Source organism: Aeromonas sp. FDAARGOS 1408, assembly GCF_019048665.1.
GTDB lineage: Bacteria > Pseudomonadota > Gammaproteobacteria > Enterobacterales > Aeromonadaceae > Aeromonas > Aeromonas dhakensis.
The window spans coordinates 505,516-734,427 of sequence record NZ_CP077394.1 but is presented as its reverse complement, the minus strand read 5'-3'; the positions used below and the strand labels follow the sequence as shown (position 1 = coordinate 734,427).

The following is a 228,912-nucleotide window of genomic DNA, read 5'->3' as shown; positions in this document are numbered from 1 at the left end:
TTTTTTTTGGCGTATCTTTTACTCTTTGCCGAAGGCGTTGGTCTGCTCACTTATGCTATATAGTGTCACTAGGCGTAGCCTAGGGATTCTACACGTAAGCCTCTCAACCTCGTTAGGGACGATTCTAGACGCCTTCCTGTATGTTTATCTAATCAGCGTTACTTTCTTCAATTACACACAACCGTCCTTTAGTTTGGATCAAAATGTGTCTGGGTTTACCACTATCCAATATTCCCCAGACACCGACCAATTCGATTCTATCACCATAAACCTTGATGTCCCTCCCTTCAAAGCTAACGTGCCCTCCTTGTGATTCACACATAACTTTTCCCTTTTCAAAGTTTGGATAGAACTTGAATAGGAATGGCCCTGCCACTAAGGTCAGTAACACTACAATGATCGCTATGAAGGAAGCCTTTCTATAGAAATCCATACAATCCCTACACTAATGTAAAACTAGCTTTGGCGGTTCCCTTGTGCCATCACTGTCAAGATACTCTTCATATTCGGCCATAAAGACAGAGAGGTTTTGGTTGAATCTGCGCAGGTCGTACCCCCGTAATTCAATACCACCTAGTAGTGACTGTGCGATACTTAACGCATGCGTATCTGTACTGATCTGATCAATCAAGAATCCCTGTTTTGCTAGATGTTGGTGCATCCAATTGATATCACCAGCGCTCTTATACAAACACCAATGGAAGAAAAATATTAGTGCGCCACATTCATAGATGAAGCGGAAAGGATCAGTTGCACTCCCCTCCGTTTTTGCAATCATCAGCCCTAGTTCGTTACCACACTCAGGCCCAAGATCCCCCATCATACGTGATACCAATGATGGGTTAACCCCTAGAGTACGTGACAATATGTCCACTGCCTTTCTTACTGTTTTTGCTTCGGTGAATAGTTGAGAAATGAGCTTGAACATTTTCTTAAGTACTCCATGTGCATTGCTGACGGTTTTGTGAGCTACGCTAGCACGCTATTATTGCAAAGAGCTATTGTCACCCTTCTATCGAGTAACACCATTAGGGCTCACATTACTATTCATCGTCACTAAAGCAATGCCTTTGGATTCAGGAAAATAACCCACGTCCCTCAACGTTGAGAGATACAACGTTGTCAGGCTTGGTTTGCTCTGTTTGCGTAACAGTTTGAATAAAACCTCCCCAGCGTAGAAACAGGGCACGTAACTTCTCGGCCATGCCGCCGACTTGATAGGTGCGTATCAACCTGTCTTTGGGAACATGGTTGAGCATCAGCTCGATCAAGCGCTCGGGAGCATCCAGATACTCAGCGGCTCCTGTAGCTACGCTTCGGCGCAAGTCGTGAGGACTAAACGGCACAAGCTCGGCAAGGTATTTCATTCGGACACGTTCTAGCGCACGGGTAACAGCATCTCCTGTAATCGGGTGTCCTGGCTTGCTGGTTGATTCAAATACATAGGGGCCATTGGATAGGGGCTTTTGCGCCTCTATGATTTCCAGTGCCAAGGGGCAGAGAGTGACAACGTGGGCGCGTCCGTTCTTAGTCTCGGGGATTGTCCAGCGGTCGCCGTTAATCTGCTCCCAGCGCATCCCTACAGCCTCAGAACGGCGCACAGCGGTTAGGCAAATCATACGTAAGCAGTTAGCCACCCCAAGCGACAAGACCACGTTAGACGCTATTCCACGTCCACCAGCAGACACAGAACCGCCCCCACTGGTTGCCTGTTCAAGTGCTGCCCATAGCTGGCGTAATTCATCCTTGGTTAACCAGCGTTCACGGGGTGGGGGCATAGACGCCCCAAACATCGCGGGCTTGAGTAGGCGAGCAGGGTTGATTTCGATGTGACCTTGTAACACAGCATGATCAAGGCACTGATTCAGGATGATAAGCCCCTTGCGTGCCCCTTCGGTTGTTTCTACTTGGCGGAAGTGTTCATAGAGCACAGCACGGGAGAGATCACACACTCTGATATTGCCTATGGCTGATTCAATATGTCGCGTATACGTCCCCTCGTAATCCCGTTGGGTGCGGGAACCTATCGGCTTTGACTTGGCTCGCATTGCCATCCAGTCACGGTAAACTTCACCGAGGGTAGGCATCTGAATATTTTTAGCCTTGGCTTGCTTGGCTACCTTGCGCGGATCAATTCCTTGTTTAACCAAGGCGACGGCTTCGGCGTGTACTGTTCTAGCCTTAGCGAGTGTCATCGCTGGATAAAGCCCGATCTGATAGTCAAACTGCTTACCGTTTAGTCTTGCCCGATAGTTGAATCGTTTGAGGCCATCAGGGCGCACTTCAATGTGAAGTCCCCCTCCGTGCTTTGAATAGACGGTGAAGCGACTAACCGCCTTTCCTTCCTCGGTTGTTAACGCCGAAATCTCCCGATCTTGTGTTATCGGTTTCCGTTGCTGCCTGTCTGCCATGATGCCCCCTGTAATGCCCAACTCTATGCCCAACATATTACATGATATAGGGCGAGTGTTGGTGATACAATAAAGCACGCCAAGACATAGCTAACACACTGATTTTAATTGATTTAATTGTGTTTCCCGGAGTGACATCAGACAGAGTAAAAATGCCACAATCTGGATTCGTAATGCGAAGGTCGCGTGTTCGACTCCTGTTACCGGCACCAGAGCTGAAAAACAACAACGCCGCATAGCTTATGCGGCGTTGTTGTTTATAGGATGTCCAGGCTCTGCTGCATGGGGCTGGCCGGCTTGAACCGGCTAGCCTGCAAACCTCTCGGCTCATAGCAGCAACAGATTGTCCTGCCGATTGGAGGTTGTCACCAGCACCGGGATGGACTTGGAGGTCGGGGTAAACGAGCCCGCCCCTATGCTGTCGATGGGCACCAGCGGGTTGGTTTCCGGATAGTAGGCCGCGATGTTGCCACGCGGGATCTCGTAGATCACCACCACAAAACCGGTCACGCAGCGCTCGCGCCCGTCGTTGCAGATGGCCGCCATGTCGACCCTGTCCCCTTCGGCAAAGCCAAGCTGGCGGGCATCCGCCTCATTCATGAACACCACGTTGCGCTGGCCCTTGATGCCGCGATAGCGATCATCCATGCCATAGATAGTGGTGTTGTACTGATCGTGAGAGCGCAGGCTCTGCAGCAGCAACACCGGCTGATCGCTCATCTGCTCGGCATGACGGGTACACTCCGGCAACACAGAGTGCGGCAGGGTGCTGGCACGAAACTCGGCCTGGCCGCTGGCGGTGTTCCACACCAGCTTGGCGGCGGAGTTATCCAGATGAAAACCGCACGGCTGCTGGATGCGGGCATTAAAATCGGCAAAACCGGCGATGGTCTGCTCTATGAGATCGCGGATGCGTGCATAGTCATCACGCAGGGTCAGCCAGTCGACCCGCTCGTTGCCCACGGTGGCATGAGCCATCCGCGCTACTATGTCGGTCTCGGAGAGGCAGAGCGGCGACACCGGCTCGGCCGCACCGGTCGAGGCGTGCACCATGCTGAAGGTGTCCTCCACCGTGATCTTCTGGTTGCCAGTGCGCTGGATGTCGAGCTCGGTGCGACCGAGGCAGGGCAGGATCAGCGCCGCCTTGCCCACCTGCAGATGGCTGCGGTTGAGCTTGGTGCTGATCTGCACGTTGAGCTCGGCCTTTTTCATCGCCCCGTAGGTGAAGCCGGTATCGGGCGCCGCTGCCGCCAGGTTGCCACCCAGGCAGATGAGTACCTTGCTCTTGCCCTCGTCCAGCGCCTTGAGCGCCTCGTAAACGTTGTGACCTGCGGCCCGCGGCAGACTCACCTGCAGGTGACGCTCGAGCCGGTCGATGAAGGCGGCGGTGGGCTTTTCGTTGATCCCCATGGTGCGATTGCCCTGCACGTTGCTGTGGCCTCGAACCGGACAGAGCCCCGCGCCCGGCTTGCCAATCTGGCCGCGCATCAGGTGCAGGTTGACGATTTCGCGGACGGTGTCGACCGAGTGCAGATGCTGGGTCACCCCCATGGCCCAGCAACTGATGATGCGCTGGCTGGCGGCAAAGACCCGGGCTGCCTGTACGATCTCGGCGCGACTCAGGCCGGACTGCTGCTCGATCGCCGCCCAGTCGGTGGCACGCACCTGCACCTCGTACTCGGCAAAGTGGCGGGTGTGGCGAGCGATGAAGTCGCGATCCACCGCCTCTGGCGCCTCTTCCAGGATGTACTTGGCCATGCCGCGGATGGCGGCCATGTCGCCACCCAGTTTCGGCGTCAGGTATTGGTGGCTGATGGTGGTGGCCGCCGGGGTCAGCAGCTCCAGCGGGCTCTGCGGGCTGGCGAAGCGCTCCAGCGCCACCTCTTTCAAGTTGTTGAAGCTGACGATCTTGCAGCCGCCACGTGCCGCCTGGCGCAGGGCATTCATCATGCGCGGGTGGTTGGTACCCGGATTCTGGCCATAGACGAACACCGCATCGGCCTGGTCGAAGTCATCCAGCACCACAGTCCCCTTGCCGATGCCGACCGACTGGATCAGCGCTACCCCGCTCGCCTCATGGCACATGTTGGAGCAGTCGGGGAAGTTGTTGGTACCAAACAGGCGGCCAAACAGCTGATAAAGATAAGAAGCTTCGTTGCTGGCACGCCCCGAGGTGTAAAACTCCACCTCGTCCGGGCTATTCAGCCCCTTGAGGGTGTCGGCAATCAGGGCGAAGGCGTCGTCCCAGCTTACCGGCTCGTAGTGATCGGTCGCTGGGTTGTAGCGCATCGGCTCGGTCAACCGCCCCTGATACTCGAGCCAGTAGTCGCTCTGGGTCGCCAGCTGGCGCACCGAGTGGGCGGCGAAAAACTCGGCCCCCACCGTCTTGCCGGTGGATTCCCAGGCCACCGCCTTGGCGCCGTTCTCGCAGAACTGGAAAGTGCCGTGGTCGTTGTCACCCCAGGCGCAGCCCGGGCAGTCGAAGCCGTCGGTCTGGTTGACCCGCAACAGGTTCTTGATGTTCTGACGGGTCTTCTGGCTGCGCAGCACCTGTTTCATGGTGGATTGCAGGGACGAAAAACCGCCGGCTTTGGCGGGCTTTTCAATATGACTCATGGCACTCTCCGATGGGATCCGCCGGGCGATAGCTCGAATAGCTGACCGGGGCATCAAACTTGGGAATATGAACGACGTTGAGGTTGTATTTGAGGGCCAGCCTGACCGCCAGCTGGCTGGGTGATGCCAGACAGATGAGGTGACGTGCACCGAAACGGGCGGCTTTTTGCACCAGCTCGCTGCCGCAGCGGCTGGTCACCACCAAAGTGTCGCACGCACTGTGCCGGCGCAGCAGCAGGCCAATCAGCTTGTCGAGGGCATTGTGGCGCCCGATATCTTCCCGGCAGTGCAGGATCCGCCCCTCGGCATCCAGCGCCAGCGCCGCATGCAGGGCGCCGTGCTGCTGACCCTTGAGCTGCCACTGGGCGATCTGCGCACGCAGCCCCGCCAGCAAGGCCCCATCCAGCGGCGGCGTCAGCGGCAATACCGGCAGTGCGGGCAGCGCCTGCTCCACCGCCGCCACGCCGCAGATGCCGCAACCGGTCGCCCCGGTCAGCCGGCGCTTGTGCTGGGTCAGGGCGGCCAGGGAGCGGTTGGCGATGGTGATGTCCAGCACCACCCCCTGCTCGGCCGGCGCGATCTGGATGTCGTGGACCTCGTGGTTGTGCCGGATGATCCCCTCGCCAAACAGAAAGCCGACGGCAAAGTCGTCGAGATCGTCCGGGGTCGCCATCATCACCGCATGGTTGATGCCATTGATGTTGATGGCGACGGCTACCTCCTCCACCAGATGATCCAGTGCGGGCGAGGCAGGCAAATTGACGGGGATGTCGACGGGCGTGTAGGCAGGCATGCAGGTTGGCCTAAAAATGCAAACTGCATTCAAGTTTAGAGAGGCGGCAGACGCAAAACCAATGAAATAAATCTATATGGCAATAGAGTTGTTCTATTGACGGCGTTTTTTCAATTGATTAATTTTTAGGTTCATCCTCACCTCCCGAATGATCATGAACATCAAGCAGCTGCACTATTTCCACGAACTGGCCAAACACCAGCATTTTGCCAGAGCGGCCAAGGCCTGCCACATCACCCAGCCGACCCTCTCAGCCAGCATCACGGCACTGGAGAAGAACCTCGGCACCGATCTGGTGGTGCGTACCAGCCAGTTCGTCGCCCTCACCGAAGCGGGCGAGCTGGTGCGCCAGTATGCCGAGCGGATGCTGCTGGAGCAGGAGGCGCTCAAGCAGGAGCTGGCGCTGTTTCATGGCGAGCTCTCCGGCACCCTGCGCATCGGCATAGTGCCCCAGTCCAATGTCGACATCATGCCGCTCATCGCCCGCTGCAAGCAGCGCTACCCCGACATCGTCATTCGTCTCTCGGTGCTCAGCAACGAAGCCCTGCTGTCACAGCTGGAGCTGCACCAGTGCGACATCGGACTGGGATTTGACGAACCGCTCACCGGCGCCGCCAGACAGAGCTTCCATCTCTATCCCCAGGGGCACAACCAGATGGCGGTGCTGATGAACCGCGACGAGGCGGGTCAGCGCCTCCCCGGTGACGAGCTGACCCTGACGGCACTGCAGCAGCGGCCGCTGGTACTGCCCAGCCGCACCATGCAGTTTCGCAAGTATCTGGACCGCGCCGCCGAGCGGGCCGGCATCCTGCTTGACGTGGTGCTGGAAACCGACTCCCTGTTTCACCTGGTGAGCGCCGTGCGCCACCGACTGGGCTGGGCCATCGTCAGTGCCGGCCTCGCCCGATCCGCCAGCAAGCTCTCGGATCTGGTCTGCCTGCCGCTGGCGCCGCAACGCGACATCGGCCACACCGCCTTCATCACCCGCCAGCACAGCATCACCCCCGCCATGCGCGCCTTCCTCGAGCTGGTGAGGGAGAGTGAGCAAACCAGCACACAGGGCTGAGCAGTGGCGAACGCAAACTCCGCTGGATTGATCCACCTTTGTCTATTTCAGCCAGCTGACATGACTCGAGTACAAAGCCAGAATCTTGGCAACGATGAGAAGATGAGAAGCAAGCCGCGCTAAGCTGTACCAGTCGAGCGAATGGAGAGGGAGCCCTGAGCAGGCACCTCGTTTGGTCAAGGTAATACAGCAGTTTCAGCAAGCGTTGGCGCAAGACGTGCTGACCCGACTGCCACTGTGGGACCAAGTTCCTTGGGGAGAGATGCGATGAATCTCGCCATCACCCTAACGCTGACAAGCTCACTATCGAGCTCAACCGCCCAGATAGCCCAACGTATCTCTGAAGACATGGCACACCTGCATCACCGTCTGGGTGATGGGGTAAGTGATGAACTGGGCATCAGCATCAGTCACCTGGTCGAACAGTTTGCGCTGCTGGCAGCGGCCTACCGTTCAAACACCAATGATTGAGTTCAACGATAGCTTTAGCCAGGCCGCCGTAGCGGAAGCCATGTGTACCCATCCAGCTCTCTCCAAGCTCATCTGTCAACAGTTGATAATGCCGGGATTTGCCTATGCCCACGATGTGGAGAGGCGACGAATTGGCGGGCCACTGATAGCCCCCAACCCGGTGCTGCACAAGACCACGCTCTTTGTCAGTCCACGGGATATGCGTGAACATCTGCCGCGAGAGATTAACTTCGCCCGCTTTCGCTGTGTCTGTAATGCAGCGGGTTAGCCGGTTGGCGAGTGGCAACGGGTAATGGTCGGGGCCTACGTCAACCATGGTACCAATGACAAGCCGCATTGGAGCTGCCATACATGACCATGACAACGCCCAATGCATCACCAATGGCGCCAGAGGCTGCTATTACCGTGCTCCGAGCCCATATCGAGGAGTTCATTGCGCTGAAGCTGACCCAAGAGTTTGATACGCAGTTGGCCAGTCTGGTGCGTTCCGGCGTGCTGGACCTGGATAAATGGGATGGCGCAAATCTGGTTCTTCCCCGCACCATGACCACTGCGCTACTGGAGGCTGCTACCGAGCGGGTGATTTGGCATAGCCACCGCCGTAGCTATCAACGAGACATCATCCGTCTCAAGCAATCGCTGTAGACAATCATCCCCACAACGTCATGTAGTTCCTCACATCTAGGGTGTTGGGAAGCCCAACCATGCATGACTTGCGTGATTACAAGACTTTGATCCCTCGGCAGATAACCGCTGCCATCGGCCAGCAACCACAACACCACATCGAGCAATAACCCACCAGACACCACAAACCATATTGGTCGACTTGCTTAGCGATAACTAGGCCAGAGCCCAAACGCTCAAGTTGCTATGTGGAGCCAAAATGTAGGGCCATCCTGCCCCAGCCCGTGGACAATTATGCTTTAACCCATTAGTACACTCATTAAGCTATGGGATATGACGAAAACCTAGTCCAATGGGACAAAATTGACTATTTAAACAACAAGGTATATTTCAGGACAACTGAGAATTGAACGATATAGGCCATGAGAGAAGGAACATTGTTCCTCCACTTTTAGCGGATTGGCAAACCACACTGCCACCGTGGGCCTCGACAATGGCCTTGACCACGGCCAGTCCGAGCCCGCTGCCGCCGCTCTTGCGCGAACGTGACGGATCCCCCCGGCGAAATGCCTCGAAGATATGGGCGGCGACCTCCTTGCTGATGCCGGGCCCCTCGTCTTCCACGCTCAGGATGCACTGGGCGCCCGAGCGATGCAGGCGCACGGTCAGCAGGCCCGGCACCCCATGCTTCTGGGCATTCTCCAGCAGCGCCATCAGAGCCTGACGGATGCGAAGTGCATCGCAACAAACAAGGAGTTCGGCATCGAGCTCCCGCTTCAGCGTGAAACCGCTCGCGGCCAGGGGGGTGGCAAAGGCGTCAAGCACCACACTTAGCTCATCGGCCAGCCTGACCTCTGTCCGTTGCAGCTCCAGGTGGCCGCTGTCGTTGAGACTGAGCACCCGCAAGTCTTCGATCAGGTGGGTCAATCCCTCCACCTGACGCAGCAGCCCTTCAAAGAGCGCACGCTCTGGCGGAAATACCCCTTCGGCCAGCCCCTGCAAGCGGCCGCGCAAGATGGTCACCGGGGTGCGCAATTCGTGGGCGATGGCGGCATTCCAGAACTCCCGCTCGCGGGTCATGCTCTGCAGCCGTTCGGCCATGGTGTTGAAGTCCCGCACCAGTTGCGCCGTCTCCCCAATTGCCTGTTCATCCAGCGGCACGCGCGCATCGAGTTTGCCCTCTGCCACCTCGCGCAGGCTGTTCGCCACCGAATTGAGCGGGGTCAGGATGCGCCGAGAGAGGCGAACCGCCACGTACAGCGCCATCCCCAATGCAATCAGAATGGTCGAGCCTATCCAGAGCATCTCGACCCTGGAGGGTATCCAGCTCTCGGAGATGCTGCCAGGCACATAGGTCACGGCAATGGCGTAGAACACATAGGTGCCGATCACCGCGAGGGAGATGATGCCAAGCGCCATCAGCCCCAGGGAGCGGATGATCTGCCTGCGCAGGCCGGGGGCCGATGTCATGCATCGCCCCCGAAGCGATAGCCTACGCCCCAGACACTGGCGGGCACCCCCTGGATGCCGTGTGCCTCCAGCTTCTTGCGCAGCTTGCTGATGTGGCTGTCCACCGTGCGCTCCTGGGTATCCCCCTCGGGCAAGCAGTTGGTCAGCAGTTCGGCGCGGCTGAACACCCGTTTCGGCGCCCGCATCAGGGAGGCGAGCAACTTGAACTCGGTCAGGGTCAGATCCAGCACCAGTTGCCCCTCATCGCGGCAAAGGCTGGCCTCGTGGCTCTCCAGATCGATCTGGAAGGGGCCGACCCGCAACACCCGGGCCGTGGCCTGTTTTGCTGCCTGGCTGCGTCTGAGCACCGCCTGTACCCGGGCCACCACTTCAGCCGGATTGAAGGGTTTGACCACATAGTCATCCGCCCCCATGCGCAGCCCCATCAGCTTGTCGAGGTCCTGATCCAGGGCGGTCAGCATGATCACCGGCGTGTCGCCACGGGCCCGGATCTCGCTGAGCACCTGCCAGCCGTCGAGCTGCGGCATCTGCACATCCAGCAGCAGGAGATCGGGTTTGCATGTCTGGTGCATGGCCAGGGCTACGCGGCCATCGGCGGCATGCAAAGTGCGCAATCCGTGGCGTTGCAGGTAAGCGGCGAGGATCTCGGCGATCTCGGCTTCATCCTCTGCAATCAGTACCAGTGACTGGGCCGCCGGGCTGGCGGAGGCTGGAAGATACGACATGGTCGGCCTCGAAAATGGTGGGTTTGAACTTTATCACCGCCTCCATGGATTCTCCACAAAGCCTCGAATCATTCGCAATAGCCCCTCTCCATAATGCCCGCTCGATGTGCTCTCGCGGCAACACCATGCCGGGGAGACGGTTTAACGAGGTGAGTATGATGTTTGTCAGACAGCGGTATGCGGGCGCTCTGCTTGCCGTCATTGCCGTATTCGGGTTGGCAGGTTGCGATGGGGCGCCGCAAGCGCAAGACGCGCCAGCCCTTCCTCAGGTGTCGGTGATGACGCTGGCAGGGCAGGAGCTGGTCATCAGCGAGGATCTGCCCGCCCGGGTGGCCGCGGTGCGCAGCGCCGAAATTCGCGCCCAGATAAGCGGCATTGTGCAGCGCCGCCTGTTCGAGCAGGGCGCCGAAATCGGCGCAGGCACCGTGTTGTTCCAGATAAACCCGGCCCCCTTCAAGGCGGATGTCGACAGCGCCGCCGCCGCATTGCAGCGGGCCGAGGCCGTGCTGGCCCGTGCCCGCATCCAGATTGACCGCCTGGTGCCGCTGCTGCGCACCGAGGCCATCAGCCGCCAGACCTATGACGACGCCGTCTCCCAGCGGGATCAGGCTGCCGCCGACGTGGCTCAGGCCAGGGCGACCCTGGCCCGGCACCAGCTGAACCTGCAATTTGCCAGCGTGGAGGCTCCCATCGCCGGGCGCATCGATCAGGCGCTGGTGAGCGAAGGAGCCCTGGTGTCACCCACCGATACCACCCCCATGGCCAGGATCCAGCAGATCGATCAGGTCTACGTCGATGTGCGCCAACCTGCCTCGGTACTGGAAGCCCTGCGCCAGCAGGCAGGGTCGACGGCGCCTGAACTGACGGTGGAGATCCTCGGCAGCAATGGCAAGCCGCTCGGCATGCAGGGGCACATCCTCTTCTCCGGCATCGAGGTGGATGCCGGTACCGGTGACGTACTGCTGCGGGTGCTGGTGGACAACCCGGAGCGGCGCCTGTTGCCCGGCCTCTACGTGCAGGCGCGCATTCCCCGGGCTCACTATGCCAACGCCCTGAGCGTGCCTCAGCAGGCGGTGGTGCGTACATCGGGCCAGACCAGCGTGTGGGTGGTGGATGACCAGGGGCAGGCACAGCAAATAGCTGTCACAACCGGTGAGCTGGTGGCGCGCCAGTACCGCATCGTATCCGGGCTCAGCGCCGGACAACGGGTGGTGATCGAGGGGATCGACCGCCTGACCCCGGGGGCGCAAGTCATTGCCCATCCCTGGCAGCCCCTTGTTGCCGGCCAGTAAGCCGGCACCCACACCCGCTGAATCGGAGACGTTTTCATGCCGCAGTTTTTCATTCATCGCCCGGTGTTTGCCTGGGTGATAGCCCTCTTCATCGTGCTGGCGGGGGTCATCGCCATTCCCAAGTTGCCCATCTCCCGCTATCCCTCGGTGGCGCCGGTGTCGGTGACCCTCTATGCCACCTATCCGGGCGCCACGCCACAGACCCTGAACGATGCGGTGGTGAGCCTTATCGAGCGCGAGCTGTCGGGAGTCAAGAACCTGCTCTACTTCGAGTCGTCGGTGGACACCTCGGGCAGCGCGCAGATCACCGCCACCTTCAAGCCGGGCACCGACCCCGAGCTGGCCCAGATGGACGTGCAAAATCGCATCAAGGCGGTCGAGCCTCGCTTGCCACAGGCGGTGCGGCAAAACGGCCTGCAGGTGGAGTCCGCCTCGTCCGGCTTTCTGATGATGGTCGGCATGACTTCACCGGATGGCCGCTTCGATGAAATAGCGCTGAACGACTACATGGCGCGCAATATCGTCCAGGAGCTGCGCCGCATCGAGGGCGTGGGACGGGTGCAGCTGTTCGGCGCAGAGCAGGCCATGCGAATCTGGGTGGATCCGGGTAAGCTCGCCGCCTACGGGCTGACCATCAGCGAGGTAGCGCAGGCCATCGAGCAGCAGAACGTGCAGATAGCGCCTGGGCGCCTCGGCGACGAACCCGCCCTGCCGGGGCAGCGCCTGACGGTCCCCCTCACGGTAGAGGGGCAACTGACGACCCCAGAGGCGTTCGCCGCCATCGTGCTGCGGGCCGGTGGCGATGGCGCCAAGCTGGTGCTGGGCGATGTCGCCCGGGTCGAGCTGGGGGCGCAATCCTACGCCTTTGCCAACCGCGAGAACGGCGTGGCCGCCACCAGCGCCGCCATCCAGCTCTCCCCGGGTGCCAACGCCGTGCGCACCGCCGATGCGGTGCGCACCCGTCTCGCCCAGCTCGCCCCCACCCTGCCGGTGGGCATGGCCTACTCGATCCCGTTCGACTCGGCCCCCTTCGTCAAGGTCTCCATCGACAAGGTGATCCACACCCTGCTGGAAGCCATGGTGCTGGTGTTCCTGGTGATGTTCCTCTTCCTGCAGAACCTGCGCTACACCCTGATCCCGGCCATCGTCGCACCCATAGCCCTGCTCGGCACTTTCGCGGTGATGCTGCTCGCCGGCTTTTCCATCAACTCCCTGACCATGTTCGGCATGGTGCTGGCCATCGGCATCATAGTCGACGACGCCATCGTGGTGGTGGAGAACGTCGAGCGCCTGATGGCCACCCAGGGGCTCTCGCCCCGTGAGGCGACATCGCGAGCCATGAAGGAGATCACCGGGGCGGTGATCGGCATCACCCTGGTGCTCACGGCGGTGTTCATCCCCATGGCGTTCGGCAGCGGCTCAGTGGGGGTCATCTACCAGCAGTTCACCCTGTCGATGGCGGTCTCGATCCTGATTTCCGCCTTCCTCGCCCTGACCCTGACGCCGGCGCTCTGCGCCACCTTGCTGCGCCCGGTCAGCCAGAGCCATCATGAGAAGCGCGGCTTCTTCGGTGCCTTCAACCGGGGCGTCGAGCGACTCACGACGAGCTACGGCGTTCGGGTCACCCGCCTGGTCGGGCGCAGCGGACGCATGATGGCGGCCTTCCTTGCCCTCTGTGCCGTGCTGGCCATCGCCGCCGCCCAGCTACCCTCCTCTTTCCTGCCGGACGAGGATCAGGGCTACTTCATGACCTCCATCCAGCTGCCGACCGGCGCCACCAGCGAGCGCACCCTGGCCGTCATCAAGGAGTTCGAGGCCCATGTGGCTTCTCGCAAGGCGCTCGACACCAACCTGGTGGTGCAGGGCTTCAGCTTCTCCGGCGCCGGCCCCAATGCGGCCATGGCCTTCACCATGCTCAAAGACTGGGACCAGCGTCATGGTGCCACGGCAGCCGAAGAGGCAGAACTGGCACAGGCCGCCATGGCCAACAGCAATGAAGGCACAGTGATGAGCCTGCTGCCGCCCGCCATCGACGAACTGGGCACCTCTTCGGGTTTCACGCTCTTCCTGCAGGACAGGGCCAACCAGGGGGAAGCCGCGCTGCTGGCCGCCCAGGCGCAGCTGCTGGCACTGGCCGCCCAAAGCGAGGTGGTGAGCGATGTCTATCCGGACAGCCTGCCCCCCGGCGAGAGCATTCACCTCGAGATCAACCGGCAGAAGGCCGAGGCCATGGGACTCTCGTTCACCAGCGTGAGCAGCACCCTGTCGGCGGCGATGGGGTCGCTCTACATCAACGACTTCCCCAACGGCGGGCACATGCAGCAGGTCATTCTGCAGGCCGATGCCAAGGCGCGCATGCAGCTCGATGACGTGCTCAGCCTGCGGGTGCGCAATGCCAGCGGCGGCATGGTGCCCCTGCGGGAGGTGGTGACGCCAATCTGGCGCCAGTCGCCGCAACAGATGATGCGCTTCGAGGGCTTCCCTGCCGTGCGCCTCTCCGGGAGCGCCGCCCCCGGGGTTTCCAGCGGCGCTGCAATGGCGGAAATGGAGCGTCTGGTGGCACAACTGCCGCCAGGATTTGCCCTGGCCTGGACGGGGCAGTCGCTGCAGGAGCGCCAGTCGGCGGCCCAGGCCCCCATGCTGATGCTGCTCTCGGCGCTGGTGGTCTTCCTGGTGCTGGCCGCGCTCTACGAGAGTTGGTCCATCCCGCTCTCCGTGATGCTGGTGATCCCTCTGGGCCTGCTCGGTGCCGTGGCGGCAGTGATGCTGCGCGGCATGCCCAACGACGTCTTCTTCAAGGTGGGCATGATCACCATCATCGGGCTGTCGGCCAAGAACGCCATCCTCATCGTGGAGTTTGCGCGCCAGTTGCACACCGAGGGTCGCACGCTGCTTGATGCCGCGGTGACCGCCGCACGCCTGCGTCTGCGCCCCATCTTGATGACGTCGCTCGCCTTCACCCTCGGCGTGGTGCCGCTGATGCTCGCCAGCGGTGCCAGTGCGGAGACCCAGCATGCCATCGGCACCGGCGTGTTCGGCGGCATGATCAGCGGCACCCTGCTGGCCATCTTCTTCGTGCCAGTCTTCTTTGTCTTCATCATCGGGGCGCAGGAGCGCCTGCAGGTCTGGCTGGCCCGGCGTGCTCAGCAATGGGGAGAGCAATAATGGCCAGGCTTTGCCCCCTGAGCCTGTTGTGCGGCCTGAACGAGGGCCGCCAGACAGCTCTGGTTGAGGTCTGCGTTGCCAGCCCTCATTCACCCACCATTACGGAGGAGCCACGCCATGTTTTCTGACACTCAACGCCGCTGGCTGATCCTCCTGGCCTTCTTGCCGGTAGTCATCGACATGACCATATTGCACATTGCCGTACCTTCGCTGACCCAGGCCCTCGGTGCATCCGCTACCGAGGTACTGTGGATCATCGACATCTATCCGCTGCTGATGCCGGGACTGCTGGTGGCCATGGGCACTCTGGCGGATCGTATCGGCAACCGGCGTGTGCTGCTCACCGACCGGGCTTGCCATCTTCGGGATGGCTTCCCTGTTGGCCACCTTTGCGCCGACGCCAGACATGCTCACCAATGCACAGGGGCTGCTGGCCCTGGTGGGCGCGATGATCATGCCCTGCGTGCTGGGCACCATACGTCGCACCTTCCAAGAGGAAAATGAGCGTGCCATTGCGCTGGGCCAGTGGGAAACAGTTAGGGTTGCGGGACGGTCCTCGGGCCGTTGATCGGCGGAGTGCGGCTGGCCCACTACTGACGGGGATCGACCTTTTTTATCTATGTCCCGGTCATGCTGTTGGTCGCGCCGCTGGTATTCATCCTATTGCCGCCAATCGAACGGACGACGTCGGGTAGATGGGGATTGGGCCAGGCGCTGCTGCTTATCCTCGGCGCCCTGACGGGGGTCGAGCTGACCCTGGCGCAGGCGCTGCAATACGTGCTGGGCAACACGCCACTACAAGCCGGCATGTTCATCATCCCCATCATGGCCGCAGCCGCCGTGGGCGGCCCGAACGCAGGTTACCTCTTCAACCTCTGTAGCCTGCGCACCGTCGCCAGCTCATCGCTGGCAATCTCTGCGGCCGCACTCTGCTATCTGACCTAGGTGGACTTTCACCATCCCAATGTCAGGATGCCAGCAACGCTGGCCCTGCTGGGACTCTGTCTCAGCATCGGTCTGACGGCTTCCTCCATTGCCAACATGGACGCAATGGAGGCGGACAGAGGTGCAGGGAGGCAACAGTCTATGAACCAGGGGCGGGGTTCGGGAGCACCTTCTAATGGCGTACTATAAAAATCACAAAATGAAAAAGCCCAACCTGTCAGACAGGTTGGGCCTTGAAGATGGCGGAGAGACAGGGATTCGAACCCTGGGTGGCATTGCTGCCACAATTGATTTCGAGTCAATCCCGTTCGGCCACTCCGGCATCTCTCCACGGTGCTTCATTGTTACCGGAGCCGCCTCTGGAAATCAACTTGAATCTCTTTAAAGATCAAACAACTGCACACAAAACCAGCAGATAAGTACACACCAGGCAAACGGGCGTCCGAGCCTGTCGCTCCCGGTACTGGTACCCAATCCAGGGCGATCAGCCCCCTGCATTGCGTCCCGTGCATTCGATGGCGCTGAACCGCCATCCCCCTCCAGTCAGCGTTCCTCTGCTCATTGCAGATGACTTGGCTTTGCATTAAAAACAGGCAAGACAGGGTCAACATGACGGATTGCCGTGCAGGGACCCGGCTGCAGCCCTTGTCGGCCAGGCTGGCAATCGGCGCGCATTTGACTGACAATTTCCCCCTTTTTCCCAGGAGGTCGCGGCGCGGCCTCTCATCCAATCAGACAGGAAGTACATGTTCATCGCACGAACCCTCTCATTGCTGGCACTGACCGCCAGCCTGCTGACGGCTCCGGCCTTGGCTACCACCTATCCACTGCCCCCGGCAGGCAGCCGCCTGATCGGCGAGCTGGAGGACTACATAGTCCAGCCAGATGAACATCTCGAGCTCATCGGCAAGCACACCCAGATTGGTTTTTTGGCGCTGCTGGAAGCCAATCCGGGAGTCGACCCCTATTTGCCCAAGCCGGGCACCCGGCTGACCCTGCCGACCCAGATGCTGCTGCCGGACGTGCCCCGCGAAGGCATAGTGATCAATCTGCCGGAGCTGCGCCTCTACTATTTCCCCAAGGGCAAGAACGAGGTGATGGTGCTGCCCATCGGCATCGGTGACATAGGGCGGGAGACTCCCGAAATGACCACCACCATCATTGCCAAGAACCCCAATCCAACCTGGGTGCCCGGCCCCATGGTGCGCAAATCCTGGCTGGAACAAAAAGGGATCACCCTGCCGGCGGTCGTGCCACCAGGCCCCGACAACCCCCTCGGCAAGTTCGCCATGCGCCTTGGCTATGGCAAGCGGGACTATCTCATTCACGGCACCAACAAGGATTTCGGCGTTGGCCTGCGGGTCAGTGCCGGCTGCATTCGACTGCGTCCTGACGACATCGAGGCCCTGTTCAAGATTGTCCCCGTCGGCACTCAGGTGCGGGTGATCAACCAGCCGGTCAAGACCGCCATCGAGCCCGATGGCCGCCACTGGCTGGAGGTTCACTCTCCCCTCTCTCGCACCGAGCTGGAGCTGAAACAGGGCGCCCCGCTGATCCTCTCCGCCGAGGCGCAGGCCTTCATCGCCAAACCAGAAGTCGACGGGGACAAGGCTGCCAGCGCGCTCAACAGCAAGAACGGCATTCCCCGTCCCGTCAGCGGCTGATAGCCAACCATGTTCACGAGGATCTTCATGAGCTACCGCGTTTTTTGCCTGCTTGCCCTGCTGCTGAGCCCGGCGGCTCTGGCCGACATCCTCTGGATGGACAACGGTGACCGGCTGACCGGCACCATAGAGGAGATAGGTGACGAGGAGGTGCGCATCGCGCTCCCTTATAGCGAGCCCGTCACGGTCAAACGCGAGGCGGTCAAGCGCTGGCGCATCGAGAAGCAGGACAAGCCGAAACCGACCGTCAAGAGCGGCATTACCCTGCTCGCCCTGACGCCGGATGATCAGAAGGCCTGGCTGTGGAGTGGCAGCGGCGATCTGAACGTCAAGCTCAAGCACAACGACAAGAAGACCAACAACGTCAACCTGAAGGCATCCACCGAGGTGGCCAACCTCGACTGGCGTTATACGCTGGACGGGGAGTACATCTACGAGACCGCCAACAACGTCACCAACAGCCATGAGTACCGGCTCCAACCCATGTTGGACTTTTTCTTCGACCAAAACTGGTTTCTGCGCTCAGCCGTCGACTTCGAATATCGCATGCTGGAAGCCGACTACATGAGCCTTGCCTACTCCTCTGGCCCTGGCTACCGGTTCTGGAACGACAAGCGGCGGCGACTGGAGCTGATCGGCCAGGCCGGGCTGGAGCGCTCATACACCAGACCGGATGACCTCAACACCCTCTTCATCATCAGCCTGTTCAACGACAGGATCATCAACTATCCCCTGCTGGGCCTTGGCTGGGACTATCGTCAACCCGTCGACCTCTGGTCGGAGAAGCTGGAGTTGTTCAGCAAGGGCGGCTACAAGCGCTATCTGGACCAGCCCTCGCCCTACATCACCCGGGAGCAGACAGTGCAAGGCAACCTGGGAGTACGCTACTACTTCAACGATCACCTGCGCCTCTCCTGGTCGAGCGAGCTCGACTGGCAAGACTATCGCATCCACTTGCCGGGCTTCGAGCTCAAAAGCAGCAAGGAGTGGCGCCACCTGCTCACTCTGGGAGCCAGTTTCTGAGCCAGACCGATCACAGATGACCCAGCAGCCACAAAAAAAATCAGGCCCACCTAGGTGGGCCTGATTTTTGGCAAGACTGGGGGTGAGCCGCGGCCTAGAAGTAGAGTCGGGTGACAGACTCGATGACGCAGCCGGGGCGGCGTACCCCCTCGATCTCCACCTTGATCTCCTTGAGCAGCTCCAACCCGCCCTTGATCGGGGTAACCCGAGCCAGCTTGGTGCGCGCGCGGATGTTGCTGTCCACCTTGATGGGGTACGGGAAACGAACCTGATCCAGACCGAAGTTCACCACCATACGGGCGGTCGGAAACTCCGGATTGGCCTCGTCCACCGAGCCGGTCAGCTGCGGCAGCAGGGCCAGAGTCAGGAAGCCGTGAGCGATGGTGGTCTTGAACGGCGATTCGGCGGCGGCACGCTCGGGGTTGGTGTGGATCCACTGATGATCCCCAGTCACGGCGGCAAACTGATCGATCATCTGCTGGCTGACATGCAGCCATTCGCCCACGTGGGTCTCTTCACCGATGCGCGCCTGCAAGGTGGCAAACAGGGTCGCCGCCTCACCGTCGAGTTCGATGATCGACTCTTGCGGTGGCACGGGCTGGCCGTTGACGGCCTGGGCCGCACCCTGCTGCTGCAGCATGGACTGGTTGTCGCCCTGCAAATCCAGCACTCGCCCCAGCAGAGGGTGGAGGTGTGCCTTTTGCTGAAACTCACGCCAGTAGTCGCGGATAGCCGGGGAGAGCCAATCCTTGAGCTCAAAGGGGTGCTGCGCCAGAATTTCGCGCTTGCGCTTCAGAAAATCGACAACTTTCATGTACCGATCCCTATTCGATTCAAAGCCTGTAAAGAGGTCTAACCAGTCCTATTTTATTAAAGTTACAGCTGAAAGTGCAAAAAAATCTCGGCGTACAGCTGTACCAAGGCAAAAATCACTACAGGATAGCTACATAACAGCATGATGAACCAACGAAGAAAACGATTGCCTGTTTTTTATCCGATCATGTTGGCATTGAGATGAAAAAGGCCCGTCACGGGCCTGTGTGGAGATCAGCGCGCTGCTGACCACCACTCGCGGCACCCTGCCTCATCGAAGAAGGTCCAGGCCAGCACCCGGCTCACCTTGTTGCCCTGCGCCATCTCGAGCACCCGCACCTGACGAGCACCGACCCGGGTCAGCGCCTTCTTCGCCGCCGGCAGATTATCCTTTTTCGATACCAGCGAGCTGAACCAGAGGCACTGTTCGGCAAAGGCCCGGCTCTGGTTGATCATCGCGGCCAGAAAGGCGGCCTCTCCCCCTTCGCACCAGAGCTCGGCCTTCTGGCCGCCGAAGTTGAGCACCGGCTTGTCCTTGACCTCCTTGCCCAGATTGCGCAGCTTGCGCTCAGTCCCCTTGCTCGCCTCCGCCAGCGACGCGTGAAAGGGAGGGTTGCAGAGGGTCAGCGCGAAACGCTCGCGCGGCGCCACTATGCCCTGAAAGATGTCGCCGGCCCTGCACTGCAGGCGACACTCGATCTGGCTGCCCAACCCGTTGCTGTTGGCCAGCAGAGAGGCGGCCTTGACCGACACCGGGTCGATGTCGGAGCCGACGAAGCGCCAGCCATATTCGCGGGCGCCCAGCAGGGGGTAGATACAGTTCGCCCCCACCCCAACATCCAGCACCCGCACGCCCTTGCCGGTCGGCACCTTGCCCGCGCTCTCGGCCAGCAAGTCAGCCACTCTGTGCAGATAGTCCACACGCCCAGGAATGGGCGGACAAAGGTAGCCAGCCGGCAGATCCCAGTGCTGGATACCGTAATGCAGTGCCAGCAGGGCCTTGTTCAGCGCCTTGACGGCGGCGGGGTCGGCAAAGTCGATGGTGCTGGCGCCGTAGGGATTGACGAAGACGAAGGGCTGCAGCTCGGGAGTACGCAGGCAGAGCGCGGCAAAGTCGTAGGGAGCCTGGTGGCGATTGCGCGGGTGCAATCCGGATTTATGGTCTGAACGGGTCTTCATGCTGGGCCTGCCGGGGAAAAAACGGGCCCACACTATAGTGATTCGGCCCCCGAAAGTCTAAATCGCAGCCATAAAAAACCGGGCTGCGGGAGCCCGGTTCAAGTGAGGTTGGAAAAACAGTCCGTACTGCGAGCCGTTTGTCCAGCCTGACTCAGATGTCGATCCGGCGTGCCTGCCAGAACTTGCTGCGCCAATAAGAGCTGTCGAGCTTGGAGCGGGTTACCCCGGCCCGAGTGGAGGCGTGGATGAACTCGCCATTGCCCACATAAATGCCGACGTGGTTGAGGCGGCGATTGATTTTGAAGAAGACCAGATCCCCTTCGACCAGATCCTGCTTGGAGACTCGGGTGCCTTCATGGACCTGGGAGCGGGTATCGCGGGGAAGTTCGATGCCGACGGCGTTGCGGAACACTTCACGGGCAAAAGCGGAACAATCGATGCCACGCTGGCTGCTGCCTCCCATGCGGTAAGGTACGCCGCGCCACTCTTTGTATACAGTCAGGATTTCGTTTACATCTGGGGTTTGTGAAGCTTCCGGTTCAATTACGGGTTCCATCATGGAAACTTCGATCTTGCTCGCAACCTCGGGCTGGGGTGCCGAGGCACAACCCACCATTCCGAGCGCGACCAGCAGTAGCATCAGGTGGCGCAATCCTTTATCCCCGCAAAATAGTAAAACTTGTTAAAATACGGCCCGAACGGGCAATTTATAAGGCAACAGCACCCGACTATATCCAAGAATTCTATCGAGGCAAGCGAAAATCCCTATCGACCTCACATTTCGGCAAGGAAATGCATTATTTTTCCTGATTAATGTGATCGTGGCCAAACAATATACAATCTCGAAAGAAGCCGTCCTGACCGGATTAAACTGACTTTTATCGCTGTTTCGCCGCTCTTTTAAAGTGAAAAATTATGATCTCTGTGGATCTCTATTTGTTAAAACCGGCAAAGGTCGACGCCGAGCAGCTGACTCTGCTGCAAACCCTGCTCTCCCCCGCCGAACGGCAGGCATGGCAGGCGATTGGCCAGCCGTTGCGCCGCCAGGAGTACCTGCTCAGCCGCGGGCTGCTGCGACGGCTGCTGGCCGAGCGGCTGCAGTGCAACCCCGATGCACTGCAATTTGCCAGCAACCCGCACGGTAAACCTGTGCTGAGCGACGAACGCTGGCAGTTCAACCTCAGTCACAGCGGGGATTGGCTGGTGATCGCCCTCTGCGCCGCCGGCCCGCTCGGGGTCGACATCGAGATGGGTCAGCGCCGCCGCCAGACTCTGCCACTGGCGCGCCGCTTTTATGCACGCAGTGAATATGAGTGGCTGCTCGCCCTGCCCGAAGCGGAGCAAGAGTCGGCCTTCTATCGGCTCTGGTCGCGCAAGGAGGCGGTGCTGAAAGCCCACGGCGCCGGCATCGCCGCCGGCCTCGACAAGGTGCGCTTCGTGCCTGAGGAAGAGTGGCGGCTCGACAACCAGCTCGATGAACAGGATTACCGGGTGCAGGATTGGGCCATCGGCCAGGGCTGGCTCAGCCTGGCCGCGCCGACCCTGGCCGTCAACGGCTGGCTGCTCGATGGCAGCTTGAATTCTGTGCCCATCAACCCCATGTTAACTCACACCATTTTCCAAGAGTCAGCCTCATGATCGTCGACATCAATCCCCAGAATTTCCAAGCCGCCCTGATCGATGCTTCCATGAAAAAGCCGATCGTCATCTATTTCCACGCCCCCCAGATGCCGGAGTGTCAGGCCATGACCCCGCAGGTGGAGGCGCTGGTCGGCCCGGCCAATCCCCAGGTGACCCTGGCCAAGGTCGACATGAACGATCCGCAGCTGCAACCGCTGGCCGGTCAGCTCGGTCTGCGCGCCCTGCCGGCGCTGGTGCTGTTCCATCAGGGCCGCCCTGACGAGCAGGCCATTCTGGAAGGCCCGCAGGACGAGGCCACCCTGCGCGGCTATTTCGCCGCCTTCGCCCCCAAGGAGGAGGAGCTGCTGCTCGAACAGGGGCAACAGGCACTGGCGGACGGCCAGACGAGCGTGGCCTATGGCCACTTCGGCAAGGCCCATCAGCTGGCACCGGATCGCCACGACATCAGTCTGTGGTTGACCCAGGCGGCACTCGATCTCAATCTGCTTGATGAGGCTCAGGAGCTGCTCGGCAAGATCCCGATGATCGCCCAGGATGACCACTACCAGACGCTTGTCTCCCGTCTGGCGCTGGCCCAACAGGCCGCGGACAGCCCGGAGCTGCGGGCGCTGGAAGCCCGCCACCAGCAGGAGCCTGACAACTTTGCCCTGGCCCAGGAGCTGGCGGTGCAATACAGCCAGGCCGGCCGCCAGGAAGAAGCGCTGGCGCTGTTGTTCACCATCCTCAAGCGGGATCTCGCCTTCGGCGATGCCAAGAAGACCTATCTCGACATCCTGACCACCATGGGATCCAACCCGGCGGCACAGGGTTACCGTCGCAAGCTCTACAGCCTGCTCTACTGACTTGAAAGGAAGATGAGCAACGGGGTGATGCCGAGCGATCGGCATTGCCTTGTCAGGCGGGGATCAGCGAGGAAAATGCGGGAATTTGATGAATTTCAGGCAAAAAAAAATGGCGCATAACTGCGCCATTTTTTTCGCATGGATTACTTCTTGTAGGAAGTAGCCATGTTGTCGATGCGCTGGTTAGCACGCATAGCTTCTTGCTTGGCTTCTGCAACATCAGCAGCGATCTTGGACTGATCAGCACGAACAGCGCTAACATCTTGAGCCAGTTGGTCAACTTTGTTAGACAGATTCTGAACGGAAGTTTCCAGTTCGCTGGTGTTTGCACAACCGCCCAGCAGAGCGGACAGACCAACAACACCTACCAACAACATTTTTTTCATTTTAAAAGCTCCCTTTAACTCGCCAGACGTTTAGCAAGCGGCGTGATTATGGCACAAAAAAATCATAGTTTGGATAGGCCCCATCACAGATAAATGCATTAAAACCCTCATTTTTTTTTAAACGTACACTTTTTGTGCAAAGTTCAGTCAAAAATAAGGGTCACTGGATGAGGTTCGCACAAAGCGTAACCAAATTTTGTGCTTATTACAATTTCGTATGAGGCTCAGGCTGAACGTTCTGACAGCAACTGACGATACTGCACCAGATCCTCGATGGTCAGCACCGGCATGTCATGGCGGCGGCCAAATGCCACCAGATCCGGCAAGCGGGCCATGGAGCCATCTTCCTTGGTCAATTCGCACAACACACCGAAGGGTTTGAGCCCGGCAAGCTGCATCAGATCGACCGTGGCTTCGGTATGGCCGCGGCGGGTCAACACCCCGCCAGTGCGGGCCCGCAGCGGGAAGACGTGGCCCGGGCGATGCAGGTCGGAGGGTCTGGCACCGTCGGCGATGGCGGCCCGGATGGTAGTGATGCGATCGGCCGCCGAGACGCCGGTGGTCACCCCCTGCGCCGCCTCGATGGTCACGGTGAAGGCGGTCTGATAGTGGCTGGAGTTGGCCTCCACCATCATCGGCAGTTCGAGCTGGCGTACCCGCTCATCGGTCAGGCAGAGGCAGACGATGCCGGAGCACTCGCGGATCATCATGGCCATCTGTTCATTGGTCATGGATTCGGCTGCGAAGATGAGATCCCCTTCGTTCTCCCGATCTTCATCGTCGGCCACCAGCACGCCGCGGCCGGCACGCAGAGCTGCCAGCGCCGCTTCGACACGGGCAATGGGATCACCAAATTCACTGAGAAGAGACTGATTCATGGTAAGACTCCTAAACAAGACAAGGACCAGAATCAGGGCATGGAAAGGCAGACAGAGATAGGCATGCGGCGGCCGGCCCGCGGGGGGCTTGCCTGCAATAGTCTGTCTTATCCTCTTTCATCCGGACTGTGACCGTCGGCTCCGGCATCTCACCGGATCTGCTGACCCCGTCCCGGCTGAAAACCGGGTCGGGCGCTCGCGGGCTCCCCGAGTCAGATCGGGATACCGCCGGTGGGGAATTTCACCCCGCCCTGAGAATAAGCGCAGACAGCCTAAAGAAAAACGGTGCCGGATACCAGCACAAAACCCATCAAGGATGAATAGCATGCCTGCTCCGGGGCACGGATCGCCCGGATGCACGGCGCGCTGTCCTTTCTGATTTTGTTTGTGGCATAGTGCCAGAAAAAACGCGCGGCCTGCGCAGACTCAGGCGCCAACAACACCAACGGAATCATGACAGAGATGGAAAAGAAAATACTGCTGACGGACTGCCCGGACGCCAAGGGCCTCATCGCCAAGATCACCAACATCTGCTACAAGCACCAGCTCAACATCAACAAGAACGACGAGTTCGTGGATCACGAAAACGGCCGCTTCTTCATGCGCACCGAGCTGGAAGGGCGCTTCAACGACGAGACCCTGCTGGCCGACCTCGATGATGCCCTGCCCGCCGGTGCCCAGCGCCGGCTGGTCAAGGCCGGCAAGAAGCGCATCGTCATCCTGGTGACCAAGGAGACCCACTGCCTCGGCGACATCCTGATGAAAAACTACGCCGGTGCGCTGGACATGGACATAGTGGCGGTGATCGGCAACTACGACACCCTTGCCGAGCTGACCGGCAAGTTCGACATTCCGTTCCACACCGTCAGCCACGAGGATCTGAGCCGCACCGAGCACGAAGAGCAGGTGCGCGCCATCATCGACGGCTACCAGCCCGACTACGTGGTGCTGGCCAAGTACATGCGGGTGCTGACCCCGAGTTTCGTCGAGGCCTATCCACGCAAGATTATCAACATCCACCACTCCTTCCTGCCTGCCTTCATCGGTGCCCGCCCCTATCGTCAGGCCTTCGATCGCGGGGTCAAGCTGATCGGCGCCACCGCCCACTTCGTCACCGACGACCTGGATGAGGGCCCCATCGTCGAGCAGGACGTGATCCACGTCGATCACACCTTCAGTGCCGACGACATGGCCAAGGCCGGCCGCGACGTGGAGAAGTCCGTGCTGAGCCGGGCGCTCGAGCTGGTGCTGAACGAGCGGGTGTTCGTCTACGGCAACAAGACGGTGGTGTTCAAGTAACTCCAGCCACCGAAAACGACAAAGGCTCCCGCGGGAGCCTTTGTTCCATATGCACTGACGCGACGTCAATCAGAGCGACAGATCGTTGATGGTCATGGCGCCCTTGTCGAGCTTGATCTCGGCCGTCAGCTGCTCCTTGTCCGCCTTGAGATACCCCATGGCCGCGAACTGGTCCAGCATGGGTGCCAGTTGCGGCACCGCCTTGCCCAGCTTGCCGCTCAGGTTGGCGTGCAGCAGGCCGGAGAGGGCGTGCATCCCCTCTTCGCTGTTGAACAGCTGCTCGAGCGAGGTGCTTGCCAGCTTGATATCTCCCTTCATGGCCACCGGCTCGCCGTTGAGATGGGAGCTCAAGTCCACCAGCTCCAGCGTGGCACCACGCTTGAGCATCTTGTCCAGCGCCTGCTGAATAGCCTCCTCTTCCACGCCCTGGCCGCTGGAGGCCTGCAGCGCCTGATAGCCTTCCAGATCCAGCCCCTTCAGATTGAGGGCCAGCTTGCTCTGGGTCAGCGCCAGGTTGTCCGCCTCGTTCTCCAGATTGAGGGTATCCACCTTCATCTGGTAGCTGCTGGAGAGGGTCTGGGCATCATCCCCAGCCAGCTGGGTCTCGGAGGTCAGCCCCTGCAGGGAGAACTTGACGTTGTCCGGCAGCTGTACCGACAGCGCGGAGAGGGTCATGTCGCTGCGGGGAGAGAGCCAGATGCCGCGGATCTCGGCCATGTCGGCGCTGCCCTTGAGCTCGGCCAGCACCATGTCCATCTTGTTCTGCTCTTCGTGCAGGGTCATCCCCTGCCAGTGGAAGGTGAGGTGGCCATTGCCTTCCAGATCACCGTGATAGTCACCCTTCATCGGCAGGAAGCTGAACTCGTCGAGCCCCTGCTTGACCTTGAACTCGTTGGCCCAGAAGCGGCTGCTGTTGCTGGAAGTCCACAGGCTGCTAACCGACTCGATGCCAAACTGCCACTGTTCCATCTTGAAGGCGTTGAACACGGGCGCCAGCGAACCTTGCCTGGTGTCGAGCAGCATGTTGCTCTTGATGTAGAGCGGCAGGATGCGGCTGTCGACGATGAACTGCACCTCGACCGGCTCGCTCCCCTCCAGCTGACCATCCAGGCTGGCCAGGGTCTGCGGGGTGATCACCATCTTCAGTACGCCGTCACGGGTGAACAGGTTGCTCGAACCCGGCTGCCAGCTCAACTCGATGCCGCTCTCCTGCTTCACCTTGGCGATCTGCTCGGCCATGATACGGTCGAACGCATTGCCCGTGTACCAGCAGGCACCCAGCCCACCCACCACCAAGGCCGCCGTGACGGCCAGCGCTACTCGCTTCTTCATCTTTATTCCGTTCTCCAGGGAGTGATTGCCGCACTCTACGGGGCAAGTTCGGGGGGAGGCAAGCGCAATTCGGCGCCGGCCACAATTAAGTGATGTCATAACAAGGGGCTGAACAGATAGAACATGTTCTCCATGGCCTTCTTGTACCAGGGGCGTGCCCGCCACTTGGCCAGCGACATGGGCGTCGCCTCCACCATGTAGCCCTGCACCAGCTGGGTCATCTCGGCGACGAACACCGGATTGTCGATGAGCAGGGTCACCTCGAAGTTGAGCCAGAGGCTGCGCCGATCCAGGTTGACCGTCCCCACCAGGGCAAAATCGTCATCCACCAGCACGCTCTTGGTGTGCAGCAGGCCGGCGTCGTAGCGGTAGATCTCCACCCCCGCCTCCAGCAGCTCTTCCATGAAGGCATTGCAGGCGTAATTAGCCATGATGGAGTCGTTGCGCGCCGGCAACACCAGCTGCACCTGCACGCCGCGGGCCGCCGCCGAGGAGAGCGCCGCCGCCAGCGGATCGTCCGGCACGAAGTAGGGGGTGGTCAGCACCAGATGGTGGCGGGCCTGGTAGATGGCCAGCAGCAGGCTCTGCTGGATGCAGTCGCCGCCGACGAAGGGGCCGGACGGGATGAGCTGGGCCCGGTAGTTGCTCTGGGGCCAGGCCTCCGGCTCGTGCTGCAGGCTGTCGAGCAGCCGCTCGCCGGTCTCCATCTCCCAGTCCCAGACGAAGATGGACCACATCAGCGGCACCATGGGGCCCTGTACCCGGATCATGATGTCGACCCATTGGCCGACCCCGGCGTTCTGCTTGAAGAAGCGGGGATCCACCATGTTCATGGAGCCGGTGTAACCGACCCTGTCGTCGATCACCACCAGCTTGCGGTGCATCCGCAAATCCTGACGCTGGAACGGGATGCGCCAGGCCCCGACCGGCAGCACCTCCACCAGCTTGACCCCCGCCTTGCGCAGCTTCTTCGGCCAGGGCGAGCGCAAGAAGGTCTTGCTGCCCATGGAATCGAGCAGCAAGCGACAATCCACGCCGCGCGCCGCCACTTCCATCAAGGCTTCACACACCTCGTCGGTGTCGCCGCCCGGGTGCCAGATATAGAACTCCAGGTAGCAGGACTGGGAGGATTGGCGGATGTCGCGCACTATCTCGCGTAGGATGGCTTCCGGCTTGCTGAGCAGCGTCATCCGGTTGCCGGAGAGCATGGGCATGGCCAGCCGTCCCTGGATCAGATCGTGCAGCGGCTGGGCCTTCTCCCCCACCTCGCAGCAGTGCTGAGGGAAGAGCCGGGCCAGCTGGCGGATCCAGATGGCATAAGGGCGGTACATGGCCTGGGCCCGCTCGGCGCGCCGCCGGCCGAGGCGAATTTCGCCAAACAGCACGTAGAAGCCGACCCCGGCAAACGGGATGGCATAGATGAGGGCGAGCCAGGCCAGCGAGACCCCGATGGGGCGCCGCTTCATCACCACCCGCAATGAGACCCCCGCCACGATCACGGTGTGAAACAGCAGCAGCAACCAGCCCAGGAACTGGGAAAACAGCAGTTGGATGTCGTGCTCCAGACCGTTGATCACGAGAACTCCTTTTACACAGGGGTGAAAGCGGTGGGCAGATCCCACGAAAGCAGGATGGTATGCTGTAAGACACACCCATTCAATCAGGTCGTTAGCATGATCCTGTCATCTATGCTGCTCAGTCTGGCCATGCTAGGTCAAGGCTCATATGACATCAATGAGCAACAGATAAACCAGTACCTGCAATCCCAGGTGCAAGTGAACAAACAGCTGGAGCTGCCCGGCATCATCAAGGCCCATGTGCAGCTCGAGCAGAGCGACGTGCAGATCGGGCGTCAGAGCCCGGACACCGCCCGGGTCTACGGCAAGGGCAAGCTCAAGATCGCCCTGCCGGACAACACCGAATACGACGCCCGGCTGAACATGGCCTACGAGGCGAGGCCGCGTTACGACAAGGCGCAGAGCGCCCTGTTCCTCGACAACATGAAGTTGATTGAATACAAGCTGGAGCCTGAGGCGGCGCAGCAGAAGTTCGGCTTCATGCTCGGCATGCTGCTGCAGAGCATGGAGAAGCGGCTGGAGACCCAACCGGTCTACCGGCTCGATGCCAAGGATCCGAATCAGGCCTGGCTGAAGGAGAATCTGCTGGGGCTGGAGCTGTCACCGGGCAAGATCCACCTGCTGACCAAGCCCCAGTAAGGGATCAGTTGTAGACGGGGGCCTTGGCCTGGCGCACCAGCAGCTCGATCTGGTAACCCTGTTCGCGCTGCTGGTCATAAAGGGAGAAGAGCGGCCCCTCCAGCTCGTGCAGGGACAGGTCGGCGAAGCCGGCCTTGAGGTAGAAGGGCTTTTCGAACGGCAAGGCCTGGCAGATCACCGGCTTGTCCAGCAGATCGCTGCAAGCGTGTTGCAACAGGCGAGAACCCAGCCCCAGCGACTGGTAGTGGGGCAGCAGGCGAAAGCCGCAGAGGTGATAGTAATCCTGTTCGTCGCGCAGGCGCACGGCCCCCACCAGCCAGTGGGCGTCGCGTACCACGAAGATCCGCTCGGCCAGATCCGGCACATAGTGGGAGAAAGTGGTTTCGTAGTAGTCCCTGATCAGGGAGAGATCCGCATCGCAGTACTCTTCGAACGTGAGTTCCATCGCCCGTTTGCCTATCACACTCGTTTCATCCTTGGCCATCCGGCCAGATCCTCGCACAGAAGTTGTTGGTCGAAGAGATCCGACCAGCATGAAGATATCACGGCTTTTAGTAACAAAAAAGCCAATAACCACACCAAGTTGCATACTTTTTAACATGCTGCCGGCGCGGCGGCAAACCGCAATCCTAGCACGGCAAACCCGAGGCAGACACTGTTTGTCCCTTCTCTTGGCCCTTTACGGCAGCCCGCCATTTGATGACCCGCAACCTACTGATTTGGCTCTACAAACAGATCGCGTAAACATTTATTAACAAATCATTCTCGTCATCTCCCCGCACAAAAAGCCCCATTCGAATAGCAACTTTACCGTTTCGCCCTATGGTGAAACCTTGGCATAGCATCGCGCTGTTGTTGCCTGCGTGGGGTCACCCCCACACCGACACCTCACCACTTTGCCAAGGAGCTATCATGTCCAGACCGATCCCCTCCCTGTTGCTGCTAGCCTTGCTGCCCGCCGCCGGCTGGGCCGGCGACATCCATGTCCCGCTTGCCCCCTATCACTTCACGGCGCAGCAGCTTGCCACCGGCCAAGCCCCGGCACTCCCCCTGGATGAGGCCCACTTCGTGTTCGGCGAGGCGGCCATGGCGTTCGATCTGCACGATTTCCTGCTGCAACAGGCGCCTCACCTGCTGCCCAAGGAGGAGGTGATCCTGCACTGGAGCGGCATCACCAGCCTCAACCCCCAGCTGCTGCTGGCCCTGATGGAGACGAGCAGCCAGCTCATCTCGGCCCCCTCCGAACAGGCCATGGCGGCGCCATTCGCCAAGCTGGTGAAGGCCAGGGGCTTTGACAATCAGCTGGAGCTGATGGCGCGCCAGCTCTCCGAGCGCTTCTATCAGGCCCGCGCCCAACAGCAGCTCACCCCGCGCCGCACCCCTGCCCTGGCGCCGCAAGCCGCGCACCAGGCCGCCCTCGCCAGCCTGCTGAGCGCGCCAGTGCAGCAGCAGCTTGGTGAGCAGTGGCAGACCCTGTTCGGCCAGGACGCCATGACTTCCCCCGGGGGCGGCGCGGCCGCGCCCGCGGCACCGCTGGCTGGCGGCCAGTTCCAGCTGCCCTGGCGCCAGGGCTACAGCTGGAAGGCCAACGGCGCCCACTCCCATACCGGCTCCGGCTACCCCTACTCCTCCATCGACGTCTCCTACGACTGGCCGGGCTGGGGCGGTGCCACCTACACGGTCACCGCCGCCAACAGCGGCACCGTCACCGTCTTCTCCCGCTGCCAGGTGCGAGTCACCGCCCCCAACGGCTGGGCCACCAACTACTACCACATGAGCGGGATCTCGGTGCGCAGCGGCGACTACGTGGCCGCCGACACCCCCATCGGCACCTATGCCAGCAACCGCAACGAGGCCCTGTGCGAGGGCGGCTCCTCCACCGGCCCACACCTGCACTTCTCCCTGCTCTACAACGGAGTGTTCCAGTCCCTGCAGGGACAGAAGCTGAGCAGCTATGCCGTCAACGTCGGCGCCAGCAACTACGACGACAACTGCAACCGCTTCTGGCTCTACAACCAGCGCAATGGCCAGCGCTACTGTGCCTGGCAGCCGCTCTACAACAACGGGGTCGACTGAGTTGCAATACCACCCGCTAAGTGATTGAAAAATCAGTAATGATGGGATCTGTGCGGTTTTTTGCAAGCCGTCACAGATCCGCACAGTCCGCTTTGAAAGTGCTCACAAAATCACCGTCAGGCGATTGCCGGCCAGCCAGGCTGGTGTGAGGCTCTGGGTGCCCATCAGGGCACCCAATAAAAGGACTGACAATAATGAAACACACAGCGGGAATCTGGGCGATCGCAGGCATGCTGATCGCTCCTTTGGCACACGCCGACGTCATACTGCACGCCTTCAACTGGAAATACAGTGAAGTCACCGCCAAGGCCGATCTCATCAAGGCTGCCGGCTACAAACAGGTGCTCATCTCGCCGCCCCTCAAGTCATCGGGCAACGAGTGGTGGGCACGCTACCAACCCCAGGATCTGCGCCTCATCGATACCCCCCTTGGCAACAAGCAGGATCTCGAGCAGCTGATCGCCGCCATGCAGGCTCGGGGCATCGCCGTCTACGCGGACGTGGTGCTCAACCACATGGCCAACGAGAGCTGGAAGCGCAGCGATCTCAACTACCCCGGCAGCGAACTGCTGCAAAGCTATGCCGCCAACCCCGGCTACTTCGAGCGGCAGAAGCTGTTTGGCGATCTGGGCCAGAACTTCCTGGCCGGCCAGGACTTCCATCCGGAAGGGTGCATCAGCGACTGGAACGATCCGGGCAACGTGCAGTTCTGGCGGCTGTGCGGCGGTGCCGGCGACAAGGGTCTGCCGGATCTCGACCCTAACAACTGGGTGGTGAGCCAGCAGCAGGCCTACCTCAAGGCGCTCAAGGGGATGGGCATCAAGGGCTTTCGGGTCGATGCAGTCAAGCACATGAGCGATTACCAGATCAATGCCGTGTTCACCCCGGAGATAAAGCAGGGGATGCACGTGTTCGGCGAGGTGATCACCACCGGCGGTGCCGGCAGCAACGACTACGAGCGCTTCCTCAAGCCCTATCTCGACAGCAGCGGTCAGGGTGCCTATGACTTCCCGCTGTTCGCCTCCCTGCGCGGGGCGCTCGGCTATGGTGGCAGCATGAACCTGCTGGCGGATCCCGGTGCCTATGGCCAGGCCCTGCCGGGCAGCCGGGCGGTCACCTTCGCCATCACCCACGACATTCCCACCAACGACGGCTTTCGCTACCAGATCCTGAACCCGACCGACGAGAAGCTGGCCTACGCCTACCTGCTTGGTCGCGATGGCGGCTCGCCGCTGGTCTATTCGGATCACGGCGAGACCCAGGCCAAGGACGGGCTGCGCTGGCAGGACTACTACCTGCGCAGCGACATCAAGGGGATGATCCGCTTCCACAACGCGGTGCAGGGCCAGCCCATGCAGCTGGTCGGCAGCGGCGACTGTTTCGTGCTGTTCAAGCGCGGCAAGCAGGGGCTGGTCGGCATCAACAAGTGCGACTACGAGCAGGAGTACTGGCTCGATACCGCCAAGTTCGAGATGACCTGGTATCGCAACTATCGGGACGTGCTCGACCAGAGCGCTGTGGTCAACGTGCAGAGCCAGTGGGTCCGGGTCGCCATTCCCGCCCGCAGTGCCCGCCTCTGGCTGCAGGAGTAAACCGGCAACTGCCGTGCGAGGCTGCCACCAGGCGGCCTCGCTTTTTTATTGCGCACACAAAATGGTGAACCGCGGCCACACCTCGGCCTGCGCGGGCTTGTTCTGCCCGCGCCGTGATGCTTTACTCAACAAGGCTAACGAGGCTGAAGGAGCAAGCCGTTGAAAGCATGGATGTTGATGGGATTGATCCCGCTGTTCTCCCCGCCCGGCTGGAGCCAGACACCCGCCCCGGCCGAGGTGGTGATCCTCACTGCCGAGCCGCCGGCCCCGCCCCCCGCGACGGCCCCCGTCACCCTGCACACCCCGGGGGTGCTGCCGCCACCCGAGCCGGCCAGCCCTCCGCTGCCGCCCGGCACCCGCCAGATCCAGGTCTACAAATCGGTGCAGAAAAATGGCGTGGTGCGCTACTCCGACATGATGCCGGAACAGGGTCACTACGAGCTGCTGCTGTTCAACGACTGCTACGCCTGCGACCCCGACTCCAAGGTCAACTGGCACACCACCGGCCTGTTTCTCTATGACTACGCCAGCACCATCCAGGCGGCAGCCAAGGCCTATCAGGTGGAGCCGGCCCTCATCCGGGCGCTGATCCACGCCGAATCCGCCTTCAACCCCCTCGCCGTGTCCCGCAAGGGGGCCATGGGGCTGACCCAGCTGATGCCCGCCACGGCGCGGGAGCTGGGGGTGGGCAACGCCATGCTGGCGGAGCAGAACATCTTCGGCGGGGTGAAGTACCTGGCGGGGCTGCTCAAGCAGTATGGCGGCAACGTGGCGCTGGCCACCGCGGCCTACAACGCCGGTGCCGGCGCGGTGCAAAAGCATGGGGGCATACCCCCTTACGCAGAAACCCGCGCCTATGTGGAGCGGGTGCAGCTGCTGCGCCAGCGCTACAAGGACATGTTGAGCGCCAAGGGGTTGTAAGCCCTTGGTAAGCCACAAACAAGGTGGCACACCCTCCCATATGGCCGAAACCCGCACCTATGCCTATGTGTGGAGCGGGTGCAGCTGCTGCGCCAGCGCTACAAAGACATGCTGAGCGCCAAGGGGTTGTAGCCCCTCCCCTCTTGCCGACGACCAAGCAACTTTGCGGGCCCTTGCGGCCCGTTTTCGTACCCGCCAGAAACGAAAAAACACGCCCGGGGGCGTGTCGATACCACACTTTGCTGCCCTGACGGATCAGGCTTTGGTCGCGATCGCGCGATAGGCCAATGCACCCAGAATGGCACCGACGATGGGCGCAACCCAAAACAGCCACAGCTGGCTCAGTGCCCAGCCCCCCACGAAGAAGGCCACACCCGTGCTGCGCGCCGGGTTGACCGAGGTATTGGTCACCGGAATGCTGATGAGGTGAATGAGGGTCAGGCACAGGCCGATGGCGATGGGGGCAAACCCGGCCGGGGCCCGGCTGTCGGTGGCGCCCATGATGACGAACAGGAAGAAAGCTGTCATCACCACTTCGCACACCAGCGCCGCCAGCATGCTGTAGCCGCCCGGAGAGTGCTCGCCATAGCCGTTGGAGGCAAAGCCCGCCGCCAGGTCAAAACCGGCCTGACCGCTGGCAATCACATAGAGCACCGCCGCTGCAGCAATCCCGCCCAGCACCTGAGCGACCATGTAGGGCAGCACGCCGGAGGCCGGAAAACGACCGCCGGCCCACAGGCCAATGGTCACGGCTGGGTTCAGGTGACAGCCCGAGATATGGCCGATGGCGTAAGCCATGGTCAGCACGGTCAGACCGAAGGCCAGCGCCACGCCGAGCAGGCCGATGCCGACGTTCGGAAAGGCGGCGGCCAGCACGGCGCTGCCGCAGCCCCCCAGCACCAGCCAGAAGGTGCCCATGAATTCAGCTGCAAAAGGTTTCACTTCTCGACTCTCCCAATGATGGATGAAGCGGGAGCCCAGGGCTCACCGGGCCGCACCACGCGGCCGGCGCATATTATGGGAGTCAGGATCGGGCATGCGAAGGGAGGGGGGCACGGCCATAAGACGTGATATGCATCACAAGCCGTTGATTAACTGAGAGGATTGTCGTTAGCGACCGATCAGGCAGCCCTTCTCGGTGGAGAGGAGGTGCGACAGAAAGTGACCCTTTTGAGGCTTCTGCCGACAGCCACCGCTGCCAGAGGAAGCAACCCGCCGATATATGGCCGGTTGCCCGATAGTGCCGCTATCACAGTGGCATGCGCGGCTCAGCGGTAGCGACCGCGCACCGATCCCGTGCTGCGTCCGGCCATCTTGATCAGGATCTGGCGGGTATGGAAGTGGCAGAGCGCCACCCCGAGGGCATCCGCCGCATCCGCCTGGGGGGTGGCCGAGAGCTTGAGCAGGTGGGTCACCATATGCTGCACCTGCTCCTTGGCGGCGCCGCCGGTGCCCACCACCGCCTGCTTGATCTGGGTGGCCGAGTATTCGCTCACCGGCAGCAGGGCATTGACCGCCGCCACGATGGCGCTGCCGCGAGCCTGACCCAGCTTCAAAGCCGAATCGGCATTGCGCGCCATAAAGACCCGCTCGATGGCGAACTCGTCCGGCTTGAACTGGGTGATGATCTCGCTCACCCCGTCATAGACCTGCTTGAGGCGCGACGGCAGTTCTCCCAGGTCGGTGCGGATGCAGCCCGAGCCCAGGTACTCCGCCTTGCCCGCCACGATGCGAATGACCCCGTAACCGGTGATCCGGGAGCCCGGATCTATCCCCAAAATAATGCTCATAGACTCGCTGCTGATCTGAAGGCTGTTTCTGCTCGCCAAGATAGCAAACAAGCCAGCGCTTGGCTCGCCCGGCAGGTGCCCTCCCCTGCCGACTGCGCAGGGATGCGCCATCTCATACAGTGGTCCGGCGATTTTTTCGCCCGCCCCTCCTGTCCATGGCCCGAGCAAACCGGCGCGGCGCTCACCCTCACTCCCCCGCCAGGGCCACCAGTTGCTCTGCCAGCCGGTGGCTGTGCAGGTAGCTCTCTATCAGCGCCCCGTCGGCCCGCCCCGCCTCAATCTGCTGATACCAGTGGGCCAGCATGGCGGCAAAGCCCCGGCTCGCCAGCACCGACTGCCAGTCGTCGGGGGCCAGGGTCTGCACGGTTTTATCGCGGGCCAGGGTGCCCCGGGTGCAGTTCTCGATATGCAGGGAGAGGTTGTCGCCATAGGCGTCGATACGCTCCTCGGTAATGCCAGCGCTGCGATTCATGCTGCCGCTCACCGCCACCTGCCCGCTCTGCCAGGCCACGCTCACCCCGGCCAGCAACTCGGGTTGGCGGGTACAGCGCCGCAGCACCGCATGCAGATCCCCATCAGGTGCGCCGCCGTAGTAACAGAGGCTGTCGAGCACATGAATAAAGTCGTCGAACAGAAATGCGCGCGGGGCCCCCGCCAGGGCGTGGCGGTGCTTTTGCCAGTTGAGCTCGGTGAGTGGCTGGCCGCGGGCTTCACTCATGGCGGGCAGATAGCGGCGGTTGAAGCCCACAAACAGCGGGCAGTTCTTGGCGATGGCGATATTGGCGAGGCTCTCTACCCCGGCAAGAGTGTCGCAGAGCGGCTTGTCGACAAAGGTGGGGATGCCGGCGCGCAGGCACTGGGCGGCCAGTTCCAGGTGCACCGCGGTGGCGGCGTGGATCATCACCGCATCCGGGCGGCTTGCCAGCAAGTCGCCCAGCTCGGTGAAGCACTCTGCAATTCGGTACTGGCGGGCCAGCTTATCCAATACCGCCGAATTGCGGGTACAGAGCAGCGGGGTGACTCGCTCGTCGCTGGCCAGCAGCGGCAGATAGGCTTTCTGGGCGATATCACCAAGACCTACGAGGGCAATGCGCATGACAACTCCTTGTTTTATCAGGCACGCGTGGGCAGGGTCAGCGCTGACGAACGCCTGCGCCAACCGGTCAATGCAAACTGGCGGACAGAGTAGCACTCCCCTCCTCTCCCCTCCATCGGCGGCGCCAAAAGCAGCAGGGGCGACCCGCCGGTTGCCCCTGTTTCTGCATCTGTTGCTTGCATTACACGCCGGATCGGCCTGCGAGGATCAGCCCCGTGACAGCCCTTTGAGGGACTGGCAGTCGTAGTAGGTGACCCGCGGCTTGTCGTTGTAGTTAAGGTCGATCACTCCGAACAGCATTTTACGGGCGGGAATATAGACGTGGACATAGTTGGCCTGCTTCTCGTCGGCCACCTTGACGCTCTCCTGGTTGTTGTTCAGATAGGAGTTGAGCAGTCCTGCGCTGCTATAGCGCTCCAGCAGGTTCATCGGGAGCTCTTCGTTGTGCTTGAGGGTGCACAAGTTCTCCGGCTTGGGCGGGAACTGGCCCACCACCACTTTGCGCCCTTGCGGGCTTGTCTTGTCAACAGAGGTCATGCTGCCGGCACAGGCCGTCAGCGCCAGCGCGGGCAACAACAGAAACAGTTTTTTCATGGGGTCTGAACTCACAGATGGCGGGCCATCCCGGCCCGGTTTTGCCGCGGTGTTGACCGCGACGCTCGCCGCCGCCATCACCGCTGTCGCTTTTTTGATATCTCTCGCCGAGCAGGCTCGTGTCGCGAGTGGCGCGCATCTTCACACCCAGCCCCTCGTTATTCAATCACTATTCAATCAACAGGGCGGGAAGTGTGTAACCAGATATTTCAGGGCATCTGGTCGCCCTTTTGCCACCTCTCCTGCCCCGCGAAACTGGCGGCAGTGCTGGCTTCGGACGAGTGTCTTTGGCTCCCCCAGCCTTCAGCGACCCCCGAAGATGATGGCCTTATGGTCAGCCCTATGTAACTGATTGATCACCTTATGTTTCACCAGCTGGAGCGAGAGCGGATCATAGGCTGGCAGGCCCATGGAGCACGGCTGACCGCGTACTGGCAGCAACCGGCCTGCTGTCGATACCGCCGCAGAACAGGTTTCATATCGGTCTCTTCTTGGCTACCATGCCCACCTTTCAAGGAGCAGATGAGGGCAAGGAACCGATGAACAACGAGACGCTGCAATCCCTTTTTCATTACAAGCGCTGGGCCGATGACGAACTGCTGGCGGCCCTCGCCACCCTGGATGCCACGCAATATGGCGAGGCTCACCACACGGCCCTGCGCATCTTCAACCATATCCATGTGGTCGATACCATCTTCAAGGCCAACCTGCTGGGGGAACGGCACGGTTTTACCGCCACCAATACCCCCGAGACGCCGACCCTGGCGGCGCTGCACGGCGCGGTCACGGCACTGGATAACTGGCTGGTGGAGTATGTGACGACCCTGAGCCCGCAGGCGTGCAACACCCAGATCCGGTTTCAGTTCACGGATGGCGACCAGGGGCAGATGAGCCGCGCCGAGATGCTGCTGCACCTGGTGACCCACGGCGGCTATCACAGGGGGGCGATCGGGCGCATTCTGGTGCAGTGCGGCATCACGCCGCCGCGCGATACCCTGACCACCTTTTTGCATCGCAGCGAACTCGGGCGACGGGGCGATGCAGCCCTGGCAGATGACAAGGCCCGCCCATGAAACGCGCCTGTCTGCGGCTCACGCCGCTGCTGCTGATCTGGCTGCTAAGCGGCTGCGCCGCCGCCCTCGATCACTACTCGGGGCGCTTTCGCAATACTCTGGTATCGGGGGAGACCCGCACGACCATTCGCGCCGAACTGGGCGAGCCCCAGCTCTGCCAGCAGGCCACCTTTCTGACCGAGGATAAGGTGCAGGGCTGCGATCGCTTTACCGTGCTCGGCAAGATCCACAAGCGTGGTGACGGCAATGGCCAGGCCACGGCGAGCGCCGTGACAATGGGGCTGGGGGAGCTGATCCTAGTGCCCATGACGGTGGCCAGCGTGGCGGCGGACTACACCGAGCAGCACACCATTACCGTCTATTACGATCGGGATGATCACTATCTCTTTCACACCCTGCTCAATGCCAAGGGGCAGGAAGTGTGGCAGTAGGCACACCGGCCAGTGGACCTTCTCTGGCCGGCGCCTTTTCCTGACGAGGGAGGCCTTATTGACAGCGCAGCGCCGGTTTGTCTTCCAGCAGCCAGGCTATCCAGCGCCGCCGCGAGTTCAGCACAAACCCTTCGTCTGCCGCGATCCCGCTGACGATATAGCCGTCGGCCGCCGGGTCAGCGGCCTCGCGGGAGAAGATGAAGTCGCTGCTGTTCACCCGTTCACCCTTGCGGAGCGCCGCATCAAGCCGCGGCGTCATGACGATGATGGCCAGCCCCGCGGCGGAGTCGATGCCAAGGCCGCTGCTCGCCACCTTGCCGACCGCCACCGGCACCCGGATGGCGCAGTGGCGCCCCTCGGCATCCGTGGTGGTATAGGTTCCCTCCCCCACCCGCCCCTGCAGCCACAGCAGCTCGCCACGGGTCAGGCTGTCGACCTGCAGCAGGCCCAGCGCCCCCTTGGGAAAATCGTGGGGATTGTCGACGGCGGCCACTGCCAGCGAGCAGCACAACATAAACAGCCAGAGTGCGTGTCTCATGCCGATGCCTCCTTGCCAACATGGGTTGCCCCGCTTTGCTGCGCCAGCAAATAGATAAGCAGCAAGGGCCCCACGGCCGGCACCAGAAAGACCCAGCCCCACCAACCGGAGCGGCCGGTGTCGTGCAAACGACGCACGATAAGCGCAATCAGGGGCACGCTGCTTACCAGGCCGTAGCTCAGATCCAGCCAGCCCAGATTGGCAAGCAGCACGTCCAGCCAGATGCAGATCAGGGTGACCAGCAGATGGCCCAACATGAACCACCCACATTCGGCCCGGGTGGCACGACCCGAAAAATCCAGGGCGCGTTGCCACCCCAGCCAGTAGAAAGAGAACATGAATACCTGCCTTTTATGGTGATTGGGAGCCCTTATCATGGGGAGCAAAGCGCTCCCCGGCGTCCTCAAACCGGTTTCAGGTCGTCCTCGAACCGCGCCTGCGCCATCATGGGCTTCATTCGCCTGACCCAAGCCGTTATGCTGGCATGCCGCCGCCGGTCAACGGCCTCTCTTTGCACACGGGATTCATGATGCTGGCCATACCCATACCCTTTATCGTCTCCTTGCTGCTGGCACTGCTGGCCGCCGTGCTGCTGACGCGCCTTGGCCGTGCGGCCAGAACGACCGCCCTCTTTTTGCTGCTGTGCGCTATCACCACCGGCGTGGTGGGGCTGCGCTGGACCTTCGATCTGGCGCTGCTCACTCTCGCGCAGCCGATCCTCGCCTCACTTATTCCGGTGGCCGCCTGGCATATCTTCAGCCGGGCCAAGGCGCCAGGGACCCGCTTCTCCTGGCTGCACGGCGTCGGCCCCGCGCTGGTTGCCCTCGGCATGCTGACCCACAACTGGTTGCCACTGCCATTGGATGGCCTGCTGACCGCCATCTATCTCTGCTACGGCATCGCACTGGTGCGTTTTTCCGATAAGACACAGTTGCTGCTTTATGTCTCGTTCAATGAGTGGGAGGGGGTCAGACGGGCGGAACATATCGCGGGCTGGATGCTGTTGTTTTCGGCGGCCATCGATGCCGCCGTCTCCCTCGACTTCACCTTCAATCAAGGCCAGCTGGCGCCCTATATCCTGTCGCTGGGTCACCTGATGCTGGTGCCCATGCTGGCGGCGGCCGTGGTGATGGTGGGGGTCACTACCCCTGACGCAGAAGAGGAGGAGATGCCCGCCTCCGTTCCCGAGCCTGCTGAGAAAGCGCCGCTGCTGAGCGACGATCGTGCCCGGGAGATAGTGGCCCTGTTGGATAACCTGATGAAGGAGAAAGCTTGCTATCTGGATCCTGAGCTGACCCTGGCCCGTCTCTCACGCAAACTGGGCATTCCCGCCAAGCAGATCTCCAGTGCCGTCAATCTGGTGCGCCAGCAGAGCATCCCCAGGGTCATCAACGAATATCGGATTGCCCATGCCAGGCAAGCCCTGCTGAACACGGATGAGAGCATCACCCAGATCTTGATGAACGCCGGTTTTCAGACCAAATCCAATTTCAATCGCGAATTTCAGCGCATCACCGGCCTGACTCCCAGCCAGTTCAGAGCAAGGCGCGACCTGTCGGCCGCCTCCTGAATCAATCGCCTGCTCTCGTTTGCTCCCGGCGATCCAGCCACTTGCCTATCCTTGCCCCCAGCTCGGAGCAGACCAGCGCCGTCACGGCGGCCCAGAGCATCTGGTTGCCATCAAAACCCGCCTGCTTTTCAAACAGGAAGGGCATCAGCAGGTTGAAGCCGATAATCCCGAGCAGCAATCCAAGGCCGCTGCCTACCTTCTCCCTGCGGGATCGCGTTTTTATTGCCATCTATTGCTCCTGCTGGAATGAGATAAAGGGGCACCGCTCACCCCTGCCGATATCCCCGGCAAGATAACAAAGCCTCCCCTGATGAGGACAGACATCTTTTGGGGAAATGAAAATAGCCACATATGCCCTTTCAAATCCATTTGCTGATCCAGTTCAAAAAACGATGAGAATCTGATGGTTACATCATTTTAAAACTCGCCCAAGCAGTTTCGTTTGGCTTACCATAGCCATCCAGAACCTATTGAACTGCGATGGGTTGCTGCCAGCGCGGGTCAAGGAAGCATATTGGAAGCTGTAATCCACGGGCGGTAGCGTGAGATTTGATGCTGTTACGCTTCACATAGAAAGCGTGTGAGCCCCAGATTTCCTTGTTACGCCGCGCACAGAAAGGTGGGAGCCCAGATCCACCCTTGATTTTACGGATATTTAAAATGAATAGTGAAAAACATGACGTATATAAAGTTTTTACACCCACAACTCCTGCCAGGCTAACATTTGTTGAGCGAGAAAAGGTTAATTCAAAACTAGTTAATGCCCTGCGTACTCCTGGTAAACAAGTGGTCGTTTATGGGCACTCAGGGTCTGGAAAAACTACTTTATTAGTCAACAAACTACATCAGTTGTATGAAAACCATTTAACATCAAGGTGCATGAAGAGCGTAACGTTTGACATGCTTGTATTAGATGCTTTCGATCAACTAGCTCCTTTTTATATTTCAGAAAAATCAGATAAAGCAACTACCTCCATTAACGCTCAAATTTCTAGCGAATACTTAAGTATAAAAGGCCAATTGGCATATACAAATAGCAATGAAGCACAAAATAAACAAATCCGAGCAATACCCCCTCAATTAACTCCACAGGCATTGGGACGTTTTATGGGGGCATCTGGCTGTTGTTGGGTTCTTGAGGATTTCCATAAAATAGATGAAAAGGAAAGATCTCATTTATCACAAATAATGAAAGTTTTCATGGATATGGCAGATCAATATCCCACTTTAAAAATAATTGCTCTCGGTGCAGTGGATACAGCAAGACAGATTGTAGAATATGATGCAGAGATGGGAAATAGAGTTGCTGAGATTCATGTTCCATTAATGGATGAAGATGAAATAAATGACATTATTTCCAGAGGCACTGAACTATTGAGAATTGTTATGGCTGAAAGCCTAGCAAAAGGAATAAGTTCATATTCTAACGGTATGGCATCTGTGTGCCATCATTTATGTTTAAATATCTGCACGTCACAGGAGATATATGATACGAGAGATACTCTTGTGAACGTTGAGGAACAGTCATTACAGTCTGCACTCCAGATGTACTTAGAAGAAAGTTCTGACACTCTTAAAAAAGCATTTGATAATGTTTTCAAACAAAAAAGAACAAAAAAATATGACAATGCAAAACTAATTATAAAGGCTCTATCTGAATTACATCAAGATGGTGCTCTTCGAGGAGAAATATATGAGCAAATCAAGAAGAACGAAAATGATTATCCACAAGGAAATCTTAGTAGATTTTTAAAAAGACTCTGTGATGAAAATGAACCACCTATTATTCGCTATGACGCTGATAGTAATAAATATGCATTCAGAGATCCAGTTTATAGAGTTTTTGCCTTAGTTTATTTTAAAAGCAACAGCCCCAAAAAGTTCAATAGAAGTACAAGTGTAGAGTCTATTACCAATAGTCTAACTGATATTCAGCAGATAATTTCAGAAATGACTCGCTCATTAAAATTAACGTTGAGTGTTAAGAATCCAAAATAATAAGTTCGCTTGTATACATGTGGTTATTTATCTGGTGCTAGCCCAAGTAATTATCTACCTAGCATAGTTATTTTTATGATACCCTGTATGTCAAAATAAAAAAGGCGACCATCTGGTCACCTTTTTTATTTCTATCGAGCTCCAACCAGCAAACTCACCGTGCTGGCCGCTTGGTGCCATTCCTTTTAGCATCAGGTCTTGCGTCCCCGACTTGGCAGGGCCTGTGCAGGTCTGTGCCTAGGGGTTTATGCTAAGTATACTTTTCCCCAGCTTTAAAAAGACGTGAACTATAGATTCACCAAGCAGTAGCGGGACATAAAGGTTCAAATCAATTTTTCTCATCTTTATTACTGCACTTACAATATAACATCCATACGAAGCCTCTTTGTGGCGACTGATTACAAACTGATTAGTAAAGCAATCCACTGTAAAATTGTAATCAATGGATGATCACATGCTTCAACTCTACCGATTTAGGTAGATACCAGTATCAAAAAAAATAAATTTTATTTAGCCTATAGCAATGCTCTAAAAAGGATATAACATGCGATACATACCATTACTCTTTTTATCTATTATTTTCCCTGCCCATGCCATTACATATATTGAACTTGAAGGTAACGTTACAAATATCGTTGATAAAACACCTGAGCAATCATTCTATAAAAAATTTTCGGATGGTAGAGCACACTATGTCATTGAGGTAAACAAAGATAAAAATGGTTGGTGGCTTTCCAATGGAGAAGTTCGTTACCCAAAAAACCTCAAAAATGAGCGCCATTACGAAGCTACATATGTATGTGGAAATGCGTTGAACAAAGGTTACTTCAATAATGAATACAGAACTGTCATGGATGATTTTTATTCATCCGGACGAGTCAAAATGCATGTTGGGAAAAGTCTTGAGATAGAGTTAAAAAATATAAATCTAGATAGAATAAAAGTTGATACACAAGCCACGGGTATCGAGTTGCACGATGACTCAAGCATATCTCGCTCATCTGTTTACTCAGACCTAGTCGTTACAAAAATCAGTGATGAAAACCCTTGTGAGTGAGCATTATTAATAAATTAACAGAGACGATTATCTTAAATAAAAAAGGCGACCATTTGGTCGCCTTTTTTATTTCTATCGCTTTCCAATCAGGAAAACTCACCGAGCTGGTCGCTTGGCTGCCCCGCCTTTGGCGGCTGACTTGCCACCCTGAGTGACGGGTTTAGCACCTGGCTTGGCTGAACCCGCGCGGGTCGGGACCTTGCCCTTGTGGGCGGGTTTGCCAGCCGGTTTACCCTGAGCGGCGCCCTGCCCAGCACCCTGTGCGGAAGACTTGCCGTTACCCGAACCTTTCTGGAGCTGAGACCCCACCGGTTTGCCATTGCCCGCCTTGCCGCCGTTTCTGCTGGCCGCCGGGGCATTGGCTGCGCCAGCCTCGCTGCGGGCGGCCTTGTTAGCCCCATTGCTGCGCTGATGCGTGATGGCGAGTCAGGGCGGGCGAGGCCCTTGTTGCGGCTGCGTTCGACTTTGTGGGCTCTTGCAGTGGAGCTTATACATGTCGCGGTGGCGTTACCCAGATCAGAGATGACACCGGTAGAGCCCGGCATCTTGTCGCGGATCTCTTCGATCTCGTTGAAAATTGACTCTTCCGAGCGGCTCTGGATGATGCACTCTCGTGTTCAGCAAAAATGATGAATGTTCCAGATTTTATTCCAGAGCACTTCCGACAGAGTGGCATGATATTTACCAAAAAATTACGTTTAACAAACTGATCCAGAGAACCCGTATGTAACATCTTTTCCACCAAGATCAGCTACTGCTCACTCTTGGCTTAATTTCATGACAACGCCATCAACTCCGTCTGCGAGAAATACATTCTCCACATAAAGAAGTTCCCCTTTCTTTCTCACGTTATGGCCATTCAGCCTGGATGGAAGGATCATCTGTACACCTGCTGACGTCTCATCCATAATACTTTCACCTCGGCTGGGTGAAATGCGCAAGCTTATCCAGATAGCAATAAACCTATACAGTAAATGCATCAGGCAAGCAGGTAATAATGGACCCGTTATCCGACATCGTTTCAAGATTAAAAATAAGCAGCCAGAAAATCGTCACGTTTGACATGGCCGCTAACACCAATGCACAATTTCCAGATTACTCTGGGATGAAAATATATATCGCCAAGAGCGGATCTTTTTTCATCAAAATGGCGGGGAGTGAAAACAGTTATGCCCTTGAGAAAGGGGATATATTGATATTGTCAAGCGGCCGAGAATTCAGCATCTTTGATAACCCCAACGCCCCCACTATCGATATAAGAAAAATTCACGTAATGAAAGACAGATCTTCCTGCTTCAGCAACGGTGGGTGCGATTTTTCATTCGTGGGTTGCCGCTTCGAATTTCAGTTCAACGATACCTTCCGCTTTATCAGCAGTTTGCCAGACCCCATCGTGATCAAAACGCAGCGGGAGGAAAATGCCGGCATAAAGGATTTCTTGAACAACCTCTCATCAGAGATCGAAAAGCCCGGCCCGGGCAGTGCGCTCATCACCGAGCATCTCCTGCAGATCATTTTGACCCAGGCACTACGCGTGCTGCTCTCTTCCGGCGCACTTGGCCACGGCGAAGGCTGGTTTTACGCCATGGCGGACAAACATATCAGCCTGGCGCTGACCAGCATACACGATCAGCCTGGCAGGAGATGGCGCCTGGACGAACTCGCCAGCATTGCCGGCATGTCACGCACCGCCTTTACCAGCAAGTTCAGAAAGCTGGCCGGCTACAGCGTCAACGAATACATCCGCATCTGGCGTTTTAGCCTGGCCATCGAGCGCATGGTCGCCAATAAAGAAAAAATATCCCAGATCGCCTTTGACCTGGGATATGAATCGGAAAGTGCCTTCAGCACCGCGTTCAAGAAATGTATGGGTACCTCGCCAAAACGTTATATCGGCAACCATACCTCCTGACGCGACCCAAAGAGGCACGTCCCTGTGCCCGTATTATCCTTGCTCTGCAAACCAGGCTGCGGGCAGCTCCGTTTGCAGCGTGATGGTTTTTATTTGCGTGTAGGCATTGAGCGTTTCTTTGCAAAATTCGCGGCCAATCCCGCTGTTCTTGTAACCGCCAAACGCTGTGCCATCGCTAATGTTCGAGTAGCGGTTAATCCATACGGACCCAGCCTCCAGCCTGTCTGCGGTCTCCATGGCGTTTTTCAGACTGCGAGTGTAGATCCCCGACGCCAGACCATATTCGCTGTCGTTCGCCTGGGTGATCATCTCGTCGTAGTCTGACCATTTGATCAGCGTCAGCACCGGCCCGAAGATCTCTTCCTGACAAATGCGCATGTCATTTTTCGCGGCGAAAATCGTCGGCTCAATGAAGTAGCCGTGCTCGCAGCCGGTCACTACACGGCGTTTGCCGCCAGTAAGCAGGGTTGCCCCCTCCTCAAGACCGGTTTGTATATAAGCCAGCACCCGCTCGCCCTGCTTTTCAGAAACCAGACAGCTGATCCGGGACTGTTCGGCCAGCGGTGAACCGATGCGCACCCGTTCAAAAGATGCCACCAACCTGGTGCTGAAACAGTCGTAAATATCCGCGTGGACGAACAGCCGGGTACCCGCCAGGCAAGACTGGCCGTTATTGTGAATGGCGGCAAACGTCACGTTATCCACCACCGCATCCATGTCCTCGATATCCGGGAACACAATGTTGGGGCTCTTGCCACCCAACTCCAACGTGACGGGCACCAGCCGCTCCGCTGCGGCCTTTGCAACGAGCTTGCCCACCTCAGTGCTGCCGGTGAACGAGAGTTTGCGCACCTTCCGGTTGCCGGTGAGCGCCGCCCCTGCCACGTGCCCCAGACCGGTAATGATGTTGACGACACCGGCAGGGAAAATGTTGGCGATCATCTTGCCCAGCTCCAGCATAGAGAGAGAGGCGTTTTCATCGGCCTTCAGTACCACTGTGTTACCGGTCACCAGTGCCGGAGCCAACTTGAATGCCGCCATGATCGCCGGCGCATTCCAGGGGATAATCTGCCCGCAGACGCCAAGCGGTTCGCGTTTAGCCAGACTGTAGCCGTCCGCGATGCTTCTGCCGCTGTCTTCGTGACCCATGACTACCGCGGCGAAATAGCGATAATGTCTGACCGCTGTTTGATAATCACGACGCACTTCGCTGATGCAGCGGCCCACATCCAGCGCATCGATTTGCGCCATTCTTTCCAGGTCGTTTTCCAACACATCCGCCAGTTGCAGCACCAGGCTCGCACGGACCTGTTGTCCTAACGCTTTCCAGGCGGGAAAAGCCGCTTCCGCTGCCAGGACGGCACGCTCGACATCCCGTTCATTGCAGTAGTGCAACTCTGCCAGGATCTCCCCGGTCGAGGGGGAAGTGACAGGATGAATATCTACGCCATCCAGCTCGAATATGCCGTTAATCAGTGGCCCGTAGGCTTTATCTAAAGTCATCTCTGCTCCATTCATTGCAAAATTAATGTAAACCGCCGCCGACGATCAGACTCTCGCCGGTCACCCAGCTCGCCTCATCCGAGGCGAGATAAGCGACTGCCGGTGCAATATCTTCCGGTGTGCCGATGCGTCCTAGCGGGGTAATGGATTCAATATGTGTCTTAAAAGCGGCGTCGAAAAAACCGCTTTCATGCACGCCTTCCGTGATAACTAAGCCTGGATTGACGGCATTGACCCGGATCTTGCGTCCACCAAGCTCATTGGCCAGCGTCTTGGTGATCGCATCCACGGCGGCCTTTGACGCGGTATAAACCAGTGAATTGGCCGGCGTAAAAGAGGTCACGCTGGAACTGATATTGACGATGCTGCCGCCCGATTCAGGCATGGCGGCGACCGCCGCCTTGCAGCAATAGATCAACCCTTTGACATTTATATTGAAGTGCCTTTCATATTCAGCGTCGCTGAATGCTGCCAGGTTATTGGTTGCATAGACCCCGGCGTTATTGACCAGAACGTCTATTCGCCCGTACAACTTGACGATATTTTGAATCAGCTCATTTACTTCGGCTTCAATGCCAATATTGGCTTGCAGCGGAAAAGCAATGCCACCCTGCTCATTTATTTCTTTCACCAGCCGATTGGCATCCTCACGCCCACGGGAATAGTTAATGAACACCACGGCCCCCTCCGCTGCCAGACGTCTGGCAATGGCTGCGCCAATCCCTTTTGAACTGCCCGTCACCAGAGCAACTTTATCTTCAAAAAGTTTCATTAGTCATTCTCCTCAGTGTCAGTGAAACACAGCAGGAGATTACTGGTATTTCTCACCGCACTGCATAGCGGTGCGGACATAAAACTTTATCGATCGAACAACCTTGCCAGAAAATTAACTGAAGACATTAGAGTAAGCGCGTAGCCAAAATGGTACAGGCCAAGCACAAGATGATGCCACCAAAGCATTTATTAATATAAATTCCGATGCTCGGATGTTGCTTTATACTCAATGCTATTTTTCCGGCCAGAAAGACCAAGGGGACTTCAATAAGAAACATAATGGCGATGAGTGCCATGCCTAATATCAGCATCTGTATGCCCGGACTGCCCGCCTCCACCCGAATAAATTGAGGAATAAAGGCCAGCATAAAAATAATGGCCTTCGGATTAAGCAAGTTAGTCAGCAATCCTTGCGAATAAAGTCTTTTTCGACTTTTCCACTCTCGATGGTTGTCCAGGCCAATCACATTTGCCTGGGTCAAAATACCAAACCCTACCCACATGATGTACAAGGCACCACCGATGACAAACAACTCATAGAGTAGCGGTGAAGAGGCGATCAATGCCGTCACACCGGCAATCGCAAGACCGATATGACATATCACCCCGGTGACAGCCCCCAATACGGTGATCAGCCCCGCTTTCGTTCCCTGGCTGACGGCATTGGACAATGCGCAAAGCATATCGGCACCAGGGATTAACGTTAATACGGCGGCCGAAAGGGCAAATAAACCCAGCGTGGATAATTCGATGACCATGGTTTTCTCGCTTCGTTAAAAAGGCGCATTATCGGCCTCTGTCATTCGGCGAGATAGAATGATATTGCTCAAATGCACCGGTCGCGATAGCCGCGCGGGGTCACGCCATAAGTCGACTTGAACGCCCTGCCCAAGTGCGACTGATCGGCAAACCCGCAGGCAATGGCAATTTCGGCAAGGTCACCGCCTTTGGATAACAGCCCCTTAGCCTGCAGCAAACGGAGCTGCCGCTGATAGCGGTTCGGCGACAAACCGAACGTTGCCGAGAATTGGCGGCAAAGGTGAAACTTGGACAGACCGGCGGCCTGCGCCAGTTTATCCAGACGTACCTCCCGGGTCTGGTTGTCGTGCAGGTACTCTTTCGCCCTGTGCAACCCCGGCGCAATGCTGGCGTCGAGCCGTGGCGCTCGCTGCGGGGAACATAGTTGGAGCAGATCCGCCACACAATGGCTCCATACCACGTCCCGATCAAAATGAGTTGAGTGTGCAGCGGTCAATACCGTTGCGGCCTCATGCAACCGGCTCGCTAAAAGCACATGTTCGACCTGTTTTCCCTGCACTATCGGCGGCAAAGGCATCTCCATGTTATCCGCCGCGCCAAGCAACATCTCATGGCTGGGATAAAACATGAAGTAATGGCACCCCTCTTCGCCCAGCACAGTCCCGGCATGCATCTGCCCCGGCGCTATGATGCTGATTTCCCCACGGCTGATGATGCCGTCGTCATCGCCTTTGGCACTGTTGTTATTGGCGCCGCGCAGAACCACACCTATCGACCAGGTATCATGCCAATGCACATCAAATCGATGATCCGAGAAGTCCGCGACAAGCAGCTCAAGCCCGCCCAATGCGTCAAAACGATGCATAAATGCTGAATTTCCCATTGCCTTTACCCGTTCACTGACTGCCAACGCTGGCCAAAATAACACACAACGTACGGCGTGAAAGCTCTTCATCCTCCATTGAAGCAACTGTCGTTGTGCGCTGGAATTATGGAATTGCAACGAGGTGTACCGTTTTATTATCCGGTGTGAAGCCGTATGACTACTCCCTCCTGAGATAGGTTGTCAGACGAACACCACTTCCATATGCATTGGCAATAAAAAGGCGACCAACTGGTCGCCTTTTTATTTCTATCGCTTTGCTAATCAGCAAATATCACCGCGCCGGTCGCTTGGCACCATTACCTTTGGCCGCAGACTTGCCGCCTTGAGTGGCAGGTTTGGCGCCCGGCTTGACTGAGCCTGCGCGGGTCGGGGCCTTGCCCTTGTGAGCCGGTTTGCTCTTACCAGCACTCTGGCCTGCGCCTTGTGCGGCGGGTTTGCCGTTCCCTTTACCCAACTTGAGCTCGGAGCCCACCGGTTTGCCATTGCCCGCCTTGCCGCCATTTCTGCTGGCTGCCGGGGCATTGCCTGCACCGGCCTCGCTGCGGGCAGCCTTGTTGCCCGCCCCGTTGCTGCGCTGATGGGTGATGGCACTGTGGCGGGTCAACGCGGGCTTGAGGCCCTTGCTGCGGCTGCGTTCTGCCTTGGCTTCGCCACGGCCTTCCGGCGGCACCAGGCAGTCGGGACCGTTACCGATCAGGTGGCCCTTGCCCATCTCCAGCAGGGCTTCGCGGATCATCGGCCAGCCGGCCGGATCGTGATAGCGCAGCAGCGCCTTGTGCAGGCGACGGCGACGCTCCCCTTTCACCACGAACACGTCCCCGCCCTGGCGGCTCACCTTGTTGAGCGGGTTTTTCTCGGTGTAATACATGGTGGTGGCGTTCGCGAGCGGCGACGGGTAGAAGTTCTGCACCTGATCGAGCTTGAAGCGGTTGGACTTGATCCAGAGCGCCATGTTCACCATGTCTTCATCCGTGGTGCCCGGGTGGGCGGAGATGAAGTAGGGGATCAGGTACTGCTGCTTGCCCGCCTCTTTGGAGTACTTGTCGAACAGCTCCTTGAAGCTGTAATAGCTGCCCATGCCCGGCTTCATCATCTTGGAGAGCGGGCCCTCCTCGGTGTGTTCCGGCGCGATCTTGAGGTAGCCGCCGACGTGGTACTTGGCCAGCTCCTTGATGTAGCGCGGATCTTCCACCGCGATGTCGTAACGCACCCCGGAGGCGATCAGGATCTTCTTGATGCCCTTGAGGTCGCGCGCCTTGCGATAGAGGTTGATGGTCGGGCTGTGGTCGGTGTCCATGTGCGGGCAGATGGTCGGCCAGACGCAGGAGGCGCGCCGACAGGTCTGCTCTGCCTTGGGGCTCTTGCAGCGGAGCTTGTACATGTTGGCAGTGGGGCCGCCCAGATCCGAGATGACGCCGGTAAAGCCCGGCACCTTGTCGCGGATCTCTTCGATTTCTTTGAGGATCGACTCTTCCGAGCGGCTCTGGATGATGCGCCCCTCGTGCTCGGTGATGGAGCAGAAGGAGCAGCCACCGAAGCAACCGCGCATGATGTTGACCGAGGTCTTGATCATGTCGTAGGCCGGGATCTTCTCGTTGCCATAGGCCGGATGCGGCACCCGCTGGTACGGCAGGCCGAACACCCCGTCCATCTCGTCGGTTTCGAGCGGGAAGGCAGGCGGGTTGACCCAGATGATGCGATCGCCGTGGGCCTGGGAGAGGGCGCGGGCGCAGCCCGGGTTGGTCTCGTGGTGCAGGATCCGCGACGCATGGGCGTAGAGCACCTTGTCTTCCTTCACCCGCTCGAACGCCGGCAGCTTGACGTAGGTCAGCTCCCAGGGTTTTTGCTTAGGCGGCTGCACCAGGATGGGCTTGGCCTCCTGCTCCACCGGCGCTGTGCCCTCGTCGTCGCTGCAGGGTGCCCCTTCCATATAGGGGTTGGGGATGGGATCGATGCGGCCAATCTGGTCGAGCTTGCTCGAATCCACCCCGCGCCAACCCGGCAGCGGCTCCTTGCGGATCACCGCGGTGCCGCGAATGTCCTGCATGGTGTCGATGGTCTCACCGCCTGCGATGCGGTGAGCCACCTCGATCAGCGGCCGCTCGGCGTTGCCGTAGATGAGGATGTCGGCCTTGGCGTCGATGAGGATCGAGCGGCGGATGGTCTCGGACCAGTAGTCGTAATGGGCGATGCGGCGCAGGGATGCCTCGATGCCGCCGATGACCACGGGGACCTCTTTATAGGCCTCCTTGCAGCGCTGGGTATAGACCAGGGTGGCGCGATCCGGCCGCTTGCCGCCCACATCCCCCGGGGTGTAGGCGTCGTCGTGGCGCAGCTTCTTGTCGGCGGTGTAGCGGTTGATCATGGAGTCCATATTGCCCGCGGTCACCCCGTAGAAGAGGTTCGGCTTGCCCAGGCGCATGAAGTCATCCTTCGATGACCAGTCCGGCTGGGCGATGATGCCGACCCGAAAACCCTGGGATTCGAGCATGCGGCCAATGACCGCCATGCCGAAGCTCGGGTGATCCACGTAGGCGTCGCCTGTCACCAGCACGATGTCGCAGCTGTCCCAGCCGAGCTTGTCCATCTCCGCGCGGGACATGGGCAGGAAGGGCGCCGTGCCGTAGCACTCGGCCCAGTAACGGGGATAGGAGAAGAGGTTGGTAACCGGCTGCATTTTGACCACCTGGAACAATTCGGGTCGCGCATTATACCGGCAGAGCAAGGCGGGGGCGACGGCTTTTTACCCCTACGATAGATGCGGAAAAGGCGAGCCAGCAGGGCTCGCCTGAAAAGTGCAGGTTAATGGTCGGCTCAGGCCAGGGCGCGGGCCAGCACGATACGGTTGTAGTGACGCTGCAGCAGCTGATAACCCCCCAGCAGGCACCAGACCAGGGCGGGCGCCAGGAACACCGGGTGGGTGGCCAGGCGTAGCATCAGCAGGCCCAGCAGGATCAGCGCAAACGGTCGGCTCTCGTAGAGCCACAGCGGCCAGCCCTGCTTTCGCACCAGCCGGTGCTTGTCTGGGCGGCGATAGGCGCCGCGCCGAAACCAGGCCAGCGAACCGGCCAGATAGAGTGCCAACCCGGCCAGCAACAGCCCCGGCTGATCGGCAATCCCCAACAAAAGCAAACCGCTGCCCATGTAGGCAAAGGGCAGCGGCTCATAAATGGCTGATGGCAACATGACTCACCTCGAGTATCAAACTGGCTACATATTAACCCGCAGCCATTTGCTTGCCAGCCTCTGCCCCTATATGGGGGGCCGCATCAGGCGGCCGGTTTGTCCTGCTGCGAGGCGCCCTCGCTGGCGGCCAGCGCCTCGTCCACCTGTTGATCCCGCGCGCCGGTCATGCCGGCCCGCTTGGCCAGCAGATGGTAGATGGCGGGCACCAGCAGCAGGGTCACCAGGGTCGCGAGAGACAAGCCGAAGAAGACCACGGTCCCCACCGACATCCGGCTCTCGTAGCCGGCCCCCATGGAGAGCATCAGCGGCACAGCCCCTATGATGGCGGTGAGCGAGGTCATCAGAATGGGGCGCAAGCGGCGCACCGAGCCTGCGACGATCGCCTCGTCAAACCCTTCGCCACGCTGGCGCAGCTGGTTGATGAACTCGACGATCAGGATGCCGTTCTTGGTCACCATGCCGATCAGCATGATCATGCCGATCTGGCTGTAGATGCTCATCTCCTGCCCCGTCAGCCAGAGGCCGAGCAGGCCGCCGAAGATGCCGAGTGGCACTGTCACCATCACCACCGCCGGGGTCAGCATGCTCTCGAACTGGGCCACCAGCACCAGATAGACCACCAGCAGGGCCAGAGCGAACACCATCACCATCTCGCCCTGGTTGTCGCGATAGTCCTTGGACTCGCCGGCATAATCCACCGTCATGCCGTTTGGCAGGTTGGCATTGGCCCAGCCGTCCAGGTAATCCAGCGCCTCGCCCAGGGTGTGGCCCGGCGCCAGATCCGCCGTCAGGGTCACCGCCTTCTGGCGCTGGTAGTGGTTGAGGCGCTGCGGGCTCGCCACCTGCTTGACGGTGGCCAGGGTCGAGAGGGTCACCATCTCGCCGTTGGCCGCCTTGAGGTAGATGCGGCTCAAGTCGGAGACGCCGTTGAAGTCGCGCTGGTTGGCACGCAGATAGACGTCGTACTCCTCCCCTCTGTCCACATAGGTGGTCTGGCTGATGCCGCCGAGCAGGGCCTGCAGGGAGCTCGCGACGGTGGAGACCGGGATGCCGAGCTGGTTGGCCCGATCCCGCTCTATGGTCACCTGCAGCTCCGGGGTCTTCTCGGCGTAGTCGAGATCCGGCGTCTCCATCAGACCGCTCTGGGCTGCCGCCTCTTTCAGAGCCAGCCCCTGCTGATAGAGCTCGGCATAATCGGAGCCCTGCAGCACGAACTGCACCGCCGCGGTGGAGCCACCGCGAAAGCCCGGCGGGAAAGTGCGGATCATCACGTCCGGAATACCGGCCAGCCGCCCGCTCAGGGACTTGGCAAACTCGGTGGCGGTCTCATCCCGCTCGGCCCAGTCGGTGAGCTGGATGATGGCCATGCCGGTCTGATCGCCGCCGCGGCCGAAGGCCGGGGTGCTGAAGCTCATGGCCTGCACCACCCCCTTGCCAAGCAGTGGCATGATGGCCGCCTCCACCTGCTGCATGTTGCGCTTCATCCGCTCGATGCTGGTGCCCTCGGCCCCCTTGACGAACACGTAGAGCACGCCCCGATCCTCGGTCGGGGTCAGGCTGGTGGGCAGCTGGGCAAACAGGGCGCCGATGCCGCCCAGGCAGAGCACCAGCACCAGCGGGGTCCAGCGCGAGTGGCGCAGCACGGCGCCGAGCAGAGTGCGATAGTGCTTCTCCACCCAGCCGAGGCCACGATCGAGCGCCGCCGTCAGCCGGTTGGGTCTATCCACCGAGCGCATCAGCCAGGAGCCCATGGCCGGGGTCAAGGTGAGCGCGATCAGCGACGAGAAGAGCACCGCCAGGGATAGCAGGATGGCGAACTCGGTAAAGAGCCGGCCCACCATGCCATCCATGAAAGCGATGGGCACGAACACCATCACCAGTACGGCGGTGGTGGCAATGACCGCAAAGCCCACCTCGCGGGTACCGTGCCAGGCCGCCAGCAGGGGCGGCTCGCCGCGCTGCAGATGGTGGTGAATGTTCTCCACCACCACGATGGCATCATCCACTACTAGACCGATGGCAAGAATGAGCGCCAACAGGGTGATGAGGTTGATGGAAAAGCCCAGATACCAGGCGCCGATAAAGGCGGAGATGAGGGAGACCGGCACCGTGATGGCCGGAATGAGGGTGGTACGCCCCTGCCCCAGGAACAGGTAGAGCACGGCCACTACCAGCACGGCGCAGATGGCCAGGGTCTCGTACACCTCGTCGATGGCCTGCTTGATGAAGATGGTGGAGTCGTAGTCGACCTCCAGCGTTGCCCCCTCCGGCAGGAATCGCTGCATCTCGGCCATCTTCTTCTCGACCCCCTGCGCCACCGCCAGCGGGTTGGCGGTGGACTGGGCTACGATGCCTATCCCCAAGCTCTCGCGGCCGTTGCGCTGGTAGGCGCTGTCTTCGTTCTTGGCACCCACCTCCACATCGGCGATGTCAGCCAGATAGATGCTCTGGCCGTTGGCGGCGGTGCGCACCTGCAGCGCCTGGAAATCGGCGGCGGTGTGATAGAGCCGGGCAATCTGTACCGCCATGGTCATACTGTTGTTGCGGATCTCCCCCCCCGGCAGCTCGATGTTCTCGCGCTTGAGGGCGTCCTGCACGTCCGCCACCGTGACGCCGCGCGCCGCCATGTCGGCCGGGCGCAGTCGCACATACATCACCTGGGTCAGATCGCCGGAGAGGGACACCTCGCTCACCCCGTCCACCAAACTCAGGGGATCCACCAATACCCGGTTGGCATAATCGGTCATGGCGGTGCGGTCCATCTGGGTGCTGCTGAAGTTGAGCCAGACCGCCACGTCGCCGTTGCCGTTGTCCTTGGTGACCAGGGGTTCATCCACTTCGTCCGGCAGCTTGGGACGGGCGCGGGAGATGGCGTCGCGCACATCGGAGATCCCCTCCACCATGTTCCAGCCGAGCTTGAACTCCACCGTGATGACAGAGCGTCCCTTGCGGGTCACCGAGTTGATGTTCTTGATGCCGCTGATGCCGGAGAGCTGATCCTCGATGGGCTTGGTGACCTGGCTCTCCATGACGGCGGGGGCGGCCCCCTCGTACATGGTGGTGATGGAGACGGACGGGGTCTGCACGTCCGGCATCTCCCGCACCGTCAGCTTGGAAAACGCCACCAGACCGAACACGGTGAGCAGCGCGCTCAGCACCACCGCCACCAGCGGGCGGCGCACGGAAATATCGGAGAGCCACATCAGCCTTTGACCTCCGCCAGATCGTGCACGCTGACGCCGTCACGCAGGTTGACCAGCCCCTCGACCACGATGCGATCGCCCACCTTGAGCCCTTCGGTCACCCACACCTCTTCGCCATGGGTATCCCCCAGCACCACCGGCACCCGCTTGACCTTGCCATTGGGTTCGAGACGATAGACGAAGCGCTGCTCGCCGGCATACTCCACCGACTGGGCGGGGATCAGGGTCATCTTCTGCGGCGGCAGGGAGAGCTCGACGTTGAGCAGCATGCCGGGGCGCAGCTGGCCGTCAGGATTGGGGATGATCACCCGCGCCTTGATGTTCTGGGTATCATTGGAGACGCGGCTGTCCAGCGTCTCCAGCACGCCGCGAAAAGATTGATCCGGCCAGGCCGAACTGGTCGCAGTCACCGCCATGCCGGGGCGCAGCAGCGAGAGGTAGCGCTCGGGCACCGCCAGATCGAGCCGCAGCTTGGCCAGCTCGTCCAGGTGGAGCAGGGTATCGCCGCTGTTGACCAGGGCCCCTTCGCTCAGATCGATGAGGCTGACCGAACCGTCGAACGGCGCCAGCAGGGTGCGCAGGGAAAGCTCGTACTTGGCGGCATCGGCGCGGGCCTGAGCCTGGGCGACCGTGGCCTCCTGCCCCTCCAGCTCGGAGGTGGTGATGGCGCCGCGCGCCACCAGCCGGCGCATGTCCCGCAGCTTGCGGGTCTCGTCGCGCACGCTGGCGCTCTGCTCGGCCAGCTCGGCCTGCTGCTTGCCGGCGTCGAGGGCGATCAGCACGTCCCCCTGCTTGACCTGCTGGCCGGAGCGCACCGCTATCTTGACGATGCGGCCGGTTACCTCGGGGCTGATCACCACGGAGCGGTTGGCGGCCAGCTTGCTCACCAGCTTGATGGAGGGTTCTGCCAGGCTCTGGCTGACCGTCTGCGCCCGGATGTTGACCTGACGTGGCTGGGGTTTGCCGGCAGGGGCAGAGTGGCGGTAATACCAGCCGGCGGAAATCAGCAGAGAGAGGCAGGCAAGCACCAGCCAAGTACGCATTTTCATCAAGCAATCCATGAAATTAAGAGAAAAGAGGGCACTTCATCAATGATGGTCACCATGTTACCCCCTGACTATGCCGTGACTATGTATAAATGTGACAAAACGTAACAGAAACGGCGATATTTGATTGAAATAGCAGTAGCAGAAGACGGGCTTCACGATTGTGCCCTAAACTGATGCTCCGAACCTGTCCGGATCCCGCCTAACGCCTATGCCAGAACCCAGACCCCATTTTGTTACCTATCGCCTGCAATGGCTGCTCTGCGCCTTCGTCGCCCTGCTGCTTGCCATCACTCTCAAGCTGACCCTGACCCAGGTCACCGACCATTATCAGAGCGACACCCTCAGCACCGCCTCCCGCCTGAAATCCCAGTTTCAACAGATGGAAACCTTTCTCGAGGCCATGCGCGGTCAGGCAGAAGAGCGGCTGCGCAGCAACCCGCAATCCGCCCTCACTCTCCAGCTCTACGGCGCCCTGCGGGAGAATGGCGACCAGGGTTTTGCGCTGGATCGGGTGCCCGCCGACCTGCCCAAGGGGCTGAGCGGCAACCTGACCGGGCTGGGATCACTGCCAGCCCCCGGCAGCGAGCGGGCCGCCAGACTGCACCTGGCACTGAGCCTCTCCCCCCTGCTCTCCACCGCCAGCAAGCTGCTGGGGGACAAGGTCGGCTGGATCTACTTCACCGGGGTCGATAACTTCCTCTACCTCTACCCCTGGGTTCCCTCCAGCCAGTTCCATTTTCAGCGCAGCATCTATCTCAAGTCCTACTGGCAGGACGCCTTGAAACAGAAAGAGAAGAGCCTGCGCGCCACTGTCTCGCGCCCCTACGAGGACTTTGCCGGGGCGGGGCAGATGATCACCCTGTCACAGCCCATCGTGAAGGATCAGGTGCTGGTGGGGGTCATCAGCATCGACGTGCTGCTCTCCCGGCTGGAACAGCTGCTGCGAGAGTCCACCCCCGAGATGGGCACCCTGTTTCTGGTCAACCAGCATCAACAGATCCTGGCCAGCAGCGTGAAGGAGGCAGGTCTGCGCCCAAAGCCGATGGCGACGCAGGCTGGCTATCGCTGGCACCAGGGAGCGTTTCAGTTCCAGCACGCCATTCCTGACACCGAGCTAATCCTGCTCCATCGCGTTCCCCTGCCTTCCCTGCTGTGGGCCCTGCTCAGTCAGTCCGCACCAACCCTGATCGCCCTCTTCTTTATGGCCTGGGCCGTGCTCGCCAACCTCAAGTCCCGCCGCCTGAACCGGCAGCTGGACTACCTCTCCAACCACGACGCCCTGACCGGCGCCTTCAACCGCCATTACTTCGACGAGTTCGAGCGCCGCCATCAACAGCGCAGGGGCAGCGTCGGGGTGATCATGTTCGACTGCGATCACTTCAAGCAGGTCAACGACCGCTTTGGCCACGAGGTGGGCGATCAGGTACTGATCCAGCTGGTGCGCCTGTGCCAGCAACAGCTGCGGCGGGAAGATGCCCTGATCCGCTGGGGCGGCGAGGAGTTTCTGCTGCTGGCGGCCAAAGGGGGCGAACCACTCGACCAGCTGGCCGAGCGGTTGCGCCAGCACATCGCCAGTCACCCCTGGCAGGAGCTGGCGCCAGCGCTGGCTGTCACCATCAGCCTCGGCTATCACCACGGCAGCGCCGAGACGCCGCTGCAGGAGGTCATCAGGCGGGCCGACGTGGCGCTCTACCAGGCCAAGGCCAACGGGCGCAATCGCAGTGAACCCTGGCAGGATGACGGCGCCGGCAACTGCGGGTAAGCTGATCCCCTCACTCATGTTCGGAGAGACAAAGTGGCACGAAAACCCCGTGTGGGACTGGCTCTTGGCAGCGGCGCGGCCCGTGGATGGGCACATATCGGCATCATACGGGCGCTGGAGCGGCTCGGTGTCAAACCGGATCTGGTGGCGGGATGCTCCATCGGCAGCTTTGTCGGCGCCGCCTATGCCGCCGGTGAACTGGACAAGCTGGAGAGCTGGGTACGCGGCTTCAGCCGCTTGCAGGTGGTCAGCCTGCTCGATCCGGCCCTCTCCGGCGGCCTGTTTCGCGGTGAAAAGGTGTTCGGCATCGCCGCCAACCACTTAGGGGATCCCGCCATCGAGAGCCTGCAGCTCCCCTTCGCCTGTGTCGCCACCGAGCTCGACACCGGTCGCGAGATCTGGCTGCAGCAGGGGCCGCTGCGCCAGTGCGTGCGCGCCTCCTGCGGCATGCCCGGCATCCTGACCCCGACCCGGGTCGACGATCGCTGGCTGGTGGACGGCGCCGTGGTCAACCCGGTGCCCATCTCGCTGGCCCGCGCCATGGGGGCCGAGGTGGTGATCGCCGTCAACCTCAACGCCGACATGCACCAACCCTGGACCGATGAACCGGACGAACCCAGTGGCGGCAACCGCTTCAGCCAGTGGTTCAACCGGGGCGACAGCCCCAACACACCCGGCATGTGGAGCGTGATGACCGGCTCCATCAACATCATGCAGGAGCGCATCACCCGGGCACGGATGGCTGGCGACCCGCCCGAGATCCAGCTCTGCCCGCGCCTTGGCAGCTTCTCCATCATGGATTTCCACCGCGCCAGCGATGCCATCAACGAAGGCGAAGCCTGCGTCGAGCGCAACGCCGATCAGCTCAAGGAAGAGTTATCCCGCTTAGGCCTCATCTAGCACGGTTCACCGGATCCGCATCACCAATAAAAAGAGCGCCTTGCGGCGCTCTTTTACTGTGGAAACGGCTGGTCTAGAACAGCCCCAATCCCTTGAGCATCACGATCAGGATCAACAGCGGCGACACGTAACGGATGATGAAGAACAGCGGCTTGAGGATGGCCAACTCCAGCTCGCCACCGTTGGTCAGCGCCTCCTTCATCCGCTCGAAACCCCACACCCAGCCCACGAACAGGCAGAGGAAGATGCCGCCAAGGGGCATCAATACGTTGGAGGAGACGAAATCGAACAGGTCGAAGAAGGTCTTGCCGGCGATCTGTACCTCCGCCAGCGAACTGTTGGAGAGCGCGCAGGTGGAGCCCACCGCCCCCAGCACCAGCAGGTTGAGCAGGGTTGCCTTGGGGCGGCTCATGTGGAATCGTTCGGAGACCACCGAGACCGGCACTTCCAGGATGGAGAGCATGGCACCGGTGGCGGCGATGGCGGAGAGCACGAAGAACAGCACCATGAACAGATGACCAAACGGAATGCTGGCAAACACCGCCGGAATGGTGATGAACAGCAGGGAGGGGCCGGCGGTGGGCTCAAAGCCGAAGGCGAATACCGCCGGGAAGATGGCGATGCCGGCCAGCATGGAGACGAACAGATCGGCGCACATCACCCGGAAGGTGGTCAGCGGGATATTCTGATCATCCCGAAAGTAGCTGCCATAGGTCATCATGCAGCCCATGCCGATGGAGAGTTTGAAGAAGGCGAGCCCCATAGCGGTCAGCACCACCCCGGCGGTGATCTTGGAGAGATCCGGCGAGAACAGAAAGTGCAGCCCCTGGCTGGCACCGGGCAGGGTCAGGCTGCGGATGCCGATGACCAGCAGCAGGATGAAGAGCACCGGCATCAGCTTCTTGGTGACCGCCTCGATCCCCTTGGAGACCCCCATCAGCAGGATGCCGCCCATCAGGATCAGCACCAGCCACTGCCAGAGCAGGCTCTGCAGCGGGTCGCTTATCAGCGCCCCGAAGGCCGCTCCGGTCACCTTGGGATCAGTCGACAGGATGGAGCCGTCAACGGCCTTGAAGATGTAGGCAAAGACCCAGGCCGCCACTTCGGAGTAGAAGGACATGATAAGGAAGGCTGCCAGCACCCCCATCAGGGCGATCAACCACCAGGGCTGCCCCTTGGGGGCCAGCTTGCTGAGGGTGGTGACGGCGTCGGACTTGCCTCTGCGGCCCAGCATGATCTCCGAGATCATCACCGGCAGGCCGACCAGCAGGGTGGCGATGACATAGACCAGCAGGAAACCGGCACCGCCGTTTTCGCCCGTCAGGTAGGGAAACTTCCAGATATTTCCCAGCCCGACGGCTGAGCCCAGGGTGGCGGCAAGGACGCCGAATTTGCTGGTAAAGCCATCTCTGGCCTTGGGAGTGATTTGACTCATGCTTGTCTCACTGTGCGCATCATGCGAGGGGTACTGCTAATTTTAGCGGTCGGAATTTTCTGAGGATTGATTCGGCTTGCCAAGGTATTTTCGTGAAAAGCCTTGGTGAGAGCACAATTAGCCAAATTTAATTAAATTAATTGGATATATGATGGATAAAAAATGCCGCCTCGAGGGCGGCATTTTTGTCAGGGCTCAATCATCTCAAGCCTTGGCAATATCGTCCGGGCCGATCTGGCCAATCTCGGCGACTTTCTTGTCAGCCAGCAGCCAGAGGGTGAACTTGTGCAGTTCCGGGTGGTGAGCCAGGGCCACCAGGAAGGCGCCACCAACTTCACGATAACCCAGCTCATAGTTCTTCAGGGTGGTCGGGGGAACGCCCAGCAGATCAGCAAACTTGGGACGGCTCAGGCCGACTGCTTCACGGATCTGACGGATCTTCTTACCAACAGTTACGATATTTGAATTCATATTGTTCCATACTCCGTACGGCGGATTGACTCCACCTTTATTTTTCGCGACGACTCGTAGTCAAGTGTATCAGTTTTGAACGGACTCGTTATGGTCGAGTCTCTATCTTTAATCAGCGTCTTTCGACGACAACCCTTGCAAACATCGGGGATGGTAATCGCTCAACCGCCTCAGGTAAACAGTCTCGAAAAGAAACCTTTATTGTTGCCACAGGAATTACTCGTATAATCCGCGGGCTATCCCTTAAGAGTAAGAACCCATGGCACTTCCCGGCATAATCTCCTGTTTACACCCGGTATCCTCCCCCGCAGAACTCAGTCGCCAATTGCAGCAGGGCCAGCAGACACGCGCCGAAGCCTTCTGGTTGCCCGCCGCCCTGCACGATCAGGCGGCAGCAGTTTTGGCTGCGCTGGATGACAAGAGCAGCCTGTTTCTCGACCAGCCCGTTGCCGGACTTTCCCTGCGCAGCCACGATGGTGTCATGCAGGAAGCGGGAACCCTGCTGCTTGGCAATGGCCAGCAGCTGACACTGGCCAGCACAAGAGGGGATGGCGGTCTGGTCCCGACCAGCGCGCTTGCCGAGATGGCCGACTGGCTCGAGGCGGGCCACCGCCACTTTTGCTGTTCAGCTGCAGTACAGCCTGTGGCCCGGGCCATCCTCAATATCTGGCCCCTGGATCCCTACCTGGCCCGGCATTTTTTGGTCAGTTTTACACCCTTACTGTGCGAAGCAACCGAGGCCGATTATCTGGCGGTGTTCCAGGCGAGGGAATCTCCCGCCATGGCGCAATCTGACTGGGTTCAGGCCTATATGAAACTCGAAAAGAGACTGCACAGATCCTATTTGGATCACTAATTAATCTGGATAAACAGCCAGTTACCCACACGACACAATCTGCCATATGGATTATGTGTGAGCTTGATCATGTTTTGAATTAGGCATAGAGTGCGCCACGTCATCGGAATGACACCGGCTGTTCGTGAAGGGGTGAACCATTGTTTTTGCAATGTCCCCCGCTCGCTAGTGCACCAGGAATGCGTGCCTCCCGGAAGGAACCGGGATCCCTGCCAGACTCAACGCTGTTGTTCGGCAGAGCCTGCAGCTTACATAAATTAAAAAGTGCGAAGCACGTGAACAACGTGCCATCTCAACGAGGATTTTTTTATGATGAAAATGGCTCCTTCCCTGATCGCCATCGCCATGGCTGCCATGGGTGCAACTGCCGCTCACGCCGCTGACGACATCTACTTCGGTGCCGGTGCCGGTGCTGCCCACTTCAACGGTCTGAACAAGATCGGTGGTGGCGGTTACGCTGGTACTGAAGACGCTGCTGCTGCCAACGCCTTCGTCGGTTACAACTTCACCGAAAACTTCGGTACCGAATTCGGCTACCAGTACGCTGGCCGCGGCAACACCGACGGTCTGCGTTACGAGAACCAGGGTGCCACCCTGTCCGGTATCGCTCGTCTGCCGCTGGGCGGCGACTTCTCTGCTTTCGCTGAAGGCGGCGCCTACTGGGCTCACACCGACGGTCTGGGCACCAGCGACACCAAAGTATCCCCGCTGGCTGGCCTGGGCGTGACCTACAAGGTCAACGACGCGCTGGATCTGCAAGCTCGCTACCGCTACATGTGGGACGTGGCCGACCTGCACGCAGGCGACGCCCCGGACGACGTACGCTACAAGTCCAACCAGAGCGTTGCGACCCTGGAAGCCGTATACCACCCGTTCCGTACTTCCTACGTAGCTCCGGCTCCGGCTCCGGTTGTTGAAGAAGCCCCGGCCCCGGCTCCGCAGGTAGTTGAGAAGAACTTCGCCCTGAACTCCGACGTGCTGTTCGCCTTCGGCAAAGACAGCCTGAAGCCGGAAGGCGTTGCTGCCCTGAACGCTCTGTACCAGCAGATCGTTGAGTTCCAGCCGAAAGATGGCAACGCTGTTGTCGTTGGTTACACCGACCGTATCGGTTCCGACGCCTACAACCAGAAGCTGTCTGAAGCCCGTGCCCGCACCGTTGCCAACTTCCTGGTCAGCAAGGGTATGGCTGCCAGCAAGGTTGCCATCGAAGGCCGCGGCGAAGCCAACCCGGTTACCGGCACCAAGTGCAACGGCGTGAAAGCCAAAGCTCAGCTGATCTCCTGCCTGGCTCCGGACCGTCGCGTAGAAGTTCGCGTATCTGGCGTACAAGAAGTTCAGAAGTAATCTGACTTAGTTCAGATAATGCGAAAAGGGGATGCCACGGCATCCCCTTTTGTTTGCCCGCCGCCTGTTTTTGAGCAAAAACACAGCAACCAGCGTCACTTCCTGTCAAATCGTTTCCCCCGGCTTCCTTCTCCATAATCACCGCAGCGCCGCGCCAGTGCTGGATATCTGTACAGAAACTTGATCCGTGCGAGTCAAAAGAATACAGTAAACCCGCTTGTAAGGTATTGGATGAACTATTAAAAGTGCATTCGGCCCGGTTAGTTGTCCATGAAGCCAAGGCTTCGTGAGTATCCAGGAACCATCTCTTTTTTCATTCAGACCAACCGTGGTTCACCATGGAGGTCGCAGTGAGACTGTCATCTGCGGCCGGTATAACTGAAAGAGTGCGCAGTACGCCCTAGCACGGCAAACTCAACGAGGATAAAACGATGAAAATGAAAATGGCACCCACCCTGATTGCTCTGGCCATCGCAGCCATGGGCACCACCACAGCTCAAGCCTCCAACGACTGGTACACAGGTATGGGCGCAGGTTGGGCTTATGGTCACGATCTGGACGACTTCGGCAAAGACGCAGACAAGGACGCCACCGCGCTCTCCCTGTTCGGCGGCTACAACTTCAACGAGAACTTCGGCGCCGAGCTGGGTTACCTCTATGCCGGCAAAGGCGGCGTTGACGGCGTTGACTTCAAGACCCAGGGCGCGACCCTGTCCGGTCTGGCCCGTCTGCCGCTCGGCGACATCTTCTCCGTGTTTGCAGAAGGCGGTGCCTACTTCAACCACGTCAACGGCAACGGCAGCAGCGACAACGGCACAGCCCCGCTGGCCGGTCTGGGCGTGACCGCCAAGCTCTCCGACCTGCTCGATCTGCAAGCCCGCTACCGCTACATGTGGAACCTGGGTGACGAGCAGAAGACCTGGGAAACCGACATGAGCGTGGCCACCCTGGAGCTGGTGATGCACCCGAACCGCACCACCTATGTGGCCCCTGTGCCCGCCCCGGCACCCGAGCCCGTTCCTGAGCCGGTGATGGTCGACAAGAACTTCTCTCTGAGCTCGGACGTGCTGTTTGCCTTCGGCAAATCCACTCTGAAGCCGGAAGGTGTGGCCGCCCTGAACACCCTGTATCAGCAGATCGTCGACGTACAACCCAAAGATGGCAGCGCCGTGGTCGTCGGTTACACCGACCGCATCGGCTCCGAAGCCTACAACCTGAAGCTGTCCGAAGCCCGTGCCCGCACCGTGGCCGACTTCCTGGTCGGCAAGGGTCTGCCGGCTGGCAAGGTCTCCATCGAGGGTCAAGGCAAGGCCAACCCGGTCACCGGTACCCAGTGCAACGGCATCAAGGCCAAGGCTCAGCTGATCTCCTGCCTGGCGCCGGATCGTCGCGTTGAAGTGCGCGTCACCGGTGTACAGCAAGTTCAACAGTAAGTCGTCAGCCCGCTGACCATGAAGGAGGCCATCAGGCCTCCTTTTTATTCCCCTCGCCAGGCCCGCCATCCTAGTCCGCTTTTGTGCGCATTTCTGTGCACATTTCCTGCCAACCTGCCCCGTCAGCTGGTTAAACGCTCTGCATCACCTATAAATAGTGGTGGTTGTACTCAACAGGGCTTGCGCCCTACTACACCAGCATCGACGAGGATACGCGATGAACATAAAAGTAAAACCGGTTTGGATTGCATTGGCATTGGCGGCCACGGGTGCCCAGGCGGCGCCGGACAACGACTGGTACGCCGGGGTGGGTGGCGGCTGGGCCATCGCTCACGATCTGGGTGACTTTGGCAAGGATGCGAGCAAGGACGCCACCGCGCTCTCCCTGTTCGGCGGCTACAACTTCACCGAGAACCTGGGGGGTGAGCTGGGTTACCTGTCGACCGGCAACTGGGATGTGCAGGGCAATGACTTCAGCAGCCAGGGCGCCACCCTGTCGGTGATTGGGCGGCTGCCGCTGGGGGATATCTTCTCGGTGTTCGCCGAGGGGGGCGGTTACCTCTACCACGTCAAGTCCGTCAACGGCGGTGACAACAACCTGGCTCCGCTGGCCGGTCTCGGCCTCACCGCCAAGCTGCACGACTGGGTCGACATCCAGGCCCGCTACCGCTATCTGGTCCGGGTCGGCGACGATCCTGACAACGACAAGGTGGGCAGCGGTACCCAGCGCTGGGTCAGCGACATCAGCACCGCCACCCTGGAGCTGGTGATCCACCCCAACCGCAGCAAACCGGTAGAGCCGGCCCCAGCGCCCATGGTCGTTCCCCCGCCACCGCCCGCCCCCGAGCCGGTAGACCAGACCTTCAACCTGAGCTCGGACGTGCTGTTTGCGTTCGGCAAGGCGGATCTCAAGCCGGAGGGGATGCAGGCACTCGACTCGCTCTACCAGCAGATCGTCGACGTCCAGCCCAAGGATGGCAGCGCCGTGGTGATGGGCTACACCGACCGCATAGGCACGGATGCCAACAACCAGAGGCTGTCGGAGGCCCGCGCCAGCACGGTCGCCAACTTCCTGATCGGCAAGGGGCTGCCCGCCGACAAGGTGAGCATCCAGGGCAATGGCGAGAGCAATCCGGTCACCGGCAGCCAGTGTGATGCCATCAAGGCCAAAGCTGCCCTCATCGACTGCCTGGCCCCGGATCGCCGGGTGGAAGTGCGGGTCACCGGTACCCAGGGAAGCGCCGCGCCGGAGATGCCAGCAGAGCAGTGAACCCGGCCGAGCAGAGGGCCGGACGTGTGACCAGGTGCAGATGACAGCGCGCCGGCCAGCAAGCCCGCCACGCCATGCACAAAAAAGGGATGCCGAGGCATCCCTTTTGCTTTGCTCCTTTGCGCAGGATCAGAAGGAGGTACGGCGATAGCGGCGGTACTCTGGGCGCCAGAAGTTCGCCTCGATGGCCTGATCGATCACCTCGTCCGGGGTCTGCACCGCCTTGCCCTGCAGCATGGCGGTCTTGGCCACCATCTTGGCGATGTAGCGGGAAACCTCATGAATGTCCGCCAGATCCGGCAGCAAGGAGCCCTCTTCCCCTTTCACCAGCGGTGAACACTCCGCCAGCGCGCGGCTGGCCGACATCAGCATGGCGTCGGTCACCCGGGTGGCGCCGGCGGCGATCACGCCAAGGCCAATCCCCGGGAAGATGAAGGAGTTGTTGCACTGGGCGATGACGTAGCGCTTGCCCTTGTACTCCACCGGTGCAAACGGGCTGCCGGTGGCCACCAGCGCCTGACCGTCAGTCCAGCGGATGAGGTCGGCCGGGGTGGCTTCCACCCGGGAGGTAGGGTTGGAGAGCGGGAAGATGATGGGGCGGGCACAGTGCTTGTGCATGGTCTTGACCACCTCTTCGGTGAACAGCCCCGGCTGGCCGGAGACCCCGATCAGGATGTCAGGGCGACCGTGCTCCATCACCTCCAGCAGGGAGATGTTGTCCCCCACCGGCCAGTCGGCGATGCGCTCCACCGGCTGGGAGAGACGGCGCTGGAAGTCGAGCTGGTTGGGGATCTTGTCGGTGATGAGGCCGAATCTGTCCACCATGAAGACCCGGCTGCGCGCCTGGGCATCGGTCAGCCCCTCGGCTTTCATCTGCGCCACTATCTGCTCGGCAATGCCGCAACCGGCGCTGCCCGCGCCGAGGAAGGCGACCCGCTTCTCGGAGAGCTTGGCGCCGGAGGCCTTGCAGGCGGCGATGAGGCTGCCGAGGGTCACGGCGGCGGTGCCCTGAATGTCATCGTTGAAGCAGCAGAGCTCGTTCTTGTAGCGATTGAGCAGCGGCATGGCGTTGTTCTGGGCGAAGTCCTCGAACTGCAGCAGGATGTCGGGCCAGCGGCGCTTGACCGCCTGAATGAAGGCGTCGACGAACTCGGCATACTCTTCACCCGAGATGCGCGGATTGCGCCAGCCCATGTAGAAGGGGTCATTCAGCAACTGCTGGTTGTTGGTGCCCACGTCCAGCACCACTGGCAGGCAATAAGCTGGCGAGATGCCGCCACAGGCGGTGTAGAGCGACAGCTTGCCGATGGGAATGCCCATGCCGCCGATGCCCTGATCGCCGAGGCCCAGGATCCGCTCACCGTCGGTGACCACGATCACCTTGACGTTCTGCTTGGTGGCGTTCTGCAGCATGTCATCGATCCTGTCCTTGTCCGGATAGGAGATGAACAGGCCGCGGGCGCGGCGATAGATGTTGGAGAACTCCTCGCACGCCTTGCCGACGGTCGGGGTGTAGATGACCGGCAGCATCTCGGTCAGGTGGTTGGTCAGCAGCCGGTAGAAGAGCGTCTCGTTGGTGTCCTGGATGTTGCGCAGGTAGATGTGCTTGTCCATGTCGTTGCCAAACGCCATGAACTGACGGTAGGCCCGCTCGGCCTGCTCTTCGATGGTCTCGATATTCTGGGGCAGCAGGCCTTCGAGGTTGAAGTTGCTGCGCTCTTCGCTGGTGAAGGCGCTGCCCTTGTTGAGCAGCGGGGTCTCCAGCAGGGCCGGACCGGCATAGGGAATGTAGAGGGGACGTTTCTGGTTATTATCTTCAAACATGGATCGGGTACCTAAACGATGGCCTGGACGAAGGAGTCCGCCGATCCTATGGGCTTGCGCCGTTAATTTCAAAGAGTTTGCACATCCGTTGCAAAAGGTTTGCGACCCAGGCGACGAAAGGCGCCAGGGGTCAGACCAGTGAGACGGCGAAAGCGGTTGGCAAAGTTGGCGCCGTCGCTGTAACCGACCCGGCCGGCCAGCTCGCCCAGCGGCCAGTTGGTATAGAGCAGCAGCTGGCGCGCCTTGTGCATACGAAGCTCGGTGAGCCAGGCCATGGGGCTCATGCCGAACACCTGCCGGCAGAGCCGGTGCAGGTGGGGCACCGAGCAGGCCATCTGGTCGGCCAGCAAGGCCACGCTCCAGGGCTCGTCGAGGCGTGCCTCCACCCGTCGAAACAACGCCTGCAACCGGAGCTCGGGGGTGCCTCGCACCTCCCCCTGCAGGGTGCGTTCCAAGAGCGCCAGCAGCAGGCTCAGCAGCTGGGGCTGCAGCGGTGAACGTACACCCTCCCCTTGCATCAGGCTGAGCAGATGGTAGAGCGGCTCCCCCTCCTCCCCCTGCCAGATGCGGTGACCGAGCCGGTGCAGGTGTTGCCAGCGCGGCACGTCATCCAGCAGGATCCAGCTGGTGCGCCACTGCGCCCCCACCAACTTGAGGCCGCCCGGTACTGCCGCTGGCAAGAAGATGAGCGAACCGGCCGGGATGGGCTGCTCGCCGTCATCGGTGAGCAGAGCCCCCCCCTCGTCGTGGCTCACCATCAGGATGTGAAACTCAGGCCGGTTGCGGCGGATCAGATAGTGATCGCGGATGCGCGAGAGCCCGGTCAGGAAGATGCCCGCCTCACCGAGCAGTGGCAGCCCTTCGCGCCCCAGCATCCGCTCCTCGCAGGACGGGGCGATTTCCAGACACTCGCTGACAAACGGCATAGCACCTCAACAGGATAGTTTTGCACAAGAAAGCCGAGAGAGGCTCACAGTGAAGCCACCCGCTACTCCCCCTATCATACCCATGACAAACCTTGCTTTTTATCTACCCGGTTAACATAAATGAATTATTGGCAAGCGATTTTAAAACAAACCACCGATCGCGAGTTCATGACCCGATTGTGGCGGCTGGCCCTGCCGGTCTCGCTGCAATCCATGATGTTCTCCCTGCTCGGTCTCATCGACATCATGATGGTGAGCCAGCTTGGCACCACGGCTGTGGCGGCGGTCGGCTTGGGTAACCGGGTCTTCTTCTTCAATCTGCTGGTGATAGCGGGACTCTCGGGCGGGGTCTCGGTGTTGGCGGCACAATATTACGGTCGCGGCGAGATGGCCGGGGTGCGCCGCTCGCTGGCGCTGGCGCTGGTGGGGGCCCTGGCGGTGAGCCTGCCGTTTGCCCTCGTCTACCTGCTCTCACCTGGCAGCGTGCTCGGCTTTGCCAGCCAGGAGCCCGCGCTGCGCGAACTGGCGGACGAGTTTTTGATGATCACCGGCGCCACCATCCTCTGCACCGCCGTGGTGGTGCCGCTGGAGTCGGCGCTGCGCTCGGTCGGCAATGCCGCCGCCCCGACGCGCATCGGCATCATCGCCATCATTGCCAACGTCATCCTCAACTACGCCCTCATCTTCGGTCATTTCGGCTTCGAGGCGATGGGGGTGGCCGGCTCGGCCTGGGGCACCACGATTTCGCGGCTGCTGCAGACTGCGCTGCTGCTGTGCTATGTGTGGCGCATCGAACCCCGCCTGATCCCGCGTAAGCAAGACTGGCTGGCCGCCTTCAAGCGCAAGGAGGTGGTGCGCTTCACCCTGATCGCCCTGCCACTCTTGTTCCATGACGGGCTCTGGGCCTTCGGCATGCTGCTCTACGGCTTTCTTTACGCCCACCTTGGCACCGACTCGCTGGCCATCATGACCACCCTCGGCACCCTCGAGAGCATCCTCATCTCCCTCTTCTTCGGGCTGGCGGTGGCCTGCTCCACCCTGCTCGGCCACCGGCTCGGGGCGGAAGAGTACGAGGTTGCCTGGCAACACTCCCAGCTCTTCCTGCTGCTCGCCCCCATCGGTGCCTTGCTGGTGGGGATCGCGGTCTGGCTACTGCAGACCCACCTACTGCAATGGGTCGGCAACCTGCCGGGCGAGCTGATGACGGAGGCCGGTCAGGTGCTCGCCATCCTGTGTCTGGGCATGCTGCTCAAGGTGTTCAACATGGTGGGTATCGTCGGGGTATTGCGCTCGGGCGGGGATGTGAACTACAGCATCTTCATCGACATTGTCGGCATGTGGTGCATCGGCCTGCCGCTCGCCTGGGGAGCGGTCAACCTGCTCGGCTGGCCCCTCTCCTGGGTGGTAGCGGTGATCCTGCTGGAGGAGCTCAGCAAGATGCTGCTGGTGCAGCGCCGCATCCGTCAGCGCCGCTGGCTGCGCAATCTGGTGCTGGGATAAGGGAAGAGAGCAAAGCGGGAAAATGCGGGGTCATATCAATGACAGAAAATCCCGCTTTGCAGTATGCTGGCCCCCTCTTCAATCAGAGGCAGGGCCGACCCTTATGCCCCCTGCCCAGTAGTCGTTTAAGGAGACGAGCATGCAACCACAAAAAGAGCTGATCACCGAGACTGCCCTGCTGGAGATGGCCAACAAGATCATCAAGGAACACGAAGACTTCATCCACGGCATGCGCGCCGACTCGGTGGAGCAGAAGGGGGAGATCCTGGTGTTCAAGGGGGAGTTCTTCCTGGCCGAAGATGGCACCCCGACCGGCAAGACCATGGCGGTGTTCAACATGTTCAAGCTGCTGGCCCAGCAGCTCTCCGGCAAGTACCAGCTGGGCTGAGCCCGCCCAACCCCGCTCAAGCAAGATGCCGCCCTCAGGCGGCATCTGTCTGTATGGCGGCAGGCTGTGCCGGCTTGCCGCCCAGCTCCCCCACCACGCAGTTGCGCCCGGCCATCTTGGCCATGTAGAGACACTCGTCGGCCCGGTTGAGCAGATCCTCCACCCCCTCGCCACGCAGGGCCAGAGTCAGGCCTATGCTCACCGTCACCTCCAGCAGCTCATCGGAGGTGGGGCTTTTCACCAGCCGCGCCTCCACCGCCACCCGCAGCCGCTCGGCCACCCGTTTGGCCTGGGCCAGCTCGGCGCAGTTGGGCAGCAGGATGGCAAACTCCTCGCCGCCGTAGCGGCCCAGTACCATGCCGGGCTCCAGCTGCTCCGCCAGGGTCGCCGCCACCTCCTTGAGCACCGCATCCCCCGCCAGATGGCCGAAGGTGTCGTTGATGCGCTTGAAGCGATCCAGATCCAGCAACAGCACCGCAAACGGCACCTGCTTGCGCACCATGTTCATCCTCGCCTTCTCCAGCTGCTTCATCAGCAGGCGGCGGTTCATCATGCCGGTCAGCTCGTCGGTGGTGGACTCCCGGTAGAGCTGCAGCAGCATGTTGAGCTGGCCGCACTGCACCCAGCTGCTGGCCAGGGCGAACAGCCCCAGCAGCCAAATCTGGTTGAGGGTCTGCACGCTCCAGAGCGGCTGCCCCACCAGCAGCCAGTTGCCGGCCAGCATGGTGACCAGAATGCCCCCCGCCAGCTGCAGGCCGAGGGAGAGCGGAATGGGGAAGATGGCGAACAGGCTGATGAGCAGGTAGGGGAAGGCCATGTAGCCCGCCTGCAGCTCCTGATCAGCGCCGAAGCTGTGCAGGCAGATGAGGGAGAAGAGCATCATCACCGCCATCAGGTAGCCGAGCGCCAGCTTCATGCGTTCGCGTCTGAAGTGGATGAGGTAGGAGAAGGGGATGAGGGGGGAGAGGGCGAGCAGGCAGAAGATTCGGGCCTGAAACAGTTCATCGAACTGGGCGGCGGGCAAGGTCAGCCAGTCCACCACCGCCCAGGCGGGCAGGCCCACCATCAACAGACAGGTGAGCAGCCGAAGACGCACCGTCATAAAGCCCATGCGGGTCAGGGTAAAATCTTCGGAGTGGGCACGGGCACTCCAGAACTCCGACAGCTTCAGCATCCAGAGCCTCCAAATCGCAACAGAGGCCTCATTCTACGCCGTGCGGCGGCAAAATCCTATGCAACCCGGGCCATTTACGGGCGAGCGCCGTCACACAAACCGGCGGATCATAATCGCCGCGCGCAAACGTTTCAACCCATCGAAAAATAAACCCGTTTCCAGCCGAATTAGCGCTGGTCAGCCCGTTCTCAATCACTAAAATAGCGCCCAATTTTCTCCCCCCTCCCCCACACATTCGAGGTATTTATGGAACAGGCTGCCGCCGTACGCGCAACCCGAGAGGCCCATCCACCCAGACGAGCCCACAGCGAACTGGTCTACGGCATAGAGGATGTCCCGCCCCTGCCCCAGACCCTGTTCGCCGCCCTGCAGCATATGCTCGCCATGTTTGTCGCCATCATCACTCCTCCTCTCATCATCGCCAACGCCCTCGGCCTCCCTGCCGCCGACACCCGTTATATCGTCTCCATGTCGCTGGTCATGTCCGGCATCGCCTCCTTCATCCAGACCCGCCGCTTCGGCCCCCTCGGTTCCGGCCTGCTCTCGGTGCAGGGCACCAGCTTCAACTTCCTCGGCCCCATCATCGCCTCCGGCCTCGCCCTCAAACAGGCGGCCATGCCCACCGAGGATCTGCTGGGCACCCTGTTCGGCACCATGCTGGCGGCCGCCCTCACCATCGTGGTGATGAGCCGCTTCCTGCACCTGGTCAAACGGATCATCACCCCGCTGGTGACCGGCATCGTGGTGCTGCTCATCGGCCTGACCCTCATCAAGGTGGGCCTCATCAGCATGGGGGGCGGCTACGGCGCCCTGGCGGACGGCAGCTTCGCCAGCCACACCAACCTCTTCCTCTCCCTGCTGGTGCTCGGCCTCATCGTGCTGCTGCAGCGCAGCCGCAACCCCTGGCTGCGCCTCTCCGCCATCATGATCGCCATGCTGGTGGGCTATGCGGTGGCGCTGCTGCTGGGCAAGGTCAACGCCCCCACCTTCGACGGCCCGCTGCTGATGGTGCCTGTTCCGCTCCACTACGGGCTCGGCTTTGACTGGCAGCTGTTCGTGCCGCTCGCCATCATCTTCGTGGTGACGGCGCTCGAGGCCATCGGCGACATGACCGCCACCTCCGACATCTCCGGCGAGCCGCTGGAAGGGCCCGTCTACATGGAACGGATCAAGGGCGGCGTGCTGGCCGATGGCGCCAACTCCATGCTGGCGGCAGTATTCTCCACCTTCCCCATGTCCACCTTCGCCCAGAACAATGGCGTCATCCAGCTGACCGGGGTGGCCAGCCGCCACGTCGGTCTCTTCATCGCCGCCATGCTGGCCCTGCTCGGCCTGTTCCCGGCGGTGGCGAGTCTGGTGCAGCAGATCCCCGAACCCGTGCTGGGCGGCGCCACCATCGTCATGTTCGGCACCATCGCCGCCGCCGGGGTGCGCATCATCTCCCGCGAGGAGCTGGACCGCCGCGCCCTGATGATCCTGGCGGTATCGCTGGCGATGGGCCTCGGGGTGGCCCAGGTGCCGGAAGTGCTGCAGCACCTGCCGGATCTGGCCAAGAGCGTGCTCTCCTACGGCGTCGCCACCGGCGGCCTCACCGCCATCATCATGAATCTGCTGCTGCCCAAGCGCGCCGCCGCACAGGCCTGACACTCCGCCATCCTTGCACCAAAGCCCCGCTATGCGGGGCTTTACCTTGCCAGCCGCCACGGGTAGTGTGCTGGGCAGCCTCTGCTCAGGATGCCTTTCATGCCCTATACCCTGCTTCCCTCCCTGCCCAGCAACCACACCCCGGATCAGATCCTGACCGAGGAGCAGCGCTGGCTGCGGGAGTGCGCCCATGACCACCTGCCCCGCGCTCACCTCTGGCAGGCCCCCCAATGCCTCATCGTCACCCGCAAGGACACCCGCCTGCCCCGCTACCAGGCCGCCTGCGAGCAGCTCGCCGCCGAGGGCTGGCCCGTGCATGTGCGCGACAGCGGCGGCACCGCCGTGCCCCACGGCGCCGGCATCCTCAATCTGTCGCTCATGCTGCCTCGCACCACCACGGATCTCGCTCACTACTACCGGCTGCTGGGGGCACCGCTGCTCGCCCTGCTGGGGGAGTACGGTCTCGAGGGCAGCTATGACTTCGTGCCCGGCTCGTTTTGCGACGGCCAGTACAATCTGGTGATCGGGGGGCGCAAGGTGACCGGCACCGCCCAGCGCTGGCTGGCGCCGGGTCAGGATCACCACGGAGCCGTACTGGCTCAGGCCATGCTGCTGGTGGCAGGCGATGTGGACGAAGGCACCCGGATGGCGAGCCGCTTCTACGAGCTGGCGGGTGGCGAGCTGCGCTTTCTGCCGGGTACCTCCACCACCATCGCGCAAGCCATCGATTGGCAAGGGCGCGAGGGCGAGCTGGTAGAGAGGGTGAAAGCCCGGCTCACCGCGCTGCTGAGCAAGGATTGATCACAAGCCCTGCAGCCGGGTACAGCAGCCTGCTCCCCTCATAAAAGCGCCCATAAAAAAAGCCACGACCCGGGTCGTGGCTTTTCGTTTGAATGCAGTGTCGTGGCATCAGGCCGTCTGCGGCTCGGGCTCGGACTCCGTATCGCTGTCCCGGCTGAAGTAGGCGCGGGTCTCGGCAATCACCACGTGGCGCAGGCCGATAAGGCCGATGAGGTTGGGCACCGCCATCAGGCCGTTGACGATGTCGGCCAAGAGCCAAATCATGTCCAGATGCAGGAAGGCGCCGCACGCCACCAGCACCAGGTAGACCAGGCGGTAGGGCTTGATCGCCTTCACCCCGAACAGGTACTCGGTGCAGCGCTCGCCGTAGTAGTTCCAGCCAAGGATGGTGGTGAAGGCAAAAAACAGCAGGCCGATGCTCACCAGATACTGGCCGACATGGGCATCCAGCCCCTGGGCAAAGGCCAGACTGGTCATGGCCGCGCCGCTCGCATCGCCGCTCCACACCCCGGTCACCACCAGGGTCAGGCCGGTCATGGTGCAGATGATGATGGTGTCGATGAAGGTGCCGGTCATGGAGACCAGCCCCTGCTCCACGCAGGAATCGGTCTTGGCCGCCGCCGCCGCGATGGGGGCAGAACCCAGTCCCGACTCGTTGGAGAAGACGCCCCGCGCCACCCCGGACTGGATCGCCAGCATGATGCTGGCGCCGACGAAGCCACCGGTGGCCGCATGGCCGGTGAAGGCGCTCTGCAGCACCAGCGCCACTGCATCCGGCAGGGCGGCGGTGTTGCTCACCAGCACGCCGAGGCAGGCGACGATATAAAAGATGGCCATGAAGGGCACCACCTTGCTCGACACGCTGGAGATGGACTTGATCCCCCCCAGGGTCACCAGTGCCACGATCAGGGTCAGCAGCACGGCGGTCACTTCCCGGGGCACCGAGAAGGAGAGGCTCATGGCGTCACTGATGGCATTGACCTGGGGGAAGGTGCCGATACCGAAGAAGGCGACGCCGATGCCGAACAGGGCGAACAGCTTGGCCAGCACCTTTGAGCCGAGCCCCTTCTCCAGATAGTACATGGGGCCGCCCGCCATCTGGCCGTTGGCATCCTGCTGGCGATATTTCACAGCCAGCAGGCACTCGGCGTACTTGGTGGCCATGCCGAACAGGGCGGCCATCCACATCCAGAACAGGGCGCCCGGGCCGCCCAGCTTGATGGCGGTGGCGACCCCGACGATGTTGCCGGTGCCTATGGTGGCGGAGAGGGCGGTACAGAGCGCGCCGAAGCTGGAGACATCCCCCTGCTTGCCCTGACCCTGATCGCGGCCAAAGACCAGTCGCAGGGCGAGCGGCAAACGCACGACCTGAAGCAGACCCAGACGCAGAGTGAGGTAGACGCCGGTCCCGACCAGCAGGATCAGCAGGGGTGGCCCCCAGATAAAGCTATCGATGGCGGCGAGCGCCGATTGAATTGATGACATGCATCCTCCTTAAGAAACAGAAATTAAGGAGGAGAAGGATGATCTTCCCATAGGTGTCGCGATCCCCAGAGGCGATCGGATGCGGGCAAAAAACGTGTTCACACTCTTGCTGTGAGGCTGTGATCAAGGCTCATGCGCTGCTCGAAAGCCTCATGTATTTACATACACTCCGGTTCCTGCGCTGCTCTTTACCTTGCTGACGACCTCTCGTTACAGACCGTGAACAGTTTCAAGCTCAGGTACAACCATCCCATCCCCTCTGTCCTTTTGCCTGAGAGTTTCCGGCTCCAGATTGCGATGCAATCACGGTGCCTTGCTCCTTCGGCGCCCGATTCAACGGGTCTCTCCAGAGTATCGTCCAGTAGCAGTCCACACCGGTTGCCCGGTACCTGAAAGATTCACTTCTTCGGTGGATGGTTGCCCATCGCTCTCCTGCTACCTTCATCCGAACTAGTTTGGATTAGGAAGCGGGCATGGTAATCCAAAAAGTGTGAGCTGTCTCCCACTCGCGCCCACTCGTCGCCGATTTTTTTCGATCCCGGCCAGGCTGAGGCCGAATGTTATTTGTTCGTTAACTATCAATACGTTAGACAAGGTTGCCTGCACAGCCTGCCGCTCGCTGGTCGAAACATGGGCCATATCAAGATGGTCTTTCGTCTCGACCAGAAAAACTTGCCGACATATCCAATCAAAATGGTTGCACACAAACGCAATAAGCCGATAATCCCGCGCATAACTAAGCACTTCGCAAGGAAGTTATGCAATGTGCCTGGTTGGTCCCACCGGACCGCTCGCCTGAGCCGGCCGTCGCCGGTTCAATCGCATATGGCTTGGGCATATCACGCCCCCTAAGGATGACCAAAAGAGAATGAACGAGACCCTGGTTGCACAAGATTACCGTCAGCTGGTTGAACAATTCGGCTCCCCCCTGCTGCTGCTCGACAAGGCAGCCGTCCGCAAACAGTATCGGGCCCTGGCCGCCGCCCTGCCCGATGTACGATTGCACTATGCACTCAAACCCCTGCCCCACGAGGCAGTGGTCTCTGTCTTGAAGGAAGAGGGGGCCTGTTTCGATCTGGCCACCAATGGCGAAGTAGATCTGGTGCGCAGTCAGGGTGTCCGCCCGGGGCGCTGCATTCATACCCATCCCATCAAGCGCGACAGCGATATCCGCTATGCGCTGGAGTACGGCTGCACCGTATTCGTCTACGACAACCCACTGGAGCTGGAGAAGTTCCTGCCCTACAAGGACGAGGTGAAACTGCTGCTGCGGGTCAGCTTCCCCAATCCCGAGACCAAGGTCGATCTCTCCAAGAAGTTCGGTTGCACTCCGGAGCAGGCGCTGCCGCTGCTGCAGCTGGCCCATGCCAAGGGGATCAAGGTGATGGGGCTGTCGTTCCACGTCGGCTCCCAGGTGCCCCATGCCCGTCGACACGTGCAGGCCATCGACGCCTGCCGCGAGATCATGGAGCAGGCCTGGGAGCTCGGCCTCAAGCCCTGGGTGCTGGACATCGGCGGCGGCTTCCCGGTGGATTATGAGGGCGGCGAGTTCGACATCGACGGCTTCTGCGCGCCGATCCGCGAGGCGCTGGCCAAGCTGCCGGCCACGGTACAGAAGATTGCCGAGCCGGGCCGCTTCATCAGCGCGCCGGCCATGACCTCGGTATCCAGCGTGATGGGCAAGGCCCATCGCGGCGACAAGATCTGGTACTACCTGGATGACGGTCTCTACGGCAGCTACAACGGCCAGCTCTATGACCACGTCACCTACCCGGTGAGCACCCCGCTGGCCCGCGGCGAGCTGCACAACTCTGTGCTCTCAGGCCCGACCTGCGACAGCGTGGACGTGATCCGCGACGGCATCATGCTGCCTGATCTGGCCATCGGCGAGCTGGTGGTGGGCCGGGTGATGGGGGCCTACACCTGGGCATCGGCCTCCACCTTCAACTTCTTCCCCAAGGCGAACATCCTCATTCTGGACAGCAGCCAGAAAGGGCAGAAGATGGTTGCCGTGGCCTGACAGGCCTGCGCCAAAAACAGAAGGGGGAAGCCGATGCTTCCCCCTTCTTGCTATGGTCTGGCGAATCGTCAGATAAACTGGCTGGTCAGCAGCCAGCCGGTGTAGGCGACGAAGCAGGCGAGCAGCACGCCCCCCTCCAGCCGGTTGATGCGCCCCTGTCCCTTGCGGCCCAGGCACATCACCAGCAGCAACAGGGTCAACCCCATCATCAGGCTCCAGTCGCGGGAGAGCACTTCAGGTGCCACGTCCAGCGGGTGAATGCCGGCCGCGATCCCGACCACCGCCAGGGTGTTGAACAGGTTGGAGCCGAGCACGTTGCCAAGAGCCAGATCATGCTCGTTCTTGCGAATGGCGATAAGCGAAGAGGCCAGCTCCGGCAGCGAGGTGCCGATGGCGACGATGGTGAGACCAATCACCAGATCGCTGATGCCAAAGCCCTGGGCTATGGTCACCGCCCCCCACACCAGCAGGCGGGAAGCACCGATGAGCAGCACCAGCCCGACCACCAGCCAGAACAGGGCCAGCTTGAGGGACATGCCCTCGCTGTCGATGCTCTCCTCGGTCTCCGCATCCAGCGCATCCCCCTTGCCGCGCATGCCGGCCCAGATGGACCAGCCCATCAGCGCCAGGAACACCACGCCGAGGATGGCGGCGTCCGTGCGATCCAGGCGACCATCCAGCAACAGGGCGCCGGAGAGCAGGGTGATGCCGAGCAGGATGGGGATCTCCTTGCGCACCACCTGGGAGGCTACGGCGATGGGGCTGATCAGGGCCGTCAAGCCGAGAATAAGGGCGATATTGGTGATGTTGGAGCCATAGGCATTGCCGAGCGCGAGCCCGGGATTGCCCTGGGAAGCCGCCAGCGCGGAGACCACCATTTCAGGGGCCGAGGTACCAAAACCGATGATCACCATGCCGATGAGCAGCGGCGGCATACCGGCATAACGGGCGGTGGCGGCGGCACCGTCCACGAACTTGTCGGCACTCCAGACCAGCAACGCCAGTCCGGCAATCAGGGCAACAAAAGCCAGGGTCATATTTTTCTATCTCATCCACGGCAAACACGAGAGCCAGGCAACTTGCCTGGCTCCATCCAAACGCGGCAACAGTGTAGCGGGCCGCCTTGCTATTTCAAGATGAAATCAAACGGCGATTAATCTTTCACAGCGCCGCCAGCAGACTCTCGGCATCCGACACCTCGAACTTGCCAGGCGCCTCCACGAACAGCCGCTCCACCACGCCGTCATTGGCGATGAGGGCAAAGCGCTGGGCGCGCACGCCGCCAAAGGCGCCGGTCTCCTTGGCCAGCCCCAGGGCCCGGGTCCAGCTGCCGTCACCGTCCGCCAACATGGTGATGGCAGCGGCGTTCTGGGCATCCTGCCACGCCTTCATCACGAAGGCGTCGTTGACCGACAGGCAGCAGATGGCATCCACCCCTTTGGCCTTGAATCGATCGGCCAGCACCACGTATCCCGGCAGATGGGCGTTGGAACAGGTGGGGGTAAAGGCGCCGGGCACCGCAAACAGCACCACCCGCTTGCCGGCAAACAGGCTGTGGGTATCCCGCTGCTGTTTCCCCTCTGGGGTGATGAAGGTGAATTCGCCCGCAGGCAGGGTCTGACCCGTCGCAATCATTGTGCTCATCCTTAAGTGGAGGGAAGGAGCCCCAGTCTACCCCACTACCGAGCTGTGACACAGGCCCCCCTTTACCGGGATCATTTGAACTAACCTTGAGCAGGATCAGCCGACCAAGGAGGCTTCATGCAGCACTATTACGATGGACTGGAAATTCGCCCCTCCCCCCTGCGCGAGCAGCAGCAGCTGGATCAGCTCAACCACCTGCTTGCCCATGTCGGCCAGTATTGTACCGGTTACTCCAGCGCCTACCGCCAGCGCCGCCTGCAGGATCTGGGGGAGTTGGCCAGCCTGCCCCTGCTCAATGCCGGCGAGCTGTTCGCCGCCCAGCAGGCCCACCCGCCCTTTGCCGGCCTCACCGGCCGCCCCGCCAGCCAGGCGCTGCGGGTGTTTGCCTGCCCCGGCCAGCTGGCCATTCCCGAATATGCCGGGGCCGACTGGTGGGGGGCGGCGCGGGCCCTGTTCGCCGCCGGTTTCAAGGCCGGGGAGGTGCTGCTCAACGGCCACGACTACCACATCAGCCCCACCGCCTTCATCTTCGACAACGGTGCCCGCCAGCTGGGGAGCCCGGTGGTGCCCTGCGGCCCCCACGATACCCGCCGCCAGCTGGAGGCGTTGCAGCGCTTTGAGCCGACCGGCTTCGTCGGACCGCTGGCGGTGCTGCTGGACCTGCTGGAGGCGGCAGAGCGGGCCGAGGTACCGAGCGACAGCCTGCGCTGCGCCCTGCTGTGCGAATCGTCCCACCCCGACACCCGGCCGCTGCAGGCGGTGCACGGCATCCGCGCGCTCAACTGCCTGCTGCTGCAGGATGCGGGGGTGATCGCCTACGAGAGCCAGCCCGGCCAGGGGTTCATCGTCAACGAGAACTGTCTGGTCGAAATCATCGATCTGGCCAGCGGTGAGCCGGTCATCGGCGACACCGTCGGCCAGCTGGTGGTGACCCGGCTCGATCTGGAGTACCCGCTGCTGCGCCTGGTGACCGAGTGGCAGGGCCACTGGCTCGCCGGTGCCAGCCCCTGCGGGCGCACCAACCGGCGGCTCAGGCTGGTATGAGGTTCCATCCATCCAGAAACAGAACGGGCAGCCACTGGCTGCCCGTTCTGCATGCAACGCTGCTCAGCGCCGCGCCTGCCAGGTGGCGATGGCGAGCAAAGAGTCGGGGGTGAATTCAGCAGCCCGCGCGGCTATCTCCGCCTGGCTCATCCAGTACACCTCGCTCACCTCTTCGGCTTGCAGCCGCAGCGGCCCCTGATAGTGGCAGCTGTAGAGGCCACCCCAGACCCGGTAGCCCTCCCCTTCGGCATAGAAGGTGCCAAAGCCCTGCAGCGGCACCCCTTCGATGCCCAGCTCCTCGGCCAGTTCGCGGCGGGCGGAGGGTTCCATCTGTTCGCCCGTGGTGACCACACCGCCGGCGCAGGCGTCCAGCATGCCAGGGCAGAAATCCTTGCAGAGGGTACGCCGCTGCACCAGGATCCGGTCAGCCTCGTCGAGCACCAGGATATAGCTGGCGCGGTGGCAGAGGTTCTCTCGCCGCACCTTGGCCCGCTCGGCCACGCCGATCACCCGGTTCTCTCCATCCACCACATCCACCCACTCCACACGCAGACCCTTCTGATTCATCCAAGTGACCGCAGTATATCGGGGTAACGGCTTGTCATGGCAGCTTTTTTCAATTGCGTCCCGGCCAGCCGCCGACGGCAAACCGGATTCATACAAACCTCCATAAATTGTCACATCCGTGTCACCTGGCGAGGCCATAGTGTGCCCTGTCCACGCAACAGGTGTTTTGTGATGAAGGTGTTCAAGAACTTGTCTCCCCGCCAGATTGCCCGCTACATCAAGAGCTTCCATCACGGCAGCTTCATGGTGGAGACCCACGGGCGGTTCGAGTTCAGCGGCGGCGAGATCAATCTGGAGAGCCTGACCTGCCGTCAGACCCTGAGTCTGGCCCGGCAGATCAATCTGGAGGTTCGCGGCCTGCGCCACACCACCCTGCTGTTGGGGTAACTTCCATAGTCCTTTCTGTTTTGTAGTCTGCGTCCATGCTTTTACTACTTGCCCGCCGCTCACCAGAGTGCGGGCTTTTTTATGGACGACATCCTCCATGAGGCTCAATGTTGCAGGATCTGGGAGAGGAACAGCTTGGTCCGATCCGACTGAGGGTTGTCGAAAAACTGATCCGGCACGTTCTCCTCGATGATCTGTCCCCGGTCCATGAAGATCACCCGGTCCGCCACCTGCTTGGCAAACCCCATCTCGTGGGTGACGCAGAGCATGGTCATCCCCTCGTGGGCCAGCTCCACCATGACGTCCAGCACCTCGCGCACCATCTCGGGATCCAGCGCCGAGGTGGGTTCGTCAAACAGCATCACCTGGGGGTTCATGCACAGACTGCGGGCGATGGCGACCCGTTGCTGCTGGCCGCCGGAGAGCTGACCCGGATACTTCAGGGCCTGCTCCGGGATCCGCACCCGACGCAGGAAGTTCATGGCGATCTCTTCGGCCTCCCTGCGCGGCAGCTGCTTGACCCAGATGGGGGCCAGGCAGCAGTTCTCCAACACGGTCAGGTGGGGGAAGAGGTTGAAGTGCTGGAACACCATGCCCACCTCCCGGCGCACCGCCTCGATGTTCTTGAGATCCGAGGTCAGGGCCGTGCCCTTGACCAGGATGTCCCCGCTCTGGTGCTCTTCCAGCCGGTTGATGCAGCGGATCATGGTGGACTTGCCTGAGCCAGATGGCCCGCAGATGACGATCTTCTCCCCTCTGCCCACCTGCAGGTTGATGTTGCGCAGCACGTGAAACTCACCGTACCACTTGTTGACTGCTTTCAGTTCGACGACAGCGTCCGTTTTCATCTCGAAACTACTCCTAATGCTTGTGGCCCGTGTTGAGTTTGCGCTCCAGATAGATGGAGTAGCGGGACATGCCAAAACAGAACATCCAGAAGATCATGGCGATAAAGACATACGCCTCGGTGGAATAACCCAGCCAGGCCGGATCCGCCAGCGCCACCTTGGAGATGGCCAGCAGATCGAACAGCCCGATGATCAGCACCAGGCTGGTGTCCTTGAACAGGGAGATAAAGGTGTTCACCAGCGAGGGGATGGTGATCTTGAGGGCCTGCGGCATGATGATGAGCCCCATCACCTTCCAGTAGGAGAGCCCCAGGGCCTCCCCCGCCTCGTATTGCCCCTTGGGGATCGCCTGCAGCCCGCCTCTCACCACCTCGGCCACATAGGCCGCCTGGAACAGTATGATGCCGATGAGCGCCCGCAGCAGCTTGTCGAGCTCCACTTCGGTACTCATGAACAGCGGCAGCATGACTGACGCCATGAAGAGCACTGTGATGAGCGGCACCGCCCGCCAGAACTCGATGTAGACGGTGCAGAGGCTGGCGATGACCGGCATGTGGGAGCGACGCCCCAGCGCCAGCAGGATGCCGAACGGCAGCGCAACCACTATGCCCACCACCGCCAGCACCAGGGTCAGCATCAGCCCACCCCAGCGGTTCGTCTCCACCACCTCCAGCCCAGCCCCGCCATGGATGAGGAAGAAGGCGATGACAGGGAATACCAGCAGGGTGAACAGCGCCAGCAACCCCTTGCGCGGGGTCTTGGGCCAGATGAGCAGGGCCAGCAACACCGCCAGGCCGGCGAAGGTCAGGTTGATGCGCCAGTACTGATCGGCCGGGTAGAAGCCATAGAGGTACTGCCCCAGCCGGCTCTCGATGAAGATCCAGCAGGCGCCGCCCTGGCCGCAGGCCTCGCGGCTGCTCCCCTGCCAGGTGGCGGAGAACAGCGCCCAGTCCAGGGCAGACCAGATCAGCGGCAGCAGCAGATAAGCCAGCACCAGGGTCAGCAGGCCGTTCCACCAGTTGGGAAACAGATTCTGCCTGAGCCAGGCGACCAGGCCCCGGCGATGGCTGGGAGGCGGCAGAGCCTCCTGCAATTCGTTCACAAACATGACTACTCCCTAGCGCTCAACCAGCGTCATTCTGCGGTTGTAGATGTTCATCAGCAGCGAGGTGGTGATACTGATGACGAGATAGACCCCCATGGTCATGGCGATGACCTCGATGGCCTGCCCGGTCTGGTTGAGAGTCGTCCCCATGAACACTGACACCAGATCCGGATAGCCGATGGCCGTGGCCAGCGAGGAGTTCTTGGTGAGGTTCAGATACTGGCTGGTCAAGGGAGGGATGATGACCCGCATCGCCTGGGGAATGATCACCAGCCGCAGCGTCTTGGCGGGTGAGAGCCCGAGGGCGGAGGCGGCCTCCGTCTGCCCCTTGCTGATGGCCAGAATGCCGGAGCGCACTATCTCCGCGATGAAGGCCGCCGTGTAGATGGTCAGCGCCAGCAAGAGGGCTGCGAGCTCGGGCAAGACCGTCAGCCCGCCCCGGAAGTTGAACCCCTGCAGGGCCGGCACGCTCCAGCTGAGCGGGCTGCCCGCCAGCAAGAAGGCAGCGGCCGGGAGCAGAATGACCAGGGCGGCCACGCTGCGCCAAAACGGGAATATCCTGCCGGTCAGGGCCTGGCGACGCCGGGCCCAGCGGCTCAGCCCCCAGCTCAACACCACGGCGATCAGCAGGGCTCCGAGCACGTAACTGAATCCCTCTTCGAACACGGGCTTGGGCAGATAGAAGCCCCGCACGTTGAGGAAGGCGAGCCCCCCCAGATCCACGCTCTGGCGCGGAGATGGCAGGGTGCGCAGCACCGAGAAGTACCAGAAGAAGATCTGCAGCAGCAGCGGGATATTGCGAAACGTCTCTATGTAGACGGTCGCTATCTTGGCCACCAGCCAGTTGCGTGACAGGCGCGCCACCCCGAGCATGAAACCGAGCAGGGTGGCAAACAGGATACCGAGTACGGAGACCAGCAGGGTATTGAGCAGCCCCACCAGAAAGGTACGGCCGAAGGTATAGGTCTCGTCATAGGGGATCAGGCTCTGCAGGATGCCGAAGCCCGCCGTGTTGCCCAGAAAATCGAAGCCTGTGGTGATGCCACGGGTGGCCAGATTGGTCAGGGCATTGTGGATGATGTAGAACAGGAAGCCGACCACGACCGCGATGGCCAGGCACTGGAAGATCAATGCCCGCACCTTGGCGTCATACCACCAGCGGCCCTGTTCCTTCCTATGGTTTGATGCGTGTAACGCCATGAGGATGACTCCGACAAAGCCAGGGGAAATGGGGGGCCTCGGCCCCCCGATGGTTGTCGACTCAGCGGATGGGCGGCGCGTACATCAGGCCACCCTTGTTCCAGAGCGCATTGATGCCGCGCTCGATCTTGAGGGGGGAGCCGGCACCGACGTTGCGATCGAAGGATTCGCCATAGTTGCCGACCTGCTTGACGATGTTGTAGGCCCACTTGTCATCCAGCCCGAGCACCGACCCCTTGGGCTCTTCCAGCCCCAGCAGACGACGGATATCCGGGTTGGTGGACTTGAGCATCTCGTCCACGTTGGCACTGGTGACCCCGGCCTCCTCGGCGTTGAGCATGGCGTTGAGACTCCAGCGCACCACCTTGAACCACTGATCGTCACCCTGGCGCACGGCAGGCCCCAGCGGCTCCTTGGAGATCACCTCAGGCAGCACCATGGCCTCTGCCGGCTTGCTGAGCTTGATCTTGAGGGCATAGAGCTGGGATTGATCCGAGGTCAGCACATCGCAGCGGCCCGCCTCGAACCCCTTGACGGTCTGATCCGAGGTGTCGAACACCACAGGGGTATATTTCATGCCGCCATTGGCGCGGAAATAGTCCGCCAGGTTGAGCTCTGTGGTGGTGCCGGACTGGATGCAGACGGCGGCACCGTCGAGCTCCTTGGCGCTCTTCACCCCGAGGGACTGCTTGATCAGAAAGCCCTGGCCATCGTAGTAATTCACCCCGGCAAAGGTCAGGCCCAGCGACCCGTCCCGGGTCAGGGTCCAGGTGGTGTTGCGCGACAGCAGATCCACCTCGCCGGATTGCAGGGCGGTGAAACGCTCCTTGGCGGTGAGGGAGACATACTTCACCTTGCCGGCATCCCCCAGCACGGCCGCGGCCACGGCGCGGCACACGTCCACGTCCAGACCGGTCCAGGTGCCCTTGGCATCCGGATTGGAGAAACCAGGCAGGCCGTCACCCACCCCGCACTGCACGAATCCCTTCTTCTTGACGGCATCCAGGGTGCCGTCGGCCCATGCATTGGCTGCCACCAGCGACAGCACCATCACCATACCTGCCTTGTGTATCTGCTTCATCTCACGCTTCCCTGTGGTTTGATTCAAATAGGCACCAGAACCTGGTAAGATGCCTTCGTTTCCCTGCTTTTTCACAGCTTATCGAGCGGCTCAAAAACCTGTCAATCGGTGCAAGCCGGCCCAACCTTGGTGCAGCAGCACAAAATAGGTCAACGGGCCGATATGCACTCTTAGAATTAAAAATAGACCCTTATTCGCAAAATGGCCTACGGTTCCAAGCCCCCGATAATGTGAGGATTATTTTTCGCAAAAAATCGGACGCACCGGATTGGGGCAGAAAAACGCGCTGACAACGCATTTATCGGGCGCGTTTTGCCAACAACAGGGCCCGTTATTGGGGGGCATGAACCAATACCGGGCAACCGGAAGAGAGGGATGAAAGGTGGGTACGGGGGCGTAAACGCCGGAAAGAGACCGGAGCCACACCACCGCACTCGGCGCGCAGCATCCGGTCGGCAGGATCAATTGCCGCGCGGGCCGTTCTCGATGTCGGTGACCACCCCGTTGCGCACGGTGACGAAACGCATGAACTCGTTCTTGCCGAAGTTGTAGGTCCAGCGCTCCCCATACTTCACCTGCACCAGGTTGCCGAACTGGTTCTCCTCGTTGCGGGTCAGCTCCTCGCGCAACATGGGCTCGCCGCACTTGATCAGCATCTCGGCGGTGCTGTCCCCTTCGGTGATCAGCGCATTCTTGCAGCGCATGGCGCCGGCACTGGCCGGCAGACTCAGCAGCAGGGCCAGCAGGGTTCCACCAACCAGCGGCAGTGACTTCATCAATAGCTTCATCTGTGACTCCATTTGAACAGGGCGCTGCCCAGGGTGATGCAGCAGAGCGTAAACAGCAGGACCCAGCCCAGTGGCGCCGCCACCTCGGCCCAGCCTGCCCCTTCCAGCATGACGGCGCGGGCCGCCGCGATGATCTGGCTGAGCGGCAGCCAGGCCGCCAGCTGCTGCAGCCAAGCGGGAGCCCCTTCCAGCGAGAACCAGACGCCGGAGAGGAACATCATCGGCATACTGATGACGTTGAGCAGCCCGCTCGCCAGCTCCTCGTTCTGGATGCGGGCCGCCACCAGCAGGCCGAGGGAGGCCATGGACGCCCCACCCAGCAGGGCGATCAACAGCAGCAGCCAGCCCGAGCCCAGCAGCGGCACCCCGAGCAGAAAGTAGGCCACCAGAAACACCAGCAGGCTCACCACCAGGGTGATCAGGATGCGCGACAGCAGCTGGGCGCAGAGAAACTCCGCGGCTGAGAGTGGGGTGGCCCCAAGCCGCTTGAGCACCCCGTTCTTGCGGTAACGGACGATGACGAAGCCCACCCCGAACAGGCCGGAGAACATCAGATTCATGCCGATCACCCCGGGCAGCAGCCAGTCGCCATAGCGAATGGCGCGCCCGCTCAGGGTCTCCCGCACCAGCTGCGCCGGCACGGCCTGGCGCAGCAGATACTCGGCCATGGCGCCCTGGGGGGCATCCGGGTTGATCCAGTAACGGCCCGTGCCGGGCGAGAGCAGCAGATCCAGCTGGTGGTGGCGCACCTTGAGCCGGCCCTTCTCCTCCTCGTCATAGGGGATGATCTTGAGCAGCGGCACGGCGCGCAGCGGGGCATAGGCCGCAGGCAGCTCCCCCACCACGCCCATCTGCACCAGCGGCTTGGGTGGGCCGGAGAAGATGAGGGTGAACCCCAGTACCAGCAGCAGCGGAAAGGCCAGGTTCCAGATCAGCGCGGCCCGATCCCGCACGAACTCCAGGTTGCGGGCATAGAAGAGCGCCCCGATGCGCTTGAGTGATCCCGTCATCTGGTGCTCCTTGGGCTGGCAGGCTGGAGCGGCATGCCGGCAGGCGCCGCTGCGGGGTGCCACGGGGTAGCTTTCATGCGCCGCTCCGCAGGCTGTGGCCGGTCAGGTTCAGGAAGAGATCCTCCAGGTTGGGGGAGCGCACCTGCATGCCGGTCAGCGGCACGCCCAGGCTCAGCAGCCGTGGTAGCAAGTCCGCCACGTCGGGGCAGCTCAGCTCCACCTGCTCGCCCAGCGGGCGCAGGGGGTAGCCGAGACTGGCGAGGGCCGGGTGAGCCGCCAGGCGCACCAGCACACCCTCAAAGTGCTGGGCTAGCAGGGCGACCGGGGTATCCAGGCTGAGCAGATGGCCGTGATCGACGATGGCAATCTGATCGCACAGCTGCTGGGCCTCGTCCATGTAGTGGGTGGTAAGCACCACCGTCTTGCCCTGCGCCTTGATCGCCTCGATGCGCTGCCAGAAGTGGTGGCGGGCCTGGGGATCGAGACCCGTGGTGGGCTCGTCCAGAAACAGCAGTTCGGGGTCGCCGAGCAGCGCCAAGGCCAGCAGCAGCCGTTGCCGCTGACCGCCAGAGAGCTTGCGACTGTCCCGATCGATGAATTCCCCCAAGGCGCACAGTTCGATGAGCTGGGCCTGGGGCAAGGGAGCCGGGTAGAGGCTGGCAAACAGCCGCAGGGTATCGCGCACCGTCAGGAAATCCTGCAGCGCCGTGTGCTGGAACTGGATGCCGATGCGGGAGCGATAGTCGGGGCCGCGGGGGGCTCCGTGGAACAGGATCTGGCCGCTGTCCGGGGTGAGGATCCCCTCCAGCAGTTCGATGGTGGTGGTCTTGCCCGCCCCGTTCGGGCCGAGCAGGCCGAAACAGCTGCCGGCAGGAATGGCAAAGCTGAGCCCGTCCACCGCCTTGACGCCGGGGAAGTGCTTGACGAGATCGACGACTTCGATGATGGCAGCCATGGGCGCTCTCCCAGCAGGAGCCATGACTATATCCAAAAGCGCAGGCGCTGCACATGCCCCGCCGTGCGCGGCGCAAAAAAACAGACGGCGACCCTAGGGTCGCCGTCTGTATCAATCAAGCCAGCCGGATCACAGGATGTCCAGCAGCTCCACTTCGAATACCAGGGCGGAGTACGGCGGGATGGAACCGGCACCGCGTGCGCCGTAGGCCAGATCCTGCGGAATGTAGAGCTTCCACTTGGAGCCAACCGGCATCAGTTGCAGCGCTTCTACCCAGCCGGCGATCACGCCAGTTACCGGGAATTCAGCAGGCTGGCCGCGGGCGACGGAGCTGTCGAACACACCACCGTGGGTGAAGGTACCGTGGTAGTGCACACGGACGGACTGACCGGCTACCGGTACGGCACCGTTGCCTTCCACCAGCACTTCGTACTGCAGACCGGACTCGGTGGTCTTCACTTCGGCGCGCTTGGCGTTGTCGGCCAGGAAAGCTTCGCCTTCGGCGGCGGCAGCCTTGGCAACGGCTTCCTGCTCTTCCTGCATGCGGGCGGTGATGACCTGGAAGGCATCGTTGATATCGTCACGGCTGACCGCGAACTCCAGACCATTCAGGGCATCTGCCAGACCTTGCTGCAGGGCCGGGATATCCAGACCGGCGAAGGCTTGCTGCGCCAGTTGATCACCCATGTTGCGGCCGATGCCATAGCTGGCCTTCTGTTCGATAGAGTCGTATTGGGACATTGAGAAGTTGCTCCGGGTCCTGAGGGTAAAAGAGACGGGATAATATCAGACTTTTGCGCCGGGTGCTGCCGGCCCGTCCCCGGTTTTGCCCCCAGGTGGGAGGTACCTCACATCAACCCCCCTCATCCCCGCCCCTTCTCCCGCCAGGGGAGAAGGGAGCAAAACAGAGCACCGTCGGTGATATTGACCCGACCGTCGTCCGAGGTGCCCATGTTGACGCCCATGACGAGACTCCATGCCGCCGCGCGGCCCGTATCAGCCCCTGTCCAGCAGAGCCCGTACCGCTGCAACTTTGGCGCCGTCGGTGATATTGACCCGGCCGTCGTCCGAGGTGCCCATGTTGACGCCATGGGGCACCATGCCGCCGCGCCAGCCCATGCCGGACATGTGCACTTCGTTCACCCCGGTAAACTCGATGATGGTACGCACGTTGTCGGCATTGACCCCGGCACCCGGCATCAGACTGGCGCGCCCCGCCAGCGCCTGCTGCATCGCCTGCAGGGTCTCGAGCCCCGCCAGCGCAGTCGGTGCATGGCCCGAGCTCAGAATGCGCTCGCAGCCGGCGGCAACTATGGTCTCCAAGTCGAGGCGCCAGTCAGAGGAGAGGTCGATGGCGCGGTGGAAGGTGACGCCAAGGGGCCCCGCCGCCTCCACCAGCTGGCCGAGTCTGGCGGCTGGCACCCGTCCCTCCTCGTCCAGCAGACCGACCACCACCCCTTGCAGGCCGGCGGCACGAGCGGCGGCGATATCCTGCAGCATCATCTCGAACTCCCCTTCGCCAAAGCAGAAATCGCCGGCCCGGGGCCGGATCATGGCGTAGACGGGAATGATGGCATGGCGCGCCGCCAGCTGCATGAAGCCATAGGAGGGGGTCAGACCGCCCAGCCCCAGCGCAGAGCAGAGCTCGATGCGATCGGCACCGGCCGCCTGGGCGGTAAACAGGGATTCCAGGTTGTCGATACAGATTTCAAGAGAGGTCATGATGGACTCCTTTATTGGGGAGATCAGACCCCGGATCTGATCTCATAAATTGAGCAAGGCGGCCCCGCGCACCCCACCGGCGCCGCCGAAGCGGGCCTCGCGGATCTCGGGCAGGGCGACCCCGGGCAGCAGGTGACCGGGCAGGCGCAGCGGCAACTGCTCATAGAGCGCGGGCAGGCCGCTCAGGCCGCCCCCCAGCACCACCACGTCGGGGTCGACCACCGAGATGGCGGTGGCAAGCCCGGCGGCCATGATTTCGAGCCAGCAGTCGACCGTGGCCACCGCATGGGGCTCGTGCGCCTCGAAGCGCCCCACTATCTGGTGGCCGCTGGCACGCTGGCCGTGGAAGTGGTGATAGAGCCGCTCCAGCCCGGTGCCAGAGGCATAGGTTTCAAAACAGACCAGACGGCCGCAGCCGCAACGGGGACGAGGCAGATCGGGGTACTTCATCAGCATGGTGGCCGGCAGCGGGTAGTGGCCTATCTCCCCCGCCAGCCAGTTGCGGCCCTGGATCAGCTTGCCCGCCAGATAGACGGCGCCGCCGATGCCGGTGCCTATGGTGACGCCGAGGGAGCTGTCGGCCCCCGCCGCCGCCCCCTGATGTACCTCGGACCAGAGGAAGCAGTTGGCATCGTTGTCCACCTTGACCGGTCTGCCCAGCAGCTCGGCCAGATCGGCGCCCAGGTGGCGACCATTGATGGAGGGCAGATTGGCCGCCACTATGCTGTGGTTGTGCCGGTTGAGAATGCCGGGAAAGCCGATGCCCACCGCACCGCGGGTGCCAAAACGGGCATCCGCCTGCTCGACCCGCTCGCGAATGAGCTGCTGCAGCCCCTGATAGTCATTGCCGGGAGTGCTCATGCGCTCCTCGTGGCAGAGATTCAAGGCGCCGTCATAGACGGCAAACGCTATCTTGGTGCCACCAATATCAAAGCCGTAATACATGCCACACTCCCTTGTCGGTGAGCCGCCTCACCTCAGCCTGTCCAGAGGGGGACATTGTATTAATTCGCAAAAAAAATAAAGTGACCGAGGGCGAAAAACGGGAGAGAGATCAAAGCAAACGAAACATTTGTCGCTGCAGGCAGGGCTGGCCGAGGCTCATCAGGGTGCGCTCCTGACCATCGAAGACGAAGCCGCGGCGCAGATAAAACCCCTCACCTATGTGGTTGCCATCGAGCAGCCACAATCTGACGCCTTCACAGCCGGCCCGCCGCATCTGCATCGCCACCGCCTGCCACAGCCGCTTGCCGTGGCCTTGGCGCCAGTGGTCTGGATGCAGGTAAAAGGCGCGGATCCAGGCGGTGGGGTATTCCCCCGCCAGCTCCGGCTGCCAGTAGAGCAGACCGATGACCACCTCGTCCTGACACAGCAGCATGGGCCTTGGGCCCGCTTCTGCCAGCCGGCGCTGCCAGATCTGCAGGTGCTCGGTGACCGCCAGCTGGGCCAGCATGTCGGTACCGAGCACGCCGCCATATGCGGCGAGCCAGCTGGCCCGCTGCATCACCGTCATGGCGGCGGCGTCATCGGGCCGCGCCATGCGCAGGCTTATGCCTTGCATTGGGGCACCAGTCCGGAGGCGCGGGCCTGCTGATAGAGCGGCACGGCCTCAGCCTGCTGGGCCTGCAGCTCGGCGATCCGGCTCTCGTTGCTGGGGTGGGTGGAGAGCAGCTGGGGCGGCGCATTGCCGCCCGCGGCCGCGCTCATGTTTTGCCAGAGCGGGATCGCTTCGGCGGGGTTGAAACCGGCGCGGGCCATCAGATCCAGCCCCAGCCGGTCCGCCTCGCTCTCCTGCTCGCGACCATAAGGCAGCATGACGCCGACCTCGACCCCGAGTCCCAGCGCTGCCATGGTGGCACCTCGGTATTCGCTGCTGCCCATGGCGATGTCGGCCGCCGCCAGCCCAAGGCCGGTCAGCTGACTGCGGGAGAGCCGCTCGTTGGAGTGTTGGGCCAGCACGTGGGTCAGCTCGTGGCCGATGACGGTGGCGAGCTGATCCTGATTCTTGGCCACCTTGAGCAGGCCGCTGTAGACCCCGATCTTGCCGCCGGGCAGGGCGAAGGCGTTCACCTGCTTGGAGTCAAACACCACCACTTCCCAGTTGGTGATGCCGTAGCTGGCGGGCACCTGGGCGGTCACCGCCTTGGCGACGCAGGAGACATAGGCGTTCACTCTGGCGTCCTTGCTCACCTTCTCCTGCTTCTTCATCTGCTCGAAGGAGTCGGCCCCCAGCTTGCTCATCTGCTGGGGCGAGAAGAGCAGCATCTGGCTGCGACCGGTGGGAGACTGGGCACAGCTGGCGAGCAGGGTCGTACAGAGTGCCGCCAGGCCAAGCTTGAACAAGGGAGATGTCATGGAGGTGTCCTTCACCATAAAGATGCCCTATTTTCGGAAATGCGGGCGTCCGGTGCAAGTCGACAAATCACCCGGTCCGGCGAAAGCGGTCACAGCCGGCCCCAAAAAGAAAACGGGCCCCGCGGGGCCCGTCTGGCAGAGGAAACCGGCTTACATGATGCCCAGTTTCTTCAGGTCGGCTTCGACCACCTTGGCCGGTACCGGTACGTAGCCATCTTTGGCGACGATGTTCTGGCCCGCCTTGGAGAGCACCATCTTCAGGAACTCTTGCTCCATCGGGGAGAGCGGCTTGTTCGGGTGCTTGTTCACGTAGACGTACAGGAAGCGCGACAGCGGATACTTGCCGGTGATGGCGTTGTCGGAGGTCGCTTCGATGAAGGTCTTGCCATCCTTGGAGAGCGGTACTGCGCGCACGCCGGAGGTGACGTAACCGATGCCGGAGTAGCCGATGCCGTTCAGGGAGGAGGAGACCGACTGCACCACGGAGGCGGAGCCCGGCTGCTCGTTCACGCCGCTCTTGAAGTCGCCGTTGCACAGGGCGTGTTCTTTGAAGTAGCCGTAAGTACCGGAGACGGAGTTGCGACCGAACAGTTGCAGATCCTTGCCAGACCAGGAGCCGTCCAGACCCAGGTCGGCCCACTTGGTGGCCGCCTTGGCTTCACCGCACTTGAGGGTGCTGGAGAAGATGGCATCCAGTTGCTGCATGGACAGGCCCTTGATGGGGTTGTCCTTGTTGACGAACACCGCCAGGGCATCGACCGCGACGCGGATGGCGGTCGGCTTGTAGCCGTAGCGCTTCTCGAACGCCTCTTCCTCGCCGGACTTCATGGCGCGGCTCATGGGGCCAAACTGGGCGACACCTTCGGTCAACGCGGTCGGCGCGGTAGAGGAACCGGCGGCCTGGATCTGCACGTTGACGTTGGGGTACATGCGCTTAAATTCTTCGGCCCACAGGGTCATCATGTTGGCCAGGGTATCCGAGCCGACAGAGGACAGGTTGCCCGAGATGCCGCTGGTCGGAGTGTAATCCGGCAGATTTTTATCCACACCGGCAGCCAGGGCGCTGACGGAAAACAGGGTTGCTGCGGTGAATCCGATTACACCAGCCAGTTTGTTGAGTTTCATCCAATCTCTCCAAGGTTGCAGAACGCAGTCCATCAAAACACGGGTTAACTTGGCTCAGTGCCGATCATCCGACCGGGGCGCTGAGTGTCATTCCCTGCCCTCTTTGGCCCAACTCCGGGGCGGTGGAAGGCAGTCATCAATCTGAGGCCGAAACGTGGTGGCATCCCGAGTGGGGCGATCGGCCGGTCGCGTTTCATTCTCTCCCTGCGCCGCACTGGCACAGGTCCGTTCTCAAGACGGCGCCAGTATCTGACCTGGCAGTGACAAATTTATGGATTTAATGTGACACTTTAATGACATGACGAGGCTTTTGACCAAATGAAAAAAGGGCCGCCATCGCCGCCCTCTTTTCATTGCTAACCCATTGCTTGAAAAGCTTATTTCAACACTACCATGCGAGCGGGGATGAGGAAGCTGAAACGGCTGCCAAGGCCGACCCGACTCTCGATGTCGAGCTGGCAGTCGTGGTGACTCAGGGCATGCTTGACGATGGCAAGGCCGAGCCCGGAGCCGCCGGTGTGGCGCGAGCGCGCCTTGTCGACCCGATAGAAACGCTCGGTGAGCCGCGCCAGGTGCTCGGGCGGGATCCCCTCTCCCTCGTCCTGCACCGCAAACAGCGCCATCGTCCCCTGCTTGCGCCACTCCACCGTGATCTTGCGCCCCGCCGGGGTGTAGTGGATGGCGTTGTAGACCAGGTTGGAGACGGCGCTGCGCAGTTGATCCTGATCGCCGCGCACCAGCAGATTGGGCTGCACCATGAACTCGATCTGGTGGGCCCGCTCGCCGGAGAGCGCCCGCGCCTCCTGCTCCAACAGCCCCAGCATGGCGGGCATGTCCACCAGATGGGAGAGATCCACGGTGGGCGCCGCTTCGATGCGCGACAGGGTGAGCAGCTGATTGACCAGGTTGTCCATGCGGATGGTCTGCTCCATCATCACCCTGTGCGCCTTGGCCCACATGGCGGGGGGCGGCGGCTCCTCGGTCATCTCCAGATATCCCTTGAGCACGGTGAGCGGGGTGCGCAGCTCGTGGGAGACGTTGGAGACGAAATGCTTGCGGGTCTTCTCCAGGCTGCGCAGCCGGGTCACGTCCCGCACCACCAGCATGGCCTGATCCTCGGCGTAGGGCATGATGCGAAACTCGAGAAACTTCTCCTCGTTGATGGGCGAGGTCATCTCGAACGGTTCGTCATACTCTCCCTTGCCGAGGTAGGCGCCAAAGGCGGGATTGCGAATCAGGTTGCCGATGTGCTGACCGGCATCTTCCGGCCAGCGAAAGCCGAGCAGCTGCTCCGCCAGCCGGTTGCACCAGAGGATGCTGCCGTCGGTGCGAAACACCACGGCCGCATCGGGCAGTGCCTCGGCCCCTTCCCGAAAGCGGCGGATCAGACCCGCCAGCTCGCGGCGGCGGGCCCGGTGGCGCTGCTGCAGCTTGTAGATGCCGTTGAAGATGTACTCCCAGCTGCCGCTGCCGTTGGGAGGCACCAGGCTGCGATCGTGCCACAGCCAGTCTGACAGCCGCTTCTGGAAACGGTAGTGCCAGCCCAGGTGCATGACGGTAGCCAGCAACAGACACAGGGCCAGGCTCTCCGTCAGCCAGCCGACCAAGACGAAGGGCGCATAGAAGAATGCCATTCGCCACAACTGGCGCCGCCAGGCGTATGGTTGCAACATAAGTGCCTCTTAGAGACGGGTTGAGAAGCGATAGCCCGCGCCGCGCACCGTCTGGATCAAGCGATCATGCCCCGTCTCCTCAATGGCCTTGCGCAGGCGACGGATATGCACATCCACGGTTCTGTCCTCGACGTACACATTGGTACCCCAGACGTTGTTGAGCAGCTGCTCGCGGCTGTAGACCCGCTCCGGGTGGGTCATGAAGAAGTGCAGCAGCTTGAATTCGGTCGGCCCCATGTCGAGGGCCTTCTCCTCGGCGCTGACCCGGTGGGAGACAGGGTCCAGCTTGAGCCCCTGCACCTCGATCACCTCGTCCACCGAGGTGGGAGAGACGCGACGCATCACCGCATGCAGGCGGGCGGTCAGCTCCTTGGGGGAGAACGGCTTGGTGATGTAGTCATCGGCCCCCGCCTCCAGCCCGCGCACCTTGTCCTCTTCCTCGCCGCGAGCGGTCAGCATCACCACCGGGATCTGGCGGGTCACCTCATCCTGCTTGAGCTGCTTGATGAACTGGATGCCGCTGCCGCCTGGCATCATCCAGTCCAGCACGATGAGTTCGGGGTAGGGTTCGCGCACCTTCGCCAATCCGTCGGCAAAATCTTCAGCTTCTACTGTTTCATATCCCTTCTGCTCGAGCACGAAGCAGAGCATTTCGCGGATCGGTGCTTCGTCCTCGACCACCAGAATTCGCTTAGCCATATCCCTTCTCTCTCCTCTGTGAAGATGGGTGCGCCAATTATTAGAACTTTCTGTGACACTTTTATGACTTTATGACAGGCGGGATGATAAACGTTTTCAGATTCAGTTGGCAGCAGTGAGTTGCAGCAGATCCCAGCGATTGCCACTGATGTCCTCGAATACCACCACGGTGCCGTAAGGCTCGGTGCGCGGCTGTTCACAAAAATGGACACCGTACGCCTGCATGCGCTGGTAGTCGCCCCAGAAGTCGTCAGTCTCGAGGAACAGGAAGACCCGGCCGCCCCCCTGCTGGCCGATAGCGGCCCGCTGCTCCGGGGTGGCCGCCCGCGCCAGCAACAGGGCGGAACCGGGGGCACCCTTGGGGGCAACCCGCACCCAGCGCTTGCCCGGTTTGCCCGGCTCGTCGAGGGGGGTGTCTTCCAGCAGCTCGAACCCCAGTCCCTGGGTAAAGAAGGTGATGGCCTGCTCGTAATCGGCCACCAGCAGGGCCAGGGCGCCAATGTGTTGTGCCATGGGAAGTACCTCAACAGATGAATGGACGGGGCGCATCATAACGGGGGACGGCCCCGGGCTCCAGCACCGGGGCAGATGAGATGGCAGAGGATGGAAAAGGGGAGCATGGCGCCGGGCAGGCACGATCTCCCCGCCTGATAAGGCCGGTTCAGCCCTGCCCGAGCCAGTCGCGCAGCACGCTATCCCTGTCCCCATCGAGCGCCGGCGAGGCGCGCCCATAGCACACCGGAGTGGCCGACAGATGGAGCGGGTTGGCCAGGGTGGGCAAGGATTGTTCGCCGCGCTGCACCTGCTGCACCCAGCCGCGCACCGCCCCTTGCTCGAGGGCAAACAGCGCATCCAGAGCGAGGATGGGACCGCCCGGCACCCCGGCCGCCTCCAGGATGGCATTCCACTCGGCGCTGCTGCGCGCCAGCAGCCGCTCGGCAATCAGGGCGTTGAGCCGGTGACGCTGGCGCACCCGGGCGGCGTTGGTGGCAAAGTCGGGGTCCTGCGCCCACCCGGGTTCCCCCAGCAGGGCCGCCAGGGCGGCAAACTGGCCATCGTTGCCCACCGCGAGGATCAGATGGCCATCCCGGGTGGGATAGACGTCGTAGGGGACGATATTGGGGTGACCGTTGCCAAGGCGTCCGGGCGCCTGACCGGTGGCGAGATAATTCATCGCCTGATTGGCCAGCACCGCCACCGACACGTCGAGCAGGGCGAGATCGATCTGCTGCCCCTCCCCGGTTCGCTCCCGATGGCGCAAGGCCGCCTGGATGCCGATGGTAGCGTAGAGGCCGGTGAGGATGTCGACGAGCGCCACCCCCACCTTGACAGGCCCGCCGCCGGGCACCCCATCGGGTTGACCCGTAATGCTCATCAATCCACCCAGCCCCTGGATCAGCAGATCGTAACCAGGTCGCTGGGCCCAGGGGCCGTCCTGGCCAAAGCCGGTGATGGAGCAGTAGATGAGCGCCGGCCGGCGGGCCTTGAGGCTAGGGTAATCGAGGCCAAAGCGCGCCAGTCCCCCCACCTTGAAGTTCTCGATCACCACGTCGGCACAGTCCACCAAGGCCAGCAGGGTGTCTCTGTCGCGAGCTAGATCCAGGGCGATGGAGCGTTTGCCCCGGTTGGCCGCGTGAAAGTAGGCCGCCTCCCCCGCCACCAGCTCGGGCGGGCCCCAGTGGCGGGTGTCGTCACCGCGCCCCGGGGCCTCCACTTTCACCACATCGGCGCCGAGATCGGCAAGCAGCTGGCTGGCCCAGGGGCCGGCCAGCACACGGCTGAGATCCAGCACGCGCACGCCGGCAAGGGGCCCCATCACTCAAACGCCTGCAGGTCGGTCTGGGCCCGCCCCAGGATCAGGGCATGGATGTCGTGGGTTCCCTCGTAGGTGTTGACCGCCTCCAGGTTCATCACGTGGCGAATGACGTGAAACTCGTCGCTGATGCCGTTGCCGCCGTGCATGTCGCGGGCGACGCGGGCGATCTCCAGCGCCTTGCCACAACTGTTGCGCTTGATGAGCGACACCAGCTCCACCGGGCAGCGCCCCTCGTCCATCAGGCGCCCGGCCTGCAGACAGCCCTGCAGGCCGAGGGCAATCTCGGTCTGCATGTTGGCCAGCTTGAGCTGAAACAGCTGGGTGGCGGCGAGCGGGCGGCCGAACTGCTGGCGATCCAGCCCGTACTGGCGGGCGGCGTGCCAGCAGAACTCGGCGGCGCCGAGCGCCCCCCAGGCGATGCCGTAGCGCGCCTTGTTGAGGCAGCCGAACGGCCCCTTGAGGCCGCTCACCCCGGCCAGCCGGTTGGCCTCCGGCACGAAGACCCGCTCCATCACGATCTCGCCGGTGATGGAGGCGCGCAGGGAGAACTTGCCCTCGATCTTGGGGGCAGAGAGCCCGGTCATCCCCTTCTCCAGCACGAAGCCGGTGATCTCGCCATCCAGCTTGGCCCACATCACGAACAGATCGGCGATGGGGGAATTGGTGATCCACATCTTGTTGCCGGTCAGCAGATAGCCGCCCTCGACCCGCTCGGCCCGGCTCTTCATGGAACCCGGGTCGGAGCCCGCGTCCGGTTCGGTGAGGCCGAAGCAGCCTACCAGCTCGCCCCGGGCCAGCCCCGGCAGCCAGCGCTGGCGCTGGGCCTCGTCGCCATAGGCGTGGATCGGGTGCATCACCAGGGACGACTGCACGCTCATGGCCGAACGGTAGCCGCTGTCGACCCGCTCCACCTCCCGGGCGATGAGACCGTAGGCCACGTGATTGACCCCGGCGCAGCCGTACTGCTCCGGCAGGGTGGCGCCGAGCAACCCCAGCTCCCCCAGCTCGTTCATGATGGTGCGGTCAAACTGCTCGCGGCGGTTCGCCTCCAGCACCCGCGGCATCAGCCGCGCCTGGCAGTAGTCGCGGGCGGCGTCGCGGATGAGCCGCTCCTCTTCGCCGAGCTGGCCATCGAGAAAGAAGGGGTCTTGCCAATCAAATCGGGTACGCGTCATAAGGCACTCCATGCCATGCAAAAGAATCATCAAAGGGTCTCTTGTGGACCCATCTTAACTACGAAAAACTTAGGTCACAAACCCCTCAGCCAGCCTCTCGCAGCGCCCGATAGAGGGTGGTGCGGCTGATGCCGAGCCGGCGCGCCGCCTCGCTCACGTTGCCGCCGCACTCTGTCAGGGTCTGCTGCACCCGTTGCCGGTTCTGCTCGCGCAATGTGCTGCCCGCCAGCGCAGGGGGGACGACCGGCGCCACAGCCACAGTCGGCAGATGCAGGTGGGCTGGCTCAATCCAGCCCTGCCCTTCCGCCAACACGCAAGCCACCTCCAGCGCCTGCTTGAGCTGGCGCACGTTGCCGGGCTGCGGGTGGGCCAGCAAGTGGCGCTCGGCCTCATCGGTCAGGTGCAGGGCAGGATCCATCTCGGCCAGTAGCCGCCGGACCAGTGCCTGCCGCTCGGAGGCCGGCCAGTCGCGCAGCGGCGCCAGTTGCTGGCGCCAGCCGCAGATGCGGTAGTAGAGATCCTCGCGAAAGGTGCCGGCCGCCACCATGGCCGCCAGATCCCGGTGGCTGGCGCTGACCAGCCAGAAATCCACCGCTTCGGGCTTGTGGCTGCCAACCGGGGTGACGACGCGCTCCTGCAATACCCGCAGCAAGCGGGTCTGGGCCAAGAGCGGCAGTTCGCCGATCTCGTCCAGCATCAGGATGCCGCCGTGGGCGGCGCGCAGATACCCCTGGCTGCCCTGACTGCGGGCGCCGCTGAAGGCCCCGCCGACATAGCCGAACAGCTCGGCTTCCACCAGCTCCGCCGGCAGGGCGCCGCAGTTGACGCACACCAGGGGTTGCGCCCGCCGGCTCGACTGCCCGTGCAGTTCGCGCACCAGATGCTCCTTGCCGCTGCCGGTCTCCCCCTCGATGAGCAGGGAGATGCCGCGCTCCAGCATCTTGAGCGGCACCTGCCGGACATGCGAGCCGCCGGCAGCGGCCGGCAGGCCGGGTAGGGTCGCCACGGGATGAACCTCCGGCACCAGCCGCAAGCCGCGCCTATCCCGCAGCAGTTGCTTGCCGTCGAAAGGGTGCTGGCCGAGCCAGAGCCGGCCGGCCCGGTTGGCCCCCAGCAGTTCGCCCTCCTCCCCCAGCAGCAGGCGGGCAGACCAGAGACTCTGGGGCTCGAGATCCACCAGCCAGCCCGGCTGGCACGCCAGCAGCGCATTTTCCAGGGTCATGGCCAGCAGCCGCACCGTGCCCAGCATGTCGCCGCCGTGGTGGGCCGCATCGGTGGAGATGTCGAGCACGCCGATCACTTGCCCGTCCGGCCCGAGCAGCGGGCAGGCGCTGCAGCTGAGAAAGCTGTGCTGGGCGAAGAAGTGCTGATTGCCGAGCACCTGTACCTCGCTCTGCTCGGCCAGCGCCGTGCCGATGGCATTGGTGCCCTTGCTCGCCTCCCCCCAGCGGGCGCCGCTGCGCAAAAAGACCCGCTCGGCGTGGCGGGCGAAGCCGTCGTCACCGCTGGCGGCCAGGATGGCGCCCTCGCCATCGCACAGCAGCAACCGACAGGGGCGCCCCGCCAGCAGCTGGTCAAACAGCGGCAGCACGAAGCGCCGGAAGCTGGCGATCAGCACCCTGTGCTGCTCCTGGCGGGCCGACAGCTCCCCCTGGGGCAGCAAGTCCAGCTCGGCGCTCTGCTGACGACTCAGCCCCTGGTGCAGGCAGCGCTGCCAGGAGCGCTGGATTGGGCTGGCACTAGATTGAGGGAACTCGCTCATCACACCTCCTGTTCACAAACGGCACGACTGTCGCGACCACTGTCCAGAAACGGCACACTTGTATCGCCACCGCCGCGGTCATTGGTTAACCAAGATACGCTGCCGCACCCCGTTTGATAACGTTTTTGTAACTTTTAGAGCGCTGGTCAGACCCTCTGGCACGTCCCTTGCGATACACAGCAGCAACCGGGCTGCTCGCCAGCCCGGTCAGGACCACACACATAAGGATGATGAGATGATTTATACCGCTCCCGGTCAGGCAGGTGCCCTGGTCAGCTTCAAGTCCCGTTACGACAACTTCATCGGTGGCGACTGGGTGGCGCCGCGCGCCGGCCGCTACTTTGAAAACATCTCGCCGGTGGATGGCCGCGTGTTCTGCGAGGTGGCCCGCTCCGACGCCGCCGACATCGAGCTGGCGCTGGACGCCGCTCACAAGGCGTTCGCCAGCTGGAGCAAGACCAGCGTCACCGAACGCAGCAACCTGCTGCTGCGCATCGCCGATCGCATCGAGCAGAACATCGAGGTGCTCGCCATCGCCGAGACCTGGGAGAACGGCAAGGCGGTGCGCGAGACCCTGGCCGCCGACCTGCCACTGGTGGTGGATCACTTCCGCTACTTCGCCGGCTGCATCCGTGCCCAGGAGGGCTCGGCCGCCGAGCTGGATCAGAACACCGTCAGCTACCACTTCAAGGAGCCCATCGGGGTGGTCGGCCAGATCATCCCGTGGAACTTCCCGCTGCTGATGGCGGCCTGGAAGCTGGCCCCGGTGCTGGCGGCCGGCTGCTGCAGCGTGCTCAAGCCCGCCGAGCAGACCCCGGTCACCATCATGCTGATGATGGATCTCATCAAGGACATACTGCCCCCCGGCGTGGTCAACGTGGTCAACGGCTTCGGCGCCGAGGCGGGCCAGGCGCTGGCCACCAGCAACCGGATCCAGAAGCTGGCGTTTACCGGCTCCACCGAGGTGGGGGCCCACATCCTGCGCTGCGCCGCCGACAAGCTCATTCCCTCCACCGTGGAGCTGGGTGGCAAGTCCCCCAACATCTACTTCGCCGACGTGATGCAGCACGAGAGCAGCTACATCGACAAGGCGGTGGAAGGGATGCTGATGACCTTCTTCAACCAGGGCGAGGTGTGCACCTGCCCCTCCCGCGCCCTGGTACAGGAGAGCATCTATGACGACTTCATGGACAGAGTGCTGGCCCGCGCCCGCACCATAGTGCAGGGCAACCCCCTCGACACCACCACCCAGGTCGGCGCCCAGGCGTCCCGCGAGCAGTTCGACAAGATCCTGAGCTACATGGAGATCGGCCGCGGCGAAGGGGCAAAAATGCTGATCGGCGGCGGCCCGGCCAAGGTGAGCGGGCTGGAGGGGGGCTTCTACATCCAGCCCACCATCTTCCACGGCCAGAACAAGATGCGGGTGTTCCAGGAGGAGATCTTCGGGCCGGCGCTCGGGGTCACCACCTTCAAGGACGAGGCGGATGCGCTGGCCATTGCCAACGACACCCAGTACGGCCTGGGGGCGGGCCTGTGGACCCGCGACAGCAACCTGGCCTGGCGCATGGGGCGCGGCATCCAGGCCGGCCGGGTCTGGGTCAACTGCTACCACGCCTACCCGGCCCACGCGGCCTTCGGTGGCTACAAGAAGTCAGGGATCGGTCGCGAGACCCACAAGATGATGCTGGACCACTACCAGAACACCAAGAACCTGCTGGTGAGCCACGACATCAACCCGCTCGGCTTCTTCTAAGCCCATCCCGTGATCGACAAGGGCGCCTGCGGGCGCCCTTTTCATTGCTGGTGCGGTCGCGGTCAGAGCTGTGCCTGCCCGGCGCCGATCCCCAGCTGTTGACGATAGCGCTGGGGGGCACAGCCCTGTTCGCGCTGGAACATGGCGATAAAGGCCGAGGTGGAGGTGTAACCGAGCCGCCAGGCGATCTCCTGCACCGGCATCTCGCCCCGCAGCCAGTCCAGCGCCTTCACCAGCCGCAGCCGGGTGCGCCACTGGCCGAGGCTCATGCCAAGCTCCTTCTGGCAGCGCCGCGCCAGGGTGCGCTCGGTGGTGTGCAGCACCTTGGCCCACTGGGCCAGGGTGCGGTTGTCCTCCGGCGCCGCCTGTAGCGCCGCCAGCAGGGGGGCGAGCAGGCGATCCCGGCTCTGGGGCAGGTAGCTTGGCTGGCAACGGGTGCGAGCCAGCTTCTCGATGAAGAGTTCACCCTGGCGGGCATCCCACTCGTCCTCCATGTGGCCGATCCGGCGCTGGGTGAAATCCTCCAGCAGGGCCCGCAGCAAGGGGGTAAGCGCCAGCAGCTGAGGTTCCCGTGGCAGGCGCGGCGCCAGCGCGTGGCTCACGTAGATGGAGGTGTAGTCCAGGGTCTGCTCGTTGAAGGCGGTGTGGGGCTGATCCGCCGGCACCCAGATGAGGTAGTCTGGCGGCGCCACCAACCGCTGCCCCCCGACCTCCACCACCATGACCCCGAGACTGATGAGGCTGAGCTGGCCCCAGGGGTGGGCATGCTCGGCGCAGGCGTTGCCCCCCTGGATCTGGCTGTAGCGAAAATAGAGGGGATTGGGGGCGGCCAGCAGGCGATCCTGCTCGGCCAGGGTGAGGGTGCCCATGCAGATTGTCCCAAAGCGGTTATGACATGTCTTATTTACGCTACTTGCATCGTTCAAGACAAGGCTAGACTCTCTCCATCATACCAAGGAGTGCCTATGCCCTTTCTCTTCCCCCTGCTCGCCATCCTGATCTGGGCCGCCAATACCGTGGTCTCCAAGGCCGCCGCCGGCGTGCTGGATCCTGCCGCCATCTCGTTTTACCGCTGGGTGATCGCCGCCCTGGCGCTGACCCCCTTCTGCCTGCCGCACCTGTGGCGCCGCCGGCGCGATCTCCGCCCCTGGCTCGGCAAGCTGCTGGTGCTCTCCCTGCTTGGCATGGTGCTCTACCAGTGCCTCGCCTACTACGCCGCCCACAGCACCTCGGCCACCAACATGGGGGTCATCGGCTCCCTGCTGCCGCTGCTCACCTTGCTGATCGGGGCCTGCTGCTTTGGCCAGAAGCCGGGCAAGCAGGCGCTGCTCGGCATGAGCATCTCGCTGTTCGGGGTGCTCTGGCTGCTCGGTCAGGGCAACCCTCAGGCACTGCTGCACAGCGGCATCAACCCAGGCGACGGCATGATGCTGCTGGGGGCGGCCAGCTATGCCCTCTATGGCCTCTTGATCCGCCGCTGGCAACTGCCGTTCGGCCCCTGGCTCAACCTCTATCTGCAGATCCTGCTGGCGGTGCTGCTACTCATTCCGCTGGCCCTCTCCGCCGACTCCCTGGCCATTCCCGCCCAGGGCTGGAGCATGGTGCTGTTCGCCGGGCTCGCCTCCTCCATCTTCGCCGCCTACTGCTGGATGCGCGGCCTCGCCAGTCTGGGGGCGGAGCGCACCTCGGTCTTCATGAACCTGATGCCCCTGTGCACGGCCCTCATCGCCGTCGTCAGCCTGGGGGAGCCCATCCACGGCTATCACCTGCTGGGAGGCGGCCTCATCCTGAGCGGGGTCATGCTCTCCCAGTTCAAGCCAAGAGCCCGCCGCGTCCTGCTGGAAGAGGCCTGAGCGGCCCGTCGTACCGATTTTCGTGCCGACGTATAGACCTGAAAAAGGGAGCTTCGGCTCCCTTTTTGCTGGTATGGGTCTGCGTGCGGCAAGCGGCTCAGCTACCCCGCCGCCAGTGGTAGCGGCGCTCGGGCCGGCCGCGCTGGCCGTAGTTGAGATCCACGTCCACCCTGTCCTCCGACTCCAGATACTCCAGATAGCGGCGCGCCGTGGTGCGGCTCAAGGACAAGCGCAGCGCCACCGTATCGGTGGAGAAGGCGCTGTCAGGCTCACCCGCCAGCAACTCCAGCACCTGGCGCAGGGTGATGGCGTCGATCCCCTTGGGGGTGTCGCGCACGTCGCGCCCCTGGGGCCTCACCTTGCCCATCAGCCGGTCCAGATCGCTCTGCTCGAGGGAGCCGCGCTCGCAGATGCGCCGATGCAGGGTGAGGATCTCGTCCAGGCTCTGCTGGATGCGAAACAGCCGCAGCGGCTTGATGATGTAATCCTGCACCCCCTGATTGAGGGCCTGCTGGATGGTCTCCACGTCGCAGGAGGCGGTCACCATGATGACGTAGGCTTCGCGGTTGTGGCTGCGCAGCCGGTTCACCCACTCCAGGCCGGAGCCGTCGGGCAGCGAGATGTCCACCAGCAGCAGCTGCGGCTGGGCCGCGCGCATCATGAGATCGGCCTGGGTCAGGCTTTCGGCCCGACCCAGCAGGGAAAATCCGGGGGTGGAGGAGACCAGCTCGGCCAGAATGGATCCTATCCGTTCGTCATCCTCGATCACCAGCGTGAAAATGGGCTCCATAGATCACACCAATTGGTTTTTATTCAAGTAGATACCGAACAGAGTCGTCTGTTCGGCGGTGCGGCGCCATTCTATCACACCCCCTCGCCTGGCCACCGTCTCCTTGACCAGGAACAGACCGACACCGTGATCGCCAGTCTGGCGACTGATGCCGTAATCAAACAGATGGTCCGCCAGCGCCTCGTCCACCCCCTCGCCGCTGTCCTCCACCTCGATCACCAGCCGGCGCCCGAAGTCGTTGAGGGAGATGAGCACCCGCGGCGGGCACTGCTTGCGCCGGGCCCAGGCGGCGCGAATGCCGTTGTCCAGCAGGTTGCCGATGAGGGTGATGAGATCCGCCGACACCGCCGCCGGGTACTCCCCCAGCGCCGAATCGGGATCCAGCACCAGCTCCACCCCAAGCTCGCGGGCCCGGCTGAACTTGCCGAGGATGAGCCCGGCCACCGGCTTGTCCTCGATGGCCCGCAGCAGATCGTGCAGCATGGTCTGGCACGCCTCGCTCTCCTGCTGGATGAGCTCCACCGCCTGATCCACGTGGCCCAGCTGCAGCAAGCCGGAGAGGCTGCTGAGCTTGTTGGCGAACTCGTGGGTCTGCATCCGCAGCATCTCGGCATACTGGCGCAGGTGGGTCACCTGCATGCCGAGGCTGCCGGTCACCTCGGGGCGGCTGAAGATCAGCAGCCGACCGGGGATCTTGCCCTCCACCGCCTGCCAGCGCCCGACGAACGACTCGCCGTGCACGGTGAAACCGAGCTCGGTCTCGACCTGGGTCAGGGCGGGGGCGAGCGGCGGCGACAGTTCCGAGAGCGGCTGGCCGAGCAGGGCGTGGCGGCCGGTGCCGGGCAGGCGCAGCTGGTAAAACGCGGCGCTGTTGAGCATGCGGATGTGGCCGCGGGAGTCGAGGGCGATCACCCCCTCCGAGATGTGCTCCAGCACCAGCTCCTGCAGTACGAAGCGATTGACTATGGTCTCCGGCTCCAGATCCAGCAGGGTACGCCGCAGCCGATGCTGGACCCAGAGCGCCAGCAGCAGACCGCAGCCCAGCACGGCGCCGATGGCGCTGATGAGCAGGGCGATCCGATCCAGGTAGATGCTCTCCACCGTCTGCATCAGATAACCCACCACCACGGCACCGATGGCGCGCCCGTCAGGCCCGATCACCGGAGCGAAGCAGCGGATGGCCGGCCCCAGGGTACCCACGTCCTTGGAGCAGTAGCTGCTGCGCTCGTTGAGGGAGGGCCAGATATCCTCGCCGCGAAACAGGCCACCCACCAGCTCCGGAGAGGGGTGGCTCAGCCGGCGGGCATGCTCGTCGGTCACCACCATGTAGGCGGCATCGGTGCGGCTGCAGATCCCCTGCACATAGTCGCGCAGGCCCGGATCGCTCCCCCACTGCAGCGCCTGCACCACCCGGTTGTCCCCCGCCAGCACCCGCGCCAGATCCCCCCCCTTCTCCTCCAGATTGCTCTCCAGCAAATGGCGGATAAAGAGCGCCAGCAGGCTGCCCAGGATGACGATCAGGAGCAGTGACAGGCCCAGGGAGAGGGTGACCAGTTGGTGACGCAGTTTCATCGATTAGCCTTGCAACATCAGGACGCGGACCAATAGTGCGGGCGCCACCAGGTCTGGTCAATCAAAGGTGCGGGATCACCGGCAAAATCGGCCAGCCCCTCGGCACGGGCACAGAGTGCCACCGCCCTCGCCACGGCGCGGGCCACCTCCCCCACCTGCTCGATGGGGGGCAGCAGCCGCCCCTCGGCCAGCGGATAGGCGCCCACCGCCTGCACCGCAGCCCGCAGCATGCCGTCGCTGATGCGCCGCGCCTTGACCGCGCAGGCCCCCAGACCAATGCCCGGGAACACATAGACGTTGTTGCACTGGGAGACCACCCGCGCCGCGCCGTCCACCTCCACCGGCGGGAAGGGGCTGCCGGTGGCGAGCAGGGCCCGCCCGCCGGTAGCCTGCCACACCTGGGCCGGGGTCGCCTCGGCACTGCGGGTGGGGTTGGAGAGCGGCAGGATCACCGGCCGCTCGCACACCTCCCCCATGGCGGTCAGCACCGCCTCGTCGAACAGGCCGCCCTGACCGCTCACCCCGATCAGCACCCAGGGGCGCAGCCGCTCGATAAGCGCTGGCAGGGAATTGCACGCCTCCCCCGCCGGGCGGGCAAACGGCTGCTGGGCCGGGGTGAGCCCGGCCCGGTCCAGGCAGACCAGACCGTCCTGATCGAACAGCTGCACTCGCTCCGGGCTGCCCGCCAGCTGGGCCAGCATGGCGGCGATACCGCAGCCGGCCGAGCCCGCGCCGACGATCAGCACCGGGGTATCCGCCAGCGCGCTGCCCGCCTGCTGCAAGCCCGCCAGCACGCAGGCCGACGCCACCGCCGCCGTGCCCTGGATGTCGTCGTTGAACATGCAAAGCTCGTCGCGGTAGCGGGCCAGGAGGTTCGCGGCATGCTTGCCGGCGAAGTCCTCGAACTGCAGCACTACCTGGGGCCAGCGTTTGCGAATGGCGGCCACCACCTTGTCCATGAACTGGTAATAGGGCTCGCCATCTACCCGCCGGGCCTGCCAGCCGAGGTAGGAGTCATCTTCCAGCAGTTCGGGGTTGTTGGTGCCCACGTCCACGCACAGCGGCAGGGTGCGGGCCGGGTTGATGCCACCGGCGGCGGAATAGAGCGCCAGCTTGCCGATGCAGATCCCCATGCCGCCGATGCCGAGATCGCCGAGCCCCAGCACCCGCTCGCCGTCGGAGATGACGATGACGTCCACCTCCTGCTCCACCGCCGCGAAGATGTGGTCGAGCTCATCCCGGTCGTGCCAGGAGAGGTAGAGGCCGTGGCTGCGCAGATAGAGGTCGCTGTGGCGCTGGCACGCCTCCCCCACCACAGGGGTGTAGATGATGGGCAACAGCTCCGGCAGGTGGTGGCGCACCAGTTCGTAGAACAGCACCGGGTTGTCCTCCTGCAACTGGCGCAGCAGCAGATGCTGATCAAACGGGCTCTGCATGGCCGAAACCAGCCGGTAGATGCGGCGCCGCTGCTGGGCCAGCGACTCCTCCTTGTGGGGCATGCGCCCCATCAATCCCTGACGCTTGCGTTCGGCATAGGGCAGGCTGGTGCCCATCATGATGTCGTTCATTATCTTGTTCCTTATGCCAGCAGCGAGATGAGCAGGGTCGCCAGGATCAGCATGACGGCGCCCCCGAGACGAGAGGAGATCTGGGCGAACGGCATCAGCGTCATGCGCTGGGCCGCCGAGAGCACGGCCACGTCACCCGTGCCCCCCATGTTGGCCATGCAGAGGCCACCGGTGATGGCTGCCTCTATGGGGTAGAAGCCGATCATCCGCCCTACCAGCGCCGCCCCCAGGGCTCCACCAAGCACGGTCACCAGCACCAGCACGAAATAGCTGACGGAGAAGGCGCTGATGAGCTCGGGGATGCTGGTGTAGGCGACTCCGATCCCCACCAGCAGAGAGGGGGTCAGGTTGGTGACCACGAACTGGTACCAGTCGGCCGCCGCCTGCTCGTAACGACGGGGCAGCAGGCCGCTCACCTTGATGACGGCCACCGCCAGGATCATCAGGGCGAAGGGGTGCATGGGGATGAAGTTGCCGAGCAATGAGCCCAGCACGAACATGCTGGAGCTGATGAAGAGGCCCAGACCCAGACTCTCCAGGGTCGGCGCCTGCGCCTTCTCCTCGGCCACACCAGCGGCACTCTCTTTTATCATCAGCTTGCCGTTGCCGGTCAGGGCGGGGTAGCGGCGACCGAGACGGGCCAGCAGGGTACCCACCAGAATGGCCAGGGTGTTGGCGATCACTACTGCCGGCACCATGCGCGACAGCAGATCGGCGCTCGACATCTGCAGCGGCCCGGAGAGGATCTCCACCAGCGGCACGGCGCCGGCTCCCATGCCGCCGCCCATGATGGGCAGACCGATGAGCAGCACCGCATTCTTGAAGCCGTAGCCCATCAGGGCGCCCACCAGACCGACGCTGAGCAGCGCCAGTGCGACGCCCCCCAGGATCACCGGCAGGTAGCGCATGGCGGCGTTCTTCAGCAGGGCGCCGCTCATGCCGAACACCGAGCCGGTCACCAGGCTGGCGATGAAGAAGTTGAGAAAGCCCCCCTCCTTCATGAAGCCGATGATCACCTGACCCGCCTCGACGGGCAGGATCCGGTATTCAAACAGGGCGGCGCCGCCGAAGATGGCGAGTATGGTGCCACCACCCAGGTATTCGCGGATGGGGGTGATGCGCTCGCCGAGCTCGGTCAGCAGGGTGCCGAGCACGAACATCAGCGCCAGCGCGCCGACCATGCCGAGCGGCAGCGAGCCGTTCCAACCCGAGAAGAGGACGCAGGTGGCGAGGCCCAGAAAGATCATCATGGGCATGCCGGCAATCTGTCGACCGCCGAACAGGGCGGTTCTGGTGTGTGGGGTAGAGAGGTTTTTCATTGTTATGCTCCAGCGTGTGGTGTGGCGCCACTCTAGAGATCTCCGCTCCCTCTGTCGGTTAGCCCGCCAACAAAGGCATATAAAAACATTAAATTCTTAAACGCTATGGCATGCGGGCAAGGTTGGCACCCATTTTACAGGGGGTATTTCCGTTCCTGTCATCGTCATTAAATCCCCCCGACACGCACTCTTTTACACTTTAAAGCGGCGCTTGAAGCGGTCGCTATCAAATAGCGATCAAATAACCAGCGCTGTAACCAACAATAATGGCCTGTCAGGTTTGGCAGTGGTGAATGATCACCCGGTACAAGGCAAGGGTGATCCCCTGATCAACAAAAAGGCTCCGGCCAGGATCTGCCGGGTGATAAAAAAGAAAGACGATGACAGCTCGATAGCGAGCGCCTAGCTTGTTACAAGCATGGCGCTCCCGCAGGTAATGGCGGCTTGCAGCAAGAGGATTAACGGTGGGGGCAGGCCCTGTGAAAGGCTGCCCTCTCAATATGACCTGTGGATGTCACCAACCGAAAGACTATTCGGCTAATAACAATGGAATATTGGCAGGGTCAAATTCATGACAGGTTTCGGCATTTTCCAGGCTGAGTCCATAATGGCCGTCGACTACATATTCTACGTCCACCAGCAGACTCTCGATGGCGAGATGGGCGTCACCCGATTCATATCGTTCCACAGCTATCATCTCCCTGTTTAGCTGACTCATCAATATTAGTGAATAAAAAACAGAGTGCCGCATTTATATAATATTTTTTTGCATCCTCTAATTAGGGTGCACCTAAAACGCTGTGACTATTTTCATGCCATCCCAATAAACGACTCGCTTTATTTCGCCGGGCCCTGCCGACCATATCCAGCCTTCTGATTCACTCAAAGGGGCTGCTGATCCCAACTCACCCCTTCACCCATGCTGCTTGAGCTCCACCAGAGACCTACCTCCAAATTTCATAAACAAGATCGTGATCACACTATTTACTTAGCCTGCTAAACAATTACAATGCTTAGCAAGCTAAGTAAAAGGAGACACCCCCATGATGAAGGACCTGGAAATGCTGCGCGAGCTCTCCCTCGCCGAGCGGGTCGGCCGGCTGCATCGGCTGTGGCGCACCGTGGCCGATCTCGAGCTGGCCCCCCTCGGCCTGACTCATCCCCGCTGGACGGCGCTGTGGAAGCTGAGCCGGCTCGGCGGCCACCTCAGCCAGAAGACCCTGGCCGAGGCGCTGGAGATCGAACTTCCCTCCCTGATGCGCACCCTGGGCCAGCTGGAAGAGCAGGGGCTGGTGGAGCGCCACTGCTGCAGCCAGGACAAGCGGGCCCGCATCGTCACCCTGACCCCGGCCGGCAAGGCGCTGCTCGACCAGATTGAAGATCGCATCATGGAGATACGCCGGGAGCTGCTCGCCGGCATCAGCCAGCGGGAGCTGGAACAGTTTGAAGATATCGTGCACCGCATCTGTGCCAATGCCCTCGGCAAGATAGGTGCGCAGAGTGAAGAGAGAGAATGAGATGACCCCGGATCAACAATTCCAACGCTGGATCAAATGGGCCATGGGCGCCTTCGTGCTGGTCTTTGCCTATTTCCTGCTGGCCGACCTCAAGATGCCGCTCACCCCGCAAGCCATGGCAACCCGCGTCGTCACCAAGATGGCGCCCCAGGTCAGCGGCAAGGTGATGGAGGTGGCTGTCGCCAACAACCAGCACGTCAAGCAGGGCGACCTGCTGTTTGCCCTCGACCCGGCCCCCTTCGAACTGGCGGTAGAGCAGGCTCGCCTCGCCCTGGCCCAGGCAGAGCAGCAGAATCGCCAGCTCGATGCCACCCTCAACGCCGCCAGCGCCGATTTCAGCTCGTTGCAGACCCAGGCCGCCCTCAAGTTGCGGGAAGCGGAGCGTATCGACGCCCTCTATCGCCGCCACATGGTCTCCGAGCAGCAGAAGGATGACGCCGACAGCGCGTTTCGCACCGCCCAGGCCAACCTGCTGGCCAGCAAGGCGCGCATGACCCAGGCCAGGGTCAACCGCGGCCTGCCTGGCGACGACAACCTGCTGCTGCGCCAGGCCCGCAACCGCCTCGCCCAGGCCGAGCTCAACCTCGCCTACAGCCGGGTACACGCCAGCCAGGATGGCATCATCACCAACCTGCAGCTCAAGCCGGGCAGCTTCGCCGCGGCGGGCGCCCCGCTGCTGGCGCTGGTCTCCGAGCAGGTGGACGTGATCGCCGATTTTCGCGAGAAGAGCCTGCGCCACGTAGATCAGGACAGCCTGGCCCTGGTCGCCTTCGATGGCGAGCCGGGCCGCCTCTATCCCGCCCGGGTCACCAGCCTGGATGCCGGGGTCAGCGCCGGTCAGTTCGATGCCAACGGCCAGCTGGCCAGCCCCACCGAGTCGGATCGCTGGGTGCGCGACGCCCAGCGTCTGCGCCTTCATCTGGCGCTGGAACAGCTGCCCGCCCATCTGCCGGCCGGTGCCCGCGCCACCGTGCAGCTGCTGCCCGACAACGCCCTGACCGGGCTGCTGGCCCGCGCCCAGATCCGCCTGCTCAGCCTGCTGCACTACATCTACTGAGGTGACGGCAATGAACCTGTGGCACAGACCCCTCACCGCCAATGAACTGCGCCAATGCCTGCGCATCGCCTTTGGCAGCACCAGCGGCTTTCTGCTCTGCAAGCTGTTCGGCTGGAACTACGGCGTTTTCTACACGGTGACGCCTGTGCTGTTGCTGGGCATGGTGCCGGTGATGAATGGTCATGCCGCCCGCCAGCTGATCGCCGCCGCTGTGGTCTGCGGGCTGGAAGTGGGGCTGCTGGGGGGGCTGTTCGGCGGCCATCCCGGCCTGATGATCCCCATCGCCTTCCTGCTGTTTCTCTACCGTTTCGCCGCCATGTCGCGGGGCAGCCTGTTCCTGTTCGGTGCCAACGGCGTGTTGAGCCTCAGCATCATGCTGCACTTTGCCAGCTACCCGCAGACCGATCTCAACGACCTCATCTTCAGCAACCTGTGGGCCAGCGTGCTGTCGGTGCTCATCGCCTACCTGATGACGGCGCTCATCCCCGACGTGGAGGAGCGCCCCAAGCCGGCCCCCTCCCCCAAGGCACCGCACCGGATGCGGCACGAGGCGCTGCTTGGCGCCAGCATCGCCACCCTCTCCTTCATGGTGTTCCAGCTCTTCGATCTGCGGGACTCCATGTCGGCCCAGGCCACGACTCTGCTGGTGCTCTTCCCCATGCACTGGGACGGCGCCCTGAGCTATGCCCGCAAGCGGGCCATGGGCACCCTGCTCGGGGTGAGCTTCGGCCTGGTCGGCCAGCTGGTGCTCTACGACTGGTCCGGGCTGCTGATCCTGGTCGTCCCCCTGCTCTGGCTCGGCGCCATGCTGTTCAGTCATGCCCACGTGAAGGAGGCGAGCGGTTCCGGGGTCGGCTTCGGCGCCCTCACCACCCTCGGCATCCTGTTCGGCCAGTACCTGACGCCCGGCAACGATCTGGTGTTCAGCGCCCTCTACCGGGTCAGCAGCATTTTGTTTGCCATCGTCGCCACCCTGCTGGCCTGTTACCTCATCCACCGACTGCTTAACCGTTTCGAGGCCACCCGGTTCGGTTATTGACCCCCTGTTGTTAGCTCAAGGATGTGCGCCTTTCGCCCCGCTATGCCTACCGGGGCGTTTTTTTGCCCTGTATCTGGCAGCGCCTGCGGCCAGCCCCAGCAACTATGCTTGCTAGGGCAGTTGGCAACGGGAGAGAGACCATGACACACGCAACCAACATTCACTGGCTGGTTATCTGTCTTCTGCTGATGGTGGGAAGCGCCCGGGCCGAGTCTGTGCTGATCGCCGCGGAAGATGACTGGGCGCCCTATTGCGTCCTCGACAAAGAGAGCGGCCAGCCGCAGGGGCTCGCGCCCGAGCTGGTGAAGGCAGCCTTTGCCGCCGAGGGGGTCGAGGTGGAGTTTCGTACCATCCCCTTCGCCCGCTGCATGTACGAGGCGCGCAGCGACAAGGTGCTCGGCTGTTTCGATGCAACCATTACCGAGGAGAACCGTTACCAGTACTTCTGGCACGAGACCCCCATGTTCGAGGAGGATCTCGCCATCTTCGCCCTGGCCAGCGAACCGCGCCGGGATCTCAAACTCACCTCGCTGGAACAGAAGACGGTGGGCATCACCCTCGGCTACACCTACCCCACCGACTTCATGGAAAACCCCAGGATCACCCGCTTCCAGGCCAAGTCAGACACCCAGATCATCGAGATGCTGGTGCGCGGCCGGGTCGACTACATACTGATGAACGAGATGCCGGGCTACCTCAAGATCCAGCAGAAACAGCTGAGCGGAAAGGTGGTCAAGGTGGGCAAGATCTCCACCGACGGTTTCTGGCTCGCCTTCTCCCGCGCCCATCCCCGGGGTGAGGAGATGGCCAGCCGCTTCGAAGAGGGGCTGCAGAAGATCAGGAACAACGGCACCTACGAGGCGCTGGTGCGCGCCTTCGAGGCCAGACTAGGCCTGCATTGAGCCCATACTCATTAGTGCTTCTTTTGACGCCCATGGACGCATATCGACGCAAGTCGGGTCGAGCGGCATTGCCCCCCTCCGGCAAGCTGTTAGGATCACGCCCGGATGACACCGATGGAGAATCAACATGAAGCACGCCAACCTTCTGCTGCTGGGCATCACGACCCTGACCCTGCTGAGCGGCTGCGAACGCGGCGCCGACACCCTGAACGTGACCGGCGGCGACCCCGTCACCTATCTGTGCGAACAGGGCCAACGGGTACAGGTGCGCTACTTCGCCCTCTCCGATCAGAGCCTGAACTTCGTCAAGCTGGCGCTGCCGGATGGCAAGGATTACACCCTGCCGCAGAGCGTCTCTGCCTCCGGCGCCCGCTACACCGACGATCACGAGGCCGTCTGGTGGAACAAGGGAGATGAAGGCTTTGTCGAGATGCGCGACAAGGATGGCGAGTGGCAGAGCGTCTACAACGACTGCAAGCAGCAGTAAACAACAACCCCGGCCAGGCCGGGGTTGCTCATTACTCCACTTCAATCTCGTAGCGACCAACCACTCGCACCGGAATGGCCTGCGGGTTCTGCTCCGACACTCGATAACGGGTCTTGGCCAGCCCCGACAGGGCGATCAGGTCCAGCACGCCGGGCGGCTCCGAGGCCAAAATCTCTGGGCTGAACAGATTGCCGTTGGAGTCGATGAGATAACGGATCTCCACATAACCCTTGACGGGCCGCTTGGCTGGCGCGCCGCCCACCGGTTCAAACGGGGGCACCTCGCCATCCTGCACCCAGTATTTGCCAAGCTCCGCCATGGTCACCTCAAGCGGTGGCTGGTTCAGCTTCACAGTCGGGCTCGGGCTGGCACAGCCCCCCAGCAGGCCGAGCACAGTGCCCAGCAGCAAAACCTTCAAACCCATTCAACACTCCTTGTTGAGTCAGATCGGAGGGGTCACCCCTCCCCGGCAGGGTTGCCGGCCCATTACTGTAACAATCGGAACCCGTTTGAGCAGCATAAAAAAAGCCAACCCCATCGGGTTGGCTTTTAGCAAAGAGGCTCAACGTCAGCCGCGCTTGTCGCTCACCACCAGCCAGAGCGCATGCACCATGCCGGGCAGACCGCCGAGCAGGGTCAGCACTATGTTGATCAGAAAATGCAGGCTGAAGCCCACCTGGATAAAGGCACAGACCGGCGGCAGGAAGATGGCCAGCAGGATCTTGAGCAGATTGTTCATCTCGGATTTCCTCGTCAACGATGTCACAGGGATTGGAATGGGCTAACCATAAACACCCCTGGCCTCAACTGCAAACCAGACAGGGGATCCGTTCCCCTCCCTCCCGCCAGGCGTTGAGGTCGTGGATCTGCTGATTGCTGCTGCCACGCCAGAGCAGACCGGGGTCTGCCAGCCCCTGCTCGAACTTGCCGTCCACCAGCACGTCCAGCAAGGCCACCAGCTCACGCTGGGCCGGGCTGAGCTCGCCAAGCAGATAGCCGGTCCAGCACCAGATGTCCTTGCCGGGGCACTCGGCGCGCACCCGCTGCACCAGCGCCAGCACCTGGGGCACATTGGCGGGGTGGAGCGGATCGCCGCCGGAGAGCGACAGTCCGCGCCGTTTGATGCGCCTGTCGTTGAGATCCGCGATGATGCGATCGCTCATCGCCTCATCGAACGGCTTGCCACCATCGAGCCGCCAGGTGCTCTGGTTGTAGCAGCCTGGGCACTGATGTTCGCAGCCCGAGACGAACAGGGTGGCACGGGTGCCTGGGCCGTTGATCACATCGACCGGGTAGTACTGGTGGTAGTGCATCTCGTCTCTCGATTCACGGTTTGGCAGGCAGGTGATGATGGATGCCCCCTCATCCCCAGCCCTTCTCCCACTCTTTTCAATCTGAGCGGGAGAAGGGAGCAAGACCGAACAAACAGCACTTCGGCCGGTTCCCTCTCCCTCTGGGAGAGGGCTGGGGTAAGGGGCTAGCTTTCCCCTTGTTAAGAGGAGGCAGGGGCCCACTCTGGACTTACATATGCTTGACGCGGCGCTTGACCTCTTCCTGCTTGCCCGCGTTGAAGGGGCGCGCATCCGGGCTGCCGAGGTAGCCGCAGACGCGGCGGGTCACCGACACCTTGGCCGGGTCGTGGTTGCCGCAGCGCGGGCAGGTGAAGCCCTTGGAGGTGCACTCGAACTCGCCGGTAAAGCCGCAGTCGTAGCACTCGTCGATGGGGGTGTTGGTGCCGTAGTAGGGCACCTTGTCATAGCTGTAGTCCCAGACGTTCTCCAGCGCTTCCAGGTTGTGCTGGATATTGGGGTACTCGCCGTAACAGATGAAGCCGCCGCTGGCGATGGGCGGATAGGGCGCCTCGAAGTCCAGCTTGTCGTACGGGTTCACCTGCTTTTCCACGTCGAGGTGGAAGCTGTTGGTGTAGTAGCCCTTGTCGGTCACCCCCGCCACCACACCAAACTCCTTGGCGTCGATGCGGCAGAAGCGCGAGCAGAGGTTCTCGCTCGGGGTGGAGTAGAGGCTGAAGCCATAGCCGGTCTCCTCCTTCCACTCGTCGGTGGCGGCCTTGAGGCGCTCGACGATGGCGATGGCCTTCTGCTGCAGCTCGGCGCTGTCAAACAGGTGCACCTGATCGCCAAACAGGGCGTTGATGGTCTCGTGCACCCCGATATAGCCAAGGGAGATGGAGGCGCGACCGTGCTTGAAGATCTCGCTGACGTTGTCGTCCGCCTTGAGGCGCACCCCGCAGGCTCCTTCCATGTAGAGGATGGGGGCGACCCGGGCCTTGACTCCGTCGAGGCGCTTGATGCGGTACATCAGCGCGGTCTTGGCTACCCGCAGGGCGGCGTCCAGCTTGTCCCAGAAGTCCGCTTCATCGCGGGATTTGAGAGCGATGCGTGGCAGGTTGAGGCTCACCACCCCTAAGTTGTTGCGCCCCTCGTGGACCAGCTCGCCCTGCTCCTCGTAGGCACCGAGGAAGGAGCGGCAGCCCATGGGAGTCTTGAAGGAGCCGGTCACCTTGACCACCTGGTCGTAGTTGAGGATGTCCGGGTACATCCGCTTGGAGGCGCACTCCAGCGCCAGCTGCTTGATGTCGTAGTTGGGATCGCCCTGTTTGTGGTTAAGGCCATCCTTGATGGCGAACACCAGTTTCGGGAACACGGCGGTCTTCTTGTTCTTGCCAAGGCCGGCGATGCGGTTGCTCAGGATAGCCCGCTGGATCAGGCGTGACTGCCAGCTGTCGCCGAGGCCAAAGCCGAAGGTGACGAACGGGGTCTGACCGTTGGCGGTGTGCAGGGTGTTCACCTCGTACTCCAGCGACTGGAAGGCGTCGTAGCACTCCTTCTCGGTGCGGGCCATGGCGTAGGCATCCACATCGCCGATGCCCCACTCCACCGCCACTTCCCGATGCTTCTCCCAGCTGATGGTCACGTAGGGAGCCAACACTTCGTCGATGCGGTTGATGGTGGTGCCGCCATAGATGTGGCTCGCCACCTGGGCGATGATCTGGGCGGTGACCGCGGTGGCGGTGCTGATGGATTTGGGGGTGTCGATCTCCGCGTTACCCATCTTGAAGCCGTGGGTCAGCATCCCCTTCAGGTCGATCAACATGCAGTTGAACATGGGGAAGAAGGGGGAGTAGTCGAGATCGTGGAAGTGCAGATCGCCGCTCTCATGGGCCTGCACCACGTCGCGGGGCAGCATGTGGCTGGTGGCGTAGTGCTTGGCGACGATGCCCGCCAGCAGGTCGCGCTGGGTCGGGATCACCTTGGAATCCTTGTTGGCATTCTCGTTGAGCAGGGCCGCGTTGGTCTGCTCAACCAGGCCGCGGATCTCCTGGGCCAGCCGGCCGCGGGCCTCGCGAGCCTGATCCCGGTCGTGACGGTATTCGATGTAGGCACGGGCGATGGCCTTGTCGTCGGAGGCCATCAGGTGGTTCTCGACCCGGTTCTGGATCTCGTGGATGTCCACTTCTCCCCGCCCTTCCAGCTCCTGGCTGACGGCGGCGGCAATGCGCTCTGCCAGCGCCGGACTGGCCTGATTGACCGCCTCCGCCGCTCGGCCCACCGCCTCGGCAATCAGCTGGGCATTGAATGGTGCGCGACATCCATCACGTTTGATCACAACCGGTTTCATGGAGTTTCCCCGTTAAAAAGGCCAGGCTCTCGCCCTCGGCTTACCCTTGTTTGGCCCCCTTCTCCACGCCTCGTCCTCGGCGCAAATAAATTCAGCCGAGGCTTGACAAGCCTGGGCTGACGATGAGAAGGGAACAGCTTTTACACAGCTTAATAACACAACATATAGGGATTAAAAACGAATGCAGCCCTATATGTGGTGTCTATTAGGCACCAAAGCGGGGTCGTATTTCTTGATCCAGAACAGGTTTTGAGGCGAGTGGCGCAGTTCCCGACCAGCCACAAAAGGCACCATACGAGACCACTCTCAAGCCTGGTGCGGGCTAGCGCCCGATGCCGGCCAGCGAGAAAAAGATTTCCCCTCCGACAGTAATTGACCGGCACCGGCTGGCCCAGGAGTGAACATAATGAATGACAACACCCCTGTGCCGATGGGAAGCCATATGACCAAGCCTTTGTTGCTGCTACTGTTGCTGTGCCCCCTGTCGCTGCGGCTGTGGGCTGCCGAGATCCTGGTGATCAGCAGCTACCATCCCGAGTACCTGTGGGATCAGAGCTACAACGCCAGCCTGGTGGCCAACCTCAAGGGCGAGCACCACATCAGCCACTTCTACATGGATACCAAGCGCCGCCCCGCCGAAGAGTTCGACCAGATCGCCGAACGGGCGCTCGCCTACTACCACCAGGTGAAACCGGATCTGGTGGTGCTTGGCGATGACAACGCCATCAACTACCTTGCCACCAGCATCGCCTCCCTCGGCACCCCGGTCGTGTTTCTCGGCATGAACGAGAACCCGCGCCACAAGGGGCTGGTCGGCCACCCCAAGATCACCGGCGTGCTGGAGCGTCCCCTGCTCAAGCGCAACATCAGCGAGATGAGCCAGCTGATGGGGGGGATCAAGAAGGCACTGGTGCTGTTCGATTCGAGCAACGTGGCCCTGACCGCCATCGAGGATGAGTTCAAGACCCAGACCGAGTTGCGGGTCGGCCAGACCCGGGTCAACAGCCAGCTGCTCGGCGACTACGACCTGTGGCAGGAGGCCGTGCTCAACGCCAGGCAGAACGGCTATCAGGCGATATTCATCGGCCTCTACCACACCCTCATCGATGAGCAGGGCCGCCACGTGGATGAACGCCAGGTGCTGGAGTGGACCAGTGCCCACAGCCCGGTGCCGCTGTTCTGCTTCTGGGAGTTTACGGTGGGCAAGGGCAAGGCCATCGGCGGCCTGGTGCTGGATGGGCACGATCAGGGGGCCAAGGCGGCCGAGCTGGTCAATGCCATTCTGGAGGGAGCCCAGCCCAAGACTCTGGCGCCGCGGGCTGCCCTGCGCGGCGAGTATGTGTTCAGCAAGAGCGAGCTGGCCCGCTGGCAGCTCACCCTGCCCGACAAGTGGCGCTACAAGATCCTCTGGCGTGATTGAGCGCGGATCATTGTCCCCATAACGAAGAACCCGGCATGGCCGGGTTCTTCGTTTATCTGGTTGAGCCAGCGACTCAGCCCTGCAGCGCCTGCTGCAACTCCTCTTCGGTCCAGACGGTGATGCCGAGCTCCTGGGCCTTGGCCAGTTTGGAGCCCGCCGCCTCACCGGCCACCAGCACGTCAGTCTTGGCCGATACCGAGCCCGCCACCTTGGCGCCAAGCGCCTGCAGCGCCGCCTTGGCGTCGTTGCGCGACAAGGTGGTGAGGGTGCCGGTCAGCACGAAGGTCTTGCCGGCAAAGGGCTGATCGCTTGCCTCCTTCTTCTCGATGGAGGGCCAGTGGATACCGGCGGCCAGCAGGGCCTCCAGCACCTCGATGTTGTGGGGCTGGCGCAGGAAGTAGTAGACATGCTTGGCCACCACGTCCCCCACGTCGGCCACGTCCAGCAACTGCTCCACCGAGGCGGCACGCAAGGCATCCAGGGTGAGGAAGTGATTGGCGAGGTTCAGCGCGGTCGCCTCCCCCACTTCGCGGATCCCCAGCGCAAACAGGAAGCGCGGCAGCGTGGTGCTGCGCGCCGCATTGATGGCCGCCACCAGATTGAGGGCGGACTTTTGCCCCATCCGCTCGAGCCCGGCCAGCTGGATGGCATTGAGGCCAAACAGATCGGCCGGGGTCTTCACCAGCCCCTTGTCCACCAACTGCTCGACTATCTTGTCGCCGAGGCCGTCCACGTCCATGGCGCGGCGTGCGGCGAAGTGCTTGATCGCCTCCTTGCGCTGCGCCTCGCAGAACAGGCCTCCGGAGCAGCGGGTCACCGCCTCCCCTTCCAGCCGCTCTACCGCCGAGCCGCACACTGGGCACTCGGTCGGGAACAGAATTTCACGGGCATCGCTTGGACGCTGGGCCTCCACCACGGCCACGATCTGCGGGATCACGTCCCCGGCCCGGCGCACGATCACGGTGTCGCCGATCATGACGCCGAGGCGCTCAATCTCGTCGGCATTGTGCAGGGTGGCGTTGGAGACGGTGACGCCGCCGACGAACACAGGTTTGAGCTTGGCCACCGGGGTCACGGCGCCGGTGCGACCGACCTGGAACTCGACGTTTTCGAGCAGGGTCATCTCCTCCTGGGCCGGGAACTTGTGGGCGGTGGCCCAGCGCGGCGCACGGGCCACGAAGCCGAGCTCCTCTTGCAGGGGAATGGCATCCACCTTGTAGACCACGCCGTCGATCTCGTAGGGGAGTGCACCGCGACGGGTCAGGATGTCGTCATGGAACGCCTGACAACCGGCAGCCCCCTCCTTGAGTTTCACCTCCGGGCTGAGCGGCAGCCCCCAGGCATTGAGCCGGGTGAGGCGGCCGTAGTGGGAATCTCCCAGCAGCTCGCCACCGACCCCCACCCCATAGGCGTAGAAGCTGAGCGGACGGCTGGCGGTGATGCGCGAGTCGAGCTGGCGCAGGCTGCCGGCGGCGGCGTTGCGCGGATTGACAAACACCTTCTCGCCGGCGGCCAGCGCCCTGGCGTTCATCGCCTCGAACCCCGCCTTGGGCATGAACACCTCGCCGCGCACTTCCAGCCGAGCCGGCCACCCCTCGCCACGCAGGGTCAGGGGAATGGCCTTGATGGTGCGCACGTTCTCGGTGATCTCCTCACCCGTGGTGCCATCGCCCCGGGTGGCGGCCTGCACCAGCTGGCCGTCTACATAGAGCAGGCTCACCGCCAGGCCATCCAGCTTGGGCTCGCAGCAGAAGGTGAAATTGACCTCCCGCTTGAGGCGATCGCTCATGCGCTGTTCAAACGCCTGCAGCTCTTCGCTGCTGAACACATTGTCCAGGCTCAGCATGGGGATCTCGTGGCGCACCTGCTTGAAGGCGGTGAGCGGCTGACCGCCCACCCGCACGCTCGGCGAGGCAGGGGTTTTCAGCTCGGGATGGTCGGCCTCCAGCGCGATCAGCTCGCGCATCAGGCGGTCATATTCGGCGTCCGGCACTGTGGGGTTGTCCAGCACATAGTACTGATGCCCATATTCGGTAAGCAGCTCACACAGTTGACGGTGGCGGGAGAGGATATCGCTCATGAAAAAGTCTCGAAGTGTGATGGAAAAACCGGCCAGCGGAGCAATAAAAATGCGGCACCTGGGTACCGCACTTTTGATTCATTCGACCCGCCTGGCGTATTAGTCGCGACTGGCCTCGTAGGCGGCCAGCTCGTGCCGGTAACGGGCGATGGTCTCGTCGCTCAGCGGGCTGCGATCCACGTCAGTCAGCATGGCATCGAGATCGCTGGCCAGCTGGTCGGCAGACTGCAGCATGTGCTCGAAGGCAAAGGCGGCGTTGCTGCGCAGCGGCAGCTGCATGAAGAGCGACACGCCCGGAGTGGTGAACTGCTCCATCCGGTACGGGTTGAAGGTACCCGGCTTGACCATGTTGATCATGGAGAAGAGCACTTCGCCCTTGCCGTTGAGATCCTCGTGGCGATGGAAGATGTCCATCTCGCCAAACTTGAAGCCCAGCGCCAGCAGGGAAGAGATCAGGGTCGCCCCCTGCAGATCGTGACCGGGGCGCGCCATCAGGTTGATGACATAAACATCCTGCCAGATCTTCTCGACCGGCTGACGTTCGATCTGCGGCTCCGGCACCGGCTCTTCATAGGCGGGCTCCTCGTAGGCAGGCTCGGGGGCTGCGTAACGGGGCTGCGCCTTGTATTCGGGCGCGGCGGCCTGGGCCTGTTCACGGGCACCAAAGGTGGGTGCGGTGGCGTAGGCTGGCTCCACCAGCGGTTCTTCGTCCAGCGGCTGCAGCAGCGGCTCACGCTGGGGACGGGAACGATGCACCGGGGTACGACGGATCACCTGGGCAGGCTTGCGCACCGGCGCGGCAGGCACCTCCTCGACAGACTCGGCGACCGGCTCCTCATACTCCTCCTCTTCATAAACGGGAGGCGGGGGCACGGGGCGAGCGGCAGGCTTGCGTACCACGGGCGGCGGCAGATCGGCGTCATCCTCTTCATCATCGAAGGCGGGCGCGGGGGCGCGACGGCTCACTTCCGGCTGGCGAGGTTCATCATGGTGGAGTTTGGGCTCGGCACGACGGCCACCGCTGACCACTCGCACCTGACCGATGCCATCGCTGTCGAAGGCGTCGTTGTCACGATCCCGTGATTTGGATTCCATCCGGCCCAGAGGTTTCTCTTTGATCGGTGCCTGACGATTCTTTCTGTTGCTCCACAACCCGTGAATGAGCAATGCCGCGATGGCAATACCGCCCAGGGCAACCAAGATGTAACGCAATTCCTGCATTAGCTGCTTCTCTTTCTAGTTTTGCTCAGCCAAAGCGACGGCTTCACCGATATCGACCGACACTATGCGCGAAACCCCGGGCTCTTGCATCGTGACGCCAACCAGCTGCTCAGCCATCTCCATGGAGACCTTATTATGACTGATGTAAACGAACTGTACTGTGCTCGACATCTCTTTGACAAGAGAACAGAAGCGACCGACGTTCACTTCATCGAGCGGTGCATCCACCTCATCCAGCAGACAGAAAGGTGCCGGATTGAGTCTGAAGATGGCAAAAACCAGCGCAAGAGCGGTTAACGCCTTCTCCCCCCCGGAAAGCAGGGCAATGGTAGCATTCTTCTTACCCGGAGGTCTCGCCATGATGCTCACTCCAGCCTCCAAAAGATCATCGGAGGTGAGCTCAAGCCAGGCACTGCCCCCACCGAACACTTTTGGAAACAGGGATTTTAAATCTTCGTTGACCTTATCGAAAGTGTCACGGAAGCGTATTTGTGTCTCTTTATCAATTCTTTTAATGGCTTGGCTCAAGGTTTCCAGCGCCTGCTCCAGATCCTGGCACTGGTTTTCCAGGTAGCTTGCGCGGGTTTTCGCCTCTTCATACTCCTCCAGCGCCGCCAGGTTGATGGCGCCAAGCGCCTCCACCTGCGCCTCCAGGGTCTGGATCTCCTGGCGCAGCTTGCCGCGATCAGCGGCTATCAGCACCGCCTGATCGAGATCCACCAGCCGTACCCCCAGCTCTTCGAACTGCTCGTGCAGCCCCTGCCGGCGGGTGAGGTTGCGTTCACGCTCGAGCCGCAGGGTCGCCAGCTTCTCCTGTATCTGCACCAGTTGCTTGTGATCGGCGCTTCTGGCCTGCTCCAGCTCGGTCAGCTGGCGATCCAATTCTGCAAGCCGCTGATGACAGGCAAGTTGCTGCGCCTCGAGGCTGCGCTGCTCGGCCAGCAGGGGCGACAGATCCTGACTCGAAGTGGCCCCCGGCTCCTTGAGCTCGGCCAGCTCCAGCCCAAGGCGGGCCAGCTCCTGCTCGCGCAGGGTGATGAGCTGGCGCTGGTTCTGCTGCTCCAGTTGCAGCCGCTGGCAGGCGGCTTGCTGCTGCTCACGACGCAGGCGGGCCTCTTCCACAGCGCGATCCGCCGTGCTCGCCTGCTCCTGGGCGAGCAGCAGCGCCTCGGCAAGCAGCTCCCCCTGCTCCTGCAGCTCGCCAAGGGCCGCTTCATCCTGCTCAAGCCGCTCCCCGGCCGACACCAGCCGCTGCGCCTCCTCAGCCTGCTCCTTATCCAGCCGGATCAGCTCCTCTCCCAGCTGGCCGAGGCGCTGCAACCGCGCCTGGCGCTGCCCTTCGCGCAGGCTCCAGTCCTCGCGCAGTTGCTGCCACTGCTGCTCCTGCTCGCGCAGGGTGCGCTGGGCCAGTTCATGGGCGCCGTGCAACTGGGCCCGCGTCGCGTCGGCGGCGGCAAGCTGTTCATCGAGCCGGCGCAGCGCCTCCCGGCCCGCGACCAGCTCGCTGTGCAACCGCTCACGTTCGCCAAGCAGCGCCAGGGTGCCGAGGGCCATGCCCTCCCCCAGATCCGCCCAGTTGGGGCCGAACCAGTCGCCGGCTGGAGTGAGCAGCGACTCACCGGCAGAGAGGCTGTGCAGGCGGGCCAGCGCCTCCTCCCGGCTCTCTGCCAGCCAGATGGCGTTGAGGAAGGCGGGAATGTGCTCACCGCCCAGTTGCGCCGCCAGGGTACCGGCCAGCGCCGGCCGGGCCGGACCAATCCAGAGCCCGGATTGCGCCAGATTGCACTCGTCCGCCGGGGTGGCGGTGAGCCAGCGCCCCAGCACTTTGTCCAGCCCCCGGGCCCACTCGGGGGGGACCTGCAGCCGATCCGCCAGGGTGACGCCCGCCATCTGCTCCCCCAGGATCTGATCCAGGGTGGCGAGGCGAGCCTCCAGTTCGCGCAGCAAGCCCTGCTGGCGCCCCTGCGCTGCCTTGAGCTCTTCATGGCGGGCCAGGCCGGCCTGCCACGCCGCTTCGGCTTCTTCATGACGAGCGCGGGAGAGCGAGAGCGTCGCCGCCAACGCATCGAGCGCCGGTTGCAGGTTCTCCTCCTCCCCGCCGAGGGGCCCGGCCTGTTCATCTTCCAGCTTGAGACGGGCCAGCCGGGTCTTGGCCTGCAGTTCCTGCAGACCGTTCACCTCGGCGCGGGTCTGGTTGAGCCGCCCCTGCAACTGGCCAAGCTGCTGCTGCCACTGCTGCTGGCGCTGGCGCGCCTGCTCGAGCCGCTCGCCCGCCGCCGTGCGCACGCTCTGCTGGTCGGTAAGCAACTGCTCACACTGCTCGAGGCGCGCCGACGCTACCTCCCCCTGCAGAGTGCTTTCGCCCAGTTGTTCCAGCTGGCCGGCCAGCTGGGTCTTGAGCCCCTCGATGCGCTCGCCGAGGGCCTGCCGCCTCGCCTGCCAGTCGCGGCCGAGTTCGGTTTGGTGCAGTTGCTGCTGCTCGAGGCGGGCGATGGCCTGACCGCCGAGAAAAATCTGTTGCTGACGGCTGGCCTGTTCGGCCTGCGCCTCCTGGCGGGCGACCGACAGGGTGACGTGACGCCCCTCGTCGGCGGTGCGCTTGGCATCGAGGGCCGCCAGCGCCTGCTCGGTCTGGGCAAGTTCGGTCTTGGCCTCGCCCAGACGCGTCTCCAACGCCCACAATTCCGAGCCGATCAGCTCGGCGCGGGCGGCACGCGAACGACTCTTGAGCTGCTTGTAGCGCTCGGCGGTCTCGGCCTGGGCCTTAAGGTGGTCGAGGCGCGACCCCAGTTCGCCGCGGATGTCGCCGAGGCGCTCCAGGTTCTCCTGGGTATGGCGGATGCGCTGTTCGGTCTCCCGGCGCCGCTCCTTGTAGCGGGAGACCCCTGCGGCCTCTTCCATGAACAGCTTGAGATCGGCGGGACGGGACTCCACCAGCCGGCTGACGGTACCCTGCTCTATGATGGCGTAGCTGCGCGGCCCAAGGCCGGTGCCGAGGAAGAGGTCAGTCACGTCCTTGCGGCGGCACTTCTGGCCGTTGATCTGGTAGTGGTTGGAGCCATCGCGCAGCACTTCGCGGCGCACCGAGATCTCGGTAAAGCGGCCGAACTCACCGGGCACCCGGTTGTGGGGGTTGTCGAACACCAGCTCCACCGAGGCGCGGCCGTGGGCGCTGCGGTTGATGGAGCCGTTGAAGATGACGTCGGTCATGTTCTCGCCACGCAGATGGCGGGCGGAGCTCTCCCCCAGCACCCAGCGCACGGCGTCGATGACGTTGGATTTGCCGCAGCCATTGGGCCCCACCACGGCAGTCATGTCGGCGTTGAGTTCGATGCGGGTCGGCTCGACAAACGACTTGAAGCCGGCGAGTTTGATCAATTTCAGACGCATGGCGGCCTATGTCGGTAACGAAATAAAGAGGAGGCGGGCAGGCGACTTTACCAAATCAAAAGCTTGTTTGTAATATGCTGGCAGTTTCCCATGAACAGATGGAGCTCCGATGAGCCACTCCCCCCGTATGGTAAAAGACTCGATCAGCGGTGCAGACTACTTTCTGCGCGGCTTCTCCCTCATTCGCCAGCCCGGCATCCGCACCTTCGTGCTGATCCCCCTGCTGGTCAACTTCGTGCTGTTTGCCGGAGCCTTCTACGCCCTGCTGCTGCAGCTGGATGGCCTGTTCGGCTGGCTGCACCAGCAGATCCCGAGCTGGCTCGACTGGCTGGACTACCTGCTCTGGCCCATCGCCCTCATCACCATCCTGGTGGTCTTCTCCTTCCTGTTCAGCTCGGTGGCCAACTGGATAGCCGCCCCCTTCAACGGCCTGCTGGCGGAGAAGGTGGAGCAGGCGCTCACTGGCGAGGCCGCCAACGACACCGGCATGCTGGACATCGTCAAGGATGTGCCACGCACCTTCGGCCGCGAGTGGATCAAGCTCAAATACTACCTGCCCAAGGCCATCGGCTGCCTGATCCTGTTCCTCATTCCGGTGGTGGGCCAGACCCTGGCGCCTGTGCTCTGGTTCCTGTTCAGCGCCTGGATGATGGCAATCCAGTATGTCGACTATCCGTTCGACAATCACAAGATCGACTTCATCACCATGCGCGACGCCCTCAAGCAGCGCCGCGGCAAGTGCCTGAGCTTCGGCGCCCTGGTCACCCTCTTCTCCGCCATCCCGGTGGTGAACCTGTTCGTGATGCCGGTCGCCATCTGCGGCGCCACCGCCATGTGGGTCGATCACTACCGCAGCGAACAGCTCAAGCGCTGACCCGGACAAGCATGATGAAAAATGGGGGCGAAAGCCCCCTTTTCATTACTTAATCTAATGCATATATGAGTTTGCTTGTCCCGCCAGCGCTAGATTGTTAGGATGCGAGCCTTTCTCGCACCCTGGGATATCTCATGTTACATGCACTCTTCTTGCTGGGCCTGGTGGCCGAAGGGATGACAGGCGCGCTGGCCGCGGGCCGGCGACGGATGGACTTGTTCGGCGTGGTGATCATCGCCTCGGCGACGGCCATCGGTGGCGGCACCATCCGCGACGTACTGTTGGGCCATTACCCCCTGCTCTGGGTCGAACACCCGGAGTATGTGCTGCTGGTCGCCGGCGCGGCCATGGCCGGCGTCATCTCGGCACCGCTGATGCGCTATCTCGGCAAGCTGTTCATGGCACTCGATGCCCTGGGGCTGGTGGTCTTCTCCATCTTCGGTGCGGCAAGGGCGCTGGAGATGGGTCACGGCGCCGGCATCGCCTGCATCATGGCGGTGGTGACGGGGGCCTTCGGCGGCGTGCTCAGGGATCTGCTCTGCCAGCGCATTCCGCTGGTGTTTCGCCGCGAGCTCTATGCCGCCATCTCGCTGGTGACCGCCGCCCTCTACTGCCTGGCGCTGGATCAGGGCCTGCCCAACGACTGGGCCGCCTTCGGTGCCATCGGCATCGGCTTCGTGCTGCGCCTGCTGGCGGTGCGCTTCAAGTGGGGGCTGCCCACCTTTCACTATCAGTACGCCGCACACTGAGCGCGCCAGCTTCTGGCGAGCCGGTACGGATAACAGCCAACAAAAAAGCGCCGGTCAGGCGCTTTTTTGTTGAGCAAGGGGGCAGCAACTGCCTCAGTTGATCCCTTCCGAGCTGAAGAAGGTCGCCTTGTCGGCGATGAAACGGATCTTGATGTTCTTGCCCTCGTCGCCCCAGATGCAGCTGGTGGTGCCCAGCGCATCGTCACAACGCTCGGCCTTGCCGAGGATGCTGCTCGCCTCGGCGTAGCTGATCCCCATCTTGAGCTTGTCGTAGTTTTCGCGGTTGAGCTTGCCACAACCGGTCAGCAGCAGGGCAATCAGCCCGCCAAGCAAAATATGTTTCATCTGGTTCTCCTCTGCATGGTGTCCAGAGCCTACCAGCTCGGCCACCCCGCTGACCAGTCACCCGCCGGGCAGGTACGGCCAGCAAACCGCCGTTACCAGCTGCGCACGGGCCCGGTGTCGAGGTGCACGAAGTTGTCGCTCGGGTAGTAACCGACGCCGCCCACCTTGAGATGGAGCGCCGCCTTGCGCAGGTGCGCCAGCTGTACCCCGGGGATCCGCACGTCCACCGCCTGCCCCAGGGTGTGGTAGCTGTGCTTGGCTACCCCGCGGCTGCGACTGCGCTTCTGGCGATTGGTCACGGGGGAGCGATAGCCCGAGATGAGCTGGATTTCGCCGTGGCGACCCAGCTTGTGCTGCAGCAGGTAGAGCTGGTCGAACAGCTTCCTGTCGATGTTGAACACTTCGTTGCGACGGTAGTCGCGAAAGATGTGGTTGAGCTCGGCCAGCCCGTCTTTCAGATAGCGGCCATCTTCCCAGTAACTGGTGCGCACCCGCTCACCGGTATTGAGATTGAAGAAGCTGAGTTCACGTCCCGCCGTACTGCGGCTCGCCATGGCGGGGAAGGACAACAGCGAGCCCCCCAGCAGGCAACCGGCACCCAGCAGCAGGCGACGTCGGCTTATCTCTTGATCAAGCATCCCTTGTCCGTCCATCGCAATGTTGAGGTGAAACCGTTGAATGAATTTGATACAGGCGCTTGAAACTACCCGCCGAGCCGGCCGCTGTCAAACCGCAAGGTGCCATGAAAAAGCCCGGCGCAGGCCGGGCTTTTCACTCTGTGGCGAGGATCACAGCAGGCGACTCTGGTAGCTGACTCGATCAAATCCATAGATGTCGTTGCGCAGTTGCTGACGTCCCTCCTCGTCGATCCAGCTGCTCCAGTAGACGGTGAACACCGGGATCGGAGTGGTCAGCGGCAGCCACTTGGTCTGGCTCTCTTTCAGGATGCTGGCCACCTTGTCGGGCTGGTAGCGGGAGTCCGCCAGCAGCAGCTCGGCCAGATCGTCGGCGTGCTCCACCCGGATGCAACCCGAACTGAATGCGCGCGCACCCTGCTCGAACAGCGCCTTGCGCGGAGTGGAGTGCAGGTAGATCGCCTCGTTGTTGGGCAGATAGAACTTGTAGCGACCCAGTGCATTGTGATCACCCGGCTTTTGCCGCAGACGATAGGGGAAACCGGACGCCAGTGCCTGCTGCCAGCCCTCTTCGGTGAACTGCACCGGATTGCCTTCGCCGTCGATCACCTCGAACTGCTCGCGATTGAGGTAGGCGGGGTCGCGCCCCAGCTTGGGCAGAATGTCCTTGCTCAGGATGGAGCGCGGCACGTGCCAGGCCGGGTTGAGCACGATGGAGCGGATCTCGCTGGCGAGGATCGGGGTAGCCCGCTGCTCCTTGCCCACGATCACCCGGCTGGTGAATACCTCGTTGCCGGACTCCACCACGCTCAGCCGATAGTCGGGGATGTTGACCAGCACGTAGCGGGCACCGGAGAGCTGATCCACCAGATCGCGTCGCCACAGGTTGCGCAGCAGCAGGCTGGCGCGCACCTCGGGCCCGGTGTTGAGCCAGCTGCGGGTCTGCCGGCCTATGATGCCGTCGGCGGTCAGGCCGTGGCGGCGCTGGAACTGCTTGACCGCCTGCAGGGTGTCGTCGTCGTAGGTGGCGTCGTCATGGCGCGGGGCCGTGTCGCCCAGCTCGTTGAGGATGGAGCGGATCTGGCCCAGCTCCGGGGAAACCTCGCCGGCTCGCAGGGTCGGCATGGTCAGGGTCGGCCACTTCTTGGCCATGGGCAGCGCCAGCAGCTTGCGCACTTCCTCGCGCACCGCCTCGTATTCCGCGACCTGGGGTCTGAGCTGCTTGACCTGTTCCAGCAGGTTGTCGCCGGCCGGCTCGTGAGCCAGCGGCTTGTTCAGATTGAGTTTGAGGGTCTGCATCTGCTCGCGGGAGACCAGATCCATGGCGCGCCATGCCTGCTGGAACCGGGCCAGCTTGCCAAACGCCTCGTCATAGAGGGCGCCGCGCTGATCTGACGGCTTGGCCTGCAGCTTCTTCCAGAGCGTATAGAAATCCGGGTGCAGCTGGGCCAGCACGGCCTCCTGCAGTTGCTGCTCCAGCTCTTGCCTGGCCTGCTCCGCCGTCCGGTTCTGATACCAGTCGTGCTGCTCCGCCGCATTGCTCACCACCACCTGGCCTTCGCTGGCCTGTGCCATGGCCGCTGGCCAGCAGCCCAGCCAGATCAGGTTTGCCAATGCCAGCCAATACTTCTTCCCCATGCTTACCTCAAGATAGGTTCACTTCAATCCGTCAGACCCGGCGGTCAAGGCGCTCATCATGCGTGAATGCCCGCGACTTTGCTAGCCGGCGGGCGCATAGCGCCGCCAGATAATGTCATACTCATTTGTTGCTTTAAACTTGGCCAGCTCGCGATTGAACTCCCGCACGAATTCGGGAGACAACCGTTTCTTGCTGAACATGAAAAAGGTCGGTGCTTCATATACGGCCATGGCATGGGGGACGATCAGATCGCTCAGCCCCTCCTTCTTCAAGCCCCAGGGGGTGGCCAGCACATCGCCGAGGAAACCGTCGATGCGTCCCAACACCAGCTTGCCGTAGTTTTGCTCGTCGTTGACCACGCTCACCTGGGCGGCATAACGGCGCAGCAGCTCGCTGATCTCGGCGCCGTAGTAGTAGTCCTTGGTGACCCCCAGGGTATGCCCGTCGGCCAGCCAACTCGCCAGATCGGTGTCGGAATAGGCGTCTGACTTGCGGATCCAGAGCACGCTGCGGCCCGGATTGTAGGCATCGGAAAACCAGGCATAACGGGCACGATCCTCGTTGAAGTAGGCCTCCATGGCAATGTCGACCGACCCCAGCGCCAGACCGTGCAACACCCGTTTCCAGGGCATCTCCACATAGCTGGCCTTGCAATCCAGTCGTTTGAGCATGGCGTTGAGCGCCTCGATGGCAAAGCCCTGCAGCTCTTTCTTGCCGGCCGCGGACTCGAGGTAATAGTGATAGGGCGGCCAGTTGTCATAACCGATCCGCAAGGGAGCAGGGCACAGCGCATTTGCCGATACCAGCGGTGTCAGCAACCAGAGCATCCAGCAGCAGAGTTTCAGCTTCATGGGTCATCCTTGACGGCGTATCAGCTCATCATAAATCGGCCTCGGCAAAATGGCGACAGATCCTGCCACAGGGATGCAGACCATGATCGGGGCACCGAAAAAGCGGCATCGCCCGAGCAGAAAAGGGGCCCGGCCAGCCCGCCACAACAGGGCCTGGGGGCTAGCTAAAAAGAGGGAGAAGCGACATTTGGAACACCAATCAGAAAGGGGTTAATATGTGACCAAATATATTTTTGTGATCCACTATGCTTTTTTTGCAATTGGATTAGCATATGCGCGAAATCAGCCTACAAACCGTGAGGCGCAGAGAGTGATATGACGTACAAAAAGTTTGGTTTTCTGACCGCCATCATGGCGCTGAGTGGTTTCTATCTCTACACCCTCTATCTGGCCGCCCACCCCAACGTGAGCCTGGCCTACAAGCTCTATTACCTGGAAGGCAAGACCCGCTTCTGGGAGCACAACTCCAGCATGACCTACCAGCCCGGCAACGAGCTCAATCTGACCAAGCCGAGCCGCTTCCTCTCCAGCGAAGGCTGGGCCAAGAAACCGAGCGCGGACGGCACCGAACTGAGCGGCCAGGGTGGCCTCTATTTCGTGCTGCCCAAGCAGCAGGCACAGCCGGAAGAGCTGACCATCCAAGCCCGGGTCAACAGCCCGCAGGCCGGCGCCCTGCTCAAGGTGGCACTGGGTCACGATTTCACTACCACCGTCAAGCTGGCCAAGGCCGGCATCAACGAGATCCGTCTCAGCCTGCCGGGCGAGTCGCTGACCTCGGATCCCAAGCGTCCCAACTTTCTGGCGCTCTCCGCCCCGACACCGCTCAATGTCCAGTCGGTGCGCTTGACCGTCGCCCAGTAAGACGTATTCTCCAATACGCTGTTTTATAAAATAATTTTCCAAATAAGGAAGTTTTCATGTCGCATGCCGATTTTCGACTCTCTCTGATCGTTCCCGTTTACAACGAGGAAGAGAGCATAGATGCCTTCATCAACGCGATAGATAACGAACTGGCGCCGCTCAAGGATCAGCTGGAAATTGTATTCGTCAACGACGGCAGCCGCGACCGCACCCGTGAGGTGGTCGAGCAGGCCATCGCCCGCGACCCGCGCGTCACCCTGGTCAACTTGGCCCGCAACTTCGGCAAGGAAGCGGCCATGACCGCCGGCCTGCATCACGCCAAGGGTGATGCCGTGGTGCCGATGGACGTGGACCTGCAGGATCCGCCCTCGCTCATTCTCGAATTCGTCAAGCTGTGGCAGACCGGCGACTACGACACCGTCTACGGCATCCGGGTGGATCGCAGCGCCGACACCCCGATGAAGCGCCTCACCGCCGGTGGCTTCTACCGCTTCTTCAACGCCCTCTCCACCAGCACCAAGCTGCCGGAGAACGCCGGCGACTTCCGTCTGATCGACCGCAAGGTGGTCGAGGCGATCAAGCAGCTGCCGGAGCGCAACCGCTTCATGAAGGGGCTGTTCGCCTGGGCCGGTTTCCGTGCCGTCGGTGTGCCCTACGAGCGCCCCGCCCGCCACGCCGGCGAGACCAAGTTCAACTACTGGAAGCTGTGGAACTTCGCCCTCGACGGTCTGATGAGCTTCTCCAGCTGGCCGTTGCGGGTATGGAGCTACGTCGGCGTCGGCGTATCCTTCGTCGCCTTCCTCTACATCCTCAAGATCGTCACTCAGGTGGTCTTCTTCGGCATCGACGTGCCGGGTTACGCCTCCCTGATGTCGGTGGTGCTGTTCCTCGGCGGCATCCAGCTGCTGTCGCTCGGCATCATCGGCGAGTACATCGGCCGCATGTTCGTGGAAGTGAAGCAGCGCCCCGTCTACCTCATCGAAGGGGTCTACGGCCAGTATGCCAAGCAGGATGAAGAGCCCAAGCAGGACGCCGCCAGCGGCAGCAAGAAGAGCGCCGGCAAGAAGGCTGCTGCCGCTAAGGCCGCTGATGACCAGCAGGAGCAGGCTTCTCAATGATCTCCCGCGAGGAATTCTGGCGGCTGGTACGTTTCGGGTTTGTCGGCGGGGGGGCCACCCTCGTCGATCTGGGCACCTCCATCGCCCTGTTTCACACCTGGCCCACCATCTCGGAGCACCTGGTGACGACGTTGGCCTTTGCCATCGCGTTCTGGTTCTCCTTCTTCGGTCACCGTTACATCACCTTCCAGAAGCAGGGTGCCGCCAGCAAGTTCCTGCTGGTCGCCCTCTTCTCGCTGGCGGTGCGTAACCTGATATTGAGCGGTCTGCTGTTTGCGGGTCTTTCCGGTCTGTTGCCGGTGGTGATCGCCACCCTGACGGTCACCGTGCTCACCTACCTCCTCTCCAGGATCTGGGTATTTGCCTGATGAATGACATGACTACCACCACTGCCCCCGACCAGGTGGCGCCCTATCGCCCGTCACTTCGCATCAGCGGTCGCGACTGGCTGATGATCATCGCCGCCTTCGTGCTGAGCCGGGTCGCCCTGTACGGCATGGGTTACTTCGGCGTCCAGCTCTACGGCGCCACCGACATAGGCCCGCTGCAGGCCTATTGCCAGTTTGACTGCGTCTGGTTCCAGCGCATCATCGAGAACGGCTACGACCTCTACCCGCGCTGGCTGAGCAAGGGCAACGCGGCCAACTGGGCCTTCATGCCGCTCTACCCGATGATCTCCGGCACCCTCTCCAACCTGCTCAACGTCGAGAGCCTGATCGGCCTGATGCTGGTGGCTAACCTGGCGTTCTTCGCCAGCCTGCCGCTGATGCTGCTGGTGCTGCGCCAACTCAAGCTGGGTGACGATACCGCCCGCTTCGGTGTCTGGCTGCTCGCCTTCTCCCCCTTCTCCGCCTACTTCGTCTCCGGCTATACCGAGTCAATGTTCATGGCGCTGATGCTGGGGATGTTCCTGTTCGCCTATCGCCAGCAGTGGCTGATGGTGGCCCTGCTCGGCGTCTTCATCTCCGCCACCCGCAACCTGGGGGTGATGATGGTGTTCCCGGTGCTGATCCTGGCGCTGCAGGCCTACGGCTGGCGCGAGTTCTTCCGCTTCACCGAGCGCGCCTTCAAGGTGGTGTTCACCCTCTGGATGATCCCGCTCGGCCTGTTCGCCTACATGTTCTATCTCTATCACCTCACCGGTGACGCGCTGGCCTTCAAGCACATCCAGGTGGCCTGGGGCCGTTACATGGACAGCCCGCTGGACTGGTGGCTGAGCGGCTTCGAGCTGGGCGGACGCAAATCCTACCTCTCCATCATGGTGATGTTCGGCTGGGCGCTGAACCTCTATCTGTTCAGCCAGAAGCGCTGGGCCGAGGCGACCCTGATGTTCATCTGCTGCACCATTCCGCTGATGACAGGGCTCAATGCCATGCCGCGCTACATGTTCGGCCTCTATCCGACCATGCTGGCGATCGTGCTGTTGACTCATCGCTGGCCGGCCATTCGCCCGGCCGTGCTCTGCCTGAGCGGCATGGTGGCCTCCTTCATCGCGGTGGCCTTCGTCAACTTCAAGTTCTTCACCGTGTGACGAAGGTGGCAATGCAACAAGCCGGTCTATCGACCGGCTTTTTTTATGGGCACGACACCCCGCTCACACTTTTCCACTCTTGAAAACGTAACCATTTGAACTGATGTCACAAATCGACGGTTTGCCTGTCCAAGCGCGCCCTCATGCCTCCTAGAATGAGCCCCATTGACGGCAATCTGGTCCGCTTAACCCCAGCAAGGAATGGCTTATGCGTCGCACCCCCTCGGTTTCTTCCCTCTGGCTCGCCCTGCTGGCCTGCCCCCTCTTCCTCCCTCAGGCCATGGCCGCCGAGGTGCGCCTCTACGTGGATGACCAGCCGGTCGGCGCGCCGCTGACGCTGGACAAGGGGGCGGTGCAGCTGACCCATCCGCTCACCAAGGGGAGCCACCAGATCCGCATCAGCGACGCGGGCAACAGTTGCGGCACCAGCTTCGGCCCGAGCGAGGCCAAACCGCTCCCCTTCGGCACCGCCCAGCCCATGGACAAGTGCAGCAAGGGGCAGCACTTCAACCTGCGGGTGATGCTGACGGGGGAGTATGAGTTCACCTTCAACCCGGATACCCCCAGCCTCAAGGTGCTGCGTGCCACCAGGAAGAGCGAGTTCAAGCGCCAGCCGCCAGCGGAGCCCTGCATCAGCTGGGATAGCGGCCCGGTGACCGTATCCCTGAAAGGAGTCTGGCCCGACGGCACCCAACTGCGGGATGCCTACTCCGGCCAGCAAGGGGTGGTCAAGGGCGGCAAGCTGACCCTGACGCCGAGTAAAGAGAGCGGTGGCCTACTGCTGCTCGAGCCGGTCAAGGCAGCCAAGTCAGCGCCGTTCAACTGGGATCAGGCGAGCGTCTATTTCCTGCTGACCGACCGCTTCAACAACGGCGATCCCGCCAACGACCACAGCTTCGGGCGCCAGAAAGACGGTCAGGATGAAGTGGCCACTTGGCACGGTGGCGACTTCAAGGGGTTGACCGCCAAGCTCGACTACATCAAGCAGCTCGGCATCAACGCCATCTGGATCACCCCCATGGTGGAGCAGGTGCACGGCTTCATCGGCGGTGGCGAGCAGGGCAACTTCCCCTTCTACGCCTACCACGGCTACTGGGCGCTGGACTTCACCAAGATAGATCCCAACTACGGCGACGAGGAGAGCCTGAAAACCCTGGTGGACGAGGCCCACAAGCGCGGCATGCGCATCATCCTCGACGTGGTGATGAACCACGCAGGCTACGCCACCCTCGCCGACCTGCAAGATCTGGGGCTCACCGATCTGGCCCAAAACACAGCCAAACTACCGACCACCTGGAACCAGTGGCGCCCGAGCGGCGGTCTCAACTGGCATGGCTACAACCAGTTCATCGACTACCAGTCGCCGAAGTGGGACCAGTGGTGGAGCGGTGACTGGGTGCGGGCCGGCCTGCCCGGCTACCCGCAGCCCGGCACAGATGATGTCACCGGCTCGGTGGCGGGGCTGCCGGACTTTCTGACCGAATCCACCAAGCCGGTGGGGCTGCCGCCGCTGCTGGCGGCCAAACAGGACACCAGGGCCAAGCCACTGCCCAACACCACCGTGAGCGACTATCTCATTGCCTGGCACACCGACTGGGTGCGCCGCTTCGGCATCGACGGCTTCAGAGCCGACACCGTCAAACACCTGGAGCCAGAGGTGTGGGCCCGCCTCAAGCAGGCTGGCACCTATGCCCTCAAGGAGTGGAAAGCCGACAACCCGACCAAAAAGCTCGACGACCTGCCCTTCTACATGGTGGGCGAGGTGTGGGATCACGGGGTGGCCAAGGATTTCTGGTATCAAAACGGCTTCGATTCGCTGATCAACTTCGACTATCAGCGCGAGTTCGCCCTGCCCCAGGCCCAGTGCCTGGCCAGCGCCGAGCCCACCTACGCCAGTTATGCCAGCCGCATCAATCAGGATCCCGAGTTCAACGTGCTGAGCTACATCAGTTCCCACGACACCAAGCTGTTCTTCGGCGACTATCAGGACGTGCCGCTGCAGCGCCGGGTCGCCAGCAGCTTCATGCTGCTGCCGGGCGGCATCCAGATCTACTACGGCGATGAGTCCGGCCGCGGGCTCGCCAAGGATGGCGGCGTGTTCGATCAAGGCTTGCGTTCCGACATGAACTGGCAGGAGCTGGCCAATGGCGAGAAAGCCGAGCTGGTCAAGCACTGGCAGCGGCTCGGCCAGTTCCGCGCCGCCCACCCGGCGGTGGCGGCGGGCAGCCACCAGAAACTGGCCGACAGCCCCTATGCCTTCGTGCGGGAGAAGGGAGATGACAAGGTGGTGGTGGTGTTCGCCGGCCGCCAGCCGTAATCCAGCTGAAGGAATCAACCCCAAACAGAGAGGGGAGCCAGTGGCTCCCCTCTCTGTTTACACCAGCCGTTCAGACAAGCTGTTCACTGCGGTTATGCCCGCGGGTTCACTGCGGCTGACGGGCGGCCGCCGGCCACTGCAGACGCGCCTTGACCAGGGTCTGCTGCCACAGCGGCCAGGCCAGCAGCGCCTGCTGATAGGCGCCCGCCTGGCCGGGCAGCTGGATGCCATAGCTCGCCAGCCGGTAAGCCATCACCGCATAGAAGGCATCGAGGATCCCCGCCTCGCCAAAATAGAAAGGGCCTCGCGCCTGGGACCAGATGGTCTGCAGCCGGGCCAGCTCGCCGATGGCCTCCACCGGCGGTTCGCTGCGGGTCGGAGCGCCGAGGAAGAAGGGCAGCAGGGTGCGAATTTGGCGAAAACCGGCGTGCAGCTCGGCGCAGAGGCTGCGGGCCAGCGCCCGCTCGGCCTGTGATCCGGGATAGAGCTGGCGATCGGGGCAGAGCTCGTGGATATATTCGGCGATGGCCAGCGAGTCGTGCACCCGCACACCGTCGTGATCGAGCCAGGGCACCAGGCCGGCGGGGGCCAGCCGCTTGAGCCGCTGCAGCTCCTTGGCATCCTCCAGATCGAACACCTGCTCCTGCCACTCCAGCCCGCTCATGGCCAGCACCAGCGCCGCCCGCATCGCCCAGGTGGAGCCAGTGCCCACCGTCAATACCAGAGATCCCATCTATTGCCTCCTGCATGGGTTGTTCATGACCATCCCATCTGCCCCAATGGCACGACATCCGACGGTCGCTTCACATTTGCGCGCCGGCAGGTTTGACCCTCTCCGGGAGCGGTGCTAGTTTGATTTTCCAAAACAATCAGTTAGCAACAATGTGAGCAATGGACAGCCAATTTACCATCGTCATCGCAGATGACCACCCCCTGTTTCGGGGCGCCCTCTATCAAGCGGTGCACATGGCCATCGACGATGCCCAGCTGCTGGAAGCGGACTCCATCGACAGCCTGGCCCACCTGCTGGGTGAGCACCCGGAAGTCGACCTGCTGCTGCTCGATCTCAAGATGCCGGGGGCCAACGGCTTCTCCGGCCTCGCCCACCTGCGCGGCCAGTATCCCGACCTGCCCATCGTGGTGGTATCCGCTTCGGAAGAGCCCGCCATCATCCAGCAGGTGCTGCGCCTGGGCGCGCTCGGCTTCATCCCAAAATCGGCGCCGATGAAGGAGCTGGTCAACGCCCTCAATACGGTGATCGGGGGTGACAACTGGGTGCCGGCCGGCATCTCGCTCCACCCCGAACCCTGTGAGGGCGCCGATTTTGCCAGCAAGCTGGCCAGCCTCACCCCCCAGCAGTACAAGGTGCTGGTGATGCTGCGCGACGGCAGCCTCAACAAGCAGATCGCCTGGGAGCTCAACGTCTCCGAGGCCACCATCAAGGCCCACATCACCGCCATTTTCAGAAAGCTCGGCGTCAAGAACCGCACCCAGGCGGTCATCGCCCTGCAGCAGATGGATATCAAGGACGACTGAGCCTCTTGCCACCATCAGGATCCACCTCATTCCCATCTTTCAGAAAAACCGGTGTCAAGAACCGCACCTAGGCGGTTATCGCCCTGCAGCAGATGGATATCAAGGACGACTGAGCCCGCCTCATCCTCTCTTGCAGGCCCATTCGCTGCTCGACAAATAGCACGGTCGTACTTTATGCTGCCCCGGTCTATAAAGGAGAGTGTGATGAGCAAGGGCCGGCTGACCCGCGACAACATTTTGCAGACTGCGTTCGAGCAGGCGAGCCAGCAGGGACTGGAGAGCCTCACCATCGGCTCCCTTGCCAGCGCCTGCGAGATGTCGAAAAGCGGCCTGTTCGCCCACTTCCAGTCCCGCGACAACCTGCAGATCGCCGTGCTGGAGTACGCCGCCGAGGTGTTCCGGGAGCGGGTGATCCAGCCGGTGCGCCAGCAGCAGCACGGCAGCCAGCGAGCGAAGCTGACGGCCCTGCTGCAGGCCTGGCTGGCCTGGAACCAGTGCTTCGCCGGCCGCTGCATGTTCCTCGACGCCTGGACCTCGGCCCAGGAGGGGGAGGTGCAGCAGGCCGCCCGCCAGCTGGTGCGCTTCTGGCTCGACTACCTGGCCCGCCAGGTGGTGCAGGGACAGAGCGAGGGCGAGTGGCGCAGCGACATGGATCCCTGGCGCGCCGTCTATCGCCTCTATGGTCTCTATCTGGCGGATCAGGTGTTCAATGCCCTCGATCTGTGTCAGGATCCGGCCCGCCACTTCTGGCCCGAAGTGGAGACGCTGCTGGATGGCTGGCGCTGATGGATTGACCTCTCTTTTTTAAAACCGACAAAAAAGCACGACCGTTCGCACATAAAAACCACAGGATGACCATGAGCAGCAAGATCTACTTCAACACCCGCCGCTTCAGCCCGAGCAAATGGCTGCTCGGCCTTGGCACCCGCTTGCATCACACCTTGACCCCCGCTCATGCCAAACGTACCGCCAGAAAGCTGCTGCTCACCCCCCAGCGCAACCAGCGGGATGACTCGGCACCGGCCGGACTGGCCAAGCAGGCCGTACACACCAGCGAAGGCACCCTGATGAGCTACCGGCTCGGCCAGGGGCCGGTCTGGCTGCTGATGCACGGCTGGTCAGGCAGCGCCAGTCAGTTCTACCCGCTGATGAGCCACATTGCGGCCCAGGGCTTCACGGCCATTGCCTACGATCACCCGGCCCACGGCCACAGCGCCGGCCATACCGGCCACCTGCCCCGCTTCGTGCGTGCCTTCGACGAACTGGTGGAGAAGATGACGGCGGAGTGCGGCCCGCTGCAGGGTGTCATCGCCCACAGCATGGGGGGCGCCGTCACCCTCTCCAGCCGTCGACGCGAGCTGGATGCCCTGCCGCTGCTGCTCATCTCGCCGGTGCTCGACTACGTGCCCCAGCTCTACGGCATGGTGGCGCGCTCCGGCTACTCCATCCGGCTGTTCGATGCGGTGGTCAAGGAGATTGAGCAGGAGTACCAGCACCCCTTGAGCACGGTCGACCCGCTGGGGCGGCTCGCCGGCCGCAGCGGGGCCGCCATCATAGTGCACGACGAGGAGGATCGCTTCGCCCCGCACGGTGATTCCCTGCGAGCCACCCAGGATGGTCGCACCCGGCTGGTGAGCACCCGCGGCCTCGGCCACGGCCGCATCCTCGCCAGTGCCCCGGCCTTCGCCGCGTTCGATCAGCTGAGCGCCGCCCGTCGCGCCAACTAAACAGCCTCAAAAAGGGCCTGCAAAAAAATGGTGGGCAGGCCTGTTTTTATATTTGATACAGCGTCTTATAGTTAAATTGCTCGGTGGCAACACCCTCAGTGGCATGCATAAGGCGCAGTATCATGGCCAGACCCAACACAGCTCTTCTGTTGACCGGTGGTGGTGCCCGCGCCGCCTACCAGGTCGGCGCCCTCAAGGCGATCGCCGAGTTCTATCCCCGCAATCTCGGCATTCCGTTTCCCATCCTGTGCGGCACCTCGGCCGGCGCCATCAATGTCACCGCGCTGGCCTGCTACGCCTCCTGCTTTCATCTGGGAGTGCGCAAGCTGGAGTGGGTCTGGCGCCGTTTCGAGACCCACCACATCTTCGACTTTCACCCGGGGCGCCTGTTGTGGCGACTGATGTACGAGGGCTCGGCGGGGCTCGTCAATCCCCATACCAACCACGCCTTTCACCTGTTCGACAACGCGCCGCTGCGCCGCCTGCTGGATCAGCTCATCGACTATCACCGCATCGACGACAACATCCTCTACGGCAGCCTGGAGGCGCTGGCCATCACCGCCTCCGACTACGACGACGGCCTCTCCACTACCTTCTTTCAGGGGCGAGCGGAACACCTGCCGTGGGAGCGGGCCAGACGGCGCGGGCTGCGCACCCTGCTCACCTCGGATCACCTGCTCGCCTCCTCGGCGCTGCCGTTCGTCTTCCCGGCCACCCACATCGGCGAGAAGTTCTACGGCGACGGCTCCATCCATCAGCTGAGCCCGCTCAGTCCCGCCATCCACCTGGGGGCAGAGCGGATCCTGCTGATCACCCTGGATCCACCGGCGCACACGGCCCCCACCTTTCACCATGGCCACCTGACCAGCTCCAACATCGCCAGCCACCTGCTGGACACCGTCTTCACCGATACCCTCAACTCGGATCTGGAGCGGCTGTGGCGCATCAACCAGACCCTGGATCTCATCCCGGAGCGGGAGCGCAACCGGTTGAAACTCAAACGGGTGGAGACCTGCGTGCTCAAGCCAAGCCAGGATCTCGACCTGCTGGCGCTGGCCTATCTGCGCAAGCTGCCGGTGCATCTGCGCCGCCTGCTGCGGGTGCTGGGGGTGACGGGGGACGAGACCAGCAGCCTGGCCAGTTTCCTGATGTTCTATCCCGGCTACTGCCAGCAGCTGATCAAGCTGGGCTACCTGGATACCCTGAACGAGCGCCAGCGGGTCGAACAGTTTCTGGGGCTAGAGGAGGCGGTACGGGTCGAGGCCTGAGCCGGAGCATTCAAGGGAAGCGGGGACGGCATTGGCAGCAGGGCTGGTGCAACATGGGCTCAGGGATCAGCGCCCCTCCAGCAGGCGCTGCTCCGCCTGCTCCACCGCCACCGCATTGCCAAACAGCACCAGCTTATCCCCCGTCGCCAGCACCAGTTCGGGTCTGGGCTCCAGCCGCTGTGTGCCCCGCTGCACCTCCCTGATCCGCACCGCATCGACCCCCAGCGCCTGCACGCTGCGCCCCACCGCCCAGGCCTGCTCGTGCAGCAGCACGGGGTGCAGCCGCTCGAGCAGCTGATCCGTCTCCAGGTTGCCGGCGCTTTGATCTCCCCAATAGAAGCCGTGCAGGAAGCGATACTGGTTGCTGCGTTCGTGCTCCATGCGCCGGATCACCCGGCCAATGGGGATGTCGCAGTTGAGCAGCAGGTGGGAAACCAGCATCAGGGCCCCCTCCTGGGATTCGGGGATCACCTCGAAGGCCCCCGCCCGCTTGAACGCCTCCAGGAAGCTGTCATCGCGGGTGCGCACCAGCACCTTCACCTCCCCCGCCAGCTCCCTGATGAGCGCCAGCATGGCCTCCACCCGCTTGGGATCGTCAAAGGTGATGATCACCAGCCGGGCCCGCAGCAGGCCTGCGGCCAGCAGGATGTCGCGCCGGCTGGCATCGCCAAATGCCACCTGTTCCCCCGCCGACTTGGCCTCGCTCACCCGCTCTGGGTCGAGATCCAGCGCCAGGAAGGGGATCTCCTCCTGCTTGAGAAAGCGGGCGCAGGTCTGGCCGGCCCGGCCAAAGCCCGCGATGATCACGTGCTGGCTCTTGCTCAGGCCCGACTGGGCCACTTCGGAGCGGGTGAGCAGGGCCGGATCGGTGAGGGAGCGGGCCAGCTGATGAGCCTGCTGCACCAGCCAGGGGGTCATGGCGATGGAGGTGACCCCGATACCGATGAGCAAAGAGACCAGCCGATGATCGAGCAGACCGTGGTGGTTGGCCAGTGCCAGCAGCACGAAGCCGAACTCCCCCACCTGGCTCAACATGATCCCCGCTGCCATGGCGTCGCGCTTGCGCTCCCCCATCAGCCGACCGGCCAGCAGCACCAGCAGGGACTTGAACAGAATAAGGGCCGGTACGCTCAGCGCCACCAGCCACCAGTCCAGCGCCACCCGCTGCCAGTCCATGGTCATGCCGATGGTGATGAAGAAGAGCCCCATCAGCACGTCTCGAAACGGCCGGATGTCCACCTCCAGCTGGTGACGGTAGTGGGATTCCCCCAGCATCATGCCTGCCAGAAAGGCCCCCAACGCCATGGAGAGACCCATCCACTGGGTCAGCGAGGCGGCCAGCAGCGCCACCAGCAGGGTGCTCAGCACGAACAGTTCGTCGGAGCGGGCCCGCGCCACCTCGTGAAACAGCAGCGGCAGCAGCCACTTGCCCACCGCCAGCAGGCTCAGCAGGGCAAACAGTCCCTTGAGGGTGGCCCAGGCGATCTCCGCCAGCAGGGCGCTGCCCTGGATCTCCGGCCGGGCCAGAATGGGGATCATCACCAACAGCGGCACCACCGCCAGATCCTGAAACAGCAGCACGCTCACCCCGAGCTGGGCACGGCGGGTATGCAGCTGCTTCTGATCCCCCAACTGCTTGATCACCACGGCGGTGGAGGAGAGCGCCAAGGTGCCCGACACCACCAGCGCCTGAGGCAGGCTCAGGCCCCACCACCAGGCGATGGCAAAAAACAGCAGGGAGGTGAGCAACACCTGCAGGCCGCCCACCCCGATCACCAGCCGGCGCATGGCGATGAGCCGGGGCAGCGAGAACTCGAGCCCGAGCGAAAACATCAGAAAGACGATGCCGAGCTCGGCGATGGTCTGCATGATCGACTGGCCGGTGATCACGGCCGCGCCATGGGGGCCGAGCACGACCCCGGCGAGCAGGTAGGCGAGGATCACCGGCTGGCCCAGGCGCCGGAAAATCGCCACCAGCAGGACGGCGGCAAGCAGCAGGATCAATACGTCTGCGTACAATATTTCCTCCTTTTTTATCTACTTAAGCCTAGCCAGCCGCCCTTGTTCGCATCGAACATATTTTGGGCACAGGTATTGCAGGTAAGCAGCAGGAAGTAGGTTGTTTGAGGGCTGTACCGTGGAAAACACATCATCATTGAGCGGTTTGGGACATGGCATCGAGCAGTGGGTTCGCCAGATGGAGCGGCTCACGCCGCTGGCAAGCCAGGATCGCAACCAGCTGCTCGAGCAGTTGCTGGTGCAGACGGATCTGGGCAGCCTGCTGGCAACTTTTGCCGATCGTGCGGCAAGAATTGTCCGGATTCACAGCCTGCACTTCGACTGCGGCCAGCCGCACACCCTGATCCAGCATCCACCTCAGGCCAGCCTGACCCTGCACAGCTACCCGTTCGAGCTGCGCGGTCAGCATGGCCAGCTGATCGGCCAGCTGCACTACACCCTCGAACACGCCCTGAGCGGCAGTCAGCAACGGGTGCTGCAGCAGTATCATCAGCTGCTCAGCCTGCCGCTGCCCCTCTATCTGCGCCTGTCACAGCTGGAGCTGCAGGTGCGGCTCGATCACCTGACCGGGCTCGGCAACCGCTCCTACTTCGACGAGGCCATCGGCCGCGCGGTGGAGCAACACAGCCGGGAGTCTCACGGGTTGGTGCTGGTACTGCTGGATCTCGACAGCTTCAAGCAGATCAACGACACCTGGGGTCACCCGGTGGGCGATCTGGTGCTGAGCCGCTTCGCCCAGCTGCTGACCCACTGCATCCGCAGCACGGATCAGGCGTTTCGCCTCGGCGGCGACGAGTTCGCCCTGCTGCTGCAACCCGCCGAGCCCGAGGCCTGGCGCCCGGTCTGGCTGCGTCTGCAGCACATGTTGCTGACTCACAAGGAGCTCAGCACCTTCTCGGTCGGCTGCAGCCTGGGGGCCGCCAGCTGGCAGTCCGGGGTGGACGTGCACAGCCTGTACGAGGCGGCCGATGCTCACCTCTATGCCCGCAAGAAGGCGGGCAAGGCCGGCCTGCTGGACTGAACCGGTCAGCCGCTGAATACGACAAGGCCGGCATATGCCGGCCTTGTCCGTTTGCTGCAGAGAGGATTACAGCGGGGGCTGACAGGCCGCCGCCGGCAGCCAGTGCCAGGCCAGGCCTGGCTCCTGCGTCATGAATCCGTCACAGAGGAACAGCTCGCCCACCGCCGCCACCTGCTCGCCGTAATAGAGGATGGGAATGCGGCCGCGCTGCCAGGAGGGCACCCCATACTCCTGCAGCAGCTTCTTGAGGCGCCGGCTGCCGCCGCGCCCCACCGGCTTGAGCATGCTGCCGGCGGCCACCCCGAAGCGCACCGACAGCGGCTCGTCCGCCCCTGGCAGCCGCAGCCCTTCGCCCTCCGTCCGCGAGATCAGTCGCACCTCGCCGAGCCCGTCCGGCAGGATCAGCGTCTCCCCCACCCTCAACGCCAGCTGCTCGTGACGAGGCTGCAACCCGGGTCGCACCAGATGAAGCCGACCCTGAAAGCGGCGGCAGCTCTGCTCCCCCCAGTTGAGCTGGGGATTGGCGTCTTCCCGCGCCAGCGCCACCTCCCGCCAGAGCAGACCGAGCTGCTCGCGAGAGGGCATCTCGCCCCCCTGGCGGCGGATCCAGTAGCGCAGCAGGTTGTTGCGCCGGGTGCCTGACAGGGCCTGCAGCGGCGTGATCTGCAGCGCCTCTCCTGCCGCCGCCAGTCGCCAGTCGGCCTCGGCCAGCTCCTCCAGCAGCGCCTCCTGTTCGGCGCAGAGCGCCATGCTGCGCGCCGCCGTATGGGCCATGGCGGGCCAGCGGGCCTTGAGCTGGGGAATGAGCTGCTGGCGCAGGAAGTTGCGGTCATAACTCACATCCTGATTGCTCTCGTCCTCCACCCAGCCATAGGGGAGGCCGGCCGCCGCCTCGGCCAGCTCGGTCCGGCTCACCTCGAGCAGCGGGCGCAGCAGCAGGCCGCCAGCAAAGGGCTGGCTCGGCACCATGCCCGCCAACCCGCGCAGACCGGCGCCACGCTTGAGCGCCAGCAGCAGGGTCTCCAGCTGATCGTCCTGATGGTGAGCAGTGAGCAGCCACTCCCCCTCCCCCAGCTGGGCGGCGAGGACCTGATAACGGGCCTCCCGCGCCTGCGCCTCCAGACTGTCGCCGCTGCCCCGCTGCAGTTGCACCCGCACGGTGATGAGAGGCACCGCCAGTTGCTGACACACCCCTTCGCAGTGGGCCACCCACTCGTCGGCATGTGGGCTCAGGCCGTGATGGACGTGCAGGGCGCGCAGGGCAAGGCCGTGGGCGTGAGCGAAGCGGGCCGCCAGCACCAGCAGCACGGTGGAGTCGAGCCCGCCGCTGAAGGCCACCAGCAAGCCGCGGGAACCTTCCGGCGCAGGCAGAGTCTGACAAAAGCGAGAATAAATACGAGAAATCATAGGCTTCCCCAATACGACCTGGCGGATCTTAGCAGAGTCGGGCTTATCAAGCGCTAACCCGACTGCTAGAGTGAATCGCTCCCTGCGTGGGCAAGGAAGCCGTATAACCCGAATTGGAATCAAAAAATGAACAATAAGAAAAGCATACTGGCCGGCCTCATCGGGCTGGCCCTGCTGGCAGGCTGCAGTCAGGCGCCGGATACCAGCAACAAGCACTCAGGCCTCGCGCTGGCCAACATGGACACCAGCGTCAAACCCGGCGATGACTTCTTCCGCTACGTGAACGGCCACTGGCTGACCACCGCCAAGATCCCGGACGACAGGCCCGCCGACGGCGCCTTCTACCTGCTGCGGGACAAGTCCCTGGCGGACGTGCGGGTGCTGGTGGAAGGGCTGGATGGCAAGGCTGCCGCCGGCACCCAGGCCCAGCAGATCCGCGATCTCTACCACAGCTATCTGGATCAGGCGACCCGGGATGCCAAGGGTACTGCTCCCCTGCTGCCCATGCTGAGCGAGATCGAGCAGATCAAAAGCAGCCAGGATCTGGCCCGCGCCTTCGCCCAGAGCGGTCGCAACGGCGGCGGCGCCCCCTTCGGCTTCTGGATAGACGCCGACGCCAAGGCCCCGGACAGCTATGCGGTCTACCTCTACCAGGCCGGCCTCAGCCTGCCGGATCGGGACTACTACCTCAAGACGGATGCCGCCAGCCAGGCGCTGCTCAAGAAATACGAGCAACACATCGCCACCATGCTGGGCCGCTTCGGCGAGCCGGATGCCGCCGCCAAGGCCAAGCGGGTGCTGGCCCTCGAGAGCAAACTCGCCAAGATCCAGTGGGACAACGTCAACCTGCGGGATCGAGAGAAGAACTACAACAAGGGGCCCCAGAGCGAGCTCAAACGCCTCGCCCCCGCCATCGACTGGGACGCCTACCTGAGCCAGGCCGGCCTCGCCGGCCAGCAGAGCCTGGTCATCGGCCAACCGACCTATCTCGCGGCCCTGAACGAGGTGATGAAGCAGACCCCGATCGGCGACTGGCAGGCCTACCTCAAGTGGCAGCTCATCACCGATTACGCCCCCTACCTCGACAGCCAGACCGATGCCCAGAACTTCGCCTTCTTCGGCACCACCCTGAGCGGCACGCCCAAGCAGCGGGCCCCCTGGGAGCGGGCCCTCGGCGTGCTGGACGATCATCTGGGCGAGGCGGTGGGCAAGCTCTACGTAGAGCGCTACTTCCCGCCCCAGGCCAAGGCCCGCATGGAACAGCTGGTGGAGAACCTGCGCACCGCCTACGGCCAGAGCATCGAAGAGCTGGACTGGATGTCGCCAGCCACCAAGGCCCAGGCCAAAGAGAAACTCGCCAAATTCCGCCCCAAGATCGGCTACCCGGACAAGTGGAAGGATTACAGCGCCATCGCGATCCGCGCCGACGATCTGGTGGGCAACCTGCAGCGCGCCCGCGCCTTCGAATACGCCGACAACCTGGCGCGCCTCGGCAAGCCGGTGGACAGAGACGAGTGGCACATGTCGCCGCAGACGGTGAACGCCTACTACAACCCGAGCAACAACGAGATCGTCTTCCCGGCCGCCATCCTGCAACCCCCCTTCTTCGACATGCAGGCGGATGATGCGGTCAACTACGGCGCCATCGGTGGGGTGATCGGCCACGAGATGGGCCACGGTTTTGATGATCAGGGGGCCAAATCCGACGGTGACGGCGTGATGCGCGACTGGTGGACGCCAACCGATCTCAAGGAGTTTCGCTTCCGCACCAGCCGGCTGGTGGCCCAGTACAACCGCTTCGAGCCCATCGCGGGGCAGTTCGTCAACGGCCAGTTCACCCTGGGGGAGAACATCGGCGATCTGGGCGGCCTCACCATAGCCCACAAGGCCTATCTGCTGTCGCTGGATGGCAAGGAGGCCCCGGTGCTGGACGGCTTCACTGGCGAGCAGCGCTTCTTCCTCGGCTGGGCTCAGGTGTGGAAGGGCATGTATCGCCCCGAGCTGATGCAGATGCTGCTCGCCTCGGATCCCCACTCGCCGCCGGAGTACCGGGTCAACGGCGTGGTGCCGAACATCCCCGCCTTCTACGAGGCGTTCAACATCCAGCCGGGTGACAAGCTCTATCTGGACCCTGCCAAACGGGTCAAGATCTGGTAATGACGACCCCGCTGAGGGGTGGATGACGCGGACCGGCGGGGACTGCCCGACCGGTTCGCACAGTGACACAGGTGGCGGGCAACCGCCGCCGCAGTAACAAGGGTCAAACCGATGAAAGCCTTGCTCATGACACTCGGCCTGCTCACCCTACCCCTCGCCAGCCAGGCGGCGGACGGGTTCTTCAAACAGCTGACGCTCCCCTCAGGCCAGGTAGTGACCGTCAGCGAAGGGCGCGGCGAACCGGCCTCCACCGGCAGCTACGACGTGCGCCTCTACTCCGGCGCCAACCCCCAGTTCCCGCTGGATCAGTTCATCGACGGCAAGGTGCTGCCGCGCGATGGCAACATCAAGGAGCTCAAGCTGCTGGATCTCAACGGCGACAAGCAGCCCGAGCTCATCGTCGTGGTGGAGAGTGCCGGCAGCGGCAGCTACCTGAGTGCCGACGCCTTCACCCTCAACCCGCAGGAGGGGGTGGAGAACTTCAACCACGTGGAGGGGCTGGCCCCCAATGACGATGTGATTGAGGCGCTCAAGACCCCCCGCGACTGACATCCCCATCACCAGCCCCGCCCAGCGGGGCGTTTTTTTACCCTGCGCCTCCCGATGCGGTGCCCACGGCCCCCCACAGGGCGGATGGACGACTGTTTTTTTCTGTGCCTATAATCGCCGCACCGTGCCATAACGAAACACAAGGAGGTAAAAAATGGTTATCCAAGCGTGTCCGATGTTCTCGGTTCGCCTGTTCGGCACATTCGCGTGCTCTTGCCTGCATACCATCGCGCTGCGATAGCGGGTTCGAGCAAAGCCGACTCCCTTCCATACCGAGACCTTTCTCGACTCTGCCGTTGTCGCCAGCGCTCCTGATGACAGGGATCTTTGATCCCGCGATTTAAGAGAGCAAGAGCATGACAACCCTGATGAGTACCCATTCCCTGCAGATGAGTGCAGGGCACCTTCCGTTATTTGACCACCTCGAACTCGGCATTCGCGCAGGCGACCGACTCGGCCTGATTGGCGCCAACGGCTGCGGCAAGAGCACATTGTTGGCGCTGCTGGCGGGCGAGCGCACGCCCCAGGCCGGCCGGGTCGTGCAGGCTGCCGCCTGCCGCTGCGAGTTCGTGGCCCAACAACTGCCAGCCAGACTTTCAACCCTCAGCACCCGCGCCGTGCTGCTGGATGCGCTGGGCAACGACCCGAGCGCCGAGTGGCAGGTGGACAAGTTGCTGGCCGAGCTGCAGCTGGAGGCCCAGGCCACGCTGCCGGTCAGTGCGCTGAGCGGCGGCCAGCACAGCCGGCTGCAGATAGGGCGCGCCCTGCTGCGCCAACCCAACCTGCTGCTGCTCGATGAGCCCAGCAACCACCTGGACTTGCCCGCCCTGCTCTGGCTCGAGCAGTTTCTGCTGGGCTGGCGCGGTGCCTTCGTGCTGGTTTCCCACGACGCTCGCCTGCTGGACAGCGTCACCGAGCAGACCCTGATCCTGCGAGACGGCCAGCTGCACCGCTTCGCCCTGCCCTGCAGCCAGGCCCGGGCGACGCTGGCCGCCGAGGATGAGCAGGCCCGCCTGCGCCGGGCCGACGAGCAAAAAGAGATAGACCGCCTGAGCGCCAGCAGCAAACGCCTCGCCATCTGGGGGCGGGAGCATGACAACGAGAAGCTGGTACGCCAGGCCAAGTCCATGGAAAAACGCATCGCCCGCCTGCAGGAGGAGCAGAGCCAGGTCGCGGCACTGGCCCCCTGGCGACTCGAGCTGCGCGGACTGAGCCTGCCCGCCGACACCCTGCTGCGGCTGGAGGCCCTCGACGTGGCGCCGGCGCCATCATTGCCGCCGCTGCTGCGGGCCGAGGAACTCTGGCTGCGGGCGGGGGACAGGGTCGCCCTGCTCGGAGCCAACGGCACCGGCAAGTCCTCCCTGCTGCGCCAGTGCTGGCGCGAGCTGGCCGCGCAGAGCCCGCAGGCGGGCTGGTACTGTCACCCCGGCGCCAGCATCGCCTATTACGATCAGTCCCTGCAGCAGCTGGCGGACGACGCTACCCTGAGCGACGCCCTCTACCCGCTGTCCCCTCTGCCGGAGACGACCCGGCGTCAGGCGCTGATTCGGGCGGGTTTCCCCTATGCCCGCCACGGTCAGCAGGTGCACACCTTGAGCGGGGGGGAGCGGGCACGACTGCTGTTTCTCGCCCTGTCCCTCGGCAGCCACCACATGCTCTGGCTCGACGAGCCCACCAACCACCTGGATCTGGCGGGCAAGGAGGAGCTGGCCGAGGCCATTGCCACCTTCCCGGGGGGCGTGCTGCTGGTCTCCCACGACCGGGAGCTGATCGAGCGCAGCTGCAACCGCTTCTGGCTGATAAAGGATGGGCGCATCCAGGAGGCTCACAGTGCCGAGCGCGCCTATGCCGAGCTGTTTGGCAACCCCCCCTCGCCGGCAGCAGACAAGACAAGCCTGGCAGACCCCGCCATGGGGCTGGCCCCAGCCGGCCCGACACATGACGAAGAGGCACTGCTGGCACGCTGGTATGAGCTTGATGCCCTGCTCGCCGCCGATCTGGCCCGCAAGCCCAGGCACCAGACCCCGCGCCTGCAGCAGCAGTGGCGTGACGAGCTGGCGCGCCTTGCCGACCTGCTCGGCTTTGCCTGACGCCAGCCAGCATCATCCATCCTTTATCACTCAACTCACGCGGCCAACTCAGGTTGGCTGCAAGGAGCCACCATGACAGCAACACAACAACCCCACATCAGGCTGGATCCGGTCAGCGACGCCGATCTGCCCCACATCTACCGCGGCCTCTCCGATCCGCGGGTCGTCGCCTACTACGGCGTCAGCTACGACAGCCTGACGGCGTGCCAGGCCCAGATGGATTGGTATGCCGAGCTGACCCGCACCGGCCGCGGCGCCTGGCACCTCATTCGTGACCACCACACGGGCGAACCGCTCGGCGCCATCGGCTACAACGATGCCGACCCTGAGCACCGGCGGGCCGAGCTGGGCTACTGGCTCTATCCCGAGCATTGGGGCAAGGGGGTGATGAGTGCGGCGCTGCAACTGTGGCTGCCGCTCACTTACCGCACCACAGCGCTGCACCGGCTGCTGGCGGTGGTGGAGGAGCCCAACCGCCCCTCCGCTCGCCTGCTGGAGCGGGCTGGTTTTCACTACGAGGGCACCGCGCGGGAGTGCGAACGCAAGGGGGATGGTTTCATCTCCCTGCGCCACTACGCCATCTTGCGCAGCGACCTGTCCGCCAGCCGCTGACAGGCAGCAAAAAGCCCCGCACTGCGGGGCTTTTTTCGGGTTACTTGATGGCGCAGACACGATCATCTGGCGCCGAGCAGCGACCTCTGCGTCGCCATAACGAGAAACAGCCATACCCCAGACTGAGCACGACGGCATAGAGCACCTGGGAAGCGAGCGCCACCAGCACCAGGGCGCAGAGCAGTACGCTTATCCCCGCCAGCCCCTTGCCCACCCCGCCGAGCAGACGCCAGCCCGCCGCCATGCAGAGCAGGTAGACCAGCACGAAGTTGCCGTTGGCGTAGCGGATCAGCTCATCGAGCGGCAACCGCAACCAGATGATGAGGGTGATGCAGAGCAGGCAGATAAGCAGTACCAGACCGAGCGCCCGCAGCGGCGCGCCGCGAGCGGTAAGCACCGCCAGCGAGGGGGGCAGCTTGCCTTCGCGTGCCATGCTCCAGATCAGCCTCGCAAAGCCCTGAATGTAGATGTTGATGCTGGCAAAGCAGGAGAGGTAGCCGAGCACCGCCACCAGCCACTTGGCGGTTGGGCCGAACAGCAGGGAGAGCAGGGCCGGAATGGCGGTGGCGTTGGTCGCCTCATCGCCGTAGAGGCCATATTTGAGCACCACCAGCGAGTGTACCCAGTAGATGAGCCCCGCCAGCAACACCCCACCGAGCAGGGCCAGCGGATAGTCCCGCTCCGGTCGCTTGAACTCCTCCCCCATGTGGGCGAAGGCCTCGAGCCCCACGAAACACCAGAACATCACCGCCAGCGCGGTGGCCATAGCAGGCCACTCCTCCGTCGTCGGCAGCGGCCTGGCGGCGTCGCGCCAGCTGATATCCCCCTTGAACCAGATAAGCAGGGTCAGCCCCAAAATGGCGAGCGCGATCAGCAGTTGCAGGTTGCCGGAGGAGCGCGCTCCGCGCAGCCCCAGCAGAAAGACCCCGAGCAGGGTGAGCAGCTGGATGGCCCACAGAGTCCACTCCCCCAGATCGAACAGGGCGTGCCAGAAGCCGGCGGCGATCATCAGGGCGGCGGGCAGGCCCACCGGCAACACCGCCAGAAAGAGGAAAGCGGAGAAGCGTTCGGCGCCGTTGCCAAAGGCGAGGCCAATCAGGTGCGGAGCGCCGCCGGCGTGGGGATAACGACGGCCGAGGCGGGCAAAGGTAAAAGCAATCGGCAGAACCAGCGCAATCAGCAGCAACCAGGCCCACAGCGAGGCCCCACCTGCCAGCGAGGCGGCGGTAGCCGGCACCACGAAGATCCCGGTGCCGAGCAGGGAGGTGGCGAGCAGCCCCATCCCCTGCCAGAGCCCGAGATCCTTTTTCAACCCAGACATATCCTTTTGTCCTGTCTAGAAGAACATCCCGCCATGTTAGGCCTGCCCCGCCCCTTTGTTAAGCGTGGCGGCGAGAATATGCCCGGTTTTATGCAAGGCCGTATCCCTGGACAGCGGCCATAAAAAAAGCCGCCTCTTGCGAGGCGGCGTCTTCATTCAAGCGGGTAACCGGAGTTATCAGGCAATCAGCTTGTAGATGATACCGGACATGGCGATCAGGCCGATGATGGTCACGAAGCCGTTGCTGATGTTGCCAGCGTATTTGCGCATGGCCGGCACCTTGGTGATGGCGTACATCGGCATCAGGAACAGCAGCATGGCAATGATGGGGCCGCCCAGGTCTTCAATCATGCCGAGGATGCTCGGGTTGATGGTGGCGATGGCCCAGGTGGTCAGGATCATGAACACGGCAGTGACTTTGTTCAGTTGCTTGGTGTCAACGTTCTTGCCCTTCTCGCGCAGCGCCTTGGCCATCAGGCCGTTCATGCCCTCTTGCGCACCCAGGTAGTGACCCAGGAAGGATTTGCTGATGGCAACCATGGCGATCAGCGGAGCCACGGTGGCGATGACCGGGTTGTCGAAGTGGTTGGCCAGGTAGGACAGGATGGAGATGTTCTGTTCCTTGGCAGCAGCCAGGTCAGCCGGAGAGAGGCTCAGTACGCAGCTGAATACGAAGAACATAACGGTCATCACCATCATGACGTGGGCGCCCAGCAGGATGTTGCTGCACTTCTTCTCGGCACCTTCACCGTAACGACCCTTGTTGTCCACCGCGAAGGAGGAGATGATCGGGGAGTGGTTGAAGGAGAACACCATGACCGGGATGGCCAGCCACAGGGTCTTGATGAAATCGCCGTTGAAGGCATCACCCAGCGCCGGGGCTTCGGTGATGATGGCACCATTCCAGTGCGGGATCAGGTAGAGCGCCAGGCCCATCAGGGTGATCACGAACGGGAATACCAGCACGCTCATCGCTTTGACGATGACCTGGCCGCCCAGACGAACAACCGCCATCAGACCCAGGATCAGCGCCAGTGACAGCACGGCACGGGGAGGTGCAGTCATGCCCAGCTGGTGAACAATCAGGCTCTCGACTGTGTTGGTGATGGCGACCGAGTACATCAGCACGATCGGGTAGATGGCAAAGAAGTAGAGCAGGGTGATGAACTTGCCTGCGGTCTTGCCGAAGTGCTCTTCCACCACTTCGGTGATGTCGCCGTCACGGGTGGAGCCGGACAGCACGAAGCGGGTCAGGCCACGGTGGGCGAAGAAGGTCAGCGGCAGGGCCAGGATCAGCATGGCAACCAGCGGCCACAGGCCACCTACACCGGCGTTGATCGGCAGGAAGAGCACACCGGCACCGATGGCGGTACCGTACAGACCCAGCATCCAGACCACATCGGCCTTGTTGATGCCACGGGAAGACGCATTACTGGCTAAGTTGCCTTCTACTGCAATGTTCATGTCAGACATAGGGGTGTTCCTGTCATCAAGGAAAATAGAAAATATCTAGTCAACCGGGCGCGATGCCCTGTCCCATTTCCCTGGAACGCTTGCAGTCCATCCCTGTTTTATTCTCATTCCCATCGCTCCGGCAAACTGGTCATCACTCCATGTAACAACCAAATTGCAACAAACAGACCGGTGGGGAGTGGGCCCGAGGGCCGCAAACGCGTCAGTTTTTACAACTCACTAACACGCCTTTGTTTCGATGAGCTGACTCTAATTAAATCCCCTTAGCGATCACAGTGTTTTTTTGAATTAATCAACCAAAGTTTGATTGGAATCGCCTTTCTGGCGTCAGAGATCACGTTTCGAGCCCAATTTTGTGAACAGCCGTTAACAAATAGCGGTAGTTTCACCCGTATCTATATCCTTATGGGTAAAACAATTTCGCTACATGTGTCTGTTTGTTGGCCACGTTGTGCCTTGCCCCGCCCTGGCGTACCCTGTTGTTCAACATTTTTCCGCTGAATTAATATGGCCATCACCCGTACCGACCTCGCCGAACTGGCGGTGTTTGCCGCCGTCGCCCGTCACCAGAGCTTCAGCAAGGCCGCCCTCGAACTCGGGGTCTCGGCATCCGCCTTGAGCCACAGCCTGAAAGGGCTGGAGACCCGGCTGGGGGTACGGCTGCTCAACCGCAGCACCCGCGCCGTGGTGCCCACCGAGGCGGGCCAGCGGCTGCTGACCCAGCTGCTGCCAACCCTGAACCATCTGGAGAGCGCACTGGGCGAGTTGACCCGTCACAGCGACGAGCCGGTGGGACGGCTGAAGATCTGCGCACCGCGCGGGGCCATCGACGACCTGCTGGCCCCGGTGTTGATCGATTACCTGGTGCTCTACCCGCGCATGCAGGTAGAAGTGGTGGAACAGGAGCTGATGCCGCGCCTCATCGAAGATGGCTATGACGCCGCTATCTTCTACGGCGATCTGCTGCCCAAGGAGATGATCGGAGTACCGCTCGGGCCGCCCCAGCGCTATCTGGTGGTGGCCTCCCCCGCCTATCTGGCCGAACACGGCACCCCGCAACACCCTCGCGAGCTGTCGCGCCACGCCTGCATCGGCTACCGGCTCACCCCCTCTCATCACTACCGCTGGGCCTTCGCCGGGGAGGAGGGATCCCTGCTGGAGATAGAGGTGACGGGTCCGCTCACCACCAGCACGCCGGCCCTCTATCTGGGGGCTGCCGAGGCGGGGCTGGGGCTGGCCTACTGTCTGGAAGAGGAGGTGAGCCAAAAAGTAGCCCAGGGGAAACTGCTCACCGTGCTGGAGCCTTGGTGCCCCACCTTTGCCGGTTTTTATCTCTTCTATCCCAGCCGGCATCAGCTGGGCAGCGGCTTGCGGGCTCTCATCGACATGCTGAAAGCCCACTATCAACCGACCAATTACTGAATATTGCTCATCAATCCTTCAAGTAGAACCCGGATTATCGCAAAAACAATATTAATCTAGACTGTCTGCTCGATAATCGAACTCCCCAAGAGAACAGATATGTCTGCCTATTTCACTCTGCGCCAGCGGGCGATGACCCGCCGTTTCTGGGGCTATGCCCTCCCCTCCGTCATGGCCATGCTGGTATCCGGCGCCTACTACCTGGTCGATGGCATCTTCGTCGGCCACTACGTGGGGGCCGCCGGCCTCGCCGGCATCAACCTGGTCTACCCGGTCATCATGGTGCTGATCGGCCTTGCCGCCATGATCAGCATGGGGGCGGCCACCGCCATCTCCTTCCAGCAGGGCGCCAGGAACACCGGGCTGGCCCGCCAGGCGCTGGTCAATGCGCTCTGGTTGCTGGCGGGGCTGGGCACGGTGGCGCCGCTGCTGCTGCACTACTGGCACATCGACATCCTGCTGGCACTGGGCATCGAGCAGGGCACCGACACCTGGCAACAGGCCAGCGACTACCTCTACTGGATCGGCGGCGGTACCCTGCTGCTGGCCTGCAACCTGGCGGTGCCCTATCTGCTGCGCAACGACGGCCGGCCGCGGCTCGCCATGCTGCTGGTCAGCGGCGGCGCCATCCTCAACATCATCCTCAACTACATCATGGTGGGCCGGCTGGGGCTGGGGCTCATCGGTACGGCTCAGGCCACCCTCATCTCGGAAGGGGTGGTCAGCCTGCTGGGCCTGGGTTACTTCTTTACCCGTCACGCCAGATTGCGACTGGAATGGCGCCAGCTGATGCCCAGCTTGCCGGCCATGCCCAACCTGCTGTTCACCGGTCTGCCGAGCCTGATCGCCCAATTCAACCTTGGCCTGCTGCTGATGCTGCACAACAGCCAGCTGATGGTGCACGGCTCGGTCAAGGATCTGGCGGGCTTCACCGTGGCCGGCTACACAGAGGCGGTGTTCATCGTCATCTTGCAGGGGCTGGCCTTTGGCATCCAGCCGCTGGTCAGTCAGGCGGCCGGCGCCAGGCGCCATCGCGATCTCAAGTTCCTGATGGAGATGGGGCTCAAGATCACGCTCGTCTACGGTCTGGCGGTCTGGCTGCTGATCCAGTTGCTGCCGCGCCAGGTAGCCATGCTCTACACCGGCGATCAGGATGGCGAGCTGCTCGCGGCCGCCATCAGCAGCCTGACCCTCAATCTCGGCGCCATTCCGCTGGAGGGGATCATCATGTTCGGCATCGTGCTGCTGCAATCCATGGCGCGCACCCGTCAGGCGCTGTTCATCTCCATCGCCAAGACCCTGCTGCTGCTGCCGCTGATCTTCATGCTGCCGCTCTGGTGGGGCCGCGACGGCGTGCTGCTGGCCCAGCCCACCACTGTGCTGCTGCTGACCCTGCCGCTGTGCTGGTTGCTGTGGCGCGAGTGGCACCAGCTCAAGCTGGCCTGCGCCCCGCACACCAGGCGCTCGCCCAAGGCGCTTGCCCGTCAGCAGGTCACGCTGGCACGGCGCGCAGGTTGATGCGCGGCTAACCCAGCCGGCTGGCGCAGGTGCGGATCTCGGGCTCGACCAGTGCCTGCTGGGCGGCCACCAGCTGCAGCTCGTAGGCGCCCGCCAGCCAGGTCTGGGCCAGCACCATGTCCACGCTGGCATTGGTGCGCTCGAACGCCGCCACCGGCGTGAAGCCCGCCAGCAGGTTGGCCAGCATGGTGGCGCTCAGCAGATCCCCCACCCCGATGGGCTGACGTTGAAACTCATAGAGGGGGCGCGAGATATGAAACGCCCCCTCTTCGCACACCAGCAGCATTTCGAACCGGTCCAGGCTCAAGCCGGCGCGGCCCAGATGCTTGACCATCACCAGCTCGACGCCCCCCTCACGCAGTTGCTGGCAAGCCGCCAGCGCCTCGCTCAGGTTGTGGATCTCGCGGCCGGTGAGCTGCTCCAGCTCCAGCAGATTGGGGGCCAGCAGGTCGGCGCAGGCCAGCGCCCGGTTTTTCAGAAAATCGGCGACGCCGGGCGCGACGATACACCCCTTGTCGGGATGCCCCATCACGGGGTCGCAAAAATAGCGGGCATGCGGATTGAGCGCCTTGAGGTGGGCCACCGCCGCCAGGATCTCCTCCCCCTGCTCGGCCGAGCCGAGATAACCGCTCAAGATCGCATCGCACTGCCCCAGTACGCCGATGTCAGCCAGCCCCGCCATCAGCTGGCGGATATGGCCGTTTGGCATCACCATCCCCTGCCAGCCTGCGCTGTACTGGGTATGGTTGGAAAATTGCACCGTGTTGACGGGCCACACCTCCAGCCCCATGCGACGCATGGGAAACACGGCGGCGCTGTTGCCGGCGCAGCCGAACACCACGTGGGACTGGATGGAGAGAACTCGTTTCATGCTGACTCGCAAAAAAATGGATGAACCCAGATGGGAAAAACGGGCCTTGCGGCCCGTTGTTGTCACTCTCGCTTAGCGCAGCACCTTGACGGTGTAGCTGCCATCGGCCTGACGATAGAGGCCGTGGATGTCGGTCTCGAAGCCCGGGTAGTGGGCCCCGATCTCACACAGCATCTCGAGGAACTCGAGCACCGGCAGGGAATCCTGGGTCACCATCTCGCCCGGCAGTACCAGCGGTACTCCCGGCGGGTACGGCAGGATCATGTTGGCGCTGATGCGGTCCACCATGTCGCGCAGCGGCACTTCCACCACGTTGCCGGCCAGCTCCTGCTGCCAGGCTGCGTGCGGGGTCATCTTCATCTCCGGCAGCACGTCGAACGCCTTGAACATCAGCTCCGGCAGGCGGTACTTGCTGGTCAGCTCGTGAATGCGCTGGGCCAGCTCCTGGATGCGCATGCCTTCGTAGAAGCTCGGGTCTTCGCGATAGAGGCTCGGCAGTATGCTCTTGATGGTCAGGTTCAGGTCGTAACCGCGCTTGAACTCGGTCAGGGCGCGCAGCAGCTGCATCGCCTTGGACTGATCGATCCCGATGGAGAACAGGAACAGCAGGTTGTAGGGGCCGGTCTTCTCCACCACGATGCCGCGCTCGTCCAGGAACTTGGAAACCAGCGAGGCCGGGATGCCCTTCTCCAGCAGCTGACCATTGCGGCCCATGCCCGGGGTCAGCAGGGTCACCTTGATGGGATCCAGGTACATGTGGTTGTCGTCGATGTCCTTGAAGCCGTGCCAGTCATCTTTCGGATCCAGCTTCCAGCACTCGACGGTGTCGATGTCATCCGGCTGCCATACGTCGAAGAACCAGCCTTCGCTCTGCTCGCGCAGACGCTTGATCTCTTTGCGGAAGGAAATGGCGCGATCGATGGAGTCCTTGATCAGCCGCTTGCCGGTGTTGCCACGCATCATGGCGGCGGAGATCTCGGTCGAAGCCACGATGCCGTACTGCGGCGAGGTGGAGGTGTGCATCATGAAGGCTTCGTTGAAGGTCTCTTCCTCCACGTCGCCCTTGATGTGGATCATCGAGGCCTGGGAGAAGGCCGCCAGCAGCTTGTGGGTGGACTGGGTTTCGTAGAACACCTTGCCCGGCATGGCTTCGCCGCTCATGCCGCACTTGCCTTCGTAGATCGGGCTGAAGTTGGTGTAGGGCACCCAGGCACTGTCGAAGTGGATGTAAGGGGTGTCCAGCGCCTCCTTGATGAAGCCGGTGTTGTAGAGCAGGCCGTCATAGGTGGAGTTGGTGATCACGGCGTAGCGCGGCGCCTGGGCACCCGGGGTGGCGGCGACCTTGGCGGCGATGGTCTCACGGCTGAATTCGCTCTGCGGGATGCCGCCCAGAATGCCGTAGGCGTTGCGGGTCGGGCGGAAGTAGAGCGGGGTCACGTCGTTCATCATCATCAGGTGAGTGAGCGACTTGTGGCAGTTGCGGTCCACCAGCACTGTGCTGCCGGCCGGCGCCGAGTACATGCCGACGATCTTGTTGGCGGTGGAGGTGCCGTTGGTGACGATGTAGGAGCGATCGGCGTTGAAGGTACGGGCGATGTACTCTTCGGCTTCCTTGTGCGGACCTGAGTGATCCAGCAGGGAGCCCAGCTCCGGCATGGAGATGGAGACGTCGGCCTTGAACGCGTTCGGGCCGTAGAAGTCATAGAAGATGCTGCCGGCCGGGCTCATCTGGAAAGCGGTACCGCCCATGTGACCCGGAGTACAGAAGGTGTACTTGCCCTCTTCCACGTACTTGAACAGCGCCTTGGTGAACGGCGGCAGGATGGCGTCCTGATACTCCTGAGTGGCCTGACCCATCTTGAGGGCGATGTCGTCAGCCATGCCGAGACGGTACTCGAAGAAGTGCACGTTCAGGCGCAGGTCGGTCAGGTGAATGTCCAGGGTGGACTGGTCGTTGGCGAAGGCGAAGATCGGCAGCTTCTCGTTGCGATCGTGGATCTCCTTGCACAGACCCAGGGAGTATTTGTCCCAGTCGAAGATGGCGCCGCAGACGCGGGGGTTCTTCTCGATGAGTTTGAGCAAGTCGGCCACATCGACCGGATAGACGACCTCGAAACCCTTGCGCTCGAGGGAGGCTTGCAGCTGGCGAATGGGTTCTTCTTTAAAGAAAACGCCGAGGTGGTTGAGGATGGCAATGATGTTCATCTTGATGCTCCACACGTAAGAGGGCGCTCTCCATCAGGGATGGTGAGTGAAGAGCGCTCGGAAGATAAAAGGGGAAATCAGTTGCTGGGCTGTTCGCTCAGCAAGGCATCGTGCTGACGCAGGCCCAGTTTTTTGGCGTAGAACATCAGGATGATGAGCGACACCACGAAGGTTGCTGTGAGGTTGGAACCCTTGGCCCCCATCAGGGCAATCAGGCAGAAGACGCAGGCCACACCGGAGAAGATCATGGCGCCGATGCTGCGGGAGGTCATGCCCTCGAAGCGAATGAGGTTAATGCTGGAGTAGAAGTAGGGCAGCATGGTCAGCAGCACCGCATCTGTGGTCAGCACGTTGAAGAGGTCGGCCGCGTGGGCGGACTGGGAGGTGAAGGCGGTCAGGCCGATCATCAGCGCAGTCATCTTGAGGGAGCCCAGGATCAGACCCTTCTTGGCCACGCCGTTCTTGTCCACTTCGCCGTAGATTTTCGGGAAGTTGCCGTCGTGGGCGGCGCGCTTGCCCGCCTCGCCCACCAGCATCATCCAGGAGCCCAGCGAGGTGAAGCAGGCCAGGGCGGTGAAGGCGGAGACGAACGGCGCGGACCAGTTGCCGAAGATGACGGAGGAGGCCATGGCAAACGGCGCACCGGAAGCCGCCACCTCACCGGCCGGGAACATGCCGCTGATCACCTGAGTGGAGAGGATGTAGATGACCCCCGCGATACCTGTGCCCAACATGGTGGCGAGCGGTACGGTGCGCTTGGGATTTTTCACCATGCCGGAGGAGACGGCGGCAGACTCTACCCCCACGAAGGACCAGAGGCAGATCAGCACGGCGCTGATGACCGCATGCAGGTCGCTGCCGCTGGTGGTGTTCCAGTTCTGGCTGTAGACGGCGCTGTCGAAGTGACCCCAACCCACCAGGGCGGTACCCACCACCGGCAGCAGGATCAGCACCAGACCCAGGGTACAGAGCCGGCTCACCCAGCTGCCGCCAAGCAGGTTGACCAGGGTGAAGATCCAGACGGCGGCGATGGTGGCCGCGGCGGCCGGGATCGGGCTGTTGAGGATCGGGAAGAAGACGGAGAGGTAGGAGACGCCGGTGATGGCGATGGCCAGGTTGCCGATCCAGTTGGCATGGTAGTAGAGCACACCGGTCTGGAAGCCGAACACCGGAGAGATCTCGCCGGCGTAGGCGATGGGGCCGCCCTCCTGCGGGTTCTTGGTGGCGAGGCGCGCGAACACGAAGGCCAGCCCCATGGCGCCGACTAGGCAGATTGCCCAGCTGAACACAGAGATGGAACCTATGGTGGCCAGGGCCGAGGGCAGCAGCGCGATACCGCTCCCCATCATGTTGCCGGCCACTACACCTGTACAGGCGACAAGGCCGATCTTCTTGCTCGTATCTAGGGACATAAAATCTCCGGGTCGATATTAAGGCATCAAACACACGCTTGGCGGAGCCTTCCGCCAATCAATGGCCACAGACTAGGCCTCTGCGCCCCGGAAAACATAAAGTCCCGCTAAGGGATAAAAACATGAGCAAACTTTTTCAGCCCGCCCGTCAAATCTGATAAAAACATAGTTAAAACAGCAGGTTGACTGAAGGCATCGCACGCATCTTGATAAAACCTTGATATCCGTCGCCCCCCTTGATGAGACCACCCGGTGCCACCCGAACCACCTTGATATTTTTCTGATGACCCGCTGCGGTACAGCTGGGCCAACAACCCCCTCTCCCCCGAACTGCATATGCCAAAGCGACCCCCTTTTCCCCTCACCGCCCTTCATTGCACCGCTCGCTTTGCACGACCCGAGATCACCCAGGCCGGCATAACAGCCTCCCACACACCAAACGGACGAGGTGATGACCCGGAGCGATATCGACAAAGGCGGCCAGGTCGCCGGGCGGCGGTCACGGCTGTCGGCATCGACAGGCTGCAGCTGCAAATGGCGGCCGGGGCTTCATCAGCAGAGGATGGAACAGGGGGATGGCGCCACCACAGGCCTGCCATGGCCAGTCGTTGCTGCGGGCAAGGGATAGGGATAGGGATAGGGATAGGGATAGGGATAGGGATAGGGATAGGGATAGAAGAGCAAGCCCGAGTGCCTATGGCAAGGCAAGAAACACGCAGGCCGCCCGTGGGCGGCCTGCGATCGGCGGGGCAGAGCGCGGCCGGCGCCGCTCAGAACAGCTTGACCTTGCTCTGGCCCAGGGCGTTGAACAGCGCCGGGGTGAGGGTCTCCATGTTGCTGTAGAAGCCGAGCTGCTGGCAGAGCAGGTAGGTCTGCTCGGTCGCCTCCATCAGGAAGGCCTGGCTGTAGGCATCCCCCGCCGCTTCCGGGTGACCATCCAGCTCCGCCAGCTTGCCGCGCAGTATGTGATAGAGCACAGAGCGGCCCCGGCTGCCGGCCTCGCCCAGCAGACGGTTGGCCTCCTGCTGCTGGCCGCCCAGAATGGCCTGCAGGGTCAGCGCTTCCCACACCCGAGCCGGCTGCAGCGGCTGGTTCTGAACCACCCGGGCCAGGTGAGCACCAATCTGCTGCAACCGGTCGCTCTGGGGGGTGCCCGTCAGGGTTGCCAGCGCCTCCCCGGCCAGATAGCGCTCCGCCAGCAGCAGCGGCTGATCCGGCTGGCTGGTCAGCGACTTGTCGAGCAGCTCGACGCCGCGCTTGAGGGCCACCGGATCCTGGCTGTTGATGTAGTAGTGCGCCTCCATCATGGCCATCAATGCGCCGTCATCGGTGGGCCAGCCCATGCCAGGCTGCGCGTCAGGCTGATTGAGGGCGCTCAGCAGATCCCGGCTGCTCGCCTGCAGCACCCCGTGCACGTTGTGGCGGCTGAGCTGGTACTGGTGGCTGAACAGCACCCGGTTGGTGTTGATGTTGCGATACTCCAGATCGAGATAGGTGCCCCCCGGCTGGCGGGAGACCCGTACGCTCAACTCCTTGCCGGGCAGGATGCCCCCCATCAGGGTGTTGGCGCCGTACTGCACCCGCAGCGGCGTAGCGGCGGCCACCTCCCCCATCAGGGCGCGGGTGATACCGTCGGCGAGGCGCACGTTCTCGTTGCTGCCATCCATGCCGGAGTGAAAGCGAAACACCAGCAGCTCGGGATCCAGCATGGAGTGCACCTGGGGGCTGGTGTGCTGATAGCTGAGCAGGCTGACCAGGGCGACCAGGATCGCCACCACGAAGATATCGAAGCCCACCAGCTTCCAGCGACTGCCCCCCTCCCTGGCATGGGTGGTGACGGCGCGGGTCAGCGGGCCGGCCGGGAAGGGGGTGACGTTGGCCTGCTCCTCCTCTTCATCGAGGTCTGGCATCGCGAACGGCGGCCGGGGGGCACTCACGCTCTCCTGCTCGCCTGCCATCACCACCGAGACCACCTGCTGCGGTCGCACCGGCGCCACCAGCTTGTAGCCGCGCTTGGGCACTGTGACTATGTAGTCGGCGGCGTCGTTGCGGCCATCCTTGAGGATCTTGCGCAGCTCGAAAATGGATTGGGTGACCACCTGATCGGTCACCTCGGCGCCGTCCCAGACCTCGTTGATCAGGCAGTCGCGCCCGAACACGGTACCGGCGTTGCTCGCCAGGAAGCGCAACAGATTGACCAGCCGGGGCTCGAGGTAGACCTCGCGGTCGGGGCGACAGAGCATGTTGTCGTCGACGCTCAGGGTCCAGTCGTGGATCTCAAAAACCGATTCGCTCATGATTCACTCGCTGCAGATGGAGACGATGCAAGATGAGAGTGACGTAACACCGGGCGGCTGAACGGGCAGCAGGGCGCTGCAAAAGGCAGTGCCGCCGGCGGGGTGAACATTCCTGTGAGTCAGGCCGGGCTGGCCTGTTTACGTCCGCAGAGCGTCCTTGCGGGCATGCCGATCGGGTCGATCGGAAAGGGTCACTTTAAGCAAAACGGGAGTGGGATCCCACTTTTTTTGGCCACAAATCGCCGCTGAATTGATCCAACATGGGGGTTTTGGCAAACATCGTGCCAACAGGTATCCATATGGACAGGATTTTTCCCTGCCGACAGGGCGCCTGCCGCCGTAAAAAAGAAGGCCCCCGCAGTGCGAGGGCCTTTCATCATCCATTTGTTCCCGACCGGGCTCAGCAGTAGCCGTAGCCCAGCAGACGCTGGTAGCGCTGCTCCAGCAGCTGCTCGTTGTCGAGGGGACGCAGGGCGTTGAGATCCTGCTGGATGCGGTCTTTCAGGTGCTTGGCCATCTTCTCCACGTTGCGGTGGGCGCCGCCGAGCGGCTCCTCAACGATGTTGTCGATGAGCTTGAGCTCTTTCAGACGCTGGGCCGTGATGCCCATGGCATCGGCAGCCACCGGTGCCTTGTCGGCGCTCTTCCACAGGATGGAGGCACAGCCTTCCGGCGAGATGACGGAGTAGGTGGAGTACTGCAGCATGTTGACGCGATCGCCGACACCGATGGCCAGGGCGCCGCCGGAGCCGCCTTCACCGATCACGGTGCAGACCACCGGCACGGTCAGACCGGCCATCACTTTCAGGTTGCGGGCAATCGCTTCGGACTGGCCACGTTCCTCGGCACCCACGCCAGGGTAGGCGCCCGGGGTGTCGATGAAGGTGATGATCGGCATCTTGAAGCGCTCGGCCATCTCCATCAGGCGCAGGGCCTTGCGGTACCCTTCCGGGCGCGGCATGCCGAAGTTGCGCTTGATCTTCTCCTTGGTCTCGCGGCCCTTCTGGTGGCCGATGACCATCACAGGCTCGCCGTCCAGACGGGCGATGCCGCCGACGATGGCCTTGTCATCGGCATAGGCGCGATCGCCGGCCAGCTCGTCGAAATCGGTGAAGATGTGCTCGATGTAGTCGAGGGTATAGGGGCGCTGTGGATGACGCGCCATCTGGGACACCTGCCAGGCGCCCAGATCGCCGAAGATCTTCTTGGTCAGCTCTTCGTTTTTCTTCTCCAGCCGACGAATATCTTCGCTCAGATCCACGGCACTGTTGTGCTCGCTCACATGGCGCAGTTCATCGATCTGTGCCTGCAACTCGGCGATCGGCTGTTCAAAATCCAGAAAAAGACTCATAGGGACTATAGATCCTCTAATCAAAAACCAATTCAACCCGCTCTCGTCCCAGCAGGACGCGCAAGTCATCTATCAGTTGATCGGTGGGCGTCACCCGCCACTCGGTGCCGAGCGTCAATCGCACCCGGGAGCCGGGGCGACGATAGTTTACCTGAACCGGACAGACTCCGGCACGGGCGGGCTCCAAAATCTCGCACAAACGCGGGAAAAAGCGATCATCGATTCGCTGTTCATCGAGAGAGATGCGGATTGCCCTGGCAAAACGCTCTCTCGCATCGTTGATATCCAGTAATTCACGGGCCGACATTTTAAGGCCACCGGAGAAGTCATCAAAGCTGACCTGTCCAGAAACCACCAAAATACGGTCTTTTTGCATCAACTCTTCATATTTTTCCAGCGCTTCACTGAACAGGGTCACATCCAGGCGACCGGAACGGTCGTCCAGGGTGAAGATCCCCATCTTGTTGCCGCGCTTGGTCACCATGCTACGCGCCGCGATCACCAGCCCCGCCGCCGTGGTCACGGTATCGCGGGAGGTGGGATGCAGATCGCACAGGCGGCCCGAAGTGTAACGACGCAATTCGCCGCTGTACTGGTTGATGGGGTGACCGGTCAGGTAGAGCCCGAGGGTCTCGCGCTCCCCTTCCAGCCAGACCTTGTCGGGCCAGTGCGGCACGTTGGCGAACGCCTTCTTGACGTCGTCTATCTCCTCGGTGAGCACACCGAACATGTCGACCTGCCCCACCGCCTGGGCCTTGGCGTGCTGCTCGGCGGCGCGCATCGCCTCCTCCAGGGTCGCCATCAGGGCTGCGCGGTGAGGGCCGAGCCGGTCCATGGCGCCGGAGAGGATCAGCTTCTCCATCACCCGCTTGTTCAGCTTCTTGATGTCGACCCGGTTGCAGAAGTCGAACAGGTCGCGGAACAGGCCATCCCGATCCCGTGCTTCCAGGATCGCATCGATGGGACCTTCCCCCACTCCCTTCACCGCGCCGATGCCGTAGACGATATGACCGTCCTCGTTGACGCTGAAGCGGTAGCGGCCGGTGTTGACGTCCGGCGGGATCACCGTCAGCCCCATCCGCTGACACTCGTCCACCAGGGTCACTATCTTGTCGGTGTTGTCCATGTCGGCGGTCATCACCGCCGCCATGAACTCGGCCGGGAAGTGGGTCTTGAGCCAGAGGGTCTGGTAGGAGACCAGGGCATAGGCGGCGGAGTGCGACTTGTTGAAGCCGTAGCCCGCGAACTTCTCCACCAGGTCGAAGATCTTCATCGCCAGCTCGCCGTCGACGCCGTTCTTGATGGCGCCCTCTTCAAAACCGGCCCGCTGCTTGGCCATCTCCTCGGGTTTTTTCTTGCCCATGGCCCGGCGCAGCATATCCGCGCCACCGAGCGTGTACCCGGCCAGGGTCTGGGCGATCTGCATCACCTGTTCCTGGTAGAGGATGATGCCGTAGGTGGGCTCCAGGATCGGCTGCAGGCTCTCGTGCTGCCACTTCTCGTCCGGATAGGAGATGGCTTCATTGCCGTGTTTGCGGTCGATGAAGTTGTCCACCATGCCCGACTGGAGCGGGCCCGGCCGGAACAGCGCCACCAGAGCGATCATGTCTTCGAAGCAGTCCGGCTGCAGCCGCTTGATGAGATCCTTCATGCCGCGGGATTCGAGCTGGAATACCGCGGTGGTCTCGTAGCGCTGCAGCAGGTCGAACGAGCGCTTGTCGTCGATGGGGATGGCGGCGATGTCGACCGGCGGCTTGCCCTCTTTGGCAAGACGCGGGTTTATCATGCCGAGGGCCCAGTCGATGATGGTGAGCGTGCGCAGACCCAGGAAGTCGAACTTCACCAGACCGGCGTACTCCACGTCGTTCTTGTCGAACTGGGTGACCGGGTGGTGGCCCTCGTCATCGCAGTAGAGCGGTGCAAAGTCGGTGATCTTGGTGGGTGCGATCACCACGCCACCGGCATGTTTGCCGGCGTTGCGCACCACCCCTTCGAGCCGGCGCGCCATGTCGATGAGATCCTTGACCTCCTCGTCCTGCTCGTAGAGCTCGGGCAGCTTGGGCTCGGCCTCGAACGCCTTGGCCAGGGTCATGCCGGGATCCGGCGGAATGAGTTTCGAGATGCGATCGACGAAGCCGTAGGCGTGGCCCAGCACCCGGCCCACGTCCCGTACCACCGCCTTGGCCGCCATGCTGCCGAAGGTGATGATCTGGGACACCGCATCCCGGCCGTACATCTCGGAGACGTGCTCGATCACCTCGTCCCGTCGATCCATGCAGAAGTCGACGTCGAAGTCGGGCATGGAGACCCGCTCGGGGTTCAGGAAACGTTCGAACAGCAGGTCAAATTCGAGCGGGTCGAGGTCGGTGATCTTGAGGGCGTAGGCCACAAGCGACCCCGCACCCGAACCCCGGCCCGGGCCGACCGGGATGCCGTTGTCCTTGGACCACTGGATAAACTCCATCACGATGAGGAAGTAACCCGGGAAGCCCATCTGGTTGATCACCTTCAGCTCGATGTCGAGGCGCTCGTCGTACTCGGGACGACGCTCGGCCCGCACCGCCGGATCCGGGAACAGAAACTCGAGCCGCTCCTCCAGCCCCTCTTTCGACTTGGCCACCAGGAAATCTTCGGTGGTCATGTCGCCGGTGGGGAAGTTGGGCAGGAAGTATTCACCCAGACGCACCGTCACGTTGCAGCGCTTGGCGATCTCCACCGTGTTCTCCAGCGCCTCCGGGATGTCGGCGAACAGCTCGCACATCTCGTCCTGACTGCGCAGATACTGCTGCGGGCTGTAGCGGCGCGGGCGACGCTTGTCCATCAGGGTGTAGCCGTCGTGGATGGCGACCCGGATCTCGTGGGCGTCGAAGTCATCGGCGGTGAGGAATACCACCTCGTTGGTGGCCACCACCGGCAGCGCGAACTCGCTCGCGAGGTTCACCGCCATGTGGAGGTAGACCTCCTCGTCGGGGCGACCGGTACGCAGCAGCTCCAGGTAGTAGGCGTCGGGGAAGTGGGTCTGATAGAAGGCGACGCACTGCTCGGTCATCTGGCGGTTGCCCTTGAGCAGGAACTTGCCTACGTCCCCCTCGCGCCCGCCGGAGAGCACGATCACCCCCTTGGCGTGCTCGACCAGCCACTCCTTGTCGATGACCGGCCGCCCCTGCACATGGCCGCGCTGATAGCCGCGGGAGATGAGCAGGGTGATGTTCTGGTAGCCGTCGTTGTCCATGGCGAGCAGGGTGAGGCGAAACTGCTCGTCGCCAAGTTCACTGCTCTGCACCCAGAAGTCGGCACCGACCAGAGGCTTGATCCCCTTGCCGTGGGCGGCGCCATAGAAGCGCACCAGGCCGCACATGTTCATCTGGTCGGTCAGGGCCAGCGCCGGCATGTTGTCGGCCGCCGCGGCCCCGACGATGGGGTTGATCTTCTGCAGACCATCCACCATGGAAAAGTCGGTATGCACCCGCAGGTGAATGAAACGGGGGTCAGCCATCGTCATGCCCTCTCATTACGCAAGCAGCCATCGCTTAGACAAATCAGCATGGGTTATTCCACTCCCAGTGCACGGCGCACCGGTTTGAAACTTTGACGATATTCCGGCAACGGGCCGCGCTCGGCCAGGATGGCGAGGTGCTCCGCAGTCGGATAGCCCTTGTGGCGGGCAAAGCCGTACTCGGGATGGCGGCTGTCCAGCTCGGTCATCTCCGCATCCCGGGTCACCTTGGCGAGGATCGAGGCGGCGCTGATGGCGGCCACCAGGCTGTCGCCCTTGACCACGGCGCGGGCTTCCATCGGCAGAGCCGGGCAGCGGTTGCCATCGATGAAGACCAGCTCGGGCGTGACCTTGAGCCCCGCCACGGCGCGCTGCATCGCCAGCATGGTGGCGTGCAGGATGTTGAGCTCGTCGATCTCCGCCGGGCTGGCACGGCCGATGGCGAAGGCCAGCGCCTTCTCTTTGATCTCGTCAAACAGGGCGAGGCGCTTCTTCTCGGAGAGCTTCTTGGAGTCGTTGAGCCCCTCGATCGGGTTGGCCGGGTCGAGGATGACGGCGGCAGTCACCACGTCTCCCACCAGGGGGCCACGGCCCACCTCGTCCACACCGGCAACCAGCTTGTCGTCAGGAATATCGATCATCATCTTGTAGCCTTGAATCAAAACAGGCCCCGCAGGGCCTGGCGTCGCGTTGGAGCAGCCAAACTGGCCGCCCGCTCTCTACCGGCCCAGCAGCTCGGCCACCGCCTCGGCGGCCTGGTGGTCGGCATTGCAGCGAATGAGCTGATGGAGCTCGGTGAAGGTGTTCACCAGCGCGCTATTGTCGTGCTCGAAATACTTGCTCACCTCGACCACCAGGTTCTCCGGGGTGCACTCGTGCTGGATGAGTTCGGGCACCAGCATGCGGCCGGCCAACAGGTTGGGCAGGGAGACAAATTCGGTCTTCACCAGCCGCTGGGCCAGCCAGTAGCTGAAGGGCTTGAGCTTGTAGCCCACCACCATGGGTTTTTTCACCAGCATGGCTTCAAGCGCCGCGGTGCCAGAGGCCAGCATCACCACGTCGGCGGCGATCATCGCCTCGCGGCCCTGCCCTTCCAGCAGCACCATGTCGAGATCCGGCGCCACGTCGGCCTTGATGGCCATGAACTGCTCGCGCCGCTTCTGGTTGACCAGCGGCACGATGAAGCCGAGATCCGGGTAGCGCACCGTCAGGTGCTTGCACGCCTCGAGAAACAGCGGCGACATGAAGCCCACTTCCGCCGTGCGGCTGCCCGGCAGCACCGCCAGCCAGCGGCGATTGGCGTCGATGCCGAGGGTTCTGCGCACCGCGGCCTGATCCGGCACCAGCGGAATGTCGTCCGCCATGGTGTGGCCGACGAAACGGCAAGGGGCGTCAAAGCGGTCGTAGAAGGCTTTCTCGAACGGCAGGAAGGCGAGCACCATGTCGGTGGCGGCCTTGATCTTGTGAATGCGGTTCTGGCGCCAGGCCCACACCGAGGGGCTGACATAGTGAACCGTCTTGATACCGGCGCGGCGCAGTTTCAGCTCCACCCCGATATTGAAATCCGGTGCATCCACCCCGATGAAGATATCGGGCGGATTGGCGATGAAGTGGCGCAGCAGTTCGCGGCGGACCTTGAGGATGCGCGGCAGACGGCCCAGCACCTCGGTGATCCCCATGACGGAGAGCTCTTCCATCTCGAACAGGGCCTTCACGCCGAGGGCCTGCATGCGCGGCCCGGCGATCCCTTCGAACTGCGCGTCCGGGTAGCGGGCCTGCAGCTCGCGTACCAGACCGGCAGCCAGAATGTCGCCGGAGACCTCTCCGGCGACGACACCGATGCGAACCGGATCAGGCACGGATGATCCCGCGCTCGTTGTCTTTGAGGAAGTCCACATAGAGCTGGACGGCCGGCTCAGCTTGCGCCATCTCGATCAGCACAGGCAGCACCTCTTCGACGGTCTTGCCGGAGCGGAAGATCTCCTTGTAGGCGCGCTTGACGGCGGAGATCGCCTCAGGCGTGTAACCGCGGCGACGCAGCCCTTCGGAGTTGACCCCGAACGGTTTGGCGTAGTTGCCGGCGGCCATCACGTAGGGCGGCACGTCCTTGTTGAGGGCGGCGCAGCCACCGACGAAGGCGTGGGAGCCGACGCGGCCGAACTGGTGGATCGCGGAGAGACCGCCGAAGATCACGAAATCGCCGATCACCACGTGACCCGCCAGGGTCGCGTTGTTGGCGAAGATGCAGTTGTCACCGATGATGCAGTCGTGGGCAACGTGAACGTTGACCATGAACAGGTTGCCGCTGCCGATCCGGGTCAGGGACTGATCCTGGATGGTGCCGCGGTGCACGGTACAGTTCTCGCGAAAGACGTTGTTGTCGCCGATCTCGAGGAAGGTGCGCTCGCCGGCGTACTTCTTGTCCTGGCAATCCTCACCGATGGAGGTGTGCTGGAAGATCTTGTTGCCACGACCAATCCTGGTCGGGCCCTTGATCACCACATGGGAGCTGACCCAGGTGTTGTCGCCGATTTCCACCTCGGCACCGATGACAGAAAAGGGGCCGATTTCAACCCCTTTACCGATGACGGCAGACTCATGGACGACGGCAGTATCGTGAATGATGGCAGTCTGGTCGATCACGTGTGTTAAACCTCGCGTTTGGCGCACATCAGCTCGGCGGTACAGACCACTTCACCGTTGACCGTGGCCACACCGGTGAACTTGGCGATACCGCGACGCTCTTTCAGGAACTCCACGTCGAGCACCAGCTGATCGCCGGGGCCAACCGGACGCTTGAAACGAGCGTTGTCGATTGAGGCAAAGTAATAGAGTTCGTTGGGGGACGGCTTGCCCACCATGGTAAACGCCAGGATACCGGTGGCCTGTGCCATGGCTTCCAGGATCAGCACACCGGGGAACACCGGCTTGGCCGGGAAGTGCCCCTGGAAGATCGGCTCGTTGAAGGAGACGTTCTTGATGGCGCGCAGGGTCTTGCGCTCATCGCTGATCTCGTAGTTTTCCACCTTGTCCACCATCAGGAACGGATAACGGTGGGGCAGCAGATCCATTATTTCCTGGATACCCAGGCTCTTCTTTTCAGTAGTCAAAACAGTACCCTATACCAATCGTGATTATTCTTGGTCCAGCTTCTTCTCAAGCTTGCTCAACCGCTTGTGCATCTCTTCGATACGCATCACCCGGGCGGCGGTCTTGCGCCACTCTTTATTGGTTTGCAGGGGGATGCCGGAAGAGTAGACACCGGGCTCGGTAATGGGTCGCATCACCATGGCCATGCCGGTAACGGTGGCCTGGTCGCAGATCTCCATATGCCCGTTAAAGACGGAGGCGCCGCCAATGATACAGTATTTGCCGACCTTGAGACTACCTGCCATCACGGTGGAGCCCGCCACGGCGGTGCCGTAGCCGATCTCGACGTTATGGGCGATCTGGCACTGGTTGTCGATGATGACGTTGTCAGCGATGCGGGTATCTTCCAGCGCGCCGCGGTCGATGGTGGTGCAGGCACCGATCTCGACCCGGTTGCCGATGGTCACGCCGCCGAGCTGGGGGATCTTGATCCACTCGCCGCGCTCGTTGGCATAACCGAAACCATCGGCGCCGATCACTGTGCCGGATTGAACCAGACAGTCGGTGCCCATGGTGACGTCGTGATAGAGGGTGACGTTGGCCCACAACCGGGAGCGGGCTCCCAGTCGGGTATTCTTGCCAACGAAACAGCCCGGACCGATGCGCACATCATCCCCCAGCACCACGCCGGATTCGATCACCGCATTGGCCCCGATGGCCACTCTCTCGCCCAGTTGCACGTCCGCCGCGATCACCGCGCTCGGATGGATATCCGTGGCCGGCTGCGGCGTGGTGTCCAGCAGTTGGGCAACCCTTGCAAAGCCCACATAGGGGTCTTTGAGCACCAGGGCATTGGTGGGACAAAATGGCAGATCCGCTTCTGTGATGAGCACGGCGGTCGCCTTGCTCTGCTCCAGATAATGCCGGTACTTTTTATTGGACAGGAAGGTGATGTCCCCCTCCCCGGCCTTTTCCAGTGTCGCTACCTTGCGGATTTCCAGGGTTCCGTCGCCATGGACCTGGGCCCCCAGTTGCTGGGCCAGCTGTGCGAGAGTGAATGCCATCAATTAGTTGCTCTTGCTTACCTGAGAAATAACCTGGGCAGAGATGTCCAGCTTGCTGGCGGCGTACGGGGCGGCATTGCGCTCCAGCACCAGATCGTAACCATTGCTCTTGGCGATGGAGTCGATGGCAGCCTGCACCTTGGTCAGGATCTTGTTGCGCTCTTCGGACTGACGGCGACCGTTGTCCTGTTCAAACGCCTGACGCTTCTGGTTGAACTCCATCTGCAGCTTGGCCAGCTTCTCCTGGCTTTGTTTTTTCTGGTCGGCGCTCATGAAGGCTTCATCCTTCTTGAACTTCTCGACCAGTTTCTGACCATCGGCTTCCAGCTTCTGCAGCTCGCGCATGCGCGGCTCGAATTCGCCTTTCAGCTTCTTGGAAACGGCTTCACGCTGGGGCAGCTTCTGGAAGACTTCGCCCATGTCGACCACGGCGATCTTGGTCTCGGCCAAGGCGGAGCCCATGCCGGCAGCCATCAGTGCAAAACTCAAACCAGCTACTTTCAACGCTTTATTCACACTTACTCCTTGTTCCCTCATGTGAGGGCTACCTGATTTACCTGATTATGCAAGTGGTACCCGGACCGACTTGTTACCTGGTGAGGCACGCAGGCTGCGCGTCCCATCATTGAATACCCCCACCATTGGGTGGGGGCAAGGTCCGTCCTTAGAAGGTACGGCCGATGTTGAATGAGAAGAACTCGGTCCGGTCGCCCTCGTACTGCTTGAGCGGACGGGCAATCGCGAACACCAGCGGGCCCATCGGGGAGAGCCACTGCAGCGACAGACCGGCCGAGGCGCGGTAGTTGGTCGGATCCGAATAGTCGGCCAGATAGTTGCAGCCGCTGAAGCAACGGTTGCGATACTGGTCATAGTCGAAGGTGGTATCCCACACGGAGCCGGCATCGATGAAGAAGCTGGTCCGCAGTTGCGGCTGATAGGTCTCGGACGCAAACGGCGTCGGCACTATCATCTCGAGGGAGGCGACCGCCAGGGCGTTGCCGCCCACCGAGCTGTCGGTACCCTGGATGACGTCGTTGCCGCTCAGGTTGTAGTAGTAGAGCGCCTTCGGACCGACGGTGTTGCTCTTGAAGCCGCGCAGGGTGTCGAAACCACCGGCGAAGTAGTTCTCGAAGAACGGCAGTACGTGATCATAGTTGCCGTTGCTGCCGTAGCCGTTGCCGTAGGAGGCACGCGCCTTGGCCATCAGCACCCACTTGTGATCCGCATCGAACGGGAAGTAGTGCGCGTCTTCGGCGTTGAGCTTGAAGTACTGCAGATCCATGCCCGGCACTGTGACCTTGGCGTTGACCCGCTGACGATCACCGGCGGTCGGGAACTGGCCCTTGTTGAGGGTGGAACGGGTCCAGCCGGCGGTGACGTCGACGGTGTTGAACACCATGCGATTGTCGCCATCCTTGTTCTTGCTGTACACCTTCCAGAACTCATCCACCTGCAGATAGGGGTTGGGCTGGGACAGTTTGTTGTTTTCGACCCCGAGGCTGAAGTCGAGACGGTTGTTCTCGTTGACCGGGAAACCACTGGAGAGGCGGAAGCCGATGGTGGTGTTCTCGTAGTCCACGATGTTGGCGTCGGCCGCACTGAACTGGTTGTAGTAGAGACGACCGCCCAGGCTGACCCCGTCCACGGTGAAGTAGGGATCGTTGTAGCTGAGGTCGACGCTCTTGGAGTACTTGTTGGTACTGGCGGAGATGCCGATCTTCTTGCCGGTCCCCATGAAGTTGTCCTGCTGCAGGCCCGCCTGCAGGCTCAGGCCCGACTCGGTACCGTAGCCCACGCCGGCGTTGATGGAACCGGCAGGCTGCTCCTTGACCTTGAAGTCCAGATCAACCTGGTCATCGCTGCCCGGCACCCGCTTGGTGTCCACTTCGGCGCTCTCGAAGAAGCCGAGGCGGTTGAGACGGGTCTTGGACTGCTCGACGCTGTCGGAGGAGAGCCAGGTGCCCTCCATCTGACGCATCTCGCGGCGCAGCACTTCGTCCTTGGTGGTGACGTTGCCGCTGAAGTTGATGTTGCGCACGTAGACGCGCGGGCCCGGCTCGATGTTGACGATGAGCTCCACTTCCTTGGTCTGGTCGTTGACCTGCGGGAAGGTGACTACTTTCGGGTAGGCGTAGCCGTAGCGACCGAGGAACTTGGAGAGCACCTCTTCGGTGTGGGTCACCTGGCTGGCGGAGTAGATGCTGCCGGTCTCGATGGGGATGAGCCCCTTCATCTCGCCGCCGCGGTCGATCAGATCGCCCTTGAGCTGGATGCCGGAAACCTTGTACTGATCCCCTTCCTTGACGTTGAGGGTGACGTAAACCCCCTTCTTGTCCGGGGTCATGGAGACCTGGGTGGACTCCTGCTGGAAGCGGATGTAGCCGCGGTCCATGTAGTAGGAGCGCAGGGTTTCGATGTCGCCGGCCAGTTTCTGCTTCTGGTAGCGCTGGTCGCCGGTGAAGTTCCACCAGGGCACGTCATCCTTGAGGGAGAGCTGGGCCAGCAGCTTCTCTTCCGGGAAGACGTTGTTGCCGACGATGTTGATCTGCTGGATCTTGGCCGCTTCCCCTTCCACGAAGGTGAACTTGAGGTCTACCCGGTTGCGCGGCAGCGGGGTGACGATGGCCTTGACCTTGGCGGAGTACTTGCCCACGCCGTAGTAGAAATCTTCCAGCCCCTTCTCGAGGGAGCTCAGCACGGTGCGATCGAGGGGATCACCCACCCGGATGCCGGAGGACTCCAGGCTCTGGGTCAGCTGCTCCTCCTTGATGTCCTTGTTGCCGGAGAATTCGATGCTGGAGATGGTCGGCCGCTCCTTGACCATCACCTGCAGTACCTGGCCGTCGCGGTAGACCTTGACGTCCTCGAAGTTGCCGGAGGCATAGAGCTTCTTGATGGCGTTGGCCAGCGCGACTGAGTCGACGGAATCGCCAACCCGGATCGGCAGGTTCAACAGGGCGGCACCCAGGGTCACCCGCTGCAGACCTTCAACCTGAATATCTTGCACCACAAAAGAGGCAGGGGCCGCCTGGGCCAGGAAACTGGCACCCAGCAGGCAACTCAACACCAATGCTTTTTTAACAGCCATTTTGTTCTTATGTGTCCTTGTTGATGCTCTGGCCTCAGAGGCGAGCGAAATCATTAAACAGCGCAATACCCATCAGTAACATCAGAATGGCGGCGCCAATCCGGAAACCCACTTCCTGAATTTTTTCCGATACCGGCTTGCCGGTGACCGCCTCGATGAGGAAGTAGACCAGATGGCCACCATCCAGCACCGGCAGGGGGAACAGGTTGATGATCCCCAGGTTGACGCTGATGAGCGCCAGAAAACCGAGGAAATAGACCAGTCCATAGTCGGCACTGCTGCCCGCCCCCTTGGCAATGGAGATGGGGCCGCTCAGGTTGTCCAGCGAGACGATGCCACCGATCAGCTTGCCGATCATGTCGAAGGTCAGGGTGGTCAGGCTCCAGGTCTTCTGGGCGCCCTGCCACAGGGCTTGCAAAGGCCCATACTGTAACAGAATCCGATACTCATCCGGTAATGGAACCAGTTGCGGCGACAGGCCGACGAAACCGACCAGCTGGCCCCGCACCTTCTTGGCATCCGGGGTCAGAGTCAGGGTCAGCTCGCTGCCCGCCCGCTCGACGGTCACCTCAAGCGGCTGCCTGGGCGACTGCTGCACCTGGTGGACAAACTGAACCCACTCGGTGATCGCCTCATCCCCTACCCGCTTGATGCGGTCGCCAGCCTGGAGGCCGGCCTTCTCGCTGGCGCTCGCGGCCACCACAGCCTCGACCACCGGCAGCACCTTGCCACCGAGGGGCACTATCCCGAGGCTGCCGATGGGAGACTCCTTGTCGGGATCAAACTTCCAGCCGGCCAGTTGCAGGGTCTTGTCCACCGCATAACTGGTGTTGGCCGCCTTGAGCTTGAGCTGGACCGAGTCATCGCCAAGGTGGCTGATGAGGGCATAGGTCACGCTCTCCCAGTCACCTGTCTCCTCGCCGCCGACGCCGACGATCTCCATGCCGGGCTCCACCCCGGCCGCCGCCACGATGGAGGCGGGACGCACCTCGCCCACCACGGGTTTGACGGCGGGGACGCCGATCATGAACATCAGCCAGAGGGCGAACAGGGCAAACACGAAGTTGGCCATGGGGCCGGCTGCGACGATGGCCATCCGCGCCCAGACGCTCTTGTGGTTGAAGGCGTATTGCTCGTCACCGGGCTTGAGCTCGTCGACCCGGCCATCCAGCATCTTGACGTAACCGCCAAGGGGGATCAGGGCCAGCACGTACTCGGTGCCATCCTTGCCGAGCCGGCGCCAGATGGCCTTGCCAAAGCCGATGGAGAAGCGCTCGACCTTGACGCCGCAGCGGCGGGCCACCCAGAAGTGGCCGAATTCATGTACCGCAACCAGCAGCCCGAGGGCGACGATAAAGGCACCAATGTTCCACAACACACCGCCCATCAGCCCATCACCTCGCATTCATGCATGGTCCTGTCTCCGACAATCAGGGTGAAGGCAGCACAATGCCACGAAATACTTCTCATCAGCTAAGCTCCTCAATCAAATTGTGAGCACGGGCACGGGCCGCCCCATCCAGCGCAATCAAATCGTCCAGCGAGCCGACATCCGTGCCGCCCAGGGCGAGCATGGTGACCTCATTGACTCTGGCAATATCCATAAAACCGATCCGCTCTGCAAGGAAAGCCGCTACGGCCTCCTCGTTGGCGGCATTGAGGGCCGTGGTTGCGGCCTGCCCCTGCCGGCAGGCACTCATGGCCAGCGCCAGGCAGGGATAGCGCTCATAGTCGGGACGGATAAAGCTGAACTCTCCGACACTGAAGAAGTCCAAAGGTTCCACACCGGACTCGACCCGAGCCGGATAGGCCAGGGCGTGGGCGATGGGGGTGCACATGTCCGGGTTGCCGAGCTGAGCCAGCACGGAGCCGTCCTTGTACTGCACCATGGAGTGGATGACCGACTGGGGATGGATCACCACCTGGATCTGCTCGGGCGCCGCGTTGAACAGCCAGCGCGCCTCGATATACTCCAGCCCCTTGTTGATCATGGTGGCGGAGTCGACCGAGATCTTGGCCCCCATGGACCAGTTGGGATGGGCGATGGCCTGGGCCGGGGTGACATGGGCCAGCTCGCCGATGTCGGTGTAGCGGAACGGGCCGCCGGAGCCGGTCAGCAGGATCTTGCTGATCCCGGCCCCCGCCAGGTCGCAAAAGCCCGGCTGGCGCTGGATGGCCTCGGGCAGGCACTGGAAAATGGCGTTGTGTTCGCTGTCGATGGGCAGCAGCTCGGCGCCGTGCTCGCGTACCGCCTCCATGAAGAAGGCACCGGACATCACCAGCGCCTCCTTGTTGGCCAGCAGGATGCGCTTGCCGGCCCGCACGGCGGCCATGGTGGGGGCGAGGCCGGCGGCACCGACGATGGCCGCCATCACGCTGTGGGCATCGGGGTGAGCGGCCACGTCACACAGGGCGGCCGGACCGGACAGCACCCGGGTGGCGCTGCCGTGGGTCTTGAGTTGACCGGCCAACTCGGCGGCAGCCGCCTCGTCCACCATGACGGCGAAACGGGGGGAAAACTCGAGGCAGTCGCGCAGCATGGCATCCACGCTGCGGGCCGCCGTCAGCGCCAGCACCTGCCAGCGCCCAGGATTGTGCCGCAGTACCTTGAGCGTACTCTGACCGATGGAGCCGGAGGCTCCCAGAATCACCAGGTTATGCATCAAAACTCCCGCTGTATGACGAATGGATGGCACCTGCGGCCTGCCGGATCATCGGGCAGTCCATCAGAACTCCTGGCTGAGCAGCAGGTAGCTGAGCAGGAACACCGGCAGGGCGGCGGTCAGGCTGTCGATACGGTCGAGAATACCGCCGTGACCGGGCAGCAGGGTCCCTGAATCCTTGATGCCGGCCTCGCGCTTGAACATGCTCTCGGTCAGGTCACCGAGCACAGAGGCGAGCACCGCCAGCAGGGAGCAGAACAGCACTATGGCCATCTTGGCGGGCACGAAGCCCATGAACCAGGTCACCCCCACCGCCAGCAGGCTGGCGGTAAACAGGCCGCCACACATGCCTTCGATGGTTTTACCCGGGCTCACGGCCGGCGCCAGCTTGTGTTTGCCGAACGCCTTGCCGAAAAAATACGCGCCAGAATCTGCCGCCCAGACCAGTCCCATCACGAACAGCAGGATCCAGGCCCCCATCATGGGGTCGTGATAGAAGTTGTAACCACGGATGGCCACCAGGGACCAGAAGAAGGGCACCAGGGTCACCAGACCGAACAGGGACTTGAGCCAGATGGACTCCTTCCACAGCTTGGCGCTCTGGGGATAGCGCAGCACCAGCAGCAGCCCCAGCAGCCACCAGCTGACGGCGGTCCAGAGCACGCCCATCACCAGCGGATGCAGGTGGGGAGTCCACAACTGCTCCACCGGCAGCCAAAACAGGCTCGCACCGAGCAGCAGGCAATAGACCAGCGGCAGCCACTGCTGCGGTTTGGCGGAGACAAAGCCGCTCCACTCGCGGCTGGCCAACAGAAATACCAGGGATGCCAACAGGGCAAAGAATTTCAACGGCAGAAAAAAGAGGGCTCCCAACACCAGGGGAACCAGTAGCAATGCGGTAATAATTCGTTGTTTTAGCAAAAGAAGCCTCTCTCTTGGGAGGGGGGTTAGCCGGTCTGTTGCTCGGCGATCAATTCCCGGATCTGTTCACCGGTGCAGCCAAAACGGCGCTCACGAGAAACGAAGGAGGCCACGGCCTCGCTGAACTCGGCTTCGCCGAAGTCGGGCCACAGCACCGGGGTAAAATAGAGCTCGGCATAGGCGAGCTGCCACAGCACGAAGTTGCTGATGCGATGATCGCCACCGGTACGGATCAGCAGATCCACCGGCGGCAGGTCGGCCATGCACACCTCGCGACCAAGCAGGGTTTCATCAATCTGGTCGGCCGACAATTCACCTGCCGCCACAGCCGTGGCAAGCTTGCGAGCCGCCTGGGTGATGTCCCACTGGCCACCGTAATTGGCGGCGATGTTGAGGGTCAGCCCCCTGTTGTTGGCGGTCAGCGCCTCCGCCTTGGCGATTTTGGCCTGCAGCCGTTCGCTGAAGCGGGCGGTATCGCCGATCACCTTGAGCCGAATGCCGTTGCTGTGCAGTTTTTTAACCTCGCGGCCCAGCACCGTTATAAACAGTTCCATCAGGGCACTGACCTCCCCTTCCGGGCGGCGCCAGTTCTCGCTGGAAAACGCAAACAGAGTGAGCGCATCCAGTTTGGCACGCGCGGCAAAGGTCACCGCCTCGCGAACAGACTTCACACCGGCCTTGTGGCCATAGACCCGCATCTTGCCACGGTTCTGGGCCCAGCGTCCGTTGCCATCCATGATGATGGCCACATGACGAGGCAAGGACGTATTGGCACAATCACCTACGGCTGCCAAAAGCGACATTCATTTCTCCCACAAAGACAAAAGCGCCGTGCAGGGGCACTACACGGCGCTCGTAATATACCTGTCAGAGGCTTAGATTTCCATTAGCTCCTTTTCCTTCACGGCCAGCGCATCGTCTACCAGCTTGATGAAGGAATCGGTCAACTTCTGGATCTCTTCCTGGGCACGACGGTCGTCGTCTTCGGAGATCTCTTTGTCTTTGAGCAGGGCTTTCAGATCGGCGTTGGCATCGCGACGGATGTTGCGAACGGCAACCCGGGCACCTTCCGCTTCGGCACGCACGATCTTGGTCAGATCACGACGGCGCTCTTCGGTCAGCGGCGGCAGCGGCACGCGCAGGGTCTGGCCGTTGCTGGACGGATTCAGGCCCAGATCGGAGGTCAGGATGGCCTTTTCCACCGCCTGGATCATGGAGCGATCGAAGATGGAGATGGAGAGGGTGCGGGCATCTTCTGCCACCACGTTGGCCAACTGTTTCAGAGGAGTGGCGGCACCGTAATACTCCACCTGGATGCCGTCAAGCAGACTCGGGTGAGCGCGGCCGGTGCGGATCTTGGACATCTGGGTCTTGAGCGACTCGACACTCTTGCCCATGCGGTCCTTGGCGTCGTTTTTAATCTCGTTGATCACAGTGGTTTTCCTTTTGGCGAACGAGCCGTCTACCGGCCCGTATCTATCTTATTTGCTGGCGTCATGGACAAACGAGCCGGAGCTCACGCTTGTCTCACTTGCTGACATGGTGGATCAGGGTACCTTCCGGCTCACCCATGATCACCCGACGCAGCGCACCCGGCTTGTTCATGTTGAACACGCGGATCGGCAGATCGTGGTCGCGGGCCAGAGTAAAAGCAGCAAGATCCATCACTTTGAGTTCTTTTTCAAGAACTTCATCATAACTCAGTTCATGGTACAGCACGGCATCCGGGTTCTTGACCGGATCATCCGTGAACACGCCATCCACCTTGGTGGCCTTGAGCACGACGTCAGCTTCGATCTCGATCCCGCGCAGACAGGCCGCAGAATCGGTAGTAAAGAAGGGGTTGCCGGTACCGGCGGAGAAGATCACCACCTTGCCGGCGCGCAGCTGGCTGATGGCTTCAGCCCAGACATAGGAGTCACAGATGCCTTGCAGGGAGATGGCAGACATCAGACGGGCATTCACATAAGCACGATGCAGGGCATCACGCATGGCCAGACCGTTCATCACGGTAGCCAGCATACCCATGTGGTCGCCCACCACGCGGTTCATGCCCGCCTTGGCAAGACCGGCACCACGGAACAGGTTGCCGCCACCGATGACCAGACCGACCTGAACACCCAGCTCAACCAGTTCTTTGATCTCTTGGGCCATCCGATCCAGCACCGCCGGATCAATGCCAAAACCCTCGGATCCTTGCAGGGCTTCACCACTCAACTTCAGAAGAACACGTCTGTATGCAGGCTTGGGATTGGTACTCATGTCACTGATTCCTGGTCATATAAAGACCGCGACATAAGTCGCGGTCTGGGGAAACGGAAAAACCGGTTCGATTAGGCCTTTTGAGCGGCCGCGATTTGAGCTGCTACTTCTGCAGCGAAATCGGTCTCTTGCTTCTCGATGCCTTCGCCCACTTCGAAACGGGTGAAGGAAACAACGTCAGCGCCTTCTTTCTTCAGCAGTTCGGCAACGGTCATGGAAGGATCCTTCACGAACGGCTGACCAGTCAGGGAAACCTCACCGGTGAACTTCTTCATGCGGCCTTCAACCATCTTCTCGGCGATCTCTTTCGGCTTGCCGGAGTTGATGGCGATGTCGATCTGGATTTCGCGCTCTTTGGCAACGACGTCGGCAGACACATCTTCCGGCTTGACGAATTGCGGGCTGTTGGCAGCAACGTGCATGGCCAGATCTTTGGCCAGCTCGTCGGTACCGCCGACCAGCTTGGTGATAACACCGATACGGGAACCGTGAACGTAGGTGCCCAGGTTGTCACCTTCAACCAGCATCACGCGACGCAGGTTCATGTTCTCACCGATCTTGGCGATCAGGTTGGTGATGGTCAGCTCTACGGACTCGCCGTTGCCGAAGTCAGCGGCTTTCAGCGCGTCAACGTCAGCAATCTTCTGGGTAGCGGCGATCTCAACGATTTTCTGACCCATGGCCAGGAAGCCGGCATCCTTGGAAACGAAGTCAGTCTCGCAGTTCAGCTCGATCATGACGGCAACGTTGCCTTCGGTACGGGCGAAGATCACACCTTCAGCGGCGATACGGCCAGCTTTCTTGGCGGCTTTGGCCTGACCGGATTTGCGCATGTTTTCGATAGCCAGTTCGATATCACCGTTGGCTTCTTCCAGTGCTTTTTTGCAATCCATCATGCCAGCGGCGGTGCGCTCGCGCAGTTCTTTTACCAGGGCGGCAGAAATGTTTGCCATGTCCAGTATCCTCGGTCTTGAATTGACAAGAAACAGGGGCCACAAGGGCCCCTGCTAACCAATTACATCAGCTTGGTTAATAAGGGCTTTGCAGTCCTTATCAATTACTCAGCTTCAACGAAGCCATCTTGTTCGGCTTGAACAACGATGTCCTGAGCGCGAGCTTCCAGTACGGTGTCAGCAGCAGCATTCAGGTACAGCTGAACGGCACGGATAGCGTCGTCGTTACCCGGGATGACATAGTCAACGCCGTCCGGGTTGGAGTTGGTATCAACGATGGAAACTACCGGGATACCCAGGTTGTTGGCTTCTTTGATAGCGATGTGCTCGTGGTCGGCATCGACAACGAACAGAACGTCAGGCAGGCCGCCCATGTTCTTGATACCACCCAGGCTCTTCTCCAGCTTTTCCATTTCGCGAGTACGCATCAGCGCCTCTTTCTTGGTCAGCTTGTCGAAGGTACCGTCCTGGCTCTGGGTTTCCAGATCTTTCAGGCGCTTGATGGACTGACGAACGGTTTTCCAGTTGGTCAGCATGCCGCCCAGCCAGCGGTGGTTAACATAGAACTGGTCGCAACGCTCAGCGGCTTCTTTTACGGCTTCAGACGCGGCACGCTTGGTACCTACGAACAGTACCTTGCCCTTCTTGGCAGCTACGGAGCTGATGAAGTTCATGGCATCGTCAAACATCGGAACGGTTTTTTCCAGGTTGATGATGTGAACCTTGCTGCGGGCACCGAAGATGTAGGATTTCATTTTCGGGTTCCAGTAACGAGTCTGGTGACCGAAGTGAACGCCGGCTTGCAGCATGTCGCGCATAGAAACTTTAGCCATTTTATACCTCGTATTGGGGTTAGGCCTCCACACATCCCATATAACCGACCCGTTAAGGCACCCCGGCATATGTGTCGATGTGTGTGTGTTGTTTAAGTAAGGGTGATGGTACGGGGAGACAAGTTCCCCATTCCGGCGCGCTTTATACCATAACTTTGGTCAGGACACCACCAGCCTCACCGCTAAAAATGGATCCCTGCCGAGCAGGTTGCGGCACCGATTTGACGCTGTGATGACAATCACACTGGAAGTAAACGGGGGTTGGGGATAAAATTTTGGCCTGATTGCAAACGCATCTATTTTTCATTACCTGATTGCCGGACATCACAGGGTGCGCGGTCAGGTCCCAAGAGAGATCCCATGTCCATTAAAATCAAGACACCGGAAGAGATTGAAAAGATGCGCGTTGCCGGCCAACTGGCCGCCGATGTGCTGGTCATGATCGCCCCCCACGTCAAGGCGGGCGTCACCACCGACGAACTGAACACCATCTGCCACAACTACATGGTCGACGTGCAGCAGGCCATCCCTGCCCCGCTCAACTATCACGGCTTCCCCAAATCCATCTGCACTTCGGTGAACGATGTGATCTGCCACGGCATCCCGAACCACAAGAAGCTGCGCGAGGGTGACATCATCAACCTCGACATCACCGTCATCAAGGATGGCTACCACGGTGATACCTCCGCCATGTTCATCGTGGGCGAGACCACCCCGCTGCGTCGCCAGCTCTGCAAGGTGGCTCAGGAGAGCCTCTACGCCGCCATCAAGCAGGTGCGCCCCGGCATGTGCATCACCGAGATCGGCGCCGTGATCCAGCCCATCGTCGAGAAGGCCGGTTTCTCCGTGGTACGTGACTACTGCGGTCACGGCATCGGGGCCGAGTTCCACGAAGAGCCGCAGATCCTGCACTACCGCAACGGCGGCAAGCTGGAGCTCAAACCGGGCATATGCTTCACCATCGAGCCCATGGTCAACAGCAAGAAGTACCACTGCAAGGTCAACCCGAAAGATGGCTGGACCGTGACCACCAAGGATGGCGGCGACTCCGCCCAGTGGGAGCACACCCTGCTGGTGACCGAGGATGGCTGCGAGGTGCTGACCCTGCGCCCGGACGACACTATCGACCGTCTCATCAAACACGGTTAACATCAAACCCCGGCCCCTCGCCGGGGTTTTGTTTTTATCAGCCGCAGGCCCCGCACTTCGGCCTGTGACAAGAGTGTGAGACGCCATGGACGCCAGCCTGCTTTCCCCCCATCTGCTGCCCGACGATCAGCTCACCCGCGAGAACTGCAAGGAGTACCTGAGCCGTTTTCTCGGCTGGCTGCACGCCCGCTTCGACGCCGGTGACAACATCATCGAGCTGGTGGCCACCCGCTCCGAATACATGGACCAGCTTCTGACCCGGCTGTGGCAGAAATTCGGCTTCGACAAGACGGAGCTCACCCTGATCGCGGTGGGGGGCTATGGCCGCGGTGAGCTGCACCCCCACTCCGACATCGACCTGCTGATCCTCTACGAAGGGGACGAGCTGGACGAGGTGCTGGGGCTGCGCATCGGCGAGTTCATCACCCTGTTGTGGGATCTCAAGCTGGAGGTGGGCCAGGCGGTGCGCAACGTGCGCGAGTGCATCGAGCAGGGGCGAGGCGACATCACGGTCGCCACCAACCTCATCGAGGCGCGCTACATCACCGGCCGCGAGGCGGGCTTCCAGCAGCTCAAGGAGGCCACCGGCCCCCAGCACTTCTGGCCGAGCGAGCAGTTCTTCAAGGCCAAGCGCGAAGAGCAGGCCCAGCGCCACCAGCAGTTTCTCGGCACCGCCTACAAGCTCGAACCGGATCTCAAGTGCAATCCGGGGGGACTGCGCGACATCCAGACCCTGGCCTGGGTGGCTCGCCGCCACTTCGGCGCCACCACCCTGTTCGAGATGACCAGCCACGGTTTTCTCAACCGGGCCGAGTATCGCGAGCTGCTCGACTGCCAGAATTTCCTCTGGAAGGTGCGCTTCGCCCTGCACATGGCCATCAACAAGGGCGACAACCGGCTGCTGTTCGATCGCCAGCGCACCGTGGCCCAGATGCTGGGTTTCGAGGGGGAAGGCAACACCCCGGTCGAGCAGATGATGAAGCGCTTCTATCAGACAGTGCGACGGGTCTCCGAGCTCAACGAGATGCTGCTGCAGCTGTTTGACGAGGCGATCCTCGGCAACACCGCCATGGATGTGCGCCGCCTCTCCGACGAGTTCCAGTTGCGCGGGCGCCTCATCGATGCGGTGGATAGCGAGCTGTTCGGCCGCGATCCCGCCGCCATCCTGCGCCTCTTCTACCAGATTGCCCAGCACCCGGAGATTGCCGGCATCCACTCCGCCACCCTGCGCCAGCTGCGCGAGGCGCGCCGCAAGCTCAACTGCTGGCTGCAGGACCAGCCCGAGTGCCGCCGCCTGTTCATGGCGCTGCTGCGCCACCCCAACGGCATCGGCCAACCGCTCAGCCTGATGCACAAATATGGCATCCTGGCCGCCTACCTGCCGCAGTGGAACCTTATCGTCGGCCAGATGCAGTTCGACATGTTCCACGCCTACACGGTGGACGAACACACCCACCGGCTGCTCAAGAACATCCACCAGTTTCCCAACCCGGCCAGCCGCCAGACCCACCCGCTCTGCCACGAGGTCTTCACCCGGCTGCGCAAGCCCGAGCTGCTCAGCATTGCCGCCCTGTTTCACGACATCGCCAAGGGGCGACGCGGCGATCACTCCGAGCTCGGCGCCGTCGATGCGCTGGAGTTCTGCCAGTTGCACGGTCTGGATCGCTACGAGAGCCGGCTGGTCGCCTGGCTGGTGCGCCACCATCTGCTGATGTCGGTCACCGCCCAGCGCCGCGACATCTACGACCCGGACGTGGTCACCGACTTTGCCCAGAAGGTGCGCGACGAGCAGCACCTCGACCTGCTCTACTGCCTGACCGTGGCCGATATCTGCGCCACCAACGACACCCTGTGGAACGACTGGAAGGGCACCCTGCTGCGCGAGCTCTACTTCGCCACCCAGAAAGCCCTGCGCCAGGGGCTGGAGAACCCGCCGGACATGCGCCTGCGGATCCGTGAAAACCAGCGCCAGGCCAAGCAGTTCCTGGCCCAGCGCGACGTGCCGGAGGAGGCCATCAACCAGCTCTGGAGCGATTTCAAGGCCGATTATTTCCTGCGCCACACCCCGGAACAGATCGCCTGGCACTGCCGCAAGATCATCGAGCACGGCGACAACCCGGCACCGCTGGTGATCATCGGCAAGCACCCGACCCGCGGCGGCAGCGAGGTGTTCATCTACTGTCGCGACACCCCGAATCTGTTCGCCACCGTGGCCTCGGCGCTGGATCAGAAGAACCTCAACATCCACGACGCCCAGATCATGAATTCGCGCAGCGACTACGTGCTCGATACCTTCGTGGTGCTCGAACCCAACGGCGAGCCCATCAGCCCCAACCGCACCGCCACCATCAAGAAGGAGCTGGAGAAGGCGCTGCAGGAGCCGGGCAGGCTGGTGCTGCGCAGCAAGCCCCTGTCGCGCCGCCACCGCCAGTTCAGCGTACCGACCCGGGTGGTGTTTCTGCCCCACAAGGGGGAAAACCGCCACACCCTGCTGGAGCTGACCGCGCTCGACACCCCGGGCCTGCTGGCCCGCATCGGGGCCGTGTTCCAGCAGTGCGGCCTGTCGCTGCACGCCGCCAAGATCACCACCATCGGCGAGCGGGTGGAGGACTTCTTCAGCCTCACCACCCTGGCTGGCGAACCCCTGACCCAGACCGAGCAGCAAGCACTGGAAGAGCGGCTGGTCAATCAGCTCAACCCTGTGGAGAGTGCTGAACGTTAGGCCTATGGCACCCCGGATCGGCCTCACAAGACCCCGTTTATCAGCCTGATTTTTCAGTCAGAACAAGTGGTTGGGCCACTGGAGTACAGTAAATCGCCGTTCTTGTGAAGAAATCGGCCCGGGCCCTTAAAAACAGTTGGAAAAGTGTGATACAACAAACGGAATTTTTTAAAGGAAACCTGTCATGACCGAGTTGCAACAGATCATTGAAGCGGCCTTCGAGCGCCGTGATTCCATCACTCCCGGCTCCGTCGATGCCGCCACCAAGGCCGCCATCCTGCAAGCCATCGACCTGCTGGATTCCGGCAAGGCCCGCGTCGCCGAGAAGATTGCCGGCGAGTGGGTGGTGCACCAGTGGTTGAAGAAGGCGGTGCTGCTCTACTTCCGCATCAATGACAACGGCATCATCAAGGGCGACGATGCCCAATACTACGACAAGGTTCCCCTCAAGTTCTCCGACTACAGCGCCGAGCAGTTCAAGGCCGCCGGTGTGCGTGTCGTACCGCCAGCTACCGCCCGCAAAGGCTCCTTCATCGCGCCCAATACCGTGCTGATGCCCTCCTACGTCAACATCGGCGCCTTCGTCGATGAAGGCACCATGGTCGACACCTGGGCCACCGTGGGCTCCTGCGCCCAGATCGGCAAGAACGTGCACCTCTCCGGCGGCGTCGGCATCGGCGGCGTGCTGGAGCCGCTGCAGGCCAACCCGACCATCATCGAGGACAACTGCTTCATCGGTGCCCGCTCCGAAGTGGTGGAAGGGGTGATCGTGGAGGAAGGCTCCGTCATCTCCATGGGCGTCTTCATCGGCCAGTCCACTCGTATCTATGACCGTGAAACCGGCGAGATCCACTACGGCCGCGTGCCGGCTGGCTCGGTGGTCGTCTCCGGCTCCCTGCCCTCCAAGTGCGGCAAGTACAGCCTCTACGCAGCCGTCATCGTCAAGAAGGTAGATGCCAAGACCCGCGCCAAGGTCGGCATCAACGCCCTGCTGCGTTCCATCGACGAGTAAGCGGTTTTGCTGTGATTTAAAAGGGCGCCTGATGGCGCCCTTTTGATTTTGGCGCCCCTGTCACAGGCAAGCCACACCGGCTCGGTTAAGATAGACGTGACAGGATCGTTTCAAACCGAGGAAGCCTGATGTACGAGAATCTGAAGAGCCTGGGGATCCAGGATCCCGCCTCCGTCGACAGCTATACCCTGCGCCAGGAGGCCAACCACGACATCCTCAAGATCTACTTCAAGAAGCAGAAGGGCGAGTTTTTCGCCAAGAGCGTCAAGTTCAAATACCCGCGCCAGCGCAAGACCATGCTGGTCGATTCGGGCACCCATGAGTACAAGGATGTCACCGAGATCAACGCCAATCTGAAATACGTGGTGGACGAGCTCGACAACCTGACCCAGGGCGTGCACGTGCAGGCCGACCCGGACATCAAGCAGAAGATCTTGCGCGACCTGCGTCACCTGGAAAAAGTGGTGCAGAACAAGATCAGCGAAATCGAGCGGGATCTGGAAAAGCTCTAAACCGGTCTGATGCAGCAAAGGCGCCCACGGGCGCCTTTTTCATTGGGTCACATCAGGCAGGCGTCATCAGGCCAGCCCCGCACATGCCCCGCCGCCCAAACGCGGCCCAGCAAAAAGGGAGGCTTGCGCCTCCCTTTTCGGAACTCGGAATGAAAGCAGGGATTAGTTGCTCTTCATCCAGATGTCCATGTCGGTTTTCAGGTTGTCGGACTTGGTACCGAAGATGGCTTGTACGCCAGAACCTGCAACCACCACACCGGCGGCGCCCAGTTTCTTCAGACCAGCCTGGTCAACCTTGGCCACATCCTTCACGCCGACACGCAGACGGGTGATGCAAGCGTCCAGAGAAGCGATGTTCTCCTTGCCACCGAAGGCAGTGACCAGTGCGGCAGACATCTCGTCCTTGCTCTGACCAACGCTCTCTTCGGCCGCTTCGTCTTCACGACCCGGGGTTTTCAGGTTCATGGCACGGATGACCACGGTGAAGACCACGTAGTAGATGACGGCATAAACCAGACCCAGACCCACCAGCAGCAGCATGTGATCGGCACGCGGGGATTGCACCACGAAGTCGATGAAGCCGTTGGAGAAGGTGTGGCCGTGTACCACGCCCAGGGAGTTGGTCAGCACGTAGGCCAGACCGGCCAGCACGGCGTGGATGGCGTACAGTACCGGGGCGATGAACAGGAAGGAGAACTCGATAGGCTCGGTGATACCGGTCAGGAAAGAGGTCAGGGCGGCAGAGGCCATGATACCTACGATCTTGGCGCGGTTTTCCGGCTTGGCGGAGTGCGCGATGGCAAACGCGGCGGCAGGCAGACCGAACATCTTGAACAGGTAGCCACCAGCCAGCTGGCCGAAGCCGTTGCCGGCAGCGCGGGAGGCGTCGTCAGCAGTCAGGAAGCAGGTCATGATGCCGTGTACGGTTTCGCCAGCGGCGTTGACACAGGTACCAGCCTGATAGAAGAACGGCACGTTCCAGATGTGGTGCAGACCGAACGGGATCAGTGAACGTTCAACCACGCCGTAGATACCGAAGGCCAGTACCGGGTTCTGGTTGGCAGCCCAGTCGGAGAAGGCACCGATGGCGGCACCTACCGGCGGCCAAATCACGGACAGGATCACGCCCAGACCGATGGAGACGAAACCGGTGATGATGGGCACGGCGCGCTTGCCGGCGAAGAAGCCCAGGTACTCGGGCAGCTGGATCTTGTAGAAGCGGTTGAACGCCCAGGCGGCCACGCCACCGGCGAGGATACCACCCAGTACGCCGGTCTCGATGGTCTCGACGCCCATCACGGGGGCCATCACCTTCAGGGTGGCGCTCATGATGCCGTAGCCAACGATGGCAGACAGGCCGGATACGCCGTCGTTATTGGTAAAGCCAAGCGCTACGCCCACGGCGAACAGCAGGGCCATCTGACCGAATACGGAACCGCCGGCCTGCTCCATCAGCTGGGAGACAATTTCCGGCAACCAGCTGAAGTGGGCAGCACCCACCCCCAGCAGAATACCTGCAACGGGCAAGACCGATACTGGCAGCATCAGCGCCTTACCGACCTTTTGCAGATTAGAGAAAGCATTTTTTAACATGTGTGCGCTCCTGAATGGAATGTCTTACCGTAGACGCTTCAGTCCAATTTATAGACGACCAAGAACATCATCTCTCATCGGCATGAATTCGACGCGGGTTTGTTTATTTTGACCAGCTGAATATAACCCAGCAGATCGCAAATATCTTCCATCAGGGGTAAGCGAATAAAAAATTTGGAGGGGAGATCACAAGATAATTTCGGCGGGAATTTTCAGCTAATTACAGCTATATTTCGGCATCTTCATGCTAAACCAGAAATATGAAAAGTGCTGTTTCGCATTGTATTTTAGCCAATCAAAACAATACACCATGAAACGCAATGTAACTTAATGTAACCATTTGCTGTTTTTTCTATTTTAGTCTACCGATTAAAAAGGCCTCCAACAAGGGAGGCCTCAAATAAATATTATCTTTTAAAGACCGGACGATATTCAGCCTTTCTGGGAACGCTTGACCGCATCCACAAAGACCGATTTCGCCTTAGTCGAACCTGCCCGTTCAGCTTCGCTGACCAATCTCATCGCCTTGTCGATGTCGCCGGCTTTCACCGCTTTCTCGATCTGGGATTGATAGAAGGCCTCGGTTTCGCTCAGCATGGGGGCACTGCTCTTGACTGCACCGGCGGTCGCCAGGGGCACGACAAGCTTGTTTGGTGCCGTGTTGACTACCGGGGTGTTGGCATCAATCACATCCTGATAGACAGGTTTGTAATAGTTGCTCTCGGTTTTGACGCCACTCAAGTCCTCCACAGAGAGGCTGACCACGCCCCAGGGGGAGTGCGGAATGACGGGGTCTTTTTCGCCATAATCAACCACCCCCAGCGACTTGGTCATCAGCTTGGAAGGGCTCAGAATGGTGGTTGTTTTGTCCAGACCACTCTGGTCTGTGTAGATCACCATGTAACTTTCGTTATTGGGGTTACCGACATAGGAGCGATCCACGGTAAACACGGCTTCCATGCGATCCCCCTGCAGCATGCGTGCAGGCTCGTACTTGAACACGTCGCTGCCCAACTTGCGGGTCACATTGAATTTGGAATCAAGCATCAAGACGGTCGGGTTGAACAGCGATTTGTCGATCAAGCCATCAACCGTGATGCGCAGGTCACCGGAGTTGACCGGCAACCGGAAGGCGGCAAAGTGGCTTTTCCCTTCGCTGAAAGCGTAAACGGGGGAGCTGCCATCAATGGGGATAAGCTTGGTTGCGCCCGGTTGTATGTCCTGAAACGGCAGACTGGAGACATCGCGACAGCAGCTGCTAACCGTAGCCAATTGGCTCATCGCAACGTCGCGATTTCCCATGATGGACTTGAACTCCTGAGTCGGCGCTACCGTCGTTTCCAACGTGGCGCACCCACCCAGCACAACAGAACAGAATACAGTCAAGGCTAATCTGGAATATCTCATCGCGTGACCCTAAGAAACGTGTTGTAAAAAAAGAGCCCCCGTCATGCGGGGGCACTTGCAGTCATGACGTCAACAGATTACCACCAAGCTTCAGCTTGAACACCGAAGTTCCAGGAATCGTCCTGTTTCACGCCATTGGCATCCGGGCGGAACTGGCCGTCAGAATCCAGGTAGGAAGCGTAGACACGGATTTCCGGACGGGCCCAGAAGCTGGAGCCAGCGGACCAGGCCTGAGCCAGGGTGTATTTCTTGCCGATGGTGCTGGTTTCGGTGCCATTGTTCGGCTTGTAGCTGTCATGGTGATAGCCAAGCTCGGCGATGGTCTTCATGGTGTCATTCCACTTGTACATCGGGCGAACGACAACGGAGAAGGTGTCTTTGTCAACGCTGTCATTCTCGAGGTCACTGGCAGTACCGTAAACCAGCTGGTGACCAAACTCGACCTTGTCGCCAACCGGCAGCACGCCCCAGTTGATGAAGCGCCAGCCATCGCCCTTGGCGGCAGATTGGCTCAGGCCGCTGCCAGAACCGCTACCGTAGTCAACAGCCTGAGCGGCATAACCGTCGGCGAAATACTGAACCACGGTCTTGTTGAAGCCACCCAGCATGGATTGGGTCAACTCGGCGGTCAGCATGTGGCCGTTTTTCTCGTAATCCTTGCTGCCCAGAGCCGCTTTCTGCTCATCGGTCAGGTTGCCGCGGGCGTAGTCATAGCCCAGCTCCAGGGAGCCGTCTTGCCACAGCGGAATACCAGCATAACGCAGGTCCAGTACGTCGGTATCAACACGCTTGTCGACACCAACACCACCTACAAACTTGTCGTAATCTTCCCACGGGTCGTTACGCAGCCATGCAAATGAGAGCTTGCCCGGACCAGCCTGGATGTTTTCTACACCAGCACCGGCACCAGACACATCCCAGTAGTAGAAGTCGGAGATGTGGATGTCGTGACGTTGATAGTAACGCTTACCGGCCCACAGGGTAGCTTCCGGCGCGAAGCCCAGCACGCCCTTGGCCTGGACGTTGAATTGGCGCAGAGCAAAGTCGGCATCGCTGCCGCTGGTGCTTTCCCAGTCACGACCCTGCTGACCTGCCACCATTGCAAACATGGAGTCTACGTAGAAGGACTTGCCGTCCTTGTTGTAAGCTTCTTGACCCAGCTGAACTTCGCCGTAAGTCTCGGCTTCGTTGCCCAGACGACCGACTTTCGCCTTGGAATAGGTTTGCAGGCCGCCGTTATCGGAAGTACCGACACCGGAACGCATGTAGCCGTGGAAATCAACGGCGAAGGCGGCTTGGGAAGCCAGGGCTGCGGTTACTGCTGCAGCGATCGGGAGCCACTTTGCTTTCATTTTCATTTTCCTTATTCCCGCTGTGAGGAGTGTGATCCTGAATATCCAAGTTCTTATCACCGTAAAAACGTTTGGGTGATAACCGAGGCCGATTATAGGTAGCCAATTTCGGGACAAACATGAGCTGATTCACAAAATGGCGACAAATCGCCCAGCATTGGCCGCAGAGGGTTTTATGGGATGGATAATTGTAGATTTATGCAATAATTCACTATTTACCATGGTTGAAATGCAAAAAGATCCACCATGAAACCGCTACCAACAATTAATTCGCTTCGAAGATTAAGTGATAAATATTCAAATTGATGACAAAAACATGACTGAAATCGCTTTCAATGGGGAACTTTTAAATTTGCGGCATGTCAGCTGGCGCCGAAATAAATCACTGAGCAAACAAGGAACGGCTTGAAAAATAACCGGAGAAATAGCGGGCAAATATGGCCAGTTGAGACTGACCTGCCCCACAAAATAAATATCCCCGCCAGACGGACTGAACGGGGATCTATAAGTGATGAAAAAGAGTGGTCGCTAGAGTTTATTTAGCCAGTCATCGAGCCAGGCCAGCGCCACTTTTTCCGGTTCATCGTCGACGGTGGCATCTATTTCCAGGCGGGGCAGCAGAGGGCTGGCGCCAAGCTCCTGCAGCAGTCCATCGAGGTGGCGACCGGCGCCGCAGAAGTGCTCATAGCTGCTGTCCCCCATGGCGATGAGGGCATAACGCCACCCTTTCATATAGGGCGCCCGATCAGTCAGAGCAGTAGCCAGTGGTTGCAGATTGGGCGGAATGTCGCCCTGGCCGGTGGTGGCGGTGATGACCAGCAAGAATCGACTCGCATCCAGATCTTCCAGCTCTGCCTCCTCGAACACCCGGCAGCCGTGTCCCGCCTGTTCCAGCCGCGCAGCCAGCGTCTCGGCCACCAGCATTGCCGCGCCGTACACGGTTCCCACCACTATATCTATCTGCGCCATCACGACCCCCTTTGACCAACATGGATGCCCAGCATGCCACAGCGCGGAGTCAGGCAACACCCCGAACGCCTCAGTAGTCGCTCTCGCTGGCAGGCCAGCCCAGTTCGGCAAACAGCTGCAGCACGTGCGACCCCAGCGGCGCCTGGATGCGCATCGGCACCTTCAGCACCGGGTGCTGAAAGCTGAGGGTGCGAGCCACCAGCAGCAGGCGATCACAGCCATAGTGCTCGCGAAAGAAGCGGTTGTGGCGGCCATCGCCGTGGGTGGTGTCACCGACGATGGGGTGGAACAGATGATCGAGATGGCGGCGCAGCTGATGCTTGCGACCCGTCTTGGGGAACAGCCGAACCAGGCTGTAGCGACTGGTAGGGTGTTTCTTGGAAACCGCATGGGGCAGCTCGACCTGATGCAGGCGACGAAACGCGGTCACCGCCTCCTGGGCCGGACGATCCGGATCGCTCATGGCATCGGCGATCTTGTCCAGCTGCTCCTTGAGGGGGTAGTCGATCACCCCCTGCTCCGGAGCCCAGCCACGCACCAGCGCCAGATACTCCTTGTGGACCTGACGGGCGGCAAAGGCCTCGGTCAGGGTACGGGCCACGGCAGGATCGAGGGCAAACAGCAGCACCCCCGAGGTGGGTCTGTCCAGCCGATGTACCGGGTAGACGTGACGACCACCGATGAGATCCCGGGTCATCTGCATGGCAAAACGGGTTTCGGCCTTGTCGAGCCAGCTGCGATGCACCAGCAGACCGGAGGGCTTGTTGACCGCCACCAGCCAGTCATCCTGGTAGAGCAGGGTCAGCTTCATCTCGCCGTCGTCTTGAGTGGTGCAAGCATCTGAACTGCCACCCGTCTGCGTTTTCTTCTGATGAACCAGGGTCTGCTCGCTCATCATTGTTCGACCACTTTGCCGGAGAGCAGCAGATCGAAGCGGGCGATCAGGCGCAGCAGGGCTTCGACCTCGGCCAGCTCTTCCTTGTAGACTTCGCTGGCCATGGGATAGAGAGAGACGCTGCTGGGCAATGGCGCCTGCAGCAGCACCAACTGCTCCATGCGCGGGATCAGCACGAACTGCAGCCACTGATCGAAGCTCAGGGTATCGACGCAAAACGGCAGCTCGCTGGCCAGGGCCTCTTCCCCCGGATGGGTCGCTTGCCAACGTTCCAGACGTTGCAGTTCGGCGGTCAGTTCGCCCAGCAGGCCGGCTACCAGCAGATATTGATTCATTGCGCTCTCTTCCTCATCACCACGTCCCCGGTTCGCGGTTCAGTCAACAGCAAACCGGGCTTTGCAAAAAAGGGCGCTACTATACACCCTCCCCCCCGCTCTCTGCCATGCCCCCGGCGGCCATCAGTACGGGTCGCCGCCGGCCGCAACACGCCTCCCCGCTGGCTATCTTGTGCCAGCGCCTTATAATCGGCCCGCATCACCCTTAGCCGGATCACCTCATGTCCACCATCAATACTCTGACTGACTTTCTGACCCAGGCCGATACCCAGTTTCAGCTGTTCGACATGGGTCGCCAGGTGCGGCCGCTGGCGAGCGACACCTTCGTGCGCATCGAGCAGCAGCAGGAGCCCTACCCCTGGCCCCTGCAGCAGCACGCCTGGCTCGGCGTCCACTTCTTCCAGCCGGCCGAATCGCGCCACTACCTCTGGTTCCTCAAGTTTGCCCTCGACGAGCGCGGTCTGCTCATCTCGAGCGGCCCAAAACACTTCATGGATCAGGTGGTGGAGACCCTGGGCTACAAGCTGACCGGCGAGCTCGATGAGGAGAAAGCCCAGCGGCTGGCCGAGAATCCCTACACCTTCCGCCCGGCCGAAGCCAAGATGGCCAGCCTGCACGCCAAGCTGGCACGCCAGCTGGAGCAGGCCCCGTCCGCCTACTTCGAAGGGCTCTGCCACTACCTGTCCGCCCCCTCCCCCGAAGGGTGGCAGACCCTCGGCGTGCAGGGCTTTGCCGATCTGGCGGAGCGGCTGCAGGATGAACGCAACCTGGCGCTGGTGTGCAAGGCGCTGCCGAAGCTGCCGCAAGAGCCGCTCTATGCTCTCTGCCAGAGCCTGGAGAACGCCCCGCTGCCGCCGGCCGTACAGGGCGCCCTGTTCGAGCGCATCGGCAAGGAGCAGGAGTGCGCCGAGCCCAACGCCGAGACCCTGGCCTACCTGTGTCGGGCGCTGGCCTCCTGCAACGGCAGCAGCATGCGCACCAACAAGCTGCTGACCCTGCTGCAAACCCAGCCGAGCCCGGCCCTGCTGCTGGCCATCGCCGGCCGGCTCTGGCCCGATCTGAAGGATGCCACCCTGCTCAGTCTGTTCCTGGAGCAGCTGGCCCTGCAGCCGACCCAGTTCTTCAATCAGGTATTTGCCGAACTGGTGACCCTGCCGGCCCTGCGCAATGATATGCTGGCCAAACTGCGCGACCCCGAGCGCAGCGACGCCCTGGGCCAGGCCATCGGCCGCCTGTTCGCCTCGGCCTGATGATAGCGGCGCCCCGCCACCCTGGCGGGGCGCCGCCCGACACGGACACACCGCAAAAGGAGCCCGCGATGGGTGAAGTGCTCGCCATCTTGCTGCTGACCCTGGGTGCAGGTGCCTTCTGGCACCAGCGGCGCCAGGCCGAACTCGCCTGGCAATACATGCGCCGCTACTGCCAGCATCACGACCTGCAACTGCTGTCGCTGGCACGCAGCCACCGGGCGCTGGCCCACCAGCCGCTGCGCCTGCTCACCTATTACGAGTTCGAATTTTCCAGCGATGGCGAGAGCCACTACCTGGGGCAACTGCGCATGCAGGGGCTGCAGGTGGTCGGCGTTGACCTCCCGCCACATCGGGTACCCAGCCTGTAAATCTCCCGCCTCGGGGCGAGCCTATACTGTTCTGGAATGTCTTTTCGGAGAGATGAGATGGAGTTCCTGACCCACGATCTGGCCGCCCTGTTTGCCCAGCTGGGGCTGGCCAACGACGAGCTGAGCCTGCACCGCTTCATTCACGAGCACCGCCTCGACAACCAGACCCTGCTGCCGGAAGCCCCCTTCTGGACCAGCGCCCAGGCCAATTTTCTGCGCGATGCCCTGTGGAACGATTCGGACTGGTCGGAAACCATCGACGAGCTGGACGTACTGCTGCGCCGGCACGATTGACCCGCTTCCCGCTTTTCAGCCCCGCGCGCTTTGGTTAAGCTCTGTGCCCCGTCCAGCCCCTATATCCCCATGCCGTGCAGGAGCACTCATGTCAGCCCAAGAGATCATCCGCATCGCCAATGAACTGGCGGCCAAGGGCATCGCCCCCACTACCGCCATGGTCAAGGCCCGCCTCGGCCAGCCCGTTCCCATGGCCGAGCTGCTCAAAGTGCTGAGCCAGTGGAAGCAGCAACCCGCAGCCGCCCCGGAAGTCGCCAGCCCGGCGCAGGAGGCCCCCGCTCCCGCCGCCGAGCCCACCCTGTTGCAGCTTGCCGAACGGCTCGAACGTCTCGAACGCAAAGTGGATCGGTTGACCGAGCTGCTGCTCCAGCAGGGGAAGTCGTGAACCATGTACATCCTCGAACTCTGCTTTGAGTGCTATCGCGACACCTCGCTGGGCGAGGCCGAGCGGGCCATCGTCAACTACCTCGACATGCTGCGCTATCAGGGCCAGATCCTCGGCCGGGAGTTCCCCACCAGCATGCACGACGGCTACTTCGTCAGCCGGGTGGTCTGCCCGGAGCAGGACAGCCTGCACCCCGACAACCAGAGCGAGCAGGTCAAGCTGGCGGAACAGGGCCTGCACCAGGCCGGGCTGCTCGCCCCCAAACTCCACCTGCAGGGGGCGGACCTGCTCTCTGACAGCACCGACCCTTGCGGCCATGATGGCGAACGTCCCAGCTGGATGCTGCTCTATACCAGCTTCCTGCACACCTGCTCGCCGCTGCGCTGCGGCGATCACTTCGCCCCCATCCCACTCTATCGGCTGCCGGCCGTTGCCAACGGCGACCACAAGCAGATCATCAAGTGGCAGGAGGATTGGGAGGCGTGCGATCAGCTGCAGATGAACGGCTCCATCGCCGAACATGCGGCGCTGCACGAAATCGGTGAGGTGGGCAGCCGCCTCCAGCGCCGTGGCAGCGATCTCGGCAAGCGGCTGGAAGCCCTGACCGGCATCCCCACCTACTACTACCTCTACCGGGTAGGTGGCCGCAGTGCGGCCGAGGAGAAAGCCCGCCCCTGTCCGGGCTGCGGTGGCGAGTGGGCGCTGGCCGAGCCCTTGCACGAGATCTTCGACTTCAAGTGCGATCCCTGCCGGCTGGTCGCCAACCTCTCCTGGGATTTCAAGGACTGAGCCCGGCGGTGAACCAAACAAAAACGCCTTGCCGGTCGGCAAGGCGTTTTTCATTGTGACTGACGCCGCTTATTGCGGCAGGGTCTCCAGCCGCTCGAGGAATGCGGGCAGAGAAGGCGCCAGCACCAACCGGCGGCCCGAGTCGAGCCACTCCAGCCACACCTGACCACTCTCGTTGTCGAGCGATACCAGCGTCATCTCGTTGCGAGTGGTGGCGATGAACAAAGAGGGTGAGCGCTTCAACTTGCGCAGCATCAGCAGGTGGCCGATGAGGTTCTCCTTGAGCAGGTCGAGATCCGCCTCGTTCCAGGGCAGCACAAACTCGAGCCGCAATCCCTTGTAGAGACAGGGCACAGGGCGGCTGAACCAGCCACCAAACAGGGCCTGCGCGGCCGGGTGCAGGGTCAGCTCGAGCGCCTCGTTCATCGCCGTGAAATCGGCGGGCTCGGCGCGCCGATGCGGGCGCCAGGCGACCCGGCCTTCCTTGGGTTCATCCAGCTCGCAGGGGGAGCGCCAGTCCGCCTCCCACTCGCACAGGGGCAGCCCTCGCCTCGCCTCGCCGTCGCGCTGCCAGCGCAAAAAAAAGTGTTCCAGGGCAGACAAGACTTGATCCGACATCGAAATTCCCCACAATTGCTGCCAAAGTCCGCTATTGCACCATCAAAGCCATGAGCAGACAAGGTGAAGCGCGGATCGCCAGCCGGCACTCCCCGCCTTGCCACCCCAAGCGGGGCCCATGCCTCTGCCATCGCCCATTCAACGTTCGAGTCACACAGATGAGCAAACAAGATAGATACGCCGGCGCCAGCGCCCTGCAGGGGCTGAGCCTGGGCCAGCAATCGGCCTACATCAGCCAGTACACCCCGGCCCTGCTGCAGCCGGTGCCCCGCAGTCTGAACCGCGACGACCTCGGTCTTGGCGGCGAGCTGCCGTTCCAGGGCTGCGACGTCTGGACCCTGTACGAACTCTCCTGGCTCAATGCCAAAGGCAAGCCCATGGTCGCCGTCGGCGAGGTCTCGGTGCCTGCCACCAGCGCGAACCTCATCGAATCCAAGTCGTTCAAGCTCTATCTCAACTCCTTCAACCAGACCCGCTGCGACTCGCTGGAAGCGGTGCAGGCCATGCTGGTCAAGGATTTGAGCGCCTGTGCCGGCAGCGATGTGAGCGTCACCCTGTTCCCGCTGGCCCAGGCTCCGCACCACATTGCCGCCCTGCCGGGCGAGTGCATCGACGAGCAGGATATCGAGGTGGACTGCTACGAGTTCGATGCCGACCTGCTGCAAGGTGCGGCCGGCAGCCTGGAGGTGGAGGAGACCCTGCACAGCCACCTGCTCAAGTCCAACTGCCTGGTGACCAGCCAGCCGGACTGGGGCTCCGTGGTGATCCACTATCGCGGCCCGCAGCTGGACCGGGAAAAACTGCTGCGCTACCTCATCTCGTTTCGCCAGCACAACGAGTTCCACGAGCAGTGCATCGAGCGGATCTTCACCGATCTCAAGCACTTCTGCGCACCGAGCCAGCTGACCGTCTACGCCCGCTACACCCGCCGCGGCGGCCTGGACATCAACCCGTTTCGCAGCGACTGGGAAGTAGTGCCGGCCAACCTGCGCCTGATCCGGCAATAATCCGCAGGCCCTGCCCCCGCCGCTCTGCGCCGCCAGCGCCCGGATAACGGGGCTGGCGCGCAATCTGTCAGTAAACTCTGGACGCACGGGGGCGGGCTTGGATAACATGCCCTCACTCCCGTGCTGCCCTTAATCCAATGAATCAACTGTTTTTTCTGGCAATGATGATGTCCTCCCTGTCCGCTCCTGATCTGGATCTGGCCAAGGAGCAGTTGTCCATCGATCTGCAACAGGCCCAGACCCTGGTGCTGACCGATCCTGCCAGATGCGTGCAGATCACCTCCGCCTTCCTTGCGCGCACGGCCAATAATCCCAAGCAAATCATCAGCAATCGCCAGGAGTACGGCTACCGCGAGCCACTGTTGAGCTATGGCACCGCCGCCCAGGCCACCGGCGCCCACCTGCTCAAGGGGGAGTGCCTGCTGCAACTGGGCCAGTTCCAGGCCGCCCAGAAGTCCCTCGATCAGGGCATCGCCATGGCGGCCAAGGAGCAGCAGCTGGAGCTGCAGGCCCACGGCCTCTACCTCAAGATCCGCAGCCAGAACCTGCTGGAACGCTCCCACGGTGCCAGCAGCGGCCTGCTCGGCCAGCTGGAGACCCTGCTCAGCACCCCCAGCCTGAAAGAGAGCCAGCTGCAGGTTTACAGCCGGCTGCTGCGCACCAATGCCAGCATAGAGGCGCACCAGTTCGACGAGGCCAAACGCCAGCTGGCCGAAGCCCGCCGCTGGGCGGATCAGACCAAGAACCCGCTGGCCAGCGCCTGGGTCAGCGCGGTGAGCGGCGATCTCTACCACGCCCTCAAGCAGCCGCAGCTCTCGCTGGGCGACTACATCGACGCCCAGCAGCAGGCCAGGGGCCTGCAGGATCCCCTCTTCCTCGGCCTGCTGTCGAACCAGATAGTGAACCTCTATGAAGAGGAGCAGGAGCCGCAGAAGGCGCTGCAATATGCCAATGAGGCAGCCAACTACTTCCACGCCCTCGGCAATCCCTCCCTGCTGAGCGACGCCCTCATCGTGCTGGCCCGCCTCAACCGGGAGCAGGGCGAGATGAACATGGCGCTGGTCTACTTCTTCAACGCCCTGGATCTGCTGGACGAGGGCAACAACCGCACCCGCATCGCCAACCTCAAGTACGAAATCGGCAAAACCTATCTGGAAACCGGCAACCTGACCCTGGCCCGCAACTACCTCACCGCGGCCCGCCAGTCCCACGAGCTGGGGGATGACAAGGAGCCGCTGATCGACACCCTGCTGCTGCTGGGCGAGCTGCACCTCAAGCAGAAGGAGGCGGGCATCGCCATCCTGCAGCTGGAGAACGCGCTGGCGCTGGCCAACCAGATCGGCGACACCCAGCGCCAGTTCGAGATCTTCCGCCTGCTCTCGGCCGCCTACGAGCAGAAGGGCTATCTGCAGCAGGCGCTGGAGAGCTACAAGAATTTCCACCAGCGCAGCGAGCAGGTCCGCCAGCAGCAGGTCGATCTGGAGCAGGAGGCGATCCGCGACAACTACGCCCAGGTGGAGCGTGAACAGCAGATCAAGGAGCTGGAGCAGCAGCTCAGCACCAGCAAGCATCAACAGGATCGCTACCTCTGGTCGAGCGTGATAACCGGCCTGCTGCTGACCCTGTTCATCTACCTCTTCTTCACCCTCTGGCTCAAGTTGCGGGTCGCCCGCCTGCAGGGCAAGCAGCTGGGCGAGGCGCTGCTGCTCGAGCCACGCACCGGGCTGGCCAACTGGCAGCGACTGATGAGCCGCTGGCCACGGGAGATGGCCAAGCGCCAGCAGCGCTCCGAGCGCTGGTATCTGAGCGAGCTGCCCAGCAGCGAATTTGACGACAAGCTGCACTACCTGCTGTTTCGGGTCCCCTTCCTGGTCAACAGCCTGGAGCAGCACGGCTACCAGGTGAGCCGCGAGATAGAGCAGGCCTTCGGTGCCTACGTCAACGGCCTCACCCCGCAGGATGGCCGCATCTACGACCTTCGCGAAGGCCATCTGCTCTATGTGGTGCCCCAGCGTCATGTGGAGGATCTGCACCGGCTGGCCCGCGAGCTGCTCGCCGTACTGGCCGAGTTCCCCTGCCAGCATCCGCTCGATCGCCACATCAGCCTCGGCATCGTCAGCCACCCCTTCCTGCCCAAGGCGGCCACCGCCCTCGATCATCACGGGCTGTTCGACCTCTGCTATCTGGCGCTGGCAGGAGCCATTCAGCTCAGTGAAAAATCCCAGCAAAGCGTCTGGTTGGAGCTGGCTGCCATCGATTGCCAGCAGGCCGCATTTTTTAATGGGGATGTGTGGCAATGCTGCTTGATGGCAATTGACAAGGGACTGGTAAAAGTAAATTCTTCTCATGAAAAGCAATGGGTTAATTGGCTTCAACTTTCACGGAAGAGAGTGCCGGTTGATCAGTGACGAATAGATATTCAACTGGGTCTGGAACTGGGTTCGACCGCTGTTGCTATCCAACACAACAACGATAATGACAACAGGGCGACCTGAATAATGAATGATATCGCTGCCGTAGCCGGACAACTGGCCAGACTCAGGGAATCCCTTCAGCAAAAACAGCTGGAGCTGGACGGCATTGTCTCCTTCTCCGATACCGAGCGCGCCCGCAGCATCCAGTTCATCGCCAAGCTGATGCAGGCCTGCCGCGGTCACGACCGGGAGCTGGACAACAAGCTCGCCAAGCTCAAGCAGAAACTCGACGGCAACCCGCCGCTCTCCTCCCTCGACGCCGATCTCGCGGTCATCGAGAAGCTGCTGCAGCAGCACGGCAACGCGCTGGAAGAGTCCATCTCCCTGACCAAGTCCGCCATCGAACTCGGCTCCAAGCAACTCAAGGCGATCAAGGGCTTCCCGGAAGATACCCGCAAATCCCTCAAGGAGTTTCTGGCGAGCCCGGATGGCTATGGCATCGGCGATCACCAGAAGAAGGTGATCCGGCTGCTGGAGTTCTACCAGCAGGCCATCAAGATCCAGCTGTTGCCCAGCCAGCCCCTGCTGGCCCAGAGCAGTCAGCCTGAGGTGGTCACCGATCTGGCCGCCCCCGAGCCGGATGCCCCCTTTGACGTCAAGATCCACGCCCACATCGCCGACGAGCTGCAGCGGCTCATCACCGAGCTCGACTTTGCCGGTGCGGTGGGCGAAAGCCTGGCGGACATTCGCCGCCAGTTGCTCAATGGCATCACCCCTCCCCTGCTGGCCGAGATCTGCCTGCAGGTGATCGAGCTCATCATCGAGGGCACTCGCGAGGAGCGTAAAGCCTCCCAGGCGTTTCTCAGCACCCTCAACGAGAGCCTCTCGGCCGTCCACTTCAGCTTCACCGAATCCCTCGACGAGGGGCGGGCCCTGCAAAGTGCCACTCTGGATACCCGCAAGGCCATCGACCAGGAGCTCAAAGCCATCGACCATACCCTGGCCAGCCATGACACCCTGGGCGACCTCAAGGAGGCCATCTCAGGCCACATGGGCGCCATCAGCCTGCTGCTGCAGGACAGGGAGGCCATGGCCGCCCGCGAACGCCACCTGCTGACCCGCCTCTCCACCATGGAGGCCAAGCTGCGGCTGATGAAGGAGGAGACCGCCGAGTACAAGAAGCGGCTCACCATCCAGAAACACAAGCTGTTCCTCGACAGCCTGACCCAGGTGCACAACCGGGCGGCACTCGATGAGAGGCTCGAGCTCGAATACAAACGCTGGCTGCGCTACGGCACCCCGCTGTGCCTGGCCATCATCGACATCGACCACTTCAAGAACATCAACGACAACTACGGCCACATGGCCGGCGACAAGGCGTTGAAGGTAGTGGCCAAGGCGCTGCAGGGGGCCCTGCGCGATACCGACTTCATCGCCCGCTTCGGCGGCGAGGAGTTCGTGGTGTTGCTGCCCAACATCAACCCGGACAAGTATCAGAAACCGCTGGAAACCTTGCGCCAGACCATCAAGAGCATTCCGTTCCGCTTTCGGGATGCCAGGGTCGAGATCACCATCTCCATCGGCGCCACCCTGTTCAGGGAGGGGGACCACACCACGGATGCGTTCGAGCGGGCCGACAAGGCGCTTTACAGCTCCAAGCACTCGGGGCGGGATCAGGTGAATCTGGCCTGACGAGCGCCTAAAAAAGCAGCAAACGCACTTTCCCCCTATTCCCCTGCCCCACCGCTTGCAACTACTATCAAATTCAAGGGATGCCACAGGGCATCCCGTTTTCTCCCCAGGGAAAAGCACAACGATAACAAGCGAGTGAAAGGGGAACATATGATTACGCACATCAATCCAGTCGGCAGCATGGACTTGCTGTCCCAGCTCGAGGTGGACCGCCTCAAGCAAACCGCCTCCAGCGATATCTATCAACTGTTTCGCAACTGCTCGCTGGCGGTACTCAACTCCGGCAGCCATACCGACAGCTCCAAAGAGATACTGGAGCGCTTCAAATCCTTTGATATTCATGTGATCCGGCGCGAGCGCGGGGTCAAGCTCGAGCTGTTCAACGCCCCCGAACACGCCTTCGTCGATGGCGAGATCATTCGCGGCATTCAGGAACACCTCTTCTCCGTGCTGCGCGACATCCTCTATGTGTCGACCCAGCTGGAGTCGAACCGGCTGGTCAACCTCACCAGCTCCACCCACATCTCCAACGTGGTGTTCGCCATCCTGCGCAACGCCAAGGCGATCCTGCCCGGCGCCGACCCCAACCTGGTGGTCTGCTGGGGCGGCCACTCCATCAACGAGATCGAGTACCAGTACACCCGTGCGGTGGGCAGCGAGCTGGGACTGCGTGAGCTCAACATCTGTACCGGCTGCGGCCCGGGCGCCATGGAGGGCCCGATGAAGGGGGCCGCCGTCGGCCACGCCAAGCAGCGGGTGCGCAATGGCCGTTACATCGGCCTCACCGAACCCTCCATCATCGCCGCCGAGCCTCCCAACCCCATCGTCAACGAGCTGGTGATCCTGCCGGACATCGAGAAGCGGCTGGAGGCCTTCGTGCGCCTCGGCCACGGCATCATCATCTTCCCGGGCGGGGTCGGCACCGCCGAGGAGCTGCTCTACCTGCTCGGCATCATGATGCACCCGGCCAACGAGCGGCAACCCATGCCCATCGTGCTGACCGGCCCGAAAGAGAGTGCCGACTACTTCCGCGCCATCGATGACTTCGTCAAGGCGACCCTGGGGGAGGCGGCCACCAGCCTCTACCGGATCATCATCGGCGATGCCCCCGAGGTGGCCCGGGTGATGAAGGAGGCGATGCCGAAGATCCGCGAATACCGCAAATCGGTAGGGGATGCCTACTCCTTCAACTGGTCCCTCAAGATCGAGCCGGAGTTCCAGCTGCCGTTCGAGCCGGATCACGCCAACATGGCCAGCCTGGATCTGCACCGCAACCAGCCGCCCCAGCTGCTGGCGGCCAACCTGCGCCGTGCCTTCTCCGGCATCGTCGCCGGCAACGTCAAGGAAGGGGGCATCCGCGCCATCGAGAAGAAGGGGCCGTTCAAGATCCATGGCGACAAGGAGCTGATGCACCTGATGGACAAGCTGCTGGAGAGCTTCGTCAGACAGCAGCGTATGAAGCTGCCGGGCAGCCAGTATGTACCCTGCTACGAAATCGTGCGCTGACGGGCAGCACAGATGAAACGAGGGGCGCATGGCGCCCCTTTTTTATTGCTGCCAGCCCTTCGGCCATCAATCCCCCATTGAGCCCGCTGGTTTGTTACAATGGGGCGTTCCGACTGCCAAGAGTGCCCCATGTCAAACCCAAGGCCACACCTGCTCATCATCGATGCCCTCAACCTCATCCGCCGGCTGCACGCGGTGCAGGCTCAGCAGGCGCTGACTCCGGCCCAGGCGTTGATCGCCACCCGTGCCAACCTCATCAATACCTGCCGCAAGCTGCTGGCCGGCAGCGAGCCGACCCACGTCATTGCGGTGTTCGATGGCGAGGTGCACAGCTGGCGCAAGGAGGTCTATCCCGCCTACAAGGAGGGACGAACCCCCATGCCGGCCGAGCTGCGCGAAGGGCTGAACGAGCTGCAGGATGCCTTCTGGGAGTGCGGTGTCGATGCCCTGCTCTCCCAGACCGACGAGGCGGACGATCTCATCGCCACCCTGGCCAGCGGCATTGCCCAGCACGGTGCCAGCGCCACCATCATCTCCACCGACAAGGGCTTCTGCCAGCTCATCTGCCCGCAGATCCGGATCCGCGACTACTTCAACAAGCGCTGGCTGGATGCCGCCTTCGTCGAGCAGCAATACGGGGTGACCCCGGCCCAGCTGGTGGACTTCTGGGCCCTGACCGGCATCGGTGGCTCCAACATCAAGGGGGTGCCCGGCATCGGCCCCAAGACCGCCACCCAGCTGCTGCAGCAATACGGCGATCTCGCTGCCATGCTGACCGCCTGCCAGCAGGAGGACGCCGCCAAGCCTTTGCTCAAGCTGCGCCAACACCAGGATGAGGCCCTGCTGGCCCAGCGACTGGTACGGCTGCAGCGGGACATCCCCCTTGGCTTCAACCTGCGGGAGATCCGTTATCCGCCCGCCCCGGATGCCTGATGACGCTATCTCGCCAAGCATGACCGGACTCACTCTCGCTGTTGACAAAAACAGATAGAATGTAAAGAAACATGGAGGGTTAGGTGGAGAAATGGTATAAAACCGCCGAATCCTCCCCCTCTGTTCCCTAGAAGTGGATACGTCTCATGTCAAAAAGAAAAATTACCGTCATCCCGGGCGACGGCATCGGCCCCAGCATCATCGAATCCGCCATCCAGATCCTGACCCACGCCGGCTGTGACTTCGAATACGAATACGCCGACGCCGGTCTGGTGGCGCTGGAGAAACACGGCGAGCTGCTGCCCCAGGCCACACTCGACCTGATTGAGAAGAACAAGGTCACCCTGAAAGGGCCTCTCACCACCCCGGTCGGCGGCGGTTTCACCTCCATCAACGTCTCCCTGCGCAAGAAGTTCAACCTCTACGCCAACGTGCGTCCCGTGCTCTCCTTCAAGGGCACCCGCAGCCGTTACGACAACATCGACATCATCACGGTGCGTGAAAACACTGAAGGGATGTACTCGGGTGCCGGTCAAAAGCGCAGCGATGACAACCAGAGTGCGGAGGCGATGAGCATCATCACCCGCGAAGGGGCCGAGCGCATCGTCAAGTTCGCCTTCGAGCTGGCCCGTCAGGAAGGGCGCAGAAAGGTCACCATCATCCACAAGGCCAACATCCTCAAGTCCACCTCCGGTCTGTTCCTGGAAGTGGCCCGTGAGGTGGCCAACCGCTACCCGGACATCCAGAGCGAAGAGATGATCGTCGATGCCGCCTGCATGAACCTGGTGATGTACCCGGAGCGCTTCGACGTCATGGTCACCACCAACCTGTTCGGCGACATCCTGTCGGATCTGTGTGCCGGTCTGGTCGGCGGCCTCGGTATGGCGCCGGGCGCCAACATCGGTGATGGCGCCGCCATCTTCGAAGCGGTGCACGGCTCTGCCCCGGACATCGCTGGCAAGAACATCGCCAACCCCACCTCGGTGATCCTCGCCTCCATCCAGATGCTGGAGTATCTGGGTATGCAGGAGAAGGCCGAGCGCATTCGCGAAGCGGTGCGCGCCACCATCGAATCTGGCGACCGGGTGACCCGGGATCTGGGGGGCAGCGCCTCCACCAGCGAGTTCACCCAATCCATCATAGATCGTTTGTAATTGGTGCCAACTTGTTGATTTAAAAAGGGAGCTTCGGCTCCCTTTGTTTTATCTCACGGCGCGCTCCCCCCTTTGTCGATTGGCTACTATGTTCAATAGATAAGGGATAAGGAGATCCATTATGCGCGCTATCGTTACCCTGTTGCTCATCAGCAGCAATGTCATGGCAATAGACAGACCGGTCGAGAATGTCTGGCCCCAGCTGCCGCCATCCCCCCAGCCGGCCAGCCAGGTCTGGCAATCCACCCTGGATACCAATGACCTGCTCAAGGCCCCCAAGCCCCTCTCCTTCGGGATGGATGTCGTCACCGACAGCAATGGCAACAATCAGGTCACTCCCTATCAGAAGCTCAACCTGACCGCCGAGAAGAGCGTCAGCCTCTCCTTTGAGCAGCACAAGCCCAGGATCAAGTTCAAAACCGCCGGCATGAACACCTCTCTCAAGCTGCGCAGCAACGGCGTCAAGCTGGAGTTCAGCCCGACCGATCGCACCATACCGCTCGACATCGAGCTCAAGCTTACCGATGGCGAATCCTCGCTGCGTTTTGACTATCGCTTCTGAACGCAAGCCGAATAAAAAGGCCGACAACCTCGAGGTTGTCGGCCTTTTTGTCAGCCCATGTCAGCCAGCCTTCACTCCTGGGGGGAGAGCTTGGAGACCCAGTACTTGTTGAAGACGTGCACCGTGATCTCTTCGCGATCGTGGTAGAGCTGCTTGGCCTGAATGATGAAGCCGCCGTCGATCTCCGCCAGCAGTTCACGCAACACCTGGATGTTGTGCACCGCCTCGGCGTAGCGCTTCTTCATCGGCAGCTTGAGGTTGAACATGGCTTCCTGGCAATCACCCTCGCGAAACCAGTCGGCGATCATGTGGGTCACCCGTGCCGGCTTGTCGACCATGTCACACACCAGCCAGTAGATATTCTTCTTGCTGGGACGCCAGACAAAGCCGTCATCGCGGATGTGCTTGACCTGGCCGGTATCCATCAGGGATTGCGCCATCATGCCGTTGTCCACCGCGGTCACCATCATGTCGCGACGCACCAGCTGATAGGTCCAGCCGCCCGGGCAAGCACCGAGATCCACCGCCTTCATGCCGGAGCGCAGCCGCACGTCCCACTCTTCCCGCGGTACGAACACGTAGAAGGCCTCTTCCAGCTTGAGGCTGGAGCGGCTCGGCGCATCGGCCGGGAAGCGCAGACGCGGGATCCCCATGTGGAAGGCGGAGTTGTTGAAGGAGTAGGAGTAACCCAGCAACACATGGTCGTTGGCCAGGAAGAAGGCGTGGAACACCGGACGGTTCGGAGTCTCCTTCTTGGTCAGGATCTCGTTGCTGCGCAGCGCTTGGCGCAGCGGCACGGTGAATTTGCGGCAGAAGGCGGAGAGCTCCTTCGCCTCGTTGGTGTCGGCCGTCTCCACCCGCAGATCACCGCAGATGGCGTAGTCGCGGGTCGCCTCGATGATCGGGGTGATCCGATCCGCCAGATCCAGCGCCTTGAGCTCGCAGGTCACCACCAGCATCTGGCGGATGAAAATGAGCTCCTTGAACGGCAGCTTGCGCGCCAGCAGATCGGCCTCTTCCTCACCGTAGCATTCGAAGATGATGTAGCCGCTGTCGTCCTTGACCCGGGCAAAGCCATAACACTGCATGTTAGTGGCTCGTTCGGTGATCTCTGCCGCCGCCTCTTTCTCAAAACCGGGGCGGCAATAAAGCAGCAGATTATTCATTCTTTCCTCCAAGACGACAGCCAGCCCACATCAGGGCCGCCCATCCCAACATAAAACAGAGGCCACCGGCCGGGGTGATGAGCCCCAAGCCCTTGCTGCCAAGCAGCACCATGGCGTAAATACTGCCGGAGAATCCCAGGATCCCCAGCACAAAGGCGGAACCAGCCAGGTTGATCACCTTGCTGCGCACACCGCACCACCCCAGCACCAGCAGGGCCAGGGCGTGAAAAAACTGATACTGCACGGCGGTATTGAACGCCGCCAGACGCGAAGGATCGATGCCGGTGGCCGCCAGACCGTGGGCACCATAGGCGCCCAGCATGGTCGCCGTCAGGCCGAAAAAGCCCGCCAGCACCAGCCAATGTCGATGAAATTGCATCCCTTGCCTCCTTGTTGTCCCGCGCCAGCCTCAACCCCGCGCCGGGATGGTCGCAATGAAATCCTTGATCCGTTCGGCCGCCTGGCGCAGGTTGCCCTGCTCGCTCGCACCGCTGCTCTTGCGCGGTTTGAAGCCATGATCACCATCGGTCAGCCAATGGACCGATACGGCGGATGAGAAGGGGAAATCAGCCAGTTCGGCACGGGTGCCGAAGGTATCGCGCTCCCCTTGCAACAGCAGGGTTGGCGTCTTGATCTGCTTGAGCACCTCGCCCCGCCAGCGGTCGGGGTTGGCCGGGGGGTGGAAAGGATACCCGAGAATGAGCAATCCTGCAGCATTCATCTCGTCCTCACTCTCCTGATAGAGTTCGGCCGCCATCCGCCCACCCATGGATTTGCCCGCCAGAAACAGTCTGGGATGGGCAAACTCCTCGATCATCTGGCGCCAGTGGTCGAGCAGGACAGGCTGCCGGTCCGGCGGACGACGCTTGCCATCCAGGGCGCGCTTGCTCATGTAGGGAAAGTTGAAACGCACCACCTCGATGTCGGGCCCGGCCAACAGCCGTGACAGCTCGGCCAGAAAGGCGTGCTCCATGCCCGCCCCGGCGCCGTGGGCCAACAGAATGCGAACGGGGGCATCAACAGCCCCCTCCCGGATCACCTCATGCATCGGCCAGTCGGGCCCGACGACGGGCCTCCTCCTGCTCCACCAGTTCCAGCATCCAGTCGCGAAAGGCGACTATCTTGCCCTGATCGGACTGCTGCTCCTGGCACACCAGATAGAAGGCGTTCTTGCTCACCAGCACCTGCTCGAACGGACAGATGAGGCGACCGGCCTCTATCTCTGGCTGGGCCAGCACGCTGTGACCAAGGGCCACCCCCTGGCCGTGAATGGCGGCCTGGATCACCATGGTGGAGTGGCTGAAGATGGGCCCCTGGTTGACGTTGGGGGCATCGATGTCGAGCTGGCGAAACCAGGCCTTCCAGTCGCGACGCGAGGTGTCGTGCAGCAGGGTGTGGCGGGTCAGATCGTCCGGGGTGCGCAGCGGCTTGGGGCCGGTCAGCAGCAGCGGTGAACAGACCGGGATCAGATACTCGGTGTGCAGCTTGTCGGCCCGCAGGCCGGGCCAGTTGCCGCGTCCGTAGTAGATGGCCACGTCCACGTCGTCGGTGAGCGAGCCCTCGTCCATGTCCACCGCCTTGATCCGCACGTCGATGTCGGGATGACGTTCGCTGAACTTGACCAGCCGCGGCACCAGCCACTGGATGGCGAAGCTCGGCTGCAGAGAAACGGTGAGCGCGCCCTTGGCGCTGCGGGCCAGCAACTTGTCGGTCGCCTCCGAGATGGAGGTGAAGATGTCCTTGATATCGAGGAAGTAGCCCTGCCCCTCCTCGGTCAGCAACAGAGAACGGTTCTTGCGGCGAAACAGCTTGATACCGAGGTACTCTTCCAGCGCCTTGATCTGGTGACTGATGGCGGCCTGGGTCACGAACAGCTCCTCCGCAGCGCGGGTGAAGCTTAAATGACGAGCCGCGGCTTCAAACGCTTTCAGTGCGTTGAGCGGGGGTAAACGACGAGACATGAGACCAGCCGACGATGAGTTTTTCTAATGGGCCGCATTATAATTTGTCGGTTGCGGGTCGACCAGTGAATAAACATAATTCGCTTCGCAATCCGTTGCCATATGGCTCACTTTTTCTCTTCCATGTTGGTTTACATGTGATTTTTGTGAGTCTCTGGAGTGCGATTGTGGTGTTGTGTTTCTTCCTCTGCGGGAAGAGGGGCTTAAATCGGACCGATTTAACCCAGTCTGTCATCTGAATGTGTTTGGCGCCTCCGGTTGGAAGGCGCCTTTTTTCTTATCCCTATACCTTGAACTGCCCCACCAGTTGCTGCTGCTTGTCGGCCAGCGCCGACAGCTCGCGACCATTTTCGGCGGAGCTGGCCGCCTCGGCCCGGATGGTGTGGCTCACATCGCGAATGTTGCTGACGTTGCGATTGATCTCGTCCGCCACCCCGCTCTGCTCCTGCGCCGCCCTGGCGATCTGCTCGTTCATCTGATGAATGGTGCCGACCGCGTGGATGATCTGCTCCAGCACGCTGACCGACAGGTCCACCTTGGTCAACGTCAGATCCGCTTGACCGTGGCCGGTCATGATCGCCTTCACCACCGCCTCGGTGCCGGATTGCAGCTGGCCGATGAGGGTCTGGATCTCGACGATGGCGTTCTGGGTGCGGCCCGCCAGATTGCGCACCTCGTCCGCCACCACCGCAAAACCACGGCCCTGCTCGCCGGCCCGCGCCGCCTCGATGGCGGCGTTGAGCGCCAGCAGGTTGGTCTGCTCGGCGATCCCCTGGATCACCACCAGGATGTCGTTGATGTTCTCGCTGTTGGCTGACAGGTGCTCCACCACCGGCTTGGCATCGCTGATCACCGCCATCAGCTTGCGCATCGCCTCCTGGGTGTCGGCCACCACGTACTTGCCCTCCTGCGCCGCCGTGTCGGCCTCGTTGGCAGCGGCCACCGCCGAGTTGGCGTTGCTGGCCACCTGCAGGGCGGTAGCGCTCAACTCCTCGAACGCGGTCGCCACCAGGTCCACCTCCTGATACTGAGCCTGCATGCCGGCACTAGTGCGCTCGGCGACGCTGGCCGCCTGCTCCGCGCTGGCCCGGGTGCCGGCAACGGTATCTATGACCTGGCTGATGGTACTCTGCAGCTTGTTCAAGAAGCTGTTGAACCACTTGGCCAGCTCGCCAATCTCGTCGTCACGGCGCAGCTCGATGCGCTGGGTGAGATCCCCCTCGCCGCTGGCAATGTCCTTGAGACGGGCCACCACGGCGCGGATGGGGGCCACTATCTGATGGGCCATCAGCCAGATGCAGATCAGCGCCACCGCCGAGATGAGGCCACCGATGAGCAGCTGGGTCATCACGCTGCGGCTGGCCTGGCCGGAGAGATCCTCCTGCAGTTGAAGGGCTGAGGCGAGCACCACGCTGCGCGGCAGCTCGATGTAGATGCCCCATTTCTGTTCCGTACCGCGCATCTTGACCGGTACGAAGGTCTGCAGCAGGTTGCCGTCCGGACTCCAGCGACTGGCCACCTGCCCCTGGCCCAGCCAGCCCTGCAAGGCGGCCGTCAGGGTCTGATACTGCTGACCGAGCGGACTGCCCAGGGTGACGTCGAAGCCATCCACCCCGGCAACACGGCCCTGGCTGCTCACCAGCAGCACCTTGCCCTGCCCCTCATAGAGCTCCTGATCCATCTCCTTGACCAGACTCTGCAGCGCGGTCAGCGAGATATCGACCCCGACCATGCCGAGCAGCTTGTCTTGCTCCAGCAGAGGCACGGTCACCGAGGTCATCAATACCTTTTGCGACCCCACATCGTCCAGATAAGGCTCCAGCAGACAGAGGGCCTTGCTGCGAATGCTGCAGCGATACCACTCGTTCTCCACCCCGCCGGCCGCGGTCGGGCTCTCGTCCGCCAGCACGGATTCGTCCTGCACCTCGGGTTCAATCTTGCCGTCGACCCGCGCCCAGTAGGTGGAGAAACGCCCCTGATCGTTGGAGCCCAGCGCGCTGGAGCCGTGGTAGTTGCTGTCTTCGCCGTCGAGCTGGTCCGGCTCGAACACCGCATAGACGCCGAGCAGGTGATCGGAGGAGGCTGCCGCGTCATGCAGTTGCTGGTTGACGGCGGTACGCAGTGATTCGGAGGAGCCGAAATTGTCGGCCGCGTTCTTGCGCTGGAACAGGATCCCCTGGCCCAGCAGGGTCGCCCGGAAGTAAGCTTCGTCCAGATAACTGGTCACCTTGGCCGCCTGCTCCGAGCCCATCGCCTTCATCCAGTTTTCGGCCGCACTCTGGGCTTCCGCCGTGGTAGAAGTCAGCACCTGATCCTGCATGTTGGCAGCACTGAAGAGAGAAGAGGCCACCAGGGCACCGGCACTGGCCAACAAACAACAACCGGCGATCAGGGTGATCCGCCCCTGAACAGAAAGAGAACTCATGCCACCATTTCCTAGCTTCATACTGATGTGATCAGTGTATCGGTTTTAGAAACAAAAACTTAACCTTATCACGCTAAATCCAGGGCAAGTTGGTTCACTTCGCCGGCCGCCGGCAGGCCGACTACCAATCCCAGTAGCCGAATGGGTTTGCCCTGTGCCCGCAGCAAACCTTCGTGCAACAGATCGTGAAACCGTTCCGGTTGGTAACCCCCGCGCCGATAGACGGTGGTCTGCTGAAAATCGGCAAACTTGAGCTTGATCCCCTGCCCCATCAACTGCTCCTTGCCGTGGCTGGCCGAGAATCGCTGCTCCAGCTCGGGAATGAGCCGGCTCAGCACCTGCCAGCAGGCGGCCTCATCCAGCACGTCGCTGGCCAGGGTTGTCTCCACCCCTATGGTCTTGCGCACCCGCTGAGCCTGTACCGGCTGCTCGTCGTGGCCCCAGATCCGCCCGGCCAGCATCTCCCCGAGCTTGCCGAACCGGGCGATCAGCTCCTCATTGCCGAGCTGACGGGCATCTTCGCAGGAGTAAAGGCCGAGCGACTCCAGCCGATCCGCGGTCTTGCGACCGATGCCGGGCAGCTTGCCGAGGGGGAGCTGGCGCACGAACTCATCCACCTCCTGCGGCCGTATCACGAACAGGCCGTCCGGCTTGCGCTGCTCGGAGGCGAGCTTGGCCAGAAACTTGTTCGGCGCCACCCCGGCCGAGGCGGTCAGCCCCAGCTCGGCGTTGATCGCGGCACGGATCTCGCGGGCCATCAGGGTGGCACTGCCGTCACAGCAGGGGCTCATCGTCACGTCGAGATAGGCCTCATCGAGGGAGAGCGGCTCCACCTGCTCGGTGTAGCGCAGAAAGATGGCCCGCAGCTGGCGGGAGACCTCCTTGTAGACCGCCATCCGGCCGGGAATGAGCACCAGCGGCGGGCAGAGCTTGCGTGCCAGGGCGCTCGGCATGGCGGAGCGCACCCCGAAGCGACGCGCCACATAGTTGCAGGTCGAAATGACACCGCGCCTGTCCGCCGAGCCACCGATGGCCAGCGGTACCTCGCGCAGGGCCGGGTTGTCCCGCATCTCTACCGCGGCATAGAAGCAGTCCATGTCGATGTGAATGATCTTGCGCATACCACTGTACGAATAAACAGGTAACCTGCCTATGCTAACCCAGTGTTGTCATTTCTGCCATCGGCATGAAATGACGGGCCGACATAGACTCTTAAGGCACCATTTATAATCCATCGCACAAGGAGAATGAGATGAAGGGAGTCTGGCCGGGGTTGGCTCTGGGGCTCTGCCTGCTGCTGCCGCAGCAGAGCAATGGCAAGGACAATCCGACCGCCGAGTGCAGCTGGTTGCACGAGCGCATCAAGGCGCTGGAGAAGGCCATCAAACAGGGGGACGAGCTAGGTACACAGGAGGAGCTGGCACGCTGGCGGGCCGAATTCAACAAGAAGGAGTGCCAGCGCTACGACTACTGAGCGCTCGCCATAAAAAAAAAGGGCTGACCCCAGGGTCAGCCCGTTTTGCGTTCGACATGGGTGCGAGAGCCCCTGCCCGCTCAGATGATCCGGTTCTCGGCCAGCATCTTGCGACGGGCCTCTTCCTTGGCCATCTTCTTCTTGCGGTTGTCGCAGGGTTCCGGGCAATCACACTCTTTTTCGATACCTATGCTGCCAAGTCCGCCACAGGAGCCGGAGATGGTCTTCTTCTGGAAGATGTAGCCGATGGCCATGGCCACCACTACCACCAGAAACACCCCGAAGGTGATCAAAAAAATCTGCATGTTACCGCCCTTTATTTTCTAACCAGATACTGTTTGAAGGCATCGGAGTAAGACTCCTCGAAACCCTCATCCGTCTTGGTGATCACGAAAATGGCCAGCCCCCGCTCCTTGGCGTAGGCCAGGCTCTTCTCGGGTCCGAGCACCATGAACACGGTCGCCAGCCCGTCTGCAGTCATGCAGGAGGGGTGGATCACGGTCACCGACACCATCCGGTGCTGGATAGGCTTGCCGGTCATGGGATCAATGGTATGGGAGAAGCGCTTGCCGTCCAGCTCGTAATAGTTGCGGTACTCGCCCGAGGTCGCCACCCCGTTGTCGCCCGCCACTATCACCTCCTGCACCGAGCCGGCGTTGGCAGTCGGTTTCTCGATGGCGACGCGCCAGGGGTGACCCTTGCCGTTGACGCCATTGATCCGCAATTCGCCGCCGATCTCAACCAGATAGTTGCGCGAACCCAGGGACTCCAGATACTCGGCCACCTTGTCGACGCCAAAGCCCTTGGCAATGGCGGAGAGATCCACGTAGAGATCCGGGATGTCCTTTTGCAGGGTATCGGCATCGACGGAGGTGATCACGTGCAGATTGCCGAGCCCGGTCTTCTGGCGGGTCTGGGTGATCAGCTCGTCAGACGGCGTCTTGGTCGGGCGCGCGTCGGGCCCGAAGCCCCACAGATTGACCAAGGGGCCGACGGTGACGTCCAGCGCCCCGCGGCTCTCACGGCCAATGTGAATGGCCTCGGTCACCACCCGCGCGGTATCGCGGGAGACCACCACGGGCGTCGAGCTGCGGTGCTGGTTGAAGCGCGACAGCTCGGAGTCCGGCCGGTAGGTCGACATCTGATCGTTCACCCGCTCCAGCAGCACATCGACTTCGGCCTGGAACTTGGCGGGATCGGTGATAACGTTGTCCGCCACCTTGATGGAGTAGTAGGTACCCATGGTGCTGCCGGTGATGTGGATCTCCGGCTTCGATTGGACCGTTTGTTCCTGACCGCACCCAGTCAAGAAAAAGGCTAGCCCGAAGGCTAGCCAGGTCTTTACAACACTGTGCATTGATTAACCACCAAAGTCATCCAGCAGGATGTTCTCGTCTTCAACGCCGAGGTTTTTCAGCATGTTGATGACGGCAGCGTTCATCACGGGAGGACCGCACATGTAGAACTCGCAATCTTCCGGCGCCTCGTGGTTCTTGAGATAGTTCTCGAACAGCACGTTGTGGATGAAGCCGGTGTAGCCGTCCCAGTTGTCTTCCGGTTGCGGATCGGACAGGGCGACGTGCCACTGGAAGTTGTCGTTCTCGGCCTGCAGCATGTCGAAGTCTTCGACATAGAACATCTCGCGCTTGGAACGGGCACCGTACCAGAAGCTCATCTTGCGCTTGGTCTTCAGGCGGCGCAGCTGATCGAAGATGTGGGAACGCATCGGCGCCATACCGGCACCACCACCGATGAACACCATTTCCGCGTCGGTGTCCTTGGCGAAGAACTCGCCGAACGGACCGGAGATGGTCACCTTGTCGCCCGCCTTCAGGCTGAAGATGTAGGAGGACATCTGGCCGGGAGGGGCAGTCCAGTTGCTGGGCGGCGGGGTCGCGATCCGCACGTTCAGCATGATGATGCCGAACTCTTCCGGATAGTTGGCCATGGAGTAGGCACGAATGATCGGCTCGTTGACCTTGGACTCCAGCTCGAAGATCTTGAAGCGATCCCAGTCACCGCGATATTCGGTAGGAATATCGAAGTTCTTGTACTGCACGTGGTGGGCAGGCGCTTCGATCTGGATATAACCACCGGCGCGGAACGGCACGCTCTCGCCATCGGGGATCTGCAGCTTGAGCTCCTTGATGAAGGTGGCCTTGTTGTCATTGGAGATGACGGTACATTCCCACTTCTTCACGCCGAAGATCTCTTCCGGCAGCTCGATGTCCATGTCGGAACGGACGGTGACCTGACAGGCCAGACGCTCGCCATGACGGGCTTCGCCCTTGCTGATGTGATCGAGCTCGGTCGGCAGGATGTCGCCGCCCCCGGATTTCACCCGTACCTTGCACTGACCACAGGAGCCACCGCCGCCGCAGGCAGAGGAGACGAAGATACCGCTGCCGGCCAGCACGCCGAGCAGCTTGCCACCCGCCGGGCTGGTCACAGCCTTGGCCGGGTCGCCGTTGATGCTGATTGTCACGTCACCGGCGGTCACCAGCTTGGACTTGGCGAACAGAATGACTGCCACCAAGGCCAGCAGGATCACGGTGAACATGACCACACCCAGAATAATTTCCATCTATATTTCCTTTCCGATTACAGGGAAATACCAGAGAAGGACATGAAGCCCAGCGCCATCAGACCCGCGGTGATGAAGGTGATGCCGAGACCGCGCAGGCCTTCCGGAACATCGGAGTACTTCATCTTCTCGCGGATCCCCGCCATCGCCACGATGGCAAGCATCCAGCCGGCTCCAGAACCCACGCCATACACCACGGACTCAACGAAGTTGTAGTCACGCTGCACCATGAAAGAGACGCCACCGAAGATGGCGCAGTTCACTGTGATGAGTGGCAGGAAGATACCGAGCGCGTTGTAGAGGGCCGGGAAGTACTTGTCCAGCGCCATCTCCAGGATCTGCACCAGGGCCGCGATCACCCCGATGAAGGTGATGAAGCTCAGGAAGCTGAGATCCAGACCGGACACCAGGGCACCGTCTTTGAGCACGTAGTTGTAGATCAGGTTGTTGGCCGGCACGGCCACGGTCTGAACCACGATAACGGCGACACCTAGGCCCATGGCGGTCTTGACCTTCTTGGACACCGCCAGGAAGGTACACATCCCCAGGAAGAAGGAGAGCGCCAGGTTCTCGATGAAGATCGAGCGAATCAACAGACTGATATAGTGTTCCATACCTTAATCCTTCGCCTCCACCTGCTTGGGATCCTTGGTGCGTACGCCCCAGATGATCAGACCAATGATGAAGAACGCACTCGGCGGCAGCAGCAGCAGGCCGTTCGGCACATACCAGCCACCATTGTTCACCAGCGGCAGCAGTTCGATGCCGAACCAGGTGCCGGAGCCCAGGATTTCACGCACGGTGGCCACGGTCAGCAGCACGGCGCCATAACCCAGACCGTTGCCGATACCGTCCAGGAAGGAGGGCAGCGGGGCACTCTTCATGGCGTAGGCTTCGGCACGGCCCATCACGATACAGTTGGTGATGATGAGGCCGACGAACACCGACAGTTGCTTGGAGATGTCGTAGGCATACGCCTTGAGCACCTGGTCAACCACGATAACCAGCGAGGCAATCACCGCCATCTGGGCGATGATCCGCACGCTGTTCGGGATCTGGTTGCGGATCAGGGAGATGAACAGGTTGGAGAAGGCGGTGACCGCGGTAACGGCCAGCGTCATCACGAACGCAGTCTTCATCTGGCTGGTAACGGCCAGCGCGGAACAGACACCCAGCACCTGCAGTGCGATGGGGTTGTTGCCGAGCACAGGCGTCAACAGCAACTTTTTCATTTCGCTCTTGTCAGCCATTGTTGATTTCTCCTGCACGAACCTTGGCCAGGAAAGGACCGAAACCCTTGGGACCCATCCAGAAGTCGAAGGTATGCTGTACGCCGTTACCGGTCAGGGTCGCGCCGGACAGACCGTCGATCTCATGCTCGGAACCAGCCGGAGCATGACCCTTGATCACCCGCAGCGCAGGCTGACCGTTCTGGTCGAACAGCTTCTTGCCGACGAACAGCTCGCGCCAGGCCGGGTTCTCGACTTCGCCACCCAGACCCGGGGTTTCACCGTGGTCGTAGTAGGTGATGCCCTTGATGGTCTGGCCATCGGCCGCGACCGCTACGAACGCATACATGGTAGACCACAGACCTTGGCCGTAGATCGGCAGGATGATGTTGTCGACCTTGCCTTCGGCATCTTTGGCGAAGAACACCGGGACCAGCTTGGAGATCTGACGCAGACCGGCCTTGTCGTCGGCCGGAGCCAGGCGAATGTTCTGGGCAGGATCCTTGGCGGCGACCTTGGTGTCGAAGTTGTCGGCATCGCCGTCAACGAATTCACCGGTGGCCAGATCCACCAGACGCGCTTCAATCTTGTCGCCATACAGCTTGGCCAGGTCACGCTTGGCCACGGCGCTGATGTCGACGCCGGCGACGGACAGGATGTTGCTTTGCTTGTCCAGCGCCTTGTTTTCCAGCTGGGCCGGACGCAGACCCACGGCGGCCACGGAGACCACGATGGAGCAGACCAGACACAGACCGGTCACTACGGCGAGAGTGCCGGTAGTAGAGTCTTTATTAAACGCCACGAGCGATCCTCCGCTTGATGTTCGCCTGTGCCACGAAATGGTCAAACAAGGGGGCAAACAGGTTGGCAAACAGAATGGCCAGCATCATGCCTTCCGGGAAGGCGGGGTTCACGACCCGGATCAGCACCACCATCACGCCGATCAGGGCGCCGTACCACCACTTGCCCTTGTTGGTGAAGGCAGCGGAGACAGGGTCGGTCGCCATGAAGGCCATACCGAAGGCGAAACCACCCAGCACCAGGTGCCAGTGCCACGGCATGTTGAACATGGGGTTGGTGTCGGAACCGATGACGTTGAACAGCAGGGAGGTCGCTACCATGCCGATCATCACGCCGGCGATGATGCGCCAGGAGGCGATGCGCATGTAGACGATCATGGCCGCACCCAACAGGATCATCAGGGTGGAGACTTCACCGATGGAACCGGGCAGGTTGCCAAGGAAAGCGTCCATCCAGCTGATGCTCTGGCCGGTGGCACCGTTGATCAGCGCCATCTGGCCGCCCTGGGCCCACTGGCTCAGCGCGGTTGCGCCCGAGTAGCCATCGACGGCAACCCAGACCGCATCACCGGAGATTTGACCCGGGTAGGCGAAGAACAGGAAGGCACGACCCGCCAGCGCCGGGTTCAGGAAGTTCTTGCCGGTACCACCGAACACTTCCTTGGCCAGCACCACGCCGAAGGTGATACCCAGGGCAGCTTGCCACAGGGGCAGCTCGGGCGGCACGATCAGCGCGAACAGGATGGAGGTCACGAAGAAGCCTTCGTTGATCTCGTGCTTGCGCACCATGGCGAACAGCACTTCCCAGAAACCACCGACGATGAAGACGGTGATGTAGATCGGGAAGAAGTGGGCCGCACCGATCAGCATCTTGCTGCCGACGCCGGCCACCGCCGGATCCAGGGAGGCACCCAACAGGGTAGCCAGGGCATATTGCCAGCTGCCGGCACCGGCGGCCGTACCCAGATGGGCAATCGCGGCGATGGACTGGTTGCCGACGTTGTACATGCCCCAGAACATGGCCGGGAACACGGCCAGCCACACCATGATCATCATCCGCTTCAGATCGATCGCATCACGGACGTGGGCGGCATTGCGGGTCACGGAACCCGGGGTATAAAACAGGGTGTACGCCGCTTCGAACAGGGCATAGTACTTGGCGTACTTGCCACCCGGCTCGAAGTGATGTTCCATATTTTCAAGAAGTTGCTTGAAACTCATCGCTTAACCTTCCAGTTCAATCTTGGTCAGGCACTCACGCAAGATCGGGCCGTACTCGGTCTTGCCGGGGCAGACGAAGGTACAGAGCGCCAGATCTTCCTCATCCAGCTCCAGGCAGCCGAGCGCTTGCGCATTGTCGGTATCGCCGGAGACCAGATCCCGCAGTAGCAGGGTCGGCAGGATGTCGAGCGGCATCACGCGCTCATAGTTGCCGATAGGCACCATGGAGCGGTCACTACCGTTGGTGGTGGTAGTGAAGTTGATGAGCTTGCCCTTCACCAGGTGAGAGAGGGTGGTACGGGTGATGGAGAACTTGCTGGCGCTGGGATTGACCCAACCCAGGAACTCTTTCTCGCGACCTTCACCCAGTACGCTGACCTGATTGTGGTAGCGACCCAGGTAGTCATGGACCCCTTCAGCCTTGGCACCGCTCAGCAGGGAACCGGAAATGACGCGATTCTCGTCCGCACGCAGCTCGTTGTTGGTGAGCTGGCTGATGCAGGCACCCATGCGAGTACGCAGCAGACGCGGCTTGATGACGTTCGGGCCGGCCAAGGCGATCACCTTGTCAGTATGGATCTGACCGGTGGTGAACAGCTTGCCGTAGGCGATCACGTCCTGATAGTTGATGTGCCACTGCACTTTCTTGGCACCGACGGGGTCCAGGAAGTGGATGTGGGTACCGGGCAGGCCGGCAGGGTGCGGACCGACGAACACCTCTTCCTTGACTTGCGCCAGGGAAGCGTGCGGCAGGCTGCCTTCGCCCTTGCAGACATAGACGGAACCATCGGTCAGGCGGGTCAGCACGGCCAGACCGTCGAGGAACGCCTGGGACTGTTCCTTGATGATCAGCTCCGCATCGGCGGCCAGCGGGTTGGTGTCCATGGCGGTGACGAAGATGGCACGCGGGGTGGAACCCACGGCTGGCACCTTGCTGAACGGGCGGGTACGCAACGCAGTCCATTGGCCGGACGCGACCAGGATCTCCTGCACCTTGCTGCGTTCGAGCTTAGGCAGCTCGGCACAGGCAAAGTGCTCGAAGGTCACCTGCTCGTCGGACCCATCGATATCGATGACAACGGATTGCAGAATGCGCTTGGCACCACGGTTGATCTCTGAAACCACACCGGTGGCGGGGGCCGTGAATTTAACGCCGGGATTCTTCTTATCTTCGAAGAGCTCCTGACCTTTAATGACGCGATCACCTACTTTGACAAACATAGTAGGACGCATCCCCACGAACTCTTCGCCGAGTGTAGCAACACGGGTGATGGCCGGGCCATCGTAGATTACTTGCTCCGGAGCACCCAGCACGGGGATGTCCAGTCCTCTTTTAATTGTAATCATACTCACTTGCACTACCGTTAAGGGAAGACAGGTTGGTTAGCGCCGAGAAATACATCACGACGAGTTGTTGAATGAGCCCGTTGATGTTGCGGCAAGATGTCGAAGAAATAAACAAATCAGCAACATACAGAGTCATTCAAAAGCGCCTGAGTTTACCACCTATGGCAAGTTTCCTGCCATGCAAAATGGGGAAAATCCCCGCTCTATCACAAAATCATCGCAATTTAATCGCGTCGCTTTTTCTCGTGAAACCTCAGGCGCTGCCTCGAGTTAGCCATCATTACCCCAAAATAGGTAATAATTTTTATGTTCGAAAAAGGATTAGAAATCTTGATGGCGCGGTGGGAGGGCGACGCTCCCCTCATGAGTACGAAACGTCGCCGAAACAGGTTTTGAAATTGTTAACTGGTCGAAGATTTAGTAATCAATTCGTCAATAGTCTTAAGAGAGTCCGTTTTTGCTGACGCAGCTGGGGGTGCTCGGTGCCTGCTCCCGTTGTTGCCACTCCTGCTCGGTATAGGTATGCAGCGCCAATGCATGAATGGCCCCCGCCAGCTCGTCGGCCAGCACCGCATTGACCTGACGATGGCGCCCCAGCAGGCGCTGCCCTTCAAACGCCTGGCTCACCACCACCACCTTGAAGTGACTCTCCGAGCCCGGCGCCACCCTGTGCATGTAGCTCTCGTTGATCACTTCCAGGTGGCTGGGGGACAAGGCGGCGGCCAGCTTGGCCTCGATCTGTTGTTGCATGGTCACGAGCAAAACTCCCAAAATGGATGTCCGGCCATTGTAGCCAGGGTTGGCCGGATGACGAAATCGGGCGGTGCGGGAAAATCCCGCTTGCAGCCCTGCCGGGCTGGTGAAATTCTCCGCCCCCGCTAGAATAGCGCCACTTTGCGCCCCACCGGGGCCCGTTACATGACTCAGCTGGACAATTCGCCTATGCAAACCCTTCTCGACACGGCCCACTGTCGCCTGACCCTGTATCGCTATCCACGTCAGCAGCAGGATCCCTTGCAGGCCTGGGATGCCGCCGACGAGTATCTGATCAACACCCTGGCCGAGGAGCCCCTCGAGCAGGATGGCCCCGTCATCATCATGAACGACGGCTTCGGCGCGTTGGCCGCCTATCTGCACCCTCATGCCCCTGTCTGCGTCACCGACTCCCACATCAGCGAGCGGGCTACCCTGGCCAACCTGGCAGAGAACGGCCTGGATCCCGCGGCCATCCGCCTGCAGGATGCGCTGGCGTCCCTGCCCGATGCCCCTGCACTGGTGGTGATCAAGGTCTCCAAGTATCAGGCGCTGCTGGAGCAGCAACTGCTGGCCCTGAGCGGGGTCGTTACCCCCGCTACCCGCGTCATCGCCGCCGGCAAGGCCAAGGATATCCACACCTCCACCCTGGCGCTGTTTGAGAAATACCTGGGGCCGACCCGCACCTCGCTGGCCTGGAAGAAGGCGCGCCTCATTCACTGCACTCCAGCCGCTGCGCCCGCCGAGCGTCCCGCGCTGGCCAACCCCTTCCCCACGGTCTGGCCACTGGAGGGCACCGACATGCTCATCCATAACCATGCCAACGTGTTCTCGCGCACCAGTCTGGATATCGGCGCCCGCTTCATGCTGGACAATCTGCCGATCCACAGCGCCCGCAAGGTGATCGATCTGGGCTGCGGCAACGGCGTGCTGGGGCTCTCCCTGCTGGCGCGCGACAGCGAGGTGGAGGTCACCTTCGTCGACGAGTCCCGCATGGCGGTCGCCTCGGCCCGGCTCAACGTCGAGCACAATCTGCCGGCGGCCCTGCCCCGCGCCCACTTTATGGTCAACAACTGTCTCGACGGCGTGCCTGCCGGTTCGGCGGATCGGATCCTCTGCAACCCGCCGTTCCATCAGTTGCAGGCCATCACCGACCACATCGCCTGGCAGATGTTCAGCGACGCCCACCGGTTGTTGCCCAAAGGGGGGGAACTCTGGATAGTGGGCAACCGTCATCTGGACTATCACAACAAGCTCAAGCGCCTGTTCGCCAACGCACAAGTCGTTGCGTCGAACAGCAAATTCGTTATTTTGAAAGCCATCAAACGTTAAACGCCATCAAACGCGAAAGGAAACCCATGATGAAAAAGTCACTCTTGCTGCTGGCCGCCCTGATGCTGGGTGGTTGTGCGACTCACTGGCCGGAGAGCGCCCTGCTCAATCCACAGGTGATCCCCTCCAACCAGCAGTACTACTCGGGCAACCGCATCACCCTGGAAGGGGTGGACAAGCGTGAAGCCGCCTACGTCTTCTCCATCAAGAAAAAAGAGAAGGCCGCGGTACTGGTCAACAGCAGCCAGCCCCTCAACAGCCTGCTGGCGGAAAAGCTCGCCGAAGGGCTGCGCAGCCAGGGCCTGGAAGTAGGCAACAGCGGCACCACCAACCTGACTCTGGCCATCTCCACTGCCGCGGTCACGGTAGAAGAGAAGACCTTCACCTATGTCACCAAGTCCCGCGTCAGCCTGCAGGTGATCGCCGACTTCCAGGGCAGCAAGCTGACCAAACAGTTCAACATGTCCTCCAGCAAGGAAGGCCCGGGCGAGCCGAGCATGGCCGAACTGGAGTCCACCCTGAACCAGCAGCTGGGCAGCGTACTGCAGCAGATCATGGCTGACACCGCCCTGCGCGGTTATCTCAAGGGTCAGCCGAGCTGAGCAAGGAGCGAATAAATGAAAAAACTCTGGTTATTGGCCATGCTGATCGCCCCGCTGGCGTTCGCCGGCCCCAAGGTCAGGATGGAGACCAACCACGGCAACATAGTGGTGGAGCTGGCCTCCAAGCAGGCGCCGCAGACGGTGAAGAACTTCCTGCGCTACGTAGCCGATGGCAGCTATGACGGCAGCATCTTCCACCGGGTGATCCAGGACTTTGTGGTGCAGGGGGGCGGCTACAACCAGCAGTTCCAGCAACTGCCCACCTTCGACCCCGTGGTCAACGAGTCCAAGGGCGGCCTGCCCAACAAGCGCGGCAGCATCGCCATGGCCCGCACCCAGGCGGTCGACAGCGCCACTCGCCAGTTCTACTTCAACCTGGTCGACAACAACAACCTCAACGCCAATGCCGGCGCCGGTTACACCGTGTTCGGCCAGGTGGTGCAGGGCATGGAGGTACTGGACAAGCTGGCCCAGGTGCAGACCGGTTACAGCCCCATCCTGCGTGCCAACGACGTGCCCACCAGCCCCATCATCCTGAAGAAGGTGATCCTGCTGGCGGACAAATAACGCGGAGCGGATCACAATCCGTCATCCCCGCGGTCCGGGTCGCCGGCGCCCCTTTCTATACTCTGGCCTTGCCCCGATATCCGGGGCCAGGCCCACGAGAGGAGAAGGAGGTTCCGGTGACTTGCAACGACTACATCGCCCAGCACGCCATCCCGCTGGCCCAGACGGTTCGTCACTTTCTGGCACGAGAGATCCCCTATCAGCAGCTGGAAGATCTGAGCTGGCAGCTGTTGTCCCACTGGCAGGATCTGCCCCATGTCCCCGCCGACAAGACCCCGGCCTCCGAGCAGGAGGGGGTGTTCTGGCACCTGCTGCACAGCCTGCATCAGTGGGATGAACAGCAGATCATCGCCGACGTCTGGCTGCGCCTGCAGCTGATGGAGTGCGCCAATTTCCTGACCACGGACGGGCCGCTGCCGCGCCACTGCATCGGCCTGCGCCCCTGAATATAGTGCCCTCCCCTGCCCGGCTTGCCTTGGCTATCCAACCCGAACCTGACAAAATGGCGCAATTTTCCCAGAGGAGTCAGGTATTTGAACACTGTCCGTACACCGAGCTGGCGAGACTCGCTCGCCGTCTACCTTGAGACTCGGGTTCTCATCCTGTTTGCCATGGGGTTCTCTTCCGGCCTGCCGCTGCTGCTGGTGTTCGGCACCCTCTCGTTCTGGCTGCGCGAAGCGGATGTCAGCCTGACCGACATCGGCTACATGAGCTGGGTAGCGCTGGCCTATGGCTTCAAATGGTTGTGGTCACCGCTGGTGGATCGGCTGCCGCTGCCACTGCTCTCCCGCTGGCTGGGCCGGCGCCGCAGCTGGATGCTCTTCTCCCAGTTGCTGATCGCCGCCTCGCTGGTGGGCATGGCCTTTTGCGATCCCAAGACCCAGCTCGCCCAGCTGGCCCTGTTTGCCCTGCTGGTGGCCTTCGCCTCCGCCACCCAGGACATCGTCATCGATGCCTATCGCATCGAGTCGGCCCCCGAGCGGCTGCAGGCGGCCATGGCGGCCTCCTACATGACTGGTTACCGGCTGGCGATGATCATGGCCGGGGCCGGCGCACTGGCGCTGGCCGCCTGGCTCGGCAGCAACGACGGCTACGACTATCGCGGCTGGCAGCTCACCTATCTGCTGATGGCGGGGCTGATGTCCCTCGGCGTCATCACCACCCTGTTCTGCCACGAACCCGTCATCGATCTTGCCGCCCAGAATGAGCAACAGGCGGCCCGCAAGAGCCTGCTGCTCGCCCGTGGCTGGCCGGCGGGGCTGGCCGGTCTCGGTGCCTGGAGCTACGAGGCCATCTGGTGTCCGTTCGCCGATTTCTTTCGCCGTTACGGCGGCTCCGCCCTGCTGATCCTCGGGCTCATCGCCTGCTATCGCATCTCGGACGTGGTGATGGGGGTGATGTCCAACAGCTTCTATGTGGACATGCAGTTCAGCAAGACCGAGGTGGCCACCATCACCAAGGTGTACGGGGTCATCATGACACTGGTGGGGGCCGCCCTCGGCGGCGTGCTGGTGATGCGTTTTGGCACCCTGCGCATCCTGTTCCTCGGCGCCCTGCTCACCGCCAGCACCAACCTGCTGTTTGCCCTGCTCAATGAGGTGGGCCACAACCTCGAGCTGCTGACCCTGATCATCTCGCTGGACAACCTCAGTGCCGGCATCGCCACAGCCGCCTTCGTCACCTATCTGTCGAGCCTGACCAACGTGGCCTTCTCAGCCACCCAGTACGCCCTGTTCAGCTCGGTGATGCTGCTGCTGCCCAAGCTGCTGGCGGGCTTTTCCGGCCGCTTCGTCGAGCAGTTCGGCTACAGCAGCTTCTTCATCAGCACCAGCCTGCTTGGCATTCCGGTGCTGATCCTGATCGTGTTGGTTGCCAAACGAGGAAGTGCCTTGTTACCGCAATCGGACAAATAGCAAGCGTTTGCGTAAAATTGGGGGTGATTAGATTCACACTTCCGAATAAAGTTCCCTGGTGCTGGTTTATCCGGTGAATTTATTTGGCTAGAATCCCTTCCGCTCCTTGTGGGCAGGCTACGGAAAACCTCAACTAACGCACAAGAGACCAATAAAATGGCCAAATTTACCAAGACTCTGATCGGTGCCGGTCTGCTGGCTGCCGCCGCTACCCCGGCTTTCGCTGCTGACTACAGCGGTGACATCCACAAGAACGACTACAAGTGGATGCAGTTCAACGTCATGCACACCATCGACCAACGTCCTTTCACTGCAGGTGCTGAAGATTACAACGACACCTACTTCGAAATGGAATTCGGTGGTCGCTCCGGCCTGTTTGACCTGTACGGTTACGTCGACGTCTTCGATATCTTCGACTC

Annotated in this window: 206 protein-coding genes, 1 tRNA gene, 1 pseudogene and 2 riboswitches (1 of these 210 only partly in view); of the genes and pseudogenes, 84 read left to right on the top strand and 124 right to left on the bottom strand. The window is 61.8% G+C overall.

The annotated features are described in order from the left end of the window. Positions 1–445 precede the first annotated feature (445 nt). From I6L38_RS03645 to fdhD, 4 genes are all read right to left on the bottom strand, one after another. Positions 446–928, bottom strand: coding sequence for a hypothetical protein (locus tag I6L38_RS03645; RefSeq protein ID WP_216989155.1), 483 nt, complete (start codon positions 926–928; stop codon positions 446–448). 148 nt (positions 929–1,076) lie between these two features. Beyond that, complete coding sequence (locus I6L38_RS03640) at positions 1,077–2,411, bottom strand: site-specific integrase (protein ID WP_216989154.1); 1,335 nt, start codon at positions 2,409–2,411, stop codon at positions 1,077–1,079. Between the two features lie 327 nt (positions 2,412–2,738). Next, the gene (locus I6L38_RS03635) at positions 2,739–5,027 is read right to left on the bottom strand and encodes an FdhF/YdeP family oxidoreductase (protein ID WP_216989153.1); all 2,289 of its coding nucleotides are present in this window, start codon (positions 5,025–5,027) and stop codon (positions 2,739–2,741) included. Further along, the gene (fdhD, locus tag I6L38_RS03630) at positions 5,014–5,820 is read right to left on the bottom strand and encodes a formate dehydrogenase accessory sulfurtransferase FdhD (RefSeq protein WP_043170894.1); all 807 of its coding nucleotides are present in this window, start codon (positions 5,818–5,820) and stop codon (positions 5,014–5,016) included. The genes I6L38_RS03635 and fdhD overlap by 14 nt, the downstream gene beginning before the upstream one ends. 148 nt (positions 5,821–5,968) lie before the next feature. On the opposite strand from fdhD, the gene I6L38_RS03625 reads away from it, so the two are divergent. The 3 genes from I6L38_RS03625 (at position 5,969) to I6L38_RS03615 (ending at position 8,002) form a co-directional block, all read left to right on the top strand. Beyond that, positions 5,969–6,886: a LysR family transcriptional regulator gene (locus I6L38_RS03625; protein ID WP_080760916.1), complete on the top strand. Its 918-nt coding sequence runs from the start codon at positions 5,969–5,971 to the stop codon at positions 6,884–6,886. A gap of 267 nt (positions 6,887–7,153) precedes the next feature. Further along, a complete protein-coding gene (locus I6L38_RS03620) occupies positions 7,154–7,357 on the top strand; it encodes a hypothetical protein (protein WP_043170893.1) in 204 nt (67 codons plus the stop codon). 351 nt (positions 7,358–7,708) lie between these two features. Further along, a complete protein-coding gene (locus tag I6L38_RS03615; RefSeq protein WP_226009536.1) occupies positions 7,709–8,002 on the top strand; it encodes a hypothetical protein in 294 nt (97 codons plus the stop codon). 369 nt (positions 8,003–8,371) lie between these two features. Here the strand turns inward: I6L38_RS03615 and I6L38_RS03610 are convergent, their stop codons facing one another. Next, complete coding sequence (locus tag I6L38_RS03610) at positions 8,372–9,451, bottom strand: ATP-binding protein (protein ID WP_216989152.1); 1,080 nt, start codon at positions 9,449–9,451, stop codon at positions 8,372–8,374. Beyond that, positions 9,448–10,176, bottom strand: coding sequence for a response regulator (locus tag I6L38_RS03605; RefSeq protein WP_043170890.1), 729 nt, complete (start codon positions 10,174–10,176; stop codon positions 9,448–9,450). The genes I6L38_RS03610 and I6L38_RS03605 overlap by 4 nt, the downstream gene beginning before the upstream one ends. Positions 10,177–10,331: 155 nt before the next feature. On the opposite strand from I6L38_RS03605, the gene I6L38_RS03600 reads away from it, so the two are divergent. The 4 genes from I6L38_RS03600 to I6L38_RS03585 all read left to right on the top strand — a co-directional run bounded on the left by I6L38_RS03600 (position 10,332) and on the right by I6L38_RS03585 (position 15,578). Continuing rightward, positions 10,332–11,468, top strand: coding sequence for an efflux RND transporter periplasmic adaptor subunit (locus I6L38_RS03600; RefSeq protein ID WP_201880522.1), 1,137 nt, complete (start codon positions 10,332–10,334; stop codon positions 11,466–11,468). Positions 11,469–11,504: 36 nt separating this feature from the next. Beyond that, positions 11,505–14,633, top strand: coding sequence for a multidrug efflux RND transporter permease subunit (locus I6L38_RS03595; protein WP_216989151.1), 3,129 nt, complete (start codon positions 11,505–11,507; stop codon positions 14,631–14,633). 117 nt (positions 14,634–14,750) lie between these two features. Further along, entirely contained in the window at positions 14,751–15,137 is a 387-nt protein-coding gene (locus I6L38_RS03590) for a hypothetical protein (protein ID WP_196249025.1), read from the top strand. Between the two features lie 198 nt (positions 15,138–15,335). Further along, positions 15,336–15,578 (top strand): hypothetical protein, encoded by a 243-nt coding sequence (locus I6L38_RS03585; protein ID WP_052248715.1) that lies wholly within the window; start codon positions 15,336–15,338, stop codon positions 15,576–15,578. Positions 15,579–15,818: 240 nt separating this feature from the next. On the opposite strand, the gene I6L38_RS03580 is transcribed toward I6L38_RS03585, so the two are convergent. Continuing rightward, a tRNA-Ser gene (locus I6L38_RS03580) sits at positions 15,819–15,908 on the bottom strand. 416 nt (positions 15,909–16,324) lie between these two features. On the opposite strand from I6L38_RS03580, the gene I6L38_RS03575 reads away from it, so the two are divergent. Further along, entirely contained in the window at positions 16,325–17,242 is a 918-nt protein-coding gene (locus I6L38_RS03575; RefSeq protein ID WP_043170860.1) for a L,D-transpeptidase family protein, read from the top strand. 27 nt (positions 17,243–17,269) lie between these two features. Beyond that, positions 17,270–18,265, top strand: coding sequence for a DUF481 domain-containing protein (locus tag I6L38_RS03570; RefSeq protein WP_017785840.1), 996 nt, complete (start codon positions 17,270–17,272; stop codon positions 18,263–18,265). A gap of 94 nt (positions 18,266–18,359) precedes the next feature. Here I6L38_RS03570 and I6L38_RS03565 read toward each other — a convergent pair whose 3' ends face one another. The 3 genes from I6L38_RS03565 to I6L38_RS03555 form a co-directional block, all read right to left on the bottom strand. After that, positions 18,360–19,079: a MaoC family dehydratase gene (locus tag I6L38_RS03565; RefSeq protein WP_043170859.1), complete on the bottom strand. Its 720-nt coding sequence runs from the start codon at positions 19,077–19,079 to the stop codon at positions 18,360–18,362. Between the two features lie 233 nt (positions 19,080–19,312). Beyond that, positions 19,313–20,257 carry a 23S rRNA (adenine(1618)-N(6))-methyltransferase RlmF gene (gene rlmF, locus I6L38_RS03560; RefSeq protein ID WP_043170858.1) on the bottom strand — a complete coding sequence of 315 codons (945 nt, stop codon included), beginning with the start codon at positions 20,255–20,257 and terminating at the stop codon, positions 19,313–19,315. Positions 20,258–20,408: 151 nt separating this feature from the next. Beyond that, positions 20,409–20,897 (bottom strand): C40 family peptidase, encoded by a 489-nt coding sequence (locus tag I6L38_RS03555; protein WP_005298673.1) that lies wholly within the window; start codon positions 20,895–20,897, stop codon positions 20,409–20,411. A 275-nt stretch (positions 20,898–21,172) separates the two neighbouring features. On the opposite strand from I6L38_RS03555, the gene I6L38_RS03550 reads away from it, so the two are divergent. Together I6L38_RS03550 and I6L38_RS03545 are read left to right on the top strand one after the other, a co-directional pair. Further along, positions 21,173–21,895 (top strand): 4'-phosphopantetheinyl transferase superfamily protein, encoded by a 723-nt coding sequence (locus I6L38_RS03550; RefSeq protein ID WP_201880519.1) that lies wholly within the window; start codon positions 21,173–21,175, stop codon positions 21,893–21,895. Next, complete coding sequence (locus I6L38_RS03545; RefSeq protein ID WP_019839645.1) at positions 21,892–22,740, top strand: tetratricopeptide repeat protein; 849 nt, start codon at positions 21,892–21,894, stop codon at positions 22,738–22,740. The genes I6L38_RS03550 and I6L38_RS03545 overlap by 4 nt, the downstream gene beginning before the upstream one ends. Positions 22,741–22,883: 143 nt before the next feature. Here I6L38_RS03545 and I6L38_RS03540 read toward each other — a convergent pair whose 3' ends face one another. Both I6L38_RS03540 and ribB read right to left on the bottom strand, forming a co-directional pair. After that, a complete protein-coding gene (locus I6L38_RS03540) occupies positions 22,884–23,126 on the bottom strand; it encodes an Lpp/OprI family alanine-zipper lipoprotein (RefSeq protein WP_010634682.1) in 243 nt (80 codons plus the stop codon). A 224-nt stretch (positions 23,127–23,350) separates the two neighbouring features. Beyond that, positions 23,351–24,004 carry a 3,4-dihydroxy-2-butanone-4-phosphate synthase gene (gene ribB / locus I6L38_RS03535; RefSeq protein ID WP_005298666.1) on the bottom strand — a complete coding sequence of 218 codons (654 nt, stop codon included), beginning with the start codon at positions 24,002–24,004 and terminating at the stop codon, positions 23,351–23,353. A 105-nt stretch (positions 24,005–24,109) separates the two neighbouring features. Further along, positions 24,110–24,267, bottom strand: a riboswitch (FMN riboswitch). A gap of 199 nt (positions 24,268–24,466) precedes the next feature. Between ribB and purU the strand changes: the two genes are divergently transcribed. Beyond that, positions 24,467–25,303, top strand: a complete 837-nt coding sequence (gene purU / locus I6L38_RS03530) for a formyltetrahydrofolate deformylase (protein ID WP_011705222.1) — start codon at positions 24,467–24,469, stop codon at positions 25,301–25,303. Positions 25,304–25,372: 69 nt separating this feature from the next. On the opposite strand, the gene I6L38_RS03525 is transcribed toward purU, so the two are convergent. Then, positions 25,373–26,635, bottom strand: a complete 1,263-nt coding sequence (locus tag I6L38_RS03525; RefSeq protein WP_043170855.1) for a DUF945 family protein — start codon at positions 26,633–26,635, stop codon at positions 25,373–25,375. A gap of 95 nt (positions 26,636–26,730) precedes the next feature. Beyond that, entirely contained in the window at positions 26,731–28,212 is a 1,482-nt protein-coding gene (cls, locus tag I6L38_RS03520; RefSeq protein WP_216989150.1) for a cardiolipin synthase, read from the bottom strand. A gap of 96 nt (positions 28,213–28,308) precedes the next feature. On the opposite strand from cls, the gene I6L38_RS03515 reads away from it, so the two are divergent. Continuing rightward, positions 28,309–28,851 (top strand): DUF1439 domain-containing protein, encoded by a 543-nt coding sequence (locus tag I6L38_RS03515; protein WP_005298658.1) that lies wholly within the window; start codon positions 28,309–28,311, stop codon positions 28,849–28,851. A 4-nt stretch (positions 28,852–28,855) separates the two neighbouring features. Here I6L38_RS03515 and I6L38_RS03510 read toward each other — a convergent pair whose 3' ends face one another. Next, positions 28,856–29,335, bottom strand: coding sequence for a GNAT family N-acetyltransferase (locus tag I6L38_RS03510; RefSeq protein WP_201880502.1), 480 nt, complete (start codon positions 29,333–29,335; stop codon positions 28,856–28,858). Positions 29,336–29,763: 428 nt separating this feature from the next. On the opposite strand from I6L38_RS03510, the gene I6L38_RS03505 reads away from it, so the two are divergent. The 3 genes from I6L38_RS03505 (at position 29,764) to I6L38_RS03495 (ending at position 33,440) form a co-directional block, all read left to right on the top strand. After that, on the top strand, positions 29,764–30,927 hold the full coding sequence (locus tag I6L38_RS03505) for a M23 family metallopeptidase (protein ID WP_043170852.1): 1,164 nt from the start codon (positions 29,764–29,766) through the stop codon (positions 30,925–30,927). A gap of 194 nt (positions 30,928–31,121) precedes the next feature. Beyond that, positions 31,122–32,519 carry an alpha-amylase family protein gene (locus tag I6L38_RS03500; protein WP_043170850.1) on the top strand — a complete coding sequence of 466 codons (1,398 nt, stop codon included), beginning with the start codon at positions 31,122–31,124 and terminating at the stop codon, positions 32,517–32,519. Positions 32,520–32,690: 171 nt separating this feature from the next. Beyond that, on the top strand, positions 32,691–33,440 hold the full coding sequence (locus tag I6L38_RS03495; RefSeq protein WP_043170849.1) for a lytic transglycosylase domain-containing protein: 750 nt from the start codon (positions 32,691–32,693) through the stop codon (positions 33,438–33,440). A 255-nt stretch (positions 33,441–33,695) separates the two neighbouring features. Here I6L38_RS03495 and aqpZ read toward each other — a convergent pair whose 3' ends face one another. The 4 genes from aqpZ to I6L38_RS03475 form a co-directional block, all read right to left on the bottom strand. Then, a complete protein-coding gene (gene aqpZ, locus I6L38_RS03490; protein ID WP_201880499.1) occupies positions 33,696–34,382 on the bottom strand; it encodes an aquaporin Z in 687 nt (228 codons plus the stop codon). A 326-nt stretch (positions 34,383–34,708) separates the two neighbouring features. Continuing rightward, positions 34,709–35,230, bottom strand: a complete 522-nt coding sequence (ruvC, locus tag I6L38_RS03485; protein WP_005298649.1) for a crossover junction endodeoxyribonuclease RuvC — start codon at positions 35,228–35,230, stop codon at positions 34,709–34,711. A 187-nt stretch (positions 35,231–35,417) separates the two neighbouring features. Beyond that, complete coding sequence (locus tag I6L38_RS03480; RefSeq protein WP_216989149.1) at positions 35,418–36,326, bottom strand: Gfo/Idh/MocA family protein; 909 nt, start codon at positions 36,324–36,326, stop codon at positions 35,418–35,420. 207 nt (positions 36,327–36,533) lie between these two features. Further along, a complete protein-coding gene (locus I6L38_RS03475; RefSeq protein WP_005298645.1) occupies positions 36,534–36,920 on the bottom strand; it encodes a hypothetical protein in 387 nt (128 codons plus the stop codon). Between the two features lie 539 nt (positions 36,921–37,459). Here I6L38_RS03475 and I6L38_RS03470 point away from each other — a divergent pair. Together I6L38_RS03470 and I6L38_RS03465 are read left to right on the top strand one after the other, a co-directional pair. After that, on the top strand, positions 37,460–37,993 hold the full coding sequence (locus I6L38_RS03470) for a DinB family protein (RefSeq protein WP_201988403.1): 534 nt from the start codon (positions 37,460–37,462) through the stop codon (positions 37,991–37,993). Continuing rightward, positions 37,990–38,424: a hypothetical protein gene (locus tag I6L38_RS03465; RefSeq protein WP_201899478.1), complete on the top strand. Its 435-nt coding sequence runs from the start codon at positions 37,990–37,992 to the stop codon at positions 38,422–38,424. The genes I6L38_RS03470 and I6L38_RS03465 overlap by 4 nt, the downstream gene beginning before the upstream one ends. A 55-nt stretch (positions 38,425–38,479) precedes the next feature. Here the strand turns inward: I6L38_RS03465 and I6L38_RS03460 are convergent, their stop codons facing one another. Together I6L38_RS03460 and I6L38_RS03455 are read right to left on the bottom strand one after the other, a co-directional pair. Next, a complete protein-coding gene (locus I6L38_RS03460) occupies positions 38,480–38,962 on the bottom strand; it encodes a hypothetical protein (RefSeq protein ID WP_201899479.1) in 483 nt (160 codons plus the stop codon). After that, positions 38,959–39,300 carry a DUF805 domain-containing protein gene (locus I6L38_RS03455; RefSeq protein WP_099358620.1) on the bottom strand — a complete coding sequence of 114 codons (342 nt, stop codon included), beginning with the start codon at positions 39,298–39,300 and terminating at the stop codon, positions 38,959–38,961. The genes I6L38_RS03460 and I6L38_RS03455 overlap by 4 nt, the downstream gene beginning before the upstream one ends. A gap of 191 nt (positions 39,301–39,491) precedes the next feature. On the opposite strand from I6L38_RS03455, the gene I6L38_RS03450 reads away from it, so the two are divergent. Then, on the top strand, positions 39,492–40,532 hold the full coding sequence (locus I6L38_RS03450) for an AraC family transcriptional regulator (RefSeq protein ID WP_216989148.1): 1,041 nt from the start codon (positions 39,492–39,494) through the stop codon (positions 40,530–40,532). 1 nt (position 40,533) lies between these two features. Here the strand turns inward: I6L38_RS03450 and I6L38_RS03445 are convergent, their stop codons facing one another. Beyond that, entirely contained in the window at positions 40,534–40,761 is a 228-nt protein-coding gene (locus I6L38_RS03445; protein ID WP_216989147.1) for a hypothetical protein, read from the bottom strand. 431 nt (positions 40,762–41,192) lie between these two features. Between I6L38_RS03445 and I6L38_RS03440 the strand changes: the two genes are divergently transcribed. Further along, positions 41,193–42,530, top strand: coding sequence for an ATP-binding protein (locus I6L38_RS03440; RefSeq protein WP_216989146.1), 1,338 nt, complete (start codon positions 41,193–41,195; stop codon positions 42,528–42,530). A 544-nt stretch (positions 42,531–43,074) separates the two neighbouring features. Beyond that, complete coding sequence (locus tag I6L38_RS03435) at positions 43,075–43,587, top strand: hypothetical protein (protein WP_216989145.1); 513 nt, start codon at positions 43,075–43,077, stop codon at positions 43,585–43,587. Between the two features lie 96 nt (positions 43,588–43,683). Here I6L38_RS03435 and I6L38_RS22570 read toward each other — a convergent pair. Beyond that, a pseudogene (locus tag I6L38_RS22570) lies at positions 43,684–43,923 on the bottom strand (YgiQ family radical SAM protein); the annotation flags it as partial. Between the two features lie 661 nt (positions 43,924–44,584). Between I6L38_RS22570 and I6L38_RS03430 the strand changes: the two are divergent. Next, the gene (locus I6L38_RS03430) at positions 44,585–45,499 is read left to right on the top strand and encodes an AraC family transcriptional regulator (protein WP_216989144.1); all 915 of its coding nucleotides are present in this window, start codon (positions 44,585–44,587) and stop codon (positions 45,497–45,499) included. Between the two features lie 33 nt (positions 45,500–45,532). On the opposite strand, the gene I6L38_RS03425 is transcribed toward I6L38_RS03430, so the two are convergent. The 8 genes from I6L38_RS03425 to I6L38_RS03390 all read right to left on the bottom strand — a co-directional run bounded on the left by I6L38_RS03425 (position 45,533) and on the right by I6L38_RS03390 (position 56,859). Then, entirely contained in the window at positions 45,533–47,002 is a 1,470-nt protein-coding gene (locus I6L38_RS03425) for an aldehyde dehydrogenase (protein ID WP_216989143.1), read from the bottom strand. A gap of 22 nt (positions 47,003–47,024) precedes the next feature. Further along, positions 47,025–47,774, bottom strand: coding sequence for an SDR family NAD(P)-dependent oxidoreductase (locus tag I6L38_RS03420; protein ID WP_216989142.1), 750 nt, complete (start codon positions 47,772–47,774; stop codon positions 47,025–47,027). Positions 47,775–47,901: 127 nt separating this feature from the next. Then, positions 47,902–48,534, bottom strand: coding sequence for a LysE family translocator (locus I6L38_RS03415; protein ID WP_216989141.1), 633 nt, complete (start codon positions 48,532–48,534; stop codon positions 47,902–47,904). Positions 48,535–48,602: 68 nt separating this feature from the next. Further along, the gene (locus tag I6L38_RS03410; RefSeq protein WP_216989140.1) at positions 48,603–49,400 is read right to left on the bottom strand and encodes an AraC family transcriptional regulator; all 798 of its coding nucleotides are present in this window, start codon (positions 49,398–49,400) and stop codon (positions 48,603–48,605) included. Positions 49,401–49,692: 292 nt separating this feature from the next. Next, entirely contained in the window at positions 49,693–52,098 is a 2,406-nt protein-coding gene (locus tag I6L38_RS03405) for a YgiQ family radical SAM protein (RefSeq protein ID WP_216989139.1), read from the bottom strand. Between the two features lie 137 nt (positions 52,099–52,235). Then, complete coding sequence (locus I6L38_RS03400) at positions 52,236–52,607, bottom strand: hypothetical protein (protein ID WP_005298618.1); 372 nt, start codon at positions 52,605–52,607, stop codon at positions 52,236–52,238. 83 nt (positions 52,608–52,690) lie between these two features. After that, positions 52,691–55,810: an efflux RND transporter permease subunit gene (locus I6L38_RS03395; protein WP_216989138.1), complete on the bottom strand. Its 3,120-nt coding sequence runs from the start codon at positions 55,808–55,810 to the stop codon at positions 52,691–52,693. Next, the gene (locus I6L38_RS03390) at positions 55,810–56,859 is read right to left on the bottom strand and encodes an efflux RND transporter periplasmic adaptor subunit (protein WP_005298612.1); all 1,050 of its coding nucleotides are present in this window, start codon (positions 56,857–56,859) and stop codon (positions 55,810–55,812) included. Before I6L38_RS03390 ends, I6L38_RS03395 begins: the two co-directional genes overlap by 1 nt. A gap of 208 nt (positions 56,860–57,067) precedes the next feature. Here I6L38_RS03390 and I6L38_RS03385 point away from each other — a divergent pair, with 208 nt between their 5' ends. Both I6L38_RS03385 and I6L38_RS03380 read left to right on the top strand, forming a co-directional pair. Continuing rightward, the gene (locus I6L38_RS03385; RefSeq protein WP_201885078.1) at positions 57,068–58,621 is read left to right on the top strand and encodes a diguanylate cyclase; all 1,554 of its coding nucleotides are present in this window, start codon (positions 57,068–57,070) and stop codon (positions 58,619–58,621) included. Between the two features lie 33 nt (positions 58,622–58,654). After that, positions 58,655–59,521 (top strand): patatin-like phospholipase family protein, encoded by an 867-nt coding sequence (locus I6L38_RS03380; protein ID WP_043170835.1) that lies wholly within the window; start codon positions 58,655–58,657, stop codon positions 59,519–59,521. Between the two features lie 73 nt (positions 59,522–59,594). Here the strand turns inward: I6L38_RS03380 and I6L38_RS03375 are convergent, their stop codons facing one another. After that, the gene (locus I6L38_RS03375) at positions 59,595–60,956 is read right to left on the bottom strand and encodes a sodium-dependent transporter (RefSeq protein ID WP_201880465.1); all 1,362 of its coding nucleotides are present in this window, start codon (positions 60,954–60,956) and stop codon (positions 59,595–59,597) included. 204 nt (positions 60,957–61,160) lie between these two features. Beyond that, a complete protein-coding gene (locus tag I6L38_RS03370) occupies positions 61,161–61,427 on the bottom strand; it encodes a DNA-binding transcriptional regulator (protein WP_005298604.1) in 267 nt (88 codons plus the stop codon). 259 nt (positions 61,428–61,686) lie between these two features. Between I6L38_RS03370 and I6L38_RS03365 the strand changes: the two genes are divergently transcribed. From I6L38_RS03365 to I6L38_RS03350, 4 genes are all read left to right on the top strand, one after another. Beyond that, positions 61,687–62,283: a hypothetical protein gene (locus I6L38_RS03365; RefSeq protein ID WP_201880463.1), complete on the top strand. Its 597-nt coding sequence runs from the start codon at positions 61,687–61,689 to the stop codon at positions 62,281–62,283. A 309-nt stretch (positions 62,284–62,592) separates the two neighbouring features. Then, positions 62,593–63,627 carry an OmpA family protein gene (locus tag I6L38_RS03360; protein ID WP_017766527.1) on the top strand — a complete coding sequence of 345 codons (1,035 nt, stop codon included), beginning with the start codon at positions 62,593–62,595 and terminating at the stop codon, positions 63,625–63,627. A 431-nt stretch (positions 63,628–64,058) separates the two neighbouring features. After that, positions 64,059–65,060 carry a porin OmpA gene (gene ompA, locus I6L38_RS03355; RefSeq protein ID WP_005298595.1) on the top strand — a complete coding sequence of 334 codons (1,002 nt, stop codon included), beginning with the start codon at positions 64,059–64,061 and terminating at the stop codon, positions 65,058–65,060. Between the two features lie 217 nt (positions 65,061–65,277). Then, entirely contained in the window at positions 65,278–66,330 is a 1,053-nt protein-coding gene (locus tag I6L38_RS03350; protein ID WP_025202054.1) for an OmpA family protein, read from the top strand. A 129-nt stretch (positions 66,331–66,459) separates the two neighbouring features. Here I6L38_RS03350 and I6L38_RS03345 read toward each other — a convergent pair whose 3' ends face one another. Next, the gene (locus I6L38_RS03345; RefSeq protein ID WP_017765762.1) at positions 66,460–68,154 is read right to left on the bottom strand and encodes an NAD-dependent malic enzyme; all 1,695 of its coding nucleotides are present in this window, start codon (positions 68,152–68,154) and stop codon (positions 66,460–66,462) included. Positions 68,155–68,222: 68 nt separating this feature from the next. Continuing rightward, positions 68,223–69,080, bottom strand: a complete 858-nt coding sequence (locus tag I6L38_RS03340; protein ID WP_216989137.1) for an AraC family transcriptional regulator — start codon at positions 69,078–69,080, stop codon at positions 68,223–68,225. Positions 69,081–69,200: 120 nt separating this feature from the next. On the opposite strand from I6L38_RS03340, the gene I6L38_RS03335 reads away from it, so the two are divergent. Continuing rightward, positions 69,201–70,580 (top strand): MATE family efflux transporter, encoded by a 1,380-nt coding sequence (locus I6L38_RS03335; protein ID WP_017780609.1) that lies wholly within the window; start codon positions 69,201–69,203, stop codon positions 70,578–70,580. A gap of 139 nt (positions 70,581–70,719) precedes the next feature. Then, a complete protein-coding gene (locus tag I6L38_RS03330; protein WP_005298586.1) occupies positions 70,720–70,968 on the top strand; it encodes a YciN family protein in 249 nt (82 codons plus the stop codon). Positions 70,969–71,002: 34 nt separating this feature from the next. On the opposite strand, the gene I6L38_RS03325 is transcribed toward I6L38_RS03330, so the two are convergent. After that, positions 71,003–72,142: a diguanylate cyclase gene (locus tag I6L38_RS03325; protein WP_017783493.1), complete on the bottom strand. Its 1,140-nt coding sequence runs from the start codon at positions 72,140–72,142 to the stop codon at positions 71,003–71,005. A 246-nt stretch (positions 72,143–72,388) separates the two neighbouring features. Between I6L38_RS03325 and I6L38_RS03320 the strand changes: the two genes are divergently transcribed. Both I6L38_RS03320 and I6L38_RS03315 read left to right on the top strand, forming a co-directional pair. Continuing rightward, a complete protein-coding gene (locus tag I6L38_RS03320) occupies positions 72,389–73,786 on the top strand; it encodes a nucleobase:cation symporter-2 family protein (protein ID WP_025202058.1) in 1,398 nt (465 codons plus the stop codon). 99 nt (positions 73,787–73,885) lie between these two features. Continuing rightward, a complete protein-coding gene (locus I6L38_RS03315) occupies positions 73,886–74,587 on the top strand; it encodes a protein ligase (protein WP_216989136.1) in 702 nt (233 codons plus the stop codon). A 108-nt stretch (positions 74,588–74,695) separates the two neighbouring features. Here I6L38_RS03315 and I6L38_RS03310 read toward each other — a convergent pair whose 3' ends face one another. Next, the gene (locus I6L38_RS03310; RefSeq protein WP_216989135.1) at positions 74,696–76,072 is read right to left on the bottom strand and encodes a sodium:alanine symporter family protein; all 1,377 of its coding nucleotides are present in this window, start codon (positions 76,070–76,072) and stop codon (positions 74,696–74,698) included. Positions 76,073–76,321: 249 nt separating this feature from the next. Beyond that, positions 76,322–76,432, bottom strand: a riboswitch (glycine riboswitch). Between the two features lie 508 nt (positions 76,433–76,940). Here I6L38_RS03310 and I6L38_RS03305 point away from each other — a divergent pair. Then, positions 76,941–78,092, top strand: coding sequence for a type III PLP-dependent enzyme (locus tag I6L38_RS03305; RefSeq protein WP_005298572.1), 1,152 nt, complete (start codon positions 76,941–76,943; stop codon positions 78,090–78,092). A 68-nt stretch (positions 78,093–78,160) separates the two neighbouring features. On the opposite strand, the gene I6L38_RS03300 is transcribed toward I6L38_RS03305, so the two are convergent. Both I6L38_RS03300 and I6L38_RS03295 read right to left on the bottom strand, forming a co-directional pair. Continuing rightward, on the bottom strand, positions 78,161–79,129 hold the full coding sequence (locus I6L38_RS03300) for a calcium/sodium antiporter (protein WP_005298570.1): 969 nt from the start codon (positions 79,127–79,129) through the stop codon (positions 78,161–78,163). 124 nt (positions 79,130–79,253) lie between these two features. Further along, on the bottom strand, positions 79,254–79,727 hold the full coding sequence (locus I6L38_RS03295; protein WP_017785979.1) for a peroxiredoxin: 474 nt from the start codon (positions 79,725–79,727) through the stop codon (positions 79,254–79,256). 126 nt (positions 79,728–79,853) lie between these two features. Between I6L38_RS03295 and I6L38_RS03290 the strand changes: the two genes are divergently transcribed. Continuing rightward, on the top strand, positions 79,854–80,780 hold the full coding sequence (locus tag I6L38_RS03290) for a phenylacetate--CoA ligase family protein (protein ID WP_005298566.1): 927 nt from the start codon (positions 79,854–79,856) through the stop codon (positions 80,778–80,780). A gap of 63 nt (positions 80,781–80,843) precedes the next feature. On the opposite strand, the gene yfcD is transcribed toward I6L38_RS03290, so the two are convergent. Next, a complete protein-coding gene (gene yfcD, locus I6L38_RS03285; RefSeq protein ID WP_017765756.1) occupies positions 80,844–81,347 on the bottom strand; it encodes an NUDIX hydrolase YfcD in 504 nt (167 codons plus the stop codon). A gap of 171 nt (positions 81,348–81,518) precedes the next feature. On the opposite strand from yfcD, the gene I6L38_RS03280 reads away from it, so the two are divergent. After that, positions 81,519–81,734, top strand: a complete 216-nt coding sequence (locus I6L38_RS03280; RefSeq protein WP_005298562.1) for a DUF1107 domain-containing protein — start codon at positions 81,519–81,521, stop codon at positions 81,732–81,734. Between the two features lie 104 nt (positions 81,735–81,838). On the opposite strand, the gene I6L38_RS03275 is transcribed toward I6L38_RS03280, so the two are convergent. The 19 genes from I6L38_RS03275 to I6L38_RS03185 all read right to left on the bottom strand — a co-directional run bounded on the left by I6L38_RS03275 (position 81,839) and on the right by I6L38_RS03185 (position 101,048). Further along, positions 81,839–82,582: an amino acid ABC transporter ATP-binding protein gene (locus tag I6L38_RS03275; RefSeq protein WP_005298561.1), complete on the bottom strand. Its 744-nt coding sequence runs from the start codon at positions 82,580–82,582 to the stop codon at positions 81,839–81,841. Positions 82,583–82,595: 13 nt separating this feature from the next. Then, the gene (locus I6L38_RS03270) at positions 82,596–83,690 is read right to left on the bottom strand and encodes an amino acid ABC transporter permease (RefSeq protein ID WP_005298559.1); all 1,095 of its coding nucleotides are present in this window, start codon (positions 83,688–83,690) and stop codon (positions 82,596–82,598) included. Between the two features lie 9 nt (positions 83,691–83,699). Then, positions 83,700–84,887 (bottom strand): amino acid ABC transporter permease, encoded by a 1,188-nt coding sequence (locus I6L38_RS03265; protein WP_230599205.1) that lies wholly within the window; start codon positions 84,885–84,887, stop codon positions 83,700–83,702. Between the two features lie 61 nt (positions 84,888–84,948). Further along, the gene (locus tag I6L38_RS03260; RefSeq protein WP_005298555.1) at positions 84,949–85,968 is read right to left on the bottom strand and encodes an amino acid ABC transporter substrate-binding protein; all 1,020 of its coding nucleotides are present in this window, start codon (positions 85,966–85,968) and stop codon (positions 84,949–84,951) included. 461 nt (positions 85,969–86,429) lie between these two features. After that, complete coding sequence (locus I6L38_RS03255; protein WP_010634719.1) at positions 86,430–86,756, bottom strand: DUF2845 domain-containing protein; 327 nt, start codon at positions 86,754–86,756, stop codon at positions 86,430–86,432. Next, on the bottom strand, positions 86,753–87,766 hold the full coding sequence (locus tag I6L38_RS03250) for an ABC transporter permease (RefSeq protein WP_043170768.1): 1,014 nt from the start codon (positions 87,764–87,766) through the stop codon (positions 86,753–86,755). The genes I6L38_RS03255 and I6L38_RS03250 overlap by 4 nt, the downstream gene beginning before the upstream one ends. Before the next feature lie 73 nt (positions 87,767–87,839). Beyond that, positions 87,840–88,721 (bottom strand): ABC transporter ATP-binding protein, encoded by an 882-nt coding sequence (locus tag I6L38_RS03245; RefSeq protein ID WP_043170769.1) that lies wholly within the window; start codon positions 88,719–88,721, stop codon positions 87,840–87,842. A gap of 129 nt (positions 88,722–88,850) precedes the next feature. Further along, positions 88,851–89,462 carry an FKBP-type peptidyl-prolyl cis-trans isomerase gene (locus tag I6L38_RS03240; RefSeq protein WP_005298548.1) on the bottom strand — a complete coding sequence of 204 codons (612 nt, stop codon included), beginning with the start codon at positions 89,460–89,462 and terminating at the stop codon, positions 88,851–88,853. 255 nt (positions 89,463–89,717) lie between these two features. Continuing rightward, positions 89,718–90,443 (bottom strand): copper homeostasis protein CutC, encoded by a 726-nt coding sequence (locus tag I6L38_RS03235; protein WP_216989134.1) that lies wholly within the window; start codon positions 90,441–90,443, stop codon positions 89,718–89,720. A gap of 42 nt (positions 90,444–90,485) precedes the next feature. Beyond that, positions 90,486–91,388, bottom strand: coding sequence for an ROK family protein (locus tag I6L38_RS03230; RefSeq protein WP_216989133.1), 903 nt, complete (start codon positions 91,386–91,388; stop codon positions 90,486–90,488). Positions 91,389–91,497: 109 nt separating this feature from the next. Next, on the bottom strand, positions 91,498–92,004 hold the full coding sequence (locus I6L38_RS03225) for a GNAT family N-acetyltransferase (protein ID WP_017765749.1): 507 nt from the start codon (positions 92,002–92,004) through the stop codon (positions 91,498–91,500). Continuing rightward, the gene (locus I6L38_RS03220) at positions 91,992–92,798 is read right to left on the bottom strand and encodes a M48 family metallopeptidase (protein WP_017785985.1); all 807 of its coding nucleotides are present in this window, start codon (positions 92,796–92,798) and stop codon (positions 91,992–91,994) included. Before I6L38_RS03220 ends, I6L38_RS03225 begins: the two co-directional genes overlap by 13 nt. A gap of 150 nt (positions 92,799–92,948) precedes the next feature. Continuing rightward, positions 92,949–93,923, bottom strand: coding sequence for a PstS family phosphate ABC transporter substrate-binding protein (locus I6L38_RS03215; RefSeq protein ID WP_005298532.1), 975 nt, complete (start codon positions 93,921–93,923; stop codon positions 92,949–92,951). A 377-nt stretch (positions 93,924–94,300) separates the two neighbouring features. After that, positions 94,301–95,596 (bottom strand): phosphate regulon sensor histidine kinase PhoR, encoded by a 1,296-nt coding sequence (gene phoR, locus I6L38_RS03210; RefSeq protein ID WP_005298529.1) that lies wholly within the window; start codon positions 95,594–95,596, stop codon positions 94,301–94,303. A 9-nt stretch (positions 95,597–95,605) separates the two neighbouring features. Next, entirely contained in the window at positions 95,606–96,295 is a 690-nt protein-coding gene (phoB, locus tag I6L38_RS03205; protein ID WP_005298527.1) for a phosphate regulon transcriptional regulator PhoB, read from the bottom strand. Positions 96,296–96,397: 102 nt separating this feature from the next. Continuing rightward, positions 96,398–96,808: a VOC family protein gene (locus tag I6L38_RS03200; RefSeq protein ID WP_201880432.1), complete on the bottom strand. Its 411-nt coding sequence runs from the start codon at positions 96,806–96,808 to the stop codon at positions 96,398–96,400. 148 nt (positions 96,809–96,956) lie between these two features. Continuing rightward, the gene (locus I6L38_RS03195; protein ID WP_216989132.1) at positions 96,957–98,111 is read right to left on the bottom strand and encodes a CaiB/BaiF CoA-transferase family protein; all 1,155 of its coding nucleotides are present in this window, start codon (positions 98,109–98,111) and stop codon (positions 96,957–96,959) included. After that, positions 98,111–99,286, bottom strand: a complete 1,176-nt coding sequence (locus I6L38_RS03190) for an acyl-CoA dehydrogenase (RefSeq protein WP_216989131.1) — start codon at positions 99,284–99,286, stop codon at positions 98,111–98,113. Before I6L38_RS03190 ends, I6L38_RS03195 begins: the two co-directional genes overlap by 1 nt. Before the next feature lie 85 nt (positions 99,287–99,371). Further along, the gene (locus I6L38_RS03185; RefSeq protein WP_216989130.1) at positions 99,372–101,048 is read right to left on the bottom strand and encodes a sigma-54-dependent Fis family transcriptional regulator; all 1,677 of its coding nucleotides are present in this window, start codon (positions 101,046–101,048) and stop codon (positions 99,372–99,374) included. A 235-nt stretch (positions 101,049–101,283) separates the two neighbouring features. On the opposite strand from I6L38_RS03185, the gene I6L38_RS03180 reads away from it, so the two are divergent. Then, on the top strand, positions 101,284–102,801 hold the full coding sequence (locus I6L38_RS03180) for an aldehyde dehydrogenase family protein (protein ID WP_206219625.1): 1,518 nt from the start codon (positions 101,284–101,286) through the stop codon (positions 102,799–102,801). Between the two features lie 62 nt (positions 102,802–102,863). Here I6L38_RS03180 and I6L38_RS03175 read toward each other — a convergent pair whose 3' ends face one another. Then, a complete protein-coding gene (locus I6L38_RS03175; RefSeq protein ID WP_043170774.1) occupies positions 102,864–103,670 on the bottom strand; it encodes a helix-turn-helix transcriptional regulator in 807 nt (268 codons plus the stop codon). A gap of 96 nt (positions 103,671–103,766) precedes the next feature. Here I6L38_RS03175 and I6L38_RS03170 point away from each other — a divergent pair, with 96 nt between their 5' ends. Beyond that, positions 103,767–104,654: a DMT family transporter gene (locus I6L38_RS03170; protein ID WP_043170775.1), complete on the top strand. Its 888-nt coding sequence runs from the start codon at positions 103,767–103,769 to the stop codon at positions 104,652–104,654. A 97-nt stretch (positions 104,655–104,751) separates the two neighbouring features. Here I6L38_RS03170 and I6L38_RS03165 read toward each other — a convergent pair whose 3' ends face one another. The 5 genes from I6L38_RS03165 to I6L38_RS03145 form a co-directional block, all read right to left on the bottom strand. Beyond that, entirely contained in the window at positions 104,752–105,444 is a 693-nt protein-coding gene (locus I6L38_RS03165; RefSeq protein WP_005303332.1) for a response regulator, read from the bottom strand. Between the two features lie 3 nt (positions 105,445–105,447). Beyond that, the gene (locus I6L38_RS03160) at positions 105,448–107,016 is read right to left on the bottom strand and encodes a sensor histidine kinase (protein ID WP_017786436.1); all 1,569 of its coding nucleotides are present in this window, start codon (positions 107,014–107,016) and stop codon (positions 105,448–105,450) included. A gap of 17 nt (positions 107,017–107,033) precedes the next feature. Further along, positions 107,034–108,584, bottom strand: a complete 1,551-nt coding sequence (locus tag I6L38_RS03155; protein ID WP_043170776.1) for an NAD-dependent malic enzyme — start codon at positions 108,582–108,584, stop codon at positions 107,034–107,036. Positions 108,585–108,595: 11 nt separating this feature from the next. After that, a complete protein-coding gene (locus I6L38_RS03150) occupies positions 108,596–109,903 on the bottom strand; it encodes a 2-hydroxycarboxylate transporter family protein (RefSeq protein ID WP_017783994.1) in 1,308 nt (435 codons plus the stop codon). Between the two features lie 529 nt (positions 109,904–110,432). Continuing rightward, complete coding sequence (locus I6L38_RS03145; RefSeq protein ID WP_017764158.1) at positions 110,433–110,624, bottom strand: hypothetical protein; 192 nt, start codon at positions 110,622–110,624, stop codon at positions 110,433–110,435. A gap of 322 nt (positions 110,625–110,946) precedes the next feature. Here I6L38_RS03145 and slyA point away from each other — a divergent pair, with 322 nt between their 5' ends. The 5 genes from slyA (at position 110,947) to I6L38_RS03120 (ending at position 114,905) form a co-directional block, all read left to right on the top strand. Continuing rightward, positions 110,947–111,420, top strand: a complete 474-nt coding sequence (slyA, locus tag I6L38_RS03140; protein ID WP_010634735.1) for a transcriptional regulator SlyA — start codon at positions 110,947–110,949, stop codon at positions 111,418–111,420. A 1-nt stretch (position 111,421) separates the two neighbouring features. After that, entirely contained in the window at positions 111,422–112,477 is a 1,056-nt protein-coding gene (locus tag I6L38_RS03135) for an HlyD family secretion protein (protein WP_005303344.1), read from the top strand. A gap of 10 nt (positions 112,478–112,487) precedes the next feature. Further along, positions 112,488–113,516 carry a DUF2955 domain-containing protein gene (locus tag I6L38_RS03130; RefSeq protein ID WP_043170777.1) on the top strand — a complete coding sequence of 343 codons (1,029 nt, stop codon included), beginning with the start codon at positions 112,488–112,490 and terminating at the stop codon, positions 113,514–113,516. A 140-nt stretch (positions 113,517–113,656) separates the two neighbouring features. Continuing rightward, a complete protein-coding gene (locus I6L38_RS03125; RefSeq protein WP_043170778.1) occupies positions 113,657–114,418 on the top strand; it encodes an ABC transporter substrate-binding protein in 762 nt (253 codons plus the stop codon). Between the two features lie 127 nt (positions 114,419–114,545). Further along, entirely contained in the window at positions 114,546–114,905 is a 360-nt protein-coding gene (locus I6L38_RS03120; protein WP_208200677.1) for an MliC family protein, read from the top strand. Between the two features lie 31 nt (positions 114,906–114,936). Here the strand turns inward: I6L38_RS03120 and I6L38_RS03115 are convergent, their stop codons facing one another. The 4 genes from I6L38_RS03115 to nrdD all read right to left on the bottom strand — a co-directional run bounded on the left by I6L38_RS03115 (position 114,937) and on the right by nrdD (position 118,544). Next, the gene (locus I6L38_RS03115) at positions 114,937–115,329 is read right to left on the bottom strand and encodes an energy transducer TonB (RefSeq protein ID WP_010634739.1); all 393 of its coding nucleotides are present in this window, start codon (positions 115,327–115,329) and stop codon (positions 114,937–114,939) included. 144 nt (positions 115,330–115,473) lie between these two features. After that, positions 115,474–115,644, bottom strand: coding sequence for a YqaE/Pmp3 family membrane protein (locus I6L38_RS03110; protein ID WP_005343870.1), 171 nt, complete (start codon positions 115,642–115,644; stop codon positions 115,474–115,476). 64 nt (positions 115,645–115,708) lie between these two features. After that, complete coding sequence (gene nrdG, locus I6L38_RS03105) at positions 115,709–116,218, bottom strand: anaerobic ribonucleoside-triphosphate reductase-activating protein (RefSeq protein ID WP_043170780.1); 510 nt, start codon at positions 116,216–116,218, stop codon at positions 115,709–115,711. A gap of 208 nt (positions 116,219–116,426) precedes the next feature. Then, positions 116,427–118,544, bottom strand: a complete 2,118-nt coding sequence (gene nrdD / locus I6L38_RS03100; RefSeq protein WP_043170781.1) for an anaerobic ribonucleoside-triphosphate reductase — start codon at positions 118,542–118,544, stop codon at positions 116,427–116,429. A gap of 442 nt (positions 118,545–118,986) precedes the next feature. Here nrdD and I6L38_RS03095 point away from each other — a divergent pair, with 442 nt between their 5' ends. After that, positions 118,987–119,964 carry an ABC transporter substrate-binding protein gene (locus tag I6L38_RS03095; RefSeq protein ID WP_017787821.1) on the top strand — a complete coding sequence of 326 codons (978 nt, stop codon included), beginning with the start codon at positions 118,987–118,989 and terminating at the stop codon, positions 119,962–119,964. Between the two features lie 73 nt (positions 119,965–120,037). On the opposite strand, the gene ligA is transcribed toward I6L38_RS03095, so the two are convergent. From ligA to I6L38_RS03080, 3 genes are all read right to left on the bottom strand, one after another. Continuing rightward, positions 120,038–122,044: an NAD-dependent DNA ligase LigA gene (gene ligA / locus I6L38_RS03090; protein ID WP_043170783.1), complete on the bottom strand. Its 2,007-nt coding sequence runs from the start codon at positions 122,042–122,044 to the stop codon at positions 120,038–120,040. A gap of 99 nt (positions 122,045–122,143) precedes the next feature. Next, positions 122,144–123,265: a cell division protein ZipA gene (gene zipA / locus I6L38_RS03085; protein WP_043170784.1), complete on the bottom strand. Its 1,122-nt coding sequence runs from the start codon at positions 123,263–123,265 to the stop codon at positions 122,144–122,146. A gap of 15 nt (positions 123,266–123,280) precedes the next feature. Then, positions 123,281–126,655 carry an AAA family ATPase gene (locus I6L38_RS03080; protein ID WP_216989129.1) on the bottom strand — a complete coding sequence of 1,125 codons (3,375 nt, stop codon included), beginning with the start codon at positions 126,653–126,655 and terminating at the stop codon, positions 123,281–123,283. A gap of 109 nt (positions 126,656–126,764) precedes the next feature. Between I6L38_RS03080 and cysZ the strand changes: the two genes are divergently transcribed. Continuing rightward, positions 126,765–127,529 carry a sulfate transporter CysZ gene (cysZ, locus tag I6L38_RS03075; RefSeq protein ID WP_043170786.1) on the top strand — a complete coding sequence of 255 codons (765 nt, stop codon included), beginning with the start codon at positions 126,765–126,767 and terminating at the stop codon, positions 127,527–127,529. Positions 127,530–127,663: 134 nt separating this feature from the next. Beyond that, positions 127,664–128,278, top strand: a complete 615-nt coding sequence (locus I6L38_RS03070) for a trimeric intracellular cation channel family protein (protein ID WP_005303366.1) — start codon at positions 127,664–127,666, stop codon at positions 128,276–128,278. 93 nt (positions 128,279–128,371) lie between these two features. On the opposite strand, the gene I6L38_RS03065 is transcribed toward I6L38_RS03070, so the two are convergent. The 4 genes from I6L38_RS03065 to I6L38_RS03050 all read right to left on the bottom strand — a co-directional run bounded on the left by I6L38_RS03065 (position 128,372) and on the right by I6L38_RS03050 (position 131,748). Continuing rightward, entirely contained in the window at positions 128,372–128,623 is a 252-nt protein-coding gene (locus I6L38_RS03065; protein ID WP_005303367.1) for a hypothetical protein, read from the bottom strand. A gap of 92 nt (positions 128,624–128,715) precedes the next feature. Beyond that, a complete protein-coding gene (locus I6L38_RS03060) occupies positions 128,716–129,261 on the bottom strand; it encodes a DUF882 domain-containing protein (protein ID WP_005303369.1) in 546 nt (181 codons plus the stop codon). A gap of 150 nt (positions 129,262–129,411) precedes the next feature. Further along, on the bottom strand, positions 129,412–130,896 hold the full coding sequence (locus tag I6L38_RS03055; protein WP_042049738.1) for a murein L,D-transpeptidase: 1,485 nt from the start codon (positions 130,894–130,896) through the stop codon (positions 129,412–129,414). Positions 130,897–130,977: 81 nt separating this feature from the next. After that, a complete protein-coding gene (locus tag I6L38_RS03050) occupies positions 130,978–131,748 on the bottom strand; it encodes an ABC transporter substrate-binding protein (protein WP_043170788.1) in 771 nt (256 codons plus the stop codon). A gap of 315 nt (positions 131,749–132,063) precedes the next feature. On the opposite strand from I6L38_RS03050, the gene I6L38_RS03045 reads away from it, so the two are divergent. From I6L38_RS03045 to I6L38_RS03025, 5 genes are all read left to right on the top strand, one after another. Further along, positions 132,064–132,609, top strand: coding sequence for a hypothetical protein (locus tag I6L38_RS03045; protein ID WP_005303374.1), 546 nt, complete (start codon positions 132,064–132,066; stop codon positions 132,607–132,609). 56 nt (positions 132,610–132,665) lie between these two features. Continuing rightward, positions 132,666–133,727, top strand: coding sequence for a glycosyltransferase family 2 protein (locus tag I6L38_RS03040; protein ID WP_043170789.1), 1,062 nt, complete (start codon positions 132,666–132,668; stop codon positions 133,725–133,727). Then, a complete protein-coding gene (locus I6L38_RS03035) occupies positions 133,724–134,095 on the top strand; it encodes a GtrA family protein (protein WP_005303379.1) in 372 nt (123 codons plus the stop codon). Before I6L38_RS03040 ends, I6L38_RS03035 begins: the two co-directional genes overlap by 4 nt. After that, entirely contained in the window at positions 134,095–135,258 is a 1,164-nt protein-coding gene (locus I6L38_RS03030) for a membrane protein (RefSeq protein WP_043170790.1), read from the top strand. Before I6L38_RS03035 ends, I6L38_RS03030 begins: the two co-directional genes overlap by 1 nt. Before the next feature lie 208 nt (positions 135,259–135,466). Next, positions 135,467–137,575 (top strand): alpha-amylase, encoded by a 2,109-nt coding sequence (locus tag I6L38_RS03025; RefSeq protein ID WP_216989128.1) that lies wholly within the window; start codon positions 135,467–135,469, stop codon positions 137,573–137,575. Positions 137,576–137,681: 106 nt separating this feature from the next. On the opposite strand, the gene I6L38_RS03020 is transcribed toward I6L38_RS03025, so the two are convergent. Further along, the gene (locus I6L38_RS03020) at positions 137,682–138,308 is read right to left on the bottom strand and encodes a glutathione S-transferase (protein ID WP_017784008.1); all 627 of its coding nucleotides are present in this window, start codon (positions 138,306–138,308) and stop codon (positions 137,682–137,684) included. Between the two features lie 158 nt (positions 138,309–138,466). Here I6L38_RS03020 and I6L38_RS03015 point away from each other — a divergent pair, with 158 nt between their 5' ends. The 4 genes from I6L38_RS03015 to I6L38_RS03000 all read left to right on the top strand — a co-directional run bounded on the left by I6L38_RS03015 (position 138,467) and on the right by I6L38_RS03000 (position 142,106). Then, positions 138,467–139,111, top strand: coding sequence for a response regulator transcription factor (locus tag I6L38_RS03015; RefSeq protein ID WP_005303387.1), 645 nt, complete (start codon positions 138,467–138,469; stop codon positions 139,109–139,111). A 204-nt stretch (positions 139,112–139,315) separates the two neighbouring features. After that, complete coding sequence (locus tag I6L38_RS03010) at positions 139,316–139,897, top strand: TetR/AcrR family transcriptional regulator (protein WP_017408581.1); 582 nt, start codon at positions 139,316–139,318, stop codon at positions 139,895–139,897. A gap of 71 nt (positions 139,898–139,968) precedes the next feature. After that, positions 139,969–140,838, top strand: a complete 870-nt coding sequence (locus I6L38_RS03005) for an alpha/beta hydrolase (protein ID WP_043170792.1) — start codon at positions 139,969–139,971, stop codon at positions 140,836–140,838. A gap of 122 nt (positions 140,839–140,960) precedes the next feature. After that, a complete protein-coding gene (locus I6L38_RS03000) occupies positions 140,961–142,106 on the top strand; it encodes a patatin-like phospholipase family protein (RefSeq protein ID WP_024941010.1) in 1,146 nt (381 codons plus the stop codon). Positions 142,107–142,172: 66 nt separating this feature from the next. On the opposite strand, the gene I6L38_RS02995 is transcribed toward I6L38_RS03000, so the two are convergent. After that, complete coding sequence (locus I6L38_RS02995; RefSeq protein WP_201880393.1) at positions 142,173–144,125, bottom strand: cation:proton antiporter; 1,953 nt, start codon at positions 144,123–144,125, stop codon at positions 142,173–142,175. A gap of 100 nt (positions 144,126–144,225) precedes the next feature. Between I6L38_RS02995 and I6L38_RS02990 the strand changes: the two genes are divergently transcribed. Next, positions 144,226–145,146 (top strand): GGDEF domain-containing protein, encoded by a 921-nt coding sequence (locus I6L38_RS02990; RefSeq protein ID WP_226014335.1) that lies wholly within the window; start codon positions 144,226–144,228, stop codon positions 145,144–145,146. A 66-nt stretch (positions 145,147–145,212) separates the two neighbouring features. Here I6L38_RS02990 and tilS read toward each other — a convergent pair whose 3' ends face one another. Then, positions 145,213–146,553 carry a tRNA lysidine(34) synthetase TilS gene (tilS, locus tag I6L38_RS02985; RefSeq protein ID WP_201880375.1) on the bottom strand — a complete coding sequence of 447 codons (1,341 nt, stop codon included), beginning with the start codon at positions 146,551–146,553 and terminating at the stop codon, positions 145,213–145,215. Between the two features lie 126 nt (positions 146,554–146,679). Between tilS and I6L38_RS02980 the strand changes: the two genes are divergently transcribed. From I6L38_RS02980 to I6L38_RS02965, 4 genes are all read left to right on the top strand, one after another. Continuing rightward, positions 146,680–148,710, top strand: coding sequence for a M13 family metallopeptidase (locus I6L38_RS02980; protein ID WP_010634764.1), 2,031 nt, complete (start codon positions 146,680–146,682; stop codon positions 148,708–148,710). 111 nt (positions 148,711–148,821) lie between these two features. Next, positions 148,822–149,259, top strand: a complete 438-nt coding sequence (locus I6L38_RS02975; protein WP_019839061.1) for a PliI family lysozyme inhibitor of I-type lysozyme — start codon at positions 148,822–148,824, stop codon at positions 149,257–149,259. 356 nt (positions 149,260–149,615) lie between these two features. Then, a complete protein-coding gene (locus I6L38_RS02970) occupies positions 149,616–151,349 on the top strand; it encodes an ABC-F family ATP-binding cassette domain-containing protein (RefSeq protein ID WP_043170797.1) in 1,734 nt (577 codons plus the stop codon). A 72-nt stretch (positions 151,350–151,421) separates the two neighbouring features. After that, positions 151,422–151,961, top strand: coding sequence for a GNAT family N-acetyltransferase (locus I6L38_RS02965; protein WP_043170798.1), 540 nt, complete (start codon positions 151,422–151,424; stop codon positions 151,959–151,961). A gap of 40 nt (positions 151,962–152,001) precedes the next feature. Here the strand turns inward: I6L38_RS02965 and yjeH are convergent, their stop codons facing one another. Continuing rightward, positions 152,002–153,282: an L-methionine/branched-chain amino acid transporter gene (gene yjeH, locus I6L38_RS02960; RefSeq protein WP_117404546.1), complete on the bottom strand. Its 1,281-nt coding sequence runs from the start codon at positions 153,280–153,282 to the stop codon at positions 152,002–152,004. A 177-nt stretch (positions 153,283–153,459) separates the two neighbouring features. Next, complete coding sequence (locus I6L38_RS02955) at positions 153,460–154,755, bottom strand: HAAAP family serine/threonine permease (protein WP_005303413.1); 1,296 nt, start codon at positions 154,753–154,755, stop codon at positions 153,460–153,462. Between the two features lie 507 nt (positions 154,756–155,262). Here I6L38_RS02955 and I6L38_RS02950 point away from each other — a divergent pair. After that, positions 155,263–156,177, top strand: coding sequence for a LysR family transcriptional regulator (locus I6L38_RS02950; RefSeq protein WP_216989127.1), 915 nt, complete (start codon positions 155,263–155,265; stop codon positions 156,175–156,177). 99 nt (positions 156,178–156,276) lie between these two features. Continuing rightward, positions 156,277–157,695 carry an MATE family efflux transporter gene (locus tag I6L38_RS02945; RefSeq protein ID WP_017784017.1) on the top strand — a complete coding sequence of 473 codons (1,419 nt, stop codon included), beginning with the start codon at positions 156,277–156,279 and terminating at the stop codon, positions 157,693–157,695. 7 nt (positions 157,696–157,702) lie between these two features. On the opposite strand, the gene pdxY is transcribed toward I6L38_RS02945, so the two are convergent. The 21 genes from pdxY to rpsB all read right to left on the bottom strand — a co-directional run bounded on the left by pdxY (position 157,703) and on the right by rpsB (position 184,201). After that, the gene (pdxY, locus tag I6L38_RS02940; RefSeq protein WP_117404558.1) at positions 157,703–158,566 is read right to left on the bottom strand and encodes a pyridoxal kinase PdxY; all 864 of its coding nucleotides are present in this window, start codon (positions 158,564–158,566) and stop codon (positions 157,703–157,705) included. Between the two features lie 72 nt (positions 158,567–158,638). Next, positions 158,639–160,771 carry a lysine decarboxylase CadA gene (locus I6L38_RS02935; RefSeq protein WP_201885080.1) on the bottom strand — a complete coding sequence of 711 codons (2,133 nt, stop codon included), beginning with the start codon at positions 160,769–160,771 and terminating at the stop codon, positions 158,639–158,641. A 77-nt stretch (positions 160,772–160,848) separates the two neighbouring features. Next, positions 160,849–162,183 (bottom strand): cadaverine/lysine antiporter, encoded by a 1,335-nt coding sequence (gene cadB / locus I6L38_RS02930; protein ID WP_017764129.1) that lies wholly within the window; start codon positions 162,181–162,183, stop codon positions 160,849–160,851. Between the two features lie 770 nt (positions 162,184–162,953). Continuing rightward, positions 162,954–164,480, bottom strand: a complete 1,527-nt coding sequence (gene cadC, locus I6L38_RS02925) for a lysine decarboxylation/transport transcriptional activator CadC (RefSeq protein WP_043171947.1) — start codon at positions 164,478–164,480, stop codon at positions 162,954–162,956. Positions 164,481–164,880: 400 nt separating this feature from the next. Continuing rightward, positions 164,881–165,831, bottom strand: coding sequence for an acetyl-CoA carboxylase carboxyl transferase subunit alpha (accA, locus tag I6L38_RS02920; RefSeq protein ID WP_005303428.1), 951 nt, complete (start codon positions 165,829–165,831; stop codon positions 164,881–164,883). 16 nt (positions 165,832–165,847) lie between these two features. After that, entirely contained in the window at positions 165,848–169,327 is a 3,480-nt protein-coding gene (dnaE, locus tag I6L38_RS02915; protein WP_043171961.1) for a DNA polymerase III subunit alpha, read from the bottom strand. A 53-nt stretch (positions 169,328–169,380) separates the two neighbouring features. Beyond that, entirely contained in the window at positions 169,381–169,971 is a 591-nt protein-coding gene (rnhB, locus tag I6L38_RS02910) for a ribonuclease HII (protein WP_019839053.1), read from the bottom strand. 75 nt (positions 169,972–170,046) lie between these two features. Beyond that, on the bottom strand, positions 170,047–171,186 hold the full coding sequence (lpxB, locus tag I6L38_RS02905; protein WP_043171950.1) for a lipid-A-disaccharide synthase: 1,140 nt from the start codon (positions 171,184–171,186) through the stop codon (positions 170,047–170,049). Then, on the bottom strand, positions 171,179–171,970 hold the full coding sequence (gene lpxA, locus I6L38_RS02900; RefSeq protein WP_017764123.1) for an acyl-ACP--UDP-N-acetylglucosamine O-acyltransferase: 792 nt from the start codon (positions 171,968–171,970) through the stop codon (positions 171,179–171,181). The genes lpxB and lpxA overlap by 8 nt, the downstream gene beginning before the upstream one ends. A 5-nt stretch (positions 171,971–171,975) precedes the next feature. Continuing rightward, positions 171,976–172,437, bottom strand: a complete 462-nt coding sequence (gene fabZ, locus I6L38_RS02895; RefSeq protein WP_010634777.1) for a 3-hydroxyacyl-ACP dehydratase FabZ — start codon at positions 172,435–172,437, stop codon at positions 171,976–171,978. A gap of 24 nt (positions 172,438–172,461) precedes the next feature. After that, positions 172,462–173,481, bottom strand: coding sequence for a UDP-3-O-(3-hydroxymyristoyl)glucosamine N-acyltransferase (gene lpxD, locus I6L38_RS02890; RefSeq protein ID WP_005303442.1), 1,020 nt, complete (start codon positions 173,479–173,481; stop codon positions 172,462–172,464). Between the two features lie 3 nt (positions 173,482–173,484). Then, the gene (locus I6L38_RS02885; protein ID WP_017764121.1) at positions 173,485–173,997 is read right to left on the bottom strand and encodes an OmpH family outer membrane protein; all 513 of its coding nucleotides are present in this window, start codon (positions 173,995–173,997) and stop codon (positions 173,485–173,487) included. Between the two features lie 148 nt (positions 173,998–174,145). Next, positions 174,146–176,569 carry an outer membrane protein assembly factor BamA gene (bamA, locus tag I6L38_RS02880; protein ID WP_005303446.1) on the bottom strand — a complete coding sequence of 808 codons (2,424 nt, stop codon included), beginning with the start codon at positions 176,567–176,569 and terminating at the stop codon, positions 174,146–174,148. 34 nt (positions 176,570–176,603) lie between these two features. Further along, positions 176,604–177,956, bottom strand: a complete 1,353-nt coding sequence (gene rseP / locus I6L38_RS02875) for a sigma E protease regulator RseP (protein WP_043171962.1) — start codon at positions 177,954–177,956, stop codon at positions 176,604–176,606. An 82-nt stretch (positions 177,957–178,038) separates the two neighbouring features. Beyond that, positions 178,039–179,232 carry a 1-deoxy-D-xylulose-5-phosphate reductoisomerase gene (ispC, locus tag I6L38_RS02870; protein ID WP_043171951.1) on the bottom strand — a complete coding sequence of 398 codons (1,194 nt, stop codon included), beginning with the start codon at positions 179,230–179,232 and terminating at the stop codon, positions 178,039–178,041. A gap of 63 nt (positions 179,233–179,295) precedes the next feature. Further along, positions 179,296–180,153 carry a phosphatidate cytidylyltransferase gene (locus I6L38_RS02865; protein ID WP_005303453.1) on the bottom strand — a complete coding sequence of 286 codons (858 nt, stop codon included), beginning with the start codon at positions 180,151–180,153 and terminating at the stop codon, positions 179,296–179,298. Between the two features lie 26 nt (positions 180,154–180,179). After that, positions 180,180–180,956 (bottom strand): polyprenyl diphosphate synthase, encoded by a 777-nt coding sequence (gene uppS, locus I6L38_RS02860; RefSeq protein WP_043171952.1) that lies wholly within the window; start codon positions 180,954–180,956, stop codon positions 180,180–180,182. A 72-nt stretch (positions 180,957–181,028) separates the two neighbouring features. Beyond that, entirely contained in the window at positions 181,029–181,586 is a 558-nt protein-coding gene (gene frr, locus I6L38_RS02855; RefSeq protein ID WP_005303456.1) for a ribosome recycling factor, read from the bottom strand. 94 nt (positions 181,587–181,680) lie between these two features. Continuing rightward, positions 181,681–182,415 (bottom strand): UMP kinase, encoded by a 735-nt coding sequence (pyrH, locus tag I6L38_RS02850; protein WP_005303458.1) that lies wholly within the window; start codon positions 182,413–182,415, stop codon positions 181,681–181,683. Between the two features lie 71 nt (positions 182,416–182,486). Then, entirely contained in the window at positions 182,487–183,368 is an 882-nt protein-coding gene (tsf, locus tag I6L38_RS02845) for a translation elongation factor Ts (RefSeq protein WP_005303460.1), read from the bottom strand. A 104-nt stretch (positions 183,369–183,472) separates the two neighbouring features. Continuing rightward, the gene (gene rpsB / locus I6L38_RS02840; RefSeq protein WP_005303470.1) at positions 183,473–184,201 is read right to left on the bottom strand and encodes a 30S ribosomal protein S2; all 729 of its coding nucleotides are present in this window, start codon (positions 184,199–184,201) and stop codon (positions 183,473–183,475) included. Between the two features lie 360 nt (positions 184,202–184,561). Here rpsB and map point away from each other — a divergent pair, with 360 nt between their 5' ends. The 4 genes from map to I6L38_RS02820 all read left to right on the top strand — a co-directional run bounded on the left by map (position 184,562) and on the right by I6L38_RS02820 (position 189,596). Next, positions 184,562–185,350, top strand: a complete 789-nt coding sequence (gene map / locus I6L38_RS02835) for a type I methionyl aminopeptidase (protein ID WP_216989126.1) — start codon at positions 184,562–184,564, stop codon at positions 185,348–185,350. A gap of 85 nt (positions 185,351–185,435) precedes the next feature. Continuing rightward, positions 185,436–188,072, top strand: a complete 2,637-nt coding sequence (gene glnD, locus I6L38_RS02830) for a bifunctional uridylyltransferase/uridylyl-removing protein GlnD (RefSeq protein ID WP_216989125.1) — start codon at positions 185,436–185,438, stop codon at positions 188,070–188,072. A gap of 184 nt (positions 188,073–188,256) precedes the next feature. Beyond that, on the top strand, positions 188,257–189,084 hold the full coding sequence (dapD, locus tag I6L38_RS02825; protein WP_005303473.1) for a 2,3,4,5-tetrahydropyridine-2,6-dicarboxylate N-succinyltransferase: 828 nt from the start codon (positions 188,257–188,259) through the stop codon (positions 189,082–189,084). A gap of 128 nt (positions 189,085–189,212) precedes the next feature. Further along, positions 189,213–189,596 (top strand): DUF3461 family protein, encoded by a 384-nt coding sequence (locus I6L38_RS02820; RefSeq protein WP_005303475.1) that lies wholly within the window; start codon positions 189,213–189,215, stop codon positions 189,594–189,596. A 162-nt stretch (positions 189,597–189,758) separates the two neighbouring features. Here I6L38_RS02820 and ptsG read toward each other — a convergent pair whose 3' ends face one another. The 6 genes from ptsG to I6L38_RS02790 form a co-directional block, all read right to left on the bottom strand. Beyond that, positions 189,759–191,189 (bottom strand): PTS glucose transporter subunit IIBC, encoded by a 1,431-nt coding sequence (ptsG, locus tag I6L38_RS02815; RefSeq protein ID WP_017764113.1) that lies wholly within the window; start codon positions 191,187–191,189, stop codon positions 189,759–189,761. Between the two features lie 432 nt (positions 191,190–191,621). After that, entirely contained in the window at positions 191,622–192,491 is an 870-nt protein-coding gene (locus I6L38_RS02810; protein ID WP_226009481.1) for a MalM family protein, read from the bottom strand. 182 nt (positions 192,492–192,673) lie between these two features. Next, complete coding sequence (locus I6L38_RS02805; protein WP_026141369.1) at positions 192,674–193,948, bottom strand: maltoporin; 1,275 nt, start codon at positions 193,946–193,948, stop codon at positions 192,674–192,676. 528 nt (positions 193,949–194,476) lie between these two features. Continuing rightward, a complete protein-coding gene (locus I6L38_RS02800) occupies positions 194,477–194,917 on the bottom strand; it encodes a flavodoxin (protein ID WP_042009254.1) in 441 nt (146 codons plus the stop codon). A gap of 70 nt (positions 194,918–194,987) precedes the next feature. Next, positions 194,988–195,815: a tRNA pseudouridine(65) synthase TruC gene (truC, locus tag I6L38_RS02795; protein WP_174704186.1), complete on the bottom strand. Its 828-nt coding sequence runs from the start codon at positions 195,813–195,815 to the stop codon at positions 194,988–194,990. Further along, positions 195,812–196,147 carry a YqcC family protein gene (locus I6L38_RS02790; RefSeq protein WP_005303485.1) on the bottom strand — a complete coding sequence of 112 codons (336 nt, stop codon included), beginning with the start codon at positions 196,145–196,147 and terminating at the stop codon, positions 195,812–195,814. The genes truC and I6L38_RS02790 overlap by 4 nt, the downstream gene beginning before the upstream one ends. Positions 196,148–196,368: 221 nt before the next feature. Between I6L38_RS02790 and I6L38_RS02785 the strand changes: the two genes are divergently transcribed. The 5 genes from I6L38_RS02785 (at position 196,369) to I6L38_RS02765 (ending at position 199,233) form a co-directional block, all read left to right on the top strand. Continuing rightward, positions 196,369–197,397, top strand: a complete 1,029-nt coding sequence (locus I6L38_RS02785; protein ID WP_043171954.1) for a DUF3549 family protein — start codon at positions 196,369–196,371, stop codon at positions 197,395–197,397. A 68-nt stretch (positions 197,398–197,465) separates the two neighbouring features. Continuing rightward, the gene (locus tag I6L38_RS02780; protein WP_005303488.1) at positions 197,466–197,765 is read left to right on the top strand and encodes a DUF3301 domain-containing protein; all 300 of its coding nucleotides are present in this window, start codon (positions 197,466–197,468) and stop codon (positions 197,763–197,765) included. Between the two features lie 57 nt (positions 197,766–197,822). Further along, positions 197,823–198,059: a DUF2789 domain-containing protein gene (locus I6L38_RS02775; RefSeq protein ID WP_005303490.1), complete on the top strand. Its 237-nt coding sequence runs from the start codon at positions 197,823–197,825 to the stop codon at positions 198,057–198,059. Positions 198,060–198,147: 88 nt separating this feature from the next. Further along, the gene (locus tag I6L38_RS02770) at positions 198,148–198,444 is read left to right on the top strand and encodes a DNA-binding protein (protein ID WP_005303492.1); all 297 of its coding nucleotides are present in this window, start codon (positions 198,148–198,150) and stop codon (positions 198,442–198,444) included. A 3-nt stretch (positions 198,445–198,447) separates the two neighbouring features. After that, the gene (locus tag I6L38_RS02765) at positions 198,448–199,233 is read left to right on the top strand and encodes a Zn-ribbon-containing protein (RefSeq protein WP_201885081.1); all 786 of its coding nucleotides are present in this window, start codon (positions 198,448–198,450) and stop codon (positions 199,231–199,233) included. A gap of 69 nt (positions 199,234–199,302) precedes the next feature. On the opposite strand, the gene syd is transcribed toward I6L38_RS02765, so the two are convergent. Next, positions 199,303–199,851 (bottom strand): SecY-interacting protein, encoded by a 549-nt coding sequence (gene syd / locus I6L38_RS02760; RefSeq protein WP_011705080.1) that lies wholly within the window; start codon positions 199,849–199,851, stop codon positions 199,303–199,305. Between the two features lie 158 nt (positions 199,852–200,009). Between syd and queF the strand changes: the two genes are divergently transcribed. The 7 genes from queF (at position 200,010) to I6L38_RS02725 (ending at position 209,119) form a co-directional block, all read left to right on the top strand. Then, the gene (queF, locus tag I6L38_RS02755; protein WP_005303498.1) at positions 200,010–200,858 is read left to right on the top strand and encodes an NADPH-dependent 7-cyano-7-deazaguanine reductase QueF; all 849 of its coding nucleotides are present in this window, start codon (positions 200,010–200,012) and stop codon (positions 200,856–200,858) included. A 137-nt stretch (positions 200,859–200,995) separates the two neighbouring features. Further along, positions 200,996–203,266, top strand: a complete 2,271-nt coding sequence (locus tag I6L38_RS02750) for a hypothetical protein (protein ID WP_216989124.1) — start codon at positions 200,996–200,998, stop codon at positions 203,264–203,266. A gap of 90 nt (positions 203,267–203,356) precedes the next feature. Further along, complete coding sequence (locus tag I6L38_RS02745; RefSeq protein ID WP_019839040.1) at positions 203,357–204,964, top strand: diguanylate cyclase; 1,608 nt, start codon at positions 203,357–203,359, stop codon at positions 204,962–204,964. A gap of 150 nt (positions 204,965–205,114) precedes the next feature. Beyond that, a complete protein-coding gene (gene ppnN / locus I6L38_RS02740) occupies positions 205,115–206,470 on the top strand; it encodes a nucleotide 5'-monophosphate nucleosidase PpnN (protein WP_017764101.1) in 1,356 nt (451 codons plus the stop codon). 129 nt (positions 206,471–206,599) lie between these two features. Continuing rightward, positions 206,600–207,403 carry a flap endonuclease Xni gene (gene xni / locus I6L38_RS02735; protein ID WP_005303507.1) on the top strand — a complete coding sequence of 268 codons (804 nt, stop codon included), beginning with the start codon at positions 206,600–206,602 and terminating at the stop codon, positions 207,401–207,403. Positions 207,404–207,549: 146 nt separating this feature from the next. Then, entirely contained in the window at positions 207,550–208,557 is a 1,008-nt protein-coding gene (locus tag I6L38_RS02730) for an isocitrate dehydrogenase (protein WP_043171959.1), read from the top strand. 121 nt (positions 208,558–208,678) lie between these two features. Continuing rightward, entirely contained in the window at positions 208,679–209,119 is a 441-nt protein-coding gene (locus tag I6L38_RS02725) for a hypothetical protein (RefSeq protein WP_043171960.1), read from the top strand. 71 nt (positions 209,120–209,190) lie between these two features. Here the strand turns inward: I6L38_RS02725 and rlmM are convergent, their stop codons facing one another. The 6 genes from rlmM to dinB all read right to left on the bottom strand — a co-directional run bounded on the left by rlmM (position 209,191) and on the right by dinB (position 215,792). After that, positions 209,191–210,285: a 23S rRNA (cytidine(2498)-2'-O)-methyltransferase RlmM gene (gene rlmM / locus I6L38_RS02720; RefSeq protein ID WP_043171109.1), complete on the bottom strand. Its 1,095-nt coding sequence runs from the start codon at positions 210,283–210,285 to the stop codon at positions 209,191–209,193. Beyond that, entirely contained in the window at positions 210,278–210,664 is a 387-nt protein-coding gene (locus I6L38_RS02715) for a DUF423 domain-containing protein (RefSeq protein ID WP_043171107.1), read from the bottom strand. Before I6L38_RS02715 ends, rlmM begins: the two co-directional genes overlap by 8 nt. A gap of 30 nt (positions 210,665–210,694) precedes the next feature. Beyond that, complete coding sequence (locus I6L38_RS02710) at positions 210,695–211,333, bottom strand: alpha/beta fold hydrolase (RefSeq protein ID WP_201889584.1); 639 nt, start codon at positions 211,331–211,333, stop codon at positions 210,695–210,697. Continuing rightward, entirely contained in the window at positions 211,326–212,246 is a 921-nt protein-coding gene (locus tag I6L38_RS02705) for a transcriptional regulator GcvA (protein ID WP_005303519.1), read from the bottom strand. Before I6L38_RS02705 ends, I6L38_RS02710 begins: the two co-directional genes overlap by 8 nt. Positions 212,247–212,529: 283 nt before the next feature. Then, entirely contained in the window at positions 212,530–214,671 is a 2,142-nt protein-coding gene (locus tag I6L38_RS02700; protein ID WP_126882376.1) for a methyl-accepting chemotaxis protein, read from the bottom strand. 68 nt (positions 214,672–214,739) lie between these two features. Next, the gene (gene dinB, locus I6L38_RS02695) at positions 214,740–215,792 is read right to left on the bottom strand and encodes a DNA polymerase IV (protein ID WP_201889585.1); all 1,053 of its coding nucleotides are present in this window, start codon (positions 215,790–215,792) and stop codon (positions 214,740–214,742) included. Between the two features lie 131 nt (positions 215,793–215,923). Between dinB and I6L38_RS02690 the strand changes: the two genes are divergently transcribed. Then, complete coding sequence (locus I6L38_RS02690; protein ID WP_201885086.1) at positions 215,924–216,145, top strand: hypothetical protein; 222 nt, start codon at positions 215,924–215,926, stop codon at positions 216,143–216,145. Positions 216,146–216,225: 80 nt separating this feature from the next. On the opposite strand, the gene nqrM is transcribed toward I6L38_RS02690, so the two are convergent. From nqrM to I6L38_RS02645, 9 genes are all read right to left on the bottom strand, one after another. Further along, complete coding sequence (gene nqrM, locus I6L38_RS02685) at positions 216,226–216,450, bottom strand: (Na+)-NQR maturation NqrM (protein ID WP_005303529.1); 225 nt, start codon at positions 216,448–216,450, stop codon at positions 216,226–216,228. Positions 216,451–216,461: 11 nt separating this feature from the next. Next, on the bottom strand, positions 216,462–217,502 hold the full coding sequence (locus I6L38_RS02680; RefSeq protein WP_005303533.1) for an FAD:protein FMN transferase ApbE: 1,041 nt from the start codon (positions 217,500–217,502) through the stop codon (positions 216,462–216,464). Between the two features lie 3 nt (positions 217,503–217,505). Beyond that, positions 217,506–218,729 carry an NADH:ubiquinone reductase (Na(+)-transporting) subunit F gene (gene nqrF, locus I6L38_RS02675; protein ID WP_005303535.1) on the bottom strand — a complete coding sequence of 408 codons (1,224 nt, stop codon included), beginning with the start codon at positions 218,727–218,729 and terminating at the stop codon, positions 217,506–217,508. Positions 218,730–218,746: 17 nt separating this feature from the next. Next, on the bottom strand, positions 218,747–219,343 hold the full coding sequence (gene nqrE / locus I6L38_RS02670) for an NADH:ubiquinone reductase (Na(+)-transporting) subunit E (RefSeq protein WP_017764094.1): 597 nt from the start codon (positions 219,341–219,343) through the stop codon (positions 218,747–218,749). A gap of 3 nt (positions 219,344–219,346) precedes the next feature. Then, the gene (locus tag I6L38_RS02665) at positions 219,347–219,979 is read right to left on the bottom strand and encodes an NADH:ubiquinone reductase (Na(+)-transporting) subunit D (RefSeq protein WP_005303545.1); all 633 of its coding nucleotides are present in this window, start codon (positions 219,977–219,979) and stop codon (positions 219,347–219,349) included. Beyond that, positions 219,972–220,760, bottom strand: coding sequence for a Na(+)-translocating NADH-quinone reductase subunit C (locus I6L38_RS02660; RefSeq protein WP_005303548.1), 789 nt, complete (start codon positions 220,758–220,760; stop codon positions 219,972–219,974). Before I6L38_RS02660 ends, I6L38_RS02665 begins: the two co-directional genes overlap by 8 nt. Further along, the gene (locus I6L38_RS02655) at positions 220,750–221,979 is read right to left on the bottom strand and encodes an NADH:ubiquinone reductase (Na(+)-transporting) subunit B (RefSeq protein WP_005303550.1); all 1,230 of its coding nucleotides are present in this window, start codon (positions 221,977–221,979) and stop codon (positions 220,750–220,752) included. Before I6L38_RS02655 ends, I6L38_RS02660 begins: the two co-directional genes overlap by 11 nt. 3 nt (positions 221,980–221,982) lie before the next feature. After that, complete coding sequence (locus tag I6L38_RS02650; RefSeq protein ID WP_005303554.1) at positions 221,983–223,326, bottom strand: Na(+)-translocating NADH-quinone reductase subunit A; 1,344 nt, start codon at positions 223,324–223,326, stop codon at positions 221,983–221,985. Positions 223,327–223,767: 441 nt separating this feature from the next. Then, complete coding sequence (locus tag I6L38_RS02645; RefSeq protein ID WP_005303561.1) at positions 223,768–224,076, bottom strand: BolA family transcriptional regulator; 309 nt, start codon at positions 224,074–224,076, stop codon at positions 223,768–223,770. Between the two features lie 192 nt (positions 224,077–224,268). On the opposite strand from I6L38_RS02645, the gene I6L38_RS02640 reads away from it, so the two are divergent. The 6 genes from I6L38_RS02640 to I6L38_RS02615 form a co-directional block, all read left to right on the top strand. Further along, a complete protein-coding gene (locus I6L38_RS02640; RefSeq protein ID WP_201885087.1) occupies positions 224,269–225,411 on the top strand; it encodes a methyltransferase in 1,143 nt (380 codons plus the stop codon). Positions 225,412–225,440: 29 nt separating this feature from the next. After that, positions 225,441–226,013 carry a YajG family lipoprotein gene (locus I6L38_RS02635; protein ID WP_010634807.1) on the top strand — a complete coding sequence of 191 codons (573 nt, stop codon included), beginning with the start codon at positions 225,441–225,443 and terminating at the stop codon, positions 226,011–226,013. A 15-nt stretch (positions 226,014–226,028) separates the two neighbouring features. Next, complete coding sequence (locus tag I6L38_RS02630; protein ID WP_043171097.1) at positions 226,029–226,580, top strand: peptidylprolyl isomerase; 552 nt, start codon at positions 226,029–226,031, stop codon at positions 226,578–226,580. 116 nt (positions 226,581–226,696) lie between these two features. Further along, on the top strand, positions 226,697–227,026 hold the full coding sequence (locus I6L38_RS02625; RefSeq protein WP_017764090.1) for a hypothetical protein: 330 nt from the start codon (positions 226,697–226,699) through the stop codon (positions 227,024–227,026). An 87-nt stretch (positions 227,027–227,113) separates the two neighbouring features. Then, the gene (locus I6L38_RS02620; protein ID WP_017781862.1) at positions 227,114–228,493 is read left to right on the top strand and encodes an MFS transporter; all 1,380 of its coding nucleotides are present in this window, start codon (positions 227,114–227,116) and stop codon (positions 228,491–228,493) included. A gap of 156 nt (positions 228,494–228,649) precedes the next feature. Continuing rightward, positions 228,650–228,912, top strand: the beginning of a protein-coding gene (locus I6L38_RS02615) for an outer membrane protein OmpK (RefSeq protein WP_005303585.1). It continues 580 nt past the right edge of the window; only the first 263 of its 843 coding nucleotides appear in the window; its start codon is at positions 228,650–228,652; its stop codon lies beyond the right edge, outside the window.

Excerpts from the sequence above, each read along its gene's own strand:
- I6L38_RS02965 (WP_043170798.1), top strand. The coding sequence starts at position 151,422 with ATGACAGCAACACAACAACCCCACATCAGGCTGGATCCGGTCAGCGAC.
- I6L38_RS03015 (WP_005303387.1), top strand. The coding sequence starts at position 138,467 with ATGGACAGCCAATTTACCATCGTCATCGCAGATGACCACCCCCTGTTT.
- I6L38_RS03645 (WP_216989155.1), bottom strand. The coding sequence starts at position 928 with ATGTTCAAGCTCATTTCTCAACTATTCACCGAAGCAAAAACAGTAAGA.
- I6L38_RS03055 (WP_042049738.1), bottom strand. The coding sequence starts at position 130,896 with ATGGGGAAGAAGTATTGGCTGGCATTGGCAAACCTGATCTGGCTGGGC.
- I6L38_RS02800 (WP_042009254.1), bottom strand. The coding sequence starts at position 194,917 with ATGGCGCAGATAGATATAGTGGTGGGAACCGTGTACGGCGCGGCAATG.
- I6L38_RS02745 (WP_019839040.1), top strand. The coding sequence starts at position 203,357 with ATGAATGATATCGCTGCCGTAGCCGGACAACTGGCCAGACTCAGGGAA.
- I6L38_RS02780 (WP_005303488.1), top strand. The coding sequence starts at position 197,466 with ATGGGTGAAGTGCTCGCCATCTTGCTGCTGACCCTGGGTGCAGGTGCC.
- I6L38_RS03290 (WP_005298566.1), top strand. The coding sequence starts at position 79,854 with ATGCAGCACTATTACGATGGACTGGAAATTCGCCCCTCCCCCCTGCGC.
- dapD (WP_005303473.1), top strand. The coding sequence starts at position 188,257 with ATGACCGAGTTGCAACAGATCATTGAAGCGGCCTTCGAGCGCCGTGAT.
- I6L38_RS03035 (WP_005303379.1), top strand. The coding sequence starts at position 133,724 with ATGATCTCCCGCGAGGAATTCTGGCGGCTGGTACGTTTCGGGTTTGTC.
- queF (WP_005303498.1), top strand. The coding sequence starts at position 200,010 with ATGAGCAAACAAGATAGATACGCCGGCGCCAGCGCCCTGCAGGGGCTG.
- I6L38_RS03515 (WP_005298658.1), top strand. The coding sequence starts at position 28,309 with ATGATCCTGTCATCTATGCTGCTCAGTCTGGCCATGCTAGGTCAAGGC.
- I6L38_RS02765 (WP_201885081.1), top strand. The coding sequence starts at position 198,448 with ATGTACATCCTCGAACTCTGCTTTGAGTGCTATCGCGACACCTCGCTG.
- I6L38_RS02810 (WP_226009481.1), bottom strand. The coding sequence starts at position 192,491 with ATGGGAAATCGCGACGTTGCGATGAGCCAATTGGCTACGGTTAGCAGC.
- I6L38_RS03330 (WP_005298586.1), top strand. The coding sequence starts at position 70,720 with ATGCAACCACAAAAAGAGCTGATCACCGAGACTGCCCTGCTGGAGATG.
- I6L38_RS03195 (WP_216989132.1), bottom strand. The coding sequence starts at position 98,111 with ATGGGGCCCCTTGCCGGCGTGCGCGTGCTGGATCTCAGCCGTGTGCTG.
- I6L38_RS03350 (WP_025202054.1), top strand. The coding sequence starts at position 65,278 with ATGAACATAAAAGTAAAACCGGTTTGGATTGCATTGGCATTGGCGGCC.
- rnhB (WP_019839053.1), bottom strand. The coding sequence starts at position 169,971 with ATGATGATCGATATTCCTGACGACAAGCTGGTTGCCGGTGTGGACGAG.
- I6L38_RS03295 (WP_017785979.1), bottom strand. The coding sequence starts at position 79,727 with ATGATTGCGACGGGTCAGACCCTGCCTGCGGGCGAATTCACCTTCATC.
- slyA (WP_010634735.1), top strand. The coding sequence starts at position 110,947 with ATGATGAAGGACCTGGAAATGCTGCGCGAGCTCTCCCTCGCCGAGCGG.
- I6L38_RS03390 (WP_005298612.1), bottom strand. The coding sequence starts at position 56,859 with ATGAAAATGCGTACTTGGCTGGTGCTTGCCTGCCTCTCTCTGCTGATT.
- lpxD (WP_005303442.1), bottom strand. The coding sequence starts at position 173,481 with ATGGCATTCACTCTCGCACAGCTGGCCCAGCAACTGGGGGCCCAGGTC.
- I6L38_RS03620 (WP_043170893.1), top strand. The coding sequence starts at position 7,154 with ATGAATCTCGCCATCACCCTAACGCTGACAAGCTCACTATCGAGCTCA.
- I6L38_RS03480 (WP_216989149.1), bottom strand. The coding sequence starts at position 36,326 with ATGCGCATTGCCCTCGTAGGTCTTGGTGATATCGCCCAGAAAGCCTAT.
- I6L38_RS03040 (WP_043170789.1), top strand. The coding sequence starts at position 132,666 with ATGTCGCATGCCGATTTTCGACTCTCTCTGATCGTTCCCGTTTACAAC.
- I6L38_RS03310 (WP_216989135.1), bottom strand. The coding sequence starts at position 76,072 with ATGTCATCAATTCAATCGGCGCTCGCCGCCATCGATAGCTTTATCTGG.
- I6L38_RS03020 (WP_017784008.1), bottom strand. The coding sequence starts at position 138,308 with ATGGGATCTCTGGTATTGACGGTGGGCACTGGCTCCACCTGGGCGATG.
- ligA (WP_043170783.1), bottom strand. The coding sequence starts at position 122,044 with ATGAGCGATATCCTCTCCCGCCACCGTCAACTGTGTGAGCTGCTTACC.
- I6L38_RS02970 (WP_043170797.1), top strand. The coding sequence starts at position 149,616 with ATGACAACCCTGATGAGTACCCATTCCCTGCAGATGAGTGCAGGGCAC.
- I6L38_RS03495 (WP_043170849.1), top strand. The coding sequence starts at position 32,691 with ATGTTGATGGGATTGATCCCGCTGTTCTCCCCGCCCGGCTGGAGCCAG.
- ptsG (WP_017764113.1), bottom strand. The coding sequence starts at position 191,189 with ATGTTAAAAAATGCTTTCTCTAATCTGCAAAAGGTCGGTAAGGCGCTG.
- fdhD (WP_043170894.1), bottom strand. The coding sequence starts at position 5,820 with ATGCCTGCCTACACGCCCGTCGACATCCCCGTCAATTTGCCTGCCTCG.
- I6L38_RS03640 (WP_216989154.1), bottom strand. The coding sequence starts at position 2,411 with ATGGCAGACAGGCAGCAACGGAAACCGATAACACAAGATCGGGAGATT.
- rlmF (WP_043170858.1), bottom strand. The coding sequence starts at position 20,257 with ATGAAGACCCGTTCAGACCATAAATCCGGATTGCACCCGCGCAATCGC.
- I6L38_RS03270 (WP_005298559.1), bottom strand. The coding sequence starts at position 83,690 with ATGTTTGTGAACGAATTGCAGGAGGCTCTGCCGCCTCCCAGCCATCGC.
- I6L38_RS03130 (WP_043170777.1), top strand. The coding sequence starts at position 112,488 with ATGAACCTGTGGCACAGACCCCTCACCGCCAATGAACTGCGCCAATGC.
- I6L38_RS02785 (WP_043171954.1), top strand. The coding sequence starts at position 196,369 with ATGTCCACCATCAATACTCTGACTGACTTTCTGACCCAGGCCGATACC.
- I6L38_RS03180 (WP_206219625.1), top strand. The coding sequence starts at position 101,284 with ATGATTTATACCGCTCCCGGTCAGGCAGGTGCCCTGGTCAGCTTCAAG.
- uppS (WP_043171952.1), bottom strand. The coding sequence starts at position 180,956 with ATGTCGCTTTTGGCAGCCGTAGGTGATTGTGCCAATACGTCCTTGCCT.
- I6L38_RS03385 (WP_201885078.1), top strand. The coding sequence starts at position 57,068 with ATGCCAGAACCCAGACCCCATTTTGTTACCTATCGCCTGCAATGGCTG.
- I6L38_RS03215 (WP_005298532.1), bottom strand. The coding sequence starts at position 93,923 with ATGAAACTCAACAAACTGGCTGGTGTAATCGGATTCACCGCAGCAACC.
- I6L38_RS03235 (WP_216989134.1), bottom strand. The coding sequence starts at position 90,443 with ATGACCTCTCTTGAAATCTGTATCGACAACCTGGAATCCCTGTTTACC.
- I6L38_RS03460 (WP_201899479.1), bottom strand. The coding sequence starts at position 38,962 with ATGAGACACGCACTCTGGCTGTTTATGTTGTGCTGCTCGCTGGCAGTG.
- I6L38_RS03615 (WP_226009536.1), top strand. The coding sequence starts at position 7,709 with ATGACCATGACAACGCCCAATGCATCACCAATGGCGCCAGAGGCTGCT.
- I6L38_RS03175 (WP_043170774.1), bottom strand. The coding sequence starts at position 103,670 with ATGGGCACCCTCACCCTGGCCGAGCAGGATCGCCTGCTGGCCGCCCCC.
- xni (WP_005303507.1), top strand. The coding sequence starts at position 206,600 with ATGTCAAACCCAAGGCCACACCTGCTCATCATCGATGCCCTCAACCTC.
- I6L38_RS03240 (WP_005298548.1), bottom strand. The coding sequence starts at position 89,462 with ATGTCCCAATACGACTCTATCGAACAGAAGGCCAGCTATGGCATCGGC.
- I6L38_RS03505 (WP_043170852.1), top strand. The coding sequence starts at position 29,764 with ATGTCCAGACCGATCCCCTCCCTGTTGCTGCTAGCCTTGCTGCCCGCC.
- I6L38_RS03065 (WP_005303367.1), bottom strand. The coding sequence starts at position 128,623 with ATGAAACATATTTTGCTTGGCGGGCTGATTGCCCTGCTGCTGACCGGT.
- pdxY (WP_117404558.1), bottom strand. The coding sequence starts at position 158,566 with ATGAAACGAGTTCTCTCCATCCAGTCCCACGTGGTGTTCGGCTGCGCC.
- I6L38_RS03125 (WP_043170778.1), top strand. The coding sequence starts at position 113,657 with ATGACACACGCAACCAACATTCACTGGCTGGTTATCTGTCTTCTGCTG.
- I6L38_RS03245 (WP_043170769.1), bottom strand. The coding sequence starts at position 88,721 with ATGGCTGCCATCATCGAAGTCGTCGATCTCGTCAAGCACTTCCCCGGC.
- I6L38_RS02750 (WP_216989124.1), top strand. The coding sequence starts at position 200,996 with ATGAATCAACTGTTTTTTCTGGCAATGATGATGTCCTCCCTGTCCGCT.
- bamA (WP_005303446.1), bottom strand. The coding sequence starts at position 176,569 with ATGGCTGTTAAAAAAGCATTGGTGTTGAGTTGCCTGCTGGGTGCCAGT.
- I6L38_RS03300 (WP_005298570.1), bottom strand. The coding sequence starts at position 79,129 with ATGACCCTGGCTTTTGTTGCCCTGATTGCCGGACTGGCGTTGCTGGTC.
- I6L38_RS03465 (WP_201899478.1), top strand. The coding sequence starts at position 37,990 with ATGAAACGCGCCTGTCTGCGGCTCACGCCGCTGCTGCTGATCTGGCTG.
- I6L38_RS03280 (WP_005298562.1), top strand. The coding sequence starts at position 81,519 with ATGAAGGTGTTCAAGAACTTGTCTCCCCGCCAGATTGCCCGCTACATC.
- I6L38_RS02820 (WP_005303475.1), top strand. The coding sequence starts at position 189,213 with ATGTACGAGAATCTGAAGAGCCTGGGGATCCAGGATCCCGCCTCCGTC.
- I6L38_RS03635 (WP_216989153.1), bottom strand. The coding sequence starts at position 5,027 with ATGAGTCATATTGAAAAGCCCGCCAAAGCCGGCGGTTTTTCGTCCCTG.
- I6L38_RS02980 (WP_010634764.1), top strand. The coding sequence starts at position 146,680 with ATGAACAATAAGAAAAGCATACTGGCCGGCCTCATCGGGCTGGCCCTG.
- I6L38_RS02935 (WP_201885080.1), bottom strand. The coding sequence starts at position 160,771 with ATGAACATCATTGCCATCCTCAACCACCTCGGCGTTTTCTTTAAAGAA.
- I6L38_RS03555 (WP_005298673.1), bottom strand. The coding sequence starts at position 20,897 with ATGCTACTGCTGGTCGCGCTCGGAATGGTGGGTTGTGCCTCGGCACCC.
- rseP (WP_043171962.1), bottom strand. The coding sequence starts at position 177,956 with ATGGGCGGTGTGTTGTGGAACATTGGTGCCTTTATCGTCGCCCTCGGG.
- I6L38_RS03545 (WP_019839645.1), top strand. The coding sequence starts at position 21,892 with ATGATCGTCGACATCAATCCCCAGAATTTCCAAGCCGCCCTGATCGAT.
- nqrM (WP_005303529.1), bottom strand. The coding sequence starts at position 216,450 with ATGCAGATTTTTTTGATCACCTTCGGGGTGTTTCTGGTGGTAGTGGTG.
- I6L38_RS03095 (WP_017787821.1), top strand. The coding sequence starts at position 118,987 with ATGACCAAGCCTTTGTTGCTGCTACTGTTGCTGTGCCCCCTGTCGCTG.
- I6L38_RS03600 (WP_201880522.1), top strand. The coding sequence starts at position 10,332 with ATGATGTTTGTCAGACAGCGGTATGCGGGCGCTCTGCTTGCCGTCATT.
- syd (WP_011705080.1), bottom strand. The coding sequence starts at position 199,851 with ATGTCGGATCAAGTCTTGTCTGCCCTGGAACACTTTTTTTTGCGCTGG.
- I6L38_RS03070 (WP_005303366.1), top strand. The coding sequence starts at position 127,664 with ATGTTACATGCACTCTTCTTGCTGGGCCTGGTGGCCGAAGGGATGACA.
- I6L38_RS03610 (WP_216989152.1), bottom strand. The coding sequence starts at position 9,451 with ATGACATCGGCCCCCGGCCTGCGCAGGCAGATCATCCGCTCCCTGGGG.
- I6L38_RS02640 (WP_201885087.1), top strand. The coding sequence starts at position 224,269 with ATGCAAACCCTTCTCGACACGGCCCACTGTCGCCTGACCCTGTATCGC.
- I6L38_RS03110 (WP_005343870.1), bottom strand. The coding sequence starts at position 115,644 with ATGAACAATCTGCTCAAGATCCTGCTGGCCATCTTCCTGCCGCCGGTC.
- ribB (WP_005298666.1), bottom strand. The coding sequence starts at position 24,004 with ATGAATCAGTCTCTTCTCAGTGAATTTGGTGATCCCATTGCCCGTGTC.
- I6L38_RS03135 (WP_005303344.1), top strand. The coding sequence starts at position 111,422 with ATGACCCCGGATCAACAATTCCAACGCTGGATCAAATGGGCCATGGGC.
- I6L38_RS03345 (WP_017765762.1), bottom strand. The coding sequence starts at position 68,154 with ATGTTTGAAGATAATAACCAGAAACGTCCCCTCTACATTCCCTATGCC.
- phoB (WP_005298527.1), bottom strand. The coding sequence starts at position 96,295 with ATGGCTAAGCGAATTCTGGTGGTCGAGGACGAAGCACCGATCCGCGAA.
- I6L38_RS02705 (WP_005303519.1), bottom strand. The coding sequence starts at position 212,246 with ATGTCTCGTCGTTTACCCCCGCTCAACGCACTGAAAGCGTTTGAAGCC.
- I6L38_RS03170 (WP_043170775.1), top strand. The coding sequence starts at position 103,767 with ATGCCCTTTCTCTTCCCCCTGCTCGCCATCCTGATCTGGGCCGCCAAT.
- cysZ (WP_043170786.1), top strand. The coding sequence starts at position 126,765 with ATGAGCCACTCCCCCCGTATGGTAAAAGACTCGATCAGCGGTGCAGAC.
- I6L38_RS02710 (WP_201889584.1), bottom strand. The coding sequence starts at position 211,333 with ATGCATGAGGTGATCCGGGAGGGGGCTGTTGATGCCCCCGTTCGCATT.
- I6L38_RS03025 (WP_216989128.1), top strand. The coding sequence starts at position 135,467 with ATGCGTCGCACCCCCTCGGTTTCTTCCCTCTGGCTCGCCCTGCTGGCC.
- truC (WP_174704186.1), bottom strand. The coding sequence starts at position 195,815 with ATGATGAGCGAGCAGACCCTGGTTCATCAGAAGAAAACGCAGACGGGT.
- I6L38_RS03420 (WP_216989142.1), bottom strand. The coding sequence starts at position 47,774 with ATGAAACTTTTTGAAGATAAAGTTGCTCTGGTGACGGGCAGTTCAAAA.
- I6L38_RS03525 (WP_043170855.1), bottom strand. The coding sequence starts at position 26,635 with ATGAAGAAGCGAGTAGCGCTGGCCGTCACGGCGGCCTTGGTGGTGGGT.
- I6L38_RS03000 (WP_024941010.1), top strand. The coding sequence starts at position 140,961 with ATGGCCAGACCCAACACAGCTCTTCTGTTGACCGGTGGTGGTGCCCGC.
- map (WP_216989126.1), top strand. The coding sequence starts at position 184,562 with ATGTCCATTAAAATCAAGACACCGGAAGAGATTGAAAAGATGCGCGTT.
- I6L38_RS03375 (WP_201880465.1), bottom strand. The coding sequence starts at position 60,956 with ATGAGTCAAATCACTCCCAAGGCCAGAGATGGCTTTACCAGCAAATTC.
- I6L38_RS03395 (WP_216989138.1), bottom strand. The coding sequence starts at position 55,810 with ATGTGGCTCTCCGATATTTCCGTGCGCCGCCCGCTGGTGGCGGTGGTG.
- accA (WP_005303428.1), bottom strand. The coding sequence starts at position 165,831 with ATGAGTCTTTTTCTGGATTTTGAACAGCCGATCGCCGAGTTGCAGGCA.
- I6L38_RS03595 (WP_216989151.1), top strand. The coding sequence starts at position 11,505 with ATGCCGCAGTTTTTCATTCATCGCCCGGTGTTTGCCTGGGTGATAGCC.
- I6L38_RS02655 (WP_005303550.1), bottom strand. The coding sequence starts at position 221,979 with ATGAGTTTCAAGCAACTTCTTGAAAATATGGAACATCACTTCGAGCCG.
- I6L38_RS03335 (WP_017780609.1), top strand. The coding sequence starts at position 69,201 with ATGAATTATTGGCAAGCGATTTTAAAACAAACCACCGATCGCGAGTTC.
- phoR (WP_005298529.1), bottom strand. The coding sequence starts at position 95,596 with ATGTTGCAACCATACGCCTGGCGGCGCCAGTTGTGGCGAATGGCATTC.
- I6L38_RS03470 (WP_201988403.1), top strand. The coding sequence starts at position 37,460 with ATGAACAACGAGACGCTGCAATCCCTTTTTCATTACAAGCGCTGGGCC.
- I6L38_RS03365 (WP_201880463.1), top strand. The coding sequence starts at position 61,687 with ATGGCACTTCCCGGCATAATCTCCTGTTTACACCCGGTATCCTCCCCC.
- rlmM (WP_043171109.1), bottom strand. The coding sequence starts at position 210,285 with ATGAATAATCTGCTGCTTTATTGCCGCCCCGGTTTTGAGAAAGAGGCG.
- purU (WP_011705222.1), top strand. The coding sequence starts at position 24,467 with ATGGAAAAGAAAATACTGCTGACGGACTGCCCGGACGCCAAGGGCCTC.
- I6L38_RS02635 (WP_010634807.1), top strand. The coding sequence starts at position 225,441 with ATGAAAAAGTCACTCTTGCTGCTGGCCGCCCTGATGCTGGGTGGTTGT.
- I6L38_RS02680 (WP_005303533.1), bottom strand. The coding sequence starts at position 217,502 with ATGCACAGTGTTGTAAAGACCTGGCTAGCCTTCGGGCTAGCCTTTTTC.
- I6L38_RS03430 (WP_216989144.1), top strand. The coding sequence starts at position 44,585 with ATGGACCCGTTATCCGACATCGTTTCAAGATTAAAAATAAGCAGCCAG.
- I6L38_RS03370 (WP_005298604.1), bottom strand. The coding sequence starts at position 61,427 with ATGAATTCAAATATCGTAACTGTTGGTAAGAAGATCCGTCAGATCCGT.
- ompA (WP_005298595.1), top strand. The coding sequence starts at position 64,059 with ATGAAAATGAAAATGGCACCCACCCTGATTGCTCTGGCCATCGCAGCC.
- I6L38_RS03120 (WP_208200677.1), top strand. The coding sequence starts at position 114,546 with ATGAAGCACGCCAACCTTCTGCTGCTGGGCATCACGACCCTGACCCTG.
- I6L38_RS03250 (WP_043170768.1), bottom strand. The coding sequence starts at position 87,766 with ATGACGGGATCACTCAAGCGCATCGGGGCGCTCTTCTATGCCCGCAAC.
- cadC (WP_043171947.1), bottom strand. The coding sequence starts at position 164,480 with ATGAGCGAATCGGTTTTTGAGATCCACGACTGGACCCTGAGCGTCGAC.
- yjeH (WP_117404546.1), bottom strand. The coding sequence starts at position 153,282 with ATGTCTGGGTTGAAAAAGGATCTCGGGCTCTGGCAGGGGATGGGGCTG.
- dnaE (WP_043171961.1), bottom strand. The coding sequence starts at position 169,327 with ATGGCTGACCCCCGTTTCATTCACCTGCGGGTGCATACCGACTTTTCC.
- I6L38_RS03200 (WP_201880432.1), bottom strand. The coding sequence starts at position 96,808 with ATGGCACAACACATTGGCGCCCTGGCCCTGCTGGTGGCCGATTACGAG.
- I6L38_RS02790 (WP_005303485.1), bottom strand. The coding sequence starts at position 196,147 with ATGAATCAATATCTGCTGGTAGCCGGCCTGCTGGGCGAACTGACCGCC.
- I6L38_RS03265 (WP_230599205.1), bottom strand. The coding sequence starts at position 84,887 with ATGGCGTTACACGCATCAAACCATAGGAAGGAACAGGGCCGCTGGTGG.
- dinB (WP_201889585.1), bottom strand. The coding sequence starts at position 215,792 with ATGCGCAAGATCATTCACATCGACATGGACTGCTTCTATGCCGCGGTA.
- I6L38_RS03315 (WP_216989136.1), top strand. The coding sequence starts at position 73,886 with ATGCCCTATACCCTGCTTCCCTCCCTGCCCAGCAACCACACCCCGGAT.
- I6L38_RS03220 (WP_017785985.1), bottom strand. The coding sequence starts at position 92,798 with ATGACATCTCCCTTGTTCAAGCTTGGCCTGGCGGCACTCTGTACGACC.
- I6L38_RS03165 (WP_005303332.1), bottom strand. The coding sequence starts at position 105,444 with ATGGAGCCCATTTTCACGCTGGTGATCGAGGATGACGAACGGATAGGA.
- I6L38_RS02700 (WP_126882376.1), bottom strand. The coding sequence starts at position 214,671 with ATGAGTTCTCTTTCTGTTCAGGGGCGGATCACCCTGATCGCCGGTTGT.
- I6L38_RS02645 (WP_005303561.1), bottom strand. The coding sequence starts at position 224,076 with ATGCAACAACAGATCGAGGCCAAGCTGGCCGCCGCCTTGTCCCCCAGC.
- I6L38_RS03005 (WP_043170792.1), top strand. The coding sequence starts at position 139,969 with ATGAGCAGCAAGATCTACTTCAACACCCGCCGCTTCAGCCCGAGCAAA.
- nqrF (WP_005303535.1), bottom strand. The coding sequence starts at position 218,729 with ATGGAAATTATTCTGGGTGTGGTCATGTTCACCGTGATCCTGCTGGCC.
- I6L38_RS02770 (WP_005303492.1), top strand. The coding sequence starts at position 198,148 with ATGTCAGCCCAAGAGATCATCCGCATCGCCAATGAACTGGCGGCCAAG.
- I6L38_RS03360 (WP_017766527.1), top strand. The coding sequence starts at position 62,593 with ATGATGAAAATGGCTCCTTCCCTGATCGCCATCGCCATGGCTGCCATG.
- I6L38_RS03150 (WP_017783994.1), bottom strand. The coding sequence starts at position 109,903 with ATGAAAAACCTCTCTACCCCACACACCAGAACCGCCCTGTTCGGCGGT.
- cadB (WP_017764129.1), bottom strand. The coding sequence starts at position 162,183 with ATGTCCCTAGATACGAGCAAGAAGATCGGCCTTGTCGCCTGTACAGGT.
- I6L38_RS03410 (WP_216989140.1), bottom strand. The coding sequence starts at position 49,400 with ATGCATCGTTTTGACGCATTGGGCGGGCTTGAGCTGCTTGTCGCGGAC.
- I6L38_RS03570 (WP_017785840.1), top strand. The coding sequence starts at position 17,270 with ATGAGCTACCGCGTTTTTTGCCTGCTTGCCCTGCTGCTGAGCCCGGCG.
- I6L38_RS02950 (WP_216989127.1), top strand. The coding sequence starts at position 155,263 with ATGGCCATCACCCGTACCGACCTCGCCGAACTGGCGGTGTTTGCCGCC.
- I6L38_RS03510 (WP_201880502.1), bottom strand. The coding sequence starts at position 29,335 with ATGGCCAAGGATGAAACGAGTGTGATAGGCAAACGGGCGATGGAACTC.
- I6L38_RS03405 (WP_216989139.1), bottom strand. The coding sequence starts at position 52,098 with ATGCAGCCGGTTACCAACCTCTTCTCCTATCCCCGTTACTGGGCCGAG.
- rpsB (WP_005303470.1), bottom strand. The coding sequence starts at position 184,201 with ATGGCTAAAGTTTCTATGCGCGACATGCTGCAAGCCGGCGTTCACTTC.
- I6L38_RS03305 (WP_005298572.1), top strand. The coding sequence starts at position 76,941 with ATGAACGAGACCCTGGTTGCACAAGATTACCGTCAGCTGGTTGAACAA.
- I6L38_RS03425 (WP_216989143.1), bottom strand. The coding sequence starts at position 47,002 with ATGACTTTAGATAAAGCCTACGGGCCACTGATTAACGGCATATTCGAG.
- I6L38_RS02725 (WP_043171960.1), top strand. The coding sequence starts at position 208,679 with ATGCGCGCTATCGTTACCCTGTTGCTCATCAGCAGCAATGTCATGGCA.
- yfcD (WP_017765756.1), bottom strand. The coding sequence starts at position 81,347 with ATGAATCAGAAGGGTCTGCGTGTGGAGTGGGTGGATGTGGTGGATGGA.
- I6L38_RS03325 (WP_017783493.1), bottom strand. The coding sequence starts at position 72,142 with ATGCTGAAGCTGTCGGAGTTCTGGAGTGCCCGTGCCCACTCCGAAGAT.
- nqrE (WP_017764094.1), bottom strand. The coding sequence starts at position 219,343 with ATGGAACACTATATCAGTCTGTTGATTCGCTCGATCTTCATCGAGAAC.
- I6L38_RS02630 (WP_043171097.1), top strand. The coding sequence starts at position 226,029 with ATGAAAAAACTCTGGTTATTGGCCATGCTGATCGCCCCGCTGGCGTTC.
- I6L38_RS03050 (WP_043170788.1), bottom strand. The coding sequence starts at position 131,748 with ATGAAGCTGAAACTCTGCTGCTGGATGCTCTGGTTGCTGACACCGCTG.
- I6L38_RS03045 (WP_005303374.1), top strand. The coding sequence starts at position 132,064 with ATGACGTACAAAAAGTTTGGTTTTCTGACCGCCATCATGGCGCTGAGT.
- I6L38_RS02665 (WP_005303545.1), bottom strand. The coding sequence starts at position 219,979 with ATGGCTGACAAGAGCGAAATGAAAAAGTTGCTGTTGACGCCTGTGCTC.
- I6L38_RS02690 (WP_201885086.1), top strand. The coding sequence starts at position 215,924 with ATGAAGGGAGTCTGGCCGGGGTTGGCTCTGGGGCTCTGCCTGCTGCTG.
- glnD (WP_216989125.1), top strand. The coding sequence starts at position 185,436 with ATGGACGCCAGCCTGCTTTCCCCCCATCTGCTGCCCGACGATCAGCTC.
- I6L38_RS03320 (WP_025202058.1), top strand. The coding sequence starts at position 72,389 with ATGGAACAGGCTGCCGCCGTACGCGCAACCCGAGAGGCCCATCCACCC.
- I6L38_RS03155 (WP_043170776.1), bottom strand. The coding sequence starts at position 108,584 with ATGAACGACATCATGATGGGCACCAGCCTGCCCTATGCCGAACGCAAG.
- I6L38_RS03445 (WP_216989147.1), bottom strand. The coding sequence starts at position 40,761 with ATGGCAATAAAAACGCGATCCCGCAGGGAGAAGGTAGGCAGCGGCCTT.
- I6L38_RS03475 (WP_005298645.1), bottom strand. The coding sequence starts at position 36,920 with ATGAAAAAACTGTTTCTGTTGTTGCCCGCGCTGGCGCTGACGGCCTGT.
- I6L38_RS03500 (WP_043170850.1), top strand. The coding sequence starts at position 31,122 with ATGAAACACACAGCGGGAATCTGGGCGATCGCAGGCATGCTGATCGCT.
- I6L38_RS03260 (WP_005298555.1), bottom strand. The coding sequence starts at position 85,968 with ATGAAGCAGATACACAAGGCAGGTATGGTGATGGTGCTGTCGCTGGTG.
- I6L38_RS03565 (WP_043170859.1), bottom strand. The coding sequence starts at position 19,079 with ATGAAAGTTGTCGATTTTCTGAAGCGCAAGCGCGAAATTCTGGCGCAG.
- I6L38_RS03550 (WP_201880519.1), top strand. The coding sequence starts at position 21,173 with ATGATCTCTGTGGATCTCTATTTGTTAAAACCGGCAAAGGTCGACGCC.
- zipA (WP_043170784.1), bottom strand. The coding sequence starts at position 123,265 with ATGCAGGAATTGCGTTACATCTTGGTTGCCCTGGGCGGTATTGCCATC.
- I6L38_RS03540 (WP_010634682.1), bottom strand. The coding sequence starts at position 23,126 with ATGAAAAAAATGTTGTTGGTAGGTGTTGTTGGTCTGTCCGCTCTGCTG.
- nrdG (WP_043170780.1), bottom strand. The coding sequence starts at position 116,218 with ATGCACTACCACCAGTACTACCCGGTCGATGTGATCAACGGCCCAGGC.
- I6L38_RS03190 (WP_216989131.1), bottom strand. The coding sequence starts at position 99,286 with ATGACGCGTACCCGATTTGATTGGCAAGACCCCTTCTTTCTCGATGGC.
- I6L38_RS03590 (WP_196249025.1), top strand. The coding sequence starts at position 14,751 with ATGTTTTCTGACACTCAACGCCGCTGGCTGATCCTCCTGGCCTTCTTG.
- I6L38_RS03455 (WP_099358620.1), bottom strand. The coding sequence starts at position 39,300 with ATGTTCTCTTTCTACTGGCTGGGGTGGCAACGCGCCCTGGATTTTTCG.
- I6L38_RS02650 (WP_005303554.1), bottom strand. The coding sequence starts at position 223,326 with ATGATTACAATTAAAAGAGGACTGGACATCCCCGTGCTGGGTGCTCCG.
- I6L38_RS03275 (WP_005298561.1), bottom strand. The coding sequence starts at position 82,582 with ATGAAAACGGACGCTGTCGTCGAACTGAAAGCAGTCAACAAGTGGTAC.
- I6L38_RS03440 (WP_216989146.1), top strand. The coding sequence starts at position 41,193 with ATGAATAGTGAAAAACATGACGTATATAAAGTTTTTACACCCACAACT.
- I6L38_RS02945 (WP_017784017.1), top strand. The coding sequence starts at position 156,277 with ATGTCTGCCTATTTCACTCTGCGCCAGCGGGCGATGACCCGCCGTTTC.
- tsf (WP_005303460.1), bottom strand. The coding sequence starts at position 183,368 with ATGGCAAACATTTCTGCCGCCCTGGTAAAAGAACTGCGCGAGCGCACC.
- I6L38_RS03230 (WP_216989133.1), bottom strand. The coding sequence starts at position 91,388 with ATGTATTACGGCTTTGATATTGGTGGCACCAAGATAGCGTTTGCCGTC.
- I6L38_RS03625 (WP_080760916.1), top strand. The coding sequence starts at position 5,969 with ATGATCATGAACATCAAGCAGCTGCACTATTTCCACGAACTGGCCAAA.
- I6L38_RS03060 (WP_005303369.1), bottom strand. The coding sequence starts at position 129,261 with ATGCTTGATCAAGAGATAAGCCGACGTCGCCTGCTGCTGGGTGCCGGT.
- I6L38_RS03415 (WP_216989141.1), bottom strand. The coding sequence starts at position 48,534 with ATGGTCATCGAATTATCCACGCTGGGTTTATTTGCCCTTTCGGCCGCC.
- I6L38_RS03030 (WP_043170790.1), top strand. The coding sequence starts at position 134,095 with ATGAATGACATGACTACCACCACTGCCCCCGACCAGGTGGCGCCCTAT.
- I6L38_RS02775 (WP_005303490.1), top strand. The coding sequence starts at position 197,823 with ATGGAGTTCCTGACCCACGATCTGGCCGCCCTGTTTGCCCAGCTGGGG.
- I6L38_RS03450 (WP_216989148.1), top strand. The coding sequence starts at position 39,492 with ATGCTGGCCATACCCATACCCTTTATCGTCTCCTTGCTGCTGGCACTG.
- I6L38_RS03080 (WP_216989129.1), bottom strand. The coding sequence starts at position 126,655 with ATGCGTCTGAAATTGATCAAACTCGCCGGCTTCAAGTCGTTTGTCGAG.
- ruvC (WP_005298649.1), bottom strand. The coding sequence starts at position 35,230 with ATGAGCATTATTTTGGGGATAGATCCGGGCTCCCGGATCACCGGTTAC.
- I6L38_RS03575 (WP_043170860.1), top strand. The coding sequence starts at position 16,325 with ATGTTCATCGCACGAACCCTCTCATTGCTGGCACTGACCGCCAGCCTG.
- I6L38_RS02805 (WP_026141369.1), bottom strand. The coding sequence starts at position 193,948 with ATGAAAGCAAAGTGGCTCCCGATCGCTGCAGCAGTAACCGCAGCCCTG.
- pyrH (WP_005303458.1), bottom strand. The coding sequence starts at position 182,415 with ATGAGTACCAATCCCAAGCCTGCATACAGACGTGTTCTTCTGAAGTTG.
- I6L38_RS03160 (WP_017786436.1), bottom strand. The coding sequence starts at position 107,016 with ATGAAACTGCGTCACCAACTGGTCACCCTCTCCCTGGGCCTGTCACTG.
- I6L38_RS03010 (WP_017408581.1), top strand. The coding sequence starts at position 139,316 with ATGAGCAAGGGCCGGCTGACCCGCGACAACATTTTGCAGACTGCGTTC.
- ppnN (WP_017764101.1), top strand. The coding sequence starts at position 205,115 with ATGATTACGCACATCAATCCAGTCGGCAGCATGGACTTGCTGTCCCAG.
- I6L38_RS03255 (WP_010634719.1), bottom strand. The coding sequence starts at position 86,756 with ATGAAGCTATTGATGAAGTCACTGCCGCTGGTTGGTGGAACCCTGCTG.
- I6L38_RS03340 (WP_216989137.1), bottom strand. The coding sequence starts at position 69,080 with ATGCCGTTTGTCAGCGAGTGTCTGGAAATCGCCCCGTCCTGCGAGGAG.
- I6L38_RS02975 (WP_019839061.1), top strand. The coding sequence starts at position 148,822 with ATGAAAGCCTTGCTCATGACACTCGGCCTGCTCACCCTACCCCTCGCC.
- ispC (WP_043171951.1), bottom strand. The coding sequence starts at position 179,232 with ATGCATAACCTGGTGATTCTGGGAGCCTCCGGCTCCATCGGTCAGAGT.
- I6L38_RS02715 (WP_043171107.1), bottom strand. The coding sequence starts at position 210,664 with ATGCAATTTCATCGACATTGGCTGGTGCTGGCGGGCTTTTTCGGCCTG.
- I6L38_RS03225 (WP_017765749.1), bottom strand. The coding sequence starts at position 92,004 with ATGCAAGGCATAAGCCTGCGCATGGCGCGGCCCGATGACGCCGCCGCC.
- I6L38_RS03115 (WP_010634739.1), bottom strand. The coding sequence starts at position 115,329 with ATGGGTTTGAAGGTTTTGCTGCTGGGCACTGTGCTCGGCCTGCTGGGG.
- tilS (WP_201880375.1), bottom strand. The coding sequence starts at position 146,553 with ATGATTTCTCGTATTTATTCTCGCTTTTGTCAGACTCTGCCTGCGCCG.
- I6L38_RS02955 (WP_005303413.1), bottom strand. The coding sequence starts at position 154,755 with ATGTCTGACATGAACATTGCAGTAGAAGGCAACTTAGCCAGTAATGCG.
- I6L38_RS02730 (WP_043171959.1), top strand. The coding sequence starts at position 207,550 with ATGTCAAAAAGAAAAATTACCGTCATCCCGGGCGACGGCATCGGCCCC.
- I6L38_RS03185 (WP_216989130.1), bottom strand. The coding sequence starts at position 101,048 with ATGAGCGAGTTCCCTCAATCTAGTGCCAGCCCAATCCAGCGCTCCTGG.
- I6L38_RS03400 (WP_005298618.1), bottom strand. The coding sequence starts at position 52,607 with ATGTTGCCATCAGCCATTTATGAGCCGCTGCCCTTTGCCTACATGGGC.
- I6L38_RS03605 (WP_043170890.1), bottom strand. The coding sequence starts at position 10,176 with ATGTCGTATCTTCCAGCCTCCGCCAGCCCGGCGGCCCAGTCACTGGTA.
- I6L38_RS03435 (WP_216989145.1), top strand. The coding sequence starts at position 43,075 with ATGCGATACATACCATTACTCTTTTTATCTATTATTTTCCCTGCCCAT.
- nrdD (WP_043170781.1), bottom strand. The coding sequence starts at position 118,544 with ATGAAACCGGTTGTGATCAAACGTGATGGATGTCGCGCACCATTCAAT.